This window comes from Ehrlichia muris AS145 (genome assembly GCF_000508225.1).
In the GTDB taxonomy this organism is placed as follows: domain Bacteria; phylum Pseudomonadota; class Alphaproteobacteria; order Rickettsiales; family Anaplasmataceae; genus Ehrlichia; species Ehrlichia muris.
Map to the genome: position 1 here is coordinate 288,357 of NC_023063.1, position 230,686 is coordinate 519,042.

Sequence of the window (230,686 nt, forward strand, 5' to 3'; positions counted from 1 at the left end):
TAAGTTTGGGAATGAGTATTTAAGTTGTGTGCAACGATTACCATGTTGCACACTAGGAGTATGACTAGTTAATCTAGCGGAATCAGCATTGGCTATAAAGGAATTATTAGTAGAAGAAGGAGATGTAATATGTAGATTCATTCTATTAGGTATTAATAATATTAAACTTATATTTTCATAGCATACTTGTGAAAAATCTTGTGGATCTTGTGATCTTATGGTGAATTCTAAAATACATCCTAGTTTTTCATTTATACCTTTATAAGGTATTATAACGTTTGTTGTAATAGAACAATTTAAGCCTGTAGTCTTTACTTCTTTAAACATCATGAATGCATGCTGGGTAGTTGCTTTACTGATATCGATTTCTGGGCATTCCTTAAAAACTAGTTTGAGAAATTTCAGAGGCATATCACGATGTTGTTCTCCTGCGAGATTATAATGGTTAACTAGCTCATGTATTATACTTATATTAGGAGTTAAAGACCAATGCCTATTAAATATATCTTCAAGGATTGCAGCTATTGTTATTCTATTATGGAATATACGACAACATTCTTTATTCTGGATATTAAGTGTTGCTTGTATGCTTTCAATGTGTTTTTTTGCTATATCCATGATTGTCTTTTCATTATTGGGAAGTGATTGATATGAGTTGTACGGTATTGAAGTTGCTACTATTTGTGATAATTTATTATAATTGTAGAGTAATGATTCTGGCCCAACAAACAGCATCTCGTTAATTTTGATGATTGGAATATTTCTAAAACTTCTGTCGGGTGTAATGCCTCTTATAATAGGAGCATTTGAGTTCTCGTTAGTAGAAATGCCACATATTAATTTGAGTAATTCTGCCCGTGGTATATTGATATTTTGACTAATTGGTATAATATCATGGCATGGTGTAGCATTGCCTTGTATAGCTGGAGGTTGTTCATCATCAGATAGTGTAGCAGTAACTTGTTGTTTTCGTTGTAAATATTTAAATAAACTAAACGCTAGCAATATCACAAAGATTAAGAGTAATGATACTAAGATAGAAATTTTTAGTGTAGAACTATGTGCCATGGTTATTGTACCTAAGATTTTAACATGATATTAATATTTTGCTATGAAAAGTAATCTTTATTAACAACAATGCATACTATATAGGATTCTTATAAAAAATCAACAATATCTATTAATTATTTAGATAGAAATAGTTAAGGATTATTAAATTACAAATTAAGAAATATCGTCTTAATTAATATTTTTCTATAGTATGCTTGAGATCTGCTTATGAATCTGAGTAGGAATTTTTTTATTATGATGATGTGAAATATTGGAATGGTTGGCTTGTGTGTAATGTTTTGTTGAATTATTATATTGGAACTTATGTTTAAGAAAATCTATTCTAAATTAAGGTGTAATTGGTTATACTAATATCAGTGTTATACTGATTTTACTATCTGCAATCTTAAATTGTAATAGTATCTATTTAAAAATTGTGACATATTAATTATTTGGTTATTATATAATATGTAAGATATTTTAACTTATCAAAAAAATACTACACTAGTAAGAGTAAAGAAGCAACAAAGTAACCTACTATAGCTAATATAGGTATATGTGCAATAATACAGTATCTTATGTCAACTAATGGAAGCAGCAATATGTTACTTTTGTAAACTTTGGGCAACAATATATTAAATTTGTTAACAATGTTGTTGTGTTGTGTGTTGGTAATTTTCAATAGATGTGCTAGCAAGATCACATGCCGCGTAATTTTCTTTACTTATTAATAAAGGCGGCTGTAAGCTTGGGAATAATGAGTATTTAAGTTGTGTGCAACGATTACCCTGTTGCACACTAGTAGTATGACTAGTTAATCTAGCGGAATCAGCATTGGCTATAAAGGAATTATTAGTAGAAGAAGGAGATGTAATATGTAGATTCATTCTATCAGATATGAATAATATTAAACTTATATTTTCATAGCATACGTGTGAAAAATCTTGTGAATCTGGTGATCTTATGGTGAATTCTAATTTACATGCTAGTTTTTCACTTTCACCTTTATAAGGTATTATAACGTTTGTTGTAATAGAACAATTTAAGCCTGTAGTCTTTACTTCTTTAAACATCATGTATGTAAACTGGATACGTGCTTTACTGATATCGATTTCTGGGCATTCCTTAAAAACTAGTTCGAGAAATTTCAGAGGCATATCACGATGTTGTTCTTCTGCGGGATTATAATGGTTAACTAGCTCATGTATTATATTTATATTAGGAATGGAATGCCAATACTTATTAAATATATGTTCAAGGATTGCAGCTATTGTTATTCTATTATGGAATATACGACAACATTCTTCATTCTGGATATTAAGTGTTGCTTTTATGCTTTTAATGTGTTTTTTTGTTATATCCATGATTGTCTTTTCATCATTGGGAAGTGATTGATATGAGTTGTACGGTATTGAAGTTGCTACTATTTGTGATAATTTATTATAATTGTAGAGTAATGATTCTGGCTCAACAAACAGCATCTCGTTAATTTTGATGATTGGAATATTTCTAAAACTTCTGTCGGGTGTAATGCCTCTTATAATAGGAGCATTTGAGTTCTCGTTAGTAGAAATGCCACATATTAATTTGAGTAATTCTTCCCATTGTATATTGATATTTGTATTAGTTGGTGTAATATCATGGCATGGTGTAGCATTGCCTTGTATAGCTGGAGGTTGTTCATTATCAGATAGTGTAGCAGAAACTTGTTGTTTTCGTTGTAAATATTTAAATAAATTAAACGCTAGCAATATCACAAAGATTAAGAGTAATGATACTAAGATAGAAATTTTTAGTGTAGAACTATGTGCCATGGTTATTGTACCTAAGATTTTAACATGATATTAATATTTTGCTATGAAAAGTAATCTTTATTAACACAATGCATACTATATAGGATTCTTATAAAAAATCAACAATATCTATTAATTATTTAGATAGAAATAGTTGAGGATTATTAAATTACAAATTAAGAAATATTGTCTTAATTAATATTTTTCTATAGTATGCTTGAGATCTGCTTATGAGTTTGAGTAGGAATTTTTTTATTATGGTGATGTGAAATATTGGAATGGTTGGCTTGTGTGTAATGTTTTGTTGAATTATTATATTGGAACTTATGTTTAAGAAAATCTGTTCTAAAATTAAGGTGTAATTGGTTATACTAATATCAGTGTTATACTGATTTTACTATCTGCAATCTTAAATTGTAATAGTATCTATTTAAAAATTGTGACATATTAATTATTTGGTTATTATATAATATGTAAGATATTTTAACTTATCAAAAAAATACTACACTAGTAAGAGTAAAGAAGCAACAAAATAACCCATTATAGCTAATATAGGTATATGTGCAATATACAGTATCTTATGTCAACTAATGGAAGCAGCAATATGTTACTTTCTGTACAACTTTAGACAACAATATTGATTAAGTTTATTAACAATGTTGTTGTGTTGTGTGCAAGTAATGTTGAATGTATGTACCAGAAAAATCATATACTGACTTAAAATTTTGTTTGTTTATTAATGAAGGTATTTGCAGTGAGTGTGGTAAGGAATATGTAAGTGAGGGTTTATCATTATTATAATACTTATAAATTAATGCAGCTGAATCAATACAAGATTTATCGGAATTAACAGGGGAAAGAGGTGTAATATACACTGTCCATTGTATTAGGTATGCATAATCTTAAGTTATATTTTTATAGCATACGTCTGAAAAATCCTGTGAGTCTGGTAATGTTATGGTGAATTCTAATTTACATGATAATTTTTCATTTTTACCTTCATATGGTATTATAAAGTTTGTAAGAATACAATAATTTAAGCTTGTAGTTGTTAAGTGTTATACATATATCTTGGATATCTGCTTGACTAATATCGATTTTTTTCTTAAAAATTCCTTTAACAAATCTTAGAGGCATAGAATAATAGCCTGCTGGATTACAATGGTTGGCTAATTCATGTATTATATTTGTCCTGGGGATTAAAGAACCATACTTGTGGAATACATGTTCAAAGATTGCAGCTGTTATTGCTCTACCACAAATAAATCATGACATTTTTTTATATACTCTACATTAAGTGTTGCGTTTTATGCTTTTAATGTGTTTTTTTGCTGGAGTTAGGATTATCTCTTCATTATGGGTAAGCGATTCATATGATGTTGTTATGTGTCATTCTGTACCATTTTTGATAATCTATCATAGTCCTTGGAGAATGATTCTTGTATAATATCAGTATCATTAATTATGAAACTTTGAACCTTTCTAAGATCTCTGTTGGATAACATATTATAGTATCAATATCTGGGTTCTCGTTAGAAATGCGACACATTAATTTGTGTAATTTTTTCTGTGATATGTGAATATTTGTATCAAGTGGTACAACTGGTTGTTATTCTTGTAGTGAACATTTAAATAAAGCAAAGGCTAGCCATATAACAAAAATTAATAGTGACACTAAAATGGAAATTTCTATTATAAAATTTATAGAATTATGCATCATGATTATAGTGCCTAAGATTTTAATGTAGTATTAAGATTTATTGTGAAAAACTTAATTAACAGTGTTAATATTATGTTTTTATAAGAAAAAAATTATGATATTCATTATAAAAATTAACTATTAATATAAATATTTGTTAATATTAGCTAAAAAATTACTGTAACTCTATTAACTATGAACTAGGATATAGTATGTCGATTCACTTATATATAATAGTGTTTTTGCAGAAGCAAGAAATGGAGTAGCAAACTTCTCATTCTAATTGTTATATAGTAATTTATATTGTATTATATGATGGGTATCAGGCGATTATTTCAGTAAATAGCATAGCAAAATTACAATCTTTTGATATGTCATTAATAATGAGATCCTATCCTAATTTCTTGGGGGATAAAATATATATTTTTAGATATAAGTTGTTATTTTCTCGGTTAAAGACAAAATAATATTCTATTATTAGATACATTGTATATGGAAAGATTTTAACTATCTTGTGGATATCGTTTAATTTTGTTACGTGTATTCAAGATGAGGTTATAAGAGTTTTTGATTGTGGTACTTGTTATAACATATGGATGTCAGTCTGTTATTTAATATATGATTGAGCATCTTATATTTTATTTTAATGCATTATATCAATTTTTATAAAAATTATTTATGCTTCATGTGTTATTTACACGTAAGTTGTGCGAGACACTTTAAATGTTTTGCTATTTTAGAGTAATGTAAATACTATGTAATAGAACGTAGTGGAAACTTGATTCCATCATATTTGTAGGTGTTAAGGTGATATGCCTAATAGTTGTTGATCGTATAAAGAGTGGTTTTTTATAGATCTGGTAATATTTTCTATAGGCTTCTTTATAACAAATGTCGTGTATTAGATATTGAGTTTACTGAAATGATGGGATAGTACTTTCCTATTATAACATTTTTTTTATTATGCTCTATTAAAAAGAACATATTTTAATGGAACATGCTAATATATTTGGTATGTGTATACAAATATCATTCTATAGAACCTTATGGGTACTGAGATAAATGATAAGTGTTTGTCGTCAATACAGATAATATGATAGCAGCGATGATTAAGAATTTTATTATTGTATGATTTGTCTAAATGTTAATTGACAGATATAAAAGAAATTTTTTTGTATACTTAAAATGTAATCATCAAATGCTAAAGTTTTATTGGATTGTTTTTTTGATGTTTGACATATTTTGTAAGTACTTATTTGTCTGTAGTATGTATAATAAGGGTAGTGTGATATTATGGATATATTTGTGGAAAAATATATGACACTCATAGTATGAATGCTATAAGCAATTACTTGTGCTATTTGTAATATTGTAGGCTTGTCAATTCTATAGGACAATAATTATATTTATAAAGTAGTATACGTAAAGTTATGCTGGTGTCTTATAAGGTTTGTATATTATTTTCTATTCTATTTTTAAATAGTGAGCTGGCTTTTATGTCTGATAAGCAATATTCTAGAATAGAGATATCAGGGTTAATTTCGTCTTGATCGTGATAGTGTAGTATGGCACAGTCAGGATCTTTTCTTATAAAAGAAGAACATGTATTTCTTATATTACATTTTTCTTTTGTAATATAATGTTTCATACTATTAGGTAGGAATAAGATAAAGATTATGTTGCTATATAATATAGATTTATCATTTTTTTCTTGGTTCTTTGCTGGTGACATATAAAAATAGAAGGCAGTATTAAAATAATGTACCTTATTAGGTTCTATGGTTGTAGACAATGACATACTAGTAATTATGGTAATAGCTATTAGGTTATAGTCGTATATTGTAAATTCTATCATGTGAGCCATAGCTTTAATAATATGAGTAAGAGTTTGACCTGTATTAAAAATATAATCTAATATTTTAGCTCCTACCTGTTCATATATCTCTTGATGAAAGTGATTAACTATTTCATGTATGATATCTGAATTGATTGTTGATTTGCTTGATGCTTGAAATATATAATCTAAAGTTGCAGCTAAAGCGATTCTAGAATGCTGTGATTTAAGATTATTATATGTTGTTTGTCTGCCTAGCGATTGTAATATATATTGGAAATGTTTATTAATATATTTGTTAGATATATTTTGTGATTGATAAAATGCTAGTATTTTAGGAAGTTGTTTAAATAGATTGTCATTTAAATTAGGCATAGCTATAGCTAATTTATCGCTAAGAATCTTGGTTGATAATCTTGTTGTATTTAGTTGTTTATTGTTTGATGTATCAAATATTGTTTGTATAAAATCTCTAGAGATATTGGGTAATTGTTTATCAAAAAATACTTCATGAGTTTCCTTGCGAATATTATGAAATAATAAGAAGGTAATTATTAGTATTGTTAATGCAATAATACTAATTATAGTTAATACTTTATACATGTTCTATGTTATGTGTGGCTTATATTTATTATAGCCTGATTATTTAATAAGTTAATCTTTTTTGTAAATTTTTATAACATAGAATTATCATAAGGTATATTTGCATGGTTAAGTAATGTTTTTATATAAGTAAAACTTGTCAATAAAATGTATATTATTAAGCATGCATCATTGATGTTGAATATACTACAGTTTTGTGTTTACTATATTTATAGCTTATAGACCTCTTATAGTATTTAGACCTTACTATAAGGGGATATAGTCAATGGTTCATTTGTATATGGAATTTTAAGCAAGATAATGAGTATGTAAATACAGATCTCATAAGTATCAAACTTTTTATTACAAAGAGCGGGACTCAATCTTAGGGTTTTTTTGTGGCTGTACTTTTGGTTCGCATATTTTTGCAGAAACACTCAATGGCTGATTTTGTTGTTGTTGAGAATCTTTATTTGAATTGCCTGTGAGTTTGCGTTTATTCTCTGATGAGTGTGGGGGAGTAAATGTGCTGCGAGTTTGGTATTGACTTTGCTGTTTTTGCTTATCCTTTTCTTTTTGATTTGCTATGTCAGGTATTGTTACTGGTATGCAGCTGTAATGTGGTAACTTACATTCTATTGTTAATGCATTACTTTTACGCATTATTTCATATGGTTTTATTTTCTGAAAAGGTATACCAGTAAACAATGATTGTATTCTGTGGAAGGCATTACTCAAGGGAACAAGCATATTTGCCATTCTGAGGCTAGCCATAGGAGGAAGTATCCTTGATGCTAAGTCTTGTGGTATTTCAAGTGATATTTTGGGGTTACTGTATGTTACTTTAGCGTCATTATCTGAACTCATATCAAAGTGTATTGTTGCACTGATGTTAGATATGGGGTTGCCAGTTTCAATGTCTCTAAGTATCAGTTGTTCTGTATGATGTATTGTTAAAATTGATTCTGATAAGGTTTCGATTTGAGTACCATACGTGTTCATAGTTGGAACAATCGTCCTATCAAGAGACATCCTGTCTTGCATATCTTGCGTAAGAATATTTAATATTCTTAGTGATGCCCCATATAAAGATGCTTGATTTAATAGTGTTACACATTCGTCTACAAGAGGTGGACTGATGTTTTGATTTGAGATCTTCTTAAATGTTGAAAAGATCATTTTATGTAAAATTTTACGATAGTCACAGTCTTCTGGTGGTTTGTACTTTCTGTTATAACTACTGATTAGAGCATTAAAACCAGTAGGCTGTCCATTTACCACTAGTGGACTTCTTGGAAAGTCTAACCAAGCTATCCTGCCGCTTTTACAGTCAGGATACTGTATATTTCTAGTATTGTGCAAGTCAAATTGTCTTAAAGCTCTAACAAATGATGGAATCCTAAGTCTCTGCCAGCTATTTCTGAGTTGAGTTAACATTTGGAGGCCTATGTAATGATGAAATGTATATAATAATATTATATAATTCTTTAATGATTAGTGAATTAGTATAACTTTTTAATTATATTACATCTATGAATATACATGCAATAATTATACATTGAAATATTTGTAATTATTCTTACCAATGTATATTATATGTTTATATAATTTGTATGCTGTTGAAATTTAATACAATACTGCTGATTATAGTAGTGTATGTTAATAATTAGGAGATAACTTGCTATTCTGTTGTGAGAATGTAAAACATGTATTGAAAATGGTATTATTTAATAATAGCTTGAAATGTTTTTTATGACTTGTACATGTTCTGCAGGTAATTCCTTGATAAATCTTGATATTTTCATTTGTTGGCGCCAGTTGTTGATGTCTCTTACTGCTACGCATGATATGAATAGTTGCTGACGTGCCCGTGTAATTCCAACATAAGCTAATCTTCTTTCTTCTTCCAATGCATCTCCTGTCCTATCTTGTAAAGATTTTTCATGTGGGAATACTCCTTCTTCCCATCCAGGTAAAAAAACTATGGGAAATTCTAATCCTTTTGCTGCATGCAGTGTCATGATATAGGTGTAGTTGTCATTGTAATTTGATGAATCTGTTTCTGTGACAAGACTGATGTGTTCTAAAAATTCGTTTACATCATTAAAACTTAATAGTGCAGAAAAAAGTTCTTTTATATTTTCTGCTCTTGCTAGGCCATTTTCACCTTCATTTTCTAACATATCTATGTATCCTGAATCATAGGCTATCATTTTAACAGTGTTTGATATTGAATCAGATGATAAAGATTCTTTCCAAGAGTTAATCTTATTTAGTAAATTAATTAAGGATCTAGATGCTTTATCAGGCAATAGATTATCCGAGATTAGGATTTTTGCTGCATTTAAAAAATAGGTATTATTTTGTTTGGCACATAGATATATTTTATTGAGTGTTGATGCTCCTATATGTCGTTTAGGTTTGTTAATTATTCTTTCAAAGGCGATATCATTATTAGGATTGACTGTGATTTTTAAGTAAGCAATGATATTATGGATTTCTTTGATAATATTATAGTTAATATGTCATTCATGTTTTTGTAGCCTGTGTTCGTTATAGCATAATTATTAAACAATTTAATCTTTTTTTGTAAATTTCTATAATATAGAATTATAATAATGTACATTTGCATGGTTAAGTAATGTTTTTATACAAGTAAAACTTGTTAATAAATGTTATATTATTAAGCTTAAACATACATCATTGATGGTTAAATATACTATAATTTTTACTATTTTATAGCTTATATAGATTTCTTATAGTATTTTAACCTTAGTATAAGAGCATATAGTGCATTTGTATATGGAATTTTAAGCAAGATAATGAGTATGTAAATACAGATCTCATAAGTATCAAACTTTTTATTACAAAGAGCGGGATTCAGTCTTAGGGTTTTTTTGTGGCTGTACTTTTGGTTTGCGTATTTCTTTGACATGTTGTTGAGGATCTTTATTTGAATTGCCTGTGGGTTTGCGTGTATTCTCTGATAAGTGTTGTGGGGGAGTAAATGTGCTGCGAGTTTGGTATTGACTTTGCTGATAGTTTTTTTGTGGATTCTCTGTTTTAGATGTCATTGCTACTGGTGAACATTTATAATCTGGTAAACTACATCCTATTGTCAATGTATCAGGGCCATGTATTATGTTATACGGTGCTACTTTCTGAAAAAGAGTACCAGTGCAAAATGACGATATTTTGCGGATGGCATTCTTAATAGGAACAAACATATTTGCCATTCTGAGGGGACATATACGAAGTATATTTAATGCTAAGTCTTGTGGTATTTCAAGTGATATTTTGGAGTTACTGTATGTTACTGTACCGTCATCATTTGAACTTATATTAAAGGATAGTAGTGTATTTACCCTAGATATGGAGCTGCCGTCGTTCGAATTTCTCAAGAACAATGATTCTCTGTGCGTTATTGCTAAATTTGATTCTGATATGATTTTAATTTCAGCCTCAGACGTCTCTATACTTGGAACAATATCATGATTAGCATGCATTCTGTCCTTTATATCTTCCCCAAGACACGTTGGTATTTCTATGAATGCTCCGAATAGACAGTTTTGGTTTAGTATCGTTACACATTCGTCTACAAGATCTTCACTGATTTTTATATTTGAGTGCTCATAAAATTTTGCACCAAGTATTTTATATAAAATTTTACGATACTCATTGTCTCTCGGTGTTCCATTATTTGTTGTATGGGCATCAATTACCTGAAAAAACTTAGCATAATTCCCGTTTACTTTTACCGTATTTCTTCGAAGGTCTTTCCAAGTTTGTTCACCACTTATGGATTTATCATACTTTATATCTCTAAAATGACTTACGTTAGAGCTCCCTAGAAGCTTCACAAATGATGGAATACTAAGTTTCTGCCAGCTATTTCTGAGTTGAGTTAACATTTGGAGGCCTATGTAATGATGAAATGTGGATAATAATATAATATATAATTCCTTAATGATTAGTGAATTAGTATAACTTTTTAATTATATTACATCTATGAATATACATGCAATAATTATATATTGAAATATTTGTAATTATTCTTACCAATGTATATTATATGTTTATATAATTTGTATGCTGTTGAAATTTAATACAATACTGCTGATTATAGTAGTGTATGTTAATAATTAGGAGATAACTTGCTATTCTGTTGTGAGAATGTAAAACATGTATTGAAAATGGTATTATTTAATAATAGCTTGAAATGTTTTTTATGACTTGTACATGTTCTGCAGGTAATTCCTTGATAAATCTTGATATTTTCATTTGTTGGCGCCAGTTGTTGATGTCTCTTACTGCTACGCATGATATGAATAGTTGCTGACGTGCCCGTGTAATTCCAACATAAGCTAATCTTCTTTCTTCTTCCAATGCATCTCCTGTCCTATCTTGTAAAGATTTTTCATGTGGGAATACTCCTTCTTCCCATCCAGGTAAAAAAACTATGGGAAATTCTAATCCTTTTGCTGCATGCAGTGTCATGATATAGGTGTAGTTGTCATTGTAATTTGATGAATCTGTTTCTGTGACAAGACTGATGTGTTCTAAAAATTCGTTTACATCATTAAAACTTAATAGTGCAGAAAAAAGTTCTTTTATATTTTCTGCTCTTGCTAGGCCATTTTCACCTTCATTTTCTAACATATCTATGTATCCTGAATCATAGGCTATCATTTTAACAGTGTTTGATATTGAATCAGATGATAAAGATTCTTTCCAAGAGTTAATCTTATTTAGTAAATTAATTAAGGATCTAGATGCTTTATCAGGCAATAGATTATCCGAGATTAGGATTTTTGCTGCATTTAAAAAATAGGTATTATTTTGTTTGGCACATAGATATATTTTATTGAGTGTTGATGCTCCTATATGTCGTTTAGGTTTGTTAATTATTCTTTCAAAGGCGATATCATTATTAGGATTGACTGTGATTTTTAAGTAAGCAATGATATCACGGATTTCTTGCCTATCATAGAATCTTGTACCACCGATTATTTTATATGGTATACTATACTTAATAAAGTATTCTTCAAATATTCTTGTTTGAAATCCTGCTCTTACTAAAACAGCTGTTTCATTGAATTGATAATCATGTAAATTTTTGATATATTCACATATGTACTGTGCTTCTGCTTTACTATCCCAAAATTTCATCAAATTGACTTTTTGCCCCTTCTCATTTCTTGTCCATAACTTTTTTCCTAATCTTGATTTATTGTTATTTATTATTGCTGTGGCAACATCTAGAATATGAGATGTTGATCTATAGTTGCACTCTAGTCGCACAATTTTTGCATTTGGAAAATCGTCAGAAAATTTTAAAATATTTCCTACTTCTGCTCCACGCCAACTGTATATTGATTGGTCATCATCTCCAACACAGCATAAGTTTTTATATTTTTGAGCTAATAATCTTAACCATAAATATTGGATTGTATTTATATCTTGATATTCATCGACCATTATATATTTAAATTGTTCTTGGTAATGGGATAAGATATTATGTTGTTTGGAAAATATTTGAATGTTGTATAGTAGTAGATCTCCAAAATCGACACAATTTAAGAATTTTAATCTCTCTTGATAGATGTGATATGTGCTTAGTGCTACTGTATTAATAGGTTTATATAACTCTGTTTCGGTTATGTTACTTGGCATTAGCCCTCTGTCTTTCCATCTTTGTATTTTGTTTAAGATGATTTTATGAGCGTCTGATGCATATTCTGGATGCATGTCATTGACAATATTTTTTATTACTTGTAATTGGTCATCTGTGTTAATGATTGTAAAATCATTTTTTAATCCAACTGTTTCAGCATGTTGTCTTAAGATTTTTGCTGCTATTGCATGAAAAGTTCCTAACCAGATGTTATATGCAGGAGTTAACTCACTAATTCTAGCAAGCATTTCATTTGCTGCTTTATTAGTAAATGTTACTGCTAAAATTTGGCTAGGTAATGCAAAATTATTATTAATGATATATGCTATTCTTGAAGTTACAGTTCTAGTTTTTCCTGTACCTGCTCCAGCTAGTATTAAAATAGGACCATTTATATTAATAACAGCTTGCTTTTGGTCTTCATTAAGTGAAGTTATGTAATCTTCCATAATGCAATAAATTCATCATTATCTGGGGTATATTATATTTTTTTTCTTATGCAGTCAAAGTAAGATCTTAATATTATTATATTTGAAGAACAATTTGCTAATGTAATAATATAACGCAACAGTGGTGTATTGAAGTCTATTTACTAAAAAAATACTAATGATGGAAATTTGATGTTTTTAGTAGAGATTACATGTTTTAATTGTGGTATGTGTGTTTTCCTAGATTAATTAATATTTTTATTATATAACTCTAGTTTGAACTAATAAGTTGTCTTGTCTACATTTAAATTTCAATTTTAGGTGGTGGACCAAGGTTATTGTGCGAAACGAATGTTTGGTGTGTTATTAGAATAGCAATACTGGTTATTTGTTTTATAAACAATTACTTGACCTTGATATGCTTGAGAATTAAGATGTAAAATGTGTTTGTTTTTAGGGTTAGTTAATAAATATTAGATGAGTGATGTCAATAATATCATACCAGTTTCTATAGAACAAGAATTAGAGGATTCTTATCTATCTTATGCGATGAGCGTTATAGTTAGTCGGGCAATTCCTGATATACGGGATGGATTAAAGCCTGTTCATAGAAGAATCTTATATTCTATGTATAAATCTGGTTATGATTATGGTAAGCCGTATAAAAAAGCAGCACGTGTTGTTGGTGATGTGATGGGGAAGTATCATCCTCATGCAGATGCAGCAATTTATGATTCATTAGTGAGAATGGCTCAAGACTTCTCATTATTATTGCCGTTGATTGATAGCCAAGGTAATTTTGGGTCGATAGATGGTGACCCTCCAGCTTCTATGCGTTATACAGAAGCTAGATTAGCAAAAGCTGCACACTTTTTATTGAATGATATAGATGAGGATACTGTAGATTTTGGGCCTAATTATGATGAAAATGAAGTAGAACCTGTAGTGTTACCAGCAGAATTTCCTAATATATTGGTCAATGGGGCTGGTGGGGTTGCTGTTGGTATGTCAACTAATATTCCTTCTCATAATTTAGGAGAAGTAGTAGATGCTTGTATAGCTTATATAGATAATCCTGAGATTACTTTTGATGAGTTAATTAATATAGTTCATGGTCCTGATTTCCCTACTGGTGGTACTATTTTAGGAGATGCTGGTATACGTTCTGCGTTTATGACGGGGAAGGGAACAATTATTGTTCAAGGTAAGACTCATCTGGAAGACTTACCATCTGGCAAACAAGCAATAATTATTGATGAAATCCCATATCAGGTGAATAAGGCAAAGCTTATTGAGCGTATCCATGAATTAGTAAAAGAAAAAAAATAGAAGGAATATTAGATTTAAGAGATGAATCTAATAAAATGGGGATACGAGTTGCAATTGAATTAAAAAAGCAGGTATCTCATCAGGTTATTTTAAATCAGATCTTAGGCTTAACTCCATTGAGAACGAGTTTTAGTATTAATACGCTCGTATTAGATAATAATAAGCCGAAAGTAATGTCTTTATTGGAGATTATATCGACATTTGTTGAGTATAGGAAGGAGGTTTTAACACGTCGTACCCAGTTTAGGTTAAGGAAAGTTCGAGAAAAAGCTCATTTACATATAGGCATGTACATTGCTGTATTAAACATTGATAAGGTTATTGCTATTATTAGATCATCTCGTGATACAGCAGAAGCTGCTAAGAAGTTACTTGAGTGTAAATGGGATGCTTTAGCATCTGTGAGAGAGATGATAGAACTTGTTGCTGATAGTAAAAGTATTGTGGTTGATAATGTATGTCAGTTGACTGGTGTACAGGTAAAATCAATTTTGGAAATGAAGTTACAACGTCTCACAAATTTAGAGAAAGAGAAGTTAGAACTTGACTTAAAGTCAATGGTATCATTGATTAGACAATATACTGAACTGCTTAAAAATAAAGAATCATTACTTGAACTGATTAAAGATGGGTTGAAGGAAGTCAAGGCAAAATTAGCTGTCCCTAGAAGGACTGCTATAGATTATTCACATTTTGAGACCGATATCGAAGATCTTATCCCAAAAGAAGATATGGTAGTCACAGTAACTATGAGTGGTTATATTAAACGGGCTAAGCTTTCAAATTATCGTGCTCAAAAAAGGGGTGGAAAAGGAAGAATAGGACAAGCTATTAAGGAAGAAGATGTCATCACTAATCTCTTTGTAGTTAATACTCATACTAGTGTACTATTCTTTTCTAATATTGGTAGAGTATACAAGTTAAAAGTTTATAAACTTCCGTTAGGTGAACCTACGTCACGTGGAAGGTCACTGGTAAATATTTTTCCGCTTAGTGAAAATGAGTCAATAACTAGTGTAATGCCTTTGCCTGATAATGTAGAAGATACGGAAGCATTAAATATTGTTTTTGCAACTGCATCAGGGAATTTAAGACGTAATGCACTTTCAGATTTTCAATATGTACCTAGTAACGGTAAAATAGCTATGGTGCTTGATGAAGGAGATGCTTTAATATCTGTAAAAGTGTGTAAAGAAGAAGATCATGTTTTGTTGTCTACAAGGTTAGGAAAAAGTATTAGGTTTTCTGTAAGTAATGTTCGTCAGTTTAAGGGTAGGATGTCTGATGGGGTAAGAGCTATTAAGCTGTCTTCAGAGGATAATGTAATTTCCATGTCGATATTGTTAGCTATGGATATAGCTTCTGAAAAGAAAGATACATATCTCAGAGTTCCTTTAGGAAAGCGCATGGCTGTTAAAGAAGAATGTTTTGTGAATGCAGGTTTAGCTAAGGTATTAGATGATCTTGGGCTGGAACAAGATATCTTCATGACTATGGTACAAAATGAGCAATTTATTTTGACAGTAACTGAGAATGGTTTTGGAAAAAGGACTTCTGCATATGAATATCGTACTACTTTAAGAGGTGGAGTAGGTGTTGTCAGTATCTTGACAACTACAAGAAATGGTAACGTAGTAGCTAGTTTTCCTGTAGAGTCTAATGATCATATAATGTTAATTACAGATAAGGGCAAGTTAATTCGTATTGCTGTGAGTGATATTAGAATTATTGGTAGGAGCACTCAAGGTGTTACTTTATTTAAAACTGAGAAACGTGAAAAAGTTGTTTCAGTGGCCAAGATAATTGATGCTAAAGATAGTTCTGATATTGATGACAATGTGTAAATTGTATATGCAGATTAATGGATCAGGAGAAAATAAATTTACTCTTTACTAAGTTTAAAGAGTATAATCCTTACCCGAAGATAGAATTAAGATATACTAACGATTTTACTTTGTTAGTAGCAATAGTATTATCCGCACGTACTACTGATGTTAGTGTAAATAAAATTACAAATAAACTGTTTGAAATTGCTGATAGTCCGGGAAAAATGTTAAACCTTGGGGAAAAAGGTCTAAAAAGTTATATAAATACAATAGGATTATATAATTCTAAATCTAGAAATATTATTGCACTGAGTGAAATTATTATAAATCAATATAATAGTAACGTGCCTTTAGATTTTGATACTCTTATTGCATTGCCAGGTGTGGGAAGAAAGAGTGCAAATGTTTTTTTAAACACATGGTTAAATTTACCAACCGTTGCTGTTGACACTCATGTATTTAGAGTAAGTAATAGGATAGGGTTAGTTAAGGAAGATAATGTGTTAAAAACAGAGAGTGCATTGTTAAGTATAATACCAAAAAAATGGTTATTATATGCACATCACTGGTTAGTGTTGCATGGTAGATATATATGTAAGTCAAGGAAGCCATTATGTAGTCAATGTATTGTTCAAGATTTATGTGAATATAAAAATAAGAGTCTGTGAATTTCAATGAAATGTGGTGCTCGATATTATAAATATATCATTGATTATTGTGTAGATGTTATATAATCTGTTCAGGGTTTATATAAGTATGAAAGATTGTATATATTAGGTAAATTTGTATTTATGTAAGATATGTCTATTATCTTAGTACTTGTGATTCCTTCCTAAAATGCATTGACTATATACATTTATTTTTTTACATTGATATCATCTTGTTAATTGGTTGGACAGTTTATGGAGTTAAATATAGTTAATGCTATTCCAAAATTGAAATGGATATGTTGTGTTTTGGTTGTTTTTTTAATAGTGTTTGTGGGAATGGTTTCATGGGTAAATAGTCGTCATGACAAGATATCGGAACACATGGGTGATATGATGTATGATGCTTTAATAGGTGAAATTAGTGATGATGATGTGATGAAGATATTAAATGATGTCGCTAAAGTTGATGGTTCTAGCTATCAGTATTTGGCTAAGTTTAAGTTGGCAGGTATGTGTGGTGAGGATCAAGTAGAAAAAGCACAATTAATATATGCTGATTTGGCTGCTGATAAAAGGCTCATTCCTGAGTTAAGAGAATTAGCAGAATATTTAGAAATTATAACATTGCTTAAAGGGGAAAATTTGGATTTGTTAAAAAGTAAGATTCAGAAATTTGTATCTAACAAGTCTGAAGTTTACAAATCGTCTATTAAAGAGGCAATAGCAGTATCTATGCTTAAAAATAATGATGTCAGTGGTGCTATTGAAGTAATAAAAGAAATAGTTGGTGATGTAAATTCTGAGTCTATGGTATATAAGCATGCTATGGATTTACTGCAAATTTATGAAAATTAGTGATTTGAGAACTTGAAAATTGTTATTGGAGTTATTACTTATTTATTGATGTTAGTTTTAGAGGGTTAATATGCAAGATGTTATAAATTCTGAAAAATTAAAGTTTGATGCTGAAGTGGGGAAAGTATTGAAACTTGTTATACACTCTCTTTATACTAATAAAGATATTTTTTTAAGAGAATTAGTTTCTAATGCATCAGATGCATGTGATAAGTTACGTTATGAATCTTTATCTAACCAAGATTTAATAGATCAAGATTCTGATTTTAAAATAGTCATCAGTGTGGACCAAGATAAAAATAGATTATATATATCTGATAATGGTATTGGAATGAATAGACAAGACCTAATAGATAATTTAGGTACTATAGCACATTCTGGTACGCAGAGATTTTTAGAAGCAATGAACAGTGAAGCTTCTTCTTCTCAAGGTGTTGTTGAATTAATTGGTAAATTTGGTGTAGGTTTTTATTCTGCATTTATGGTAGCCAATGAGGTTATAGTTGAATCTCGTAAAGCTGGAGAATCTATAGGATATCAGTGGAGATCTTCTGGGGATGGAGAGTTTACTATTGCGCAACTAGAAGGTGATCAAGTTCCTCGTGGAACTCGAATTACTTTAGTATTAAAACCTGAAGAATCTGAGTTTGTTGATAAATTTCGCATAGAGCATATTATTACTACATATTCTTATCATATTAACTATCCAGTTTATTTCTTAAATGATAAGGGAGAGGAAGAAAAGTTAAATAGTGATGCTGCTATTTGGACAAAATCGAAAGATGAGATATCTGCGGAGGAGCATCAGAATTTTTTCCGTACCGTAGCTCATGTTGGTGGTGAACCTTGGATGATATTGCATAATAAAAATGAAGGAGTAATAGAGTATACTAATTTATTGTATATACCATCTATTAAACCATTTGATTTATTCCATCCTGATAGAAAATGTTCAGTAAAATTGTACGTTAACAAGGTATTTATTACTGAAGATAATGTACAAATCATACCTCAATATTTAAGATTCTTAAAAGGTATAATAGATTCTTCAGATTTACCTTTAAATATTAGTCGTGAGACTCTACAGAATAATAAAATTATTGAAAAGATTAAACAATCTATAGTAAAGAGAGTATTGTCTGAACTTAAGAAAAAAGCTGAGAATGATATTAATGATTATAAAAAGTTTTGGGAAAATTTTGGTTCAGTGTTGAAGGAAGGATTGTGTGAGTCAATGAACACAGAGTTCCGTGAGGAGTTAATATCAGCATGTCGTTTTTATAGTACACACAGTGATGATTTATTAATTAGCCTGGAAGATTATATTGAGAGAATGAAAACAGGACAGAATAATATTTATTATTTAACTGGTAATGATTTAGATTCTATAAAAAAGAGTCCACAATTAGAAGGGTTTATAAGTCGTGGCATAGAAGTTATATTATTAGTTGATCCTGTAGATGATTTTTGGACAAATGTAGTCACTGATTATCAAAAGGTGCCATTAAAGTCAGTTATACGTGCAGATGAAGATTTAGAAAAGCTTGCTAATCTTGATAAAAATGAAGAAGTCAAAGAAAATGAAGATGAAAGTGCTGACTCTAAAGAAAAAGTAGATACATTTGTTAAATATGCTGTTCAGGTACTTGGTAAATTAGTCAGTGGTGTTAGAGTTTCGAAAAAATTGACAAATAGCCCAGTATGTTTAGCTGTGGCAGATGGTTCTATGGATATTAGAATGGAGAGATTTTTAAGAGAACAGAAGCAATTGAATTATAAAAGCACAAAGATTTTAGAAATTAATCCTAAGCATCCTATTATTAGTAAGATGATAGATGAGCATGCTAATGCTGGAGAAAATGTGATATTAGATGATATGTTACACTTGTTATTAAATCAAGCATGTATTCTTGAAGGGGAAGAGCTAGAAGATGTTAGTGGTTTTGCTGAGAGAATGAATAATGTGTTGGCTAAGATTTATTAGTGTATCCGAGTGAAGATTAGTCTACATGCTGTAGAAGATAGTATGAGGAGCATGTTATACGTGTTAATAACTTAAACGTGTGTTCCTAAGACTAAGCAATATTTTAACTGAGACTTATTAATATCATAATTTTTAAGATGATAAATAAATATGCAGTAGTAAGTAAATGTTTTTGTAGAAACTGTGTTACACTTGTTGTTGAGTTTAATGTTGATTTTGTGGATAGAGAAAAGATCCATTAATATTGGCAATTTACTGAGAAATGGTGGAAAACAGGGTATTTTAGTCAGTATTTATAGTAAATCATGTGAGGAGGTTTGAACAGAGTAACAAATAGGTTTTTTCTTTATAATTACTTAATTTTTTGTGTTATAGCTTTTAGTTGTATAAAAATCACTTGCAATACACTGCAGAAATGTATAGAATCAGGCATGTGTGTAGTTAAACTAGTAGTTATACCTAAAGTTGGATGGAGGCCCTGCTTTACTTTGTAAGATAAAGTGTGTGTTACCTAATGGTTATGCATTGATAGTAAGGCAGGACCGTATTTATTAATCTTTTAAATTAATAATAACAGCATTGTAATCAGAAAATAATAAACAGTCAATAATAATTATTTATTATTTTAATATAAAATTATGTTATTAATATTTTATTTAATAAATATCTTATATTTTTAATATTAATACTTAAAAGCTAATGATTTATTAATCCTATATATTAATCAATATTAAATTTTGATCTTAGATTAGTTACTTATTCTTTAAAAACTTTTTCAAATATTTCCTCTGTATGTTGTGTATAGTAATCAAAATTAAATAAGGATTCTAGACTTTGGCTATCTATGCACTTTAATATTTGTGGATCTTTTTTTAGTTCATCTAGAAAGTGACTATTGTTATTCCATGTTTCTAATGCTTTTTCTTGAATTATTTTGTAAGCTATTTCTCTTTTTAACCCATGTTTGACTAGTTCAAGAAGTACTCTCTGAGAAAACACTAAACCTTTTGATTGTATTAAATTCTTATCCATATTGTTAGGATGTATAACCATGTTGTCGAGCAAATTTGCTAATCTTACTAATGCAAAATCTGTGACAATACAAGCATCTGGTGCAATACATCTTTCGACAGAGGAATGTGATATATCCCTTTCATGCCATAAAGCAACATTTTCGAGGGCAGGAGTTACGTAACTGCGTATCATTCTGGCAAGACCTGTTAAATTTTCACTTAATATAGGATTTTTCTTGTGAGGCATTGCAGAGCTTCCTTTTTGTCCAGTTGAAAAATATTCTGTGACTTCTAACGTTTCAGTTTTTTGAAGATGACGAATTTCTATTGCTATATTCTCTATAGAAGATGCAATAACTCCTAGAGTCGCAAAAAACATAGCATGGCGATCTCTTGGTATCACTTGTGAAGATATAGATTCTGGTTTAAGATTTAAAGAATTTGCTACGTGATTTTCAACAAATGGGTCAATATTAGCAAAATTACCCATAGCTCCAGAGATCTTACATATTGATATTTCATCTTGAGCCATTTTTAGTCTTTTGTAATTTCGCTTAAATTCTGCATAGAATCTTGCCAGTTTTAAGCCAAATGTTATTGGTTCTGCATGTACGCCGTGACTACGTCCTATACATAATATATGTTTTGTTTCTATTGATTTTTGCTTTAAGATATTTAATATAGCTTCTATATTATTTAATAATAAATCGCAAGATTGCTTTAATTGTACAGATAGACATGTATCTAATACATCAGAACTTGTCATACCATAGTGTAAATATCTTATATCTGAGTTTGTAGATTCTGCTACATATGTTAAAAACGCTATTACATCGTGTTTTACCACTGATTCGATTTCATTTATACGATTGATATCAAAATCTTCTATTTTGTTTTTTAAGTTATCAAGTATATAGTTAGGTATCACACCTAATTTTACTTGTGCTTCACATGCATAATACTCTATATCCATCCATATTTTGAATTTATTATTGTCTTCCCAAATTGATAACATTTCAGGTCTACTATAACGTTTTATCATTTATTTATCTCCGAGGTTTCAAGTAATATTTTTATTATAAGTGTTTGGACATCATTGTAATAGCTATAAATATCCAACAACATTTGAAATGTGATAATGATGGTATGTTATACAATTTTGACTTTTAATGCATTATTTTCTTTATGATTTTATTTTGATACTTGAACTTTCTTGTCATTATAAGTTTTAAGCTTTATAGTTTTTATTGAATACGTTATAGAAAAATTGTATAATCCTATTGCATTGTAACAGTTATTGTTTGAGCATTTAAAGCTCCAAGGTGTAACTTGAGTGCGGGAGTAGCTCAGTTGGTAGAGTGCTACCTTGCCAAGGTAGAGGTCGAGGGTTCGAACCCCTTCTCCCGCTCCGCTTCTGTGATAAGAAAGTTGCTTTGTATCGTTAATTATGTTCTTAAGATTCTAGGTTTTTTATATTCACAATGATGGAACTTGGTTATTGCTATCATTGATTAGTGTGATTTATAAAGGGTTATTTTGTTTTGCATAGTTATAGATTTTTAAAAGTAGAATTTATTGATGAATTATATACATAAGGGTAATCATTATTAAATTTATTAACATATTGACAGATTTTAGAAGTTCGTAAAAACCCTGAATCCTGATTTAGTACTTTATAACTTCACTTAGTTTTTTTACTTATAACCAATACCTTTTTATTGTATTGATAGAAAAAATCTGGAAAATTTGTATGAGGAGTCTAAATTGTTAGCTTAGTTTCCTGCTACATTTTACTCAGGGTTTCTACATTAAACCACCTTTTTTATTGTCTTGACATAGAAGAACTTGAACGACTCACTGAAGAGACATTAAGCGTTGAACTTGGTAGCAAGCTATTATTTATATCATCTTCTTCATCGTCAATTTCTATAATGCTGCACTCAGTAGTATTCCTTCTATAAGACGTTAATTGTGCTGCTGTGGTATCATCAGTATATACTTCTGCCATTATAATATGTTGTTGTTCTCTAAAAGGAAGTGGCAATGCCATATCTTCAATACATCCTGTATCTACTGCTATTGCTCTTTCTTGGTTTGCACCATCCTGACCTTGCTCTTCATCTCTTTCTAGGATTTCACTGATAGTTATGTTGTTTCTTAATTGTTGGAATCTACTTTCAATTGTTGGGGAAAGTAATGCTAAACTTGTTATATTATGTTCCATAGCATTTCTTACTATATCTTCAATTATAACTAATTGCTGTTCTATGGCACCGGCTTCAGATAAAATACGAGATGATACTGCATCAGCATTTACAGTTAACATTACATCAACTGCAGTTAATAAACTCACATAACGTAGTCTATCACCCAACTGATCAAAGCATGGTAGTATGACAGGTGAACTTGCTGTTCTTAGCATGTTTACGAGTATAAACTTTTTGAACCTATGATTGTAACATATAGTATGTCTGTTTGCTAATACTGGTATAAATACTGACGCAAGTCTTGTTCCTTTTAAAGCTGCTGAAAGGGGTAGGTATGGAAATCCGAAAGCTGCATCTAAGTATTCAAGTGCTGTTGCTAGCATAGCACTAGAGTACATAAATGTGTTACTTAGTTGAATACTGTAGCCTTGATTGCGGTAGCAATTCCTATTAAGACAGTTATAAATATTTTGTATTTTTAATGGTTCTTCAAGTGGTGCAGATGGTGTAAATAGTCTAAAAACGGTCCATTTAAAAAATGCATCTTTATATGCAGAATCTATGCAGTCAACAGGTTGTACAATAACATTAGCAAACCAACGGAACATTAATACACTTGTCAAAGCTGCATTATTTCTTTGTTCTTCTGGTGTAGGTGAATATTTGTTCAATGCCTTGAGAATGAACTTTCTCTTACGTTGACTCAGAATCATATTTGGTAATGTAAGAAATAGCTGTATTGTAGACATTGCAGTTGTCAGATAACCAGGAATTCCGTTTAGAATACCTTCATGTTCTGGGAAGTATTCAGAAGGGTGTCTAGGTGCATAAATTACTGTGCTATTGTTATGATAGTTTATATCAGGTCTATAGTTGCGAGTATGATTAAAAGTGATATTATGACCTAAAGCCGATACTGCATTTTGTGTATCTTGTTCTGCTCTGTCACTAGCATATCCAGAATATACACGTGTTATGAAGACTGCTGCTATAGCAGTAACATATGCATATGAAACAGTGTCACTAACATGTTTATTAAAATAATTAGTTATTGATAAGAGTTTACTTTGGTATGGATGTTGACGAGCAAAGTCGTCATCGATTTTACGTATAGTACTTTCTCTAGTAGTATGTGTTATGGCTGTTATATGTAATAAAGTGGCAGTTTTTGCTTCTATCTCAACCTGTATCTTATGATCTTGATTAGGAATTACTCTGTTGACAATTGCATGTGCTATACCTCTTATGAGTAATGCATGAAAAGTAAGTGCCTGTACTGTCTCAAGTACCTGTTGTGCTTCTTTAAGTAGGATGTCTTTATTACTTGTATTTAAGATACTATCTATAAATTCTTCATAACATGCAATATCTGCTGGATTGAAACTATTCTCTAATCCTTCAGCAACTGTGTTTAATGTATTTTCAATGGAAGATAAATTGTGTGATGATATATTACTGTCTGCTAATTTATTGGAGATGTGTTTTGTTAGCCTTGGGAGAAGAGCATATAAGAATAATATACCACTACTATGACATTGCTCTTTAAGATCTTCGCTTAGGCATAATACTAGTTGTGTAAAATCTTGAAAACTTGCTGAACTTAGAATTAGATCAGAAGTAAGTTCTTCAGTTACAATGACACATTTTTCATGTGCGGTATTTTTACTACCAAAAAATAAGGAATTTATATGATAAGAAATATAACTTAGTGGTTTTGATATAAAACTTGTTCTTTTAACAACTTGATTATTTTTTATGTGTTGTTGTACTCTATTGTAAAGTTTTAGCTGATTGTTATTAAGCTCTGGTTTTCCTGGCATATTTTTATCTCCATGTTAATTGAGAATATTTTCTAATAACTGCATATGTATTATAGTAGGGTATGCAATTATTTAGTTACAAGAGTATAAGATTAGGTGCCTATACTTTTAAAGTAGGTATTTTAATTATTTAAATAACAAGATAGTGAAAAAAGTATACAATATTTACACACACTAAAACACCTGCCTGACAGATGGATAAAACTCATGACGTTATTACATATCTTTAAAGTAACCAATTTATAAAAATACCTAAGGCTCGCACTTAAATACTAAACCGTCACGCTAACATACTTTAGATACTAAATGTAACATATTAATTCTATATTGAATATATTATTTAGTCAATGATGTTTTTATTTTTTTGATGTACTTGATTATGCATTTTTGTTATTAGTGGAAGGATATATTAATTTATGATGTATCCTTTCATATTGTGTTTCATTATTATAGTTAATGTACTTTATTGGGTATTAAATAAATATTTTCTATAATATGTACGTAAGTAAAATTACTTAAGTGTTCATATTACTTGGTATATTATAACTTTATATTAAGCATAATTAGCCTGGTATTTTTTGTGTTATTAAATGTGTATTGCATATATGTCTTACTGATAATGATATAGCCATATTCAAGTTGTACTTGCCTTATGTGATATTAAATATTTCTCCTGAAGTAATACATATTGTTTTATCGTCTTGTTTCATAATCATATTACCTTTTATATCTATTGTAATAAATTGTCCTGTATAGGTATGGTTGTGGCTTTTAACAGTGATATGGCTATTTAAGTGGCATGTTTGTTTAAGCCATAAATCTCTTATGTTTGTAAACCCGTAGTGAATATAATGCTCTCTAAAATTGTTAAAGTTATTTATTACTTTTTCTAGTAATTCTAGATTAGATAAGGTGAAATTATGACTGTGTTGATTGATTGTTGTTGCATATGCTGGAGCTTTGTACATATTAATGCCTATGCCAACTACTATCCATTTTTGTAATGTATTATTTGATGTTCTGCTTTCTAATAGTATGCCTGATATTTTTTTATTATTTACTAGTATATCATTGGGCCATTTATATTGCACTTTTGATATTATGTTGTCGTTATTTTTTAGTATTTCTTCAAGTGTTTTTCCGACAGATAATGCTGCAATAAATGATAAAGGGAATACTTCTACAAATCTTGTTATGATAACACTGAAATATAAATTACCTTTAGGAGAATGCCATATACGTTCATACCTTCCTCGTCCTTTAATTTGTTCGTCAGATATAATTATAGTACCGTCCTCAGCTCCACATTCTGCAAGCTTGATTGCTTCATAGTTTGTACTATACAAAATCTTATGATGTTCTAGAGTATATCCATTTGGCAGGTTTATATTAGATGGATTTGGTTTCATGTTAATAAAATTCTGTGATATTTGTGAAATATATAATTAACAGTATTGTATATAATAGATTTTATTTCGTAAATTATGAAAAAAATCTTTTAAAATTGAGGTTGTACGAAATATATAATATAATTGTATGGGTTTATAATGCCTATAACGACTAATGTGCCTAACTTGTTGGACTAAGGTTGATATACAGCATGATTAGAAATCTAGTTTATTATAATGTACAGGAGGTATTATACCCGTTACTTTGTCGTTTAATATATCACTAAATGATGGTTTTGATTTTATTATAGAATACCATTCTTTTAATATAGCTGTTGAATGCCATGGAAAGATATTCATATAATCTAGCACTGATATATGTGCAGCTAATGTTATATCTGCCAAAGTAAATTCATTGCATGCAACCCAACTATTGGTATTAAGTAGTCGTTCTATGTATCTGATATGAGGCAGCAAATTTTGTCTTGCTGCTTGAATAAATCTGGAATCTGGACTTGCATTTTTTATATAATATTTTGATATTTTTTCGTTTATTATATACCTTGTAATTTCATGATAAAATTTATAGTCAATCCAATATATTAATTTACGTACTACTGATCTTACATGTAGTGAATTTCCAAGTAAAGATACGCTATCATATAATTCTTCAATATATTCACAGATTGCTTGACTATCTGCAATTACATGCTGTCCACTGATTAATACAGGGACCTGACATACAGGGTTGATCTTTATAAATCCTTCGCGCTTTTTCCAAGGGTTTTCCTCTATTTGATGAAAGTTAAACTTTTTTTCTTTAAGAAAGATACGTACTTTTCTGGAAAAAGGGCAAAGTGGAAAATGATATAATGTATCCATACTGAATTTCATGTATACAAATACTTTAACTTATAGCAGACTTAATAGTCTCATGCAATGTAATATTTAGACCTATTTTATAGGATTACAGATGGGTAATTTTTTCATATACACTGTGTTTTGTTGTGCTGTATAAAAGTTGAGTTTGATTTAATAGTTATTGCCATGTTTGTTAGTGATGTAACTTTGTATATTTCATATTATTTGCATGTTTGATCTGTGATTATTAACAAGGTTATTTGGTTTTCCAGAAATTAATTAACTGAATAGTTTCCTGATTTTTATAATCTTGTAAAAGCCGATCTAATATAATTACCTTTTCTTGAGGAATACATACATCTTTGCATACTGCATATCTAATGCGCAAAGTTACTTGTAATTCTTTTTGTTTGTTATCTTTAAGTACTAATGATATGGGAAATACTACAAGATCTTTGTAGATGTTACTATGAAATGTATTGTTGCTTACAATGTCTGTGTGCTGTAATGGTTGAGGCCAATGTACATGTATGTTCTTGAAGATATTTTCTTGCCATTGAAAAACTGTTGGTAAACCAAGATCTCCGGGCATTTTGTAATAAATATGCCAACCATCCTGTATTGTCACTTTAACAGCTGCTTCAATCTTTTTAGTTTTCATATCTACTGACCCTATAGTTAGTTTCATACGGACTGGATTTGAAACGTTTGTAGAGTAACATTTTGTATTGATAAGCAATGTTAGTAAAATTATGAATATGAATCTAAACATGACGCTTCCTAAAACTATATGCAGAATAATTAAGTAGTTTTTACTATCTTATTCAGTATACATTTATATGGTATAAAATCATTAATTTTATTAGTTCATAATTCCTTGATATTAAGTAATTATAAGTACCAAAGGGATTTTATTTAGTAAAAGATTAGATATAATACCTGTGTATTACTTGCATAGAAAATAAAAAAAGGTTAATATCTAACTGAAGCACTTGATGTTTATTTTATGGTATGTGCTTGGTTTGCATGGTTTACAGTCACATAGTTTTTCTTATATGGCATTAAACTTGTTAAAGGTCTATTGATGGTAGGTTTGCAGTTAGAAAATGTCTCTTATAAATATAAAAAAGGTCAATTTTTACTACATAATGTTAGTATAAGTTGTAAACAAGGGGAAGTAATTTGTCTTCTTGGTCCTTCTGGGTGTGGTAAATCTACAGTATTGAAGCTAATTGCTGGATTGGAGAATTTGCATTGTGGCTCTATATATATAAATGGTAAAGTTGTAGTTAATAGTAATTTTTGTATGCCAACTGAAGAACGTAATGTTGGCTTAATATTTCAACATCCTTCGCTATTCCCACATCAAACTATTATTGACAATGTAATGTTTGCTATTAAAAACTTGTCTAAGATACAGAAGGTTAATGTTGCATTAGATATATTACAATCTATTAATATGATAGCATATAAAGACATGTATCCTGATATGCTTTCTGGAGGGCAACAGCAGTTAATTACAATTGCTCGGGCAATTGCTCAAAAACCAGAAGTTATATTATTAGATGAACCATTTTCTAGTCTTGATACGGCATTGCGGGTTAATATTAGAAGACATGTTTTATCATTATTGAAAGCTAGAAAGATTACGGTATTACTTGTTACTCATGATCCAGAAGAAGCATTGGAAGTTGCAGATATAATATATGTTATGCGTGATGGATATATAATTCAGCATGGTACTCCGTATGAAATATATTATAATCCTAAAGATCATATGTTGGCACAATTTTTTGGTGAGATTAATCATTTTGTTTGTACAGTAAAGGATTCTTATATAGAATTACCAATAGGGAAAATACCAGCACAGTCTTTTTCTAATGGTGAAGAAATAGTAGTTTGTATAAGGCCTGAGGCAATAATTCCTCATCCAGATAAAGGAATAAAAGCTGTAGTAAAGCAGATAAAGTTTTTTAATAATATGATCTGTGTCTGTGTAGATGATTGTTTGTGTTGGATGAGGTTTGCTAACATAGTTTTACCACAAGTTGGTGATACTATATTTATCTTGCTTGACTTAAATAAAATTTTATTATTTAAGATATAGTTTTATATTTTATAGGAGTTTCATTATGACTTTAGGTCCATGGCAAATTTTTTTAATTTTAATAATAATTTTAGTACTATTTGGTGCAGGCAAGTTACCAGATGTTATGAGTGACTTAGGTAAAGGTATTCGTAATTTGAAACAAGAGTTAAAAGACAATAAACTTGCGTCAACAGAAGATGAGCCAAATCGTTAGCTAGGTTTGTAAATTTTTTTGTGTTATACATTAGATGTTTTCTAAATATAGTTTGTTCCGTAAATTTTATATCCTTTAACTCTATGTAGGTGATAGTTTTTTTATTACTAGATAAATGAATCTTTAATTATAAATATACAAAGTTAGCTGATATCATATGCATGTTATTTAGCTTATCAATTATTAAGGATGTGTCATGGATATTAATAAGTTAATTAGTATGTTTGCAAAGCTTCCTAATTTTGGGCCATCTTCTTCTAGAAGAATTGTACTTTATTTACTTCGTAACAAAGAAGAAGTGATGTTACCTTTAGCTTCAGGAATTCAGGATTTAGCATTTCAGACTAAGGAATGTCCCATATGTTTTAATATAGATATTAAAGCGCCGTGTAGTATCTGTGCTGATGTTATGCGTGATCGTCAATTATTATGTATAGTGGAAGAGTTAGGGGATTTGTGGGCATTTGAAAAAGGAAAAATATATCAAGGTGTATACCATGTATTAGGAGGAACTTTATCTGCAATTTATGGAATAGGACCTGATCAATTGAATTTAAATAGTATTGTAGAGAGAATAAAAAAGTTTGATATAAAAGAAGTGATTATAGGTATAGGCAACACCATGGATGGTCAGGTAACTACTCATTATATAACTCAAATGATTAAGGAATTAGGGATTAAGGTAACTAGATTAGCTTGTGGTATACCTATGGGTGGAGAGATAGATTATTTGGATGAAGGAACTTTAAGTGCAGCTTTGTCTTCTCGGTATATTATATCTTGATTATGTGAATAAAGAATATCTGCGAAGTTTTTTATCAGGAAAATTTTATAGGTTTTTTATATATTGCTTATATTTAATTTGTTACTGAAAGATTAGGTGGGTTTAAGTGTGAGAATTTTTAGAATTCTGTATCTTGCGCTTTACATAAGAAAAAGAGAACGCAAATCTTATATATTACAATGTCTAGTAGAATATAAGTATACCTTGTTAGATCAAGATTATTATATATCCTTATAGTATATTCTGTATGAAGGTACTTGTTATTGAATTTAAATAATTTAAGATCTGCTAAGTATTAGCATCTGTTGCCTTTACACATTACGAATACATATTTTTATAATGTATTTTTCATGGCCTATAAAATTTATATTAAATAAATCTATTCCTGTGATAGACAATGTAGAAAATTATCAGCAATGTTCTGCATAATGTCAAAATATGCATTGTCTTTTGTTAAAGTACTGCCTATGGGATCAAGTATTTGGAATTTTACCTGATATTTTAAAAATAAATTCTTAATCTTATCATTTGAAGACTCAGAAAAAATACATTTTATTTTATGTTGATTAATAATTTTTTTTATATGCATTAGCCTCTTTACGCTGATATTTGTGTCATGACTTGAAGAAAGAGCTGCTATAAAGTTTAATCCAAAGTATTTTTCAAAATATTGATATGCATCATGTGTGACTATGTAAGGTTTTGTTTTGACAAAATTCAACATATTTTTTATTTTTTCTGTTTGTTTAGTGATTTGTACTAATGTTGAATTTGCATTGTCAGTGTACTTTGTTGCATTTTCTGGGTCTGCTTGACATAGTACGTTTCTTATTTTATTGACTATATTTTTTGCATTTTCTGGACTTAACCAAATGTGTAGATCATTTTGTGTTGTATGAATTTTATAAGAAAAGTTAGAATCATATCTTGATGGTAATAATTCTACAACCTCTGAAAGTTTGACTAATGTTTTATTTTGTATTTTATTTATAAAAGTCTCAAGGTGATCATCTACATAAAATATGATATTGCTATCTTTTAGTTTCCTTTTATCTGATGGTTTTAATGTATAATCATGTATCGAAACTGGTTCGTTGATTAAAAGCACTGGTTTTGTTATACCATTAGTAACTGCATTAACTAATGAATATATTGGGTTTATAGTTGCTATAATTCTTGGTACAGAATATCCTATAGTAGGATGTAACAATAATATGTAGAAAAGGGAGAGAAAGACTTTATGTTTCATAAGTTATTAAACAAAAGTGACATTGTTTCATATGATGATAGGTGTGTCAATGACTATATAATAAATGTTGAAAATCTCTCATTTTTTTATTCTAAAAAAAAGGTTATAGATGATGTTAGTTTTCAAGTGAAATTTGGTGAGATTGTTACAATTTTAGGGCCAAATGGAGGAGGTAAAACAACATTAATTCGTGTCTTAGTTGGTATATATAAAAATTATCTAGGGCTTGTAGAATATGCAAAAAATTTTACTATAGGATATTTACCTCAACATTTTAGCGTTAATTCTCTTATTCCAATGACAGTAGAATATTTTCTAAATTCTAGTTATACAAAAAGGAAAAGAAAATTAAAATTAAGTAATGTGTTAAAAGATATTAATATTGAAAAAATATTAGATCGACAAATGTCAGAGATATCTTATGGAGAGTTACAATTAGTTTTACTTGCAAGATGTTTGATGTTAAATCCTGATTTAATAATTTTGGATGAACCAGTGAGTTGCATGGATATTAATGCAAAAGATAGCTTTTACAAATTAATTAGCAAATTAATTACTATATATAACTTAAGTGTAATCATGACCTCTCATGATTTACATTTTGTAATGTCTAATTCTTATCGTGTTATATGTATTAATAGGAGTATTTACTGTGAAGGATCTCCAAGTGAGATTGTAAAAAATGAAAAATTCTTAACAATGTTTTCATCTTATGCTTAGTATCTTATTTAATATAATTTCTTTATTTAATATATTAAACATTTTAGTAAGATATAACATATTACCTTACACTTGTATTTTTGCTAAAAGGTCAGTTAAAGGAAAATCTCAAGGAGAAAAGATTGCAATGGCTATGCAAAAGCTTGGTCCAATTTTTATTAAATTTGGTCAATCTATATCTTCTAGGGCTGATATTATTGGAGAAGAGATTGCAAATCATTTACTATGTTTATGTGATAAACTACCAGCTTTTTCTTATATGGATGTTGTAAGAATTATAGAAGAAGATTTTAAATGCAAGATAAGTGAAATATTTTGTGAATTTGAACAAAATCCAGTTGCTGCTGCGTCTATTGCACAAGTGCATAAAGCCAAAGATATTAATGGAAATATAAGAGCTGTGAAAATTTTGAGACCACGAATTGAGAAAATTTTTGAAAGAGATATTAAATTAATGTTCTGGCTTGCGAGGTTGGCACAGAATTTTCAAAGTTTGAAACGATTTCAATTATTACAACTTGTACAAACATTTCATGAGATATGTAAGATGGAAATAGATTTGCGTTTTGAAGCAGCAAATGCTGAAGAGTTAAGAGCTAATATTCAAGATGATAAAGGATGTTATGTACCAGAGGTGGATTGGACTAGAACTACAAGACGTGTGTTAACATTAGAATGGATAGATGCTGTACCAATATATAGTATTTACAAATCAGAGAATTGTGAAGTATTAGTGAAGAATTTGATATTTTGTTTTTGTAATCAAGTATATAGAGATAGATTCTTTCATGCAGATATGCATCCAGGAAATCTTATGGTGGATACAAAAGGAAGAATTGTAATTATAGATTTTGGAATTGTTGGAAGATTAGATAAGGCTACATGTATGTATGTTACAGAGATACTTGTAGGTTTTTTAAAAAGGGATTATCAATATGTTGCTGATGTCCATTATAGGGCTGGATATGTCGATGCAAAATATAGTAATTTTGTTACAGCTTGTCGTGCTATAGGTGAACCTATAGTTGGTAAGAACACAGAAAATATATCCATTTCAGCACTATTGACTCAGTTATTTAAGATTACTGGTGATTTCAATATGAAATTGCAGCCTCAGCTTTTTCTACTACAAAAAACTACAGTATTAGTAGAAGGTGTGTGTAGGCAATTGTGTCCTGAAGTTAATATGTGGAAGATAGCGGAATTATGGATGGAAAAATATGCTATTGAAAAAAATAGATATATTAAAAAACTAAAGAGATCTTACTTATGTCAAACTGTACATGATATTCCTTTGTTTATGAAAAAGGTTGATAAAAGTTTAGATATAATCAGTAATTATCAAGAATTAAGCAAGGCAAAGACAAATATTGGTAGAGATATTATATGGGCATTAATAGTGATTAGTTTGATTGTAAAGCTCATTGTAGGATAGTTTCTGCCATAGATTTCAATGGATATAAATATTTTTAATTAAGTTAAAGTTTACGTATCTTGGACTGATAATAAATTGTATATTGGTATAGTATATGTAGCGTTTAACGTTGTAATATATAAATTGCTTTAGTATTGTGTCTAAATAATTTTATAACTTATTATCTGTTAAATTGTGTAAGTTGATAGAAGTTTAGAGATATTAATAAGTTTTTGCTAATTTTATAATACATTTGAATTAGTATATATTATAGTTGCTATACTAGAAATTTTGGTTATGTAGATAATTATTAATCAACTCTAGGGGAGTTTTCATTAATAATTTTATAATGTTGGTAGATGATACAAATGTGTTTTTATCCTATTATAAATTGGATTATAGGAGTATTAGTACTTATTTGTGGGAGTAATTTTCAAATAGCTTACGCTGTGATAAATCCATATGTGAGTGAAGATTTAAATTTAAGTATTGCACAAACTGCATTAGCAGCATCAATACATATGTGGTGTTTTTCAATTTTTCAACTATTTACTGGATCAATACTAGATTGTTATAATGAAAAAAAAGTACTACCAGTATCTGTTGTGTTAACAATTATAGGTACTTTCTTATTTTTCCATGCTGAATATACTGTTTGTTTTTTTGTATCGCAAATTTTCTTGGCATTGGGAGCATCTTTTGGTTTTGTAGGGACAGGTTATATTAGTTATAAATTTTTTTCTCCTTTAAAATCAGGGATTATGTTTGGACTAGTTCAAACAGTGTATAGTTTATCTTCTTTGTTTATGGAATATATCTATGCGTGTTTGACTTCATCAGGGCTACCTTGGAGAGATATAATTAGGTATATAGAATACATTGAAATTGCTGTACTTATTGCAACATTATTCCTACTAGGGAATAAAAAGTCAGCATGTTTAAAAAGTGGTGATACAAATATCATTAAGTTGTTATTGCAAGTATTTAAACATATTGTTGGAATCATACGATTAAGGAAGATATGGCTATTTACAATAGTTGGTAGCTCTATGTTTGGGGTATTTTTATCAATAGCTGTATTTTGGGGACAAAAGTTATTAATAGCTATGAATTTAAGAGATGACAATGTTACTCTTATACATTCTATAATATGGATGGGTTTTGCTATAGGTTGTCCTTTAGTCAATATAATTTCTAATATATTAAAAAATAGGAAACATGTGCTTATGGGGTTCTGTTTATTACAATGTAGTAGCCTTAGTTTGTTACTATGTGGTAGTAATTTATACTGTTTATGTGTTTATATGTTTATCTTTGGATTTGCATCTGGTGGACATATGTTAAACTTTTCTATTGGCACAGATGTTATAGATGAAGGCAAAATAGGAACTGTTTGTTCAGTTATTAATGGATTGATGTGTATTGTAGGTGGCGTAATTATGTTTTTAGTAGCGCTTGTACTAGAATATCAGGATAAATATGATGTAATACACGTAAGTTTTTTTATGCCAGTGCTTATTTTCCTATCATTTGTTTTATTGTTTTTTTGTCGTGATACTTTCTGTATGAAATAATGTTTTGTAGGGGGTGAGGATTTTTTCTTAAATTATATAGTATATGTAGTGTGTAAAGTTATTGATTTGTGTATTGGCATAGATCAAGTTGTAAATTTACTCATTTGTATCCATTAGGAGGGTATTGTTTATCTGAAAATGTAGGGACTTTATTATTAATGAAGTATTGTTGTGTACTAAAATAAGTAAATATATTCAGAATTTAGTATGTGGTGGTATAGGATTTTATGTATGAGGTATAAAAAGCTATTCTAGTTTTAGGTGGATTTTAGATTGCCTGCTAAAAAAAATTTTTAAATAGAGTTTATATATAAAATTCTATTAATGATAGGGATGTTCTATTTGTCAGTTAATAACTACAACCTGTTAGATATGGGTTCATGATTTATCATAGATTAATACTGTTTGTAAAGTTGTTGTGAATGTGTCTCTAAAAAATTCTAATATGCACAAAACTGTATTAGTGGTGTAATAGGATTACACGATTGTAAAGCTATTGTGGTATCTTTAAAAAGTTTTACTGGAAGCTATATTGGGCATCAGAATATTGACTCATGGTTGGTATAGGATTTACACGATTGTAAAGCTATTGTGGTATCTTTAAAAAGTTTTACTGGAGCTATATTGGGCATCAGAATATTGACTCATGGTTGGTATAGGATTACACGATTGTAAAGCTATTGTGGTATCTTTAAAAAGTTTTACTGGAGCTATGGGCATCAGAATATTGACTCATGGTTGGTATAGGATTACACGATTGTAAAGCTATTGTGGTATCTTTAAAAAGTTTTACTGGAGCTATGGGCATCAGAATATTGACTCATGGTTGGTATAGGATTTACACGATTGTAAAGCTATTGTGGTATCTTTAAAAAGTTTTACTGGAGCTATATTGGGCATCAGAATATTGATTTATATTAGCAACTTGAAACTGCTGGACATATATTAATATGTGAATACATGTTGATTATATGATACCTTTGGAAAGCTGTCTTGTATGTAAAGCTATATGGCGAGAAAATATTGTATCAGTTGATAACTATGCCTGTTAAGCTATTTTGGTGTGCATCTATTATTTTAATAGATAAGATGCTATTGTGAAATTGGCTTGGATTATCTGTATTAATGTAACACGATTGCATATATGGAGTTTTACCTATGATTTGATTATCAAACTTTCCTTTCTTATTACTAAATAATACAGGACAAGTTTGACCAATCATGTTTCTATTAAAAGCAATCTGTTGTTCTCGTAATATTTCTTGTAGCCTGAGAATACGCTGAGATTTTACCTCTTCTGGTATTTGATTTGCATATTCTGCACTAGGTGTTCCTGGTCTTGGACTATATTTAAAACTATATGCTTGTGAAAATTTTACTTCTTTTACTAATTGTATTGTGTGTTCAAAATCTTCTTCTGTTTCCCCTGGAAATCCAACTATAAAATCAGATGAGAAAGCAATGTCAGAACGTTGTTTTCTTAGATTATTGATGATATTGATATACTCTTCAGCAGTGTGCTTTCTATTCATTTTCTTTAGTATTTTATCTGATCCTGATTGTACTGGTAAGTGAATAAATGGCATTAATTTTTCTTCAAGTCCATGTGCTTCATATAAGGATTGGTGCATATCACGTGGATGTGATGTTGTATATCTTATACGTTCTATGCTTGGTATTTTTGCAAGATACTGAATTAATTTTCCTAAGTCCCATTCACATCCTTTATACGTTCCATGATATGCATTTACATTTTGTCCAATTAGGGTTATTTCTTTTATTCCGGAGTCTGATAAGACAAGTGCTTCATTAAATATTGCTTCTACTGTCCTTGAGTATTCTTCTCCTCGTGTGTAGGGAACTACGCAAAATGTACAAAACTTGTTACACCCTTCCTGTACTGAAATAAACGCAGAGGTTGCTTGATTTTTTGTGTACTCTTCTACAGGTATTGCATCAAATTTTGAAATTACAGGAAAATCAATGTTGATAACTTGTTTTTTTTTTCGACGGGCTTTTACAATAAGTTCAGGAAGTGTATGTATACTTTGAGGACCTACCACTACATCAACAAATGGCGCTCTTTCAAATATTTCTTCTCCTTCAGCTTGTGCTACACATCCAGCAACTACTATAGTTAAGTCTTTGTTTTCTTGTATCTTTCTTATTCTACCTAATTCTGAATATAGTTTTTCAGAAGCTTTCTCTCTAATATGACAGGTATTTAATATTACAATGTCTGCCTCTGATGGTTCATTTACTACAGTGAATCCAAGAGGTTTGATTATGTTTTCCATAATTAAAGAGTCATAAACGTTCATTTGACAACCATATGACTTGATATATAGACCTTGCATTAACCTTACAAATAACTGCTTTTATTCTGCTAAGCATATAATGATTAATGAATTAACACAATAATTTTTATTATGTTAAACTGCTGAATATTTATCACAGTCAATTGATTATAGATTACATGTATGTAGTAGAAAAACATATTTAATTATATAGTTTAGCTGTTAGAAACATTGTTTTTGTTTATAAATTCAATATTTTTGCCATATTGACATCTTATTATTCAAAAACATATAAAAATTTTTATACAATGGTAGGTATTTTAGATTATGAGATTTTCAAGTGGAATTTTAAAAATAAATATCTATAAATTTGATAAATTCTAAGTATTGTTGCTTTTATATACAAGAATGGGATTTGTATAGGTTGTTATAATGTGAATTGTATATAATAGTGGCTACTGAAATTTATAAAGTAGCTTTGTAAGCCGTTCCTCTACCTATCGTACTAGAGTTTTGATTATAATATTGATTTTTCTTGTGTCACATTGAATTTCTATTGTTTATCAGAGTATACTGGTGTTATGCTACATTGTTTTTGTTTATAAATTCAATATTTTTGCCGTATTGAAATCTTATTACTCAAAAACATATAAAATTTTCATGCTTTGATTATAATATTGATTTTTCTTGTGTCACATTGAATTTCTATTGTTTATCAGAGTATACGGGTGTTGTGCTACATTGTTTTTGTTTATAAATTCAATATTTTTGCCGTATTGAAATCTTATTACTCAAAAACATATAAAATTTTCATGCTTTGATTATAATATTGATTTTTCTTGTGTCACATTGAATTTCTATTGTTTATCAGAGTATACTGGTGTTATGCTACATTGTTTTTGTTTATAAATTCAATACTTTTGCCGTATTGAAATCTTATTACTCAAAAACATATAAAATTTTCATGCAATGATAAGTGTTTTAGATAATGAGATTTTCAAGTAGAGTTTTAAGAATAAATATCTATAGGTTTGATAAATTTTAAGTGTTTTTTCTTTTATATAAAAGAATAATATTTGTATAAGTTGTTGTAATGTGAATTATATATATAATAGTGGCTACTGAAATTTATAAAGTAGTTTTGTAAGCTGTGCCTCTGCCTATTACACTAGAGTTTTGATATATTATAACATTAATTTTTTCTTGTATTACATTGAAATCTATTTTCTGTTGTTCGGCAGAGTATACAAATGTTGTACTATTATCTTTTACTGTAATTGTGCGAGTTACTATATCCTGGTTGTCTAAGATCTCAATATCATAACTTTCGAATTCTTCATCTATAGGTGTATCAGTATTATCATTCCATTCTCCGTTGATACGTGCTCTTCTTGTCCAAGTAATTGTTAGATTATTGTATATATCACGTTTGCCTCTTACATGTGTTACAGGTAATGGTTTCAAATTATTTGCATAGTATATATATGTAAATTGTTTAGTATAAGAAACGGATTTTTTCGATATTACCTTGTATATCAAGGATTTATTAATTAGTGATTGGTTAATTTTTAAGGAAGGAAGATTATCTAATAATGTGAAAAATTCTTCTTTTTGATGTTGATCAATGTATCTTTCTGTTCCAAATCTGCCTCTAAGTAGGTAGCTTAGTTGATATGTATTTTCTCTGATTTGTTTAACATTTTGAAATTGAATTATTTCGTTTCCAACTAATGCTAGATTACTATTGTTATTTATAAATAAAGATTCAGTTGAGTATAATTGTCCTGTTTTTAAAAGAATAGTTATTTTACTTGCTTGGTCTGGTATAGCTATTGGACCTGTATTTACGCTATTAATAGTAATTCCAGTAGTTGCTTCTGTATCTATGGGTAAAACATCTTTATAGTGCTCACCTCCTTCTTCATATGAATAAAGAATGCTTCCTTCCCAATTTGTTTTGATTCTAGTGATCGCAAAATATAGTATATTGTCTATATTGTGAATACATGGTAAATCGAAGATATGTACTGGATCTTCTGTATTACCTTTGTCAAGATGACTGTTAAAATTGTTGTTTGGAGTAAAATGTTGAGTAGGGAATGAATTATTATAGATTACTCCTTCTATACTAATTGAAATATTTTGTAGGTAAATGTCTGTAATTTTTATCTTGTATAAAGCATTATTATATTGTACTTGAATTATATCGCTAATGTTAAGCCAAGCATATTTTATTGGTAATGTAAGATAGAAATTGTATTTATTATTTGATTTTTTATTTAAGATATTTTCAGCTATAGTTTTTGCTTGCTCGTCGTTTAATACAATTGGAACTTGAATAGTTTGTATTGTTGTGTCTTTGGAATAAGGTATCTTGATATGCTGTGAACTTACGTTGTACTCATGATTTTTGTTAATATACATAAAGTTGATGCTATTAATTAAATTTGATGAGTTCGTTTTGGTAATTTTTTTTGTATTGCTTTTATTGTTGGATAGAATGTCATCCAATGGAATGTCGTATTGAACTAGTTGATTTTTCTCAATAATAGCTAATTTATTATCTTGTTCTACTATTTCAAAGTCATATAAGTCTTTTAGTACATTTAATATGGATTTTACAGATTGTCTTTCGGTAATTATATATCCATCTATTGCATTGTTTAGATCTTGTATTTTTATTTGATTATTCTGTAACCCTGTACTTTTTAATAAATCGTAAATTATATGAGATATTTCAAGTAATGATAGTTTTTCTTGTATCCAATAGCCGATTTGCCAATTTTTTGAATCTTCCCAGGTAGTTTTTAATTGAGGGAAATAAGGGTAGGGTCTTATATCCCATCCCCAAAGAAACATTTGTTCTACTATGTCAGAATTTTCCCATGTTTTGATAGTGCCATTTATTGCAATTTTTTGTGCACGAAAATCCACATATCCTTTTGAAAATATCGGATTTTTATTATATTGATAATCTATAGATATACTAGGCTGACTTGTACAATTATCTATACTTTGAAATCCATATTGAGTAAACCATATCTTTTTTGATTTTGGGATCCAAGAAGTAGTAGTATTGTCTAGATTAATGTGGTGTTGTGTCCACCATTTCTCTATATTTTTCCAAGAATATTGATAATTATTTTCAATATATGGAGTTTTACCTTGTTTTATTTTTGGGTGAGTATACAGGTAATCATATCCTTCTCCTGAATGCCATCCGTTGATTATATCTTGTTCTGTGAATCCATCAATAGGCTGGGGAATATCTGTGAGGGGGAAATATGCATTTATTCCTATTACATCAATATCTTTTGATGACCATAGTGTATCCATATTATAATATCCGTTATGAGAATGATATTCTCTCCAATCTGCTGCATATGTTACAATAATGTTATTGCCTGTTTGATTTTTTACATAATTTGCTAGTTTAGTCAATTCATCTACTGCTGGATAATGGTTATACTTGTCTTTTATTCTTGTTAAACCGATAAAATTTGAGCCGATTACAAAAGCATCTATTAAGTCTTTAGTTAAATTATAATAATGCTTAATAAATGGATTGTATTGCTTATTAAAAAATGTGCTTATGTATTCTATATCTCCAGTGAGATTACCTATCCATGGAGTGTCTTGAATGTCTACTAGAAGCATAGGATATAGTAATACTTTGTAGCCTCGTGTTTTCAATTCATTAATATATCTAACTAAAGATTTATCATTAATAGTTCCTTTATATGCAATGTTATACCTGGAGGTTTGTCTTGCTGCCTCTCTGTTCATTCCTGCTACATACCAATTATCAGGTGTTGTAGTGGCATCAAATTTGAATTCAACAGCTGGATAAATATGGCAATCTTTGATATTTAAACTATCTGTGTACCAATTTACAATAACAGATATCCACTGTATGTTTGGTAGAGTTTCTTGTAATTGATCTAGGGAGATTAAAGCGTCCGCTTTTTGATGTTTGCTGTGGTTATTAATTTGTTGTGCTTCTTCATAAGGGACGTATTGCTTACCGATTTTTTGTTGGAGAACTTTCATTTGTATTTTCGTATCGTATGCGAATTCTCCGGATCCTGGTATAATATGTATACTTTTAATTTTTTGTGTTATGTGTTCTTGATAGTGATAATTGGTAGGTTGTGCTGTTACTTCGAATGTAAAGTTAGGAATTTTATAATCTGTTAGTAAAAAATCCTCTATTACTATATACGATAGCCCACGATATGCTGGGACATCACCCATTAGTTTTAGTATTAGTGGATCGGGTTCTTGATCTTCTGTACCTTGATAAAATCTATATGTTAATGTGTTTAAGTCTAATAGTTGTGAGTTAGCCCATATTTTTGAGATTTTTTTAACGTATCCTGTACATATTGCTATAGCCAAGCTTGTATGGTAGGTATACTCTGTAGAGCTGTGACTGGTAGATTTTTTGTTTGGATTGTTCTTTATAACTATATCTTTGTCTGTAGTGACTTTGAATTTATCTATCCATATTATGTTTCCTGCGATGCGCATTGTTCCATATAGTATGGGAATCATTTTTCCATATATAGATGTTTGAATCTTTAAATTATTGATTTTTGGTATTTGTTTAGTTTGAGTATTGTTATCTAAAAAATGGGGATGTGTGTTTTGATTTGTTATATTGCTTAGTTCTGCTGAAAGGAATTTTTCTATGGATTCTTTTACACTATTAACAATGGTTGATAATATAATTAATGACATAAGTATAACTCCTATAAAAAGTTCAGAATTGACTAAAGAAAGTATTGATTGGGTATGTGATATTTTGTGGACTGTTTGTAATATAAGAGTGAGTACTTACTTAGTGTTATGGATTGATTCATAAAATATTAAGAGGTGTAAAACTATAAGTGGTTTAAAGTTATTTTTTGTTATGTATAACTGTTCTGTATGGATAGTATGAGCGTATTAAGTATTTGATTGTACATATATTTATATGTATTTCTCAAAGTTTCTGTCATGAGTAAATTGTCACTACTGTTTTTATGATATCTGTTTAATATTTATTATTGCTTAAAAATGTATTTCAGGAATATGTGGTTCTCCTCGGAAGTTTTTACTGTTATTAAATCTGTTACTGCATGTAGTGAAGCTTTTGTCACAACCCGCAACTATGGAAAACCTATCATTGATTGAGATTTTGTATGGTGTAGTATTGTAAAATTTTATATACGACTTATTATGAGACTTAATTTCCAGTGTAAAATTATTATTTTGTCCTGTAATAAATGTAAGCAATCCATATGTGTAGTAGTTATCAATGTTAATCAAGTTAATACACTCAAATTCTTGGTTGCTTATTACTCTACTAATGCTGTGTATATTAGTAAATGCTTCTTTGTTTAGCTTGCACTTGTTATCACAGAACTGTGCTCGACATGAAGATGAAAAGAAATCTCCGACATTTTTCGATAAAGTGTTAAATATACTACTAACTTCTGCTGTGAATTTATCATCGATTACGGTGATTTTATTAATACTCCCATAAAATAATGTCGCATTACCTTGAGTGAGATCTGTATAATTTACAAAAAATATTTTTACTTTAGCAAAATCATATAATCCAGATAATATTTCTTCTTCTTTTATTGTGTTACTGTTTATAATGGTTTCTATTTTTGTGCTATTACCAGAAATAGAATTGTATCTTAATATATCTATGTTTAGTTCAGCTGTTGTTTCATAAGTTATGTTGTCTATAACTAAGTTTTGATCAAAATTGGTCAATCCTATTATTTTTTTATTTTGCAAAGTAATTTGTAAACAGTGTGCAATAGTAAGAACTTCAGATGATAAATGTTGTATTAATTTAGGATTGATGTTTCTCATATGTTTTGTCTTTAAAAGTAGTGAAAGAGTGCTGTTATGGGATTAACATTGAATAGTGTTAAATAAATATTGTTTGTTATTGTTTTAATAACTTGAAAGTTACAAAAAATCAGAAGGAAAGCTTTTATATTAAAAAATCAAGCACATTAAACCACAATCTGTAAAAAGAAATATAAATAAATGTATGATTCTAAAGATGTGAATAACTAGTTGGATCAATAGGAAATAACTCTTCTTAAATATAGCAGAAGTAGATTGATCTATCAAGCATATTTTAATAATTTAGGATGTGAACGAATTTATTACATGGTAATCTTTATATTTAATACCAAATGCTTAAATTATTTTTGTAGTGTTGCAACATAACTAATTGTAGTGTGCTACAATAAGTATTTTAATGGTTTTTTTAACTTTAAATTATTCTGCATTTAAGCGATAATAAGTGTCATGAGTAAGTTTTAGTAAAAATCTCATAATTTCAGAGTGAGAGGTGTATTGTGTTTTGTTATTATACAATAGTGTTCTATAACCCAAATGAAGGGGGATGATAGTTCTACTGTTATAAGTAATTTGTAAATTGGAAAGAATATTTGTAGTACTAGTCGGAAGTTTAATGTGAGGATTAATGTCTGTAGTACAATAAATAAATATACTGTTGAATTTTATAGTGCCACAGAATTGTATTTTGTAGTACTGTATACGGTTGATAATTTTTTTAATTATCAATATGTATTTTGTTTAAGTGGTATGAACTCTTGTAATAGCTTTAAATTTGTTAAAATTTAAAAATGGTGAAAACATGAAAAACGTAACTTGTTTATTTGGTGATAATCTAGATGTTATAGAAGATATTTATAAGCGTTATCAAAAGGATAGTAATTCTGTTTCTCTAGAATGGCGTAATTTTTTTTCTAATGGCTTATATTCTTCAGAAAGTATTGATGTTGTCAATCAATCAAATAGTGTTAATGTCATTGATAGCTATAATGCTAAAGTTGTAGAATTATTGAATTTTTTTAGATCTTATGGGCATACTGTTGCTGATTTAGATCCTTTAAAATTACATGTAACTGGTGATTTAGATTATAATAAATATATTGACTTAAATGATATAAAGCCTTCTTCTACATTTTGTTCTGTTTTGGGATTAAATAATCCTACTATAGGTGATATAATTAATGCTTTGAAATCTATTTATTGTAATAAACTTGGCTATGAGTTTATGCATATTAGGAATCATGAAGAAAGGATGTGGTTACAGAACAAAATTGAGGGCTTTTATAGCAGTGTATCAAATGATGACAAGAAGAAAATATTACACCATCTGATGGAAGTAGAGTGTTTTGAACAGTTTTTACATACTAAATATCCAGGATACAAAAGATTTTCTATAGAAGGTGGAGATTCTCTAGTTGTTGCTATAGAGAAAATAATTGACTTATCAACTGTGTTTAATTTTCGTGAGATAGTTATTGGTATGTCTCATCGTGGCAGATTAAGCGTATTAACAAAAATCATGAAGAAGCCATATAAAGCTATGATGTATGAATTTAAAGGTGGAACTGCATATCCAAAAGATGTAGATGTTTCTGGTGATGTTAAATATCATTTAGGTTATTCTTCTGATCGTCAATTATCTCCTGATAAAACTGTACATTTATCTTTGTGTCCTAATCCTTCCCACTTAGAGTCTGTCGATCCAGTTGTTATGGGAAAAATTAGAGCAAAACAGGATGTATTGAAAGAATGTGATAAATCTTCTATACTTGGGGTGTTAGTACATGGAGATTCTTCTGTTATTGGTCAAGGTGTTGTTGCAGAGACATTAACTTTGAGTAATTTGGAAGGATATGAAGTTCGTGGTGTGATTCATATAATAGTCAATAATCAAATAGGGTTCACAACAAATCCAAAAGATTCTAGATCTTCTTTTTATTGCTCAGATGTAACAAAGTTAATAGATGCTCCAGTTTTTCATGTAAATGGTGATTCTCCTGAAGATATATTAACAGCTATTAATTTAGCTGTAGAGTATAGGCAGAAGTTTAATAAAGATGTGGTAATTGATATAGTATGCTATCGCCGTTATGGACATAATGAAGGGGATGAGCCTTTATTTACTCAACCTATCATGTATGATCGTGTTATGAAGCATAAGACTCCTATGAAGCTTTATAAAGAGCAATTAATCAATGAAAATGTCATTACAGAAGAAGAATTCAAAATTTTGCAAGCTAGATTTAATAGTATACTTAATGAAGAATTTGCGCAGTCAGAAAGTTATGTTCCTGATCAAGCTGATTGGTTGAAAGGAAATTGGGCAAATTTCAGGAGACCTGCTCCTGGGAATTTTGTGGATTATTTATCTGATACAGGGGTAGATGAACAAAACTTGTTAAAATTAGCTCGTGCTTTGATTGATATTCCTAAAGAGTTTAATGGTAATAAAAAAATATTGAGGATATTATCTACACGTTTTGATATGGTATCTTCTGGGAAAGATATTGATTGGGCGACTGGTGAAGCTTTAGCCTTTGCATCTTTATTATCAGAAAATGTTAAAGTTAGATTATCTGGTCAAGATTGTGGTAGAGGTACATTTTCGCATAGGCATGCAGTGTTAATAGATCAAATAACAGGAAATTCTTATGTTCCTTTAAATAATTTAGGTGTGCCACAGGCAAACTTTGAAGTGATTAATAGCCCATTATCAGAATATGCAGTTATGGGGTTTGAGTATGGATATAGTACTGATTCTCCGTCAACTTTAATTCTGTGGGAAGGTCAGTTTGGTGATTTTGCAAATGGTGCACAGATTATAATTGATCAATTTATTTCTTCTGCAGAAACTAAATGGTTACGCTGTAGTGGATTAGTGTTATTACTCCCTCATGGATATGAAGGTCAAGGACCAGAGCACAGTTCAGCGAGAATAGAAAGATATTTACAATTATGTGCAGAAGATAATATGCAAGTTGTAAACTGTACAACTCCTGCAAATTATTTTCATGTATTACGTAGACAAATGTGCAGGGATTTTCGTAAGCCTCTTGTTGTGTTTACTCCTAAGTCCTTATTACGTCATAAGATGGCAGTATCTAAGTTATCTGATTTTTCTGGATCTTTTGTTCCTGTGATTGGTGAAGTATCTTCATTATGTAGTAGTGATAAGATTCGTAAAGTTGTAATATGTAGTGGTAAAGTGTATTTTGATATCATTGAGGCTCGAGATCAACGAAAAGTAGATGATATAGCAGTAATACGTTTAGAGCAGTACTATCCTTTTCCAGAGGAGCAATTAGCAAGTGAGTTAAAAAATTATCAAAATGCAGAAGTAGTTTGGTGTCAAGAAGAGCCAATGAATATGGGAGCGTGGGTATTTGTTCGTAATTATATTGAAAAAGTGTTAATGACAATTAATGTAAAATCTAAGCAAACAATATGTATTTCTCGTCCTGCTTCTGCTGCTACTGCAGCTGGATATACAAGTATGCATAATAGAGAACAGAATGATATCTTATTACATGTATTAAGTTAAAATGTAAAATTATATCAAAAATCACATTGCATGAAAATCATACTTAATATGGGTCATAATACATGGGTCTCTTTTGACTAACAATAACATAATGTTCTACATTGATTAGGGATCTGTAGTGCGTGTGGTTTTGCTATAATTAATGACAATGTATTGTAAAACATGGTAGTACTGGAGTTATATGATAGATATATTAAGTTTCAGTATATACATTTATGTAATATAGAATATTGGGTTATTGTTAGTCAATTGAAGTATAGATAGAAATTGTTTTTGATAATATAGTAGCGAATTGGGGGAACAGTTTTGTGTATTGTTTTGCTGTAATAAGTGACATAATATGTGGGAAGGTATGGTATTAGAGTTATTATAATGTGTATAAATTATTATGGGAAATCTTTTTGTACTACTACTATTATTATGCATATATAATGACCCTAATACTAAAAGGTTATTGTTAGCAGTTGAATGTCATACATTTGGAAGTGAATATTTAAATTCAAATGATATGTTGTATATAAATCTACATTATGTATTCTGTTATCGCATGAATGTAATATGTTACATGCTTTTACTGTTAATTGTAGAAATTTAGAAATATTATAAGTTTTTGTATTTTATATGCTAACAAGAAGATAGTGAGACAATATTTTCTATAAGATAAGCACTATGTTGTTGGGTTAATTGTTAAATATCTTATAGCATTTTTGTTAATAACTGCTCCTCCTACTCGTTTTGTTGTGTAAAATTTAACAAAGGATTTACTTGTAAAAGGATCTCTTAATGTTTTTATAGAACGATTTTCTACTATCTTATATGCATTTGTAAAGTCTGCAAGTGCTATGATTGGTAGTATTTTATTATCTAATTGAGGCATGTCAGATGTTTGATATACTGGTAGTCCCATTAATGTATCAGGGCTTCCTGAAGTTAAACCTGGATGCCAGATGTATTGTCCAGATGCTAACTTTAAAGATCTAATTTCTTGTAGTACACTCCTGTGCATTATAAATGCTGCTTTTCTGGAAAAATATTCATCAAGTGAATAATAAAGTTTGATAATTATATCACTGCTTAATGTTGGGGATGTTATTAGGTTATTTTCTGTGTCTGAAGCGTATGTTAATATCCCATATGGTTTATTGTTTCCACTGCCAGATATAAAAGCGGTGTTTTCTGCTCTGCTAAAATCATCAACTAGGTGATTAATCAACCAACTAGCTACATCTATAGTAGAATCTTCCAATAATTTTTTTGTAATTTTTGGTTGAGCATATAGTTCGTGTAAAGTAATGGTAATTTTATCAATCTTTGGTGATTTTGTGTCTTCTACATTACTGTCTGTTCTCCAGTTTACAGATTTTTCATTGTTGTTTGTAATGAAGCAATCTAAATTATCACCTGATATTTTCTCTATAGAACATAGTTGGCGCATTACTGAGTTCTTGTTTAGATTTTTTTCTATATAAGATGATATGTTATGTGGTATAAAATATGATTCATCTAAGGGCTGTATTACAGTACTTTGATCTGTAATGTTATTGCCTTTACACAAATATTGTGTAAATATTTTGTAGTTATGATCTTCATTGTAGTGTTTATTGTCATAAGTAATAGGGCGTTGTGATGATATTTCCAATTGATCTAATCTCTCATTTTGTGTTTCAAGCATACTTTCTGTTTTTTCTAGCTTTTCTAATATAGATGGATATGTCGAACTTTTTTTTCTGATATCTGATAATTTTTTTTCATTTAGAGTTTTGAATTCTTCCCATGAAGATGTAAGATTACTTAAGGATTCTTGGATTGCTGGCATTGATGTTGGCATAGTTGCTCCATTTAGTATTAATTTTGATTGTATAAATATAGATCACAGCGTAGAAAAGATACTGATAATAGGAAATTTTTAGAAGGGCTGTGTAACTTATATTAAGTATATTCTATGATAATATACTATGTCAAGCATATTAGATAACATAGAACACTACTACTTAATCATGTGACTAACTTAAGTAAATAGATACAAACAATTTTAAATTAATTTTAACTCTTCTAATGTTTTTTTAACTTTTAATTTATTCTCTTGAGTAAGCTCTACTAATGGTAACCTTACTACTGGAGATATGTTTTTAATTAGGCTCATTGCGTACTTTGCTGGTGAAGGGCTTGATTGACAAAACAGTACTTTGGCTAATTTAAATACTGATAAATTTGCATCCATAGCTTCTTTTAGGTTATTAGCAAGGAATGCATTATGCATATCAGAATATATTTTAGGGATTACATTTGAAACAACAGAAATAGAACCAGCAGCACTACCACTTTGAGCATAAAACCCTAAACATGTAAAATCATCACCTGTAAATAGAGCTATTTCTTTATCTATTAGTAACTTTAAATTAAGAGGCCTACTTAAATCTCCAGTTGCATCTTTGATGCCTACGATTCTAGGCAAAGATAAAATCCGTGCAAGTAATTCATCACTTGCATCAACGGCAGCCCTTTTAGGTATATTATATGCAATAATTGGGATATTAGTTGCGTCATGTATTGCCTTAAAATGTTGATATATTCCTTCATCACTTGGCCTACTATAATACGGTACAACCACTAGAGCTGCTTCTACGTTTTGAGACTGAACATATAATGTACGTCTAATAGCTTCCTGCGTAGAATTTGATCCTGACCCAGCTATTATTGGAACACGTTTATTTGTAGTCTTAACACATAACTCAATTATTCTGCAGTATTCTTCAAAGTTTAAGGTAGTGTACTCCCCGGTACTGCCACATGGGACTAAACCATGAATGTTATTATTGATTTGGTATTCAATTAAGTTACAAAATGCATCTTCATCTATAGAGAAGTCATTCTTAAATGGCGTAATCAGTGCTGTAAAAACACCGGTTAGGTCTACTCTGGACATATAAAAGCAACTCAAGTACTGTAATAGTAATAACTAACTTAATGTAGCTATTGAGCATTTTATTGTCAAATGAATTTTATGAGGTTAAATGTAAAATAAGTTAAATAATTGTATGCTTGTTTTTTTAGATATTCATTGTAAAGAGCTTTAGTAGTATATGTTTGTATAAATCTGTTTTTATTGAAGCACATTATGTGTCAGTTAGTTGTGTAAGAATTTTCAGTAATGTATTATATGCATATTATATTTTGATGTTATTGGATTGCTATTAGTGGAAATATATAAATGATTATGGTTATTCCTTTATTTACAAATGTGTACATGAATCTTGTATTTCTTGTTTCCATGGTTTGTAATGGTTCTATTATGTATTGTTAGGATATTGGAGAGTAATGAAATTTATGAGATATGATCTATTATCTTAACATATAGTGAGAGATATATAATGATTATAGCTGTCCACCTAAGATATGCACATGAAAGTGTGGAACAATCTGTCCTCCTTGTTTTCCATGATTTGTAACAATTCTATATCCAGTTTTATGTAATTGGAATTCGTGAGTGATCTTCTTTACGATAGAAAAAAAATGTCTAATGTCTGCTGAAGAGTCACTAAAATCATCAAATGATATATACTCACCTTTTGGAATAACTAAAATGTGTATAGGAGCTTGGGGATATATGTCATGAAATGCCAATACAAACTCATCTTCATATACTACGTTACATGGAAGTTCTTTTTTTAGGATTTTTGCAAAAACATTATTATGATCATAAAAATTATTATCTTGCATGTGTTTTCCCTGAATTAGTATTGGTTAATTGTCTGCTCATCTTATTTGTAGGGCTTTGTATTTGATCTTCACTTAAACCTTGTGATAAATCTTCTGCTATTCCATTAACCTCTTGCTGTATAATAGTAGGTATGCTCTGTGAAGGTATTTTTTCAGGTTTTTGTTGCATTAGTATTTGATTTTGCAACTGCTGTAACATCTGTGAACTCTGTAGAGGATGTTTTGGATAAGGAATATCCTTAGGGTTTGTCAGTGAAAAATCACTACTTTCTATATTGGGACTGGTAGTTTGTTGAACTTCATCGCTTTGTGCTTGAGATGATGATACTATATCGTTGTCTTGTTCTTGTGTTGGTGATAATTCTTCTTCTTCAGTGCCAGAGCTTTCTATGTTGTCAGTATTATGGTCGGGTTTTTTATCTTGAATGTCGGCTGAACTCATTTTTGGGTCGGTACATGACTTGTATAACCGTTGAGAGAAGGTTTTTGCTAATTTTTGATCACGTATACCCAAACTTTCTAAGACTAATTTTACATCTTGTTCTATAAGTTCTATTGATTTCCCAGAAACATCTAGTTCTATAGTTAACCCTTGTTTATATCTACCTTGAGTAGAGTCTACTGTAACTTTCCCTCCTAATTTTTTAAGCTGATTATCAAGTGCTTTTAATTGTTCAAAATGCTGATCTGCAGTTTTACTCTTGAATAATTCTCTAGCTGCTGATAGAGGACTAATAAATGATGCTAAGGCATCTTTTCTGGTTTCTTCAATATCTCCTTGTTTATCTTGTTCCTGCCATGCTGCAAATTTTTGTATAGCTTGATATGGTAGCTTATAGGATGGTACCTTCATTGCTACTTCAGATTCATGGCCAGCTACTCTTGTACTTGCTGGTAGCTCTATCCCTAATTTATAGGTTCGATTATGCATTTTTAAGTCGAAATTTTTTTCGGCAGGTGTTTGTTGACCTGGGATAATACTTTTTATCATGCCCCCAAGATATTTACCTACACTTTCTTGGTGAGGTAATTTACTAGTAGTGGGTGTTATAGCTGCTTTTATAAAAACATCTGCACCTTTCTTTAAGAAAGCAAGCATTTAGATACCATAATTAATATTAGACGAAGCTACATATTTATTAATTATAAAATATAATTAGTAATATGTCATTATATATTATTAAAATATTTATTATTCACTTTAGTCATTATCTTTTTTCTATTACTGCATATAATATACTGTAGGATAAAGATTAACAATAGGTAAAAAGTGAGTCGTGATAGTAAAATAACTCCTATAATGCAGCAATACATGATGCTGAAGAATCAATATAAGGAATATTTATTATTTTATAGATTAGGTGATTTTTATGAGTTATTTTTTGATGATGCAATAGAGACATCTAAGATATTGAACATTGTGTTAACTAAGAAAGGAAGTGTACCTATGTGTGGTGTACCTTTTCATAGTAGTGAATCTTATTTAAATAAGTTGGTAAAATTGGGGTATAAAATAGCAATTTGTGAGCAATTGGAAACTCCAGAGGAAGCTAAGAAAAGAGGGTATAAGGCTTTAGTAAAACGTGATGTTGTGAGAATAGTTACTCCAGGTACTATATTAGAAGATTCTTTGCTTGAAGCGAAAGAGAATAATTATTTATCTTGTCTAGTTAATATTAATAATAATTATGCTATTGCATGGTTAGAGTTATCTACTGGTTTGTTTTATTACCATATAACAGAGTTACATAAGCTTGATAGTGATTTATTCAGAATTAATCCTAAGGAAATTTTGATTTCTGATAAGTTAGTAGAGTTAGATTTTATATACTCTATTTTGAGAAAATATAAGTTTTCTGTGACTCAGTATTCAAGTAGCTTTTTTGATGTTAGTAGATCTTATAATACTTTATGTAGTGTTTATGGAATATCTACTTTAAAAGGATTTGGTGATTTAAAAAATGAAGAAATAGCTGTATGTGGTTCCTTATTGGAATATGTTAAGGCTACACAAAAAGGGAATCTGCCTAAATTGGAATTTCCAAAAGCTTATTTAAAACATGATTTTATGTTTATAGATGCTGCAGCATTAAGAAATCTTGAATTGTTTTATACACAATCTGGAGATTTAGAAGGATCTTTGATTTCTTCTATAGACTATACTGTGACAGCATGTGGTGGCAGATTATTAAAACGATGTTTATCAGCCCCTTTAGCATGCTCTTGTGCAATAAATCGTAGATTAGATATAGTTGAATTTTTTGTGAATAATAGATCGTTATGTAGAGACATTAGGGAGATATTACGAGGTGTTGCAGATATAGAACGTATTTTAACAAGAATTAAAGTTGGTAAGTGTTCACCTAAGGATTTATATGCCTTAAAGTTAACTTTAGATAAGACTGTTGTATTATTAGATTTATTGCATAAATTTGACTCTAGTATTGTAAGTGATTTCTGTGTAGGACTAGGGAGGTATGATGATTTGCGTAAGACTCTTGATAATATGTTAATACCAAATAATGTGAATAATGTTAAAGATGGAGGATTTATTAATCCTGATTACGATGCACAATTATCAGAATATATATATATTCAAAGTTATAGTAATGATTTAATTCAACAATTGAGAGATAAATATCGTAGTATTACTAATATTCAGAGTTTGAAAATATTGTATAATAACATTTTAGGATATTATGTTGAAATTTCATCAAACTATTTAATTAGTGATAAAGACTTTATTCATAGACAGACTCTAGCTAATAGTATTAGATACACAACAAGTGAATTGAAAGCATTGGAAAGCAAAATAATTTCTGCTAGAGATGCAGCAATTAATTTGGAAATAAAAATTTTTGGTCAGTTATGTACGTGTATTATTGAAGATGCAGGTAAAATAACTATGACTGCACATGTTATTGCTGAGATTGATATGTTAACTTCCTTTGCTGAATTAGCAATACAATATTCTTATACTAAACCTATAGTTGATGATAGTTATGAGTTTAATATTCAAAAGGGTAGGCACCCTGTAGTTGAGCGTAATGGTAAGTTTGTAGCTAATGATATTGATCTTTCATCAATACAAAGAGTACATTTAATAACTGGGCCTAATATGGCTGGTAAAAGTACTTTCTTAAGACAGAACGCGTTAATAGGTATTTTAGCTCATATTGGGTCATTTGTTCCTGCTCAGCATGCTCATATAGGAGTTATTGATAAAGTATTTAGTAGGGTGGGAGCTTCTGACAATATTGCATCTGGACATTCTACATTTATGGTGGAAATGACGGAAACTGCTGCAATAATTAACCAAGCTACAGATAAGTCTTTTGTAATACTTGATGAAATTGGTAGAGGGACAGGAACATATGATGGATTGTCAATTGCGTGGTCAGTTATTGAGCAAATTCATAATGTTAATAAAAGTAGAGCAGTTTTTGCAACTCATTATCATGAATTGTCAAGGTTAGAAGGGTATTTAGAGAATATAAAGTGTTTTTGTATGAAAGTAGAAGAATGGAATGGAAAAGTAGTGTTCTTACATGAAATTATACCTGGATCAACTGATAAATCTTATGGAATACATGTTGCAAAGTTAGCAGGATTTCCACAATCAGTTTTAGATAGAGCAGAAGATTTAATGAACAAGTTAAAGGAAAATGAAGATTTGTTAACTTAGTTATTTTGTAATACAGTTTTTCCATTAGTTTAGTAATATTTTTTTATAAATATTAGACTAATTAGCTATTGTATTAGTTATGGTACTGGTAAGTGGAGGTTAGTAGTAATAACTTATTTATTAATTATATAGTTGTAAAGAATTATATGGAAAATCTGTAGTGTTTGTGAATGGGAAGGGTAGCATTGAGTATTTCTTGTATATTATAACTAGAAAGGTTGTATTATATTGTATAAGGTTAGTTTATAAAATTAGTTTTTACCCTGTATTAAAAGATAATAAGCTTTAATAAGTTAACGTTTTCATATCAATTAATTGATGAGTACTCCAATAGAAGCTTGGTCTCTTTTAAATTGAGACTTTTGTATTAAGTGCACTGGTTAACATCTTGAATACTATACCAATTTTTTTATTATATCTTCTGTGGAATGGTTTTGTTTGATTAAGTAGTGCAAATACTGAATCTAATGTTGTGTGTAATTAAAAGAATATATTGGTTTTTGCTGTTTGACACTGAAGATAATAACTTTGATATGTTAGTATTTTTTGTATCAATTAATTAATGAGTGGTCCAGTAGAAGCTTGCTCTCTTTTAAATTGAGATTTTTGGATTAAGTGTACTATGTGATTAACATCTTGAATACTATACCAATTTTTTTATTATATCTTCTGTAGAATAGTTTTGGTCGATAAGTAGTGCAAATACTGAATCTAATGTTGTGTGTAATTAAAAGAATATATTGGTTTTTGCTGTTTGACACTGAAGATAATAACTTTGATATGTTAGTATTTTTTGTATCAATTAATTAATGAGTGGTCCAGTAGAAGCTTGCTCTCTTTTAAATTGAGACTTTTGTATTAAGTGCACTGGTTAACATCTTGAATACTATACCAATTTTTTTATTATATCTTCTGTGGAATAGTTTTGGTTGATAAGTAGTGCAAATACTGAATCTAATGTTGTGTGTAATTAAAAGAATATATTGGTTTTTGCTGTTTGACACTGAAGATAATAACTTTGATATGTTAGTATTTTTTGTATCAATTAATTAATGAGTGGTCCAGTAGAAGCTTGCTCTCTTTTGAACTGAGATTTTTGGATTAAGTGTACTATGTGATTAACATCTTGAGTATTATATCCTTTTTTTATTACATCCTCTGTAGAATAGTTTTGGTCGATAAGTAATGTAAGTACTGAATCTAATGTTGTGTAGTCAGGTAAAGTATCTTGATCTTTTTGATTATAACGTAGTTCAGCGGATGGATGTTTTTCTATAATTTGAGAAGGAATAACATCAATTTTCTGGCATAAACTGTTTACTGGTATGTTTTTGTTTCGCCATCTACTGAGCTCATATACTTTAGTTTTATATATGTCTTTTATTGGGGCAAATCCTCCACACATATCTCCATATAATGTTGCATAACCAACGAATAGTTCTGATTTGTTACCTGTTGATAATAACATAAACTTAAATTTATTGCTAAGTGCCATTAATATAGTACCTCTAATCCTAGCTTGTAAATTTTCTTCTGTAATATCTTCTTCAGTATTTATGAAAGTATTGTGTAAGGTTGCAAGTGAAGTTTGAAATATTTTCTCTATCGATAATATATTATAAGAAATTCCTAATCTCATAGCACATTCTTTAGAGTCAGTGATACTCATTTGAGATGTATATTTTGTTGGTAACATAAGCGAATGTACATTATTAGCTCCAAGAGCATCTGCTGCAATTGAAGCTACAAGTGCAGAGTCTATACCTCCCGATAGTCCCATAATTACACTGGTCATAGAATTTTTATGTATGTAATCCCTTAATGCTAACATTAGTGCTTGATAATCTGATTCAATGTTATTGCATATTATGTTAAGATTAGTTTGTTTTGCTAAGTCTGTTTTACAAATCTTGCTATCTTCTTTCCACATATTTAAGAAATAATATTTGTTATTGAAAGTAAAGAAAGATTTTCCGTGAAAGACTAAATTACCATATCCTCCTATTTGGTTAATATATACTGCGTATTTATTAAATGTTAATCTTAAAATTAGATTATCTCTTGAATTTGTATCTTGTGTGTATTGAGTACTATCCATAATTAGCAATAATGTATCGTTATTATAGATAGGTAATTTGGGTGTTCTTGATATAAGAAGTAATGTTATGTTTATATTGTCAATTGTAAATGTTACTGAGATATCAGAAGACTGAGGACCTGCTGGGAATTCTATTAATTCTGTGATTTTTCCATTTTTTATTAGGTAAATTGTTTCAAACATTACATTATCTTTCTCTTTAATGCTGCCAATAATTATTGTTGTATTCTTATTGTTGGTTTGTAGTGTTAATTTATTTATTGCATTGGTACACTGATTGAAAAAATCTTTATATAAGGTTGGAATTTTTTGTATATATCCTGATACTGCATACCTTGAAAATATAACTATATCAGCTGCTTGATCTACTGATTCTTGGTATGATTTTGTAATCTTATTATAATTGTGATCAATATTTTCAGGATTGTAATTTAGTTGAGAGATAAAGATTGATGGTCGATACATGGTATTTTGTTTTTTAGCCTATTACTATATTTATCACATTAACTCTATATAAGCCATCATACATTTCTATTCCTATTATATCTGTAAGCACTGAAGTGAGTATCTTAATTTTTATGGATATAGGCATACTAAAAATGATGTTTTTAGCATTGTGTTACATCCTGTTTTTTATGAGCATTGTTGCTACATCTATTGCAGCATAAGTAATTATGCTTTTTGCACCTGCGCGTTTAAGTCCTAATAGAGATTCATAGATAGCTGAGTCATAATCTAATAAGTGGTTTTGTGAAGCAGCTTTAATCATTGCATATTCCCCACTAACTTGATATGCAAATACTGGTGTCTTATATCTGCTGCTAATGCACTTAATTACATCCAGATATGGCATTCCTGGTTTTATCATTACAATATCTGCGCTTTCATCAATATCCATTTGTACCTCAAGTATTGCTTCATTTATGTTTGCAATATCTAGTTGGTATGTGCTTTTATCTATTGTTTCAGATCTTGAGCGAGATCCTACAGCTTCGCGAAATGGTTTGTAGAAGCTAGAACAATATTTTACAGAATAAGATAATATGCATACATTCTGGAAGTTACAATTGTCTAAAGAATTCCTTATTCTTTTAATTCTTCCATCCATCATATCTGATGGAGCTACAATATCGCAGCCCGCTGCTGCTAATACTAAAGCTTGCTTATGTAAAACTTCTAAAGTTGAGTCATTGTCAACTTGCTCATTTACTATAATTCCGTCATGTCCTGAAATTGTGTAAGGATCTAATGCAACATCAGCTATTATGCCAATTGTTGGGATATGTTTTTTGATTTCTCTTATTGCTCTGCATACTAGATTGTCAGGATTAAATGCTTCTTCTGCATTTTCAGATTTTAAGTGATTTTCCACTACCGGAAACAATGCTACAGCATTTATTCCTAGGCTTGCAGCTTGCTCTACTATTTTTAACAATTCAGAGATGGGATATCTTTTTATGTCAGGTAATTGTTTTATAGGTTCTGATATTTCATTACGATCATGTACAAATAGTGGTAGTATTAGGTCATTTGTAGATAAACTGGTTTCTCTTACTAGATTGCGTAACCATCCGTTCAAACGCTTGCGTCTTAATCTAGTGCTAGGAAATTGCATGTTGTTAACTTGTTATATTGCATGTGTATATTATTTATTGTTTTACTAGTAAGTATCAACTGATTTTTTTATTAGTAACATAGAGTATTTATTAATTAGTGAGTGTGATAAGAAATATACAAAGAACGTTTCACCGTCCACTTTGTAATGTTTTCAGGCTCTAATTATAAATGTTGTAAGAACTAATTTAATTTGTTAAGGCTATTATTAGGCGTATATTATGTTTGTGATTGTCTTTATAATTCTTTGGTCTAATGTAATTTAATGAGGAAAATTTTTTCAGTTCATTGTTCAGAATCATTTTTAGCTGTAGTAGCAAAATTTGCATTTGATATCTTTAATAATAAGGCTAAAACTTCTTCTAATATGATAATTCTAGTACCGAATCAAGAAGATGTGAAGTTGCTATGTGATGAATTGAAACTTCATTTCCATGCTACTATTCCTGATCAAGTAAGAATTATATCGTTGTCGAATATAGATGAAGATTTGCTAACGAATGAGCATAGTTCTGTCAGGATTATGGCTCCAACAAGGAAACTTTTGTTATTGATGGAATTTATAAAGTTATGGAATTCTGAAAATAATGATAATTATCCACTATCTTTAGGTTATGAATTGTCTTCATTGTTGAATGAAATGCATGTGCATTGTATTCCGCTATCTAATTTAGAGTATTTGTTTGATTGTGATTTGCCAGTACATTGTCAGAAGGCTGCTAAGCTCCTTGCTGAATTATCTAAAAAATGGAGAGAAGTTTTAAATAAAGAAAAAGTGCTGGATATATTGGAACATAGAAGTTTATATGTGAGTGACTTAGTAAAATATTTACAAGATGAAGCATTAAATTGCACTATAATTTTTGCTGGTATGATGTTTGATAATTTTTTTATTAATTTTGTTCAAGCTTTATATAAATTACCTAATAGTACAATAATATTTCCGTATATAGATATGAGTATTGATGATGAAAATTGGCAGTTATTGGAAGAATGTCATTATCAGTATTATATAAAGAATTTATTAGATGTTTTAAAAGTTAATAGAAATGATATCATTTTTTTAGGGCAGCCAAATCATTTGGTATTTGTAAGTAGTGTGTTTAATTTTAATTTATTTTTAGAAAAATATCATCAAAATGACATTCAAAAGTATGATGATTATAATCGTGTTAAATTGATTACTTGTGTTTCAGATGAAGAGGAAGCTCAAGTTGTATCTATGCTTATAAAAGAAAATGTTTGTAGTAATCTTATTGTATTTACAAATAATTTGCTGTTGACTAAAAGAATAAATTCTATTGTAAATTCAGAAAAGTTATTAGACCAGTCTAATATTAATTATCTTATATTGTCTTTTATATTGCATATATTAGAAGTTGTAATGAGTAAATGGGATCCTATTCCATTATTATCATTACTTAAACACCCTTTTGTGACTTTGGAATATGCTAAGGAAGATTATGAAGTTTTGATGTCAAGTTTTGAATTAAAAGTTGTCAGGTCTTATTCTTGCTATGATTTCTTTAGCATAGAAAATACTATAAAAGAAAAAGTGCCAGATTTGTTACATTTTTGGGAAAAGATAACAGGTGTTATACTGCCTTTAACTAAAGTAAAACATGATATTATATCTTCTATAGTACAAGCTCATATTGTATGCATACAGAATTTATTGAAAGGTAGTGTTATAATTGATCTTAATGATTATAGTAAGATTGAAGAATTTTTTGATAATTTTCGAAACTCATGTAATGGTATAAAAATATATGGCATGGATGTATATTATGAGATTTTAGTATCAGTTTTAAATAGTACTTTCTTTGCAGAAAATTATAGATTATCTAGTGTTAATTTATCTAAAAAAGAAGTAGTTATTTTTGCTGGCTTTAATGAAATGAATTATGGCGTTAGTTCATGTGTGGCATTATTAAATAAGTGGATACGTGCTAAATTAGGGTTGCCTTCCATTCAAAGGGAAAAAGGTCATTTTGCTTATTTGTTACATAGCTTTTTTTATGCGGATAAAATTTATATCACACAGTCTTTGAAAAGTTTTGGAAAAATAAATGAGGAATCTATTTGGGTTAGACGGTTGAAGATTTTAGCAAGACTTTATAATATAGAAAGTTTAAAGGGTGATATTTATTCGAAGATCCAAGATGGATTTTTGTATAGTGATGTTAAAAATTTATCGTATTTAAGACCTCAACCTAACCCAGAAATCAGTCAAAGGTTCGCTGCATTTAATATTTTGTCTACTACTTCTTTAGAAACTTTGATAAAGAATCCTTATGTATTTTATTTGAATAATATTTTGAATGTTTTGCCATGTAAAGATATTAATGAAAGATTTTCTATGCGTGATTTTGGGATAATTGTGCATAATATTTTTTATAAATATTTGTTAAGCGATAGTAATCAACATAGATATGAAGATTTAATAAAAATTGCCACATCAGAGTTCTTGGATAGGTACAAAGATTTTCCTCAAGTTGAAACTATTTTATGGCCTAAATTTCAGAAGATGGCCGAGCAGTTTTTTGAAATCAATTTAGAAAGGAGCCATGATATTAATGAAGTTATTACAGAACATTTTTTTTCTTGGGAGATCTGTAGTAATGTAAAAGTGGTATCTAGGTGTGATAGAGTAGAATGTTTAAAAGACGGTAGTGTCATAGTTATTGATTATAAGACTGGTACAATTCCTTCGCAGTCAGATATTAATTATGGAGCTGCTTTACAAATGATAATACAAGCATTAACGGTGAAACAGAGTTTAAAAAAAGATATTTCAGGTTTAATGTATTGGAAGATAAATTCAGAAGATATGAAAGTAATCCCTGTGGATAATTATATTGAATTGATGGAGAAATTGGAAGTTACTTTAAAACAGCTAATTTTGGATTATGTAACGTTTATGAAGCCATTTACTGCATCTTATGACATGTCTAAGCATACTAATTATGATCTTGTAACTCGTATAAAAGAGTGGGGATATTTAATATAATTGTTAATTTATTATTTTATATTAGCCGTAAAGTTATATGAAGTACTGGATTTGAACGAGTGTTAAAATTGTCGAGATTTTTAAGATTATATCTATGTATTATACTTTACTAAATGTAATATTTATGTTAGCCACAAAAGTTTTTTTGAATGTTTTGTGAATTTTCTTCTGGTTAGAGTTTGTGGATAATATAATGCAACTTCAGAAAAAACAAGGAAGTGCTTGATTGATATGAGGATAATTTTCAAAGACTAAGTTGATTATGAGAATCAACTTAAACATTGATAAAAATTGTATCTGAATGGGTTCTGTTCTAAATTTCAGATCTATAGATTGACTGTAAGTCATACATTAAAGATTAGTAGAAGGTCTATATGTTGGGAAAATGTTTCGAAATGAAATAGCCTGTTGATATTATGTTATAGCTATGTTGCAAATTAGTTACTATATTTTATTAATGTGCATATTTCTAGAGTAAAAATATTCCACACTAATATAAATTTAGGTTAAAATTAATTATTTGTTAATTGTTGATAGTGGTTGACATAAGAGATAAATAACTGTAATTTTTAACTCTTTATTTTTATATTATTGTTATCTAAAGTGTTGCATGGTTCTAGTAAAAAAGCAATAGTGGCTATGCTTTTGTGTGCTTTTATAGAATGTTATGATTTTTTGGTATACGGGAATTTTGGGCGTATATTTAGTAAGATGTTTTTTTCTCAAGTTAATAGTGAAAGTTTATCTTTAATACTATCATTTATGACATTTGGAATAGCTTTTTTTGTTAGGCCTTTTGGGGCATTAGTGTTTGGATATATTGGAGATAAATATGGGAGAAAAATATCTTTATTTATATCTGCAGCTTTGCTTATTTTATCAGTTGGGGGTGTTGCATTCTTACCTCTTGTTGACTCAATAGGTTTGTTAGCTCCTATTCTATTAGTGTTGTTACGCACTTTGCAAGGATTGTCTTTTGGAGGTGAAGTAGGGGTTATTGTTTTAATAGCAGAGAGTGTTAAGAAAGAGCAAGTTCCTACGGTATTAAGTTTACATTTTGCGATAGCAATACTTGGAGGAGCAGTTGGGTCTTTTACTTTTAAGCTGTGCTATAATCTTATTCCGGAAGCGCAGTTTTACTCTTGGGGGTGGAGAATACCATTTATTGTTGGTTTGATGCTATCTATGTTTTTACCTCTTTTGCGTCATTCTATTGAGGAGAGTAGGCAATATTTGGATTATATGTCTCGCAAAAAGGTCTCTAAAGTTCCTGTTTTAGATATAATACTACATCATAAAAAGATTTGTATAATGATATGCAGTTTAATAGGAAGTGCTAATATCTTATTTTATATGTTTTTTGTATTTTTAAATATACAGCAACAAGTAAGTATGACAGTTTATAGTCTCTTAATATTGGCAGTGTTGGTGTCAGGTTTTATATCCTGTCTTTCTTTTCGGGTATACAAACCTGAAAATGTATTATTAGTTATTCATGTGTTGTTTTTTACATGTGTAGTTCCTGTTTTATGTTTCTTAGGATTTAACTCTGTAATTAGTTATTTTGTGTTAGCAATTGTGTTGGGTTTGTATGCAACTCCTATATTGTCTATGTTGGTGTTTTTATTTCCAGTTAATATCAGGCAAACTGGTTTTTCAGTGTGTTATAGTATTGCGGTAGCAATATTTGGTGGGACTACTCCTATAATTTGTTTATGGTTGATAGAAATAACTCGGTTGGATATATCTCCTATATTTTATTTAAGTTTCTGTATGTCATTATCTTTGCTTAATCTTTTGTTTTTGAAGAAATATAAATATGGGAAAGTGTTATGTGTTTAAATTAGAATTTAGAACAATACTGTATGTAGGACTGGTGAATAAATTAGGTAATCTTTGTAGAGATATGATATGCGCTTGATAAGGCATAAACATTGGTTTTACAGTAATTGCTGACGTGTGATTGTCATTTTATAGAACTTTTGTTATATGCGTTTTATTATAATAGCTAATTGTTCATCAGTGGTTAGTGATAAGACTTTATTTCATAGCTTTAGCATATGATGTAATATTAAACCTAGAATATCTTTTTTCAAACTCTGTTTCACTGTTAATGCATTATCATTTGTAAAACAATCCTATAATTAAGTATATGTATAATAGGTTGTAGGTTACAATGAATCTTAGTTAATTGTTTGTTTACTTAATAATAATTGACATACATAACTAATATGTTGTAGTTATGTTAGTATTAGTATCTAATAAGTATATAGCATGTCAACGAATTCCAATGTAAAATCAATGTTATCAGTACTTCTATGTGCATTTATAGAGTGCTATGATTTCTTAGTGTATGGAAATTTTAGTAAAATATTTAGTCAGATGTTTTTTTCTCATCTAACTGAAAATTTTGCTCTATTATTATCATTTATGACGTTTGGAATAGCTTTTTTTGTTAGACCTTTTGGATCATTGTTGTTTGGTTATATTGGTGATAAGTATGGTAGAAAAGTTGTTTTATTGAGCTCTGTAACTTTACTTATTATATCAGTGGGTGGAATAACTTTTCTGCCGCTTTTTGAATCTATAGGGGTATTATCGCCTATTTTACTAATAGTGTTTCGTATTTTACAGGGATTGTCTTTTTCTGGAGAAATAGGAGCTGTCATTTTAATGGCAGAAAATATAAGGAATAATCGTAATATTGCTTATGCAATGGGGAGTCATTTTCTGGTAGCAATATTTGGTGGTGCAGTTGGATGTTTTGTGTTTAAACTATGCTATAATTTGATTCCAGAAACTCAATTTTATTCTTGGGGGTGGAGAATTCCATTTGCCATAGGGTTAGCGATGTCTTTATCATTACCTTTCTTACGTTCTTCTATTGAAGAGAGTAAAGAGTATTTGGATTATAAAAGCAAGAGTAAAATTTCTAAAATACCTATTTTAGATGTAATATCAAATTATAAAAAGCCTTGTATAATAACATTTATTTTTGTGCCTTTTTGTAACTCTTTATTCTATACTTTCTTTGTATTCTTAGGTGTACAGAGCAAAGTAAGTATGACGATATATGCTTTATTGATTTTAACAATAACCTTGTCATGTTGTCTAGTTTCTATATTGTGTAGGATATATAAGACTACAACTGTTGCATTATGTCTTCAAGTATTTTTTATTCTAGGTATATCTCCGCTTGTGTGGTTTTTTGGTAAATCTATTGTAACTTATTTTCTTATAGCATTTTCTTTAGGTATGTGTTCAACACCTCTTGCTGCTATGATTATGCTTTTATTCCCAGCGAATGTTAGACAAACTGGATATTCAGTTTCATGCAATATTGCAATAGGGTGTTTTGGGATGTTAACTCCTGCATTGTTCTTATGGTTGGCAAAATTAGGTATGTCTCCTGTGCTGTGTGTAGATCTTTATGCTTTGCTTTCTTTATATGGTTTTTATTGTCTCAAGAAAGACAAGAAAGTTACTGAATATGAGAGTGTATTTAAATAATGACTCGGTTTAAGTTGTTTTGAAATACTCTATATTTGCTACTTAGTGTGTAATTTTATGTAATTGAGTGTTTATTGTCAGTTGATACTTATAATTTTATTGTAAAGTTAATGTGATATATGTCTCTTGATATTCAATAATTTACATGTCGAGATTTGAATCTTGTATATAAGGTTATACAAGGCTATTTTAATCAAAGGGGTATTGATTCTGTATAGTTTTATTACAAATAGTATCTCTTATTTTATGGTATATGTATAGACTAGGCAGAGTTTTTTTTGTATGGGTTTGTATTACTATGAACTGTGTGTTATACAAAATACTACAGCAAGTAGTTGAATATTTGTACATATCAATAATTTTGTTTTTAATTAGCATCTAAAATTTGTAGATCAGTGCTTGTGTAACATATGACTATATGTTTGATGTAAGTTTATACTGTAATAAACATGATTTATATTACAAGATTCATAATAGCACTGAGTATTTTAATATGAATATGAAAAACTGACTGATAACTGTGTCTCTCAACTGTTGTGTAAAGCAAATTTGTATGTAAAATATGCGATTTATTATAATATCTATTGTTATAAAAGTTAAAATGATGCTTAATTTCAGTAGATGTGTTTTTTACTACCATTAAAGCAACTTGTTTAAAAAGCCCATTAGTAGGAGTTAAATTTCATATGTGCACTTTAAATTAAGTAGTGGCGGAATGATATTTTAGTGTTATTTAGTAAACCTATGTGTTAACACTGGAAACACATAATCATAATAAATAATGTAAATGTTTATACATGTATGGTGAATTAAAGTTATGACTAGAATGGTATTTCATCATCAATAATTATATCATCACAATTGCTGTCTTGAAAATTTTCTTTGTTCAGACTTTTATCGGTATAATCGTCAGGTATAACATTGTTATCTGTTGTATTATTTTTAGCATCTAGCATATACAATGCTGAGTTAAACCCTTGTAAAATAACCTCTGTTGTATAACGATCTATATTATTTTGGTCTGTCCACTTTCTTGTTCTTAACGACCCTTCAATATATATTTTGCTTCCTTTGCGTATACAATTTTTTATAATTTTTATTAAACCTTCATTGAATACTACTATGTTATGCCATTCTGTTTTTTCTGTACGTATGCCTGATGTCTTGTCTATCCAGCTTTCTGATGTGGCGATAGAAAAACTTGCCATTTCTTTTCCATTTTGCATTACCCTAATATCTGGATCTTTACCTAGATTGCCTATTAAGATTACCTTATTTACACCGATAGTCGACATAGTTGTATCTTCATTGTAAGTTAACAAGGATCATTATCATATTTTATTAACAATTCAGTCAATAATTTTGTTGTTATATTCTAAAAAAAATGGACTAATAGCATGGAATAGTGTTATTTAAAACATTTACTCTAATTGTGGTTTACAATGGATAACTCATTACCAGTAATAAGAAATAAAACAATAAATGGTGTTTTTAAAGTTATGGGGGAAATGGCTGATGCAATATTTTCTTGGATTGGCAGCATTAATAAGGATTTAACTAGGGATCAGGATATTACTGATCTTTATGAAAAAATGAAAGAGTGTGTTAACCCAAAGGGTGGTGATATTAAAGCAAGGTATAATACTATATCTTTAGGTAACTTATATTTGAATTTGTCTGACGTTGGTAAAATAGCTTTTCTAAAGTTGTTGGAAGAGAAATTTAGTGCTGATAGAGTTGAGATAGATGAAAAGATAGGAGATTATATACGTGAAGTAAATGAAAATGGTAAAAGAAAGTACGAATTTGAATTGATGACAGTTTTAGAATCTCCTAGATTACGTATACTTAAGCAATTTATTTCATTACCTGATGGTTTAAAATTTATTGTTGATATGAGAGCTGATGTAATTCGGTTAAATAAGAATCAATTGTTTTTTTCGCTAGAGAAAGATTTAAGAAATATATTATCTTACTGGTTTGATATTGGCCTTTTAGACTTACATCAAATTACATGGGATTCTCCTGCTTCTTTATTAGAAAAGTTGATCTTATATGAAGCAGTTCATGCCATTTCTTCATGGGATGATTTACGAGATAGATTAGATTCAGACCGTAGGTGTTTTTCTTTCTTTCATTATAAAATGTCAAGAGAACCTTTAATTTTTGTAGAAGTAGCTCTTATTGATGAAATGGCTACTAGTATACAAATGTTGTTGGATTCTCAAGTGCCAGCTAAGGATCCGAAGAATGCAAAGGTGGCTATTTTTTATTCAATTTCAAATACTCAGAGAGGACTTTCTGGGATTAGTTTAGGTAATTTTTTGATAAAACGTGTTGTGAATAAGTTATCAGAAGAATTTCAAAATATTAAAATTTATGCAACTCTTTCTCCAATACCAGGTTTTATTAGGTGGGTTATGAATACTTTGCCAGATTGTCTTGAGCTGCTAAATGAGTTGAAAATTACTGCATCTATTGATGAGATAATGTCATACGTTAATGCGAAACAATATGCTGATTTATCTCAGGATATTAAAAATTTATTTTTAAAATTATGTGCTTATTATTTAGTAAGAGCGAAAAATTCTGATAAGGCGTTAGATCCAGTAGCACATTTTCATTTAAGTAATGGGGCAGTTATAAAACAGTTAAATTGGATGGCTGATATTTCTGAAAAAGGATTGAGTAGTTCAATGGGTATCATGGTAAATTACCATTATGAATTGTCTAAGATAGATGACAATTATGAAAATTACGTAATTAATAAGAAAATTAATTGTTCAAAAGAAGTGTTGTCACTATTAAAGCGTTGATTTAATATAATTTTATTTAAAATGATATGTTTTTATGAGAATTATCAAAGGAAATAGATATGATTGGGAAGTGGTAATAGGACTGGAAGTTCATGCACAAGTTATTTCCAATTCTAAATTATTTTCTAGTGCTTCAGCAAAAACTTATGATGCTTTGCCTAATACACAAGTATCGCTTTTTGATGTAGCAATGCCAGGTATGTTACCTGTGCTTAATGAATATTGTATTTATCAGGCAGTAAAAACTGGAATTGCTTTATCATGTCAGATTAATAAGTATTCAGCTTTTGATAGAAAGAATTATTTTTATCCTGATCTGCCTTCTGGTTATCAAATAACGCAGTTTTATTATCCTATAGCGACACAAGGTAAAATTGTTTTAGAAGATCATGATATGAAGGAGATTCGTATTGCTAGGATTCATCTTGAGCAAGATGCTGGGAAAAGTATTCATGAATCTAATAAGACTTATCTAGACTTCAATAGAGTAGGTATTGCATTAATGGAAATAGTATCGGAACCTGATTTAAGATCTGCTGAAGAAGTTGCAGAATATCTAAAAAAGTTACGTATGATATTGCGTTTTATAGAGACATGTGATGGAGATATGGAAAAAGGTTCTTTGCGTTGTGATGCGAATGTTTCAGTAAAACCTGTTGGAAGTAGTGAACTTGGGGTAAGATCTGAAATAAAAAATCTTAATTCCATTCGTTATGTTATGCAAGCTATAGAGTATGAAGCAAATAAACAGGTTAATGCGTTGGAGAATGGAGAAATACTAACTCAGAATACGTTGTTATTTGATGTTGATTTAGGACAAACAAGAGTGATTAGGACTAAGGAAGATGCCCATGATTATCGATATTTTCCGGATCCTGATTTGTTTCCATTAAAAATTGATGATCAGTATATAAATCATGTAAAATCATCCTTGCCAGAGTTACCTATGCAAAAAAGAGATCGTTATATTAGTGATTTTAATCTCAGTAAATATGATGCAGGTATTTTATCTTCTGATAAGGATGTTGCTATATATTTCGAAAAGGTTGTAGAAAAGCATGATGCAAAACTTGCAGCATCTTGGATAACAGGTGAACTTTTTAGTAGGTTGAATAAGCTTGGGATTACTATTAATGAATCTTCAGTAAAAGCTGAACATTTAATACAATTGCTTGATCTAATGGTTGACAATACTATTTCTTGGAAGATAGCAAAACAGGTATTTGATATGATGTTTGAGTCAGGTAAATCACCTGCACTGATAGTCAATGAACATGGATTAAGACAACTAAGTGATACAAATGTGTTGTTTGCAGTTGTGGAGAAAGTTTTAAAAGATAATACAAGTAAGGTTGAAGAATACAAACAAGGCAAGGAAAAGCTATTTGGGTATTTTGTAGGTCAGGTGATGAAAGCAACACAAGGTAAAGCAAATCCTGATATAGTGAATTCTATTATCAAGCAGCAGTTAGAAAATAAATAGTTATATTATTGATGTAAAGTAATATTTATTGCAAGTGTCAGAACTAACACATTCATTATTTAATTCATCTATTAATTATTATTATTAAAATATGTTATTGAATTAATAATTTGATTGAAATGTGCTTGAACATTAGTTATATGATTATTTCTAAACCATATAAATGTCAGTTAGTTGTGTGTTGGAGGTACTGAAATCAGTTTGATGACTGAATAACATATTTTCTATCAAAGCTTGTTTCTATGTAGTATGTCAAAGATAGGAAACAATGTTGTTATAAATTGAAAATAGTCTAAATTCTATAATTTTGTATATTTTTTACATTATTTGATTGCAATAAGTATCAGATAATGTTATTAAAGTCTGTGGGTTTTTATTATGTAAGAGTTGTAAGGTTAAGTAAGAATAAAACCTTATTGACAATTTTTTTGCTGGTTAGCATTATAGAACTTATATTTATCGGGGGCGTAGTTCAGTTGGTTTAGAACGTAAGCCTGTCACGCTTAAGGCCGCGAGTTCGAGTCTCGTCGCTCCCGCATCTTGAAAATTTTTTTATTATAGTTTTGTAACCTGTTAATTTTGTAGTATTGTAAAGGCATGTCTAAGAAATAAGGAGATATTGGTGCTTGCTAGTGATATAATGAAAGGAAAAAAAGGGTTAATTATTGGGATTGCTAATGATAAATCTTTGGCCTGGGGGATTGCTAAAACCTTAGCTATGCATGGAGCAGATATAGCAGTAACTTATTTATCTGATGTTTTTAAGAAAAGAATAGATCCTCTGGTAGAATCTATAGGTGTGAAGTTAGTGTTGCAATGTGATGTATCTAAAGAAGATACTGTGGATAGTATGTTTGCACAGCTTAGTAATGAATGGGAGAGTATAGATTTTTTAGTGCATGCTGTTGCTTTTTCTGATAAAAACGAGCTGAAGGGTAGGTATATTGATACATCACTAAATAATTTTTTGACATCTATGCATATATCATGTTACTCGCTTACTTATCTTGCTAAAAAAGCGGAGAAGGTTATGTGTAATGGAGGTAGTATATTGACGTTATCTTATTATGGTGCTCAGAAAGTAATGCCTCACTATAACGTGATGGGGGTGTGTAAAGCAGCTTTAGAAGCAAGTGTAAAGTATCTTGCTGTTGATTTAGGTTCTCAGAATATCAGGGTTAATGCTATTTCTGCTGGACCGGTAAGAACTTTAGCATCTTCTGGAATAGGAGATTTCCATTACATATTGACATGGAATAAATATAATGCGCCTTTGAGGCGTAATACTACAATAGAAGATGTAGGTGGAGCAGCACTTTATTTACTAAGTGATTTAGGTAAAGGTACTACAGGGGAAATTTTGTATGTTGATAGTGGGTATCATGCTATAGGTATGAAAGCAATAGATGCTCCTGATATTAATTATATTGAGGCTAAATAAATCAAAAATATTGTATCTATTTAAATATGGTATTGAGTTTTTTATTATTTTAATTCGTGATATTTTTTTTCTTTTTATTATATGTATAAATTTGTTTCACTGAGTGAAGTTTTAGTTGTATATTGCTATACATTAAAGAAGAGTTGATCTCTTTATGGGAAATTGATGGATGAGTTTGTTTTTCTATTGTATAATGCAGAGGATCGTGACTCTCAGTAATTGGTGGTACTAATGTGGTTTATGGTTTCTCGAGTTATGATTGTAGTTTTGGATTGGCTATATGAATGATGGTAGTACTGGGCTTTTAGATGGTTATATAAAAGAAAGATTTCGGTCTGATAGCCAGGTAATTTGGAAAGAGATTCAAAGCAAATTACATAAGTTTTATGGTAATGCCATATATGATAGTTGGTTAAGTGTACTAGTGTATGTTAATAATGAAGGTGGTAGAGTTCTACTTTCTGCTCCTACTAGGTTTATCAAAGAATGGATATTAGTGCACTACTTGGATCAAATTTTAAAATATTGGCAAGATGAAGATCAAAGTGTTTGTTCTGTAGATATTTGCGTTGTGGATAATCAAGATACTAATTTACTAGTTAATATTAAAGATCAACAGGATAAGGAAGTAAGGAATAATTATGATCATTTGAGTTCTCCTTTAGATCCTAGGTTTACTTTTGACAATTTTGTGGTGGGAAAACCAAATGAACTTGCTTTTGCTGCAGCAAGGAGAGTAGCAGAGTCTAGCGAACCAATATCTGGAAGTAATCCTTTATTTCTATATGGTGGAGTTGGACTTGGTAAAACTCATTTAATGCATGCTATTGCTTGGTATATTATCAAATCTTCTTCAAAAAGAAAAATAGCTTATCTTTCAGCGGAAAAATTTATGTACCAGTATGTTACAGCATTAAGGAGCAAGGACATAATGTTGTTTAAAGAACAATTTCGTTCTGTAGATATCTTGATGGTTGATGATGTTCAATTTATTAGTGGTAAGGACAGCACTCAAGAAGAATTCTTTCACACTTTTAATGCATTAATAGATCAGAATAAGCAGTTAGTAATATCTGCTGATAGATCACCTAGTGATTTGGATGGAGTTGAAGAAAGAATAAAGTCAAGATTAGGTTGGGGTTTAGTAGCGGATATCAATGAAACAACTTTTGAGCTACGGTTAGGTATATTGCAGCTGAAAGTTGAAAAAATGGGTATTAATATCCCAAATAAAGTATTAGAGTTTTTAGCAAAAAATATCAAGTCCAATATTAGAGAGTTGGAGGGTGCACTTAATAAGGTAGTAGCACATTCTTCATTAGTTGGTTGTAGTATTACTTTGGATTCAGCAAGTGATATTTTATCTGATTTGTTGCGTGCAAATCATAGATCAGTGACACTGGAATGTATTCAAAAAAAGGTTGCTGAGTTCTTTAATATTAAGATGACTGATATGTATTCTACTAGGAGATTAAGGACTTTAGCTCGTCCTAGGCAAGTAGCAATGTATCTATCGAAGAAACTAACTCAGAAGAGTTTACCAGAGATCGGAAAGAGTTTTGGAGGTAGAGATCATGCTACAGTAATCCATGCCGTTAAGCAAATAGAAAAGTTAATAGATACAGATAGTAAGTTGAGGGATGATATTAATTTATTGACTAGAATGTTAAGGTAAATCATAAGGTGTGTAACATCGGAGGACTTTATTGTTGTGTGTTCTGCTATTTGCTATGGTGTATGTTTTTGTATCTTAGATTTATTTAATGTAGTAAAATTCATACGTATTTTTCGATGTTGGGAGTTATTTTAAGCATTTGATGGCATTTAACTTGTACAAATTTTTAATTACTTGCTAGTTTGTGATTTATCCATATCTTATTATTTATTTCTTCTTTTGTATGTCGGTTCTGTATTGCAGTGTAATTTTATGATCTTCTTTGATTATTTTATAGCTTCTAAATATGGAAAGTAGTACTAAGTATTTCATGAATTTTAACTAATGCACATTTTATGTGAGTAGTATTGTAATTATAATTGCCTGCTAGTTTGTGGTTTCTCTATATCGTCTTGCTCACTTGCTTCTTTCTTACGTTGTTCTAATATTGTAGTGTATGGCTTTTCAGTTGTTCTTGGTTGTCTTGTTACTCCTTCTTGAAAAGGATTATGAATATCCTTACCTACTATGGTTTATCGATAGCTTGTTATTTATTTCTTCTTTTGTATGTCGGTTCTGTATTGCAGTGTAATTTTATGATCTTCTTTGATTATTTTATAGCTTCTAAATATGGAAAGTAGTACTAAGTATTTCATGAATTTTAACTAATGCACATTTTATGTGAGTAGTATTGTAATTATAATTGCCTGCTAGTTTGTGGTTTCTCTATATCATGTTGCTCACTTGCTTCTTACGTTGTTCTAATATTGTAGTATGGCCTTTCAGTTGTTCTTGGTTGTTTTGTTACTCCTTCTTGAAAAGGATTATGAATATCCTTACCTACTATGATTTATCGATAGCTTATTATTTATTCTTCTTTTGTATGTCGGTTCTGTATTGCAGTGTAATTTTATGATCTTCTTTGATTATTTTATAGCTTCTAAATATGGAAAGTAGTACTAAGTATTTCATGAATTTTAACTAATGCACATTTTATGTGAGTAGTATTGTAATTATAATTGCCTGCTAGTTTGTGGTTTCTCTATATCATGTTGCTCACTTGCTTCTTTCTTACGTTGTTCTAATATTGTAGTGTATGGCTTTTCAGTTATTCTTGGTTGTCTTGTTACTCCTTCTTGAAAAGGATTATGAATAGTTCCTTCTTTGCCTTTGTCTTCCGTAACCATACCGTATAGACTTTTGCCAACAGTGGTTATAATAAGCAATGGTAGTAGTGGCCCTGCGAGACCTCCAAGACCAAATGTAAGAGTACCTAATATGAAATAATAGCAACTGTGTGGGCTCATTACTGCATTAACTAGTTTTTCATCCATGGACCCTAAGGGTTGCTTTGTATCTGCTGGTTTATTAAGACCTAATTTTTTCTTTATAGAAGACATTGGATTTAATATATCAATTCCTGTTAGATCTTCTGCAAAGTTGCGTATTGATTCAAGTGAAAAACCTTGTTGTTCGTGATTATATGCTTGTATGGCTCCTTCTAGAGACTTTTGCTGTTGCTCAGTAAGATCTGTTTTTAGATGAGAGCACGCTATTATTGTTTCAGTTAATTCTTTAAATTCTTCGTCGGATATATCTTGCATTAGCTTATTAAATTCAGCTAGCAATGAAAGCTTATATACTCCTTGCATTATCATGCTTTTTCTTATATGTTCTAGGCGTTTTGTACAATCAGTTAGTATTTTTGTTTTGTTGTGTCCTATATAGTTATTATCAGATAGATGGTCTATAATATACTGAGTAAGCATATATTCAACATGACTTGATGCTTCGTGGTAAAAGCTTTCACTTGAAATATGTGCTTGAATATCTTCAGGATTTTTTCTCTGGTTGTTGAGTTTTTGTTTTGTTTGTTCTATATATTCATGTAATAGGTTATTACTATATGTTTGTATTTGTTCAGCTGTGCCATTCATGCATTCTATTATATGGTCTACACATACTGTATTGTCTTTAGAATATATTGTTTTCAGATCTCGTGTAGGGTAAAACATTTTTTAAAGAATTAACTCATTGATAATCCATAATTATACTTCAAGATGTTGATTAATCAATAAACATATTACATTTATGTATTATTTCGTACAAATTAAGTTAAGAATCTTTAAGGTTATAAGACAAATTTATTAAATAACTTGATACGAGTGTAACCTATATTATATACAGATTTGTTTTTTAATAGTTTTTACTGTAGTTGTTGAGTTGTTTGGAGTCTAATATATTTTATTTGGATTGAATAAGATATGAATCTTCGTGATGAAAAGATTAGATTTTATTCTATATATAATTATCAACTACTTACTAAGTTTATGTAGTAATTGTAAAGTGTTAGTTATAAGTAATGATTATAATAAGTTATTTATTATATATTTGAGTGTCATAAAGTATTTTTGTAAGTTTTATTATGATGAAAAATTTAACAGTGGGGTTATTAGGTGGATCTTTTAATCCTCCACATTACGGTCATTTATATATTACTCAAGAAGCTATTAAAAGGTTAGGTATAAATAGGGTATGGTGGTTGGTTGTATCTTATAATCCTTTGAAATTTGATGGTGGTTATAGTATTGAAGATAGGATAGCTTTATCTCAGAAGTTAGTTTCTAGTGATACAAGAGTAAGTGTTGTTAAGGTTGAAGAGTGCTATAGTTATAATGTTGTGGCTAAATTTAAGAAGTTTAAAAATATTAAATTTGTATGGTTAATGGGAGATGATAATCTTTTTTCTTTTCATTATTGGTATAGATGGAAAGATTTCTGTAAATTATTGCCAATTGTAGTTTTTGAACGTAGCAAAAATGTATATCGGTCTTTAAATACTCCTTTTGCTAGTTATATGAGAAGTGTATATTTTGTGAATTTTCAGTTGTTGTTAAATTATCAATATGGATGGATATTTATTAGATTAAGACCTTATGATATCTCGTCTTCTCAAATTAGAGGATATGCTTTAAATAAAATATAGTATTTGTGTAAAATTTTTATTGATAATATATAATATACTTTGATCATAGATGTATGAGAGGGTCTTATGTCAGGTGTTGCTTTAGGAGTTAATATTGATCATGTTGCAACGTTGCGTAATGCAAGGGGTATTGATTATCCAGATATTCTTGAAGTAGCAAATATAGCAGTAAATTATGGTGCAGATTTTATAACTGTGCATTTGAGAGAAGATCGCAGGCATATAAAAGATAATGACGTTTTTAGGTTAAAAGAGAATTTAAAAGTTCCATTAAATTTAGAAATTGCCGCAACTGATGAAATGTTATCAATAGCAATAGAGGTAAAACCAAAATGCGTCTGTTTAGTTCCTGAAAAAAGACAAGAACTCACAACAGAAGGAGGATTGGATACAAAACGTATTTCTTCCTATTTAGCGTCATTTATTGATAAATTGCATGCCCATAGCATAGATGTTACATTGTTTATTGAACCTGATGTAGATCAAATTGACCAAGCAAAAAAACTACATGCTGATAATATAGAACTACATACTGGAAAATATTGTAACAATACTACACAAGATACACTACTGCAGATAAAAAAAGCTGCAGAATATTGCTACCAACAAAATATGAACTGTCATGCTGGACACGGCTTAAATTATCATAGTGCTGGTATTATAGCAAAAATACCATACATATCAGCACTTAACATAGGGCATTTTTTAATTTGTGAATCTGTACTACATGGCATAGGTATGTCCGTTTATAAGATGAAAAAGGTCATTACTAGTACATCTTAATTAATTATCTAAATAGTTAATAGCATTTGATAACTTTTTGCTTGATCTGAATCTTACTCTTTTTTTAGGAGCTAGCGTTTCTAACTTTCCGGTTTTAGGGTTGTGATATTTTTTTTCTGCACATTGAATAACATGTAGTGTTCCAACATTGTGCAACCTTATTAGATGAGAAGTTTCTAATGCGTTTTGTATACTTAGCATTACTAGATCATAAGCTTGACTTGATACCTTTTTTGTTAATCCCAACTCTCCCATAAGTGTTCTCACTACCATATCCTTACTCATAACTTAAACTCCTAATTTTACATAACTGAACAAGATTTAGGATATTAGGTTAGTTCATATAGTCAACTAAATTTATTTGTTATTACTTAAAGCATGATTAATTAGCCTGCAATTTTAAGTAGATAATAATATTTTTTATAAATTTTTTAGCAAAATTATTATCATATTAATATAGATGTAAAATTTAGTAAATATTTTGTAATAGCAACATATTCAAATTATATTTGGGTACTTTTGGTGATTTTTGACCTTTATATTTAATTGATATTATTTGTAATATATAATTTTATTTTTATTATTCTAAATTGCCGATTCTAAATATGTAAAATTAAAAAATTGACTGTAATTTATAGTAAATTAATTATGATATTAATTAAGTTGAGCATTAGTGATTTTTTATCTAATTGAAATTTGTTTGCATAAGATATTAATTGTTGTGCTTGAGATAGTTTTGATAGTAATTGATCAATGTTGATTTTATTCTTTATGTTATCAGTTAGGTGCTTGTAATCACTTAAATTTGTTGATATACCTAATGTTTCTTTTGCTAGGTCTGATATGATAGTAAATAATATATGTTCTACTTTGTAAAAGCTGATCTCAGTTGTTATCGCATGTTCTATTGTTTTGTTATCATATTGATTGAAAAGTATTGAAATGAAGCATTCGTATAGTTCAATTTCTTTATCAATATCTTGATTGACCATTCCTGGGGTTCCTGGATAGATATGACTTATTTTTTTGTAATCTAGGTGTGGGAAGTTGTTTTTAACAACCTGTTGTGTTTCGTATGGATTAAGATCTGATAACCCTAATGTAAAGCATCTTGATCTTATAACTGCTGGGATTTTATGTAGATTATGACTAATTAAGATAATAATAGAATTGTTAGGGGTTTCTTCTAGAATTTTAAGCATTGCATTGATGGCATTGATAGTTAGGTTATCAATGCTATCCACTATTACTATTCTGTATTTAAATCTTGCTGTGCTTAAATAAAGAAAGTTTTTTATGTTTCTAATTTTTTCTATTCCTATTATTTCTTCATTATCATTAATTATTAAAAGGTCAGGGTTATAGTAGTTTAAGTTTGTTGATTGTGTTAGATATTGAGCAAAGTGACATGCCAGTGTTGCTTTTCCAATGCCTCTATTACCATAGATTAGCCATGATTGTATATGAGTATTCTGTATTAGTGTATTTTTTGCTAATGTGTGTCCTACAATCTTATCCATATTAAAAATTTTATTTGAGATATCTTAAACATCTAAATACAAAGCTAAGTTAGTCAGGAGAAAATTATCCAACTAATTCTTTGATTATAATAATTAGTCAGTATGACGTGGATATTTTTTTTGTAAATACTGATTTTATTCTTCAACAATATTCATTAAGTTAAATAATGCTAAGATAAAAATTGATTGTAAAGGATATGACTGTACTGGTGATTGCAGCAGTTCATTGATAAAGTAATTTAGATTTTACAAGTTAATACGCATTTTTTTCATTTATAAAGTATATTTAACAAAATTAAACAGTTCTCTACCCTTACAAAACACGCAACCCAGATAATACAGAAAATTTTCTCCAGGAGCAGTCACTTTTGTATTACCAATTCATAACTACAATAATTTACCTAAACAATTCTTCAATAATACTATTGGAATAAGAGTCCCAGACCATCCCATAGCTTTAGAAATATTAAATAATTTAATAATTCTGTTTAGTATAAAATTAGTACTTATGACCTAATTTACAATATTTTGTATTACATCCTGAATTTTCTTTTTTGACACTGCTCCTTCTCTTAGTATTTTGTGTGATGTTAAATCAATTACTGTTGATTCAATGCCTTTTACTAAATTATCATCTTCTATTATTACTGAAATATTCTGTTTGATTGTTTCTTGCACTTGATGTAGAGCAGTGACACTAGGTTGTCCGGAAATATTGACGCTTGTTCCTACGACAGGATTATCAAAATTATTTAATATTTCTAAAGCTATGGGATGGTCTGGGACTCTTATTCCAATAGTATTATTGAAGAATTGTTTAGGTAAATTATTGTAGTTATGAATTGGTAATACAAAAGTGACTGCTCCTGGAGAAAGTTTCTGTATTATCTGGGTTGCGTGTTTTGTAAGGGTAGAGAACTGTTTAATTTTGTCAATGCTACCAAGTAGTAGTGATAAAGGTTTATTATGTGATCTGCCTTTTATTTGATATATTTTTTGTATTGCTTCAATGCTGTATGCATCTCCAGCTAGTGCATATACAGTTTCGGTGGGAAATAGTATTAAGTGTTTGTTTTTTAATGCTTGTACTGCTTGTGAGATCATTTTATATATAAGTTAATTTTTCTATATCATTAATAATACAAATGTAATGTTAATGATAGAGTTATACTGTGGAAGCAATTAAATATTTTATATAGATACTTGTTTACAAAGATGTGGAACTTTTTATGAACCTGTGACAGTTTATTTTTTGTTTTCTATATCAAAAGAAGTTTTACTGTCATTTTTATTAATATAGTTTTATATATGATAGGGAATTATGATGCATTTGTCCTATATTTGATAGTAACTATTTCATAATTATGGTAATTTTTGGATTAACTGGTGGTGTAGGTGCTGGTAAAAGTCTAGTTGCGAGCTATTTTAGAACTTTTTTTAAGGCAGTGGTGTTTGATGCTGATCAAGTTGTACATGATTTATATAGCCATGATAACAATGTTATTGAGCTTGTTAATACATATTTTCCAGATTCTGTCAGTAATGGGGTGGTTAATAAGAGTAATTTAAGATATCACTTTTTTACTTATAGTCGTTTGTGGATTGAGTTTCAGTCAATATTGCATTCGATGGTTTTAAAAAAACAAAAAGACTTTATTATGTTTCATAACAGGCAATCAACTAGATATGTAGTGCTTGATGTTCCTCTATTAGTAGAATGTAATTTTTATAGTTGTTGTAATTTTATTATTCATATTACAACAAATAGATTATTACAAATGCAAAGGGTATTATGTAGGGGCTTATCTGTAAAGGAATTTGAGTTAATTATGACTATACAGTTCTCTGAAAATGATAGAAAAAAATTTGCAGATTTTACTATTAAAACTGGATTAAGTAAAAGTGATGTATTACTTCAAATTAAAAAAATAATGTTTGATATCAGTAATAGAAGTAAATATCTAAATTACTGATAATGTTCAATTAAGTAAGGTAAGTTGTTAACAAAGTATTTTTTTCATTGGATTTCTTATTCACATGTATTTGGCGAAAAATTATGTATTTGTGAGTACCTAAAAGTTAGTTCGACTTGATTAGGATTCTATGTATGAATATTAAAATATCAGGTTTACTGTAAAAACGAGCATAATTAAAACTATAGATAAAAAAAGTAAAAATGCGTATTTGTATACTTATTTGGTAAATTATTAATTTAGTAAGTTAATTTCATTGAACAAAATTTTGGTCCACACATTGAACAAAAGTGAGCAGATTTTGCCTTCTCAGAAGGAAGGGATTCATCGTGTAATGATTTTGCTGTTTTTGGGTTTAGGGATAGGTTAAATTGATCATTAATTTTAATCCGGTATCTCTTATTCAGTAGATTTTAGTTGATGACTTAATTTCATTGAACAAAATTTTGGTCCACACATTGAACAAAAGTGAGCAGATTTTGCCTTCTCAGAAGGAAGGGATTCATCGTGTAATGATTTTGCTGTTTTTGGGTTTAGGGATAGGTTAAATTGATCATTAATTTTAATCCGGTATCTCTTATTCAGTGGATTTTAGTTGATGACTTAATTTCATTGAACAAAATTTTGGTCCACACATTGAACAAAAGTGAGCAGATTTTGCCTTCTCAGAAGGAAGGGATTCATCGTGTAATGATTTTGCTGTTTTTGGGTCTAGAGATAAGTTAAATTGATCATACCATTTAAAATTAAATCTTGCATGGCTTAATGCATAATCACGTATGTAAGCAGATGGATTACCTTTTGCTAAATCTGCTGCATGTGCTGCTATTTTGTATGCAATGACTCCATCTTTTACATCTTGAATATTAGGCAACCCTAAGTGTTCTTTTGGAGTGACATAGCATAACATAGAAGTACCGTACCATCCTATGATTGCTGCACCGATTGCACTTGTTATATGATCATAACCTGGAGCAATGTCTGTAGTTAATGGTCCTAGAGTATAAAATGGAGCCTCTTTACAAAAATGAATCTGTTTTTCTACATTTTCTTTTATTAAATGCATAGGAACATGTCCTGGACCTTCTACCATCACTTGACAATCATTTTTCTGTGCAATGTCTGTAAGTTCTCCTAATGTTTTTAGCTCTAAAAATTGTGCAGTATCGTTTGCGTCTGCTATAGAACCTGGTCTTAATCCATCTCCTAAGGAAAAGGCAATGTCGTAGCTTTTCATAATATCACATATTTCTTCGAAGTTTGTATAAAGAAAATTTTCTTTATTATGTATGGTACACCATTGTGCCATAATAGCTCCACCTCTTGATACAATACCAGTAACTCTGTTCTTTGTGTAATCAATATAGTTTTTTAGTACTCCTGCGTGTATAGTAAAATAGTCAACTCCTTGTTCTGCTTGTTCTATTAATGTTTCTTTGAAAATGTTGAAGTCTAGGTCTCCTACTACGCCATTTACCTTATTTAAGGCCTGATATATAGGTACGGTACCTATTGGTACAGGACTGTTTCTAATAATCCATTCTCTGATATTATGTATATTATTTCCTGTAGATAAATCCATGACTGTATCAGCACCATGTATAATTGCATATATCATTTTTTGAATTTCTTCTTCGATATTTGAACTAACTACTGAATTGCCGATATTGGCGTTGATTTTTACTAGGAAGTTCTTACCTATTACCATTGGTTCTGATTCTGGATGATTTATATTTGCGGGAATTATTGCTCTTCCGGCTGCTACTTCTTGTCGTACAAATTCTGGAGTGATTTCTGGAGCCATAACAGTTGGTTTATAGGAAAGAATCTTTTGTCTTAATCTGTTTTCTCGTATTGCTACGTATTCCATTTCTGGAGTAATAATATTGTTTTTAGCGTAAAACATCTGAGTGACGGGTTTATTAGTACTTGCTTTTAAAACATTATTGCTTTGTAATGGAAATACGTATTCAGAATTGAGGTTTATTGTTTGTCTTTTATGACACGCTATATCTTGTCTGTCTATAATCCAATTAAGCCTTAGCTTTTCAATGCCTCGGCTCATGTCAACTTCAATTTTTTGATCAGTATGTGGTCCACCAGTATCGTATACTAGAATTGATTCAGTGTTATCATTGACATGAATTCTACGCATTCCAACTTTAATGTTATTATAGATTGTACCTGATATGTATTCTTTAGTTGAGGAAGGAAAGATGGTATTAACGTCTATTTTCATATTTACCAGAAGATACTATATCAAATGCATAGTATATTTTATTTTAATATAATGTCTATATTTGTAAAAATTTAAACTTTATACAAACTTAACTAGACTGTATATATTCCTAACTTTTATACATTAAATCTTTTTATTGTTACTCTTTAATAGTATGTAAAATGCTCCTTTTCCACCATGTAAACGAATAGCTTCTGTATAATATAATATTATGTGTGCTATTTGTTCATTTTGTAACCACTTGCTAAAGTTACTTTTTATGCTGTTGCTATTGTGCTTATCAGTACTTTCCCATCCTGTAATAATTAATAAGCACTTGTTTGCTAAATTATAATTTTTAATTATGAAGTTCATTAATATGTTATAAGCAGCATCTAAGGTATATCCATGAAGATCAAGAATAGAATCTATGTGGTACTTTCCTTGATCAATTTTTTTCTTAGTATTATAGTTTAGATTGAGACCGCTGCTAATATCATGTGTGCGGTTTGTTTTAGTTTGTATTGGTAGCATGTAATAATTGGTGTGCTCGTTATTTAATGAGATATTGTGGTTATTATTGATTTTTCTGCTTTTTTTGTACGGAACCTTATTGTTATAAATTGGGATAGTCATTGAAGTAATAGAATCCCATAGTGATGTGTCATCATATAATAAATGATCTGATGCTTTATTTATTAATTTTTTAAACATACAATGACCAGTCTCTGCTCTTATACAAAACTAGGAGTTCATAAAATCAAACGTAATAGACATGGATGTAAGAAGACAAATCAATAGCTTTTAAGTATTTGTATTGTTAGTGTTTCTATTTTCTGGAGTAGAAAAAAAGTTATCTCTATCTAGGAGGTTGATATCTTGATTATTTGAATTATTTCCTAGCTCGTTAAAATTACTAGTTATTGCACTTTGCTGAAATATATCAACATTGTTTTTCGCTTTGCTAGCAACATGTGGTTCGTATGAATTGATAAATTTCTCCATATATTTCCGACATCTTTGTACCGATAAATTAAACAAAGATGACACATCTAGTTGTTTTGCTGCTATTTCTTTTAATGCAATAACAGTATTTTTACCATTCTTATGCTTTATTACTGGACATGCTCCTGAATTTAGATCATGAGCCCTCTGACTTGCTAGTATTACTAATTTAAACTTATTATTAGTGCGACCCATACATTCTTCAACTGTAAGACGTGCCATTAACAAACCAATATGAGTGAAAACTTTATTTTAGCATATATAGAAAATTATGCAATAGAGGAACCCTTAAATATATGTTTTATTCATTTCCTTTTTGTATGATTACTAGATTAATAGATTCTAAAGAATACTCCTTCGTATTGTCTTTGTTGCTTGATATGGTTTCTGAGTTGTTGACAGTAATTGTTATATTCACTTCGCATTTTAAGCGTAGTAGAAATATAAGTAAACGCTCTAATGAAAACCCTGCTGTCTTACCATTGCTAATCTGAGATATTTTTGGCTGATCTACTCCAAGTATTTTTGCAGTAGTTACTTGGTTCCAGTAATTCTTGTGTGTTATATCTTTTATTAATTTCAATATCTTATACTTAATGCTGTAATCGTTTTGGTTACTTATTGTTGTCATAATTTTATACCGTAATCTAGAAAGGTAAAAATAATATTTATAAATTAATTCATATATTAAAAAAATATATTAAATCATTTTATAATTTATTAATATAAAATATTTATTTATAATTTTTCATTTATATTACTCAATTATATACATATATAATTAATATTTTTATGATTCTTGTAATAAAAGCGAAGTAGTTTTCTATTACATATCTTCATTTTAATCTCGTACTTCAATATTGAGCTTTATAAATCAATTCATATATTAGAGATATTATATTAAATCACTTTATAATTTATTGATAATGAAGTATATAATTTGTAAATTTTGATTTATTGATTAATTTATATAGATGTAAGATTTATATTTTAATAACTTTAATGCTGAAGTAAAGTGGTTATTATAAATCTTTTCGTTAATGTACACATATTTGTATTGCTTGAATTGTCTAGTAAGGTACTATACAACAACGAAGCTAAAATGATTTTAATGAAGTTTTGTTAACGGTATGCCATGCATTATGATTTCAAAAAAGTAGAACAAGATGTACAAAGAAAATGGAATTTTTGTACTAATGTTAGAGAAGCTCAGTGCTATGTTTTAGAAATGTTTCCTTACCCTTCTGGCAGCATACATATGGGTCATTTGAGAAATTACACAATAGGTGATGTAATTGCAAGATACAAACGTGCTTGTGGTGTTAATGTCTTTCATCCAATAGGATGGGATGCTTTTGGATTGCCAGCAGAAAATGCTGCATTATCTTATAATATAGATCCACATACTTGGACTGAGAACAATATTGATAATATGAGACGTCAGTTAAAATCTATAGGATTATCATATGATTGGGATAAAGAATTGGCTACTTGTGATGCGAATTATTATAAGCATGAACAAGCATTTTTTCTTGATTTTTTAAAATGTGGTTTAGTTTATCGTAAAGAATCGTTGGTTAATTGGGATCCTGTAGATCAAACTGTACTTGCTAATGAACAAGTTATAGATGGGAGGGGATGGCGGTCTGGAGCTATAGTGGAAAAAAGAAAGTTATTCCAGTGGTTCCTACGGATTACTGATTTTGCGGAAGAATTATTAGATGATTTAAAAACTTTAGATCAGTGGCCGGAAAAAGTAAAGTTAATGCAAGAACGGTGGATTGGAAAATCTCAAGGTGTAGTAATAGATTTTGAAGTTTTAAATATTAACAAGATGTTACAGATTTTTACTACATGTCCTCATACACTATTTGGAGCATCATTCATTGCAGTATCTTTTGATCATCCTATTTTACAATATGTTAATGATTCAAAAATTGTTCAACTAATAAATGATTTTGATAGAAAAAATGTAGTGAGTGATGTATCTAGCCCAATAGAAAAATTTGGAATAAATTCTGGATTAGTTGTAAAACATCCTTTATTGAATATAAATTTGCCAGTTTATGCTGTGAATTTTGTCCTCATGGATTATGCAACAGGTGCAATTTTTGGTTGTCCAGCTCATGATCAGCGTGATTTTGAGTTTGCAAAGAAATATTCTTTGCCAATAAAACAGGTAATTTTTCCTGAAGTTGATGTGAACTTAGAAAAAGAGGCTTATGTTGGCTCAGGTATTATGAAGAATTCTGAGTTCTTAGATAACATGACTGTGGATAAAGCAAAAGAAGCTATAGTTGATCAGCTTATATTATTAGGAATAGGTAGAAAGGTGACCTATTATAGGATGCATGACTGGGGAGTATCTAGGCAACGTTATTGGGGATGTCCTATACCTATAATATATTGTGAGAGATGTGGTACAGTTCCTGTAAATAAAAAAGACCTTCCAGTGACTTTGCCTAAGGATGTTGATTTTACAAAATCTGGAAATCCTTTAGATAATCATCCTACTTGGAAATATGTAAAATGTCCATCTTGTGGTATGGATGCTGAACGTGAAACTGATACTTTTGATACTTTTTTTGAATCTTCGTGGTATTTTGCAGCATTTTGTGGGATTGATAATGGAATAGATAGAGATACGTGTAACATGTTATTACCAGTCAATTATTATGTGGGTGGTATAGAACACGCAGTATTACATTTATTGTATTCTAGGTTTTTCTGTAGGGCGTTAACTAAGTGTGGATATTTTAATATCAAAGAACCGTTTTCTCATCTAATAACGCAAGGTATGGTTTGTTATTCTACTTATTCAGATGAGCAAGGTAACTACTTATTTCCTGAAGAAGCAAAAAAGATGATGAAAAAAGGTCAACATGTTACTGTTGGCAGAGCTGAGAAAATGAGTAAATCAAAAAAGAATGTGGTAAATCTTGAATATATTATTGATAAATATGGAGCAGATACAGCAAGACTGTTTATATTATCTGATACTCCTCCTGAGCGTGATATAGAATGGTTGGATGATGGTATAGAAGGAGCAAGTAGATATCTTAGTAAGTTATGGAAGATGATAATTTCTTATGATCAACTTAACTTGGATTTTAGTGAGAAAAGTATACCAGAAGATGCTTTTGAATATAGAAGATGTATACATAAAATTTTAAATGATATTACAAGTGATTTGAATTTTTATCGTTTAAATTGTGCTGTGGCTAAGTTTAGAGAATTGAGTAATGTTATCGGTGAAATGATAAAAACTTCAGTGAATTGTTATGTAGTTAGTGAGGCAATATGTATTTTAATTAGAGTAATAGAACCGTTTATTCCACATATAGCTGAAAAATTATGGGAAAATATAGGAGGTAAAGGTATGTTGTGGAATCAGATGTGGCCTAAAGTAGATTCAGAATTACTGATTGAAAAAAATATTACTATTGCTGTGCAAGTCAATGGTAAATTTGTTAAAGCGTTAACAGTTGCTAATAACATTGATGATAGTCAACTTAAAGCTATGGCTTTGGAAATAGCTAGAAATAGAATAGGTAAAAATGTCGTAGAAAACATATATGTTATTCCAAAACGGGTAATAAATATTATTACTGTAAAGCCAGAGTAAAAAATGTTGTAATCTACCTATAGTTAGGTCTATGTTTATATTATGTAGCTTTCGTTTTGATATTGATGAATCTTTTTATGTTAATTTTTTCAATGTGATGTTTTATTGGTAAGTACAGGTAATGCTTGCATCTACTTAAGCTTTGTTAAGGTATTTATGTAAAAGCGTTATATTTTTCCTGAGATATGAATTTTTATGTATTTGTGGTTAAATTTGTGTTGATGACTACAAACATGCTTGTTAGATTATGTTTTATTGTAGATTTGAAGAGTATATGATTGTAGATTCACATTGTCATTTGAATTATTTTAATCCAGATGAGATAGAAGATATAGTACTGCGTGCAGAGGAAAATAATGTAAAATTGATACAGACTGTATGTACTACTATATCTGAATTTTCTGATTTAGTAAAAATTGCAGAAGGTTATAAGCAAATTTATCTTTCAGTTGGTGTACATCCTACTAATAGTGCAGATGGAGAATCTATTTCAGTAAGTGAATTAGTAAATTTAGCTCAACATAATAAGGTTATTGGGTTAGGTGAAACTGGTTTGGATTTTTATAAATGTGGTAAAGTAGAGAAGCAAGAGCAGAATTTCTTGGCTCATATTAATGCATCTAGGGAAACAGGGTTACCTGTTATAATCCATTCAAGAAGTGCAGATGAACGAATGATGGAAATTTTAGAATCAGAAATGAGAGAAAGTCCGTTTTTAGGGCTTATGCATTGTTTTGCATCTTCAAGGGAATTAGCAGTCAAGGCAATAGAGTTAGGGTTATATATATCTTTTTCAGGAATAGTGACTTTTAAAAATGCAAAAGTTGTTCAAGAAGTAGCAAAATTTGTTCCTAAGGATCGTGTTTTAGTAGAAACAGATTCTCCATTTTTATCTCCTGAACCTTATCGTGGACAAAGGAATGAACCATCTAAAACAAAATTTGTTGTAGAGTATTTAGCTAGGTTATGGGATGAAAATGTTGAAGAAATTAGTAATTTAACTACAAATAATTTTTTTAAGCTATTTAAAAAATGTTCTGAGCATTTTCATTCATAATAAATTGTTTATGTATTCAGATAATCGAACTATTATCAATAGTATAGTTATTATATTTTTAGCAATTTAAGTATTTGTCTAATTGTAAAATTTGCATTTTTTTCAAGGTATGTAAACTATAGTAAATGTGAAAAATATAAAAATGATTTAGGTTTTTATTTCTTTATATTTACGTATGGAATGAGATACTAGTAAAGTAGATGTAGTGTTTATTCACGTTAATGAGATTGTATTAAATAGTTAATGTTGATATAATTTGGATGTTTTATAAGTGTGCTTATTTATTATAACCCAGTTATTTGTGCATTAGATGCTCATGATATTAACCATGCATTACAGTTAACAAAAATGCTTTGTGGAAAAATATCAATGGTAAAATTAGGATTAGAATTTTCTACAGCTGGAATAAGGTAACGGTAAAATAGATGTAATATTTGTTCAAATTAGTAAGATTGTATAAATATTAATATTGAATAGTTTAGATGTTTTGTAAGGATGTTTATGTATTATAACCCAGTTATTTGTGCATTAGATACTCGTGATATTAACCATGCATTACAGTTAACAAAAATGCTTTATGGAAAAATATCAATGGTAAAATTAGGATTAGAATTTTTTACAGCGTATGGGTTATCTGGTGTGCAAACAATAGCTGATTGTGGTGTGCCAGTGTTTCTTGATTTAAAATTACATGATATCCCTAATACAGTCAGTAAGGCTATATCAGTAATTAAATCTTTAAATATTGCTATGCTTACTATTCATATTAGTGGTGGTAGAGAAATGATAATGAGAGCTATGGATAGCATATCTGGTAGTAAAATAAAGTTGGTGGGTGTAACTGTATTAACAAGTATTGATAATTCTGATTTAAGTGACATTGGTGTTAATATATCATCTATTCAACAGGTAATGCTTTTATCTAAATTAGCTCGAGAAGCTGGATTATATGGTATAGTATGTTCTGCATTTGAGGTGGAAGAAGTGCGTAATCAGTATACCAAGGAAGATTTAAAACTTATAGTTCCAGGTATAAGATTTGGTGTTGATTGTAATGACCAAAAAAGAGTAAAGAAGCCTAGGGATGCAATGTTAGCTGGTGCAGATTATTTGGTAATTGGACGTCCAATTACTATGAGTAGAGATCCTGTACAGACAGTTGATACAATTTTAGCATCAATTGATATATAAAAATATGTATAGAATTAGGGGCTGATAATATTTCTAACTTATTGTGTGTTTTTTGTATAAGTCATTGGAAATTAGATATAATAACTTTTTAGGATAAAATGTAGGATATTATGTATCTATAAGTTTAGTATATGGAAAGATTATCTTTTAGGTAATAAGTTAGTGCAGGTGATATTGATTTCTAGGTAATGCATATAAGGTATGTATTTTAGTTATATTATTAGTGCTTTTTGTTAATAAAATGGAGAGGTATACTATTGTATTGTTGGGAGTATAATAACAGTTGTTATTATAGGCTGATAAACTATATTATGTTATAGTTTATTTTGATTATTGTGGAAGAAAAGTAGTATGAAAGTGTTATTGAGTAATGATGATGGGTTTCATGCAAATGGTATTAAAGTTCTGAAAGAAATAGTAATAACAACGGGTATTGCTTCAGAAATATGGGTAGTTGCACCATTGAGTAATTGTAGTGGCTGTGGTAGGTCAATAGGCTTAAGGACTGCAACTGAGGTGTATCAAGTAAGTGATACTGAATTTATTGTTAACAGTACTCCATCTACTAGTGTTTTTCTTGGATTAAAAGAGATTGTTGGTACAAAACCGGATTTAATTTTGTCTGGGATAAATAGTGGGATTAATATAGGTAATGATATAGCATATTCTGGTACTATAGCAGCAGCAGCAGAAGGAGCTATGATGAATATTCCATCAATTGCAGTCAGTCAGGAATATAATGGTAAAACTGGTGAAATAAATTGGGAGAATCCACGGAAATTCTTAAAAGATATTATAGATATGCTGTTAGGTGTCTCATTTTGGGATAAGTCTACTGTCATGAATATTAACTTTCCTTTGATATCAGCAAAGGGCATTAAATTTACAAGTCAGGGGAAATATATGCCATGTCATGAAATAGAAGAGAAAAAAAATATTTCTGGTAGTACATCTTATACAATAAATAGAGCTACTCCTGATAAAAAGAACAGAGGTGACTTTGATGACAGTATTAAAGCTATAGATGATGGATATATTACAATTACACCATTAAAATTTGATATGACAGATTTTGATATCCTAGAATCTTTAATTTCACTTAACAAAGGCTGTAAAATATGATTTTTTTGATTTTTGCCTATACTATAAGTTTTGGTTTGTTGCTTGGGTTGAGCTATTTTATTATTTTTAGTTATAGTAAAAGTAAGAAAATTCTAGAAAATATTGATCGGAAAAATGAAGAGAAAACATAAAAGATTACTTTTTACTGCCATAACATTTATTATGTTTGGTATGTCGGTTGTTATTGTATTGAATAATCTGAGAAATAATATATCATTTTTTTTTACTCCCACTGAAGTTTTATCAAGGACTGTATGTACTAATTGTACTATTAGAATAGGAGGTATGGTAATAAAGGGTAGTGTAGAGAAATACGATAGTTTTATTTCTTTTTGTATAACAGACTTAGAAAATCAGATTAAAGTACTATATCAAGGAATATTACCTCCTTTGTTTTCAGAAGGTAGTTGGATAGTAGCAAAAGGAAAAATAGTAAACGATGAATTTGTTGCGGATGAAATTTTAGCTAAACACGATGAAAATTATAAACCTGGTAAGTATAAAACAAAATAAATTGTGAAAGTGTTCTGAAGTCAAATATATAACAGTATTAATGAATCTGGTGATGTATAAACATTATTACATAGTTTTTGATTGTTTGATGTGAAAGTAAGTAAGCCATTTATAAGAATCTTACAGAAGCTTATTTACAAATATTTAAACTATTTGTTTAGTTATTGTCATATTCGCAATATTTAGTGATATTGTAATTCTATTCATTCTTTGTTTCCTTCCATGGAGAAAGAAAATCAAATGATCTAAAATCTTGCTGTAGATTTACAGCTTCATAAGTTACTTCTTTTTTTGATATGTCATACCGTACTTCTTTATAGCCAGTTAGAGGAAAATCTTTTAGCATTGGATGTCCAGAAAAACCATAATCTGTTAAAATCCTGCGTAAATCTGGGTTATTAGCAAATATTATGCCATACATATCAAATACTTCTCGTTCAAACCATCCTGCAGCACTAAAAATGTTGGTAATAGATGGAATATTCTCATTTTCTTGTAATGGTACTTTACAAGATATTCTTATGTTGTTTATTATACTCAGTAATGAATAGACTACTTCAAATCTAGCTGACCTACTTGGATAATCTATTGCAAAAATATCAATTAAGATGTGAAATTTACATTTTGTGTCATTGCGTAAAAATAAAATGTGATTGTAGATGTCCTGTGCATTTGAGTATAACTCCAGCATTATATTGTCTTTTACAATGCACTTTACATTTATAGATGTGTTGATATGTGTAGTAATATTATCTATCACATTATTGATATCTGACATCATGTACCTCTTTAATTGTATTCTTTTTACTATACATTATTTTCCTAAATTAAGGTACTACATTGATATTATATATATTGAATACTAGGTATATTTTGTCTACCGTAACTTAGGATTTTTTACTTTTTAATAATTTTTTTATGAAGGTATACAGTTATGTATTGAATTTAAAGTGTGAAATGTTATATGATGTATGCTAAAAATAATAGTATGATTTCATATTAATAAGGATAGGTTTTATTATTTTAGTATAGTAATTATAGGGTTATGAGTTTCTCTTGCAATATTAGTTGTTATATAGAGTGATAGCATCTACTACATTGCATAAAAACAGTAAATACTATTGATTTACATTTTTTAATATTTTACTTGCGTAGTCTGTTATGTAGGTTTTCTTATAATGTGGGTATTCCCTCTGTTAATTTTTTGTTGAAGGCAGAATATACCATATAGTAAAGCTTCTGCTGTTGGAGGACATCCTGGAACGTAGATATCTACTGGTACTATGCGGTCACATCCTCTAACTACTGAATATGAATAATGATAATATCCACCGCCGTTAGCACAACTTCCCATTGAGATAACATAACGTGGTTCTGTCATTTGGTCATATACTTTACGTAATGCAGGGGCCATCTTATTGGTGAGTGTTCCGGCAATAATCATGACATCTGCTTGCCTAGGACTTGCGCGAAACATGACACCATATCTATCTAGATCATATCTACTTGCTGCAGTGTGCATCATTTCTACAGCACAGCAAGCTAATCCAAATGTCATAGGCCATAAAGAGTTTGACCTTGCCCAATTTGATATGTAATTGATTAAGTCAGAAAACTTGGTTATCATAAAGCCCTGATGATTGTAGCTTTGCCAAAATTGATTGTTTAACACAGAATTATTCTCATTTGTCATACTTAGTTTACTCCCATTCTAGTGCACCTTTGCTCCACTCATATATAAATCCTACTGTTAATATAGTTAAGAAAATCATCATAGACCAGAAACCATTTATACCTATATTTGAAAGACAAATAGACCATGGAAATAAGAATGCTATTTCGAGGTCAAATATAATAAATAGTATTGCTACTAGGTAAAATCGAATATCAAAAATTTTTCTTGAATTTCCAAGAGGTGCGAACCCACATTCATAAGGAGAGAGTTTCTCTAAATCTGGATTACGATTAGCTAAAAGCATTGGTAAAATACAAAAGAGGAATGAGATGAAACCTGAAATTGCTAAGAAAATTAAAACAGGGACATATTCAGCAATATTAAACATTTGTATCATATATATACTTTAGTGAATAATTAAATACTTACAGAGTTTTAATTTTATGTCAATTTATTAACATGTATTACACACCCTTTGCTATTAATCATAGCACTAATTGCAGATGAAGTATAATATATAATTAGTATAAGAACGGTAAAGTAGCTATTTTATTATAAATTTTATATGCTATATTGGAATAATTTATGTTATTTAGTTATTTTTTTTATTATAGTGTATATGATAAATCTATAATATCATGATAAGTATTTTAATAGGATTTTATTAATTTTTAGGCTAGTGAAAGATTGAGAAAAGGGTTTGTGGAAAAATTCTTTATATTTATTTTAATATAGGTAAAAAATTTACTTATATAAATTTAATGATTTTACATTAGTTATTGAAGTAGGGTATTAGTGTTTTTGTGCATGGTCAAATACCTTTTATTGAGGAACGTCCTATTGGTGAGAAAATATTGTGATCATAAAGAAATGTTCTTATTTTATTATAAAGGTACTTTAGCGTGATATTCTTGAATATGCAGATTTTGTTAAAATGTAAGTATGTTTATTAATGATGACGTATTTTCAAAAGATATTACATATATTAGGGTTTGCAAACATGTGTGATTACTAAGTATAAGTGCTATTTGTTATAACTTTAGGAATATTATAATTGTCTATGTCCACTACTAATATTGACTATGTCTATTTTTTTATGCAAGTGCATATACAAGGATTGAAATACTATGTTCACAGTTTGTTAGAGGTATCTGTAGTTTGTGGTTATATATTTTAGAAGCTTTTTTAATGTTGAATTATTATATTGATGATTGGTTTGCATCTGTTTTTCTTAAATGAACAGTGTATATATCTATGGTAAAGCTTATATCCTCTCATTTGTATATGTGCTAGTGTATGTATAGTCTGTGGTTATATATTTTAGAAGCTTTTTTAATGTTGAATTATTATATTGATGATTGGTTTGCATCTGTTTTTCTTAAATGAACAGTGTATATATCTATGGTAAAGCTTATATCCTCTCATTTGTATATGTACTAGTGTATGTATAGTCTGTGGTTATATATTTTAGAAGCTTTTTTAATGTTGAATTATTATATTGATGATTGGTTTGCATCTGTTTTTCTTAAATGAACAGTGTATATATCTATGGTGAAGCTTATATCCTTTCATTTGTATATGTGCTAGTGTATGTATAGTCTGTGGTTATATATTTTAGAAGCTTTTTTAATGTTGAATTATTATATTGATGATTGGTTTGCATCTGTTTTTCTTAAATGAACAGTGTATATATCTATGGTGAAGCTTATATCCTCTCATTTGTATATGTGCTAGTGTATGTATAGTCTGTGGTTATATATTTTAGAAGCTTTTTTAATGTTGAATTATTATATTGATGATTGGTTTGCATCTGTTTTATAGTTTATTGTTATGTATTTAAAGGTTTGGTATTAAAAATTTGCTAGAAGTACTATATGCTTGTGTTCTTGATTTGGTATGTCTTTAGAAGATTTTATCTAATTTGATAATTAGAAATTGAAATAAGGCTTTAAATATTGTCCAGTTGTACTATTGGGGTTTTTGATTATTTCTTCAGGAGTGCCAGTAGCTACTACTTTACCTCCAGCATTTCCCCCATTAGGCCCTATATCTATTATGTATTCAGCTGTTTTAATGACATGTAAATTGTGTTCTATAACTACTATTGTATTCCCTAAATCGCGTAATTTGTGTAGAACATGTAATAAATTATCTATATCTGCAAAATGTAATCCTGTAGTTGGTTCATCTAAGATGTATAAAGTGTTTCCAGTTGAACGTTTTGATAATTCTTTTGATAGTTTTATTCTTTGTGCTTCACCTCCTGATAATGTATTGGATGTTTGGCCTATTTTGATATAACCCATTCCTACGCTGCGTAAAGCATCTAACTTTTCTTTAATTAATGGTAAATGGATAAAAAATTCGTGTGCTTGATCAACTGTCATATCTAATACGTCAGCTATAGATTTTCCTTGATGAGTTACTTCTAAAGTTTCTTTATTATAACGCAATCCTTTGCATTGCTCACACTTGACATATACATCAGATAAAAAATGCATTTCTATTTTGACTTGTCCATCTCCTTTGCATGCTTCACATCTTCCTCCTTTGGAGTTAAATGAAAACCTGCTAATAGTATATCCTCTTGCTCTTGATAAAGGTAATCCAGCAAACCATGACCTTATGTGAGTAAACAATCCTATATAGGTTGCTGAATTTGATAAAGGAGTTCTACCGATAGGGGATTGGTCTATTTTTATAACTTTATCTATATGTTCTAGCCCTGATATGGATATGCATTCGCCGTGTGTACAATTGATATTATTTAGTTGATTGATTGCATGCTGATATAAAGTATCGTTTATCAAACTAGATTTTCCGCTTCCAGATACTCCAGTAATACAAGTAAAAGCATTTAAAGGAATTTTGACATCAATATTTTGTAAATTGTTTTTACGAGCTCCAATAATTTCTATCCATTTATTAAAAGTTCCATGCTTTTTGAAAGTGGGTATCGTCTTCTTATTACTAAGATATTGGCCAGTTATACTGTTATGGTTATCCATTATTTCTTTTGGAGTTCCAATTGCAATTACATGTCCTCCGTTTTGTCCTGCCCCTGGTCCTATATCTACTACATAATCTGCATTTATTATTGTTTCTTCATCATGTTCTACTACTATTACTGTATTTCCTATATCACGTAATGTTTTTAGAGTGTTGATTAACAATGTGTTATCGCGTTGATGTAACCCTATTGAAGGTTCGTCTAGAACGTAAATTATTCCTGTTAATCCAGATCCAATTTGTGATGCTAATTTTATTCTTTGACTTTCTCCTCCAGATAATGTTCCTGATTCACGATTGAGTGTTAGATAACCTAATCCAACATTCTTTAGAAATGTTAATCTTTTGATTATTTCGTCTAATAGTTTACATGAAATATGTTTCTGCTGTTCGTTTAGTTTAGGTGGTAGTGCTTTACACCATGATATTGCCTCTACGACAGATAATTGTGTAAATTCTCCAATATGTTTGTTATCAATTTTTACTGATAACGCTTCCTGTCTTAATCTAAATCCTTGACATTCACTACATACATTTATAGATGAATATTGTTCAGCTAGTTTTTCAATAACTATATTTTCTTTGTTATTTAAGACATTTATAATGCCTTCAAATGGCTTGTTTCTAGAATATTTATATCCTTCATTTTGGTAGTGTATAGGTATTTCTATTCCTCTGCTACCAAATAGAATTATATCTTTTATATTATCATCCAACTCTTGCCATGGTGTTGTTAAATTAAATTTATAATATTTTGCTAATGATAAAATAATGTTTGCGTAATAATAACTAAATTGCGAATTGACTTTGTGATGAGTGGTTTTTAGTTCAATTGGACCTATAGGATGTATAGCTCCTTCTAAAATCGATAAGCTGTCATTTTTTATAATTAGATTTCTGTCAATGCTGTATTTTTTTCCTATTCCACTACAAGTTTTGCATGATCCATATGATGTATTAAATGAAAATAATCTTGGTTCTATTTCTTCTATGCTGAAGTCTGCCTGAGGGCATGAAAAATTTTCTGAAAAAAATAATACCTGGTTCTTGTGATATATTCCCTTATTGTATTCTTGCGGTAAATCAAGTATTTCTATATGAATTATACCATTACCTATTTTTAGTGCAGTTTTTATATTGTCAGTTATATTATCAACATAGTCTTCTAGTACTGATATTTGATTTACAATTACGTGAATGTTATGTGCTTTATTTCTATCTAACTGTGGAATATTGTTAATATCATAAGTAATGTCATCAATTTTTAATAATTTATAGTGTTGTTTTTTTATTTCATATATTTCTTTATTATGATCTCCTTTTTTGTTCCTTATTAGTGCACCTAAAATTGAAATTTTTGTACCTGAAGGTAGTTTGAATATAGTTTCTATTATTTGAGAAAGTGATTGCTTTGTTATAGGTAATCCAGTGATTGGAGAATATGGAATTCCTATTTTAGCATACATAATTCTTAAGTAGTCGTAAATTTCTGTAATGGTTGATACAGTTGATCTTGAGTTTTTAGATGATAATTTTTGACTTATTGCAATAGCTGGAGAAAGCCCTGTGATTGATTCTACATCTGGTTTTGTACATAAATCTAAAAATTGCCGAGCGTAAGATGATAAACTTTCTACATATTTACGTTGTCCTTCTGCATATATTGTATCAAACGCAAGACTGGACTTTCCCGATCCACTAACTCCAGTTATTACAATTAACTTGTTCTTTGGAAGATCTATGTTTATGTTTTGTAGGTTATGTTCTTTAGCATTACGTATACTGATCAAACCAGTCATATTTAATTTACCGCATTAACTAGTGAGTAAAGAGATAGGATTCTTAATCATATATGAAGATTAACAATTTTCCAATTAATTTTGGTAATTAGGTAATAATATATTGTATATAGCTTGATCACGTATTTTTATTATGTTTAACTGAATGCTAAAGTGGGTGTGATCTAGTTATGTATAGGAAAAGTATTTTTTGACCATTATTAAGAAACATCTTATATTCCGTATTTATGATGCTTCGTGCTTAGTTATATATTATCTAAATATCTATGTATATTAGTGTTTTATTGTTATTCTCAAATGTTATGTATTATTGAAAACAGCGAAAGGTTCTGTTTGTTCTATATGAAAATTTATATCTTTGTTAAGAACAGGACGTGCTGTAAGCTTTATTTTATTTAATATTGCATTAATGAAGTTGACTTCTGTTCTTTCTAATATGTGGCTTGCTATATTGACGTATTCATTGATAATGATTACTGTGTCTGTATTAGAACATATTAATTCACAAACTGCAGTTTTAATAATGGAAATACTAATTGGATTTATACGGTCTATCGACCATGTATCATTTAAAAACGTTGCAATGGTTGAATTGATTGTGTTGAATGTTAGCAGCATTGTGTTCATAATTTTGAGTAATAGCTGATTATCAACCTGCATTAAGTCTAATAATTCCTTTATCTCATATAAGTACTCGATTAAATTATCAATGTCATTTATAGTGTAGTTATTAAATACCATGGAATATGTACCTTGTATAGCAAGGAACCTTGTTGTTGTTTTTTTTGAATGCCATAAAGGTTTATGGCATATATTATCTGTCATAATTCTAACTTAAAAATTTATCATGTAATTCAATCATAGCTAAGGCTGCCTTGGCAGCATTTCCGCCGACATTCTTTTTATTCATGTCTGCTCTTGCCATTGCCAATTCTAAACTTCCAGCTGTAATCACTCCAAAACCCATAGGAACAGCATGATGAGTTGCAATTTCACTAAGAGATGTTGTTACTCCCTTGCATACATAGTAATAATGATCTGTTTCTCCTTTTATAACACAACCTAGAGCAATATACCCATCGTACTGATATCTGTCACTCATTATTGCAAATACTATGGCTGCAGGTATTTCAAAAGATCCTGGAACATATACTATATCATATTTTACAGGTTTTGAATATTTTTTTAATTGATCTATTGCTCCATCTAATAAAAGATTTGTTATGTCTGAGTAGAACTGTGATACTACTATTAATATGTTAATATGGTCAGGCATATTAATCTCCCTGTTGTATAGTTTTATGAAAATTAAACTTTTTGATTACGTAATTCTTGATTATTAATTGTTGCATTATCGTAATTGAATTACTGCATATCCAGTAAATAATTAATCCTGCAGGAAATGATGAAAAAATGAATATGAAAATGTAAGGTAAAAATTTCATAAAATTTGCTTGAGTTTTATCTTGATTTGGCGGGTTATTATTGCTTAGCTTTTGTTGTATTATCATAGTAACACCCAGTATGACTGGCAAAACGCCAATACAGATACTTGGATTGAATTTTAACAGTCCAAACATTGTTAATATGTTTGCAGTATCAAAGCTTGATAAGTCTTTTATCCATAAATAAAATGGAGCATGTCTCATTTCAATTGTAACAAATAACACTTTATACAACGCAAAGAATACTGGTATTTGTATTAATACCGGAATAAACCCAGACATAGGGTTGACATTATTCTTCTTAAAGATAGCTGATATTTCTTTACTCATTTTATCATTATCGTTTTTGTATAACTCTTTTATTTTTAATATATCTGGCTGTAAGTGCCTGAGTTTAAGCATCGAAACACATGATTTGTGTGATAATGGAAACATTACTAATTTTATTATTACTGTTAATAGTAATATTGCTAATCCAAAATTTCCTATAACATCATTGAAGTATTCTAATAAAAGGAAAACAGGTTTAGTAATGAAGTATAAAATCCCAAAATCTACTGCTTTATCAAATAAAGAAATCTTTAAATTATCTTTGTATTTATCTAATAACTTTAATTCTTTGGCTCCAGCAAATAGATAACTAGTACTAGTCGCCGTTTTATTTGGATGTGCGATATAACCATCGTGACTAAAGTCTACTTGAAAACGGTCTTTATTATTATGCTTAGCGTATTTGACGTGGAAATTTAGCTTACTCTTTTGTAGAACATTTGGGATTAATGCTGTGAACCAGTACTTATCACCAATTCCAATCCATTGATTCTGATTATCATTTATGTCTTGTTGCTGAATTTTTATATGCTTCTCTTTAGTGATGGCTTTATATGTCCATTCTTTGAGTGTGTTTCCAAAACTTCCTACAGCCCCTTCATGTGATATCCAGTAAGATTTATCTGTAGCATGTTTAGATCTATTAATTCTTCCGTAAGGAATTAAATTTACTGTTGCATCAGTATTATTTGTGATTATTTGTTCTACTTTAAACATGTAGTCATTATCTAAGGTGATTTTTATTTTAAAGATAATACCTTGCTTGTTATCCCATGTTAAAGTGACAGTGTTATTTGGAGATAAAGTTGACTTATTTGAGCTCCAAACTGAGGTGTGGTTAGGTAAAATGATTTTGTGTTTGGGATCTATCCATCCAAATTCAATAAAATATACATCTTCTGTCTCTTCTGGAGATAGTAATACTATTCCTTCAGAGCTACTATCTGGTGTAACATGATAGTTTTTAAATGTTAAATCATCAAACTGTGCTCCCTTTAATGATATTGATCCATTTATTTTTTGGTTGGATAACTGAAGCCGTAGGTTAGTGTTACTTTCTATGACTTCAGATCGCGTTTTGTATGTAAAACTATCATCAAATTCTGGGATCATAGAATCAGAACCTGTATTGTCTTCTGTAGCATATTGTGTGGTAAAAAACTTATCGTATACAAATCTCCACCCCATCATGATCAATACAGATAAAATGACAGCTAATATTAAATTACGAACTTCTATCATATTGCTTAATGAGCACCTTAATAAAGTTGAGTGTAGCATATAGCTTTTTTTAAATCAATAAGGCAATATAAAATCAAGTGTGTAAGTTGTGTTATTGTGTTGATTTTATCAGATTGATTAATATATCAAAATACTTCTAAAATGAATTGATTTTAAGTGCTGAATTGAAGAAAAATATTATATAATCATTATCTTAAGAATTAAACTTAATTTGTGATTTTAAAGTTGTATGTTAGTTATGGATAGTATCTTTATAGAATTTAGAAAAATATATAGAAATGATATAATAGTGTTAACAAGATGATTCATTATAAACTTATATCACTGTGTAGTGATAAAGTAAGTCATTTGAGTTATTACTTGGAAGTTATTATGTAAATATTCCCTAGAATTAAGTTTTCCGTAAATATGTCTTAAGTTCTTGATTGATAGTATCACTTAATAAAATGATTGTTAATCCATTAGGTATTGTGAGGAATATAAATAGCATGTCTCCTAATTGAGATATAAGTACTATATTTTTTGATAATCCACTGATTACAATTATGCACATTATAACTGTTCTACATAATATAATATGACGTGAGCTTCCAAGTATATATTTCCATGATATTTCGCAGTAATAGGAATATGTAATAATTGATGAGAATGCAAAAGCAAATATAATAAAAGGAAATATAACGTATTCACAAATTGGACAAATATTGGAGAATATATTATTAATTATTATTGCACTACTGCTACTATTTATGTGGACATAAGATCCAGTTAGTATGACTACTATTCCTGTAATAAATGATACAATTACAGTGTCAATAAATGGTTCAAGCATTGCAGTGCATCCTACTCTTGCAGGTTCAGTGTCATTTGTTGAAGCATGTATTATGGGAGAAGTTCCAACTCCGGCTTCGTTTGCAAAAACTGATCTTCTAACTCCTGCAACAATCGATCCTATTACTCCTCCAGTGACACTATTTCCTTCTATCATTCCATGTAACATTATACTTAGTGTAGAGAGTAGTTGATCTAAATGACTAATAATAATAGCTGTACATATGGTTATGTATAGTATCACCATTATAGGGGACAGTTTTGTCATGATTTTTGCAATGCGTGTTATTCCCCCCATTATCACTAATCCACTTAATAATGTTAATATTAAAACAATAATACTACAGTTTACTTGATGGAAAGTGTTGCTTAATAGTATAGTTGCTTGATTTGATTGAAATGATATTCCTCCAAAAGACATAGCTATTATCATGATAATAGCGTATATGTATGCTATTATTTTTCCTGTTTTCACTAATCCTAGTTCAGCGAATCCACATCTGATGTATTGAAAAGGACCTCCTATATTATTTTGCTTTTCTAGTAAATAGTATTTAAATCCTAATGTTACTTCGGCAAATTTTACTGACATACCTAAAATGCCTATTATTATCATCCATAATACTGCTCCTGGACCTCCTGTGGAAATTGCTATAACTACTCCTGAAATTGTTCCTAATCCTATAGTACCAGATATTGCTGTGATAAATGCTTGAATATTAGAAATAGCATGATTGTTTTTATTCTTAGGTGAATTTATTAAAACATTTATAGCGTGTTTAAAAAGTCTGATATTAATGAATTTAAATTTTATAGTGCAAAATGTTCCTAGAAATATTATCCATAGAATAATTAATGGAATTTTGAATACTGTAAGAGAGAAGATAGGCTCTAATATTCTAGAGACATATGGAAAGAAATCTGTAGGCCCAAGATTTATCATGGTGATCTATATGATACTATTTTACTGATTTGACTTTAGTTTTATACATAATGTATATGTATATCGCAGTACTGATGGGGATTGATAATATATACATCATTCCAACAATTGGAAATGTTATCCATGGTTTTGTTATTGCAAATACAATAAATATACCAAACAGTAGAATAAATATATAAGATAGGTTTTTGGGTATATAAAGATGTTTTGCGGAAAATGTAGGAATGTTGCTTGCTGATAAGAATGCAATAACAGCAAAATATACTGCGACATTATTTTGATCAGATAAGTTTTGAACCCACCAATGATTATCATGATAGTAAAAAGTTAGCATTACTGGAATTAATGATAATACTGCTCCTAGTGGTGCAGGTACTCCTACAAAAAAAAACTTATGCCAATCTAATTTTTTTTCTTCGTATAACGACATATTAAATCTTGCAAGTCTGATTGACATGCACATTACAAACATCATTACTAGCATCCAACCTATTACTTTAATTTGCTTGAGAGACCAAAAATATAATAGAAATGCTGGAGCAGCGCCAAAGTTTAAAAAGTCTGCAAAGGAATCAAGCTGAGCACCAAAGCCACTAGTGGAATTAAGTAATCTGGCAATCCTACCGTCCATTCCGTCTATGAGTGCTGCTATGATAATAAACATGACAGCAGACTCCCATTTACCCATAAAAGTAAATTTTATAGAGGTCAAACCAGCACATAAACCTAGTAAGGTAACTATATTAGGAAATAACCTAGCAATAGGAAAAAACTTGCTACTTTGTTCCTCTTTCATATTATTATATAGACTTAACTGTTAATTGTTTAGGAGCTTCTTGCAGGTATGCTAAAATAGTTTCTCCACCTATAACTGTTTGTCCTATAAATGCTGATACGTGGACACTTAATGGTAAATACAGATTAACCCGACTGCCGAATCTAATAATACCAAATCTCTCACCGGAATTAACATTTTGACCTTCGTATGCATTGCATACTATACGTCGCGCTACTAGTCCTGCAATTTGATCTATAATAATCGAGTGGCTATCAAGTTTAGATTCAATAACTAACCTTTGTCTTTCATTTAACTCACTTGACTTATTTAGCGAAGCTAATAAAAATCTTCCTGGTATATATTCTGTACTCTTAATAATTCCAGACACAGGAATTCGATTTACATGAACATTCAATATGTTTAAAAAAATACTAATGCATACTACTTGTGTAGAATTATCTATAGGAGAGCTAACTTCCTTAATGTCCAATATTACACCGTCAGCTGGGCTAAGAACTAGATTATCTCCTTCTGGTACTACACGTATAGGGTCACGAAAAAAATATATGCACAATAATGATATAACTAAACAAATTATTCCTAAGCTGCAAGAAATAGCAAATCCAATGCAAGACGTAAAAAATGATATCATTATAAATACATATCCCTCTTTGTGGATGTTATGAATAAAATTGTAAAGCATCACTCAACCTCAGACTTTTTTACAGATTATAAACTTTGCAGTATTTTATGCAATTAATATTTGATAGGTTTATGTGATTTATAGATATACTGTGATAGTCTGTATTGTTTTGTGTTGTTATTTTAATGCTAAAGTGTGAATCTGGGTTAATATAATTAAATTTGCTATTCAGAATTTTGCAATACTTATCATATTTTTTGTAAAATATCAGAATTTTTAAATATTGTACTAACAATACTAGCTTAGTAATTTTTACAGTATGAAATGAAGAATTTATAGTGTATAGGGTTCATATCAATTGAATGCTGAGTTATTTGAGTAAGTTTATAAGAAAGGTATTAGTAATGTTCTTATTTAATTGTAACTTATATCTGATAATCTATCTGCTATGTAATTATGGTTGAGTGAAGCATTAAAAAATTAGAAGATGTTAAGTATGTTGGTAAACTTAAGGAAAAAATATTATCTTACTTGAGTTATATAACTTATGTAGGAATCTACTTACTGTTTAGTATGTCTTTCTAGGGTTACATTTAGTAAAGTTTAATTGATGGAGTGCTGAGTGTGTTGTGTGTTTCATAAGGAAAGTGTTATGTAGTGTTTTTTTTAGTTATAATTTATGTAGACAGTAATCTATCCACTGTTTGGTGCATTTTTCTTGCAAGCTATTTTGTTTGAGTCTTTCATCTAAGAATTTGAAATCTACGTAATTTGCATACTGGTCTTGATTATTACAACTATATACAAAACTTTCCTGCTTTGTTATTGGATCTATATGTTTTTGTAAACATTGAGCACATATTTCTTTCATCATACACTGCATGGGAGAATTAATGGAAGCTATAACTTTAATCTCTTTTTTAAAAAGAATACGTAATTGATTGAATATAGCATGTGATACTGCATCCATCATATGGCTTGAACCAATGATAATAATTCGATCTACAGAATCTAAAGGTATGTCAGTATCTTTTGACAAATGATTGTTATATTGAATTATGCCATCAATTATATTTCCGTGATAAGATTTATCGTGTGTTCTTCTTGGTTCAATCATTTTTTCATCGCAACACCATACTACAGTATTTGATGATTCTTCTATAGATGATGGTTCAAATACATCTTCTACTTTTTTATATCCTGCAAAATATAAAACTTTACAGTTATTTGATAATAATGCTTTGCCTATTGAGAATAATACAGCATTGCCTACTCCTCCACCTATTAAGATTATGTTTTGGTTGTGAGGAATTTCTGTTGGGGTTCCAGTAGGGCCCATAAAAATAATAGGTTCGTTTTTTTTAAGATAATTACATAAGTGGCTAGATCCTCCTATATTCAATACTATAGTTGATATTAATCCTTTCTTCTTATCTACAGAAACTCCTGTTAATGCTAGGCTTTCCATTGCTAATTGTGTATTTTCTATACTTAAGCTGTTACATTCAAAATTTTGTAATCTGTAGAATTGTCCAGGTTTAAAATTGGCTGCTGCAAGAGGAGCTAAAATAGTAAGTTTAGTGATAGTTTTTGTAATATGTTCTATGTTTACTATATATGCTTTTAGCTTGTGGTTTAGTTTTTTTAATAATTGAGTCTCTTTTGTTGGTGAGCATTGTTTTAATATCTGTGTTATAATTGGATATCCATTTTTAGCACTTGCCATTGCTTTAACTACACTGCCTCTATATGGCAAATGTAGATCTCCGAAAATACTAATTTTTTTATCAGGTGATATAAATATGCTATCTTTTTTTGTAAATTTTGGAGATGCAGTTATTATTGTGCTGTTGCCTTGTAAATCAAAGGTATGGGTGAAATCTTGACCTAATGCATAAAATTGTTGATTTTCTTTTATGCTAATTAAGTTTGGTTTAGTCCCTGCTGCAATTATGATGGTTTTTGTAGGTAGGGTTTTTTTGTTATTGTATTGATCAATCAATATAATATTACTTATGTGATTGTACTGATCAGTTATCATTTTATATGGTTGTAGATTTTCTATAAAATATATTCCTTCTGATAATGCATTGTTTATTTCATCACTATTTAATTTATAACTTGGAGCATCTAACAACTGATTTCTATAAACAATAGTAACTCCTCCCCATAATTGTAGTAGCTCGATAATTTTTTCTTCTCTATTTTCTGCTTTAGCTAATGTTTTTTCTTTTCTGATTTGAATTGCATGGCTTAAAAATTCATTTGCAATAATTTTTTCTTCTTCTGTCCAATTTGTTTCTATGTGTGATTTGCCATAGATTTTTGTCAATGCTTCGTATCTTGTGAGGAATTTTTCTACTTGTAATGGATAGTACGCAAGAGCTTCTGTTGCTGCGTCTATTGCTGTTAATCCTCCACCTATGATGATGACAGGCAATCTAATTTGTAAATTTGCAATTGAATTTGTTCTTGCAGCTCCAGTCAGTTGTAGTGACATTAAAAAATCTGATGCCATGCGTACTCCTCGGGCCAAAGAATTATGTACATTGATTATATTTGGGCTACCAGATCCTGTTGCAAGAGCAATATGATGAAACCCCATTTCAAAAGCATGTTCTATTGTTAATGTACTACCAAATCTTATTCCTCCATACATTGCAAAATTTTTTCTTCTCTCTAGTATCAGCCTTGCTATTTTTAGATAATTTTTGTTCCATCTTGCAGTAATACCATATTCAGATACTCCTCCAAATCCATAAGGTATACGTTCGTTTAGATTTTCGTATAATTCTGCTTGTACATTTTTGATTAATTTAAATTCTGTTTTTTCTCCAAATTGAGTAACTCCGGAAATATGTTGTGGTAAAGGTTCAATTTTTAATCCGTCTATTGCAACAACAGTATGTCCATCATTTAGAAGATGATGTGATAGGTTAATTCCTGCTGGACCTAGCCCTATGACTAGTACATTTTTATTTGTATGTACTTGAGGGAATGGTCGTTCAAAATTTATAGGATTCCACCTGGTGAGTAATGAGTATATTTCAAATCCATAACTTAGAGTGAGGACATTGTTGACAATTTGAGTTTCAATCATTGGTATATTTACAGGATCTTGTTTTTGATAAATGCACGATTTAGTACAGTCATTACAAATATGATATCCTGTTAAAACACATAACGGATTATCAATCATAGCAATTGCTAATGCTGCTATGGGGTACCCTTGAGATTTTACTAAATTCATTTCTGATATTTTTTCTTCTAAAGGGCAACCATGTAACTCTATGGATAATGTTGACTTTTTAAATGCATTGTTGGTTTCTAATAATCCTTTTGAACAACTGTCTTTATTTTGTTTGTGGCAAAAAATACAATAATGACAGTTATTTAAGGCTTGATATAAGGTAGGTTCTTTATGTGTGAGGTTAAAGCCATATCTGCGTTTGAGACGCTCTGATGTCATTACAGTTGTATTGTTGTTGATAATTTTTGTTGTTGTAGGAACTAAATTGTTAAAATCTATTTTGTTTGGTACATTGAATAAAATACTATCTGATTTTGAATGTACCATATATGCAGCGTATTTAGCTGTAATGTCTAGGTTTTCTGAATATTTTTCTTGATCTTCAAGCCATAGTAATACTTGTTGAACAAATTCTTTCTCTTGAATAGGCAGTTTAAATATTTGGCTAATTTTCTGTATTATTTCTGATATGTCTAAATTGTTAATGTTTGGATATTTCTTAAGAGCATAACGTTGTATAAATAATCTTTTACATTTATATATTTCTGAAAATTCTTTGTGTGCATTTTGTTGTGTTACTACCTCGTTTTCAATTCCAAATAATTTTGTTATGAAATTCTCAACTACATATGAAAGGTCTATAATACATGATGTATTGTCAGATTTAATATCTTTCTTGCGTTCTTTAATTAATATGTTGTGTAGATCTTGGTTATTAGACTGTAGATATGATAGAAATAGATTGTCTAATTTGACTAAACCTTCCCTGGTATATAAATTTTGTACAGTAAGTTCGAATTCTAACATAATTTTTTTTATAAAGAGTGTAACATATTGGTTGAAATATGATAATTTTATATTATAAGTGTTGAAAGTTGTAGTTTCAGTTCTATTTTTAAACACTAAAATTATGACATGATAAATCATGTTTACTATAATTGATATATTAGGAATATATATCATTGATATATTCATTGTAATTATAAAATTATTAGTATTAAAGAATTGCTGTTAGTATACATAATAATTTACTATATGTGTTCATTCTAAATCTTTCTAAGCTTATTTTATTTTTTATTTATATGATGGTTATATATTCTAGTCATTGGTAAGATGTTGTATATAAAATCTTAATAAAAATTGGTATGAACTTATACTAAATGATTAATTAAAGGTCTTTGTTATATAGTTGATAACAGGATATATTTATGAGTAAAGTTACTATAAGTGTTTATTTTTCTTGAATTACTTATACTTTAAGAATAAAATTTCGAAGTTGTAGTTTTTTGTTTGTGAAAGATGGCAGAAAGAGGGAGTGATATTAGGCCTGGGCATATATTAGAACATAATAATGCTTTGTATTTAGTTGTAAAAGTTATGCATACTCAGCCAGGTAAAGGTGGAGCCTATATACAAGCTGAAATGAAAAATTTAAAAACTGGTACTAAACAGCATGAAAGGTTTCGTGCAGATGGAGATATAAAGCGTGCTATTGTTGATGAATCTGATTATCAGTATATCTATGGTGATGGTTCAATGATTACTATCATGCACCTTAAGACTTATGAACAGCTTACAATTAGTAAAGATGTATTAGGTGATAAGAGTGTATATTTGAAGGATAATATTATTATTACTTTAGTGTTCTATAATGGAGAAATAATATCTGCTAAGGTGCCAGATTATGTAACTCTTCAAGTAGTTGAAACCGAAGCTGTCATTAAAGGGCAGACAGTTTCTTCTTCTGCTTATAAAGTAGCAATGTTAGAAAATAATCAGCGTATTAGCGTTCCTACATTTATTAAGCCTGGAGATAAAATAGTTGTATATACTCCAGATGATAGCTATTATGAGCGAGCAAAGTGATAATGTTAAGTTAATTTAGTGTTTGTATTCTTGTAGAAGGGTATGTTGTACAACATATACTGGATTAGTTCTATTCTTTGTGCATGTCTGTGAAGATATTGTAAATAAAAATGTATCTGACTGTTTATTAAGTTCTATTTATCTGTTGAATAGCTACTTAAGTTATAGAGTCGTATTAAAAATAAGGAGTTGTAAATGTCTGTAATTTTTTCTTCTATTACTAATATTATGTTAAAGTCAGTGAGACAATCATCTAAGGCTTTAATTAGAGATTTTAGTGAAATCCGGTATATGCAATCTTCTTATACTGCTGCAAGTAATTTTACTCGAGCTGCTTATTTGAGATCGAAAAAAATTATTACTGATGGATTATACAGTTATCGACAAGACTATGGAATTGTATTTGATGATACTAGAAATATATCTGATGTTGGAGAAAATTTTTGGTTTGTTAACCCAATAGATAGTAGAACTAATTTTATAAATTATTTGCCTTATTTTGCTACATTAATTGCTTTTTTTCGTCAGGGGGAGCCTGTTGCTGCGATAATTGATGCTCCAATACTGAAAGAAACTTTTTACGTAGAAAAAGGGGTAGGTGCTTTTTCAGAGAATGTGCAATCTCGTTATATAAAAATGCATGTGGGAAATAAACAGAGTATAAGTAGGGTTGTAATTGATTTTGTTATTACACATCTTAGTGTTGGTGTGATTGATAGTCAGCTTAATTCTCAGGCTGTTATAATACGTGCTATGGGTTCTATGGCTTTGGGGTTTTCTTATTTGTGTTCAGCATCTTATGATGCCTTAATTTATTCTAATATTAATAAGTATCAAGCTGCTGTAGGTAAGTTATTTATTGAGGAAAGTAAAGGTAAAATTGTATGTGATAACGATTTGTTTATAGCTAGTAATTTTACCTTATGTGATTATTTGAGAAAGAAGTTTAACAATGAGTAAGTAAAGTTATAAATTTAGTATTAGGTATTCTATGTTGTTTTTTTAGGATAGTTTTTATTGTAATGCAGAAAAATTTATTCATAATCTGCTTAATAAGTTAAACATTTACTTGTTTTACAGAGTGTAGTATTAGTTCAGTGTGCTATATATTAAGGTCCTATATTAATAAATGCAGAAGGAATTCTGTATTATTGCAATATGTTTTTTGGTAGAGGTTATTGTATTATCATGTGATTAATTTATAAATCAATTGTACTTTATCATGATTTTTGAGTAGTAGAATGATAGAAGTTGATAAGTGATCTCTATGTTTTAGGTTGGGAGTTTATAGAAAGTCAGTTATTATTTTATGTGCTATTTTTAAAAAGCTTGGATAACAATGAGTAAATGCTGTATAGAAAACATGATTCTGAATTGTAGAAACTAGTAGATGTATGCAAAAGTGTATGTTTAGTTTGAGTGTAGATTTTGTTAAGAGTTTGTGGTTCTTTTATATGCTGTTTTAAAAACTTGGGTAATGATGGATAAATATTATACTGTACAAGAAGATGATCAGAATATAAGAATAGATAAGTTTATTAGAAGAGAATTAAAAATCCCTCAGTCTTTGGTTGAGAAGTTTTTACGTAAAGGTATTATATTACTTGATAATATGAAGGTAAAATCTGATACAAGGATTAATGTTGGAAGTGTAATTTATATAAAATATAATGGGGTTATCTGTGAAAAGAAACACAGTAAAAAGGTTTCTGAGTCTGATAGTGATTTTCTAGTTAATTTGATTCGTAATGATATTTTATATAAAGATGATGATGTATTGGTGATTAATAAGCCTACTGGCATTTCTGTTCAAGGTGGTACTAAGGTTAAAGTTAGTATTAGTGATATTGTAGATAAAATTATAGATGGAGAATCTATGAAAATTGTTCATAGATTGGATAAGGATACTAGTGGTGTTTTGATATTAGCTCGTAATGCAAGAGTATCCAGATTAATTATGCAAGAATTTAAGAATAGAAGGGTAAGAAAGAAATATTTAGCATTGACCCAAGGTATTCCAGAGAATGATATTGGTCAGATCAATCATTCTATTATTAAAAGCAAACATACTCTTCCTTTAGAAAAAATTGATAACTCATGTTTACAAGAAGCTATTACTTCATTTTCTGTCTTGAAGAAGTTACCTTATGATGTTGGATTGCTTGAATTGAAGCCTATTACTGGAAGAAAACATCAAATTAGGATACATTTATCACAAATTGGGTGTTCTATTATTGGTGATAAGAAATACGGGAAATTTTGTAAACATGTATTAAATGATCATTTACAATTACATGCATATTCTTTATCAATTAACATAGGGACTAAAGAGTTAACATTTACTGCTCCTATCCCATCTTATATGGAAGATACAATTATGTATTTAGAGAAATTGTTATAGTTGTTATGAGTAGAAGTGTAAAACTTATATGTTAAAAGCATTGTATTTAAAATTCATGATATCTACTTGTAGTTACTGTAAGGGTTATATAAATAGTATATTCGGTTGTTGCTAAATGTAAGCTCTAAAGTGTAGTGTATTTATTAAATTACAAATGAAATTTAGACCTAATCTAATTCTTTCAAATTAAAACTGTAATTGGATAATATATATTTAAGAATAAAAAGTACTTTCATAGTGGTATATAGAAGTTTTCTATTGGGTGATACTATGTTATATAAAGCATTTTTAAGGTCTTATATTTTATTCATAGTTTGAAAATTAATAAAATTTATAAGATGTAGGTTTCAGAATATCATAGAATATTCGTATACTTTATAAATTACAACTGATCTAGGGAGTACAAAAATATAATAAGCATTTTGTTATATTTATGATGAATACGTAATAACTTTGTTTCTTCCTGTGTTTTTTGCTTCATATAGGCACTTATCAGCTCTGTCTATCAATTGTTTTATGTTGTTAATGTCAGATTTCTGTACTTCGACTACACCAATACTAACAGTTTTGCTTATATCACCTATACTTGTTTTAAAAGGAGTTTGTTCTATTATAGTAAGAATTCGTGAGGCTACTTGTTCTGCTGTAGTAATTGTTGTATCTGGTAATATTACAACAAATTCTTCTCCACCAAATCTTGCTAATAAATCTGTGATACGTATATTGTCTGATACTCGTTTTTTAAACTGTTGCAATAATTCGTCTCCAACAGTATGTCCAAATGTATCGTTGACTTCTTTAAAATGATCAATATCTAGTATCATTAAAGATAAATTTTTACCCTTTTGTAGTAATTCGTTTACCATATTATGAAAATGCATATCAAAATAGCGTCTATTATAGCATCCTGTTAGAGGGTCAGTTATAGCCATTGTCATGCTAGTATCTACATTGATTCTCAAAGCATCTTGGTATCTTTTCCTTTTTACTTGGACATTTACTCTTGCGATAAGTTCATTACTGTCTATAGGATTTGTAATATAATCATGAATTCCTATATCAAAAGCTTTACTTAATAACTTTGGATTTTCATGATCGTCTAGTAAAACTAGAATAGGAGTGTAACGTGTTTCAATTTTGTTGCGTAATTGTGAGCATAGTCTCAATCCGTCTCCAGAGAATTCTAAATCAATAATGATTAAATCATAATTTTGTATATTGCTTAAAGTTAATGCTTGGTCTATGTTATGTGAAACTACAGTTTGTTGAAAAGATTTTTGCAAAACGTGATTTATGTGTTCAGATCGGATAATATCTTCATCAACAATTAGGATACTAGCATCGTCAATTTTATTTGCATAGTCCATCATGTTATTATGTAGCACGCTCATATCTGCGTTTGTTTTTCCTCTTAATCTTAATTCGTCTATAACCATCTTAAATCTTGTTAATGATCTAATTCGTGCAAATAGAGCTGTGTCGTTTATAGGTTTTGTTAAGAAGTCATCTGCACCATAACTGAGGCCACTTACTCTATTGTCTGATGTATTATCAAGAGCTGTAACCATTACTATTGGAATATATGTAGTTGCTGGATTGGATTTTAATCTCTTGCAGGTTTCATATCCATCCATTTCTGGCATCATAACATCTAATAGTATTATGTCTGGATGTTTTTCTTCAGCAATTTTTATTGCATCTATTCCATTTGTTGCTGTTAAAACATTATAATACTCACTTATGAGCTTAGCTTGCAGTAATTTTATATTTGCAGGCAAGTCATCTACTATTAATACTTTTGCAGTCATATATCTTCTTTTTTATTTGGTATCTTTTTTATTTCATAGCTTTTATATATTTTTCCATCATCTCCTACTATTTCTTTAATGGTAACATTATCATTTTGTTCTCCTGTACAATCTATGTAAACTTTATTAAAGTAACTAAGTATTTCACCTTTTACATCTACAAATTTTTTATAATAAGCTCCTAGGTTTTTTGTTAAAAAAGGGAGTTTTTTTGGGTTAATTACTAAACATACTATTAAAATTATGACAATAATTTCCGATATACCAACACTAAACACTATTTCAATTAATAAACATATCAAGAGACTTTATTATAAGCATTAATTTACTTAAATCAAGTTGAGTTGTATTGATTTCATTTAAAAAGTTATAATATCTATTCAATTTTTCTTGATTGTTTATATACCAACTTTGAATTATATCATTAATTATGCTTTGTACCTTATCCAATTTCACTGCTAGTGATAGTGTAGGTTCTATCTGTTTTAGAATATTTTCTGTTATTATATATTGATAGTCATTTAGATCATCAAGTAAATTTCTAATAGCAATACGCTGCCAGTATGAGGAATTTGATTCCATATGTGCTGCAAGGTCACGTATACGACTAAAGTTCAGCAGTGATCTCAACTGAAAATATATTTTTCCTACAGCTAACAGTGGTGAATTTGAACTATTTGTTAGATGTATTATATCGAGGAAAGCGGTCATGAATTTTAATTTTGTGATTTTTTTTATGATTGATTCTTCAATATTGTGTTCACTTAGAGAGGATAAAGTATGGTTATATATTTCTAGAGATTCATTACATAAAATGCTTTCTATATTTTCTTCGAGTAAGGATATTTGTGATGATAATTCTTCTAATTTTGTGTCTATACTTGTAATTTTGGAAGAGTTCCTAATAAACCAGAAGGTAACTTGTCCTATAAATTTTTGTACTTCTCTAATTAAGGCTGTGTATATATTAATGTGAATTTTGCTGTCCAGCTTATCTAATGTTTTCCATATTTCATATAAGTTATATATGTGGGTTGTTATAACATATATTTTGATTGTATCTTCAACAGTAATGCCAATGTTTTCAATGATGTAATTTACAAAGATACATCCCATTCTATTTACTATGTCATTCACTATACACGTTGCTAATATCTCTTTTTTCAAAGGATGTTGCCTTATATATGGTGCGAAATTATCTCTTATGTATTGAGGGAAGTAAGATAGTAAATATTGGGATTCATATAAACTTGATAAATTGCTTGAGTGATGGAAAATATTAGAATGCATAACCTCATTTTTTATAAATGTTCTGGTATATGCTATCAATATTGCAATCTGAGGACAGGTAAAGCCTTTCATTTCAGCACTCATTTTTGTAATTTCTTCATCACTTGGTAAGAATTCTATGTCTCGATTTAATACTTGAATTTTTTCTAAATATTTTAACAGTTTGTGATGTTGTTCTATTCTATTTTGTGCTTGTATACATTCTAACATTAAAGCTTTTGTCTCTAGTTTATTGTGTGATTCTAAAACTATTGATGGTACTTCATGCATTATGTCATCTAGTATCTTATTACGCTCAGCTAAAGAAATATAGTTGTTTTGCATTGCTAGCCTTAGACATATTTTTATATTGATTTCAAAATCAGAACATATCACTCCTCCAGAGTTATCTGTGAAATCAGTATTGATCTTTCCTCCATTATTAGCATATTCAATTCTTCCAAGTTGTGTAGATCCTAAATTTCCACCTTCTATTATCATTGCAGCTTTTACTTCAGATCCATTAATTCTTAGTGCATCGTTGGTTTTATCTGCTACTGCGGCATTACTTTCTTGTGAAGATTTAATATATGTTCCTATCCCTCCATTCCATATCATATCAACTTTTGCTTTTAATAAGTGTTTGATAAGTGTATTTGGAGAAATCTGGTCTTCACTAATATTAAATAGTGTTTTTATTTCAGGGGTTAAGTCTAGTACTTTAGAGTTGCGATTAAAAACTTTTCCACCTTTTGAAATACATGATTTATCATAATCTTCCCATGAAGAATTAGTTAAGTTAAATAACCTCTTACGTTCAAGAAAGCTTTTTTGTGGATCAGGTGATGGATCAACAAAAATATGACTATGATTAAATGCTCCAATTAGGTGTATTTTATCAGATAATAGCATTCCATTGCCAAATACATCTCCGGACATGTCTCCAATACCAATCACTGTAAATGGTTCATTATGTATATCTTTGTCCATAAGCCAGAAATGCCTTTGGGCTCCTACCCATGCTCCTTTTGCTGTAATGCCCATTTTTTTATGATCAAATCCGACTGATCCTCCAGATGCAAAAGCGTCTCCTAGCCAGAAATTATATTCTTCGGAAATTTCATTTGCATAATCAGAAAATGTAGCAGTTCCTTTATCTGCTGCAACTACTAGGTATGGATCGTATTCATCATATTTAATAATATCATTAGGTGTGACATATTTATCATCGATAATGTTGTCAGTAATATCTAATATACCCCTTAAGAAATTTTTATAGCATTCTACAGCAGTACTTTTTGATAAAGCTGCATTTTTTTGTGTACGTTTTAAGATAAATCCTCCTTTAGATCCTACTGGAACAATCACAGAATTTTTTGTCATTTGTGCTTTCATTAATCCTAATATTTCTGTGCGAAAGTCTTCTGTTCTGTCAGACCACCTAATTCCTCCACGTGCAACTTTTCCACCTCGTAAGTGTATACCTTCAAATAAATTAGAGTATACATATATTTCTCTAAAGGGACATGGTAAAGGTATGTTTGGTACTTTACTTGAGTCTAATTTTATAGACAGATAATCTTTTCCTTTATAGTAATTCGTACGTAAAATTGCTAAAATTAATGCGTATATGCATCGTAAAATGTGGTCATGCACTACATCTGTAACTTTTAGTAATAGTTCATTAATTTTGTTTTCTATGGAACTAGATTCCTGATTGTTAATTAATGTTGGATTAAATCTGGCTTCAAATAATTTTATAAAATGGAACAAGATTTTTGGATATCTAATAGCAACTTTCTGAGTGTAAATTTGACTATAGTTAAATGACACTTGCTTTAAGTATCTGCTTAAGACTCTTATCAGCATAACTTCTCTCCAATTTAAGTTAGCTAATATGACTAAGCTATTGAAGTAATCATTTTCTATTTCTTTAGCAAATATTTTTTTAATTGTGGTTTCAAATTGCTGTTTGATACTGTTATGGTCAAAGGATTGTTTTGTATTTGATAGTATAAAGTGATGTAAATATACGGTAATTTTGGCTGTAATAGTATAGCTATGGTGTAAAATTATATTTGTTCCCATTTTTTTTACTATACTCAATATTTCTGAAAGTTGAAGATTGCTTTCTTGAGGTATGTATATTTTTAACTGATAATGAACACTATTTTTGATTAAATAAAGGTCAGCTTCACTAGTATTATATTTACAAACTTGCTCTAATTTTATTATATCGTGATAAGCACTTTTTGAATTAAAATATTCTTGGTAACTTGGTGGAAATGCTGTTAAATATTGTAAAAATGGATTTATAGATCCTAAATTACAATACATGACATCTTGTAATTTATCTTCCCATCTCCTAGATGCTGCAATTAATTTTTCTTCGATTTCTGATTCTGAAAAGTCACTAAATAACTTATCTCGTGCTTTTAGTATAAATTGCAACCTGACTAGATTATACTCATTTAACATATTATATTGATTATTGACAACTTTACCTAGGAGCATCTGTTCTAATATGCAACTCATTTTATTTGCAAGTTCAGTGCTTGCTAAAACTTTTGGTATAAAAATTATGCAATTTATAAAATTGTGACTTTGACTTTTTATTATGAAAAGTTTAATTTTTGGGTTGTTAGCTAAAGACAGTATTCCAATTGAAATTTTAAATAGTTCTTCTTCGGAAAATTGAAATAATTCGTCTCTAGATAACCTCTGTAATATATCAATCAATGCTTTATTACTATGTCCACCTCTAGTAAATCCTGCTTTTTTTTCTACTGCTTTTATTTTACTGCGAATTAATGGAATAGAATTTGCATCTTGAAATGAAATTATGGAGGCAAAAAATCCGTAAAAACAATGTTCTTTTATCAAAATATTGTCTTGAGTAAATATTCTAAGTCCTATACAAATCATGTATTCATATCTATGCACAGTAGATAAAATGTTAGATTGTATGATATATATGTGTTTTTTAGATTCAGGTAAATTTTTAATAGATTCATCTGATGTATTGACTCGCTGTAGTCCAAGACTGGTTTTAGTATTGATTACTAACTTGTTTTGATCTACAATGTACTCTTCATATCCTAAGAAAATAAAATTGTCTTTTCTTAACCATTCTAAGAATGTAATTTCTTCTTCTATAGAATTGCTATAGGAAGCTTTCATAGTATTCAATGCTGAATCGAAATGGTATAACATTGATTTCCAGTCATTAACACAGTAGCTAACTAATTGTAGATTTTTTTCAATATCGTGTTTTAATAGTTTATGAGATTCTTCATCGACATTACTAATAGTAAAGTATACTATTGACTCGCTTGTCTCATCGTTTGAACAAGATTGTGCAGGTGATATAGTATGTATATGTTTTTCTTTGCGTTCAATATTTAGCACAGCATTTGTATAATAATATATTGATGCATGGTGTTTCTTTATTGCAATGATAATAGAATCAACTATGAATGGTAAATTGTCATTTATGATTTCAATAATAGTTGCATTGCTTATAATATCATTGTTTTGTTGTTCTACATTGAATATTTTTACTTTACTTTCTCCAGGTTGTTTAATCTTAATGAGTTCATATAAATCACGTGCTATGAATAAAAAAAAGTTGGTATCTAATGTAATATTGCTATTGTAAGAGAAACTGTAGAATTGTTTAATAAAGCTTTTGAATAGATAGTCATCTTCCTGTTTTATTAATTCTAAGACTGAATCAATAATCTTTTGATTAAAATTGTTAAGCATTTTTTTAGCTGCGCTAGTTGACAATTATATAGTAAGTTATTTTTGTTAAAATACTATTATACTTCTTTAAAGTATAATGCAATTAATTTTTAGGGTGCTGATATGAATTCACAATTTAATGTATTATGAAATATTATGTACTAGGATATTTAGAGTATAGATATTTATAATATAAAAAAACAGTTGTAAGTTAAGACATATACATCGTGTGTATGTATTAAAAACAATTTTAAATATGTTATAGGTATTTTTTTAATGGAACTATATTATAGTTAATTTTTTACTGGATGTTTTATGTTAGATATTACTTTCATGTAAACTTAAAAAGTACTCAAATATACTATATTTATAGAACTTATCACACTTGTGTGTTATAGGTTAGTTTTAATAAGTTAAAATATTAATATATTATTTCTAAAATGTGCTTATATTTGATGTAAGCTTAAGAAATTTTATTATATGTTAAACATGGTATTGTTAAATAATATTTTACTCCTTGTAGATAGTGAAAATATGTAGTAAATTTTATTAACTATACGTGTTATTTTTCTTAGGAGTATCTTGTATAGTTTTTGAAATGAGTATATATATGTCGCACGAAAAGGATAAAGCAGTTTCAGATCTATTGAAAGAAGTTACAAATAACACTGATATGGATAAGATTACATTATTTGAATTAAAATCTGCACTTCATGCTCGTGGTTTTGGAGTATTAATGTTGTTGTTTTCATTACCTCTTGCGATTCCTATACCTGTACCTCCAGGGTATACAACAATATTCTCTATACCTTTGTTAATGTTTGCATTCCAAATGTTGCTTGGGTTGCAGGTTCCTTGGATGCCTAAATGGTTAGAACAAAAGTCTTTTAAACGTGCAACTTTAGCTTCAATTATTGAAAAAACTGCTCCTATATTGAGAAAAGCAGAGAAACTTACAAAGCCTCGTTTATTATTTGTATTTAATAGTTTTGGAGAAAAGGTTATAGCTTTTATTTCTCTTTTATGTGCTGTATCAATAGCTATACCGTTACCTTTAACAAATTTTATACCAGCAGGTGGTGTGTCGATTATGTCTTTGGGTATGCTTAATAAAGATGGTGTCATGGCGATTCTTGGAGTAATAGTGTCATTGTTTGGTATTATTATTACTCTCATGGTAATTACTTTAGGTCCCAAACTTGTTATAAATATGTTTTCTTTTTTATCGAAATTTACATGATCATATATAATACTTTAACTGGCATTAAGGAACCTTTTATTCCTTTGAGTAGTGATAATGTGAAGGTTTATGTTTGTGGTCCTACAGTCTATGATTTTGCGCATATTGGGAATTCTAGGTCAATCATTATATATGATGTGCTGTTTAGATTGTTAAAATTGCTATATCCTAAAGTGACTTATGTAAGAAACATTACTGATGTTGACGATAAGATTATTAATGTTGCACAAAGTAGTAAGCAGAATATATATGATGTTACTTCAACTTATATAAGAGCATTTCATGAAGATATGAAAATGCTGAATTGTTTAGACCCAACTTATGAGCCAAGAGCAACTGATAGTGTAGATATTATGATCAATTTGATACAGAAGTTAATAGATCTGGGTCATGCGTATGTGTATAATGGTAGTGTGTTTTTTAATATCAAATCTTATCCTTCCTATGGTAAGTTATCTCGGCGTAATATCTCAGAACTTATTTATGGTAGTAGGGTAGATGTGGAATTGGGTAAAAAACATCCAGGGGATTTTGTTTTATGGAAACCTGCTACTGAAATAGATAAGCAATTAATGAGTTGTTGGTCAAGTCCTTGGGGATTAGGGAGGCCAGGCTGGCATATAGAATGTTCAGCTATGAGTTATTGTTATTTAGGTGAAAATTTTGATATTCATGGTGGTGGAGCAGATTTACAGTTTCCTCATCATGAAAATGAAATAGCACAAAATTGTTGTGCTTTTCCTGGTAGCCAATATGCTAAATATTGGGTGCACAATGGGTTTCTTACTGTTAATGGTGAGAAAATGAGTAAATCTTTAGGTAATGTTTTAACAGTGAGGCAGTTATTGGATAGTGGAATCAAAGGTGAATTGATAAGATATGTATTGTTAAGTGCACATTATAGGAAACCTTTAGATTGGAGTAGTAAAATAGTAGCTAATGCTCAAGAGTCGCTTAATCGTATGTATACTGCTTTAAGTTCAATAGATGCTGATTTATCATTGGATAGTGGAGTTGAATTATCTAATAGTGTTATTGATTGTTTAAAAGATGATATTAATACTCCAAAGGCTATTTCAATATTGCATGAGATGGTTACAAAGATTAATAAAACATCTGATATAATGAAAAAGGTATGTTTAACAAAAACTCTTATTAAAACTGCAAATTTTTTGGGTATTTTACAGCATTCTTGGCAAGATTGGTTTAAAATTGATAATAATGATAAAGAAATCAGTCAATTAATAGATGAAAGAAAAAAAGCAAGAGCAAGTAATGATTTTAAAAAGGCAGATGATATACGTCAGCTTTTGTTAGATCGAGGAATAGTTCTGTCTGATAATAGAGATGGAACTACACATTGGTATAAGAAGTAATAAGATAAAACGAGATTGGATTTCTTTAATTTTATAACTGCATGTGATAAAATGTCATGTAAAACATACCAATGACATAGAACGGTAGTAAAGTGTAAAAAAATTTCTGCTTATATAATAAAACCTTTGGTGTAAAAAGTATGTTTTATTTACGTTTTTTTATAGTATAAAAAGCTGTACTGCAACACAATATGATAGTTACAGTTGTCATACTAATGTCGTCCATGCTCTCCTGAAATAAGGGAACATAACATGTCTGAAAGTCTTGTGAGATATGAAGAAGGGGAGGGAGCAGTGGTTGTATCTAGTGGTTTTTTAGTTATATTTTTACTGTCTATATAAGAATTACAATATTTACCACTAAATTCTACGGCACCGTATCGAGCGATGATAGCACTATCAATTGCTATTGGTTCTGTGGAACTGGCAGGATTGTTGTGGATTTTAATTAATCCAGTATTTGACATTATGTGAGATTTATTAACTTGTCCTATGATTGTAATATTACCTTTATTTGTGTACAACATACCGCAAAATTTACCAAATATAGTTACGTCTGTATCATGGAATATTAGAACTGAAAATTCTATAGTTTTGCTATATATTACTACTTCATTAACACCAAATTTAGACATAAGATTTGTACCATTGTGTGTTATGTATGTTAGATAAAGTGCTATCTTACTACTTAAATTTTTAATAATTAATTGTTTGTTTTCTATACGTATATTATAAGTGAGCATAGGTATGCTATGATCAAAAAAAGTGCAAGGTAACCTCTTATCCTGGCTGATATCATCTATTATGTTTAAGTGATTTGCATTGTGCATTATATTACAAAATAGAGATTCGGCATTTTCAGTTGTGGTGGTAATGTTATGTCGATTAATAGGCCATCCTATGGATACAATAACAGCACGGTATTGAAAGTTAGGATGGAATGATTCTATATTTAGTGCACGTATTCCATATTCATCTTTTTGATTAACAACATCCCATGAGTGAAACGATGTGATTGATTTTTCTGCTGGGCAGAGATCTGTTTGTTTAGTTATTATAGTTTTATCTTTTATATTGCTGCAAAAATTGGGTGGAATAGTAAATGTATCCGGTAATTTTTTCTGAATTATTCTACCATTGATGCTGACAGTTCCAAATATGGATATTATGTTTTCACTACATTCTTCTTTTGCATTAGTAATGATAATGCTACCGTATTTATTAAAGATACTGCCATATACTGTACCAGAAATAGTTATGTTACTTATTTCTAAGAATATTTCTGTATACTTTGGAATGTCGCATTTAATATTGATTTCACATCCATTATCTAGAAGGGGATTAAGGTTGTGAAATATTTTTTGGTCAAGAATGTGGATTGCTTTTAGTCCAATAAATTGTTTAGTTGTTCTTAGTAGATCGATATCTCTCTCTATTACATATGATGCTTGTATATTATATAAATTTTGTAAATATTTTGCATATGAGAAGAAAGCTTTTTTTTGTACATACTGAAACAATGTTGCTTTTAATTGATTCATTATTTTATTTCTAATGACAAATGTTTCGAATAGTATTTCGCTTGTATAGCTTGTTTGGTAGTTAGTATTATTGTCAAAACATTGATCAATGAATGATGTCAATATGGTGTATTGGATATTATATTTCAAGTTATTATTTATTGTAATGTCTCTCTTGTTATGAGAGGAATTGCATGCTATCCTGTCTAGCATATTAATACTGTCATCACTAGAAACTGATATTTGATGTTTATGGTATAATGTGTGTATTTCTTGTATACTGTTCCATAGGGTATCTGATGTTCTTTCATCAATTAGAGGCATCTTTACTTTGTCATTTGTAGTAAACCATTCCTTGTATTCCTGCAACATGGATGTGACTTCTTGTTTAAAAGAGGTGAAATCTGGTTCAATATCTAGTGTTAGTGCTATGCATAGTGGGATCACATTGCTGATATCTATGAGAGCTTCATCAATCTTTTCTAATGTAATATCCTTTACGTATTTCTTTAAGTTTATATTGTTTATTACTGCTCCTTGTTGAACTTTTGTTAGCATAATATTTGCACGTATAAGATTTAGATGACTAGTGTATAGTTGTAAATAATTTAATATGCAATTTATTTTTTAATATTTTAGGTAAAAAATATTATATAAGTATATAAAAATTATATTTATGTTACCTTTTTGTTAAGCGATGGTTATTTATAATTACGTTTATTACTTGGATTATATTAATAAAAAATCTTAGTTGATTTTTGTATCAAATAATTGTTATAGTTCTTTTTGGATTGTAGTTTATAATCCATGTTGTTTTGTTATAGTATTTGAAAATGTCATTATTAGATTCTCGACCAATTTATAAACCATTTAATTATCCTTGGGCATATGATGCGTGGTTATGTCAACAAAGGATACACTGGTTGCCTGAAGAGGTGCCGCTTGCAGATGATGTTCAAGATTGGAAAACGGTACTTTCTGAGAAGGAAAAAAATCTTTTAGTCCAGATTTTTCGTTTTTTTACGCAGGCTGATATTGAAGTTAATAATTGTTATATGAAACATTATTCAAATATTTTTAAGCCTACAGAAATATGTATGATGCTTTCTGCATTTTCAAATATGGAAACTATACATATAGCTGCTTATTCATATTTACTGGATACTATTGGAATGCCTGAAATTGAGTATCAAGCGTTTTTAAAGTTTGAGGTAATGAAGAAAAAATATGACTATATGCAGAGATTTGAAGAATGTAAGAAAAATGATAAAAGACATGTAGCAAAAACTTTAGCAGTTTTTGGTGCTTTTACAGAAGGGTTGCAATTATTTGCTTCGTTTGCGATCTTGTTAAATTTTCAACGTTTTGGAAAAATGAAAGGTATGGGACAAATTATAGCTTGGTCTGTAAGAGATGAAACATTACATACAGAATCAATAATCAGGTTGTTTAATACTTTTATTCAAGAGAATTATGAAATATGGGATGATTCATTAAAACAAGAGTTATATGAAGCGTGTAGAATTATTGTTTCGTTAGAAGATGAGTTTATTAATTTAGCATTTGCTTGTGGAGATGTTGAAGGATTATCTTCTAAAGAAGTTAAGGAATATATTAGATATATTGCAAATAGAAGATTATTACAGTTGAATCTGGAGCCTATATATGATGCAACTAAAAACCCTTTGTTATGGTTAGATGAGATTTTAAATGGAGTAGAACATACTAATTTTTTTGAGAATAGGGTTACAGAATATGCTCGTGCTGCTACAGAGGGAACATGGGAAGAGGCATTTGAAGACCATTGATATTACTATAAATATATTTTTAATGTCATTTAAAATTTTGAATAGTATTATATTAATATGAATTCGTTATTTCTATAAACGGTCATATATAACTTTATTGTTTTTTATGTAGAAAGAATTATCTTATTTGGTGACATAACATTATTTATGTGAAATATGTTATAGTGTTACTGTTATATTAATAGGAATTCCTATTTCTGATGAAAAATGGAGCATGGGTTTGTTGGTTTTTATATTAAAATAAAGTTGCATGTAATTATGCAATACGCTATGTGTAATTTCCATTTCTAATGATGTAGAATAGATTTTTTTCAGTTTTGGGCGTTATATGGTTTGATTGTTCCTTTGATAATGGATCCAATACTAATGGAATGCTTAAGTTTACTTGTTTTGCTGTCATGTTGTTGATGTATATATTTTCTGCTAATAACTGTAATTTAATTAAAAAGTTGTTTTGTTATTTTTATTTATATATGTAGAATATGAGCTTTTGTAACAAACATGTATAATGCTTTAAGCTAAATAAATACATGTTTATGAGTTCTTGTTATTTTTGTGAGAAGCAACCGTTAGAGCATATACGCAAAGATCTGCAAAACAAATGCCATTTTTCTGTGCTAGTGCATATAATTTTGCTAAGCTATCTTTAACTTTTTCTGGTATATTGCCACCGCGTTCCTTTGCTAGCCAGTTATCTTGATGTTGTACAGGGTGATTATCTGGTTTTGGTTCTCCAATGTATATTGTAAAAGGAGAACTTTGTCCGCTGAAGTCACATGGGACAATAAATTTCTTTATACCTGGCATATCATTTACCTTGAATAACCTGAACTTTGAACTGTTCGTTTACGTATGTTGTGTAAGACTATCTGAGCAATATTCTTCCTTATTCTAGATTCTGGAGCCACTAAAACTCCTTCACTAACTAAAGTATTTGCAATTAATAGAGCTTCTTCAAGTAATTCAATGTTATTATTAACTAAATTTAACAATAAACTATACGCCATTTCATAGCTAATTTCTTCATCATGTAACATGATGTTACTATCATGCTGCTGGGTTTTAATATTATAACTACTGCTATTATCTTGTAATAGTATTTCTTTATTAGCTGTTGATTGATCTAATAAATTTGCAAATGTTGTACTTAAGTTATCAGAAGATAGATCATTTACTGTGTTACTATACTCTTGTTCTATTACATTGTTGACGTCATTTTTATGTAAAATAGTAAATGACATGTTAATATCTGATTGATTTATTTTGCGATAAGGATTGTATCTATCTTTAATGGCAGTTAATGCGCTATATAGGCTATAAACACCATGTCCTATATAATCTGTAAATTGCCAGCCTAGTTGTTTCTGAAAAATAGATAACATCATAGTAATATAAAAAATTTACAACCTATTTTACTCTATTGTATCATGTTAGTGTAAATAATACATTAATTAATTATGGATTCTTATTTAAAAAAAATTATATTAAATTGCGGTGGTGCTATCTCAATAGAGCAGTTTATAAGAATTGCTCTTTATGATGTACATCATGGTTATTATATGACTCGAATGCCTTTTGGTACTCATGGAGATTTTATTACTGCTCCTGAGATATCTCAATTGTTTGGAGAGGTTATTGCATTATGGATATTGTTGAATTGGCAAAAAATGGGATATCCATCTAAATTTATTATAGTAGAATTAGGACCTGGTAAGGGAACATTAATAAGTGATATCATTAGAGTTTTGAAGAAATTTGAACAATGCTATGCAGCAACGATTGTTTATCTTGTTGAAGTAAGTCCTGTATTAGAAAAATTACAACGAAGTGTTTTGAAAGATGAGAAAATATTCTGGTGTAAGGATATAAAAGATGTGCCAGATTATCCAGTAGTATTTATAGCAAATGAATTTTTTGATGCTTTACCTATTAGACAGTTTATGTATATCGGTAATTCTTGGTGTGAGGTGTATGTTGCAGTAGAAAACAATGAATTTAAAATAGTTTATAAAAAGATAGATAAGATGTTTAAAATATCAAGTGATATTGAAAACCCGGTAATAGAAATATGTGATGAAGCTGTTTCTATAATAAAATGTATAGAAAATAAGATTTTACAAAGCGGTGGGGCAGCAGTCATTATTGATTATGGATATGTAAATTGCCCATATGAAAGTACTATACAGTCTATAAAGAATCATAGATATAATGATTTACTTAAAAATGTAGGAGAAAGTGATATAACTGCACATGTAAATTTTGATGTACTGCATAACAGTTTGTCTACTCTCAGGTCAATTATTATGACTCAAAGAGATTTTTTATACAGTTTTGGTATTAAAGAGAGGTTACAAGTACTTATTGAAAATGCCACAGAAACTCAAAAACAGAATTTAATGACAGGTTTTTTAAGATTGACTGAGAATATGGGTAGTATGTTTAAAGTACTTTTAGTAAATCCACGATAAAGCTATAGTTTTGCTATGATTGAGAGGAAATATGAAGTCATGCTTGTCCATGTTACATTAATGCGTGTATTTTGTTCAATTGTAGTAATTATAGGTCAATGGGTTTTAGGTCCTTCTTCTATGTTTTTTGATAGCACAGTATATTCTTATGAGCTTTAAAAAATAATGTGCTGTGTTCCATTTACAATTCATCAACTATAACTTGTTCATATTATATTGATTTATGTTTCGTAAATTATGGTAGTTGTGATTATCAGTAAGCTTCATTCTTATGCTATGTTTTTGTAGTAGCATGTTGTCCCCATAGGTTTTATTGAAAATGGTGTGTATACTCATTTAAAATCTTATCTATTAATTAGATGGTTGTAATTGCATTATGTCTAGATTTGATTGTCATAACCTTCTATGACTGTATAATGAATTGTAGCTCTATTTATTGTAGTAAAAGAATAATATGCTTTATTATTAAAAATTATACATATCTGTAGTATGTGGCATGAATGTTGTTGATATTATCAAAAGTAAAATTAAGCTATCTGATGTAGTTGGACAGAAAGTTAAACTGACTGGAAGAGGGAATAATGTTATTGGGTTGTGCCCATTTCATAGTGAGAAGACACCTTCTTTTACTGTAAGTGATGAGAAGGGGTTATACTACTGTTTCGGTTGTGGAGCAAATGGGGATGTTATACAATTTATTTCTGATATTCATGCTTTAGATTTTAGGGGTGCAATAGACTACTTAGCAGAGATGTATGGTATTGATTTGCCACAAAATACTAGTAAGAAAGTAAGTTTAAGTCCTATATTGGATGCTGCAACATTGTGGTTTGAAAAGCAATTATATAATAATCATATAGCCATAGAATATATAAAACGTCGAAAGATTTTTGGTAGTACAGTAAAGAAGTTTAGGTTAGGGTATGCTCCAGCATATGGTTTGAGTAAATACTTATTATCTTTAGGGTTTAATGTAGATGATATTAGAAGTACAGGATTATTAAATTCTCAGGATCAAGATTATTTCTATAATAGGATTATTTTTCCTATTTGTAATTCTACTGGAAATGTTATAGGATTTGGTGGGCGATCAATTGTTGATATACAGACCCCTAAGTATTTGAATTCTAAGGGAAATGTTTTTTTTCAAAAAAGAGAAAATCTCTATGCATCACATCTTGCTGTACGTGAAGCAAAGAAGCAAGGAAAAATTATAGTGGTAGAAGGGTATATGGATGTTCTCATGCTTCATCAGATAGGAGTTAGTAATGTAGTTGGATTACTAGGAACATCAATGACTCCTGAACATCTAGTATATTTATGGGAAATAACTTCGGAAATTATAGTCTGGATGGATGGTGATATTGCTGGGAAAATAGCTTCCATTAAATCTGCATCTCTTGCATTATCGTTGGTTAGACCTGGATGTATTATAAAATTTATTGATGTTTTTACAGGAAAGGATCCTTATGATATATGTGTTAATGGTGGTATTGATAGTGTAATTACTTTGTTAGATAATGCAAAATTATTGTCGGAGTTTATTTGGGATTATGAACTTGCTAAGATTAGTATTAATAAGAATGCTATTATGCCTGAACAATGTGTCATGTTAGAAGCAAAAATTAAACATTATCTTGATCAGATTGGTGATAGTAGTCTTGTAAAATATTACAAGAAGTATTTTTATTCTCAAATTCGTAATTTACAGTATTCAAAGGATAAAAGTAAGATTTTAGATAGTGGTAGTTCAGTTAACCGAGCGAATAATAAGCTAAAGTATATAAATGATGAATTTTTGCTAGAAGAATATAATCAGTTAAGAGTAGTATACATCATAATGGAATTTCCAGAACTGCTTGACGATCCAATTATTTTTGATCAATTTTCTAACTTTAATATAAGTAATAAGGATGTATATAAACTACAACAGAATATTATTAATATAAAAGTTACTTTATGTAACCATATGATATCTAAGGAGATTTTACTTTCAGAGTTAAAGAAAAGTAATTTAGATGATATAGCAGATTTTGTTTCAAAAAAAATGTCTACATCAAATTTTATGTTACTACAAAATAGAAGTTATAATATCGATGTTTCAAAGAAAGAAGTAGAAAAAATAATGCTTTTAGATCATTTACAATGTATTCAAGCAGAAATCTTGGATTTGCAATTGCAAGGAAAACGGAATCTTGCTGAAAAGTTATCTAATCAAGCACAGGAAATAGACAACAGATTAAGAGAGTTATGGAATTATTAAAAATTGAAAAGTGGGTGTTTGTATAAGGGAATTTTATAATCTTATATATATTGTTAAAAGAAAAATAGTTTTTGTATTACTCTAATGTATTTATTTTTTAATATATTTTGGTTTTAGGGATAACTTGTATTTATATTACGTAGATTGTGCAATAACAATTTGAAAAAATTTATGAGAGATTTTATGAATGCTTTTATGATGTTAAACAGTATTGATATTAAAATATCACAGTTAGTATAGATGTGTTGTGAGTTTTGTATATATGATCAAAAATGTTTTTTGAATAGTTAAGATATGTTATTACATGTTATATAGGTTTTTATTAATTTAAATTATAATATTTATATATTTTGTTGATATTTAATTGAGATTTTATTTTTAATATTATTTGAAATATTCAAGCTAGTATGAAGGGATTGTGAATTTTGATAATTTTAAAAGTATTTTGTAAATAATTTTTTTAATATAGTTATAGATATATTATTGGAGGTTATGGAATTTTTGTTTCCTTAAAGTATATTTGTAAATTTTTACATGTTATTATAAACGTTTAGTTATATTATTTATACTGTCTTGTACATTATATTTATTTTGATGACTTTAATCTTTACGGCAAGAATCTATTAATTTTTTGTGTAGATAGATACGTTTAGAAAAACTGTACTATGGATATATTTCAGGTTTATAAAATTACATGTGCTTTTAGAATTGATAGTCACTTAAGAGTTATAGATATTAGAAGAATCCTCTAAGCTTTCTTGCACGACTTGGATGACGTAATTTGCGTAAAGCTTTTGCCTCAATTTGTCGTATGCGTTCTCTTGTTACGTTAAATAATTTTCCTACTTCTTCTAAAGTATGATCCTTTCCTCCTTTACCTATTCCAAATCGCATACGCAAAATTCTCTCTTCTTTTGGTGTTAATGTTGATAATACTTTTGTAGTTATTTCTCGTAAGTCTGCGAGTATAGCTGCATCTTCTGGTTTTACTGCACGTTTGTCTTCTATGCAATCACCAAAAGTACTACTATCATCATCTCCTATAGGACTTTCTAAGCTTACAGGATCTTTAACTATTTTCATTACCTTGCGTATCTTATCTACATTAATATTTAATCTTGCTGATAATTCTTCTAAGGTTGGTTCTCTACCCATTTCATGTAACATTTGTCTTAATGTACGATTAATTTTATTTACAGTTTCAATCATGTGTACAGGAATCCTAATGGTTCGTGCTTGGTCTGCTATTGCTCTTGTAATTGCTTGTCTCACCCACCATGTTGCATAAGTTGAGAATTTATATCCACGTTTATAATCAAATTTATCTACTGCTTTCATTAATCCAATATTTCCTTCCTGTACTAGATCTAGAAATTGCAGGCCTCGATTTGAATATTTTTTTGCAATGGATACTACTAATCTTAAATTTGCTTTTATCATCTCCTGCTTTGCTTGATTTGCTGCACGTTCGTGCTTTTGTATTTTTGTGACTAATGCTTTAAACTCGGCGAGGTTATCTTCTCCAGAAAGTAATTTAATTTTGCTATAGACACTTATTATATTGCCTTCTTCATTTAATAACATATTATCCCATTGAGGAGAAATACCTTTTTTTTTCAATACGGAATTAGTATTATATGCATCTAGAAAATCTTTTCGTTGTATACCATAACTCTCTGCAAGAGAAATAATTTTTGCTTCTTCTGTTGCAATTGATTTACTTAAACTATAGATTTGTTGTGTGATTGATAGTACTGCAGAATTACTGAGTTTAATTTGATATATCATTTCCCATATACTGTCATGTAGATCATTATATTGTTTTTCAATATCTTTGTTGATTTTGCCTTGATGTTGTTTCTTGAGTTCTAAAATTTTTTCTGCTGATGCAATGACTGAGTCTAGTATACTTATTACTTTTGGTAACAATGCATTTTCCATTTCTAATATGGAAGTATTTATTGAACTGTTTTCTTCATCTTCATCTTCTGGTATATCTGAATCTTCATCTATTAAATCCTTATCATAATCTAAAACACTAGCTTCATCGGTATCGGGGAATTTTTCTGGAAATTCGTATCTATAGTTTGCATCTAAATCTATTAAATCTCTTAACATTATTTGTTCGTTTACCAAATCATCTCGCCATGACATAAATGTGCGTAATACCACTGGAGATTCTACTAGTGATCGGAGCATGTTTACTTTCTCTGATTTTATTTTTTTTGCAATCTCAATTTCTCCTTCACGAGATAGTAACTCAACTGAACTCATTTCACATAGGTACATGCGTATAGGATCATCTGTTTGTCCAAAATCCCAAGGTTTTATGCTTGTATCTGATACGTCATCCTCATCTATGTCTTCTTTGATTCTGTTTTCTTCTACTATACTATTTGCTTCATCTTCATCGCTTTGTTCAAGTACATTAATACCTGAATCCTGAAGCATTGATATAGTTTCATCTATGTTGTCAGATGATAATACATAATCAGAGAAAACATCGTTGATATCGTTAAATGTAACAAATCCTTGTTTTAATCCCTTGCTTACAAGAGTTCTGAGTAATTCTTTATCTGTTTGTAGATCTTTCATAAATTAATTAATATTCAGAAACGACAAACTCAAGCTAGTATCATACTATAAATATGTTGTCAATCATAAAACGTTATATGAGATATGTGTTAAAAAAATAATTAAATATTTGTTTATTATTTGTCAGCAACAATATGTTTCTGATGTAGAATACTAATTTGTAAAAAAGCACGTTTCCAATGTGAAATGTTGTTGGACACATGTATTAAAGTGGCAATTAAATGTTAATTTATTGTGTCAAAAAGATGTTAATTTTGTGAAAAAAAGTCTGTTATTTTATCTCTAATAAAATTGTGGTCATTTGAGTAATTTATTTGAGATCTGAATTCTGCTGAATTATCTAGAGAAGCACTATACCATCCTATATGTTTTTTTGATATTTTCGTTCCAATGTCTTTCCCATAGTATTCTATCATATGGTCATAGTGACTTGTGATAATTTGCAATTTTTCTGATGGGGAAGGATCAGGTAAAATAGTGCCTGATTTTATAAAATGTAAAGCTTGATTAATAAACCATGGCTTTCCATATACTCCTCTTCCTATCATGATACCATCTGCTTGTGATTCTTCTAGTGATGTTTTTATATCATGTAAGTTTTTTATATCTCCGTTAACTATTACAGGAATTTTTACGCATTTCTTAATATTACTAATAAATTTCCAATCTGCCTTTCCAGTAAACATTTGTGTTCTTGTTCTGCCATGTATTGTTATCATTTTTATCCCAATTTCTTCAGCAATCTTGGCTAATTGAGGTGAATTTAGGTTATTATTATCCCATCCAGTACGCATTTTTAGTGTTACTGGAATCTTGACTGCCTTTACTACAGATTCTAGAATTTTTGCAGCTGTAATTTCATCTTTCATTAGTGCTGAGCCAGCATAACTATTGACTACTTTCTTAACAGGACATCCAAAGTTTATATCTATAATTTTTGCTCCCATGTCTTCATTGAGTTTTGCAGCTTCTGCCATTATTGTTGGGTCGCATCCAGCTAGTTGTACGGCAGTGTTAACTTGAACTTGTGATTTTTGCAAACTTTGTTTGGTTTTTATAATCATTGCATAACTTGCAATCATTTCTGAGACTAATAATCCAGCACCCAGGTTCTTTATAAGAGCACGAAATGGAAGATCAGTTACACCAGACATTGGTGCTAATATTACTGGGTAATCTGATATGAATTGGCTGATGTTCATGTACTTATTAATCTTTTTGTTTATATATTGATGTAAATAAAAATACCACAATTTAATAGAAGAGATCTATTTTGCTATTGGGTATTTGTATTTTAAATTGATTAGTTGTAATAAACAAGTACTGATGAAATATTTTTAATATATTGCTGTACTGTTTAAAGATACCAGATTTTGATAGGATTTCTTGATATGTTAAAGAAAGTAATAAGTTATTTAGGTAACAGAAAAGCAAGTCGTAGTACAGGGTTTCCAATTAGTTATGGTTATTTTTCTAATGATATACTTTTTATAATTATATGTTGCAGTGTTTATGTATTTAAAATTTATTAAAAGGCGTTTTTATTTAATAATCACTAAAGATGTTTTACAAGCTATATAGTATTCATTATTAATAATGTATAGCATATTGTTGATAATAATATAATTATGTCAAAGTTTTTAGTCAAAGCACCAGCAAAAGTTAACTTGTTTTTGCATATTACTGGTAAACGAGATGATCAACATCATTATTTAGAATCATTGTTTGTTTTTGTGAATATTTACGATATATTGGAAATTGATGTTGGTACCTCAAAAAGGGGAGTCTATTTCTCAAATTTTAAGATTAGTAAGTATAATAATACTGTATATAAAACGATAGAGTTATTATTGAAGCATAGTACTGTACGTCCTAATGTTTCTGTGAGTATTATAAAGAACATTTTAGTATCTGCAGGCTTAGCAGGTGGGTCAGCTGATGCTGCTGCTGTTATGCGTTTATTAGGTAATATGTGGAATATTGATTACAGATTATTACAGGATTTAGCTTTAAAAGTTGGAAGTGATGTTCCAGCTTGTTTAGAATCAAAGACCCTTTTTGCTAAAGGTGTAGGAGAAGATATATTGTTATTACCTGATTTGTTATTGCCAAAATATATTATACTTGTTGCTCCAAGAGGTAAGGCATTAAGTACAGCGAAAGTCTTTAATAATTACCAGAGCTGTACTTACTCTCCTTCAATATGTGATAAACTTCCTGTAAAAGGAGATGATTGGATGGAATTAATTTATAATTCTAAAAATGATTTATTAGAGGTAGCATTAAGGTTTGTTCCTGAAATAGAAGAAATATTGTTTGTATTGAATAAATTAAAAAATTCTGTAATTGTACGTATGACTGGTAGTGGTGCAACATGTTTTGCTTTGTTTAACGAATTAAGTCATGCTGAAGATGCAGCTAGGAAATTGCAAATGACACGTCCTGATTGGATAGTTTTTAATGCTAAAATACTTTAGATTTTTGATATTTTTCTATCAGTACTTTAGTAATACAGTTACTTAAATTTATTTGTGTGAATTTATAATTTGTATTGATTAAATCCATAGTAAAGATTACAGGCATGCTATAGTGGGATAAGATATTGATCTGACAGCTGAACTAGATTGTTGTTTTTATGTGGTAGCAGACTTATGAAATAATATAATCATTTATCCACTGTATAAATTTATCATTTGCATTAATTGAATCTATAGTGATGATTGCAGGAGTATCGTATGGGTGGATTTCTTGTATTTTATTCGCAGCGTCTTGGACTAAGTTATTTGTTGTTTTTAATATAATAGCGCATTCAGTATTATTATGTACTTCATTTTCCCAGAGGTATAATGATGTAACATTATTAAATATGTTAGCACATGCTATTAGCTTGTTGTCTAAAAGAATACTACTTATCCGATATGCGTCTTCATAAGTAGGGGCAGTTGTATAGATTAAAGAAATGTTTTGCATATATAGTTTTAATTGTGATTCAGATATTTATATGGTTTTTATTATAAAAATCAATTTATATCAATTTTATAAGTAACTATGTTTTTATGTATTTTGTGAAAAATGTATAAGAATCAAGTTTAGTTTTGTGAATGGTTATTTGATATCTCTAATACTTTTTCTGTAAGTTGCTTAAGAGTGAAAGGTTTTGATAGGAAGTTAATTTTGGTTGCATCTATGTTGTTGTGTTTGTTAAATACTTCTTCAGCGTATCCAGAAATAAAAATAATTTTAATATTTGGTTTAACTTTTAGTATTTTTTCTACGATTTCTGGACCACTTATTTTTGGCATTACTACGTCACTGATAACAATATCTATAGGATATTTATTGATTATTTCTAATGCCTGATCTCCACAGCTTATGTCTATGACTTTAAATCCTTTCTTAGTTAATGCCTTTGTAGCAAATATTCTGACAGGATCTTCGTCTTCAATTAATAAAATAGTTGTTGAAGTGCTGATCTCTGGTATTACAGTACTTACTTCATTTGAATATTTATTATATGATATTTCAATGTCATTACTGTTTGATAAATGTACTGTAGGGATAAGAATAATAAAGGTAGTACCTAAATTTACTGTACTTTTAACATATATATATCCATCTGTTTGTTTTACTATTCCGTATACTGTAGATAAACCTAACCCTATGCCGGCAACTGTTTCCTTTGTAGAAAAAAATGGATCAAAGATTTTTTTCATTATCTTCTCTTCCATGCCATGTCCTGTATCTGAAACTTCTATTGCAACATATTCTCCATCTTCTATTTGTTCTTTATCTGGAGAAAACATGTCTTTTAATAATATCTTTAAAGCATCTGTTTTAGTGTTATAGGTTTTTATAGTTAATTGTCCTCCTGTTTCCATTGCAGCTCTTGCATTTACTACAAGATTAATAATAACTTGCTCTAGTTGACATAAATCTACTTTTACTAAATTAATATTTTGCTCATATTGAATTTTTAGTTCTATGTTTTCATTAATTAATCTCTTAATCATATGTGATAGATCTGCAATGATGTTGTTTACATCAAAGATTTTAGGTTGTAAGGTTTGTTTCCTTGAAAAAGCTAATAATTGCTTTATCAAATTTGTTGCTCTATTTGCATTTTGTTTTATTTGCATTATATCTGAAAAAGAAGGGTCTGTTGCAGTATGTTTTATCAGTAACAGATCACAAAAGCCTATTATTGCTGTTAAAATATTGTTAAAATCATGTGCTATGCCTCCAGCTAATTGTCCGATAGCTTGCATTTTTTGTGATTGTTCTAATTGTATCTCTAGATTTTTACGATCTTCACTGTCAGTTATGTAACATATAATAAATATGTTATTCTGATGTATAAATTTGTTAAAATGAATTTTTACATATAAATTGTTATAAAGTTGTGCTTCTAATGACATATTTTTTACAATGTTATTTTGGAAATATTTTTTAATTTTTTATTGTATGAAGGTAATATGTATTCAAAAATATACTCTTTGCTATGTTTAACTAGTCTTTTTAGTGTGTTATTTGATTTCAATATTTTACCATCTGTGTTGCATTGTAGGATAGCTATTGGTGCTTCTATGAAACATGGATGTAAATGATAATTAAGAATGTCGCAGTTTACTGGGGTTAAGAGCCCGTAAATGTAACTGTGGTTGTTTTTGTCATAAAATGCAGCTTGTGATATATATGCTTTAAATTTAATTCCAGTAGTTGTTGATAAAGTAACTGTGTTATTGTCTATGATTTTTTCCTTATTGTAGCTTTTTGTTAAAAAATTAGCAAATGTAGTGCCATTCTCTATTGAATTTAGTTCAAACATTTTTAGAAAAGTATCATTTACAGATAATATTACTCCCCTATGGTTAAGTAGGTATGCGCCTACACAGTGTTTCTGTATTAATCTTTCATATACTTGTTCTTTAGTAATTTTTATAGCTTTAAGTACAAAATATTCTTGTGGTCTTGCAAGAGGAGCAAAGAACAGGTTTGTAGTTTTTACATAACTAATTTCTATTTCTGGATTCTCTAATACTGGGTCTAATATTAGTGTAAAGTTAGAGATTTTATTTTTTGTATTTAAACAGAAGTATGTGTTAATAGATAACTTGTTTTTTAGTGCGTTTTTAAATGCTTCAATTTCTTGCTCACTAATATTACCTAGTTCTAGTATATCAAATAGATCTAATTTCTTTTCTTGATTTTTTATGAATCTTTCATAAAACCTTGCGTCAGCATATACAACCTTCCCATCATTTTTTACTATCAGGCAAAATTCCGTGTTATGATTTAAAGAATTAGCGAAGATCATGTTTTGGTATTCTATAGAAGCAATGATATACAAGTATTGCCGTAATTGTATTGATATTGCTAGTATGCTGATGCTGGTAAATATGCAATTGATAATTATGTTTATATAACTATCGTATATATTAAAGAGATATAAACTGGATATGCACAATAATGGAGCTATTAAGAAAACAGATAATTTACATACTGATAATCCGTATTTTCTTATTACAAAGTCTACTTTATTGTCTTGTGTGTTATCAGTATGTCTTTTTTTCATATTAACATAACTATAATACTTACTAAAATTACATAATAATATAAATGCTTAAGATTGCTATATGAATATTGTACTGTGTAGTGAAAGATAATAGCTTAGTTTAATTTTCTATTAATATTCAACGGTAAAAAATGTTTAAAACAATTTCAATGCAATTGTCATGCCTTCTTCTGTAGGAAGTAAAGTTGTTAGATATTTATCTTTATCAGATAGCCTTTCATTGAAGGAGAGCATTTTATGTATTGTAGTTTTAGACACTTTTTTTATTGTGTTATTATTAGAATATACATTCCCAAATAATAGTGTATTATCTGCAACTATTAAACCATTTTTCTTGATATTTGATTCTGCCCAGTCTAAGTAATCACAATATCCTGATTTATTAGCATCTATAAATATCATATCAAACGGTGACGTATTGGTTAGTTTTTGTAATGCTAATATTCCTATATCATTTATTACTGTGATTTTGTGAGATAAGTTGTATTTTTTAAAGTTGTCTTCTGCTAATTCAGCATTTATAGTATTTTTTTCTATAGTATATATATGCCCATTTTCTGGTAATGCTTTAGCCATGCACATAGCAGATGAGCCAACAAAAGTTCCAATTTCAATTATGGATTTTATATTGTTCATTTTTATTAATAATTGTAATATTTGTCCTTCTATAAGATTAAGTTGCATTAAGGATATATCGTCTTTAATGAATTGATGTGTTGCTACAACTTCTGCATCTGTGATTGAAAATAAATCATGTATATATTGTAATTTTTTGCTTAGTATTTTGTTACGCATAAAACCATTTTATATAATAAAAATTACTAATATAATCCTGTTTTTCGTTTAACTTGAGTTTTTATTCAATTATTAGTATATCATTGCGTGGCAAATTAACAACACTTTTCCTAAAAAACATGATATAGATATAATTTTATGTCGTTTTATTGTGGTTATATGATATAATTAACATCATTAGGGAGTTATATAAGAACTAATAATATAGTTAATTATGGTGAGGTAGTAATAACAATGAGTTTTTACACGTATGATGTAATGAAGAAACAAGTGGCAGATACTTTTAATAAGTCAAGTAATGTTACTTATTCTGTACTAAATGATCCAGCATATCGTGATAGGTATAGAGAAAAGTTCCTTGAAGCTCAGAAAAAGGGTATGGATATGGTTGTATATTATGACGGTACTATAGCACTAATAGAAAATAAAATAGCAATGTATCAATATGGTTGGCATAAGAAAAGAAGAGAATTTGAGCGTATTAAATTTGCTACTGAAACCAAGAAAAAGAAGAATAAGTCAAATTAATTATTATAATTGAGTAAGTTGAAAGAGTGTGGTATAGATCTGTATACAAAATTTAATATAAAGTAATCCTTACCTTTTTATTAGTGTATGTTATTCAAATATATCAATTAGAAAGTGACATTTATGATAATTCTCAATGGTCAACAAGTTGTTTCTTGTGAAAAGAGTTGTGGGATAGTCATTGATGAACTTATTTCTAGAGCTGGAAAGGTTGTAGGTGATGCTATATTTAACCTGTTCCCAAGGCAGCCTGTGGTAGTAATTTCTGGCCCTGGTAATAATGGTAAAGATGGTATTGTTGCGGCAAAGATGCTAAAAGCTTGTGGATGGCCAGTAGTTTTAATGTTATATAATTGTACTATTGATATAGATGAAGACTGGGTAGTACCATTAACTTATGATAATATTGTTAATTCTCAGAGCTGCTTAATTATAGATGCACTATTTGGAATAGGGTTATCACGCTATATACCTGAGGACTTATCATGTATATTTAGCTACATTAATAATTCTAATGATAAGATTGTTGTTGCAGTTGATATTCCTAGTGGTATAAATTGTGATACTGGTCAAGTGATGGGTTGTGCAATACGTGCTGATGTTACTATAACTTTTTCTGCATTAAAAATAGGACATGTTTTATTTCCTGGTTCTAGTTATTCTGGAAAAGTGCATGTTGTAGATATTGGAATTGGCATTGATTACAGTAAAGTTACGACACGTAAAAATACTCCTGCTTTATGGAAAAATGAAATACCTAAGTTAGAGTATATAGCAAATAAATATACTAGAGGATACACATTAGTATGTTCTGTTGGGAATAAATCTATAGGGGCTTCAAAACTTGTTGCAATGTCTGCGTTAAGAGTAGGTTCTGGTGTAGTAAGCATTGCTTGTGACAGTAATGCTTTTGCATTTTATGCAAGTTGTTTAACATCAATTATGTATAAGCTTTATGATGATGTAATTAATGATGATAGAATTACATCTATTATAATAGGTCCGGGATGTGGGATCAGTGAAATTACTAGACAGCGTACTATGGATGTTCTCAGTAAACAAAATTGTGTTCTAGATGCTGATTCTATATCAGTATTTTCTGATTCTTATGAAGTTCTTTTTTCTAAAATTAAGCATAATGTTATCATGACTCCACATGAAGGGGAATTTAAGCGTATATTCCCATTTTTGACTGGTAGTAAAATAGAAATGGCAAAGAAAGCAGCAAGTTTGTCAAAAGCTGTTATAGTTTTAAAAGGTCCAGACACTGTAATTGCTGATCCTATGGGTAATGTTGTAGTAAATAATGCCCCATTTAGTTTGGCTACGGCCGGGAGTGGAGATGTATTATCTGGAATTATTGGTGGGTTGCTGTCTTCTGGTATGAACCCATTTGATGCTGCGTGTTGTGGAGTATGGATACATACAGAGTGTGCTAGAGAGTATGGGATTGGGTTGATTGCGGATGATATAATACTGCAAATACCTCAAGTATTAAAAAAATTGTTTAGTTAAGATTAGTAATCTTTTGCTTAAATATATTGAATAATTATAACATATGTGGGATATGGTGTTTTCAATTGTTTTAAGTGTTTTTTATGATATCAGAACATGTATATAAGGTATTGTACGTTTTTTCTATGAATATTGTATTACTTTATGAAAGGAATTAATAGTAATTGTTGTTATTATAGTTCTTGTAAAATAGAAAAAAAATACTAAATATATGTGATGGAGTATGGTATTGAAGTGTTTTTTAAATATATGTGATGTAGAATACCTTGTTCTTTTTTTCTGGTATACCTCTACAGTAAATTTAAAATTCTTTTCACAATTATCGTTAGTAATAATGCTTATCTCTTGTATGAAGCATAACAAGAATGATTTTGTTAAATAGTAATTTTAGGGTGTAATAATGAGTTTAATTATAGTAGAATCCCCATCTAAAGCAAAAACTATAGGTAAATATTTAGGTAGCAAATATAAAGTAGTTGCATCATTTGGGCATATTAGGGATTTTCCAGCAAAAAGTGGTTCTGTTGATCCAGAGAAAGACTTTGCTATGACTTATGAAATCATTAATAAATCAGAAAAATATATAAATAAATTAATTCAGGCAGCTAATAAAGAAACTCAAAGTATTTATCTTGCAACTGATCCAGATCGTGAAGGTGAAGCAATAGCATGGCATATTGTAGAAGTATTGAAAGAAAATAATGCCATTGATAATAATGTTGTAATTAATAGAATGGTTTTTAATGAAGTAACGAAGAATGCTATTCTTGAGTCTATAAAACATCCAAGAAGTATAAATATGGATCTTGTGTATGCACAGCAAGCACGTAGAGCATTGGATTATTTAGTTGGCTTTACATTATCCCCTTTATTATGGAGAAAACTTCCAGGAAGTAAATCTGCTGGTAGAGTGCAATCCGTTGCTTTAAGGTTGATATGTGATAGAGAAAGTGATATTGAGAAGTTTGTTACACAAGAATATTGGAATATTGAAGCTAAGTGTTGCAATATAGAAGGAAAACAGTTTTCTGCAGTTTTGAGTTGTTATTCTGGTAAAAAACTAGAGAAATTTGATATTCAAAATGAAAAAGATGCACAAAAGTTATCCGAGGAAGTGAAATCTCGTAGTTATTCTGTTGTAAATGTTGAAAAAAAACATACAAAGCGAAACCCTTATCCTCCTTTTATTACATCAAGCTTGCAACAAGAAGCATCAACCAAGCTTGGGTTTAGTGCGAAAAATACTATGATTATTGCCCAGAAACTCTATGAAGGAATTGATGTTGGTGGGGAAATCATCGGGTTAATTACTTATATGAGGACAGATGGGTTTTATATTGCAGATGAAGCATTGGAGCATATTCGAAGTATCATTGTTTCTATGTTTGGTAAAGAGTATTTACCAGAATCTGCTCGCAAATATATTAAAAAAGTAAAAAATGCTCAGGAAGCACATGAGGCAATTAGGCCAACGAATATTACAATTACTCCTGATAGCTTATCAAGCTATTTAACTCCAGAACAGCTCAAGCTTTACGATCTTATATGGAAGAGAACTGTTGCTAGCCAGATGAGTTCTGCCGTGATTGATCAAGTTGTGGCACAACTAGGGTCATTAGATAAAGTAGTAACTTTACGTGCAACAGGATCTTCTTTGTTTTTTGATGGATTCTATAAGGTATATGGTTACAGTGAAGATGATGATGATAATAAAAATAATATGTTACCATTACTTCATGTAGGTGATAGGTGTCCTTTGAATGAAGTTATTCCTCATCAGCATTTTACTATCCCTCCTGCCAGATATAATGAAGCAAGTTTAGTAAAAAAAATGGAGGAAATAGGAATAGGCAGACCTTCAACTTATGCATCTATTATTTCTGTATTGCAGGATAGACAATATGTTGTATTAAATCAAAAGAGGTTTTTTCCAACAGAAAGAGGTAGGATAGTAAACGTTTTCCTTGTTAACTTTTTTAGTCGTTATGTAGAATATGATTTTACTGCTGATCTTGAAGAGAAACTGGATTTGATATCTAATGGAAAAATTAATTGGAAAGAAGTACTGCATCAGTTCTGGTTTTTATTTATTGATAATGTTGATTCAGTAAAAAAATTGGAATTTACTGAAATATTGAAAGTTATTAGTTGTGCTATGGAAAATTATATTTTTTCTTCTGATAAATCTGAATCTGGTAAAACATGTCCTGTATGCAGTGATGGAACATTAGAGCTTAATATTAGTAAGAATGGTATTTTTTTGGGGTGTTCTAAATATCCAGAGTGTAAATATACGAAGAATGTTGGAGGTGATATTATTGATGATACCGATAATATACAGTATCCTAAAGTTTTAGGTATTGATGTTACAACAGGAGAAGATATATATCTCAAGAAAGGCCCATATGGAGTTTATTTGCAGGTTGGTAGTGATAAAAATGGTAAACGTGCAGCTATTCCAAGAAGTATGGATGCCAATTCATTAGATTTGCAAATGGCAGAGAAAATATTAAGTCTACCTATAAGTTTAGGAATTCATCCAGATACTGGTAAAGAAGTTAAATTAGGATTAGGTAAATTTGGGGCATATATATTGTATGAAGGTAAGTATTTTTCAATTAAAAATGAGCGTAATTTTTTAGATATTAGTATTGAAGATGCGATTAATATTATTACAAATAATTCTACTAATGGGGTTATAAGATCCCTAGGTGTTGTTGAAGATAATAATGAAGTATTTTTATGTAAAGGTAGGTATGGATTTTATTTAAAATACGCTAAGTTGAATGTTGCTTTAAAAAAAGATATAGACGTTGACCAAATATCTTTGTCGGATGCTATTAAGCTTATATCAGAAAAATATAGGCTCTTAAATGAGACATGATGTATAGTAATAGTCATTATATATAATACTGATATCTGTAAGAGATGTAATTTTTTAATTACAGTAATCTGGTAAAGCTTTTTTAGACATGATTATCATTGTAATTAGTGTGAGAATCTGTATAAGCATACATGTTTTTTATATGCTATAACTAGATATCCATTGTCCATTGCTATATGTGTAAAGCTGATTTTTACTTTTTACCCATAAGGTTAAACCTGTATTTGGCTGTATGAAGTACCATTGATTAATATAGTAATACGTTACATAATTTTGTTTGTTTTTCCATTCTTGAATTGTTGGTACAGGTCCAATGATGTACATATCTCCAGAAGATGTTTCTTTTATCGGAGTATTACATTGTAATTCTAAAATACAATTGTTCATAAGCATATCTATTTTTATCAAAGCTTCATTTACAGTGATTTCCTTGTGTGCTTGATTATGTATGACTAAATCGAATTTAAGATTGATGGATTGTGTTACCATATATTTGTCTCCTTTAAAATAATGGCTGATATTGGTTAAATTACACTTGATGGATTCAATAAGATGAAAATGCTACTTAATAGTTTATAATATTGTATTTATTAACATATTCTGTAATTCAAAAAGTGATTTCTTAATTGTGGATTAGTATGCATAGTAAATAAGATTTTAAAGACATATGTTGTCAGTATGTATTTGTTATTTCCTGAAAAAAAGCATGTTAATATGTTATATTTAGTAAATTTCAAGTACAATGTGTATAGAAATTTGTATTTGTAATATTAAATACACATGTATAGTAAACTTCTAGTAATACAAAAACGTAATGATATAAAGGAAGCATATGGTAAGATAAACTGTACTTCAGTAGTAAGATGATACACTGATAAACTTATTGTAGTAAAGCATAAAAATTTTATTTTTTTAAAAATGTATCGATAAAGATAATATTATCCTGATTGCCTTTTTTATCACTCTCTTCATTAGTATGATTAATATCATTACTGCAATCTTCTAGTTCTTCTATATTATTACTAGTGTATTGCTCAAGATCAAGAACAAAACCTTGGTGGACATCTATATATTTAATAATAGAATGATATGGGATAATAACTGTTTCTTCTTTACCTTGAAAACTCAACACTACACTAGCACTGTTGTTAAATACTTGTAAATTTCTAAATTGATGTTGTAGTATTATAGTAATTTCTTGTGGGTAATTGTTTTTTACATGATCAGGTAGTATTACTCCTTTGTAATGTGTTAGAAATGATATAGCAATGTGTATGTTATAAGAATGTTGTGACTGTGCTACAATAGTTAAGGCATCCTTGATAACGCTACAGATAGCATTATGCATAAGTTTTTGATATTCTATTACATTACTCATAAATAAGTTTCTGATCATATAAACAAGGGTTTTTCTGTTGCCCGGAAAACCCTTAAAAAACCGCGCTAATAATAAAACTAAGCAGCCACTAAGTTAGCGTTGCTATTATTATCATTAGCAAAAACGAAATTATCGTTTGCACTTATAAATTTTGAGCACTTAAACGGTTGCTGTCTCACCGAGCAAAAACTATCCCCTTTATTATGCATGTCGATCCTGTTTCACCCCCATAGGCTAAAAGTGGAGATGCCGAGCACTGCCCTCGGGTCCAATACATCTATTTTAAGATGTCTTTATTGCCATAGTGCTAAAGCACGGTATATATTATAATACTACATTTTATATAAGTCAACAGATTTACATAGTATCTTTTTAAAATAGTAATAAAATATAATGAATATTAACGATAACTAGAGTTATCACAAGCTTTGTGAAGAATATCAAAACAAATAACACGCTCCCCGGGCCGGATTCGAACCAGCGACCAATTGGTTAACAGCCAAGTGCTCTACCACTGAGCTACCGAGGAAAAAAACATATACAATATACATATTGTATTCCTTACATGCAACAAAAATTTGATAATAATTGTAGTACTTAAAAGTGGAATTATGTTAAGTAGTAAGTTTTTAATACATAATAAATGCTATGAGATGTAAGGTAGTTCTGGTGATAAGCATGAATTTGTAGTGTTTTTTGTTAATTTCTAATCATGTAATAAGGAGAGTTATTGTAATATTAAGATTATGTAAGATTTAATATAAGGAATATAATTTTTAAGATTATGCTCGCAGATATTTAATTTGTTACACAAACTACCTATGTTCTATAGTATTTTTGTATATATAGTATGATTATAACTCTATATATAGAACTATAAAGGCGATAGCATAGTCCTTTTCATCACTAATTGATAATTCAATTTTATGTTTTGTGCTATTATTATTTATAGTAATTTGTGGTTTTCCATATAAGTTATTAGATATTATAATATCTGACATTTTTATAGATTTGCCAAAACCTGTTCCTAATGCTTTCACATAAGCTTCTTTTGCTGCGAAACGTTTTGCAAAATGTCTTACTTGTGCATCGAAGTTTGTATATTTCTTACTATCTTCTATTTCTTTTTCATTGAATACCCGCTTAAGAAACTTAATACCGAATTTTTTATATAAATTCGATATACGTGGGATATAAACAATATCTGTACCAATACCTAGTATCATTTCTTAAATTGTTTTAAAAATTGTTCAATAGAAATTAAAAATGTATCTTTTGTTGACCTATTTCTTACTTCAATAAGATCTTGTTCTGCTGTTGATTTTCCAACTATAATTTGCCATGGCATACCTAATAGATCTGTCCTTGCTAACTTAATACCAGGGCTATCGTCTGTATCATCGTATAAAATATCATCATGTAGTTGTATATGTAAGTTTTCAGAAACTTTTCTACATTTATCATTTGATGAATATAAATTTACTAAGGAAAACTTAAATGGAGCTATTTGTTCTGGCCAAATAATACCTCTATTATCATGAGATACTTCAATTATTGCTGCTACTAACCTTGATATTCCTATGCCATAACATCCCATTTGTAAAGGTTTGTTATTGTTGTTGTCACAAAAATTGGCATTCATTGGTTTTGAATATTTATCTCCTAGATAAAAAATATGGCCTATCTCTATTCCTTTGCTTGTTTTTATTTTATCTGGTGGTATAGGACAAGTTTTAGGATCAATCGTATCATCTGCTACAGTATAAGTGTTTTTTATTTTTTCAATATCAATACTATCGCTATTCATTAAATCAATAATATCTTGGTCATAGTATAAAGTACTTTCTCCGGAATTTGCTAATACATGAAATTCATGACTTAAGGTTCCTCCTACAGGACCCGGGTCTGCTTTAACTGCTATTGGGGTTAAACCTAGCTTTTTAAAAATTTGTATATAAACCTTAAACATTAAGTTATAGGATGAAATAGCACCATTAAAATCTTTATCAAAACTATATGCATCTTTCATTAAAAATTCTCTACATCTCATTATCCCATATCTTGGACGTAGTTCATCGCGAAATTTCCATTGTATTTGATATAAAACTAGTGGTAGATTTTTATGATTTATCGGTGTTGTTCTTAAGACATCAGTAATCACTTCCTCATGAGTTGGCCCAAAAAGCATTTCGCGTTGATTTCTATCTGTAATGCGTAACATTTCAGACCCATAGTCATCGTATCTCCCTGACTCTTTCCATAGACTTGCTGGTTGTATTAATGGCATTAATACTTCTAGAGCTCCTGACTTATTCATTTCTTCTCTGATAATATTTTCAATGTTTTTTAGTATCTTTAAACCTAATGGGAGCCAAGTGTATATACCAGAAGCAATTTGCCTAATAAGCCCTGCGCGTATTAAATACTTATGTGATATCACTGAAACATCAGCTGATGTTTCTTTTAATGTAGGTGCATAATAATTTGATAAACGCATTAATAAGTATTGATTAACATAAGATTGAAGCAAGAATAGCACGTATCATATATATGTTCAATAGTCAATTGTGATGAGCATTGTTACGTAAAATAATTTTTTATGTTTCTTTATTTTGGAAAGTAGTAACTTAGTACTGAAGATTCTATTATTTGTTGTACTGAAAATAGCATAAGAAGATTATAAGATTTCATAGAAAAAAATTGTATATTTGTTGAAGAGTACTGCTTGTATTAAGATAGTAGTATTAAATATATTATTTTTGTTAAAAGATAACATAATAGAATTATAGTATTTAATTAATTGATCTAAGATAGAGCATATCTTAACTCATGATTAAGTGATTTTTTCAAGTAATGTTAAAAAATGCTATATTGTTGTTGTAAGAAGGTAGTATCACTCTACTTAAAAAATGGTGAGCTGTTTACTATGCTTATCTCTACTGTAATAAAAAGCATTAAGTATTAACATAAATCACGCAATGATAAATATAATACCTGTAATTCAAATTTAGTTTCTGTAAAGGAAATCATTAATAATAGCAATTGCTGACAAAGTTGCTTGGCGTCTTCTTGTATCATTATCATCCTTAATGTCTTGCTCAGATCCTTTTATTGCATTAATTGCTAAGGCTTCTGGATGATCTTGAAATAAAATGTTTCCATGTTTATCTTCAATTGCTTCAATGATGCCATCATCAGAAAACCCTACTATCTTGTATCCAAGAGATTCTATTTTTTGTATATTTTCTTGACTGTTGTTTACTACTCCTCCATGTGCATCTGGAAAATATATTGAAATCCATCCATTATCGTCTGGCTTGGTATATTTAGAAATGATACTTGATAATCTACTTCCAGGTACAACTCGTAATCTGTGGAGTCCTACATCTTTTCTATGTGGATCTGGCATTGAAATAGAGTGTGCAGCTATAGCCTCTTTAGATGCAATTATCTTTTTCACTCTGATAACCTCTATTCCAACTGCATGCATTATACCTTGTAGTCCTCCACATACTCCTATTAAGTGGATATTTGGGTTACTTTCTACAATTTTTACAATTGCATTAGTTACAAGTTGTCTGTTTGGAGTTGGCGAATAAGGTTCAGTGTCTACGTTATAGTAATTTCCAGGAATAAATATTCTATTAATTTTATGTTGTTTAATGAAATTGTGAACTGCATCCTGGATTTTGTTAGCTTCTATTTCTTCTAAAAGGGAAATATCGTTTTTAGACTCTTCTAAAGACTCATTTTTTATTTTTTTAAAATCTAATATTGCATTGTAGTCAAGTAGTACAACTTCTGCCCCTAGTTTTTCTAGCATTTCCGCAATGTTGTTTGAAAACGTCCATTCTTCAGGGTAAGTTTCTTTTGCTGTGCGTACAAAACCAACAACCATTTTATTTTGTGCTGTTTCTAATGCAAATGCTGATATTGACAATAGAAAGGATAATATTAATATAAAATAACGCATTTAGTCTCCGTAAAACTATTAACTATGCCTACTATATGATAAATATACCATAAAGACTTAAGTAAACCCTGAAACATAAGGAAAAGTGGCTTGAGTTGGAATTGAACCAACGACACAAGGATTTTCAGTCCTTTGCTCTACCGACTGAGCTATCAAGCCAGCACTATATTATTGTACTACAGAGATGACATCTAACAATATGCTAATACAAGCCTGTAATTTAATATAAGTCTATGGATTATATATTATAAGTATCATCCATTCAAGTGAAAATATAAGCTTAAATTAATAGTACATTGTGATAGAATATATTTTTATTTTAATAGTGATTTTCTGTGAAGGTAGGTATATATCCTGGTACTTTTGATCCCATTACTTTTGGTCATATTGATATTATCAAGCGAGCTTGTAACTTAGTTGATAAGTTAATTATAGGGGTTGCTAGGAATTGCATAAAAAAGACTATTTTTTCTGCTGAAATTCGTGCAGAATTGATACAGCATGAGATAAAATTACTGAATATGACAGTGGATACTGTGATTTTTGATGGATTATTAGTATATTTTGCTCAGAGAAACAATGCATCTATTATTATCAGAGGATTGCGAGCTATATCTGATTTTGATTATGAATTTCAAATGAGTTGGGTGAATTATAAGCTTACTTCTCAAATTGAAACTATATTTTTACCAGCTTCAGAAGATACTCAATTTATTTCTTCAAGTTTTGTAAAAGAGATAGCACGTTTAAACGGTGATATTAGTGCTTTTGTACCTACAAATGTACAGAAATGTTTAAAAGATTTCTATCAAAATGCTAATTAAATAGTTGTTAACCTTTAATTATAATCTTGCTTTTTGACTGGCTATGCTATATTGGTAAGCGAAACAGCTTGCTATGATTTTCTATAAAAGTGTAGAAAAATTAAGTTATATTTTCATATGTTGATATTTGTGACAAATAATTGTGTATATGAGTGGGATGTATCAAAATACATAATCAATAATTCTAAGGTATATACAATATGGAAACAAAGAAAAGAAGGTATAACTTGGACGTATATAATACTAGAATGTTGGTAGTATAATATATTAATAGATGATATCTCTAAAATGTTAATGATCATACTCTGTATAAGATCTAGATTTTTATGTAATCATGTATACAACTGTATCAAAAATTAGATTACGCAACATTTAGTGGTGTTATGTAAATTATGTATAAAGAGTAAGATTTAAGGAGAAGTAACAGCAGCAAATTCTAAAATTGATATTATCTATGAAATGTATATACGAATATAATAATGATATAATAAAGTTTATGTAAAGAATGCTTAATTTTACAAATTCTAATATTTTGTGAAGGGTTGTACTAGTTATTATATTAATAATATAATAAATTTGTCGTTCTGATAAAATTCAGTACAGCCATACATCCGGGGCTTGCTGCAACGACATCTTATTTATATGTTTTAACCTTGTACATAATCTGCAGTAGAAATACCACAGGATAACTAGTTACTGTGTCTGCCAAGTTTAGTATGATATATTATGGTTTGTTATCTTTTATTGAAAACATAATGAATTTCTATTGTTCTGATAAAAATTTAATAGCTTCTAGTGCAGCCATACATCCGGAGCTTGCTGCAACGACAGCTTGTTTATATATTTTGTCTTGTACATCACCTGCAGCAAAAATACCACAGGATAACTAGTTACTGTGTCTGCCAAGTTTAGTATGATATATTATGGTTTGTTATCTTTTATTGAAAACATAATGAATTTCTATTGTTCTGATAAAAATTTAATAGCTTCTAGTGCAGCCATACATCCGGAGCTTGCTGCAACGACAGCTTGTTTATATATTTTGTCTTGTACATCACCTGCAGCAAAAATACCAGGATAACTGGTTACTGTACTACCAGGTTTGGTAATAATGTATCCATCGTTATCTAAATCTACTATATTGCTGTTATCTTTATTTTTAAGTACTTGTGTGTTTGGAGTATGTCCTATAGCAACAAATACTCCTTTTACAGAAATAGTAGTGATATCTCCAGTTTTTACAGATTTTAATCTTATAGCTTCTACGTTACCACTTTCTTTATTTCCTAATATTTCTTCTACAATATTATCCCATATAACATGTATTTTATTATTGCTGAATAATCTTTCTTGCATTATAGGTTCAGCTCGTAGCTTGTCTCTTCTATGAATCAAAAACACCTTTGTTGCATGCCTTGTTAGATATAATGCCTCTTCTACAGCTGTATTACCTCCTCCTATTACGGCAACATCACTACCAGTAAAAAATGTTCCATCACATGTAGCACATGCAGATACACCTCTACCTTTAAAAATTTCTTCGCTTTTTATATTAAGCCATTTTGCCTGAGCTCCTGTTGCAATTATAATACTATTTGTGATGTATTGATCACCAAATATTCCTATACATTTAAAAGGATATACATCTGAACATATCTCTTTTATTTCGTCAGATATAACCTGAGCTCCAGAGTTAAGGGCTTGTTGTTTCATTTGTTCCATTAAATCTGGTCCTTGTATTGCATCGGCAAAACCTGGAAAATTTTCAACATCTGTAGTGATTGTAAGTTGTCCTCCTGGACACATCCCAGTTATTAATATAGGTTTTAAATTTGCACGAGCAGCATATATAGCAGCAGTACATCCTGCTGCTCCAGAGCCTATGATTAAGACTTTTGTATTGTATGTTTGTGTCATTTATTTATCCATAGTGCTTTTTTCAAGATTATCTATATGTGACTTTAAGTAATCTTCAATACCATGTTGTGATGCTTCCATTGCTGGATCTCCTTGTATCCATCCAGCTGGGCACACTTCTCCATGAATTTGGTGATGTTTTATTGCATCTATTATTCTTAAAAGTTCGTCTACATTTCTACCTATGGGGAGATCATTTATTGATTGATGACGTACTATAAAGTTATCGTCAATGATAAAAGTTGCTCTTAATGCAATACTATTATTGTGTAATACTCCATAGTTACTGGAGATGAAATGCGAATCATCTGCAATCAACGGGAAGCTAATCTTATCAATTCCACCTTTGTTTACACTAATATTACGCCAGTGACTATGACAGAATTCTGAATCTGTGCTGATACCAATAATTTCAGTGTTTTTTTCCATAAATTGAGGTATCCTGTTGTGCAAAGATATAATTTCTGTAGGGCATACAAATGTAAAATCTCTTGGGTAAAAGATTAAAATAGCACATTTACCACTAACATATTCTTTTAAATTAAATTCACATATTTTGTCATCTGGCATAACGGCTTTTGCTGTAAAGTCAATGGCTTGTTTTGTTATGAGATTCATAAAATTACCTAGTTAATTATATAGCAACGATCATTATAGCACTTAATACTACAATTTAATGGTTTTGCAATTATAATTTAAGAATAAAATACATTATATAATGTGAAGCTTTATATTTTTTCATTTAAAATCTAACTGTAAGATTCTTATATTGTTGATTTAATGTTTATTTTGATAAAAATGTTGTAATAAAAAAGTTTTTTATATTGCATTTATAATGTTGGAGTTATTTTTAATTTTGTTGCCATATATTAAAATTACTAAGATAGTACCTGCTGTTTTCACATGTTAATGTCTTTATTTGATTTTTCTAGAGATTTAAATAAGTTGATGTATTAATGCATTTGTGCAATCATGATATGAATAACAGTAATGTTGAATATTAATTGAAGTATACTAAAATACATTTGTTTATATATAGAATATTAGGGTAATTATGTCATTTATAGCTGAAAGGATGGGATGTATTAAACCTTCTCCAACACTTGAAATTGCAAATCAAGCTCAAAAATTGAAAATGTCAGGAGTAGACGTCATTTCTTTAGGTGCTGGTGAACCTGATTTTGATACCCCACAACATATTAAGCAAGCAGCTATTGATGCAATTAATGCTGGTAAGACTAAATATACAGCAGTTGATGGGGTCATCGAACTCAAAAAAGCAATTGTTAATCGTTTTAAACAGGATCATAATTTAACTTACGATGTCAATCAAATTTCTGTTGGAAATGGTGCAAAGCAGTGTATTTATAATTTATTTATGGTCACTATAAATAGTGGAGATGAAGTGATAATACCAGCTCCATATTGGGTATCTTATCCAGATGTGGTAAAAATTTCTGGTGGAAATCCTATCATTGTTGATTGTGGTGAAGCATTTAAATTAACTCCTGATTTATTGGAGTCTGTGATTACTGAAAAAACTAAATGGTTAATTGTGAATTCTCCAAATAATCCTACAGGATTAATGTATACGTATGAAGAATTGAAAGGGATTGCTGAAGTTTTATTAAGATATCCAAATATTTATGTGATGACTGATGATATATATTCAAAGGTAATATATGATGGTCTTGAATTTTTTACCATTGCTCAAGTAGAACCGCGCTTGTACAATAGAGTCTTTACAATCAATGGGGTCTCTAAGTCCTATGCCATGACTGGATGGAGAATAGGGTATGTAGCTGGGGATTCAAAAGTTATTAATGCAATTTCTGTTATACAATCGCAAAGTACAACTAATCCTAATAGTATTGCACAGATTGCATCAATACAGGCTTTAACTGGGGATCAAGAGTTTTTAAATGAAAGAAATAAAATATTTGCAGCACGTCGTAATATGATGATAGATATGGTAAATAATACTCCATTATTGTCTGTAAGAAACCCTCAAGGTGCGTTTTATGTGTTCATTTCCTGCAAAAAATTAATAGGTAAAAGTACAAGGAATGGTTTAATTATAAATAGTGCTATGGATTTTACTAGATACTTATTAGAAGATTATAATGTTGCTGTAGTACCAGGTGAAGCGTTTGGAGCACAAGGATTTTTTAGAATATCCTATGCCGCTTCTAATGAAAACTTATCTAAAGCATGTGATCGTATTTTAGATGCCTGTAATAAGTTGTTATAATAATGTATCAGGCTATGGAAGATATGCATTAAAATCCTAGATGTTATGGTAAAAATGTTATTAAGAGAATACTGTGTTTTAGTAAACTATATCAAATAATATGTAGCTTTGAACTAAGAGTGATTGTTGTAAAATAAAGTTTTAAGATTTAGTATCTGTCCAAACATGATTTAAAGGTGTTTTAATTGATTTTATATAAGAATATATTTTACATGTACCTTGTATGAACTTGAGTAATGTTGTTTGTTTTTGTTAGTTTGACAAAAATATCTAGTATAGTTTTTTATAAAGAATGCAAGTGTTAATGGTAAATTTAACAATATTTCTCAGATAGATGTTCAATAGTCTTACATGTTTTTATATAAAAATTTTTTAATTGGCAAATGCTTATTTAAGGAATATGGTGTAAGTTTAAAGACAAGAATCATATACATTTTTTATAAGTAACTTTACTAAAATGGAATGTTTATAGCCTACATGTTGTATATATAAGTTTGTTTAATAGTAAATGCTTTGTTTAAGGAATATGGTGTAAGTTTAAAGACAAGAATCATATACATTTTTTATAAGTAACTTTACTAAAATGGAATGTTTATAGCCTACATGTTGTATATATAAGTTTGTTTAATAGTAAATGCTTTGTTTAAGGAATATGGCGTAGGTTTAAAGACAAGAACCATATAAACATCTTTTATAAGTACTTTACTAAAATGGAATGTTTATAGCCTACATGTTGTATATATAAGTTTGTTTAATAGTAAATGCTTATTTAAGGAATATGGCATAGATTTAAAGACAAGAATCATATACATTTTTTATAAGTACTTTACTAAAATGGAATGTTTATAGCCTACATGTTGTATATATAAGTTTGTTTAATAGTAAATGCTTTGTTTAAGGAATATGGCGTAGATTTAAAGACAAGAATCATATACATTTTTTATAAGTACTTTACTAAAATGGAATGTTTATAGCCTACATGTTGTATATATAAGTTTGTTTAATAGTAAATGCTTTGTTTAGTAGATTTAAAGACAAGAACCATATAAACATCTTTTATAAGTACTTTACTAAAATGGAATGTTTAATAACCTGCATGCTTTTGTATAAGTTTTTTTCATTAGCAAAATACTCAACACAATTCATTATGAAAAATACCGTTAAGATTATCGTACATTATCAATTAAGCCTTGATTGACTTTCACAGAGTATTTTTTTATTAAATGTGTTATTAGCTGGTTTTTTAGTGATTCTAAATTGTCATTTGCAATTTTTGCCTGAATATTCTTGAGATCTATATTACTCACTTGATCAGTGTCTTTTATGTCTTTTAACACTGCTATTAACATTTTTTGTTCTGAAGGACTTGTGTCATGTTGATAACTCTTACTGATTTCTCCTTTTTTCAGATGAAAAATTTCATTTATAAAATCACTAGGGTAATTTTGACCAGGATTGTCTACTGCTGCAACACTATTTCTGTAAACTATTTGATTAGGACTTAATGATACTCCGTCAATATTATGTATCTCTATACCTGATTTAAGTTTTATAACAACTTCTTGTGTTAACTTAGATAATTTTTGAGCTTTTAAATTACGCTGCCATTCATATACTAATTGTTCTTTACTTTCATCAAAAGTTTTTTCTCGAGAAGGTTCTATTTTAGTAACATTTACACTAAAGAAATAATCATCATTGTCGATAAAGTTAGAAGGTTTATTTAATTGTGCTGAAAATGCGGCTAAAGTGATGGCATCATAGTTTGTCTCTGACATTTTTACTTTATGATCAGATGGATCTTTGCCTGAGATGTCAGCAACTACTGTCTTTATAGATAAATTATATAATTCTGCTATCTCCTTAATAGATGTACCACTGTTAATCTTATCATTTATAGTTTGAATTTCTGTATATAATAGATCAGTAGCTTTTTTCTTTTTAAGATTTTGTTCAATTTTTTTACTTAATTCTTCTAAGTCTTTAGTAGATATTTTGTGAATATTTTGTATCTTTATAATATGCCATCCAAACATACTGTGTAATATAGGGCTTATTTCTCCTTCTTTTAAAGAAAATACTTGATTTCTTATATCATTAGGAAGTGTATTTTTTACAATGTTGTGTAATGTTATATCATCTAGTGTGGTGTGTGCAATATTTGTAACTACACTATTGAAATCTGTACCTGCATTGAGTTCTTTCAAAGCAACCTCAGCTTCATCTTTAGTACTGAATACTAAGTTGAATATATCTCTTTGTTCATCTAATTCTTGAACTTTTATTTCATTAGCTATTTCCTCTTGTGTTACATTTGTTTGATTAATAAAGCTTTCATAGTCAATTGTTACATATTCTATAACCCTATTTTCTGGAAACATGAAATTGTTATCTTTTCGCTTTTCTTCATATAATTTTCTTAATTCATCAATATTTGGAACAGAAATGTTATTAATTGTAGGTGATATCTCTATAATATCTATAGTACGTGCTTGATGTAAATTTTGTATAATTTGTTTTATTAGTTCTTGATGATATTGAATATAAGTATTTTGCGTACCACTAAATAAACAATTCATCAGCATAGTTATAGGGAATGCTTTTTCTAATTTGCTTATATATAACCTTTCTGTAAGTCCTGCATTTGATAACCCTGTGTTAAACTTTGTTTTATCAAAGTTTCCATTTTCGTCTTGAAAAAATTTTATGCTCTTAATATGATTTAATATGCTTTTTTCTCCTACTTTAAGATTTAATGAATCAGTAAATTTTGTAAGGACTTTGTTTTCAATTAACTTATTTAATGTAGAAAGCTTAATATTGAATTGGGCAATTTCTTCCTCTGTTAATGCACGATTTAGTACATGCTGTATATATCTTAATTCATCGTGATACGCGTTTGTGTAATCTTGCAATGATAGTTTTTCGTGTCCAATTTTTGCAATATATTTTTCGTTAGTAAAACTACCAGGAAGGAAGGATGCTCCAAATGCTATAAATACTAAAGAGCATACTAAAACTATAAGCAATGGCTTTACGAAAAAGGCTTTGAATTTCATTGTGTGTACACATATAAATATCAAATGCTTTTAATATATCAGACAAAAAATCTCATGCAAATGTTTTCATTATAATCGTTAGTGGGATACTGTTATTGAAAAAAAACATTTATGTGAAACATCAGTAATTTGTAATTTATTTTAGTCATGATATTTGTAAATTAATATAATTTAGTTATTAATATTAGACAGTGTTTTATTGATATAACATGTAGTGTAATTAGTTTATTGTATTAAAGTATATAGGTGTAGTATTCAATGTAGGTAAATTATTTTGTAATTTGTAAGACAATAATAAAGCAGCTATTTTTGCATTAAAATTGCTTGATGTTATGGATTGTGTGTAATGTTTATAATCATTATAATTAAAATTTTTATCTAGTAGTTTTATTTTACTTGTTGCAATGAATTTATGATTAAAAGTTTGAGAATAAAATTTATTGTTAGATACTTCAATTATTGAAAATATCTCATCATCATTGGTTTTTGTTGAGTTTGATATCAGATATGCTTGCATTTCTAGAGTGCTTATACCATGTAAGGTAATTTTTGATGCAAGGTGTATACCTTGAGCTGCAGCTATCCCAGCTCTAATACCTGTGAAACTTCCTGGTCCTACTACTACTCCAAGATTTGTTATAGTGCTGTATGAATTATTGGATTTATCAAATAGTTTATGAATTAATTTGAATAGAGATTCTGAGTGTTGATTCTCAGATATACTTTCTTCATAGTGTATAGTTTGATTGTTATTAATTATAGCAACAGAGCATATGGGACCTGATGTATTAATTGCCATGATAGTCATAATTTTTGTATTTTACGAATTACTTAATCATAGCATATAGTTAAAGTGAAGGGTAGTATGAGTTTTGGAATTTTGTAGGTTAAAATTACTGTGATATAAACTTATAATAATAAAATATAAATGAATAAGATTTTATTTTGGTATAGACTTTAGAGGAACCTATTAACAGATAATTATAATAAAATTTGAAGGTATTTTCTCACAGGTTTCAGTAGAAAGCGATAGAGAAAATGGTGCACCCTGAGCGATTCGAACGCCCGACCTTTTGATCCGTAGTCAAAAACTCTATCCAGCTGAGCTAAGGGTGCTACTAGTATAGCTATATAATTTAATTCAAGATCTGTAAATAAATTTTTGATAATAATGTAAATTATGATTGATATAATGAATTAAATTTATTGATGTACAGATCATGTATATATTATAAATTGCTGCTGTTTTATCTAGTTAATGTAAAAAATTAATATCAGTATATAACTTACTGATATTTGTTTTGTTAGCTATAATTAATACAAACAAATGTTCATGCATCATTAAGTACTTTTTGATAAAGTTATAATTTTCATCAGAAAATTTTTTTGTCATTATATATGGAATTTTAAAAATTTCTTTATTAAAATACCTTTGCAATAAATGATATTTTTTTTAATATCAACATTATATTAAAATTTAATATTTTACTTTAAGTAGCTGTAATTATTTAATAGTTATTTATATGAATTTAGATTACACTTGATTTGGTTATTACACTAAGTAATTATTAATGTGTTGATATAATACATAATAGTTAACTTTTTTAGCAAGAGTAAAGTTTAATATATTGATTTTCTGTGATATTATTTATTCATTAAGTGATTTTAGATATTTTTATTTTTAGTACAGTTACTGTATAAATTGTATTGCGTTGGAAAGTTATTAAGTTAATTTAGTGATATGAGTTTTTTATAGTTATTGATATGTATGGCTGGATAAATTTGAATAAACCATGTGGTATAAGTTCTACTGCTGCAGTTAATTTAGTCAAGAAGATTTTGAATGTCAAAAAAGCTGGTCATGCAGGTACATTAGATCCTTTAGCTTCTGGTGTTTTGCCTATTGCTATTGGTGAAGCTACAAAAGTTATGCCTTATGCTGTTGATGTTGTAAAATCTTATTTGTTTACGGTGCAGTGGGGTGAACAGAGAACGACTGATGATGCAGAAGGAGAGATAATAGAGAAGAGTAATATAATACCTAATTTGGAAGATATAAAAGAAGCTATTCCAAATTTTGTTGGATTGTTGAAACAAGTTCCTCCTAATTTTTCAGCAGTACATGTAAATGGAATTAGGGCTTTTAAATTAGCTAGAAGCGGTCAAGATGTAAGTTTAGCTTCTAAGCACGTTTATGTATTAGAGTTAAAATTATTGTCTGTTGACAAAGAAAATAACAGGGCAGATTTTTATTTATTGTGTAAGAAAGGTGTATATGTCCGTTCTATAGCAAGGGATTTAGGTATACAATTAGGATGTTTAGGATATGTTATAAAATTACAAAGAGTTAGGGTAGGTTATTTTAGGGAAAAAAATGCCATTACTTTAGAAATGTTAAAGATGCTACATAGTGATGGTAGGAAATGTAGTTATTTATTTCCTTTATGTTATGTTTTGCAAGATATAAAACATCTTGATAGTATTTTCTCTGATATTCAGATAAAAAAGATAAAAAATGGTCAAAATATTGAGTTAAATAACTTGTGCGTCATTAGTAATTGTGATATCTGTTATGTTAGCACGGATAATGTGCCAGTGGCAATTTGTAATATATTTAATAATGTCGTAAGGCCAGTACGTGTTTTTAATGTTTAAAGATTTGGTGTTTTAGTTATGTCAATTACAAGTAAAAGAAAATCTGAGTTAATAAGTGAATACTGCCTTAAGAAAGATGATACTGGTTCTTCTTTTGTGCAATGTGCAATTTTGTCAGAGAGAATACGTAATTTGACCGAGCATCTTAAAATCCACAAAAAAGACTTCCATTGTAGACGTGGTTTAATGGTATTAGTGTGTAGAAGACGTAATGTGTTGCAGTATGTTAGAAAGAAATATGGAGATAGTGAATATTTGGCATTAATAAAACGATTAGGTATCAGAGATATTTTTCACTGATTTAATTTATAAAAAGTAGGAAATGATATATGTTTAATTTGATAAGAAGATCTGCAGAATGGGGAGGGAATACCTTAATTTTAGAGAGTGGTAAGATAGCAAGGCAAGCTAGTGGTGCTGTTATGGTTAGTTATGCTGGTACTACAGTGTTAGCCACAGTGGTAGTAGGTAAAACTAAAGAGCCGGTAGATTTTCTGCCATTAACCGTGCAATTTGTTGCAAAGAGTTATGCTGTTGGTAAAATTCCTGGTGGTTTTTTAAAGAGAGAGGGTAAACCATCTGATAGAGAGACATTGATTTCTCGTTTAATAGATAGGAGTATCAGGCCTTTATTCCCTGCTGGCTTTTATGATGAAATTAGTATAGTATGTAATTTACTTTCATATGATACAGTTACGCCGCCTGAAGTTACTGCATTAATTGGAGCAACTGCAGCTTTGTCTATATCTGGTGTTCCTTTTAATGGCTTAGTAGTTGGTGCAAGAGTTGGGTATTTGCCATCAGAAGATAAGTATTTACTGAATGCATCTGCTGATGAAATGGCATGTAGTTCTTTAGATTTATTCTTATCAGGTAATGAGGATTCTGTTTTGATGGTTGAGTCTGAGGCATCCGAGTTATCTGAGTCTCAAATGTTAGGGGCAATAGCTTTTGGGCACCAGAATTGTCAAGAAGTTATTAATTTAATCAAGGAATTTAGTAGTGACAGTGGTAAGATGCCTGTCGAATTTATACCACATGATATTAGTTCAATTGTAAATTATATCGAATCATCTTATAAAGAAAATTTTAGTTTAGCATATGCTAATACTGTTAAAAAAGAAAGAGTATTAAAATTGGAAGAGTTAAGAGATAAAGTTTTGGTTGAAGTGACAGAAAAATATAGTGCTGATAATATAGCATGTAATAGTCAAGATATAATTAGTGCGTTGAAAACCTTTGAAAGATCATTAGTAAGGTCCAAGATCGTTGATACTTCTTCTAGAATAGATGGTCGTTCATTTGATGAAATACGTGGTATAGAAATTGAAATAGATGTATTACCTAAGGCACATGGTTCTGCTTTGTTTACTAGAGGAAATACACAAGCATTAGTTGTGACTGCATTAGGTACACCTCAAGATGAGCAAATAGTTGATGATTTAGATGGCGATAGGAGAGAAAATTTCTTATTACATTATAATTTCCCTCCTTATGCAGTTGGTGAGTCTGCAGCTTTACGTGCTCCTGGCAGGAGAGAAATAGGTCATGGTAAACTTGCTTGGAGAGCAATTCGTTATGTATTACCTGAGAAATCAGACTTTCCATATACTATTAGAGTAGTTTCTGAGATTACAGAATCAGATGGTTCTTCTTCAATGGCTACAGTTTGTGGAGCATCTTTGGCTTTAATGGATACAGGTGTGCCAATTAAATCTCCTGTTGCTGGTATTGCAATGGGACTTATTAAGGAAGGTGATAAATTTATAATACTTTCAGATATATTAGGTGATGAAGATTATCTTGGTGATATGGATTTTAAAGTAGCTGGTACTGCTGAAGGTATTACTGCTTTACAAATGGATATGAAAATTTCAGGTATTAGCATTGAGGTAATTGAAAAGGCATTGCTTCAAGCTAAAGATGGTAGAATACATATTTTAGGTAAAATGAATGCGGTAATACAAGAATCTCGCGATCGCATAAAAAATCATGCTCCTAGAATAGAATCTATCTTTATAAATAAGGATAAGATTCGTAATGTGATAGGCAGTGGTGGAAAAAATATACGTGATATCTGTGATAAAACAGGTGCAAAAATTGAAATAATACAAGATGGCACTGTTATGATATATGCTGTTAATAATGAGGCAGTGGAACATGCTAAAAATATGATCATGGATGTTGTAACTGAACCCGAGATAGGTAAAGTTTTTGATGGTACTGTTGTTGAAATTGTGAAATTTGGAGCTTTTGTAAATTTCTTGGGTGGTAAAAGAGGATTAGTACATATTAGTGAAATAAAAAATGAACATATTAGTGCAGTGGGTAGTGTAGTTTCTTTAAATGATAAAGTAAAAGTACTTGTAATTGGCATAGATCGTGAACATATTCAATTATCTATGCGTAGGGTAGATCAAGAGACTGGAGAACCTATAGATGGTGAGCTTTATAATATAAGAAAGGGTAGCTTTTCTGATGATTCAGGTAGTTGCAGTAGTACTGGCAGTAGTTTCAAGGAAGGCTATAACAGCAATAGGTATGGTAGTCATGATAAAAAGCGTGGTGGAGGAGGTGGTAATAGGTCATCACGTCGTAATAGTAATGGATCTAATTATTATAGAGAGGATTTACCGTCGAATGGGTTTGAAAATAATAATCGCTCATTCAGTAATAGTAGGAATGGTAATGACATTCCCAGAAAACCTAGGTTTTTTTAATTAGGTTGCTACGTAAAAAAGTCCATGCTTATTTTTGACCGTAGCCTTGTAAAGCTTTATAGAGACAAGCTATTTTATACTAAAGATAGTAACTTTATATTTTCTGAAATTAGTGATATTTTATTAGATAAGGTTAGTTTGTTTTCAGTTACTACAGGATTAGCTTTAAATATCGGTGTTAGGACTAATTCTTTTATTGAAAATCTATTACGGAAAAAGCTGATATCTTCTAAAGAGCAAGTAATTCAATGTGATTTATCATATTGTATGTTATACAATGTGCAGAGTGGATATAAGGTAGTAGCTGATGAGGAGGCACTACCATTTTGTAACAATACCTTTGATATTGTTATTAGTAATGCATCATTACATAATGTCAATAATTTATTTAGGGTATTATTAAGTATATATAATATTATAAAAACTAGAGGTGTTTTTCTTGCTGCGTTGTTTGGGAGTAAAACTCTTTATGAATTAAAACATTCAATTATCAGGGCAGAGATGGGTTTAGGTGTTGCACCTAGAGTATTGCCTTTTATTCATGTTCAAGATATTGTTTCTTTATTAAAAAAAACTGGATATTCTGATATTGTAGTAGATGTTAATACTATTATGGTAGAGTATAATGATATATATACTTTATTTAGGGATTTAAAAAATATGGGAGAAGGTAATGTATTATATGCTAGAAATAGGTATCCTTTAACTAGAACTATTATTACAAAAATTTTTGAAAATTATAAACGATACTTCTCAATAGATAAAACTAGTATTCCTGCTACTTTTGAAATTATTACTTTAAAGGCAAGTAAAGTGTAGAAGCTATATAGAATGTGAGGATGAAATGGATAAGAGTAATATAAGAAATTTTGCTATAATAGCTCATATTGATCATGGTAAATCTACATTGGCTGATCGATTAATAGAAAAGTGTAATGGTTTGGATGAACGAGAAATGAAGGATCAAGTACTTGATTCTATGGATATTGAGAGAGAGCGTGGTATTACAATTAAGGCGCAAACTGTTAGACTTGTATACAAAGCCAAGGATGGACAAACGTATTATTTAAATTTGATGGATACACCAGGACATGTGGATTTTTCATATGAAGTAAGTAGGAGTTTAGCTGCTTGTGAAGGATCATTGCTTGTTGTGGATAGTAGTCAGGGGGTTGAAGCACAGACTTTAGCAAATGTATATAAGGCTATAGATAGTGATCATGAAATTATTCCAGTACTGAATAAAATAGATTTAGCATCTTCAGATCCAGATAAAGTGAAGTTACAAATAGAAGATATGATTGGCATTGATGCAAGTGAATCACTACTTGTGTCGGCAAAGTCAGGTATTGGTATACAAGATGTATTAGAAGCTATTGTTTCCAAGTTGCCAGCTCCATATGGAAAATTAGAAAATCCATTGAAGGCTATATTAGTTGATACTTGGTATGATATATATCTTGGGATAGTAATTTTGTTACGTATTAAAGATGGTATTATAAAAAAAGGCATGAAAATTGTTATGATGTCTAATAATGCTGTGTATCAAGTTGATAATGTAGGTATTTTTACTCCACATAAAAAAATTGTAGATCAACTTTCAGTAGGTGAAATTGGATTTATTACTGCTTCTATTAAAGAATTATCAGATTGTAAAGTGGGGGATACGATCACTGAAGAACAGAGGAGATGTAGTGAACCACTTCCTGGATTTCGGACAATTCATCCTGTAGTCTTTTGTAGCATTTTTCCAAATGAGGCTGGAGAGTTTGAAAGATTACGTGAAGCTTTAAAAAAATTACAACTTAATGATGCAAGTTTTACTTTTGAAGTTGAGATTTCTAATGCACTTGGATATGGGTTTCGTTGTGGATTTTTAGGAATGTTACACTTAGAAGTAATTCAGGAAAGGTTGGAAAGGGAATTTAATTTAGATTTGACTGCTACAGCTCCAGGTGTAATTTATCAAGTGACTACTAGGAATGGTGATGTTCGTGAAATACATAATCCTCATGATTTTGGTGAGCAGGATATTGCTAATATTAAAGAACCATGGATTTGTGCTACTATTATGGTACCAGATCAATATTTAGGTGTTATCATGTCATTATGTAATAATAAGAGGGGTGAGAAACTGGATCTGTCGTATTCAGGTAATACAGCATTATTAAAATATAGACTGCCGTTATCCGAAGTTGTTTTTGATTTTTATGATAGAATAAAATCTATGTCTAAAGGTTATGCTAGTTTAGACTGGGAGATGGATGGGTATTTAGATAGTGAGATTGCTAAATTAAGTATTTTGATAAACTCTGAGCCAGTAGATGCTCTTGCATGCATTATTCATAAAAGTAAAGTAGAGCAAAGAGGACGTGAAATATGTATTAGATTAAAAGATTTAATTCCAAGACAACAATATAAAATTGCAATACAAGCAGCAATAGGAGGAAGGATTGTTGCTCGTGAAACTATCTCTCCATATCGTAAAGATGTTACAGCAAAATTGTATGGTGGAGATGTTACCAGAAGGATGAAGTTATTAGAAAAACAGAAAAAAGGAAAGAAAAAATTACGATCTATAGGGAATGTTAATGTTCCACATAATGCATTTATTCAAGCATTAAAAATCATAGATTAGCTGTATATGTGTTATTTTTTTTAAGATGAAGAATTTATTTTAGCTTTTGTTGGGTATGAATTAATAGTTAAATTATTAATCTATAAGTTGATTATTTAATAATTGTATGTTAGTATAAATACTACATAATGTTAAATAATATTAAACTTAATTTCAAAAGATTATATGTAAAGTTTTTGTTCTATTTTAATCTTTAATGCATCTTTATATAGAGAAATAGTTATTAGTTAATTTTTTGTCTTATGTATTTGACTTAAGGGTTTAATATGTCTCTTTTTTATAAAATTGGTATCTTCGTTCTAGCTTCTATAATTGTTTTTATAGCTTTTTTTTATTAAAAAAGGTTATTTATAGAATGTGTTGTGCTGATGGTAAGCATTATACATCTCTGTATCAGTATGAAAGTGTAGAGGATATTATTTCTAATGCTGATCAAAATATTATTGATAAAAATGAGGATACTGTTAACAAAAATACTATTTCAAGTATTGCTAGAACTGAAAAAAGGAAAACTTTACGTTTTTTATCTAATGGGGATCGAGAAATTATAACTAGTATAATGGATGTAGACACTGGTCAAGTTGTAAATCAATCAACAAGACATGTGTGATAATAGCTTATCAATTGGATATGATGATTGTATAAATACATAACATGAATAGTTGTAATAAACGTTGGACAGCAAAGTAAAATAGATGAGATGTATTTATTTAATTGTATATATATTAGTTAAAATATTAAACAAAAATTTAAGCTTAAATATTACTTATATTCCTGTGTAAAATGATATAAATGCAATAATTTTATAATATAGGGTTTACATATTTTATAAATTAACAAAATTTAAGAAGATTTAATTTGTGTAATATTTAATAACATAGTTTATTTCATATAATTATGAGTCAATTAGTAAGTTATATGAGATAAAGCTAAGTCTTTAATAGTGAATAATACGTTTAAATCACAATGAAATTTTATATATTGATAACATATTTTAAAATTATTTATAGGGATTTGATATTAATTTCATACGGTAATATTGGTTGAGTGATTTATATTAAAATTTGCAAGTAAATATTGTGGATATTATGTTGATTTTTATAATAAAAATCATGATTTAATGCTGAACTGTAGCAGTTTTATTGTTGCTATTTTGGAAGCAGTAGGGTAATACTATGTTGTACAAATATAATATCTCAGATCAAACTTGTATAGGGATATTTACGTTTTTGTTTATGATGATAATTGTATTATTATGTGCAAGTTATAATGAAGGCATGAGTAAAAAATATATTGAGTTAAACAATTATTTACAACATTTTCATAAGAACCTATTGTCAGCTTCAGTATTGATTAAATAGTTTATTTGTAGATAGTTTTAATTTTTAATTCATATAGTGTATTTACATCTCTAAAGCTCAATTTCATAGGGTATAGAATGGAGATGATTTTCTTGAATTTTATTATGAGATTTTAGATAGAAAATGTTGATTTAATGATAATGGTGTTGAAAAAGTTTAAATATACTGGAAATGGTTATGTTTTATATGATAAAATAGGTACGGTAGTAAAAAGTTTTTCTCTTAATTAAAAGCTTAATAATTTGTTAATATATTAATAATATTTCTATTGTTTTTGATGTTTTTCAGATAATAAAGGTAGATATTTCTTATGGAAGTTAATATGATAATGATGACTTTGGGTAGCATGTCAGTAGTAATTACTGCAAGCGTAGGATTAATATTAAGTTGTGTAAATATGAGGCATAACAATTGTGCTGATATTATGGATACCGTCATGTTTGCATTCTTACTTATAATTGTAGTTGTATTATTTTATGCTAATCGTATGGGTGTTAAATATGATAAACTTGTTGAGATTTTATACGATAATACTATTCCTGATTATGTTGTGCCACCTTATGAAAGTGAGACAAGTATATTGTCAAAATTGAAAAAGATTTTTGTTAGAGGGAAATCTAGCCAAGTATGTCAATTACCTGTATCTTCTATGAATCCGTCAGATAGTAGTAGCTATGATATGGATAATCAAGGATCTCATAAAGATAATAGTTCTGTTACTTTAAGTCAAGTTATTTGTGACACTAATTTTATGAGTTGTGATAATTTGGATAGTGTAGTTGGTTCACATTTTGATATTGATGATTTCAATATTGAAGTTGCAGAAAGAATGATTCAACAAAGTATGCTTAGTAGAACATAAGTTTAGTTTTGATGCATTTTAAGTTGTTTTGTTCTGATAGTAATTCTTTTGCTATTGATTGGTTTAGTAGCCCTAGCAATCAAATTGCTAGTGTTATTTTAATAAAATCTTAGTTTATTAAGCATATTGTAATTTCATTTGTATCGTGTAAAGAAGTAATACTATGATTTTAAGTTTTATGTGTAGGATGTTTTTATAATAAAATTTATATTTATTATTATAATGTCTAATTGAATTATTTGTATGCTAAATCCAAAAAAAAATAGAAATTTCTATAATAACCAAAATGATATATTGGCTCTTAATTGCAACATCTTCACTATTCCAATAATATAAAAATACCCGTATCCATTACTATCTAAAAAATAATAACTTTTTTGACTTAGCAGCTCATTACATGCTTTCTTAAACAATCTTTCTAGTATAGTTCTCATCGTATAGTTCTCATCGTATAGTTCTCATCGTACTATTTAATACCAACTTCTCAATAGCAATTCCTATACTCTTAGGACCAGATTTAAATAATATATTATTAACTTTTTTATAGTTTTGTATATAACCTTTTTACTTTGTTAAATTTACACCATTAGATACATAGAAGCAGAACTACCACTACTATAATTAACAATATTAACTTTACTTGTTGGTTTACTTCTTTCATGAAACACAGTTGTTCTTGTAGATTCAAATTCTACAAAATCAGGTACACTTTTCAATATTGCTACATTATTGAAATATTTGAGCATTACATAATCCCTTGCACTATTAACTACCTCCCGAATAGTACAAATACTACCTAATGACTTTGAGATAATCATCAGTCCAATTGAGATTTTTGATGTTAACACTTTACAGCTATGCAAATTAATTTTTTCAGACAAATCACCATTTATTACATTATTAACTTCAGCAATTAAATCACCACTTCCAGCTGAATGTAATATTCTTCTAAAAAAATTATTTGTTTTAACATGATACTTTGAACTCTTACACTGATAAGAAGCAATAGCAATCATAATAGCTAATATAGTATCACCTCCACATATCTCAGAACTTATTAGCTTACTAAAAGGCATACCACGTATTGTATAGTAATCAAGATACAGAGAGCTATAGTTAGCTACTTCATGTATTGCATAAAATTTACGTTTTATTTTCTCAAATAATGTGAATATATCTTGTGGTTTAGGAGTTAATTTATTACTTACTATATAATTTTGTAACAATTTAATTTTAGAAGATAATTCCTCATCATCATCAAATACAGACCCATTACCTAATATCATCGAAACACGAAAGACCATCAATAAAGTTAGAGTTAATCGGCCACTTACTTGATTGATCCATAGATCTTTCCTCTTTATTCCTGCAGAAATACTAGATGGAATCAGTAAACTACTATCATTTGGACATGATTTCAACATATCTCTTAACAATAACTCATATAAAGTTACAGAATCTTTTCCAGTTTTATGTATCAACAGATCAAACGCATATTTTATATGATTACATAAAGCACTATAATTAAAAGTCAGCGACAACACACCATTCTTCATTTTAAAATATTTAATATGAAGGTGGATCTTAGATAAGATATCCTTGATTACTGATGGTTCTGCTTTGATGTGCACAAAAATACCTGATTTCTGATTGTAAGAAATTTGTTTATGATTCGATAATAAGATACATTCATGGTTAGGATCTACCTGTACATTAACCACTTTTGTAAAAAATAACCTATATTTTTGAGTTATATTTAATACAACCTTTTTTTCTTCATTAACATTTATTCCAGATTTAATGCTATCATAGTCTATTTCAACAATATCATTTGTAGGATCAAGTTTATTTGATTGATCATTAGATAAGGGTATAAATAACAGCATTTGCTCATTTTCTCTAATATGTGGTGATATATTGTGCTGTTGTGTAAAGTGTAGATGATCCATAATAATATATATAACACTAACTAATATAGCTAGTGCTGCCATAACTAAACCAGCAGTTACATTGAAATATGGTATATTAATGTTTTTAGCCATAAGAACAATTGAAGCTATAGCAGCAATAAGCATAATACATGCTATAAATACACACACAAATCTGGATCTATTCATAATACTATATAAGAATTAATTTGTTAAAATATTAACATATTACTTTAATTTATATATAACATCAAAAGATATTATTAACTAATTATTGCATCTTAACTTTATAACGTCCTTTATTACTAATATTTCAAATTTATATAATAATTTTATAAATACAGGATCTTTTCAACGTTCCATTACTACTTTTTAATAGCCTAATAACGATTTCATCTTGTAATGAGATATTGATTTGTTGGTTAATCCCTATAATCAATCATATAACATCCTTAATACATTACATGTCAAGGTATGACAAGCTATATACATTTGTCATCCTTCTGTAAATAAAGATTACATTAATTCTCTGATCAATAACACTCTTATCAATTATGTTATTCAGTAATAAATTCATCTAATACTTCATTAAAATTTTTATTGAATTCAGAAAATAAAACACAAATTATTAGATATTAGAAAGCTCTTGCATTTCTCAACTTTATGTACAAAATTTACAGATAAAATTTTATTCGTAACTTCTAAAAAATATAACATCTCACATTAAAATGTTTATGATAATGGCTATTCTACCATTTGGAATATTTCTAACACTACTACATATAATGGCGCATATAATACTTCATATATCTATTATTATTTACAAAAGACAATTACAGAACTGCTATTAACGAATGCTATAATTACAACATCTCTACTATTTTAACAATCATTTCTTAAATATTTTTATATAATTTATTTATTAATTTTTATTAGTAAATTTATAATGTTACTTTGCTAATAAAAATATATTGTAAATCACATAACACCTTTAGTACACGAATGCTTTAACATATTGTTTTTCAGCTCAATTTACAAAAATAGATATAAAGTTTAAAAATACTCACCGCAAAGCTCTATTTTCAAAAAATTTATATAACAAAAGAAACCATACTACTAAATAATACTGCAACTTAAACATATTTCAATGAACTGCAAATAGCATCAATTTGTGTATCATAAAATGGTAAACAATACTTCTTAACATTATCTTTTATAATATCCTCATACAAATCAGTTCTATAAATATCATTAACCATCTCTTTATAAACACCTATTTCTCTAATCACATCTACTGTATTACAAATATTATCAATATCTTCTATCATATCAGGTGTATAAGCACAGTAGTGTTGAATACTATAAACAGAAAGCAATGCCTTAATTACTTGTTTTTTATTGCTAACTTTATCAAGATTTGATATATTTTTATCAATATTAAATGCTTTAATCAGTTTCATCTTCGTATTACATGCATCCGAAATACTTGATTTCCAGTCACTATAATTTTTAAATACATACATCCTGTTTCTTATTAAAGATTTAATTTGTTCTGATGCTGCTAATTTATCAGCTCTACTTTTATGTGAAATATCTATTTGAGAAACTAGCTGAATAAATTCAACAATTTCATCAAAGTACATAGCATGTAACATAGGATATTTACAAATAAATCTGGCAGCTGTTATAAAAAATAAAAAATCTTCGCCTAGTCTATCTTCTAGTACATCTTCATCATAAAAATAATTTAATTCACCACCTAAGATTCTATTGAACATAGAACTAAATTCCGAAAAAAAGAAATAAGGCATATTATCAGATAATCCATTATTAAATTTGTTAATATTATCTACAATATCTTTCATAGTTGAAATATCATAATCTACAACTTCATCCAAAATTTTAGAAATATGTAACATTTCATCTGATACTAACTTATCATACTGTAAACTTGAAAGTTTTCTCTGGGTGTTTAGATCTTTTAATCCAGCATAACAGAACATAGATGATAAGATATAAAATGCTATAATACTCAGTGAAAAACCAATGCTAGTAACATATCCTTTTCGTGCAACTAACATTACAAACGCTACATATGATAAAAATATAGCAGCACCAAAGATTATCAAGATAATGTTAAAAGGGCTTATTCTCATATACATACTGCATAATTAACAGACAAAAATACTAATAACTAATATAAGTTAATTTTTATAAATATATTATATAATATGGCGAGCAGGATAATAAATATTTATTTTAATAATTTACAATATTTATGTAAATTTTCATTTAAAGAACTTAACATATGTAAAAATAGCAACAATAAATACTCGATTATTGAAAATATAATGCTTTAGTTCTATATCTAGTAATCAATCAATTGTAATACTGATATCTTGTATACAGAATGTTAGACACTTCTTGCAAATCCGACGACCCTGTATTTAGCAAGTCGCATGTACTATGTTATTTTTCATTATTCTGTTTTGCCAAGAAAACGATATTTGCATATTTTTTAATGAATCAAATAATACCTTAATCATACTTAATACAAGATCTTTTATAAGATGAGATATGCTATATATAGCTTTTTCAATTGTATATCACATCAATCTTATTTGATCTGTTCCACTACCACCTTAATAACCGTTTAGATAAACATGAAATTTGCATCTTCACCTTTCTCTGCATTAAAGATTTTCCTTCAAATCCCAAACTGAAAGAGCTACTTTCCAAATCTAAGCTTACGCTTGCAATTCACATTATTAATCATTTATCAAAAATAGGTATATAACTTTCAAAATACAGATTAACTGAGATCCATCAATGCAAACATTCAACTTTTAAAGTATAGAATTACAAATCCAAGAAAATCAGAAAAGACATATATGACATATTTGTTAATAATGCTTGATAGGCACTACCCATTTCCGGTATATCTAAACGAGCTATTACCTTAATACAATCAATCATATTTCCTAGGATAAGAGTCAATAAATAAGGTGTACAACAGACAATCCTAGCATAACATGCTTATATATTGAACCTTAGATTCTAGCTCAAAACTAGCACTAGAACCATATCATAATTATATCATGCTGGTTGATAGGTAAATCAGGATTGATTTTAGCACGCAAGAAAAAAACCCTGCATCCAACATAATTTTTGATTGCATATATAAAATATAATAGCTCATATCCTGATATTCATTAGTCACTTGTACTTCACATTCTTTAAAATCCTTAAGACTTCTACTAACACTCTTAGCTAGAATAGCATAATGACGAAAACTAGAAAAAATATCAAAAATCAACTCTTCTTGATCCATTTCCATATTTAATTCCTTAGAAAAAAATATCATGTTATTAGTACAAGCAGATTTTCATATCAATTCATAATCTGTACAATGTGTTTTTAAAGCATCAGGATAGGTTCTGTGAATTTTTCTAAAGCATTTTTCTAAAGCATTTTTTTAATACTTCTTACTTTATTAGAATTGTATTGCTGAACGAAACAAGAGATTTCCCTATTACCTTGAACAATAGTTTGTTCAAAGACTTTAGATGTAATTCCTGAACATTTGTTATATCACGATAATGCGTTACTAAGCTAATATCAACACCATTAGACTCAGATTCTCTGATATCATTAACATATTTCATAATATCCAACATTATTTCCACTACTATACTCACCATAGTACCTAATCATACCAGAAGATAAATTCATTTTTCTCGTAACTCCCTTATGTAAATAATTCTCACATACATAATTATATTTAAAACGATCCATTACGTATTTACGAGATACATCTGATAAAAACTTATATAATCCACAGATTATCAAAACTATATGCTCTTTCTCCTAACAATTTTACTAGCTGAATTTAACCTCTTTTGATATGGTATATCCCTTTATAGATAAATTAAGCTAATGCCATAATCTTATCACATACATCTCTAGGATAAGCTTCCATATAAAGTTTGATTTCTAACAATTAATTGTGCTGCCAATATACCCAACGTAAAAGTATCTTGTTCTAATAAATCTTCCACTCGATCAGGCATCAACACAACCTCAACAATACCATGAATCTCAACAATCTGAGACTTAGCAAACACGTTAAAATATATTAATTTATCTAACATGAAATCAAAATGTCTCTTAAATTGTGGAAAAACAAAAACATAACTAATACCAAGAATATTACTGTAATAATACATAAAAAAGGTATATCCTTTATAGATAAATTAAGCTAATGCCATAATCTTATCACATACATCTCTAGGATAAGCTTCCATATAAAGTTTGATTTCTAACAATTAATTGTGCTGCCAATATACCCAACGTAAAAGTATCTTGTTCTAATAAATCTTCCACTCGATCAGGCATCAACACAACCTCAACAATACCATGAATCTCAACAATCTGAGACTTAGCAAACACGTTAAAATATATTAATTTATCTAACATGAAATCAAAATGTCTCTTAAATTGTGGAAAAACAAAAACATAACTAATACCAAGAATATTACTGTAATAATACATAAAAAAGGTATGAATTCAGAAACATCATATGGTTGAGATATTAGCAGATCTTGTGATATACTTTAGCAAATCTCTATAAATACTCAAAACTGCACCTTGCAATCTAACTTCCGGTTCATATTGAAAGTAATATACCTATGCTGCATAAACATTAACCTCATATCTTCAGGAAAATTATCAACAGGCTCATTATCAATACACGTAGGATTTCTACTGCTAAGTAATTTTATACATATATATTGAAATGGGTGTGCAAGACCTGATAACACTATTGACACATACGAATATTAATTAAATAGAAGACAGCATCTTGCGTATACGAACAAGGAAAGCAGCTATAACACGTTGCTTAGGGTTTAACATAAAAACACTTTTTATATTAATTAGTATATAAAATATTAAACTTTTAATAATAATTCATTAACTATTACATTTTACTATATACTATAAATACTCTAAACAATGATATGTTATAACAGAAAACAGATATTAATTATAAATTAATTAATAATACTTAGCATAGTTTATGAAATAAAAAATTAAGCAGCAGTATAGTATTTGAGTAAATATTTAAGATATTTATTCATATACTCATAACATTTGTATAAAGTGGTAGTGTTTTCATAAGATCTTGCTAACGTATTTTTTTATTATTTTAATCTATTGTCGAACTACGAAGCTGTATTTTTATTGTGAACGCTGATATAGAATGATTTGAGTTTCTATCTAACAGATTTAAATTGTCAATTTTGTGTGCTGTACGTATATCATTTGATGATTAATAATATTATTAGTAGTGCATTAGGATATAGCTTTTGTTAAATAACTGGTAAAATAAAAGTTAGATAAGCTAACGTAAGTTCAGTGTTCATAGTAGATTGTTTGATATGGGTGAATATCCTGTAATGTTTTTATGGCAATAAAGTTAATATAATTTATATGGTAGTTATGAGTGTGTGAAATATAGATTTGCATTAAAAACCAAGATGCATATTATTGTTGATTTATAGTGTATAGTAAAATGTAATAGTTAATTAATTATTATTATTATTATTTTTTTTTTATCAGATTTAGTATTATGCCTAAAAAAAGTTAAAGTAATATCTTAATGTATCAGTTGATTAACATGGGCTTCTTAGGAATATATTTTACAATTTTAATGTAATACATTATAATTACAATATGTTTTTCCATATATTAAACTTAGTCAACTGATTTTAGAATGTTATGAAAAAGTCTCAATTTTTGTGTTTATTTATATTATTTATCATGCTTTCTGCTGTAATTTTAGCAATTCTTCTGAGTAAAATCCATATTACATATACTATACCGTGTTTTATGATTCTTGGTATAGCTGCGATATTAGTAAGTGGAATTATGTCATTTGTTATTACACGTGCTATTTTAGCTTGTCAAGACGCTACAGAAAGTCACAATACGTTACCATCTATTAAAGAAAATGAGCAAATGGCTTTATTTATACCGTTGTCTGATGATCAATTCAATAAACTTGATTCTAAAGGTAAGATTGTTAAGATAAAATATGATAGAGTTGGAACTGGAATAAATCTCAATGGAGAAAAAGACATTGTATTAAATGTAACTCAAAGAAAATATGGATTATGTGCTACAAGAGTAGTTGATGTAGTGGTGAGTGCTGATAATAAATGTATGTTGTTGATGAAGAATCAAGATATTGCTCAATTAAGTGGTAGAGGTATTGTTATAGTAGTCAATAAAAGACCGTCAGAAATCAATGATATTGTTTCTAAAAGAGGCTTTTATATTAAATATCCAGAAATGAAGGATGGTGTGCTGTCACTGGCTTGTAATTATAGTGCTGTAGATAATACTAGAGGACATATGTCAAATATGTTGAGATATAATGGTGGCAGTACTGGTGGTATAAGTGTATATGAGTTATTATTAAAAGATCTGTTGAGGTCATGTCCAGGTGATAGTAGTTTAGTTGTTCCATCTAGTACTTCTCTAAGAATTGGAGAAGAAAATTTATGGATTAATCAAAATGATGGTCAATTGACTGTGGCTCTTTTAGCAAACTTTAGTTCTTTTACTGTATTAGGCAGAACGTCTATATTTGGTGAAAATGAGAAATTGTGTAATAAAATTGCATTGCTACGAGATTATATAGAGCAGAATAACGTGGCTCCTGACACAGGCATTCTTACTGAATTATTTGAGAAAATAAGATATAAATATTGTGAGGTACATGATAGACATCAGTATAGTGGTCTGTATAAAGATTACGATACAAAATATGGTATGACTTTTAGTGATCTAATAAGGTCTAAGATACGTAATGGTGATCGTAGATTAGCTGCTATGGTTGCTATTGCTTCTCATCAGTGTCAGGGTGTTACAGATTCTGATACTAAAACAAATGATTTTTTAAAAGGAATATTATGTTCAGTTGGAAGTGGTAATTTAATTGCTGAAGTGCATGATTTAATAGATGATGATTTATGTAAAAGAGTTAATCTTAATAGCTATAAGTTGATAGGATTAGGAATCTCATGTGCATTACAAGTAATGTCAAAGTCATTAGGTGGTTATTGTTCTGCTGAGGCATTGATAAGTTATGCAAGGAGTTATATAATGTCCGAATGTTACTCTAGTGTAACAGTATTAAGAAATGTACCTTGTTCTTTAAAATTTTACTCTATACAAGATATAAAGATGTTTAATGTAAGGGAAAATAGGCAAGTAAGTATTGATAATTCTAATGTTGAATGTGTTAGTCATAGTATGAGTATGTAAAGGTGTAAATTTAATAAAGTAGAAAGTTGTAGTCAATTACAAGGAAGGATAATATGTTATTTAGATCTGGTCCTAAGAGTATAGGGGCTGCTATTGAGAAGTTGATATTGAATAAGTGTAATAAGAATCATATTAGCAGAATTGAAGTACTTCTTTTTTTAAATTGGAATAGTATTGTTGGGGAAGAAATATCGCAAGTTGCTAAACCAAAAAAGTTATCATTTTTAGATAGTATGAATACAGGAATTCTATATATTATGGTAAATAATGGAGGTGTTGCAATTAATATACAGTATGCCATTCCAGTTATTATAGAAAAAATTTCCATTTTTTTCGGATTTAAGGTAGTGCATGCAGTAAAAATTAGGCAACATTATACTATTTAAGTAAATTTTTCATGTATATACAATAATATTTGTATACAGTGTAATGCTTCCATAAGGGGAGGGGGATTTTCTACTTATTTTTTTGTTCTTGAGTTATAAAGAACTGTGTTTTAAGTATACTATATTTTTGTTGTTAGTGCTGATATGATAAATGAATCTAAATTTCCATCTAATACGGAATTTACATTGCCAATTTCGTGTCCTGTACGTATATCCTTTACCATTTGATATGGATGCATAATGTAAGATCTGATTTGGTTACCCCATCCTATATTGCACCTTTTATTATGTTCTTCTGCCATTTTTTTTTCTTTTTCTTGTAATTTTAGTTGATATAGCCTGCTTTTTAATAAATTATGTGCTTCAGCTAAATTTTGATGTTGAGATCTATTATTTTGACATTGTACTACAATTCCAGATGGCATATGTGTAATCCGTACGGCACTTTCTGTTTTATTAACATGTTGTCCTCCTGCGCCGGATGCTCTGTATGTATCTATTCGTAAATCTTTATCAAGGATCTCAATGTTAGTATCTTCATTAATTATTGGGGAAACTAATATGCTTGAGAAAGTAGTGTGACGCTTAGCGTTTGAGTTAAAAGGAGAGATACGTACTAATCTATGAATACCACTTTCAGTTTTTGCCCACCCGTATGCATTATCTCCTGTTACCTTTATGGTAGCAGACTTTAATCCTGCTTCTTCGCCATCTAGCTTGTAAACAATTTCTGTTTTAAAATTATGATATATCTCTGCCCATCTCACATACATTCGAAGAAGCATGCTAGACCAATCATTGCTTTCTGTCCCTCCAGCTCCGGATTGAATCTCTATAAAGCAATCGTTATGATCTGCTTCATTAGAAAACAGGCATTCAATTTCTTTTTTTTTGACCTTTTCTTTTAATTTTGTTAAACCTATCTCTAACTCATTAAGTAGTTCATCTGCGTCATTTTTTATAATAGTTAGCAGTTCACAATAATAATTATACTCCTCTTCTAACTCTGTAAATGAATTAAGAACTTTGGATATTCTAGCACGTTCAGATAGAATACGTTGTGCTAAAGAATTGTCATCCCACAAGGACGTACTAGAACACTGAACACTAAGATCAGCTAATGAATTTGTTAAATTATCAATGTCAAAGGTAACCCCTGATCAATTGCAAAGCCTTGCCTAAACTTACTAATTCTTCATCAGCACAGGATTTTGTGATCATAATAGTAATAAGAAAAATTAACTGTTAGATTTTACTCGATTTATTAGAATATACAATAAAAATAAGCATAATAACAACTTTAACATAAATACCATAATCGAATAACTAATTATAGAATACAAAACCTGTGTTACGAAGGCAAGATATAAATTATTAAAGAAAAATTAACTTTATTTGGTTATTTTAAGGAAATATGAAATTTTGTTTAACAATAAACTTGTTATTTCATATACTACTTACTATGTAATTTAGGCATGTATATTACATTCAATAGCGGTAAAATAAAGATAAAAACACTAATAATATTGGGATACCTAACTCTTAAGTCTTAGTAGTATAACCTTAGAAGGTAAAGTTACTATCTATGTATTGTACATCATCGTTGTTTTCTAATAAATCCATTAGATTTGAAATTTTCTTTTGTATCTCTTCATCTTCTATCTTTAAAGTATCACTTGACTTCCAAAATAATCTAGAAAACTCAGCATCAGCAAATTTATGGAATAGGTGGTCTCTTACATTACCAAAATCTTGAATGTTACAAATGACATAATACATTTTATCTTGAGTGTCATCTTGTATAATTTCTTCAACATCTAAAGCTTGTAGTTCTATAGCAGTGTTAAATAATGACTCAAAGCTATCAATAGATGAAGCTTTATAGGCTATTACTCCTACGTGGTTAAAAAGGAAACTTACGCTTCCAGATTCTCCCAATTTACCATTATACTTTGATAAGGCATGTCTTAGTTCAGCTGCTGTCCTATTGCGATTATTAGTTAAAGTTTGAATCATCAAAGCTATATTTCCTGGACCATAACCCTCATATACTACTTCTTCATAATTATCATTTTGAGTATTTCCAGCCGCACTTTTGATAGCAGCATCAATTTTATCTTTAGGAAGATTCTCTTTTTTTGCTGCAATGATTGCAGATCTTAACCTAGAATTGAATTCTGGATCTGGTAATCCTTGTTTTGCAGCGACGATAATTTCCCTTGTTAATTTTGTAAATCTTTGAGCTCTTTTTGCATCTTGAGCTCCTTTTCTGTGTTTTATATTTGCAAATTGTGAGTGACCAGCCATGATTACCCTCTATTTTAAAATTCTACCTGTATGTTTTTCTATAATGCTAGCTACATTTAAAATTCCTCCTTCATCATAATAGTTACCTATTATTTGTAAGGAAAGAGGTAAATTGCTTTTTGATAACCCTATAGGAACTGAAATAGCAGGTAATCCTGCTAAACTTGCTGGAACAGTAAATACATCATTTAAATACATGGTTAATGTATCGAATTGTTCATTTATTGCAAAAGCTTCTTTAGGAGTGGTAGGGGTTAATATATAGTCAACTTTCTTGAATGATTCGATAAAGTCATTTGTTACTAAATGTCTGATACGCTGTGCCTTGTTGTAGTATGCATCATAATATCCGGATGATAATACGTATGCTCCAATTAATATCCTTCGTTTTACTTCTGTTCCAAAATTGTATCCGCGTGTTAATTCATACATCTCGTTAATATCATCGGATGGTATGCGTGTTCCATATCTTACTCCGTCATATCTTGCAAGATTAGAGGATGCTTCTGCAGAACAAATAATGTAATATACAGGGAGCGCGTAACTTGTATGTGGTAAACTAATTTCTATAATTTCAGCTCCTTCATCTTTTAGATATTGTATGCCCTTAGCCCACATTTCTGAGATTTCAGTGTATTCTTGATATTTACCTGATAACTCATATTCTTTTGGTATGCCAATGCGTTTACCTTTAATTTTATATGTGATGCTTTCAGAAAATTTAGGGACAGGTATATTAGCGGAGGTTGAATCTTTAGTATCATATCCACAAATTGACTCTAACATTAGAGCTGAATCTTCTACTGTGCGTGTTAACACGCCTGCTTGATCAAGAGAGCTAGCAAATGCTATCATACCAAATCTTGAACACCTTCCATATGTTGGTTTCAGCCCTACTATGCCACAAAATGCTGCAGGTTGACGTACTGAACCACCTGTATCACTGCCTAGAGCCCCTGCGCATAAAAACCCTGCTACAGCAGCACTAGAACCTCCTGATGATCCTCCAGGGACAACTTCTACTCCATCTGCCCTTATCCATGGATTTTTTACATATCCAAAGCAACTATTGGAGTTTGATGATCCCATTGCAAATTCATCCATGTTCAACTTCCCTAACATGACAGCTCCATTATTAAGTAGTTGCTTAGTAACAGTTGAATTATATTGAGGAACAAAATTTTTTAATATATTGGAACATGCTGTTGTTCTAGTATTTTTTGTGCAAAATAAATCTTTAATACCTATTGGAATTCCAGTTAAAGGGGTTAACTTTTCTTTTTGATGTGTAAAGATATAATCTGCTTTTTCAGCTGCACTTAAGGCAATTTCTGGTGTTTTAGTTACAAAAGCGTTTAACTTCTCATTATTAACAGCTTCAATATGAAATTTAGTTAGTTCTACAGCAGAAAATTCTCTTTTTCTTAATTTGTCATGCATTTCTGCAATAGATAATTTTAAAATGTCTTTCATGTTTGAGTAAATAGATAAGAGTGGCTGTAAATTACCATATTATTTGGGATAAAACAATTAAATTTTTGACTATTTAAGAATATAGTTGATCAATTAGGATTAATTTATTGAATATATGTGATATTTATTTTAATAATAGGTATTATTTTGATGAAAAGCTTATGTTCTCCTTTTATGAAAATTTATTTGTGATATATAATTTGGTTATAGCAACTATGGGACAGTTAGGTAAAGTAATTTTTGTGAATTTGTAATGTATTTGAAGATCCAGTTTTCCTGAAAATTAATTATAGTATTCAAATAAAAAGATATAGATGTATTTATATTAGTAAGGACGTTTGAAATATAGGTTTATTTATTATTATTTATGAAGTTATGAGAAGTTATGATATGAGTTGCTATTTAAAATAGGGAGATAAGGTATGGTATATATGCCCCACTGGCCAAAGCCTTTAGGTTTTCGACCATCTGATATGGTTCTTGATAGAATTAAGCAGGTTTTGAATAATTTAGGTAATCCTGAAAAAAAGTTACCTCCAGTAGTACATGTTGCTGGAACTAATGGCAAAGGATCAACTATAGCATTTATGCGTTATATTTTAAATGCTGCGGGATTAAAAACACATATTTATACTTCACCACATCTAATAGAATTTAATGAAAGGGCTATAGTTGCTGGGGAAAAGATATCTGATAAATATTTATATGAGGTTCTAGAAATTTGTAGAGAAGCAAGTGTAGGCATACCTCTTACTTTTTTTGAAGGTACAACTGCAGCAATATTACTTGCATTTTCGGAAGTTAAAGCAGATATTGTGTTACTAGAAACTGGTATGGGTGGGCGTCTTGATGCAACAAATGTAGTACACCCGATATTAAATATAATTACTGCAATATCATTAGAACATACAGAAGTATTAGGTGATACTGTTGAATTAATAGCTGCTGAGAAAGCTGGGATAATGAAGGAGAATGTCACGTGTGTTATTGCTCCTCAGAACCAAGATTCTATAATGAAAGTTTTTGAGTGTTATGCAATTAAAAACAGCGTTCCATTATATCGAGGTGGAATTGATTGGTTTTGTAAAAAAAGAGGAGATAGTATGCTTTTTAAAAATAGTGTTGATGAATTATTTTTTCCTCTACCTTCATTACAAGGAGAACATCAGATAATCAATGCAGGCAATGCGATTGCTGCTTGTAGCATACTTTCTGGTAAATTTGGATATAATATAGATTATGAAAATATTGTTCAAGGTATAACACAAGCTTATTGGCCAGCTAGATTGGAAGCAATTAATACTGGTTTTTTATCTACAATGATACCTCAACTGTGGCAATTATTTTTGGATGGGGCTCATAACCCTTCTGGTGCTGAAATGTTGTCGCATTGGATACAGAATAATGAGTTAGGGGATTTATATATTATTATTGGAATGACTAGAGAAAAAGATAGTGTTGTATTCTTAAGTCATTTAAAGCCTCATATAAAATTTTTATCTAGTGTTTGTGTGAAATCTGAACCGAGAGCGCAAACTGCAGAAGAGCTGTTACAAACTGCATTATCATTAGGTATAGAAGCGGTTGCGTCTGAGACTTTAGTAGATGCAATTTCTAAAATATTGCAGGTAGGAGATCATAATAAGAAGTCTACAATTTTAATTTGTGGATCATTGTTTTTGGCTGGAGATGTTCTATTAGAGAATGGTATAAAATAGTAACTTTTTACCTTATGGATATATTGTATTGATACATATAGCTTATTATTGGTCTTTAGGGATGTTTGTAAGATAAGTATATTTTGGCATATCTTTCTGTAAAATGATACTTGAGTTGATATCTATTTGTAAACGAAATTATCACAGCACAAATGTAGGTTTGGTTTCCTAATATACTGTTTTTATTATTATTTTGAGGGATTTTGATAGAAGAAGTTATATGTTGGAAAACGAAAAAATATTTTTCTGTAATACTATTGTGAACTAATGTATGTTTAATCCGAAATTGGGCTGTCATATTACAAGATTTCATGTTAAAATTAACCAAAAATAGGATATATCATTTTTATATTAGGCTGTATCTTTTAAGTTGCCAAGATTTCTTGTGATCTATAATGGTATGTGCATATGTCATGTTTAATTATATAGCAAATTTATATTCAGGAACTTATTTTTTGTTCTGTGTTTGAGTGGTAGACACATTTTTCATACTGGTAATAGAAAAATTTAACAGGTGGTATATTCTATGATGTGGATTCCCTCTGTTCTGTTTCATGGATATGAAACCTGTATATCTATAATGTTTATTCTATATTTGAGCAGTGAGTGCATTTTTCATACTGGTAATAGAAAAATTTAACTGGTGGCATATCCAAGAACATGGATTCTTCCTGTTCTGATTTTATAAATACGAGACCTAATTTTATTATATAGTAATTTTATATTTTGTAAGTTTATCTATTTATTTTATATTTTAAAGTAGCAGCCACGTTCTCATGTTACGACATTAAGTTTATAATTTATAATCTTTTCAATTGTCATGCTGAGGTTCTTATCTAATGTGGATGTATTATTAATATTCTGCAAAGAGTTTTAAAATTGTTATCTTTGAGAGATCTTAAGTTGTTTTTTCAGATTTAAAATCAAGTAATGCCAAACTTTTTAATCATAGGATTACAAATAATGTAAAATTTAATGGCATATTTGTTGTAATATTGAAATTTATAATATTAATTTTCATATTTGCTTTGTTCATAATATAGTGTTAATTTGTTTATAAATATGCAATGCTGTAGCATGTAGTGTATAGTTTTGTTATTATTAGGTTATTTTATAAATGTTTTGCTAATTCATTATGAACATAAGGATTGGAACAAGAGATAGTATTTTAGCTATAGCACAAACGTTGGAAGTTAAAAATCTGTTGAACAGATATTTTCCTGAAATTAATGTTCAGATTGTTAAGATTAATACTTCTGGAGACATTAATAATAAAGTTCACTTGAGTACTATAGGTGGAAAGGGGTTATTTATCAAAGAAATAGAAGAAGCATTACTAGCAGAAGAGGTGGACTTAGCTGTACATTCAGTAAAAGATATACCAGCTTTTTATTGTGAAGGATTGATCATTCCTTGTATACTAAAACGTAGTAGTCCATATGATGTTTTTATTTCCTCTAAGTATCAAGATATAAAGTCACTTCCTCTTAATGCAACTGTAGGTACATCTTCTGTAAGGAGAAAAGTACAACTAAATTATTTACGTCCAGATCTTCAAATAGTTCCTATTAGAGGTAATATAGATACTAGAATATTGAAGTCTAATATTGGTGAGTATGATGGTATAGTATTAGCTGAAGCTGGATTAATCAGAATAGATAGGTGTTATGTAATCAAAGAGGTGTTAGATCCTAAAATGATGTTAAGTGCAGTAGGGCAAGGGGCAATAGGTGTTCAGTGTAGAGCTAATGACTATAATATAATAGAGAAAATTAAAGTTTTGAATTGTCATAAATCTTACGTTTGTATAATGGCTGAAAGAAGTTTTTTGAGAACAATCAATGGTTCTTGTGATACACCATTAGCAGCACTTGCTCAGTACGTTGATAATGATACAATTTATATGTCTTGTATGCTTTCAAATGAAAAAAATATGGTATTTTCAGATTGCTACTTTAAAGAATGTGATGCAGAAAAATCGGGTATTGATATAGGAAATAAGTTAATAGATAAGTTGAGTACGCATTATTAAAAGATATGATTTAAAAATTTGTTGATGGATTACTAATCTGTTATATCAAAATACTCATTTTAGATTTAAACAGATAAGAGTTATATAATGTTTATTATATTTGCATGCTTGTGGTGTACTTGACAAGGGGGTTAATTGTTTTTTATAATTTAATACTTTGAGTAAATATATTATGTATATTCAAGGTATTGATTTATTCTAAATTCACAATAAGGTTATGTTAGTTAGTAAAGAAGATTTAAAATCTTTGCAGGTGAGTAATGCTCAATTATGTAAAGAAGTAAAAACATTAAAACACATATTACTTGGAAGATGTCATGTAATAGGTGCTACTAGGCCTGATCATAGTTTACAGGTTAAGATAAGTAATGTCCATCTAGGTGAGCGACCTTTCTCTACGGTAGGTGCTGGAGGTCAAGGTTTTAATGTTCTCTCTAGGGAACAAATTATGGGTATGTGTCCAGTTAGTGAACATGAAATTCCTGATATATTACCTTTTAGTAGTGGAAGAAGTCTTTGGATAGTGAAGAGTAAATTATCACGTGATATGTTAAATAACAATCCAAGATTAAAAGATCTTGTAGGTTTCAATCCACTATCTCCTGAGGTCAAAATATCATTGTACTGTTTAGTTGATCCAGAATATTGTAATGATTTTTTCAGAATTGTAGTTGACAATTCAAGGTGTTTTGGATACGTAGCTATTCCAAATTTTTTGCATATAGTAGACTTAGTGTATGTTAGAGTGCGTGGATTCCTGCAAGATAAGAAGTTTTCTGAGTTATTTGCTTTAAAGGATGTTGCAGGTTTATTAGGAGATTTTTTTGTAAAAGATGATGGACACAGCACAGCAGATACAACACGATGGACAATGGTGAGATCAGTGTCTAGGTATGGTGGTAGTGGTATACCATTTGCTTCTGATCTATCAGTATTCGGGGCAGAAGGTGGAGTATCAGCAAGTGAAGAGCTACCATTAATTGCAGAAGGTGGAGTATCGAGATCTCGAGGAGAAGATAATAAGCAAAAAGTAGGTGCAGTGCTGGATGAATTAAAAAGTCTTGCTTGTTGTTTAGAGAGGAAGATAGCGAGAGATCAGTTCTTATCTTGATATTAGGTAATATATACTTAAATAAGATAATGTTTTGAGTTATAAAGCTAATTCTTCTGGTTATTAATAAGAAACATTTTATTTTTGCTTATCTAGCTGTAGGTACATCTTCTTGAAGGAGAGAAAGTACAACTAAATTATTTACGTTCAGATCTGCAAATAGTTCCTTCCTATTACTGGAAGTTTAATATTTGTAAATGTGATAGTATGATATTAGTTGAAACTGATCAATTAGAATAAATAGATGTAGTGTAGGCATTAGATTCTAAAATAATGTTAAGTGTAGTGATGTAGTAGGTATTCAATATAGAGTTAGTGATCCTAATATAATAGGAAAAATTAAAGTCTTAAGCTGTCATAAATCTTAAATTTGTGTGATTGCTGAAAGGGTTTCTTGAGAATAATCAATGTTCTTGTGGTATACTATTAACAGCACTTGCTCAGTATGTTGATGACGATACGGTTTGTATATTATGTTTTCGGATAAAAAACATGGTATTTTCAGATTATTACTTTAAGAATATGATGCAGAAACATCAGGGTTCAATATGGGAAATAAGTTATTAGATAAATTGAGTATGCATTATTGGAAAATGTAATTTAAAGCTTTGTTTAAGCATAGTACTTCTGTTTACATTAAAATATTTATTTATGTTGGGTTGAAACTAGATAAGAATTATACAATTTTTATTGTATTTGCATAATTGTGATATACTTGATAGGATATTAATTATTTTTTAAATATTTAATATTTTTGATAAATATGTTTTATATATTGGATAAAGTGTTGAGTTATTGTAAATAAAAAGTAAGGTTATGTTAGATTATAGAGATTTACAATGTAGGAGAGAGCACAATAGACAGTTGTGCAATGCTGTAGCTAGTTTACCAGAACTGCATATTGAGAGATGTTATTTAATAGGTGGTACTAGGCTTGATAATATATTCCAGGTTAGAGTAACTAAACATCATCGGCATAAAAAGCCTTTGACTGTAGTAAACGAGGGGCTTGTAAGTGCTGGTGGTGATGGTTTGCCTACTGTAGTTCATGGAGATGAAATTCCTGGGATATTACATCCAACTAATGGACAAACTCTTTGGTTAGTGAAGTGTAAATTATCACGTGAGGTACTACAACAAAATACAATATTGAGAGATCTTGTAGGTGCTGCTATGCTGTTACCTAATCTCAAATTAGCATTGTATTGTTTAGTTGACCCAGGATGTTATCCAGATTTCTTAAAATATGTACGTAGCCAGGTAGGATATTTTCGCTCTGCTACTGTTTCAAATTTTTTTAGTTTTGTGAAACTGATATATGTTAGGGTACGTGGAGTAGGCTATGATCAGGGATTTAGTGAAGCAGAAGCATTAGAAAGTGTTGCACAGCTCACAGCAATTTATTTTATAGAAAATTTAGTAGCCACAACCGATGCAACATCTCCACACGATTTAGTGTGTCTAAGAGAGCAAAATAGTACATTATGTAAAGAGTTAAAGCAGTTACCACATCTGTTGGTTAAGTCATGTCATTTAATAGGTGGTACTAGGGTTGATGGTACTCTCCAGGTTAATATAGCTAGACGTAATGACAGGTGTTTGGTTAAAATAGGAGATGGGGCTATAGTGGCGAATGATCTCTCGCAAGAACAAATTATGGGTATATCTCCAGTTGCTGAATGTCAAATTCCTAGTATATTACATCCAACTAAGGGACAGACTTTTTGGGTAGTGACCTGTAAATTACCACGTAATGTATTACAACAGAATACAGCCTTGAAAAATACTCTAGAGTTCAAGTCTGTTGATTTGTTTAATCCTTCAGTAACCTTGTATTGTTTAGTTAATCCAACACATTATTCAAAGTTCTTAGAGTGTGTATGTAAGAAGACAAAACGTTTTTACTCGACTTCTATTCCAAATTTTTTTGATAGCGCAAGCTTGGTGTATGTTAGGGTACATAGAATAGATGCTGCTACAAAATTTAATGATGTATTCGCATTACAGGATGTTGCACAGTTATCAGCAGATTTCTTTGTAGAATCTTCACGTGGATTACTGGGTTCAAGGAAATGGACGTTAGTAAGATCAAGATCTAGTGGTGATAATATGCCATTAGGTGCGGTTGGTGAAGTATCAGAATCTGAAGATTTGCCATTAGGTGCGGTTGGTGGAGTATCAGAATCTGAAGATTTGCCATTAGGTGCAGTGGGTGGAGTATCAGAATCTGAAGATTTGCCATTAGGTGCAGTGGGTGGAGTATCAGAATCTGAAGATTTACCATTAGGTGCAGTGGGTGGAGTATCAGTAAGATCTACTGTTAGGTGTCGTGAAAGAATGCGTTTAGTAATTGAAGAAAGAACAGGTAGGCGACAAACAGAAATAGTGAGAACAAGGTTACAAAATCTTTCTATTTGTTTGGAACATGCGATAAGGAGAGATGAATATTCGGGATTGAGTAAGTAGTGTATATCTAATAAGGATGGTATTTTTAATTAAAACCGTTATTTTGGAGAATATCTTTTAATAAATGGTGTTAAGATATGTATTGGTAGTTGTTCTTATTTTATATTCAATCTATATTACTGTTAAAGATCATTATAGAAGTTATTAAGGTTGCCATTTGAAGCATTAGATATATTTAGTATACTAATGATTGCTCATAGTTGAACCAGTTTACACTTATGAAAGCATATAGCAGAAGACTATTATGAATTATAACAGTTAAGTATGTTTGATGATGGAAATTGAGGATATATGAAAATATAAGGAAATATCACTATAATCAGTATATATGGAAGTAGTGTTGATGTTAAATATTGGTACATGCTTCTAGAATTCATAAGGGTACAATCTGATACATATTTTAATTTCCTAACTGATATTTTACTAAAAGTGAGATGTAAAGATTATAGTAATGAAAGATCTAGGATTATATAATCTAGTAGTATTAGTTTGTCAGTGATATGGAAGTTTGTATGTATCATTATAGATTAATGGAGTGGTAATTAGCAGGTTTGCTAGTGATGTATTTATAAACATCTTCTGTAGATGTTTTTTTATTTTGTGATGAGTCTTAGTGATTTGTATTAAGTAAGATCAGGTAGTGTATGTAGTGGGTCATATACGACCGGTGATTTTTATTAAGTAAAAGATTTAGGTGATTTGTGAAAACTTTTTATGGTTAAAGTCAATGGAGAGTAGTATTTCTTGTATATCAAGAGATAGAATAGATAAAATAATGTAGGACCTGTATCAGGTGATATAATATCTTAAAATATAGATATGCTAGGAAAGTAATGAACATAATAACCAACTAAATAGTGGAGAATTATAGGTTGATGTTCTTGTATTGTATATAATATGCAGCTTAAGTTTCTAGGTATAAGAAGTAATAGGAAAGTATGTTGTAATAAACAGGTAAATGGTAGAAGCCTTATAAGGTATTTTTCTCCTATATATTGATCTAATATTCTATATTGAACTAGTTAATTAAGTAGTATTGTTATAGTAATGACTTACCAATTAAAGTCGTTGATATTTATTATTCTTAGCTAAGAGAAAATTTTTATATTATTGTCTGGTAGCTATGGGTGGGGTTTTTTATTATATTTTTTATATCAAAATAAGTAGTGTTCTGTATGGAATTGATTATATGCTAATGAATGGGTTGTTATTTGTGTAAAAGTATTTATTTTGTATTGATTAAAAATGACGAATCATTTAAAATTTTTATAGTAAAAGTTGTTATTTAGATAAATATTATAAAAATAATGGTTGTATTATATGTTAGGTAATAATTCATTAGAAGCTAGGAAAAATTACAATAATAGGTTATGTGAAAGGTTATTACGTGATGATATCATTCATGTCAGGGCAGCTTATCCGATAGGTGTTAGTGACCCTACAGATCAGGTTGTGTTAGAGGCGGCTCCTAAAAGTTATAAGGATAGGGAATTAGTTCTTCCAGATGTAGATATAGAGGGCAGTGCAACTTTATTTTTACTGAAGTGTAGATTGCCAGCTGATACAGTACGTGATGATGAAGAATTATGTGATCTTATGGGTAGTGTTCCTGGAGTATTGCATAATTATTATAGTATAGACATGTACTTTTTAACGCAAATATATACTGAAGCATTTGTGGAGCATCTAGCGTGTAATCTATCACGAGGTATTACAAAATTTAAAAGTTTGAAAAATTATGGGGCATGTATATTAGCTAAAGTACATGGTGGACCTTATGCTGATATTTTTTCTGAGGAAAAAGATTTAGAATGTCTTGGTAATCTGAACTTAAGATGTTTACCACGTGAAGATTATAGGAAATATATTAAAGAGCATCAATCAGTAAGTGTAGCCCAGAGTGAAAGTGAAGTTTTTGATCCATATGATGACGTAATGACACAGTTAATGGGTCTTTCTATTGAGCATGTTGAGAGTAATATAAGAGATTATAGAAGATAATGAAACAATATTTATTAGTTTTGTTATCAGTCATAACATATAGCTTAGATATTTGAACAATTTTATGTGGTATCAGCAATAATATGAAGACACAATATGAATCCGTATTTAGCTTCAAGTAATGAATAAAAAAACTAGTATAACATTACTGGAATTTATTGATTGCATTTAAAATTTAAGATATTACCCAATTCTGTAATAATAAGTTCAAAGACATCATTTATATAAATGTAACATAAAATTTAGAATTTTTCGAAGATTTATATTTGTATTGGTTAGTAGATAGTATTTCTTTCTAAATTGAGGTGTTATAATTATGTCTTTAATATTAGAGTTAAGAAGTTTCTGTAATATCTATATATTATAAGGAAAGTGTGTAAATTATGTGGTTGTTTATATGTTAGGTAGTAGAGCTTTAGAAGCGGCAAGAAGTTATAACGTTGCTTTGTGCAGAAGATATCATCTTTAAGATATTAAAGAATTCTGTAATAATAAATTCAAAGACATTATTAATAATAAATTCAAAAACATCATTTATATAAATGTAATATAAAATTTAGAATTTTTCGAAGATTTATATTTGTATTGGTTAGTGGATAGTATTTCTTTCTAAATTGAGGTGTTATAATTATGTCTTTAATATTAGAGTTAAGAAGTTTCTGTAATATCTATATATTATAAGGAAAGTGTGTAAATTATGTGGTTGTTTATATGTTAGGTAGTAGAGCTTTAGAAGCGGCAAGAAGTTATAACGTTGCTTTGTGCAGAAGATATCATCTTTAAGATATTAAAGAATTCTGTAATAATAAATTCAAAAACATCATTTATATAAATGTAATATAAAATTTAGAATTTTTCGAAGATTTATATTTGTATTGGTTAGTGGATAGTATTTCTTTCTAAATTGAGGTGTTATAATTATGTCTTTAATATTAGAGTTAAGAAGTTTCTGTAATATCTATATATTATAAGGAAAGTGTGTAAATTATGTGGTTGTTTATATGTTAGGTAGTAGAGCTTTAGAAGCGGAAAGAAGTTATAACGTTGCTTTGTGCCGAAAGATATCATCTTGTAATGCCGGTTTAAATATAGAGTCAATTTGTATAGTAGGTAATACTGGACCTAGTGGCAAGATGTTACTGCATATTGATGAAGGTAGTAAAAATCAGGATTTGACTGTTTCAAGTACTGGAAATACTTTGTTTTTAGTAAAAGGTAAAATACCAGCTAGTGCGCTAAGACATGATCCAGAATTACGTGCGTTAGTAGGTAGGTGGAATATGGGGCCATTTACTCGTTCTGTAAAATTCCAGTCGTACTTTTTGGTTAATCAATTCAATATTAATAAATTTATGAAGGAAGTACATGCCAGGTTAGCTGGTATGAGAGGTCCCTCTAGAATGCAAAGAATTATTTCTAGGTTAGCTGGTATTAGATGTCTCTTTAGAATGCAAAGAATTACTTATTTTAATCTTAGTAATTATGGGGATTTTGTATTAAGTAGGATACCTGGAGGACCGCGTGATCGGCGATTTAATGCATATGATTATTTGCAAAATTTTTCAAACTTAGAGTTAGAATTTTCAGTAAGCCCAGAAAAATCTGGCGGTTCTTCATGCTGTAGGAGTTGTGTTCCAAAAAGTAAAAGAGTAGCTGAAGAAAGTTTTGTTCCAGAGGTGAATGAGGAGTATGAACTAGAGTGTGCAATGGCATATCAGGAATTCTTACAAAAAAATAAGAGAGCACGAGAAAGAAAAGCAAGAGAAGAGAAATATAGGACAGTGGATGATGGAGTAATGACAGAATTAATGCATCTTTCTATTGAGGGGATTGAGTCAGATATGGGGTTATCTAGAGGGCCTAGAGAATAGCTATTACAATACCTGTTGATTTTATATTTAGTGGTTGTTCTATTTCTACTACGTTAGGTATTGTTTAGCATGAGTATGATATAAAATTGTGGTATAGCATACAAAAGTTGCTGTGTAACTTGGCTTTAAATCAGGTTTTATGTCAAGTGAGTATGTAAAAAAAGCGAATAAATTACGAATTGTGTATCATGTGATAAACTTTTAGGATTATAAAGATCGTAATTGAGTGCTAAAACGGGTATCTATTTTTGGAATTTAGAAAAATATAATAAAAGTGTTGGTGCATATTACTAAACCCATAAATACATGTGATACTTTATGGAAGGAGTCATATGATCTAGTAAGTAGTATTCTTGGACATTTAGTAGTTATCTAAATTGCATATGTACTTTTTAGTTCATATGTATGAATGTTCATCAAAATGTCTTGTGAATTTACTAATAAAGTATTTCAGGTATTGTGTAAATAGGAAGGATTGGTTGTAATAAATTTCAGTAATTATAGAAATTTGTATTAATTAGTGTACGTGGAGACTTTATGGTAAAAATTTAATTTTTAACGGATGTTGTATAGTTAAATGCGGATTTTCTTCTAGTAAAAAGAAGGTTTATTGTTATGTGAAAGAAAACAGGAATTAGAGAAATTGGTAAGCAAGTAGTGATAATTCATTTTTTTAGGTGTAGTGGTAGGATATACTATCGGTAATATGGAGAACAAATACTGAGTAATAAATTATATTGCAGAGGTCGAATTCGTAGAGAAAATAATAGTTCAATATAAAATATTATATAGGTTATGCTGATGATAGAGGCAATAGAACTTTATAAATTTTAGGCTTTTAGGATTGTTTTGTATAAAAATATTAGTACAAGAACTCATAATTGATGATTTTAGAAAATCGTACCTATACCAAGAAATATATTCTTGATATAATATTTTGTATGGATGAAGTATATTATTTATTGATTGAAAAAAAGTTTTTAACAGAAAAAGCTTCTTTACAGTAATTATTATGTCTAATGGTTGATTATGTGTGTGGTTATTAGAATTCTAAGGATATGGAGAGTTATCTCTGCTGAATACAAGTAGTTTTATTTTTATTAAAGGGATAAAATACTACACATTTTCTAGGGATATAATGGATTTAGTAATATATTAGATATAATAATCACAAGGTAGATATATTTAGCTAATAAGTTGGAAGATTTATTAGTGTTTAAAGGTTTTATATTTTACAACAATGTTTATCCAATATGGTGTTTATATTGATTAGCCAAGATATGATTCTCAATTGACAAAAATTTTCTGATTAAGTCAGTAACTATAGATTAGTATAGAAAAATAAGTGAAACAATTACTCATATACATTATGTAATTGTACTCAAGTAATGTGTTTTGATGTAAGTAAGGTGCTTTATCTAAACGAGAAAGATCTTAAAATATACTAAAATAGTAGTAATCTTCAGCTTAATGCCGTACTTTTCGCTTACTTATTGAGATAATTGATGCAAAATATTATGGAAATAATCCTAATACAGAAAGAGGTTATAGTGAAAAGTAGTTTTAATTAGTAGTTAAGATTAAGAGATGTTGTGGATGTAGAACAAATTTTGTATGAAAGAGAATATCGAAAAGGTTTATTAGTTTTATGGTGTGTAGCGGTCAGGTTTTGATTTTAAATAAGCAAAAAAGATACGTGAGTTAAAAAAATATTTTTTAATAATGGTTAGTTTAGTATTTAAATTAGGTTAAATAATACTGTTTATTAAATAATTTCTGATTTTTCAGGTTTCTGTAGTATAAGATAAAGTAGCTATTTTTTTATAATAGTCCGATATAAATTACTGTTTTTTTATTTTATTAAAGAGTTTAAATATTTTTGTTTTGGATAAATAGATACCAATAATTATTAAATCAGTATTTGTTGATTAGTAACATGTATGCTATAAGTTAGTGTGTAGAATTTTAAAATTTAAGAGATATTATGTTGTCACAAGGTGATTATCAGTCGATATGTAATTTAGCAATTATTGCTCATGTTGATCATGGGAAAACAACGCTATTAGATGGTATGTTAAAACAGAGTGGTACGTTTAGGGAGAATCAAGATATAGCTGAAAGGGTAATGGATAATAATGATTTAGAACGTGAACGTGGTATTACCATTTTAGCAAAATGTACGTCTGTTATTTGGCAAGGTAAGAAAATTAATATAATTGATACTCCAGGGCATGCAGATTTTGGTGGAGAAGTAGAAAGAGTATTGTCAATGGCAGATGGAGTTTTACTGCTTGTTGATGCTTCAGAAGGTCCTATGCCTCAGACTAAGTTTGTTTTGTCAAAAGCATTGAAGGCTGGGTTATTACCAATAGTGATTATAAATAAGGTTGACAGACCAGATAGTAGAATAGATGAAGTATTAGATGAAGTGTATGAGCTGTTTATTAATCTAGATGCTACTAATGAACAATTGGATTTTCCAATATTATATGCGTCAGGGAGAAATGGATGGTGTGTTAAAAATTTATCTGATAATAGAGAAAATTTAGTACCATTGTTTGAAGCAATTGTTCAACATGTTAAGCCTGTATCTTATGATGCTGATGCACCATTTAGTATGTTATTGACTTTATTAGAGTCAGATAAATTTTTAGGTAGAATATTAACAGGAAAAATATATACTGGTACAGCACGAGTTAATGACAGTGTTAAAGTCTTAAATTTATCTGGTGAAGTTGTTGAATATGGTAAGCTTACAAAGCTTTTGGCATTTTCAGGGTTAAAGCGTATATCAATTAAGGAAGCAAAAGCTGGGGATATTATTGCTGTAGCAGGTCTTGAGAAGGCTTCTGTATCTGATAGTATTCTTGATAACTCTATTAATTTTCCTATTACATCAACTCCTGTTGATCCTCCGACAATGGCAGTTACTATTGGTGTAAATGATTCACCATTTGCTGGAACAGAAGGAGTAAAATTAACATCAACTGTTATTAAAGCACGACTTATAGCTGAAGCTGAGACAAATGTGGCGATTACAGTTAAAGAAACAGAGCAGGGTGATGCGTATGAAGTTGGGGGAAGAGGAGAACTGCAACTTGGAGTATTAATAGAGACAATGAGAAGAGAAGGTTTTGAATTATCTGTATCTAGACCTCGTGTTTTATTGCAACAGGGTGAAAAAGGACAAGTTTTAGAACCTATAGAAGAAGTTGTTATAGATGTAGATGAAGCATATAGTGGTGTTATTATGGAAAAGTTAAGTTTCCGTAAGGGTGATATGCAAGATTTACGTCCATCTGGAAAGGACAGAGTAAGAATGATATTTTTGGTCCCTTCACGTGGTCTTATAGGCTATCAAGGCGAATTTTTAACGGATTCTCATGGTACTGGAATTATTAACCGATTATTTCATAGTTATGCTCCACATAGAGGTCATATTCCTACTAGAAATAATGGAGTTCTTATTTCTACTGATAAAGGTGATGCAGTAGCTTATGCAATATTTAATTTACAGGATCGTGGTGTTATGTTTATCAAACCTCAAGATAAGGTATATTGCGGTATGATTGTTGGGCTTCATAATCGTGAAAATGATATTGATGTAAATGTGTTAAAAGGTAAACAATTGACTAATATAAGAGCTGCGGGCTCAGATGAGGCAATAAGGTTAGTTCCGCCAAAGATAATGACTTTAGAAGAAATGATAGCATTTATTAATGATGATGAATTAGTTGAATGTACACCTAAGTCTATTCGTTTACGTAAAAAATATTTAGACCCTAATGAACGTAAGCGTGCTTCTCGTGCTAGTAAGAACATAGTTTAGTTTTTTTTAGTTAAATTTTCTTATTAGAGGATCATATGACAGTGATTTTATGGTGCTCAGTTATGAGGATAAAGTTTTTTAACAAAAGTTGAGTTTTTATTAACGAGATATTTTAGTATTCTTTTATCAAGTAAAAAGGTAGAGATTTATAATAACTAATCTTCTATAGAAATATGGGAATATATTTCATGTTGATGGGGGTTTTAGTGTTTATATTGCATGATATTTTTGAGATACAATTACAGATACTAAATGTTATTGGTATACAAATTGAGTATTTAAAACAATTAGATTTTGCAACAGTAAAAGACCTTCAGTATATAGAGAAAGAATTAGTAGATCTGTTAAATTATAAGTGTAATACAATTAAATCTGATATAAGTGTTATATCATCTTGTAATAATCACGATATAATTGAATTGCTAAATAATGTATATTTAAACTATAAAAGAGCTCTAAAGATTAGGAATGATCTGCTTGTTTGATATATGGTGATTAAAAGAATTATGAAGATAAATTACTGAATTTTATAATTTTAATAGATTCTATTTTTTTCAAAACACAAAAACCTTGATTACTGCAGCTATGTAGAGATACGGATTCATTATAAAAATTCTCTGTTAGTAAAACTGACTGTTCTTTTTTATTCTTAAATCAATAGCTTCCTCCCATATTTGTCCATTATGAAGTAACTTACTTTTGTTATACATAAGTTCTTCTCTTGTTTCTGTTGCATATTCAAAATTTGGACCTTCTACTATTGCATCTACAGGACATGCTTCCTGACAAAAACCACAATATATACATTTTGTCATATCTATATCGTAACGTACCGCACGACGACTACCATCATTTCGTTCTTGAGCTTCGATTGTGATTGCTTGAGCTGGGCATATGGCTTCACACAATTTACATGCTATACAACGTTCTTCTCCATTCTTATATTTACGCAATGCATGTTCTCCTCTAAATCTTGTGCTTAAAGGACCTTTTTCTAAAGGATAATTTAATGTTACTTTCGGTTTAAACATGTAACGTAAAGTAATATACATACCCTTACAATTAATGAAAATACTCCGCATCAAGTTTATAATAATCGATAATCTAGGATTTTTTTTCCTGTAAATCATAATAACTCTAATTAATAGTATGCCATATTCTATTTAATCTTATTGTAAAAGGTAGCACAGTATCAGATTTTTTAAATGACAACGCTACTACATGAGCCTTACCTACGATATTTTCAAGAGGTATATATCCAACATCTGTAATAAACCTGCTATCTCGTGAATTGTCTCTGTTATCTCCTAAAACGAAAACATGTCCCTCAGGTACATTATATACAGGAGTATTATCAAGTGGACTGTCTGGAACTTCATCTAACACTTCGTGAGTATTTCCATTATATAAAGTCTCCAAATAGCGAGTAATTACCTTTCCATCATCATCAATAAAGTCGTCTAATTTTTCATACTTCATTTTTTGCCCATTAATGTATAGAAAGCCATTAATAATCTGTATTTTGTCACCAGGTACCCCAATAACTCTTTTTATATAATGAAGATTTGATTCCTTAGGTGGACGAAATACAACAACATCACCAGCTTTTGGTAATCTAGAAAAAACACGACCTTTTATTATTGGTGGTGAAAAGGGAATAGAATGTTTGCTATAGCCATAACTATACTTACTGATAAATATATAATCACCCACTAACAACGTACTTTTCATTGAGCCAGAGGGTATGTGAAACGGCTCAAATAAAAAGACCCGCAACAATAAGGCTACAACTAAGGCGAGAAATATAGTTGAAGAAAACTTTATAAAAGAATAACTTTTTTTCAAATTTATACCATTACTTATATAGAAAAGCTATTACCGCATCCACATTTAGATTTTACAATTGGATTATTTACTATAAATCTTGATCCATTGATATCTTCAATATAATCTATTATAGAGTGCTTTAGAAGATCATTGGATGCTTTGTCTATCAATAATAGGGGCTTTCCTGTTTCTTCATCAAAAACAGTAAATTTTGCGCTACTTCCTCCCTCTAACTCATCTTCATCATCATATTCTTCGTCGTCTTCATCAAGAAAATCATAATCATCATCTTCGTCTTCGTCATCTTCATCATTAGCAAGGAATGTATTTATGTTACCAATGTTAAAATTATATTGAAACCCTGAACATCCACCACCAGAAACAGATAAACATAAAAGAGAACCTGCATCTTCTTCTTGATTGATTAAATGCTTAATTTTATTAACAGCATTTTCTGTAAGGGTTAAGTCTGCACTCTTTAAGTTTGACATATATACAATACCGAATTAAAAATTAACAAGCGAATATATCATATATTTTTTTTGTGTCAAATTATAACTATGTTAGATTTAGTAAAATATGCATGTAATCCTACTGAGACAAAAGGTAGAATATTTCATGAAGAGGAAGACCAATATTGTAGCTGTTATCAAAGGGATCATAACCGTATTATATATTCAGGTGCATTTCGTAAATTACAGTATAAAACACAGGTATTTATTAATTATGAAAATGATTATTATAGAACACGATTAACTCATAGTCTTGAAGTTGCTCAAATAGCAAGATTATTGAGTAGAAAATTAAGGTTTAATGAAGATTTGACAGAGGCTATATCTTTAGCACATGACCTAGGTCATCCTCCATTTGGACATGCAGGAGAAGATGCTTTGAATGAAATGGCTATGCATCATTTAGGATTTGATCATAATATTCAGGCTTTGAGAATATTAACATTGTTAGAAAAAAGATATATAAAATTTGATGGTATGAACCTTACTTGGGAAACATTAGAAGGGGTAGCTAAGCATAACGGTCCTATTACAGGGAAAAATAGAGTCAATTCAAGTAAGAAAATACATAAACTTATGTTAGATTATGATTCGTATTATAAGTTAGATCTTAATAATTACTCTAGTGCTGAAGCACAAATTGCAGCTATTTCTGATGATATAGCTTATAACATGCATGATATTGATGATGGAATAAGGGCAAAGATTTTAGTTATAGAGGAATTATTGGAATTGCCATTAATTGGGGGAGTATTAAAGAAAGTTATAGATGATAATTTTGGATTAAATGTATCTGATAATCGAATTATACATGAATTTTTAAGAAAGACTGTTGATATTATGATAGCAGATATAGTATCTCAAGTTATAAGTAATATTAAGGAGTATGATATATCTTCTCAAGATGATATTAGGAAATTAGGTAAGGCACTTGTTCATTTTTCTGAAGAGATGAATCAATATAAAACAGGTTTACAGAATTTTCTCAGAACAAAATTGTACAATTATTATAAAGTAAAAAGAGTAAAAAATAAGGTAAAACGTATAATAAGGGAGTTATTTCAAGTTTTTTATGATGACCCACAGATTTTACCTTCTGATTGGGCTATGAAGGCAATGGATTCGAATTTAATGGATCGATCAATTGTAATTTGTGATTTTATTTCAGGAATGACTGATCGTTTTGCTATTCAAGAACATAGAAAAATTTTTGATTCAACCTACGAAATGTTGGCATTTTAATAAGCATTGACCATAGTCTGTACATCATAACAGACTATATTAATTATTTTTTTAAATATTATTGATAACTTAATAGGTACAGTGTGCATGTTTTATCGAGCCACTTTAGTATGTGCAATTTATTATAAACATTTTTATTTGTAGTATTTGCATTAATGATCCAAGTATTTATTGTAGGAAATTTTTATGACAGATCCAAAAAAGGATGATTTACAACAAAATCAAAAAGATCCTGATGTGCAGGGTAATGATCCTCAACCTGGTGAGCAAGATCAGCAACTTACTATTGAAGGGCAAGAACAACAGCCGTATGTACAGGAAGAGCATGAAGGTGCTACTGGACATGATATATATGCTTCACCTTTACCTAAAAGTCAGAGACCTGCTACTCCTCAAGTGTTAGAAGAACCTTCGTCTATTGAAGAAGAAGAAACTCCTCCTCCACTTCCGCCAAGGGAAGGTATCAGTGATGTTGCTCAAGAATTGGAAGAGGAGATATATCAGAGTGTATCGCCAGAATCTGAAGAAGAGGAGATATATCAGAGTGTATCGCCAGAATCTGAAGATGGTTTTAATGTAGTTAATCGATATAACGGACCTAGTATAAGTAGCAGAAATTTGATAGATGAGCCATATCATGATAGTGATGGCAATGATATGATGGAATTTGAGGATAATAGGAATTGGGAATCTGTTAGAAATGCAGTTGTACGTGATGAAGAAGTAGATTCTGATTTGTTAGTAACTTCAGGATTAATGCGGAAGATTTGTGATAAAATAGTGAAATCTAAGGGAAATTTATCTGAGGAGGAAGTAAAGAATATTGTTCGTGTTTTAGAGACTAATGATCAAGGAGTAGCTGAGGATATTGTAAATCCAATGCAGGCTGATGTTGAAGGTAATCCTGTTAGAGAAGCTAGGGGTATAATGACATTACTGCATTTGGCTTATGCGTATAATCTTGATCAAAAGATAGTTTCAGCCATAGAAAATACGAAAGATTCAGCAGGATTTTCTGGACGTGATGCTTATAACATTCAAGATTCTGAAGGTAATTTACCATTACACCTTGCTGCTCGAAATTGTAGTGGTCAAATGCTAAATCGTTGTATATCTAATACAAGACCTGATATTTTGAATCTGCGGAATTTTGGCAATCAAACTCCTATGCACATTATGTGTCAAAATCCTGCTTGTTCTATAGAAAATATGGAAATTGCTAAGGAACATAATGTGGATTTTACTGCACTAGATGGTAGGGGCAGATTACCTCTACATTATGCTGCTGCACATTTTAAGCCTGAAGTGCTATCATATGCGTTAAAGAGCACAAAGATCTCGTTTGGTCCTGAAACTGCTGTAGTTAATACGCAGGATCAATATGGATGTACTCCACTTCATTGTGCTGTAATAGGGAATAATGCACAGGTACTGCCTTTAATGTTATTACAAAATGGAATTGATGCTTGTGCACGTGATGTAAATGGAGATATGGCTATACATCATGCTGTTAGGGATAGTGATGTTGATACAGTAAAGGCTTTATGTTTATCTAAAGTGATTGCTAATAAAGGTCCTGGTAGTGTTGCTGAATCATTATTATCAGATGACTTACACGGTAATACACCTTTGCATATTGCTTGTAGTCGACCTAATGTTAAAGTATTTAATATAATTAAAAATAGTATACGAAGGCACCATGGGCCTGATGTTTTGCGTGAATCTTTATTGCAAGGAGGGGCTGGAAGTAGAGGATTAGATTTATCTGATTTTACTTCAGAAAAAGGAGCATTAGACAGATTTGGCCCATTATTTAATCGTATGCGATTTGGAAATTTCGTTCTCTCTCCAGTGCATTGTGCTATTCAACATAATAATCGATCAGTGCTTAATGCAATTTTTAAGCATTCACCAGATCTCGTGAAACAAGAATCTTCTACTGGAGTAAATAGCTGTCATTTGGCTATGTTATTTGGTAATGCCAAAACTGCAAAATTTATTGTTAACAATGCTTCAAAGGAAGAAGTTAATGCTCAGGGTGCTAAGGTACCTACTCCATTACATTTAGCATGTATCCGTGGTAATAACAGTGTAATACAAGTGTTGGTATCTCATAAGGATTTGGATATTAATCAATGTATGGGACCAGATCAGAATACTGTATTACATTATGCGATTAATAAAGGTGAAAATACACTTCTCAAAAAAGTATTAGCTCATCCTAATATTGATGTGAATGTTAAAAATGCTGCTGGTAGAACAGCTTTACATGAAGCTTTGGACTTAGGAGATCTAAAAGTTGTAAAAGCGTTATGTGTAGCTGGTGCAGATGCTAGTATTGCAGATAGTCAAGGTAAATCTGCACTGTCTTCTGCAATATTTTCAGGACAGAAAGAAGCTAACGTTATTAAGACAATTAAGCTTTTGGTTGTTCATGGTGCAACAATTGGTTCAAGTGAAGATAAGAATAAACTTTTGGAGCAATGTGTATACTGTGGATATAACAAATTATCAAGTATGTTAATGAATTATAGAGGTGTACCAACTTCTCCGGACAGTGATAGTTATCCATTATCCGCTGCTGTAATATGTAATAATAAGACAGCTGCTGGGTTATTGATTCGTAATGGTGGAGATGTTAATCAAAGAGTACCTAATCCAAGTAGTATGCATTTTGGAAATAGTTTATTGATGGTTGCAGTGGATAATTCCAACATTGAGATGGTAAAGTTACTAGTACAGAAGAACTGTGATACTAGTATAGTTGGAGCTAATGGAAACACAGTAGGTCATATGCTTGCTGAGAATCAAGATATGAAGTTTGCTGGCAAAGCTTTGAAAGTCATACTGTCTAAGGATGCTAAGGTTATGTTGTCAAAGCAAGATAATCTTGGTAATACACCCATACATTCGGCTATTCAGTCACATAATTTGAAGATGGCAGCTGATATGATGCGTGCTGTTCCTAAAGGCAATCTATCAAAGATTATAAGTACGCAAAATGGTGAAGGAAACACATTATTACATATGGCTGCTAAATCTGGTGATCTTGGTCTATTTAAATTGGTGATAAGTAGCTTAGATAAAAGGCAACTTGCAGCTGTAGCATGTGTACCAAATGAGAACGGGGATACCCCATTGCATTTAGCAATGCAGCATGGTAATCCTGAATATGCAGCAGCAATATTGAAAGGTTGTAGAAAAGAAGATTTACCTGGTTTAGTGACACCAAAAGATGCCACAGGTAATACATTACTACATTTAGTTTGTAAAGCAAATGGTAACCGTCATTTTATTAATTATGTAATGAAATTCCTTACTGACAACTTAGATAAAGAAGTGTTAAAAGGGCTTGTTAATGATCGAAATCTAGAAAATAAGACTCCTATGCATTGTGCTGCGTCACAAGGTAATAAATATGCTTCACGACTTTTTCCATTGTGTAATACCAATACATTAACAACGCCTGATGCAGATGGTAATTTAGTATCAGGTTGTATTAGTGATGGAAGTAGTTTGAAAAAAGGTACAGGCTTATTTGGGCTAAAGCCTTCTTTGTTTAAAAAAATATTAAAAGCTGAAGCAGATGCTAAAGCTGGATTACATGCAGCTTCGTGTGAAGTTTTACCTAGTGTTGATGAGTCACCAGTAGAAGGGAAGGAAAATGATGGTGTTGAAATATTGACAGATACTGATCATAGTGAATCATTAACAGCAGATCAAGAACCAGAGGAATATGGATATGGATTCAATATGTCATCAAGGTTATCAGCTTCTCAAAGTTCATCTATATCAAGTTTGGTATCTTCTGGCAAAGTATCTTCAGCTTCTGCAGAGCCACCTTTAGCAAGTCATCGCTCTTCTTTTAGTTCTTTTGGCAAGGGATCTTCTTCTGATGTTACACCATCTGGTCAACATGGAACACAAGAAAGTCAGCAACCATTAACTATGGAAATAGAGAATATTGTTGGTGACCTGGAGATGTTAAGTGAGGAAATAGATGCTATTGTTCAGGATATGCAGTCTATGACTGTTGCATCTTCTGCAGATGTAGATATTCAGTCAGTAGGTTCTCCTACCACAGGTCAAAGTGCTACTGCTAAAAAAAGTTCTTGCCATGGTAAGTAATTTAGTGTAATAAACGTCTAGGTCTTAAAAACTTATGGTCCTATTAGTAATAGTGCGGGGTAGAGCAGTCTGGTTAGCTCGACAGGCTCATAACCTGTAGGTCGTTGGTTCAAATCCGTCCCCCGCAACTTTTTTATGAAGATTGGAGCTAAGTAGTGTGTTTTCATTATTAAAGTTATATTATTGTATTGGTGGTTTTTATGGGAGATAGTAGCCATAAGCAGGGGTTATTTAATGAAAAAGTGATTCATCGATTGCAGATGTCATATATTGTATTGTCAGTCTTGTATTTAGCATTATTGACTAGTGCATTTTTTATTGTTTTATATGGACCTAGCAATATAAAGTTTTTAGGGGGTTATTTATTCTTAACAGTTGCAGCACTGTCATTTATCTCACAGTTTATTAATATTACATGTAATATAGTTAATATAATTAATATAAAGCGTGAATTGCGAAACAAGTTGAAACAAATTAAAGGTTCTAGGGATGATGCGCTTGTATTATCTGCTAAAAAGCAGCTAATAGTAGCATTGGGTTTTATTGGTGAGTCTATGGGATTTTGTTGTATAGCTTCTGTACTGCTGATCTTAGGAGCTCACTTAATGCCTGTTGATTCCGTAGCTTTGCCTATGCGTCTTTTTAATATTTTTGCGTCATCATTCTCTTTAATATATGGATCTGTACTTTTAATAAGAAGTATTCAAGGCAATGCTGCATCAAAAGAATCTAGTAGCATGAAGGTAAAATTACATGCTAAGTGGGTACTATTGAATAGTATATTCTTTCTTTCATTGGGAATTTATAATATTTTATATGAAACGGCATTATATGAAGTTTTAGATTTTTATTCTAATCATAGTCTTGCTATGCTTTTAAAAGCTACTGTCTTTATTGGATATGCAGTTGTTTTAACATCTATCTTCTGTTCACAAATTTTTATGTCGCATCATGCTGTAGAGACTGAACACAGTGGTGTAGGAGGGAAAACAAGTGAAGTATCAGAAGAAAAAGCAAAATTAATTATTAATGAAGCAGGAGACGGAGACTCAGGTGTAAAGTTAGATTCTGTTGTTGATGTTAGAAAAGCTCAGTCGTGTTGTTATCGGTAAAATTTTTGTGTGCACACACACCATTTTTACATTTGATGGATCAAATGAATAAATATGTGATGAGAGCTATAGTAGCTGCAATAATTGTATAGATATTGTATAAAATATGGTTTTCTTTATTAAAGTTTTTATTTCTGCCAAATTTACTAATCCAGGAATTGTTGATGTAATAGACAAAAACATTACTGGTAGCTAATGAGCTTAAGTAAATTAATAAAAATATCCCCAAACACTTTAGCAAATTCCACTATCCATAATTGATTCATATAAACTGAATACATAATATATATTGATGATGATTGAATAAAAAATGAAGAAATTAGCAATAAAAAAATTAATAACAGTGATCTATAATAATTACAACATCTTCATCTAATGTTAGATTTATATATTCAAACATTAAGTGTTGTAGTAAAAGTGATATAAATTAATGTATAGTTGTATTAATACTTAAAATAAATGCTGTTATTTATAAAGTTCAGTATTAAAAATAAATATCAATTATTTCTTAATCTTAGAGAACTTATTTTAATAAACCCCTCTGCATCTGCGTGATTGTAATTCTCTGATGCGTCAAAGCTTGCTAGATCATGTGAATATAAACTGTTGTGAGATTTTCGTCCCACGATCATAACAGAGCCTTTGTATAATTTTAAGCGTACAACTCCGTTTACTTTTTCTTGTGACTTATCGATGAGTGCTTGTAACATTTGTCTTTCAGTAGTCCACCAATAACCATTGTATATTAGTTTGGCATATTTTGGCATTATTTCATCTTTAAGGTGCGCTGCTTCTCTATCTAAAGTTATGCTTTCTATAGCACGGTGTGCATGTAAAAGTATTGTTCCTCCAGGAGTTTCATATACTCCTCGTGATTTTATGCCTACATAGCGATTTTCTACTATGTCTATAATTCCTATACCATGTTTACCACCTATTGTATTCAATTGTTTTAATAAATTTGCAGGTGAAAGAGGTACGTTATTTATTGCATATGGATCCCCTTTTTCAAAGGCAATTTCTATATATTCTGGAGTATCACTAGCTGATTCTGGAATTACTGATTTGGAGAGCATTGTATAATCAGGTTCGACATATGGATCTTCTAAAGATTTTCCTTCATATGAAGTATGCAATAAGTTTGCATCTATAGAATATGGTGGTTCACTTGCTTTATCCAAAGGAACATCTATATTGTGCTTTTTTGCATATTCTATTAAGCTGTTTCTTGAAGTTAATTTCCACTGACGCCAAGGTGCTATTACCTTTATATTTGGGTTACAAGAATAGTACCCAAATTCGAATCTAATCTGATCATTTCCTTTTCCAGTTGCTCCATGTGCTACAGCATCTGCTCCTGTGAGGTGAGCTATTTCAATTTGACGTTTAGCTATTAGTGGCCTTGCTATAGATGTGCCAAGCAAATAATATCCTTCATATACAGCATTTGCTCTAAACATGGGAAATACAAAATCTTTTACAAATTCTTCTTTTAAGTCTTCTATGAAAATTTCTTTGACGTTTAATGAAATTGCCTTTTGTCTTATAGCGGACATATCATCATTTTGTCCTAAATCTGCAGTAAATACCACTATTTCACAATTGTATTCTTCTTGAAGCCATCTTAATATAACTGAGGTATCTAACCCTCCTGAGTAAGCTAATACTATTTTTTTCATTAGATAATAAATAATAATTACGTAAAGCTTAAATTTTATTCTATTTTTATTAGAATGACAAGTGATTATTGATGTTTTAATGATTGAAAATTTAATCTTCTCGAAGTAAGTTGAGATGTTAATAAAATTACAATGCAAATAATAATTTATATTATATTATACATAACTTATATTGGTAAAATTATATACTGTATTCATGAAAATTATCTTGTATCTAAAAATTATACTTTTGGTATTAATTTGTTCAAAATGCAATGAAGTGTTTGCAAAAGATATACTAAATAACTCTATTGGCAATTTTTATATTGGTGGGTCTTATGGGTATGATAAGAAAATACTAGAGTTTAAAACTGGAAATGGATATTTAGATTTTGATTTTAGTGTAAATAATGTAGTAGGTTATAATGTTGACCTGTTATTAGGTTATATATGTCCTAGTGCTTCTTTAAATAATTTTAGGACTGATTTAGAATTTGTGTATATGACTAAGAAAAAAATACTTAATGAACAAAAGATAGCTAATAAAGATAATGAAGAACCTTTAGAAAAGAAAATGTTATATTGGAATAGCAATAATTATAAAATTTTCTTTAATCTGTACTATGATGTTGGTAATTTTTTTAGTGTAAGGGACCTTACGTTTTTCTTTGGATCAGGTATTGATATCCATTATCTTATCGGTTGGCTTTCAAAAAATAGTGAATCTCTAGATCTTAAAAACAAATTAATGATACAAAATATGATTGGTATAAAATATCAATTATTACGTAATATTGCTATTTATAGTGGTTATAGATGTTTTATTGGTTATGCAAAAACCCAGAGATGATGTTAATTTGAAACATTGTTGTATTTTAGGATCTTATGGTCTTATATTTGGTTTAGAATTTATTTTTTAATGCTATATATTAATTATTATTTATAATATATTGATTTTTAGTTATAAATTTTTTGCTTATTATTGTGTGAATTATAGAAGTGGTTTTTCTAAAAAATTTGTTATTATATGTTTCATGATTAAAAACGTGTTGTTAATTGTACATGAGTATGCATTAATCTAATTCTTAAATATGTTATTTATCTTATTGATAATATATTAATATACAAGTAATTTATAGTTAAAAATGATGCAAGATAGTAATATCTCAATAAGGTAATGTAAAAATTATTGACTTATATTGATTGTATTAGATGATTTATCCTAATAATTTTTATGTTGACTTCATAGTAGAGATTTGTATATCAACTATATAGTTAATATTTTTACTTTTTATGAAAAATTATATATATGCCATTATATGTTTTACAGTTATTACATTTAGTTTTGATGCTATAGCTAATCATTTTTATTTAAAAGGAGGTTATAATTTTTTGGGGGATTATTCTGATAGTTTTAAATCAGAATATATAGATTATCAGCATTTTAATATAGATATTAGTACTGCGCTTGGGTATAAATTGGATAATAATTTTTTTTATGAATTTAAAATAAGGTATACAAATATAAAACCTGCAATACATAAATTAATGGATTTTGAAAAGATGGATTTGATTGATATATTGCAAAGGATTATTGGTAAAAAACTCTATACATCAAAGATAGAAAATGTATTTGAAATTAATAGTGTTACTACTCTTGTTAATTCTGGGTATGATTATGTTATTAATAATAAATTGACGGCATACTTAAGTTGTGGAATTGGTATTGCTGGTTTATTGAATTATCAGGGATTTAGAAGTCATATTTTTACTCATTATGGTGTGAGCGTGCAGAGTGAGGTTGGATTGTGTTATGTTGATAAAAAAAAAGTGAGTTTATGTGTAGGATATAGCTATTTGAGGAATTATTGGAAATATGATACAAATAAAATCTATGATGAAGATGGAAATACTGTAATGTATCATTTTCAGGATTTTCAATTAAATTCTCATGTTGTATTTGCTGATTTTAAAGTTATGTTATAATACTGGTTTAAGCTCTACTATGCTTGAGGCATGTAGTAATTGTTTAATGAGGTTTATTTGATAAAAATATCGATGCTATTGTGATGAATTTTAGAATTTATCAATAGTATATAATACTATATTTAATTTTTTAGAAATGAAATTTTGCTGATTTTTTTAATAATTTTCTTGCATTGTGTGGTTATACTTTATATAACTTGGAAAATATAAAAATGTTAGCTTGGTAGTGTATAATGGTCAAGAGTCTTTCAAATAATCTATCTGGATTTCTTCTTTCTCCGCTTGCTCCTACTAATTTTCCTGTTATGCCTAAAATTAATGGAATAGAGTTGTATTCTTTTGCTTGTGGTATTAGAGGAACTTTAGATAAGCTTGATCTTTTAATAGTAAAAATGCCAGTTAACACTACTGTGGGTGGTGTTTTTACAACTTCTTATACAGCAAGTAGCAATGTTGAACATTGTAAGAAAATACTTCCTTATGGTAAAGCAAGAGTTTTAATTGTAAATTCTGGTAATGCTAATGTCGCAGTAGGTGTTGGAGGATATAAAGTTGTTGAAGAAGTTACAAGATTATGTGCAGAAAGGTTTGGTTGTTCTACTCAAGAAGTCTATTTCTGCTCTACAGGAGTTATAGGCGTTCCCTTGCCGATTGATAAAATTAAATCTGTTATACTAGATCCTATATGGAGTAATGCTAAAAACTCCTGGGAAGATGCTGCTAATAGTATTACTACAACTGATACTTTTATAAAGATGGTAACAAGAGAAGTATTAATTTGTGGTGAGAAAGTTACGATTAATGGAATATGTAAGGGTTCAGGTATGATTGCGCCTAATATGGCGACAATGTTAGCATATGTTTTTACTGATGCTAATATCAAATCAGATGTATTGCAAAAATTATTAAAAGAATATGTTGATGTATCTTTTAATAATATTACTGTTGATGGTGATACTTCTACTAGTGATTCAGTTTTGATATTTGCTACAAATCTTGCTAAACATAAACAGGTATGCTCTGCTGATGATCAAGTCATTGATGATTTTAAAATTGCTTTAAAAGATATGCTAGTGGAAATGGCACATTTGATTATCAGAGATGGAGAAGGAGTGGAAAAATTTATTACAATTAATATTAAAAATGCTGTGTCATTGAATTCTGCTAGAAAATTAGGGTTTTCGGTAGCGAATTCCTTACTTGTAAAGACTGCTATAGCAGGTGGAGATGCTAATTGGGGTAGGATAGTTATGGCTATAGGTAAAGCTGGAGAGCCATTTAATAAGAATGAGATTTCGTTGAAAATAGGGGATAATGTTGTATTAGTAAATGGTGAAATTAGTCCTACCTATAATAAAGTTGCTGTTAATCAATATGTAAAAGATGAGCAGAATATTTATATTGAAGTTGATATTAATACTGGTAATTTTGATGCAACTATATGGACTTGTGATTTAACCCATAGATTTGTTGATATTAATAGCAAATATTTGACTTAATGATTATTGTTAATTTTAGAAATTATTAATGAATTTAAAAATAGCTACGTGGAATGTTAATTCTGTGTTAGGAAGAGGTTGGATCATCTATGTAATTGGTTGATAGAATATGATATTGATATAGCATTATTACAAGAAATAAAGTGTACAAATGAACTATTTCTTATTATTATTGTTAATTTTAGAAATTATTAATGAATTTAAAAATAGCTACGTGGAATGTTAATTCTGTTAGGAAGAGGTTGGATCATCTATGTAATTGGTTGATAGAATATGATATTGATATAGCATTATTACAAGAAATAAAGTGTACAAATGAACTATTTCCTTTTTTTAATGTGGAATCATTAGGATATAGGTGTTATGTACATGGACAGAAGGCTAGAAATGGGGTAGCTATTATAACAAGGTATCCTATAGTTGGGGAATTGGTTACAAGTATTTTTTTATCTGATTACGAATCTAGTTTATGTTACAAATTAAGTTCAGAAGGTTTTATTTATAATTATAGAGAATCTCGTTATTTAGAGTGTGTGATTTTATGTAATAATGTTAAAGTTCGTGTTGCTAGTATATATGTTCCTAATGGGCAAAGTATTGATTCTGATGCGTTTCAATATAAACTTGGATTTTTTGATCAGTTAAGGGAACATATGTTCTCTTTACTTACACAGGAAGATATTTTAATATTGGGTGGTGATTATAATGTAGGGCCTTATCCTATAGATGTGTATTCTCCTGAAATTATGGATGGTAGGCTGTGCTTTCATAAATCTGAAAGAGAAAAATTTCGATCTATCTTAAATCTGGGATTTACAGATGCTTTTCGGATATTAAATGAGTATGAGCAGAAGTTTACTTGGTGGAATTATAAAGCAGGTGCATGGCAAGCAAACAAAGGTTTAAGGATAGATCATTTATTGTTGTCACCACAAGCTGCAGATAAGCTGTTATCTTGTGTTATTCATGATAAACTCAGAAGTTTAGATACACCTTCTGATCATGCTCCAGTTGTATGTAATATTGATTTAAGTTCTTAGTCAGTTTATGTATAAATATAATGTTTGATTTGTTTAATATATAGGAATTTGTGTTTTACAATATGTGCTGTGTTTTAAATATAGAAATAAATTAATTTTTATAATAAGAACATATAAATATCTAAATCATAGTTAAAACTATATATGTAAACGTTCTTTAATCTATACAACTGCCCCTACTTGTGAAGGTACATATTACAATATATTTTTAGTGTATTACCAAAAATTTAAAAATGTTTTGTTTGTAGTTTTATATATGCTATAACGCATTTTTCGTCAGATATATATTGATTGATGATATGAATAATTGAGGAAGGTTAAGACATACTTTTTGATATTTTAACTGGACTTATTAAGTATGTAAATATAATGTGTTGGTTTACTGTGGAAAAGTCTAATTGTATATTGTGAGTGTTATCTACTGTGCTCGAGGCTTTCTTGATATTTAGTAAGATGTTGTCTTTCTTCTGCTACATTAGATTTTTATAGCTTCTACCTGTAAATTTAATGATATTGAAGGATCATTTTCTTGCATGGTTTTCATAAGAACCATAGAAGTAATAATTGATATATATACTGAAAATAATAAGATCTTAAAAATATCAGTGCCATTATGTGTTATGAAATAACTAATAGATGTGAAACTTACATTTGCTATTGATATAATTAATGCCGCACTCCAGTTTACCATTGACCATATTGTATATTTTGTAGATGTATTGGTCTTTTTTAGTTCTTTATATTGTTTAATATTTGTGTCTAATAAAATCGAAGCATATTCTATGACAAAAAGTGAAGATAGTATATTCAATATAGAAGCAGCTATAGCCATAGGCTTATTAATTGGCAAAATTAAAATGGTAATAGTGGATATAATATTGAGTCCTAGTAAGCTTACTGCTTCTCCTATAAATCCCAAGTAAGAAAATAAGATTTTTTTTTGCAGATTTTTTTTTTTGTAGTTTTTTAATATAATACTTAAGTTGTATATTATATTAATACTATAGAGTAATATTGATAATATTGATAGTATTGCAGTATATGAGAATATAAGATTTTTAGCATCTTTTGGAATAGTTGATATTGATTTTATTATAAAAAAAACATTCCATAATGATAAAATTATTATTATGGTTATAAGATGAATTTTTGTGTAACTTAGAGCCTTACTTTTGATCATATTTGTATACTTTAAGGTTATGTAAATTTATGATTTTTGTTCCTTGTTTTTGCATCATTTTAATAATAAAACTTTTTTTAAGATAATTATTTTTTATTTAATGCATAAGTATACAGTATATTTTTTGTTGTAGAAATATCTTTTGATATAGGAAGTATTTTATAATATTATCCTTTCTGTTATGCAAGTTTATAAAAATAAGGTGGTCCTATATAAAAAACCGTGTATTTATATAACAAGATGTATAAGATCGCCTTTAAAAGCATATGTAGTTTTAATATTTCTTTTATTAAGTTATAGACATTAAATTTTTTATAATTAATTATTGTATAATTGTATTGAAATTATAAGAGTCGTATGTTATATGATTACTAAAAGGCTAGGTAGCTCAGTGGTAGAGCAGGAGAATCATAATCTCTTGGCCGTGGGTTCGAATCCCTCCTTAGCCACTTACACTATTATTTAATATTTTGTGTTGATCCTGTATTTCAATATCTGATAATGCTAAGTTAGTAGAGAGTTCTATCTTGAGTATTGTTATTGTTAATAATATACTAATTGCAATGCATGATATTCTAATTATTGGTCCAAGAGGAAAGTTGATTGGCCCGTTATTGTGGTGATTTTCTGTGTCAAAGAGCGAAAAAAATCGAGTTTGTTCTAAGACATTAATGATTTTGCCAACAAATGCTATAAGACTTATCACTAGTGACACTATAGAAAGGGAAAATAAGCATACCAGATGTTTTTTTTGTGTTGTATGCTTATTTTGTTTCATTCTATGATAGTTAAAATATATTAGCAATGGTGATGCTATTAATAGCTTGATTAATATGCAAGCAAAGTCTACAGCGCCTTTGGTATGGATTGCTGTTTTGTTACTTGATACTATCTCTAAATTACCTGCTGCTACTTGATGTATCGCAATGATTTGTATTATTATTGCAATTGTAGTACTAAGTACTTCAGCTGTGTGTGCTACTTTTTTATATTTCATTAAAGAGTTTTTATTGTCAGTATGGTGTGTACATGCTAATTCATGGTACGATAGTAGATACAGTATAATGCGTGCTGATAAAACCATCAGCAGATTAATTAACAATAGATCTTTAGCACTAAGCTTAGAAGGGAACCTGATTAGCTGTATAAAAATTGCAAATAGGAATACTCCAAAGTATATAACATTAGCACAAAGTGCCATGTAGTGCTTAGTTTTATATGTTGCTTTCTTTGAAAAAAACATACACTTTTTCTATGTTGATTAGTACATTAACATTCCACCGTTGACATGTAAAGTCTGACCTGTAATATATTTACTTTCATCACTAGCTAAGAATAAAACTGCAGCAGCTACTTCTTCTGGTGTACCTATTCTTCTCATAGGAATATTTGCAATAATGTTATTGCGTTGCTCTTCGGATAATACATCTGTCATTGGTGTTGCAATAAATCCTGGAGCTATACAATTTACGGTTATATTTCTACTTGCAAACTCTTTTGCTATGGATTTGCTCATGGCTATAATGGCAGCTTTAGATGCTGCATAACTTGTTTGTCCAGGATTACCAGTAAATGCTATAATTGAGGAGATGTTAATTATTCTGCCTTGATTATTTTTTAACATTGAACGGCATGCATTACGGTTTAGCTTAAAGGTTGTAGTCAGGTTTGTATTGATAACTTTATGCCAGTCTTCATCAGAAGTACGTAATGTGAGTTTATCTAATGTAATACCGGCATTACATACGATACCATCAATGCCAGACATAATTTTACATGCATTGTCAATTAAACCATTAATCTGTTCATCATTTGTTAAATCGCATGGTAAAGTATGTATTATACTATCTGTGCTTGAAGATTGTTTTGCGATTTCCTGTAAAACAGATTCTTTAGTACCTGAAATACAAAGTGTAGCTCCTGCATCTGATAAAGTTTTAGTTATAGCCTTTCCAATACCACCAGATGCTCCAGTAATTAAAAATCTTTTTTGTGATAGATTAAACATGTTAAACCTAAATGTACACTTTTAACATGATATGCTACTTTGTTGAAAATGAGAAGTAAAGAGTTGGTTGTTAAAGTAATGCATAAATATGTTTATGCAATATGATTCAAGATTATTCTAGATAGTGATGTTGTGTAAATATTGAAATATATGTAATATTTTTTATACTATGGACAAATTTATAGAATATATTTTTGTAAAATTTATGATATTAAATAAGTTCGATAAGCGCGTCATGAGACATAATAGATAAAAAATAATTATGTTCATATCTGGTAGCATTAGGTATAGATTTCTGCAGTTAAAAGTAATTACAAAATGTATTTATTAGTATTCTAGAAATAAAATTGCTCTCAAGTTAGTGTATATTTCAATTAAATAGATACCTATAATAGTTACTGTAAGGGTTAATTTAATGTTGTTATTGTAGAAAGGTATGCGATTTTATATTTTTTATAGTAGTAATATATTTTATGGTGTATATTATTTTATATATAGTATTAGTACTGTGTTATGTGTGTTACTATTTGTATAATTCTATTAGAATAGTTTATTTAAGATATCCACGTAACTCTTAGAAAAATAATAAAGTCATGAATTTTTATAGAATATTATTAATATTTATGATAAACAAAATATTTGATTTTTATTAGTGTGTTTAATTATTAACTTCATAATAGGGTTGATTAAATATTCTAGTTGTTAACTAATATGTTGCTGTAGCAAGTATAAGTATTAATGGGAGATATGAGAAATGATAAGTGCATTACAAGCGCCGAATGAAATACGTAGACGTATGCAGATGTTGTATCGTACAGAAGAAAATAGTTATATAAGGTATTTGACAGAGAAAACAGAAATATCACAAGATTCTAAAATTAGGATTTATAGTGTTGCAAAACAAATAATAGAAAGAATAAGAGTAGATAGAAATTTAGGTATAATAGATGCTTTTATGCAAGAGTATGGCTTATCAAATGAAGAAGGCATAGCTCTTATGTGTTTAGCAGAGTCTTTATTAAGAATACCAGATGATTGCACCATAAATGATTTAATAAAAGATAAGATAGGAAACAGTATGTGGAGTAATCATATAGGTAGTTCTTCATCAATATTTGTTAATGCAGCAACATGGGGTTTATTTATAGGTGGAAGAGTATTAAAAGATAGTAGTGATAGTACTCGATTATTTGGTGCTATAAATAATTTATTGAAAACAATGGGTGAGCCTATAATTAGAAAGGCAGTGCGGCAAGCAATGTGTATCTTGGGCAAACATTTTATAAAGGGAAGAGATATAATAGAAGCACTTAACAATAGAAAAGCAGGTGAGTTATATTCATTTGATATATTAGGGGAAGCTGCAAAAACTAGAAAAGATGCAGAAAGATATTTTACTGAATATATGGCAGCGGTAGAAAGTATAGGAAAGTCTAAAATTGTTAATGAAACAGGAAATTTAATAGATTATGATGAGATATCAGTCAAAATATCTGCATTACATAATAGATATGAGTTTTCACAAATCGATGAAGTATTAGATGAGATAGTAGATAAATTATTGCAAATATGTAGATTGGCAAAAGATCATAACATTCGTGTATGTGTTGATGCAGAAGAAGCAAGTAGATTAGAAATATCATTAATGATACTTGAAAAATTGCGATTTGATAGTAGTTTGAATGGATGGGAAGGTCTAGGATTAGCTGTACAAGCGTATCAAAAAAGAGCATTTTCAGTGTTAGATTTTGTGGAAGATATATCAGTTAGATCTCATCATAAAATGATGCTGAGGCTTGTAAAAGGTGCATACTGGGATTATGAAATAAAGAATGCTCAAGAGTTAGGTTTAAGTAGTTATCCAGTATTTACAAGAAAGGTGTATACTGATGTGTCATATTTAGCATGTGCAAACAAAATTTTAAGTAAGCCAAATACTTTTTCTCCATGTTTTGCTACACATAATGCTTATACATTGGCTGCAATATTAGAAATGGCAAATAAGGATCATCCAGGGTTTGAATTTCAAAGATTGCACGGTATGGGAGCTAGTTTATATGAATATGTAACGCAAGAATTAGCAGCAAATGTTAAGTGTAGAGTTTATGCTCCTGTTGGAAGTTATCAGGATTTACTTCCTTATTTGATTAGAAGATTATTAGAAAATGGAGCAAATAGTTCATTTATTAACCAGTTAAATGATAGTAATGTGTCACTGGAACAGTTAATAGAAGATCCATTAGAAAAAGCAAAAGCGTTAGAATATTTACCTCATCCTAATATAGCATTACCAAAGGACATATTTGGGCCTGATAGACTTAATTCTATGGGTATTGATATTACTGATTCTGTTACTTTAGCAAGTTTTAATGAAGAAATGAAAAATTATCAAACTTGCAAGTTTAGAGCAGCTCCAATTATAGGGGGAGAAGAGCTAGATGGTAGTTTTAAGGAAGTATTTTCTCCAACGAATTCTGAGGATGTTATAGGAGAAGTATTGTTTGCAGATCCTACACAAGCACTATCAGCCTTAGGTATAGCATATGATGCGTTTGAAGAATGGTCTAATATTCCAGTTTCTACTCGTGCTGCTATACTAGAAAAAGCAGCTAATTTACTAGAAGAGAATAAAGCAAAGTTAATAACACTACTTATCAGAGAAGGGGGTAAAGTTATTTCTGACGCTATTGCAGAGGTAAGAGAAGCCGTTGACTTCTTACGTTATTATGCACTTCTTGGGAGGCAAGAATTAGAGCAGTCAAAAAAATTACCTGGTCCTGTAGGAGAAGATAATTATCTTTATTTCAAAAGTAGAGGGGTATTTGTGTGTATATCTCCTTGGAATTTCCCCTTAGCAATATTTATTGGTCCTATTGCTGCAGCATTAGTTACTGGAAATACTGTACTTGCAAAACCTGCTGAGCAAACTTCTATCATTGCATATGAAACAGTAAAGTTATTGTATGATGCTGGGGTGCCGAAAGAAGTTTTACACTTATTATTAGGTCATGGTAAAGAATTAGGAGAAGTATTATTAAAAAATGAGAAAATAGGTGGGGTAGCATTTACTGGTTCAACAGAGACAGCTAGCATAATTAATCAGTCTATTGCACAAAAAGAAGGTGGTATTATTCCATTCATAGCTGAAACAGGTGGTTTAAATACCATGATAACTGATACTTCTGCATTAATAGAGCAAGTTACAAATGATGTTATAACATCAGCATTTAAAAGTGCTGGACAAAGATGTTCAGCGTTAAGGGTATTATTTGTGCAAGAAGAAGTGGCAGATAAACAAATTGAAATGATTTGTGGTGCTATGGAAAGTTTGGTCATAGGAGATCCTATGTTGTTAAATACAGATATAGGGCCAGTAATAGATAAGCCATCGCAAGAAATGTTAATGTCTCATGAAAACAAGATGTCACAAGAGGCAAAATTATTATGTAAAGTTAAGTTAGGAGAAGATTGTAAAAAAGGTTATTTCTTTGCTCCGTGTGCATATGAGATACAAAGTATATCTCAGTTAAAGAGAGAAGTATTTGGTCCAATATTACATATAATCCGTTATAAGAAAGAAAATTTACATAAAATTTTGAATGAGATCAATAGTACAGGATATGGGTTAACATTTGCTGTGCAGAGTAGGGTGCAAAGTAACATTGATAATATTATTGATAAGATAAATGTTGGAAATGTTTATGTAAATAGAAATCAAGTTGGAGCAGTAGTAGGGGTGCAACCTTTTGGTGGACAAGGATTATCTGGTACTGGTCCTAAAGCAGGTGGTCCATATTATTTACATAGATTCCTAACAGAAAAAGTGGTAAGTATTAATACTACAGCTTTGGGTGGAAACACTTCCTTAATGTGTTTAACTGATTAGATGATTTAGTAGAACATATCATTACATTGTTCTATCTTGATTTGTAGGAATATTTGTGTGAGTAATATTGACTAGAAACATAAATGTTACGGTTTTGGTAGGTACGTATATTTACATAGATTTTCTGTTAAGATAAGAATATCCTATCTCCTGGAAAGTATGAATGACCTGAGATTTAGGTCATAGTATTATTTTTATAATGATCTAATTCTGTTTGTGCTTATTGTATTTATTTAGGCTTGTGATTAAGTAGGTACGTGATTAGTTTAATTAGATAATAACTATAATATATATGTAGGTGTACCTTTTTATCTATGATTTTTTTAATCAATTACTGTAAATATTTATGCATACTAATTTTTATACATGGTTTGATGAGGGATATCAAAATATTTGGATGCCTTATACACAAATGAAAAATTCGCCTCTACCATTAAAGGTAAAGTCTGCTAGTGGATGTTATATAACATTGGAGGATGGTACAAAGTTACTTGATGGTATATCTAGTTGGTGGAGTGTGTGTCATGGGTATTCTCATCCACATATTGTTCAAAAGATTCAAGATCAAGTTGCTAAATTATCTCATGTTATGTTTTCTGGATTAGCACATGAACAAAGTTATATTCTAGCATCTCGACTTGTCAAAATTGCTCCAAAACAGGGAATGAGTAGAGTTTTCTTTTCAGATTCTGGGTCAACTGCTGTTGAAGTTGCTATGAAAATGGCAGTGCAATATCACCAAAATTTGGGCAATGTGAACAAATGTAGTTTTATATCTTTTGTTAATGGATATCATGGGGATACAATGGGTTGTATGTCAATATCTGATCCTGGAAAGATTCATGGTACCAAATTCAAAAAGTATCACCCTTTACAGTACATTTTGCCCTTACCTCATACTGAAGAGGAAATTGAGAGTTTTACAAATACAATATCTTCTATAAAAGATTGTGTTGCTGCTATAATTTTAGAGCCGATCTTGCAAGCAGCAGGTGGGATGTTAATTCATTCTGCAAGTACTGTAAGAAAGATTTATGATATTGCAAAAAATAACAACATATTATTTATAGCAGATGAAGTGGCTACAGGTTTTGGTAGGATTGGGACTATGTTTGGATGTAATCAAGCAGATATTGTTCCAGATATTATGGTCATTGGGAAAGCATTGACAGGTGGATTTTGTACATTATCTGCAACTTTAACTACGCAGGAGGTTTATAATGCATTTTTATCAGATAATATAAATGATGCTTTTATGCATGGTCCAACTTTTTCTTCTTTTAAGTCTTCTATGAAAATTTCTTTGACGTTTAATGAAATTGCCTTTTGTCTTATAGCGGACATATCATCATTTTGTCCTAAATCTGCAGTAAATACCACTATTTCACAATTGTATTCTTCTTGAAGCCATCTTAATATAACTGAGGTATCTAACCCTCCTGAGTAAGCTAATACTATTTTTTTCATTAGATAATAAATAATAATTACGTAAAGCTTAAATTTTATTCTATTTTTATTAGAATGACAAGTGATTATTGATGTTTTAATGATTGAAAATTTAATCTTCTCGAAGTAAGTTGAGATGTTAATAAAATTACAATGCAAATAATAATTTATATTATATTATACATAACTTATATTGGTAAAATTATATACTGTATTCATGAAAATTATCTTGTATCTAAAAATTATACTTTTGGTATTAATTTGTTCAAAATGCAATGAAGTGTTTGCAAAAGATATACTAAATAACTCTATTGGCAATTTTTATATTGGTGGGTCTTATGGGTATGATAAGAAAATACTAGAGTTTAAAACTGGAAATGGATATTTAGATTTTGATTTTAGTGTAAATAATGTAGTAGGTTATAATGTTGACCTGTTATTAGGTTATATATGTCCTAGTGCTTCTTTAAATAATTTTAGGACTGATTTAGAATTTGTGTATATGACTAAGAAAAAAATACTTAATGAACAAAAGATAGCTAATAAAGATAATGAAGAACCTTTAGAAAAGAAAATGTTATATTGGAATAGCAATAATTATAAAATTTTCTTTAATCTGTACTATGATGTTGGTAATTTTTTTAGTGTAAGGGACCTTACGTTTTTCTTTGGATCAGGTATTGATATCCATTATCTTATCGGTTGGCTTTCAAAAAATAGTGAATCTCTAGATCTTAAAAACAAATTAATGATACAAAATATGATTGGTATAAAATATCAATTATTACGTAATATTGCTATTTATAGTGGTTATAGATGTTTTATTGGTTATGCAAAACCCAGAGATGATGTTAATTTGAAACATTGTTGTATTTTAGGATCTTATGGTCTTATATTTGGTTTAGAATTTATTTTTTAATGCTATATATTAATTATTATTTATAATATATTGATTTTTAGTTATAAATTTTTTGCTTATTATTGTGTGAATTATAGAAGTGGTTTTTCTAAAAAATTTGTTATTATATGTTTCATGATTAAAAACGTGTTGTTAATTGTACATGAGTATGCATTAATCTAATTCTTAAATATGTTATTTATCTTATTGATAATATATTAATATACAAGTAATTTATAGTTAAAAATGATGCAAGATAGTAATATCTCAATAAGGTAATGTAAAAATTATTGACTTATATTGATTGTATTAGATGATTTATCCTAATAATTTTTATGTTGACTTCATAGTAGAGATTTGTATATCAACTATATAGTTAATATTTTTACTTTTTATGAAAAATTATATATATGCCATTATATGTTTTACAGTTATTACATTTAGTTTTGATGCTATAGCTAATCATTTTTATTTAAAAGGAGGTTATAATTTTTTGGGGGATTATTCTGATAGTTTTAAATCAGAATATATAGATTATCAGCATTTTAATATAGATATTAGTACTGCGCTTGGGTATAAATTGGATAATAATTTTTTTTATGAATTTAAAATAAGGTATACAAATATAAAACCTGCAATACATAAATTAATGGATTTTGAAAAGATGGATTTGATTGATATATTGCAAAGGATTATTGGTAAAAAACTCTATACATCAAAGATAGAAAATGTATTTGAAATTAATAGTGTTACTACTCTTGTTAATTCTGGGTATGATTATGTTATTAATAATAAATTGACGGCATACTTAAGTTGTGGAATTGGTATTGCTGGTTTATTGAATTATCAGGGATTTAGAAGTCATATTTTTACTCATTATGGTGTGAGCGTGCAGAGTGAGGTTGGATTGTGTTATGTTGATAAAAAAAAAGTGAGTTTATGTGTAGGATATAGCTATTTGAGGAATTATTGGAAATATGATACAAATAAAATCTATGATGAAGATGGAAATACTGTAATGTATCATTTTCAGGATTTTCAATTAAATTCTCATGTTGTATTTGCTGATTTTAAAGTTATGTTATAATACTGGTTTAAGCTCTACTATGCTTGAGGCATGTAGTAATTGTTTAATGAGGTTTATTTGATAAAAATATCGATGCTATTGTGATGAATTTTAGAATTTATCAATAGTATATAATACTATATTTAATTTTTTAGAAATGAAATTTTGCTGATTTTTTTAATAATTTTCTTGCATTGTGTGGTTATACTTTATATAACTTGGAAAATATAAAAATGTTAGCTTGGTAGTGTATAATGGTCAAGAGTCTTTCAAATAATCTATCTGGATTTCTTCTTTCTCCGCTTGCTCCTACTAATTTTCCTGTTATGCCTAAAATTAATGGAATAGAGTTGTATTCTTTTGCTTGTGGTATTAGAGGAACTTTAGATAAGCTTGATCTTTTAATAGTAAAAATGCCAGTTAACACTACTGTGGGTGGTGTTTTTACAACTTCTTATACAGCAAGTAGCAATGTTGAACATTGTAAGAAAATACTTCCTTATGGTAAAGCAAGAGTTTTAATTGTAAATTCTGGTAATGCTAATGTCGCAGTAGGTGTTGGAGGATATAAAGTTGTTGAAGAAGTTACAAGATTATGTGCAGAAAGGTTTGGTTGTTCTACTCAAGAAGTCTATTTCTGCTCTACAGGAGTTATAGGCGTTCCCTTGCCGATTGATAAAATTAAATCTGTTATACTAGATCCTATATGGAGTAATGCTAAAAACTCCTGGGAAGATGCTGCTAATAGTATTACTACAACTGATACTTTTATAAAGATGGTAACAAGAGAAGTATTAATTTGTGGTGAGAAAGTTACGATTAATGGAATATGTAAGGGTTCAGGTATGATTGCGCCTAATATGGCGACAATGTTAGCATATGTTTTTACTGATGCTAATATCAAATCAGATGTATTGCAAAAATTATTAAAAGAATATGTTGATGTATCTTTTAATAATATTACTGTTGATGGTGATACTTCTACTAGTGATTCAGTTTTGATATTTGCTACAAATCTTGCTAAACATAAACAGGTATGCTCTGCTGATGATCAAGTCATTGATGATTTTAAAATTGCTTTAAAAGATATGCTAGTGGAAATGGCACATTTGATTATCAGAGATGGAGAAGGAGTGGAAAAATTTATTACAATTAATATTAAAAATGCTGTGTCATTGAATTCTGCTAGAAAATTAGGGTTTTCGGTAGCGAATTCCTTACTTGTAAAGACTGCTATAGCAGGTGGAGATGCTAATTGGGGTAGGATAGTTATGGCTATAGGTAAAGCTGGAGAGCCATTTAATAAGAATGAGATTTCGTTGAAAATAGGGGATAATGTTGTATTAGTAAATGGTGAAATTAGTCCTACCTATAATAAAGTTGCTGTTAATCAATATGTAAAAGATGAGCAGAATATTTATATTGAAGTTGATATTAATACTGGTAATTTTGATGCAACTATATGGACTTGTGATTTAACCCATAGATTTGTTGATATTAATAGCAAATATTTGACTTAATGATTATTGTTAATTTTAGAAATTATTAATGAATTTAAAAATAGCTACGTGGAATGTTAATTCTGTGTTAGGAAGAGGTTGGATCATCTATGTAATTGGTTGATAGAATATGATATTGATATAGCATTATTACAAGAAATAAAGTGTACAAATGAACTATTTCTTATTATTATTGTTAATTTTAGAAATTATTAATGAATTTAAAAATAGCTACGTGGAATGTTAATTCTGTTAGGAAGAGGTTGGATCATCTATGTAATTGGTTGATAGAATATGATATTGATATAGCATTATTACAAGAAATAAAGTGTACAAATGAACTATTTCCTTTTTTTAATGTGGAATCATTAGGATATAGGTGTTATGTACATGGACAGAAGGCTAGAAATGGGGTAGCTATTATAACAAGGTATCCTATAGTTGGGGAATTGGTTACAAGTATTTTTTTATCTGATTACGAATCTAGTTTATGTTACAAATTAAGTTCAGAAGGTTTTATTTATAATTATAGAGAATCTCGTTATTTAGAGTGTGTGATTTTATGTAATAATGTTAAAGTTCGTGTTGCTAGTATATATGTTCCTAATGGGCAAAGTATTGATTCTGATGCGTTTCAATATAAACTTGGATTTTTTGATCAGTTAAGGGAACATATGTTCTCTTTACTTACACAGGAAGATATTTTAATATTGGGTGGTGATTATAATGTAGGGCCTTATCCTATAGATGTGTATTCTCCTGAAATTATGGATGGTAGGCTGTGCTTTCATAAATCTGAAAGAGAAAAATTTCGATCTATCTTAAATCTGGGATTTACAGATGCTTTTCGGATATTAAATGAGTATGAGCAGAAGTTTACTTGGTGGAATTATAAAGCAGGTGCATGGCAAGCAAACAAAGGTTTAAGGATAGATCATTTATTGTTGTCACCACAAGCTGCAGATAAGCTGTTATCTTGTGTTATTCATGATAAACTCAGAAGTTTAGATACACCTTCTGATCATGCTCCAGTTGTATGTAATATTGATTTAAGTTCTTAGTCAGTTTATGTATAAATATAATGTTTGATTTGTTTAATATATAGGAATTTGTGTTTTACAATATGTGCTGTGTTTTAAATATAGAAATAAATTAATTTTTATAATAAGAACATATAAATATCTAAATCATAGTTAAAACTATATATGTAAACGTTCTTTAATCTATACAACTGCCCCTACTTGTGAAGGTACATATTACAATATATTTTTAGTGTATTACCAAAAATTTAAAAATGTTTTGTTTGTAGTTTTATATATGCTATAACGCATTTTTCGTCAGATATATATTGATTGATGATATGAATAATTGAGGAAGGTTAAGACATACTTTTTGATATTTTAACTGGACTTATTAAGTATGTAAATATAATGTGTTGGTTTACTGTGGAAAAGTCTAATTGTATATTGTGAGTGTTATCTACTGTGCTCGAGGCTTTCTTGATATTTAGTAAGATGTTGTCTTTCTTCTGCTACATTAGATTTTATAGCTTCTACCTGTAAATTTAATGATATTGAAGGATCATTTTCTTGCATGGTTTTCATAAGAACCATAGAAGTAATAATTGATATATATACTGAAAATAATAAGATCTTAAAAATATCAGTGCCATTATGTGTTATGAAATAACTAATAGATGTGAAACTTACATTTGCTATTGATATAATTAATGCCGCACTCCAGTTTACCATTGACCATATTGTATATTTTGTAGATGTATTGGTCTTTTTTAGTTCTTTATATTGTTTAATATTTGTGTCTAATAAAATCGAAGCATATTCTATGACAAAAAGTGAAGATAGTATATTCAATATAGAAGCAGCTATAGCCATAGGCTTATTAATTGGCAAAATTAAAATGGTAATAGTGGATATAATATTGAGTCCTAGTAAGCTTACTGCTTCTCCTATAAATCCCAAGTAAGAAAATAAGATTTTTTTTTGCAGATTTTTTTTTTGTAGTTTTTTAATATAATACTTAAGTTGTATATTATATTAATACTATAGAGTAATATTGATAATATTGATAGTATTGCAGTATATGAGAATATAAGATTTTTAGCATCTTTTGGAATAGTTGATATTGATTTTATTATAAAAAAAACATTCCATAATGATAAAATTATTATTATGGTTATAAGATGAATTTTTGTGTAACTTAGAGCCTTACTTTTGATCATATTTGTATACTTTAAGGTTATGTAAATTTATGATTTTTGTTCCTTGTTTTTGCATCATTTTAATAATAAAACTTTTTTTAAGATAATTATTTTTTATTTAATGCATAAGTATACAGTATATTTTTTGTTGTAGAAATATCTTTTGATATAGGAAGTATTTTATAATATTATCCTTTCTGTTATGCAAGTTTATAAAAATAAGGTGGTCCTATATAAAAAACCGTGTATTTATATAACAAGATGTATAAGATCGCCTTTAAAAGCATATGTAGTTTTAATATTTCTTTTATTAAGTTATAGACATTAAATTTTTTATAATTAATTATTGTATAATTGTATTGAAATTATAAGAGTCGTATGTTATATGATTACTAAAAGGCTAGGTAGCTCAGTGGTAGAGCAGGAGAATCATAATCTCTTGGCCGTGGGTTCGAATCCCTCCTTAGCCACTTACACTATTATTTAATATTTTGTGTTGATCCTGTATTTCAATATCTGATAATGCTAAGTTAGTAGAGAGTTCTATCTTGAGTATTGTTATTGTTAATAATATACTAATTGCAATGCATGATATTCTAATTATTGGTCCAAGAGGAAAGTTGATTGGCCCGTTATTGTGGTGATTTTCTGTGTCAAAGAGCGAAAAAAATCGAGTTTGTTCTAAGACATTAATGATTTTGCCAACAAATGCTATAAGACTTATCACTAGTGACACTATAGAAAGGGAAAATAAGCATACCAGATGTTTTTTTTGTGTTGTATGCTTATTTTGTTTCATTCTATGATAGTTAAAATATATTAGCAATGGTGATGCTATTAATAGCTTGATTAATATGCAAGCAAAGTCTACAGCGCCTTTGGTATGGATTGCTGTTTTGTTACTTGATACTATCTCTAAATTACCTGCTGCTACTTGATGTATCGCAATGATTTGTATTATTATTGCAATTGTAGTACTAAGTACTTCAGCTGTGTGTGCTACTTTTTTATATTTCATTAAAGAGTTTTTATTGTCAGTATGGTGTGTACATGCTAATTCATGGTACGATAGTAGATACAGTATAATGCGTGCTGATAAAACCATCAGCAGATTAATTAACAATAGATCTTTAGCACTAAGCTTAGAAGGGAACCTGATTAGCTGTATAAAAATTGCAAATAGGAATACTCCAAAGTATATAACATTAGCACAAAGTGCCATGTAGTGCTTAGTTTTATATGTTGCTTTCTTTGAAAAAAACATACACTTTTTCTATGTTGATTAGTACATTAACATTCCACCGTTGACATGTAAAGTCTGACCTGTAATATATTTACTTTCATCACTAGCTAAGAATAAAACTGCAGCAGCTACTTCTTCTGGTGTACCTATTCTTCTCATAGGAATATTTGCAATAATGTTATTGCGTTGCTCTTCGGATAATACATCTGTCATTGGTGTTGCAATAAATCCTGGAGCTATACAATTTACGGTTATATTTCTACTTGCAAACTCTTTTGCTATGGATTTGCTCATGGCTATAATGGCAGCTTTAGATGCTGCATAACTTGTTTGTCCAGGATTACCAGTAAATGCTATAATTGAGGAGATGTTAATTATTCTGCCTTGATTATTTTTTAACATTGAACGGCATGCATTACGGTTTAGCTTAAAGGTTGTAGTCAGGTTTGTATTGATAACTTTATGCCAGTCTTCATCAGAAGTACGTAATGTGAGTTTATCTAATGTAATACCGGCATTACATACGATACCATCAATGCCAGACATAATTTTACATGCATTGTCAATTAAACCATTAATCTGTTCATCATTTGTTAAATCGCATGGTAAAGTATGTATTATACTATCTGTGCTTGAAGATTGTTTTGCGATTTCCTGTAAAACAGATTCTTTAGTACCTGAAATACAAAGTGTAGCTCCTGCATCTGATAAAGTTTTAGTTATAGCCTTTCCAATACCACCAGATGCTCCAGTAATTAAAAATCTTTTTTGTGATAGATTAAACATGTTAAACCTAAATGTACACTTTTAACATGATATGCTACTTTGTTGAAAATGAGAAGTAAAGAGTTGGTTGTTAAAGTAATGCATAAATATGTTTATGCAATATGATTCAAGATTATTCTAGATAGTGATGTTGTGTAAATATTGAAATATATGTAATATTTTTTATACTATGGACAAATTTATAGAATATATTTTTGTAAAATTTATGATATTAAATAAGTTCGATAAGCGCGTCATGAGACATAATAGATAAAAAAATAATTATGTTCATATCTGGTAGCATTAGGTATAGATTTCTGCAGTTAAAAGTAATTACAAAATGTATTTATTAGTATTCTAGAAATAAAATTGCTCTCAAGTTAGTGTATATTTCAATTAAATAGATACCTATAATAGTTACTGTAAGGGTTAATTTAATGTTGTTATTGTAGAAAGGTATGCGATTTTATATTTTTTATAGTAGTAATATATTTTATGGTGTATATTATTTTATATATAGTATTAGTACTGTGTTATGTGTGTTACTATTTGTATAATTCTATTAGAATAGTTTATTTAAGATATCCACGTAACTCTTAGAAAAATAATAAAGTCATGAATTTTTATAGAATATTATTAATATTTATGATAAACAAAATATTTGATTTTTATTAGTGTGTTTAATTATTAACTTCATAATAGGGTTGATTAAATATTCTAGTTGTTAACTAATATGTTGCTGTAGCAAGTATAAGTATTAATGGGAGATATGAGAAATGATAAGTGCATTACAAGCGCCGAATGAAATACGTAGACGTATGCAGATGTTGTATCGTACAGAAGAAAATAGTTATATAAGGTATTTGACAGAGAAAACAGAAATATCACAAGATTCTAAAATTAGGATTTATAGTGTTGCAAAACAAATAATAGAAAGAATAAGAGTAGATAGAAATTTAGGTATAATAGATGCTTTTATGCAAGAGTATGGCTTATCAAATGAAGAAGGCATAGCTCTTATGTGTTTAGCAGAGTCTTTATTAAGAATACCAGATGATTGCACCATAAATGATTTAATAAAAGATAAGATAGGAAACAGTATGTGGAGTAATCATATAGGTAGTTCTTCATCAATATTTGTTAATGCAGCAACATGGGGTTTATTTATAGGTGGAAGAGTATTAAAAGATAGTAGTGATAGTACTCGATTATTTGGTGCTATAAATAATTTATTGAAAACAATGGGTGAGCCTATAATTAGAAAGGCAGTGCGGCAAGCAATGTGTATCTTGGGCAAACATTTTATAAAGGGAAGAGATATAATAGAAGCACTTAACAATAGAAAAGCAGGTGAGTTATATTCATTTGATATATTAGGGGAAGCTGCAAAAACTAGAAAAGATGCAGAAAGATATTTTACTGAATATATGGCAGCGGTAGAAAGTATAGGAAAGTCTAAAATTGTTAATGAAACAGGAAATTTAATAGATTATGATGAGATATCAGTCAAAATATCTGCATTACATAATAGATATGAGTTTTCACAAATCGATGAAGTATTAGATGAGATAGTAGATAAATTATTGCAAATATGTAGATTGGCAAAAGATCATAACATTCGTGTATGTGTTGATGCAGAAGAAGCAAGTAGATTAGAAATATCATTAATGATACTTGAAAAATTGCGATTTGATAGTAGTTTGAATGGATGGGAAGGTCTAGGATTAGCTGTACAAGCGTATCAAAAAAGAGCATTTTCAGTGTTAGATTTTGTGGAAGATATATCAGTTAGATCTCATCATAAAATGATGCTGAGGCTTGTAAAAGGTGCATACTGGGATTATGAAATAAAGAATGCTCAAGAGTTAGGTTTAAGTAGTTATCCAGTATTTACAAGAAAGGTGTATACTGATGTGTCATATTTAGCATGTGCAAACAAAATTTTAAGTAAGCCAAATACTTTTTCTCCATGTTTTGCTACACATAATGCTTATACATTGGCTGCAATATTAGAAATGGCAAATAAGGATCATCCAGGGTTTGAATTTCAAAGATTGCACGGTATGGGAGCTAGTTTATATGAATATGTAACGCAAGAATTAGCAGCAAATGTTAAGTGTAGAGTTTATGCTCCTGTTGGAAGTTATCAGGATTTACTTCCTTATTTGATTAGAAGATTATTAGAAAATGGAGCAAATAGTTCATTTATTAACCAGTTAAATGATAGTAATGTGTCACTGGAACAGTTAATAGAAGATCCATTAGAAAAAGCAAAAGCGTTAGAATATTTACCTCATCCTAATATAGCATTACCAAAGGACATATTTGGGCCTGATAGACTTAATTCTATGGGTATTGATATTACTGATTCTGTTACTTTAGCAAGTTTTAATGAAGAAATGAAAAATTATCAAACTTGCAAGTTTAGAGCAGCTCCAATTATAGGGGGAGAAGAGCTAGATGGTAGTTTTAAGGAAGTATTTTCTCCAACGAATTCTGAGGATGTTATAGGAGAAGTATTGTTTGCAGATCCTACACAAGCACTATCAGCCTTAGGTATAGCATATGATGCGTTTGAAGAATGGTCTAATATTCCAGTTTCTACTCGTGCTGCTATACTAGAAAAAGCAGCTAATTTACTAGAAGAGAATAAAGCAAAGTTAATAACACTACTTATCAGAGAAGGGGGTAAAGTTATTTCTGACGCTATTGCAGAGGTAAGAGAAGCCGTTGACTTCTTACGTTATTATGCACTTCTTGGGAGGCAAGAATTAGAGCAGTCAAAAAAATTACCTGGTCCTGTAGGAGAAGATAATTATCTTTATTTCAAAAGTAGAGGGGTATTTGTGTGTATATCTCCTTGGAATTTCCCCTTAGCAATATTTATTGGTCCTATTGCTGCAGCATTAGTTACTGGAAATACTGTACTTGCAAAACCTGCTGAGCAAACTTCTATCATTGCATATGAAACAGTAAAGTTATTGTATGATGCTGGGGTGCCGAAAGAAGTTTTACACTTATTATTAGGTCATGGTAAAGAATTAGGAGAAGTATTATTAAAAAATGAGAAAATAGGTGGGGTAGCATTTACTGGTTCAACAGAGACAGCTAGCATAATTAATCAGTCTATTGCACAAAAAGAAGGTGGTATTATTCCATTCATAGCTGAAACAGGTGGTTTAAATACCATGATAACTGATACTTCTGCATTAATAGAGCAAGTTACAAATGATGTTATAACATCAGCATTTAAAAGTGCTGGACAAAGATGTTCAGCGTTAAGGGTATTATTTGTGCAAGAAGAAGTGGCAGATAAACAAATTGAAATGATTTGTGGTGCTATGGAAAGTTTGGTCATAGGAGATCCTATGTTGTTAAATACAGATATAGGGCCAGTAATAGATAAGCCATCGCAAGAAATGTTAATGTCTCATGAAAACAAGATGTCACAAGAGGCAAAATTATTATGTAAAGTTAAGTTAGGAGAAGATTGTAAAAAAGGTTATTTCTTTGCTCCGTGTGCATATGAGATACAAAGTATATCTCAGTTAAAGAGAGAAGTATTTGGTCCAATATTACATATAATCCGTTATAAGAAAGAAAATTTACATAAAATTTTGAATGAGATCAATAGTACAGGATATGGGTTAACATTTGCTGTGCAGAGTAGGGTGCAAAGTAACATTGATAATATTATTGATAAGATAAATGTTGGAAATGTTTATGTAAATAGAAATCAAGTTGGAGCAGTAGTAGGGGTGCAACCTTTTGGTGGACAAGGATTATCTGGTACTGGTCCTAAAGCAGGTGGTCCATATTATTTACATAGATTCCTAACAGAAAAAGTGGTAAGTATTAATACTACAGCTTTGGGTGGAAACACTTCCTTAATGTGTTTAACTGATTAGATGATTTAGTAGAACATATCATTACATTGTTCTATCTTGATTTGTAGGAATATTTGTGTGAGTAATATTGACTAGAAACATAAATGTTACGGTTTTGGTAGGTACGTATATTTACATAGATTTTCTGTTAAGATAAGAATATCCTATCTCCTGGAAAGTATGAATGACCTGAGATTTAGGTCATAGTATTATTTTTATAATGATCTAATTCTGTTTGTGCTTATTGTATTTATTTAGGCTTGTGATTAAGTAGGTACGTGATTAGTTTAATTAGATAATAACTATAATATATATGTAGGTGTACCTTTTTATCTATGATTTTTTTAATCAATTACTGTAAATATTTATGCATACTAATTTTTATACATGGTTTGATGAGGGATATCAAAATATTTGGATGCCTTATACACAAATGAAAAATTCGCCTCTACCATTAAAGGTAAAGTCTGCTAGTGGATGTTATATAACATTGGAGGATGGTACAAAGTTACTTGATGGTATATCTAGTTGGTGGAGTGTGTGTCATGGGTATTCTCATCCACATATTGTTCAAAAGATTCAAGATCAAGTTGCTAAATTATCTCATGTTATGTTTTCTGGATTAGCACATGAACAAAGTTATATTCTAGCATCTCGACTTGTCAAAATTGCTCCAAAACAGGGAATGAGTAGAGTTTTCTTTTCAGATTCTGGGTCAACTGCTGTTGAAGTTGCTATGAAAATGGCAGTGCAATATCACCAAAATTTGGGCAATGTGAACAAATGTAGTTTTATATCTTTTGTTAATGGATATCATGGGGATACAATGGGTTGTATGTCAATATCTGATCCTGGAAAGATTCATGGTACCAAATTCAAAAAGTATCACCCTTTACAGTACATTTTGCCCTTACCTCATACTGAAGAGGAAATTGAGAGTTTTACAAATACAATATCTTCTATAAAAGATTGTGTTGCTGCTATAATTTTAGAGCCGATCTTGCAAGCAGCAGGTGGGATGTTAATTCATTCTGCAAGTACTGTAAGAAAGATTTATGATATTGCAAAAAATAACAACATATTATTTATAGCAGATGAAGTGGCTACAGGTTTTGGTAGGATTGGGACTATGTTTGGATGTAATCAAGCAGATATTGTTCCAGATATTATGGTCATTGGGAAAGCATTGACAGGTGGATTTTGTACATTATCTGCAACTTTAACTACGCAGGAGGTTTATAATGCATTTTTATCAGATAATATAAATGATGCTTTTATGCATGGTCCAACTTTTATGGCAAATGCTTTAGCTTGTGCTGCAGCAAATGCTTCACTTGATCTTTTTGAAAATCAGGATTTAATACAAAATGTTACTTTAATTGAAAATCAACTAAGATCAGAATTAGAAATATTTAGACAACTAAGTTATGTGACTGATATTAGAGTGAAAGGTGCAACTGGGATAATAGAGTTAGAAAGTGGCTTAATTAATAAAAATGATATTATAAGTAAAGGAGTTGAATTAAATGTGTGGATACGTCCTATTAATAATATAATATATGTTATGCCACCTTTTGTAATTAATTCTAGTGAACTTACTAAATTAATAACATCAATATATATAATACTTAAAAACAACATATAGTTATTGTGGTAAATATATACGTAAATGGTGTAAGAGCTGATATAATACTTTTTTATCTAATGTAATTACTATTACTTTTTTTACAGTAAAAAGCGCATTTTGTAGTATTATTGTAAATAAGTATTCTATTGTGTTGTTAGCTTAATTATATTTTGGAGATGAGGTAGATAATACTTATTTGAAATTGTTAAATCATGAAAATCATGTGGTAAGTTATAAAACTATATTTCTGTAATGTTGAAGTATTTGTAATATTATTAATGATAAACATCCTAATGGTATAATAGTGCATTGTTTTCTATATTTGAGATGTTGTGGATTCCTGATTCTAAAAGGGTCACTAGTTATAGGGAATCATATGGTAAGTTATAAAACTATATTTCTGTAATGTTGAAGTATTTGTAATATTATTAATGATAAACATCCTAATGGTATAATAGTGCATTGTTTTCTATATTTGAGATGTTGTGGATTCCTGATTCTAAAAGGGT

General features: G+C 29.4%; 157 protein-coding genes, 8 tRNA genes, 1 other RNA gene and 6 pseudogenes (1 of these 172 running past the window's edge). 82 read left to right on the forward strand and 90 right to left on the reverse strand.

Features of this window, described 5'->3' with window-relative positions:
* The 7 genes and pseudogenes from MR76_RS01115 to MR76_RS01145 form a co-directional block, all read right to left on the reverse strand.
* Window positions 1-1,068: the start of a hypothetical protein gene (locus MR76_RS01115; protein WP_024071860.1), read on the reverse strand. It extends 2,133 nt beyond the left edge of the window; only the first 1,068 of its 3,201 coding nucleotides appear in the window; its start codon is at window positions 1,066-1,068; the stop codon falls past the left edge of the window.
* 626 nt (window positions 1,069-1,694) lie between these two features.
* Window positions 1,695-2,864: a hypothetical protein gene (locus tag MR76_RS01120; RefSeq protein WP_024071861.1), complete on the reverse strand. Its 1,170-nt coding sequence runs from the start codon at window positions 2,862-2,864 to the stop codon at window positions 1,695-1,697.
* Window positions 2,865-5,983: 3,119 nt separating this feature from the next.
* Window positions 5,984-6,979, reverse strand: a complete 996-nt coding sequence (locus MR76_RS01125; protein WP_024071863.1) for a hypothetical protein — start codon at window positions 6,977-6,979, stop codon at window positions 5,984-5,986.
* A 342-nt stretch (window positions 6,980-7,321) separates the two neighbouring features.
* Entirely contained in the window at window positions 7,322-8,395 is a 1,074-nt protein-coding gene (locus MR76_RS01130) for a hypothetical protein (RefSeq protein WP_024071864.1), read from the reverse strand.
* Between the two features lie 290 nt (window positions 8,396-8,685).
* Window positions 8,686-9,462, reverse strand: a pseudogene (locus tag MR76_RS01135) (ATP-dependent helicase); the annotation flags it as partial.
* A gap of 360 nt (window positions 9,463-9,822) precedes the next feature.
* A complete protein-coding gene (locus MR76_RS01140) occupies window positions 9,823-10,869 on the reverse strand; it encodes a hypothetical protein (RefSeq protein WP_024071866.1) in 1,047 nt (348 codons plus the stop codon).
* Window positions 10,870-11,161: 292 nt separating this feature from the next.
* Complete coding sequence (locus MR76_RS01145) at window positions 11,162-13,081, reverse strand: ATP-dependent helicase (protein WP_024071867.1); 1,920 nt, start codon at window positions 13,079-13,081, stop codon at window positions 11,162-11,164.
* 456 nt (window positions 13,082-13,537) lie between these two features.
* On the opposite strand from MR76_RS01145, the pseudogene gyrA reads away from it, so the two are divergent.
* The 4 genes and pseudogenes from gyrA (at window position 13,538) to htpG (ending at window position 19,704) form a co-directional block, all read left to right on the forward strand.
* A pseudogene (gyrA, locus tag MR76_RS01150) lies at window positions 13,538-16,233 on the forward strand (DNA topoisomerase (ATP-hydrolyzing) subunit A).
* 17 nt (window positions 16,234-16,250) lie between these two features.
* On the forward strand, window positions 16,251-16,883 hold the full coding sequence (gene nth / locus MR76_RS01155) for an endonuclease III (RefSeq protein ID WP_024071868.1): 633 nt from the start codon (window positions 16,251-16,253) through the stop codon (window positions 16,881-16,883).
* 234 nt (window positions 16,884-17,117) lie between these two features.
* Complete coding sequence (locus MR76_RS01160; RefSeq protein ID WP_024071869.1) at window positions 17,118-17,720, forward strand: hypothetical protein; 603 nt, start codon at window positions 17,118-17,120, stop codon at window positions 17,718-17,720.
* A 70-nt stretch (window positions 17,721-17,790) separates the two neighbouring features.
* Window positions 17,791-19,704, forward strand: coding sequence for a molecular chaperone HtpG (gene htpG / locus MR76_RS01165; protein WP_024071870.1), 1,914 nt, complete (start codon window positions 17,791-17,793; stop codon window positions 19,702-19,704).
* Window positions 19,705-20,460: 756 nt separating this feature from the next.
* Here htpG and purB read toward each other — a convergent pair.
* Entirely contained in the window at window positions 20,461-21,759 is a 1,299-nt protein-coding gene (gene purB, locus MR76_RS01170; protein ID WP_024071871.1) for an adenylosuccinate lyase, read from the reverse strand.
* Between the two features lie 293 nt (window positions 21,760-22,052).
* On the opposite strand from purB, the gene MR76_RS01175 reads away from it, so the two are divergent.
* Window positions 22,053-22,125: transfer RNA gene (locus tag MR76_RS01175), tRNA-Gly, on the forward strand.
* Between the two features lie 414 nt (window positions 22,126-22,539).
* Here MR76_RS01175 and cpg1 read toward each other — a convergent pair.
* The 4 genes from cpg1 to MR76_RS01195 all read right to left on the reverse strand — a co-directional run bounded on the left by cpg1 (window position 22,540) and on the right by MR76_RS01195 (window position 27,681).
* Window positions 22,540-24,744: a Cpg1 family polymorphic protein gene (gene cpg1 / locus MR76_RS01180; protein ID WP_024071872.1), complete on the reverse strand. Its 2,205-nt coding sequence runs from the start codon at window positions 24,742-24,744 to the stop codon at window positions 22,540-22,542.
* 650 nt (window positions 24,745-25,394) lie between these two features.
* On the reverse strand, window positions 25,395-26,153 hold the full coding sequence (locus MR76_RS01185; protein ID WP_024071873.1) for a biotin--[acetyl-CoA-carboxylase] ligase: 759 nt from the start codon (window positions 26,151-26,153) through the stop codon (window positions 25,395-25,397).
* Window positions 26,154-26,348: 195 nt separating this feature from the next.
* Entirely contained in the window at window positions 26,349-27,026 is a 678-nt protein-coding gene (locus tag MR76_RS01190; protein WP_081712319.1) for a glutathione S-transferase family protein, read from the reverse strand.
* 223 nt (window positions 27,027-27,249) lie between these two features.
* Window positions 27,250-27,681 carry a protein-disulfide reductase DsbD domain-containing protein gene (locus tag MR76_RS01195; protein ID WP_235111294.1) on the reverse strand — a complete coding sequence of 144 codons (432 nt, stop codon included), beginning with the start codon at window positions 27,679-27,681 and terminating at the stop codon, window positions 27,250-27,252.
* Window positions 27,682-28,077: 396 nt separating this feature from the next.
* Here MR76_RS01195 and MR76_RS01200 point away from each other — a divergent pair, with 396 nt between their 5' ends.
* The 3 genes from MR76_RS01200 to recR all read left to right on the forward strand — a co-directional run bounded on the left by MR76_RS01200 (window position 28,078) and on the right by recR (window position 30,080).
* Window positions 28,078-29,100 (forward strand): ABC transporter ATP-binding protein, encoded by a 1,023-nt coding sequence (locus MR76_RS01200; protein ID WP_024071876.1) that lies wholly within the window; start codon window positions 28,078-28,080, stop codon window positions 29,098-29,100.
* Between the two features lie 25 nt (window positions 29,101-29,125).
* Window positions 29,126-29,296 (forward strand): twin-arginine translocase TatA, encoded by a 171-nt coding sequence (tatA, locus tag MR76_RS01205; RefSeq protein WP_024071877.1) that lies wholly within the window; start codon window positions 29,126-29,128, stop codon window positions 29,294-29,296.
* Between the two features lie 196 nt (window positions 29,297-29,492).
* Window positions 29,493-30,080 (forward strand): recombination mediator RecR, encoded by a 588-nt coding sequence (recR, locus tag MR76_RS01210; RefSeq protein ID WP_024071878.1) that lies wholly within the window; start codon window positions 29,493-29,495, stop codon window positions 30,078-30,080.
* 379 nt (window positions 30,081-30,459) lie between these two features.
* Here the strand turns inward: recR and MR76_RS01215 are convergent, their stop codons facing one another.
* Window positions 30,460-31,329, reverse strand: coding sequence for a zinc ABC transporter substrate-binding protein (locus MR76_RS01215; RefSeq protein WP_024071879.1), 870 nt, complete (start codon window positions 31,327-31,329; stop codon window positions 30,460-30,462).
* Between MR76_RS01215 and MR76_RS01220 the strand changes: the two genes are divergently transcribed.
* From MR76_RS01220 to MR76_RS01230, 3 genes are all read left to right on the forward strand, one after another.
* Window positions 31,321-32,049, forward strand: coding sequence for a metal ABC transporter ATP-binding protein (locus tag MR76_RS01220; protein WP_024071880.1), 729 nt, complete (start codon window positions 31,321-31,323; stop codon window positions 32,047-32,049). The two genes, MR76_RS01215 and MR76_RS01220, sit on opposite strands and share 9 nt — an antisense overlap.
* Window positions 32,042-33,484, forward strand: coding sequence for a 2-polyprenylphenol 6-hydroxylase (gene ubiB / locus MR76_RS01225; RefSeq protein ID WP_024071881.1), 1,443 nt, complete (start codon window positions 32,042-32,044; stop codon window positions 33,482-33,484). Before MR76_RS01220 ends, ubiB begins: the two co-directional genes overlap by 8 nt.
* A 338-nt stretch (window positions 33,485-33,822) precedes the next feature.
* A complete protein-coding gene (locus MR76_RS01230) occupies window positions 33,823-35,037 on the forward strand; it encodes an MFS transporter (RefSeq protein WP_235111296.1) in 1,215 nt (404 codons plus the stop codon).
* Window positions 35,038-36,065: 1,028 nt separating this feature from the next.
* On the opposite strand, the gene miaB is transcribed toward MR76_RS01230, so the two are convergent.
* From miaB to MR76_RS01245, 3 genes are all read right to left on the reverse strand, one after another.
* On the reverse strand, window positions 36,066-37,394 hold the full coding sequence (gene miaB / locus MR76_RS01235) for a tRNA (N6-isopentenyl adenosine(37)-C2)-methylthiotransferase MiaB (RefSeq protein WP_024071883.1): 1,329 nt from the start codon (window positions 37,392-37,394) through the stop codon (window positions 36,066-36,068).
* Window positions 37,395-38,462: 1,068 nt separating this feature from the next.
* Window positions 38,463-42,074: a glycoside hydrolase/phage tail family protein gene (locus tag MR76_RS01240; RefSeq protein WP_024071884.1), complete on the reverse strand. Its 3,612-nt coding sequence runs from the start codon at window positions 42,072-42,074 to the stop codon at window positions 38,463-38,465.
* A 312-nt stretch (window positions 42,075-42,386) separates the two neighbouring features.
* On the reverse strand, window positions 42,387-43,202 hold the full coding sequence (locus MR76_RS01245) for a DUF2163 domain-containing protein (protein ID WP_024071886.1): 816 nt from the start codon (window positions 43,200-43,202) through the stop codon (window positions 42,387-42,389).
* Between the two features lie 799 nt (window positions 43,203-44,001).
* On the opposite strand from MR76_RS01245, the gene MR76_RS01250 reads away from it, so the two are divergent.
* Window positions 44,002-46,740 (forward strand): 2-oxoglutarate dehydrogenase E1 component, encoded by a 2,739-nt coding sequence (locus MR76_RS01250; protein WP_024071887.1) that lies wholly within the window; start codon window positions 44,002-44,004, stop codon window positions 46,738-46,740.
* A gap of 667 nt (window positions 46,741-47,407) precedes the next feature.
* On the opposite strand, the gene MR76_RS01260 is transcribed toward MR76_RS01250, so the two are convergent.
* The 4 genes from MR76_RS01260 to MR76_RS01275 form a co-directional block, all read right to left on the reverse strand.
* Window positions 47,408-48,568, reverse strand: coding sequence for a phage major capsid protein (locus MR76_RS01260; RefSeq protein WP_024071889.1), 1,161 nt, complete (start codon window positions 48,566-48,568; stop codon window positions 47,408-47,410).
* Between the two features lie 204 nt (window positions 48,569-48,772).
* Window positions 48,773-49,666, reverse strand: coding sequence for a 4-hydroxy-tetrahydrodipicolinate synthase (gene dapA / locus MR76_RS01265; RefSeq protein WP_024071890.1), 894 nt, complete (start codon window positions 49,664-49,666; stop codon window positions 48,773-48,775).
* 449 nt (window positions 49,667-50,115) lie between these two features.
* The gene (locus MR76_RS01270; protein ID WP_024071891.1) at window positions 50,116-50,460 is read right to left on the reverse strand and encodes a histidine triad nucleotide-binding protein; all 345 of its coding nucleotides are present in this window, start codon (window positions 50,458-50,460) and stop codon (window positions 50,116-50,118) included.
* Complete coding sequence (locus tag MR76_RS01275; RefSeq protein WP_024071892.1) at window positions 50,450-51,559, reverse strand: hypothetical protein; 1,110 nt, start codon at window positions 51,557-51,559, stop codon at window positions 50,450-50,452. The genes MR76_RS01270 and MR76_RS01275 overlap by 11 nt, the downstream gene beginning before the upstream one ends.
* Window positions 51,560-51,730: 171 nt before the next feature.
* Here MR76_RS01275 and mutS point away from each other — a divergent pair, with 171 nt between their 5' ends.
* Window positions 51,731-54,145: a DNA mismatch repair protein MutS gene (gene mutS / locus MR76_RS01280; protein WP_024071893.1), complete on the forward strand. Its 2,415-nt coding sequence runs from the start codon at window positions 51,731-51,733 to the stop codon at window positions 54,143-54,145.
* Window positions 54,146-55,190: 1,045 nt separating this feature from the next.
* Here the strand turns inward: mutS and nadE are convergent.
* Both nadE and hemB read right to left on the reverse strand, forming a co-directional pair.
* On the reverse strand, window positions 55,191-56,708 hold the full coding sequence (gene nadE / locus MR76_RS01285; protein WP_024071895.1) for an NAD(+) synthase: 1,518 nt from the start codon (window positions 56,706-56,708) through the stop codon (window positions 55,191-55,193).
* Between the two features lie 154 nt (window positions 56,709-56,862).
* Window positions 56,863-57,858, reverse strand: coding sequence for a porphobilinogen synthase (hemB, locus tag MR76_RS01290; protein WP_024071897.1), 996 nt, complete (start codon window positions 57,856-57,858; stop codon window positions 56,863-56,865).
* Window positions 57,859-58,122: 264 nt separating this feature from the next.
* Here hemB and MR76_RS01295 point away from each other — a divergent pair, with 264 nt between their 5' ends.
* The 3 genes from MR76_RS01295 (at window position 58,123) to MR76_RS01305 (ending at window position 64,377) form a co-directional block, all read left to right on the forward strand.
* Window positions 58,123-60,867 carry a PD-(D/E)XK nuclease family protein gene (locus MR76_RS01295; RefSeq protein ID WP_024071898.1) on the forward strand — a complete coding sequence of 915 codons (2,745 nt, stop codon included), beginning with the start codon at window positions 58,123-58,125 and terminating at the stop codon, window positions 60,865-60,867.
* Window positions 60,868-61,470: 603 nt separating this feature from the next.
* Window positions 61,471-62,709, forward strand: coding sequence for an MFS transporter (locus tag MR76_RS01300; RefSeq protein WP_024071899.1), 1,239 nt, complete (start codon window positions 61,471-61,473; stop codon window positions 62,707-62,709).
* Between the two features lie 432 nt (window positions 62,710-63,141).
* Window positions 63,142-64,377: an MFS transporter gene (locus tag MR76_RS01305; protein WP_024071900.1), complete on the forward strand. Its 1,236-nt coding sequence runs from the start codon at window positions 63,142-63,144 to the stop codon at window positions 64,375-64,377.
* A gap of 821 nt (window positions 64,378-65,198) precedes the next feature.
* Here the strand turns inward: MR76_RS01305 and ssb are convergent.
* On the reverse strand, window positions 65,199-65,672 hold the full coding sequence (gene ssb, locus MR76_RS01310; RefSeq protein ID WP_024071901.1) for a single-stranded DNA-binding protein: 474 nt from the start codon (window positions 65,670-65,672) through the stop codon (window positions 65,199-65,201).
* 147 nt (window positions 65,673-65,819) lie between these two features.
* On the opposite strand from ssb, the gene MR76_RS01315 reads away from it, so the two are divergent.
* The 5 genes from MR76_RS01315 to dnaA all read left to right on the forward strand — a co-directional run bounded on the left by MR76_RS01315 (window position 65,820) and on the right by dnaA (window position 71,792).
* Complete coding sequence (locus MR76_RS01315) at window positions 65,820-67,193, forward strand: malonyl-CoA decarboxylase (protein ID WP_024071902.1); 1,374 nt, start codon at window positions 65,820-65,822, stop codon at window positions 67,191-67,193.
* A 34-nt stretch (window positions 67,194-67,227) separates the two neighbouring features.
* Window positions 67,228-68,676 carry an Asp-tRNA(Asn)/Glu-tRNA(Gln) amidotransferase subunit GatB gene (gene gatB, locus MR76_RS01320; RefSeq protein ID WP_024071903.1) on the forward strand — a complete coding sequence of 483 codons (1,449 nt, stop codon included), beginning with the start codon at window positions 67,228-67,230 and terminating at the stop codon, window positions 68,674-68,676.
* A 461-nt stretch (window positions 68,677-69,137) separates the two neighbouring features.
* Window positions 69,138-69,212, forward strand: a tRNA-Asp gene (locus MR76_RS01325).
* Between the two features lie 104 nt (window positions 69,213-69,316).
* Window positions 69,317-70,117 (forward strand): enoyl-ACP reductase FabI, encoded by an 801-nt coding sequence (locus MR76_RS01330; protein WP_044171591.1) that lies wholly within the window; start codon window positions 69,317-69,319, stop codon window positions 70,115-70,117.
* Window positions 70,118-70,397: 280 nt separating this feature from the next.
* Window positions 70,398-71,792, forward strand: a complete 1,395-nt coding sequence (gene dnaA / locus MR76_RS01335; protein ID WP_024071905.1) for a chromosomal replication initiator protein DnaA — start codon at window positions 70,398-70,400, stop codon at window positions 71,790-71,792.
* A gap of 992 nt (window positions 71,793-72,784) precedes the next feature.
* Here the strand turns inward: dnaA and MR76_RS01340 are convergent.
* Window positions 72,785-73,786: a hypothetical protein gene (locus tag MR76_RS01340; protein WP_024071906.1), complete on the reverse strand. Its 1,002-nt coding sequence runs from the start codon at window positions 73,784-73,786 to the stop codon at window positions 72,785-72,787.
* A gap of 410 nt (window positions 73,787-74,196) precedes the next feature.
* On the opposite strand from MR76_RS01340, the gene MR76_RS01345 reads away from it, so the two are divergent.
* Both MR76_RS01345 and MR76_RS01350 read left to right on the forward strand, forming a co-directional pair.
* On the forward strand, window positions 74,197-74,757 hold the full coding sequence (locus MR76_RS01345) for an adenylyltransferase/cytidyltransferase family protein (RefSeq protein ID WP_200861989.1): 561 nt from the start codon (window positions 74,197-74,199) through the stop codon (window positions 74,755-74,757).
* Window positions 74,758-74,823: 66 nt separating this feature from the next.
* Entirely contained in the window at window positions 74,824-75,540 is a 717-nt protein-coding gene (locus MR76_RS01350; protein WP_024071908.1) for a pyridoxine 5'-phosphate synthase, read from the forward strand.
* On the opposite strand, the gene MR76_RS01355 is transcribed toward MR76_RS01350, so the two are convergent.
* The gene (locus MR76_RS01355; protein WP_024071909.1) at window positions 75,541-75,825 is read right to left on the reverse strand and encodes an HU family DNA-binding protein; all 285 of its coding nucleotides are present in this window, start codon (window positions 75,823-75,825) and stop codon (window positions 75,541-75,543) included.
* 347 nt (window positions 75,826-76,172) lie between these two features.
* The gene (locus MR76_RS01360) at window positions 76,173-77,060 is read right to left on the reverse strand and encodes an AAA family ATPase (RefSeq protein WP_024071910.1); all 888 of its coding nucleotides are present in this window, start codon (window positions 77,058-77,060) and stop codon (window positions 76,173-76,175) included.
* Window positions 77,061-77,439: 379 nt separating this feature from the next.
* Here MR76_RS01360 and MR76_RS04935 point away from each other — a divergent pair, with 379 nt between their 5' ends.
* Window positions 77,440-77,577: a hypothetical protein gene (locus tag MR76_RS04935; RefSeq protein ID WP_235111319.1), complete on the forward strand. Its 138-nt coding sequence runs from the start codon at window positions 77,440-77,442 to the stop codon at window positions 77,575-77,577.
* On the opposite strand, the gene MR76_RS01365 is transcribed toward MR76_RS04935, so the two are convergent.
* The gene (locus tag MR76_RS01365; RefSeq protein WP_024071911.1) at window positions 77,574-78,164 is read right to left on the reverse strand and encodes an L-threonylcarbamoyladenylate synthase; all 591 of its coding nucleotides are present in this window, start codon (window positions 78,162-78,164) and stop codon (window positions 77,574-77,576) included. The genes MR76_RS04935 and MR76_RS01365 overlap by 4 nt on opposite strands.
* 260 nt (window positions 78,165-78,424) lie before the next feature.
* Between MR76_RS01365 and coaE the strand changes: the two genes are divergently transcribed.
* Window positions 78,425-79,033, forward strand: coding sequence for a dephospho-CoA kinase (gene coaE, locus MR76_RS01370; protein ID WP_024071912.1), 609 nt, complete (start codon window positions 78,425-78,427; stop codon window positions 79,031-79,033).
* 239 nt (window positions 79,034-79,272) lie between these two features.
* Here the strand turns inward: coaE and MR76_RS04705 are convergent, their stop codons facing one another.
* The 6 genes from MR76_RS04705 to MR76_RS01390 form a co-directional block, all read right to left on the reverse strand.
* Complete coding sequence (locus tag MR76_RS04705) at window positions 79,273-79,440, reverse strand: phosphomethylpyrimidine synthase ThiC (protein ID WP_081712336.1); 168 nt, start codon at window positions 79,438-79,440, stop codon at window positions 79,273-79,275.
* Entirely contained in the window at window positions 79,433-79,618 is a 186-nt protein-coding gene (locus MR76_RS04710; RefSeq protein WP_081712337.1) for a phosphomethylpyrimidine synthase ThiC, read from the reverse strand. Before MR76_RS04710 ends, MR76_RS04705 begins: the two co-directional genes overlap by 8 nt.
* A complete protein-coding gene (thiC, locus tag MR76_RS01375; RefSeq protein WP_024071913.1) occupies window positions 79,611-81,272 on the reverse strand; it encodes a phosphomethylpyrimidine synthase ThiC in 1,662 nt (553 codons plus the stop codon). The genes MR76_RS04710 and thiC overlap by 8 nt, the downstream gene beginning before the upstream one ends.
* Before the next feature lie 123 nt (window positions 81,273-81,395).
* Window positions 81,396-81,965: a Smr/MutS family protein gene (locus tag MR76_RS01380; RefSeq protein ID WP_024071914.1), complete on the reverse strand. Its 570-nt coding sequence runs from the start codon at window positions 81,963-81,965 to the stop codon at window positions 81,396-81,398.
* A 90-nt stretch (window positions 81,966-82,055) separates the two neighbouring features.
* On the reverse strand, window positions 82,056-82,478 hold the full coding sequence (gene rpoZ / locus MR76_RS01385; RefSeq protein WP_024071915.1) for a DNA-directed RNA polymerase subunit omega: 423 nt from the start codon (window positions 82,476-82,478) through the stop codon (window positions 82,056-82,058).
* A 79-nt stretch (window positions 82,479-82,557) separates the two neighbouring features.
* Window positions 82,558-82,887, reverse strand: a complete 330-nt coding sequence (locus tag MR76_RS01390) for a helix-turn-helix domain-containing protein (RefSeq protein ID WP_024071916.1) — start codon at window positions 82,885-82,887, stop codon at window positions 82,558-82,560.
* Window positions 82,888-83,391: 504 nt separating this feature from the next.
* Between MR76_RS01390 and leuS the strand changes: the two genes are divergently transcribed.
* From leuS to ccmE, 6 genes are all read left to right on the forward strand, one after another.
* Window positions 83,392-85,881: a leucine--tRNA ligase gene (leuS, locus tag MR76_RS01395; protein WP_024071917.1), complete on the forward strand. Its 2,490-nt coding sequence runs from the start codon at window positions 83,392-83,394 to the stop codon at window positions 85,879-85,881.
* 274 nt (window positions 85,882-86,155) lie between these two features.
* Window positions 86,156-86,938 (forward strand): TatD family hydrolase, encoded by a 783-nt coding sequence (locus MR76_RS01400; protein ID WP_024071918.1) that lies wholly within the window; start codon window positions 86,156-86,158, stop codon window positions 86,936-86,938.
* A gap of 273 nt (window positions 86,939-87,211) precedes the next feature.
* Entirely contained in the window at window positions 87,212-87,352 is a 141-nt protein-coding gene (locus MR76_RS04800) for a hypothetical protein (protein ID WP_024071919.1), read from the forward strand.
* 87 nt (window positions 87,353-87,439) lie between these two features.
* Window positions 87,440-88,129: an orotidine-5'-phosphate decarboxylase gene (pyrF, locus tag MR76_RS01405; protein WP_024071920.1), complete on the forward strand. Its 690-nt coding sequence runs from the start codon at window positions 87,440-87,442 to the stop codon at window positions 88,127-88,129.
* 351 nt (window positions 88,130-88,480) lie between these two features.
* Window positions 88,481-89,251: a 5'/3'-nucleotidase SurE gene (gene surE, locus MR76_RS01410; RefSeq protein ID WP_024071921.1), complete on the forward strand. Its 771-nt coding sequence runs from the start codon at window positions 88,481-88,483 to the stop codon at window positions 89,249-89,251.
* 114 nt (window positions 89,252-89,365) lie between these two features.
* Window positions 89,366-89,764 (forward strand): cytochrome c maturation protein CcmE, encoded by a 399-nt coding sequence (gene ccmE / locus MR76_RS01415; RefSeq protein WP_024071923.1) that lies wholly within the window; start codon window positions 89,366-89,368, stop codon window positions 89,762-89,764.
* A gap of 199 nt (window positions 89,765-89,963) precedes the next feature.
* Here ccmE and MR76_RS01420 read toward each other — a convergent pair whose 3' ends face one another.
* The 11 genes from MR76_RS01420 to MR76_RS01470 form a co-directional block, all read right to left on the reverse strand.
* Window positions 89,964-90,542 carry an NADH-quinone oxidoreductase subunit C gene (locus MR76_RS01420; RefSeq protein ID WP_024071924.1) on the reverse strand — a complete coding sequence of 193 codons (579 nt, stop codon included), beginning with the start codon at window positions 90,540-90,542 and terminating at the stop codon, window positions 89,964-89,966.
* A gap of 381 nt (window positions 90,543-90,923) precedes the next feature.
* Window positions 90,924-91,457 carry a NuoB/complex I 20 kDa subunit family protein gene (locus MR76_RS01425; protein WP_024071925.1) on the reverse strand — a complete coding sequence of 178 codons (534 nt, stop codon included), beginning with the start codon at window positions 91,455-91,457 and terminating at the stop codon, window positions 90,924-90,926.
* Between the two features lie 7 nt (window positions 91,458-91,464).
* Complete coding sequence (locus tag MR76_RS01430; RefSeq protein ID WP_024071926.1) at window positions 91,465-91,836, reverse strand: NADH-quinone oxidoreductase subunit A; 372 nt, start codon at window positions 91,834-91,836, stop codon at window positions 91,465-91,467.
* Window positions 91,837-93,367: 1,531 nt separating this feature from the next.
* Window positions 93,368-96,247 (reverse strand): excinuclease ABC subunit UvrA, encoded by a 2,880-nt coding sequence (gene uvrA, locus MR76_RS01435; protein WP_024071927.1) that lies wholly within the window; start codon window positions 96,245-96,247, stop codon window positions 93,368-93,370.
* Between the two features lie 300 nt (window positions 96,248-96,547).
* The gene (locus MR76_RS01440; protein ID WP_024071928.1) at window positions 96,548-97,072 is read right to left on the reverse strand and encodes a transcription antitermination protein NusB; all 525 of its coding nucleotides are present in this window, start codon (window positions 97,070-97,072) and stop codon (window positions 96,548-96,550) included.
* Window positions 97,073-97,076: 4 nt separating this feature from the next.
* Window positions 97,077-97,523: a 6,7-dimethyl-8-ribityllumazine synthase gene (locus tag MR76_RS01445; protein WP_024071929.1), complete on the reverse strand. Its 447-nt coding sequence runs from the start codon at window positions 97,521-97,523 to the stop codon at window positions 97,077-97,079.
* Between the two features lies 1 nt (window position 97,524).
* Window positions 97,525-99,264, reverse strand: a complete 1,740-nt coding sequence (gene yidC, locus MR76_RS01450; protein WP_024071930.1) for a membrane protein insertase YidC — start codon at window positions 99,262-99,264, stop codon at window positions 97,525-97,527.
* Window positions 99,265-99,655: 391 nt separating this feature from the next.
* Complete coding sequence (locus MR76_RS01455) at window positions 99,656-101,038, reverse strand: alanine/glycine:cation symporter family protein (RefSeq protein WP_024071931.1); 1,383 nt, start codon at window positions 101,036-101,038, stop codon at window positions 99,656-99,658.
* A 16-nt stretch (window positions 101,039-101,054) separates the two neighbouring features.
* Window positions 101,055-101,834, reverse strand: coding sequence for a CDP-alcohol phosphatidyltransferase family protein (locus MR76_RS01460; RefSeq protein WP_024071932.1), 780 nt, complete (start codon window positions 101,832-101,834; stop codon window positions 101,055-101,057).
* Window positions 101,835-101,838: 4 nt separating this feature from the next.
* Complete coding sequence (locus MR76_RS01465; RefSeq protein ID WP_024071933.1) at window positions 101,839-102,519, reverse strand: phosphatidylserine decarboxylase; 681 nt, start codon at window positions 102,517-102,519, stop codon at window positions 101,839-101,841.
* Between the two features lie 610 nt (window positions 102,520-103,129).
* The gene (locus tag MR76_RS01470) at window positions 103,130-106,516 is read right to left on the reverse strand and encodes an FAD-dependent oxidoreductase (protein WP_024071934.1); all 3,387 of its coding nucleotides are present in this window, start codon (window positions 106,514-106,516) and stop codon (window positions 103,130-103,132) included.
* A gap of 492 nt (window positions 106,517-107,008) precedes the next feature.
* Here MR76_RS01470 and efp point away from each other — a divergent pair, with 492 nt between their 5' ends.
* The 3 genes from efp (at window position 107,009) to MR76_RS01485 (ending at window position 109,976) form a co-directional block, all read left to right on the forward strand.
* A complete protein-coding gene (gene efp, locus MR76_RS01475) occupies window positions 107,009-107,575 on the forward strand; it encodes an elongation factor P (RefSeq protein ID WP_024071935.1) in 567 nt (188 codons plus the stop codon).
* A gap of 195 nt (window positions 107,576-107,770) precedes the next feature.
* Entirely contained in the window at window positions 107,771-108,535 is a 765-nt protein-coding gene (locus tag MR76_RS01480; RefSeq protein ID WP_024071936.1) for an inositol monophosphatase family protein, read from the forward strand.
* Between the two features lie 481 nt (window positions 108,536-109,016).
* Window positions 109,017-109,976: an RluA family pseudouridine synthase gene (locus tag MR76_RS01485; protein WP_235111301.1), complete on the forward strand. Its 960-nt coding sequence runs from the start codon at window positions 109,017-109,019 to the stop codon at window positions 109,974-109,976.
* A 431-nt stretch (window positions 109,977-110,407) separates the two neighbouring features.
* Here the strand turns inward: MR76_RS01485 and MR76_RS01490 are convergent, their stop codons facing one another.
* From MR76_RS01490 to MR76_RS01500, 3 genes are read right to left on the reverse strand one after another with little or no spacing between them, the layout of a single operon-like run.
* The gene (locus tag MR76_RS01490) at window positions 110,408-111,784 is read right to left on the reverse strand and encodes a PleD family two-component system response regulator (protein ID WP_024071938.1); all 1,377 of its coding nucleotides are present in this window, start codon (window positions 111,782-111,784) and stop codon (window positions 110,408-110,410) included.
* Entirely contained in the window at window positions 111,781-112,062 is a 282-nt protein-coding gene (gene tatB, locus MR76_RS01495; RefSeq protein ID WP_024071939.1) for a Sec-independent protein translocase subunit TatB, read from the reverse strand. The genes MR76_RS01490 and tatB overlap by 4 nt, the downstream gene beginning before the upstream one ends.
* 4 nt (window positions 112,063-112,066) lie before the next feature.
* On the reverse strand, window positions 112,067-116,818 hold the full coding sequence (locus MR76_RS01500) for an NAD-glutamate dehydrogenase (RefSeq protein WP_024071940.1): 4,752 nt from the start codon (window positions 116,816-116,818) through the stop codon (window positions 112,067-112,069).
* Between the two features lie 589 nt (window positions 116,819-117,407).
* Between MR76_RS01500 and MR76_RS01505 the strand changes: the two genes are divergently transcribed.
* On the forward strand, window positions 117,408-118,037 hold the full coding sequence (locus MR76_RS01505) for an exopolysaccharide biosynthesis protein (RefSeq protein WP_024071941.1): 630 nt from the start codon (window positions 117,408-117,410) through the stop codon (window positions 118,035-118,037).
* Window positions 118,034-119,413 (forward strand): cysteine--tRNA ligase, encoded by a 1,380-nt coding sequence (gene cysS / locus MR76_RS01510; RefSeq protein ID WP_024071942.1) that lies wholly within the window; start codon window positions 118,034-118,036, stop codon window positions 119,411-119,413. Before MR76_RS01505 ends, cysS begins: the two co-directional genes overlap by 4 nt.
* 212 nt (window positions 119,414-119,625) lie before the next feature.
* Here cysS and MR76_RS01515 read toward each other — a convergent pair whose 3' ends face one another.
* On the reverse strand, window positions 119,626-121,491 hold the full coding sequence (locus tag MR76_RS01515; protein ID WP_024071943.1) for a hypothetical protein: 1,866 nt from the start codon (window positions 121,489-121,491) through the stop codon (window positions 119,626-119,628).
* 275 nt (window positions 121,492-121,766) lie between these two features.
* Here MR76_RS01515 and MR76_RS01520 point away from each other — a divergent pair, with 275 nt between their 5' ends.
* Window positions 121,767-122,741 carry a ribonucleotide-diphosphate reductase subunit beta gene (locus MR76_RS01520; RefSeq protein WP_024071944.1) on the forward strand — a complete coding sequence of 325 codons (975 nt, stop codon included), beginning with the start codon at window positions 121,767-121,769 and terminating at the stop codon, window positions 122,739-122,741.
* A gap of 534 nt (window positions 122,742-123,275) precedes the next feature.
* Here the strand turns inward: MR76_RS01520 and MR76_RS01525 are convergent.
* Together MR76_RS01525 and MR76_RS01530 are read right to left on the reverse strand one after the other, a co-directional pair.
* A complete protein-coding gene (locus tag MR76_RS01525; protein WP_024071945.1) occupies window positions 123,276-123,548 on the reverse strand; it encodes a DUF2610 domain-containing protein in 273 nt (90 codons plus the stop codon).
* 5 nt (window positions 123,549-123,553) lie between these two features.
* Window positions 123,554-124,126: a hypothetical protein gene (locus MR76_RS01530; protein ID WP_024071946.1), complete on the reverse strand. Its 573-nt coding sequence runs from the start codon at window positions 124,124-124,126 to the stop codon at window positions 123,554-123,556.
* 72 nt (window positions 124,127-124,198) lie between these two features.
* On the opposite strand from MR76_RS01530, the gene MR76_RS01535 reads away from it, so the two are divergent.
* The 3 genes from MR76_RS01535 (at window position 124,199) to dnaG (ending at window position 127,472) form a co-directional block, all read left to right on the forward strand.
* Window positions 124,199-125,209, forward strand: coding sequence for a class I SAM-dependent methyltransferase (locus MR76_RS01535; RefSeq protein WP_024071947.1), 1,011 nt, complete (start codon window positions 124,199-124,201; stop codon window positions 125,207-125,209).
* A 15-nt stretch (window positions 125,210-125,224) separates the two neighbouring features.
* Entirely contained in the window at window positions 125,225-125,368 is a 144-nt protein-coding gene (locus tag MR76_RS04870) for a hypothetical protein (protein WP_024071948.1), read from the forward strand.
* A 337-nt stretch (window positions 125,369-125,705) separates the two neighbouring features.
* On the forward strand, window positions 125,706-127,472 hold the full coding sequence (gene dnaG, locus MR76_RS01540) for a DNA primase (protein ID WP_024071949.1): 1,767 nt from the start codon (window positions 125,706-125,708) through the stop codon (window positions 127,470-127,472).
* Window positions 127,473-128,207: 735 nt separating this feature from the next.
* On the opposite strand, the gene rpoD is transcribed toward dnaG, so the two are convergent.
* Together rpoD and dusB are read right to left on the reverse strand one after the other, a co-directional pair.
* Window positions 128,208-130,067 (reverse strand): RNA polymerase sigma factor RpoD, encoded by a 1,860-nt coding sequence (rpoD, locus tag MR76_RS01545; protein WP_024071950.1) that lies wholly within the window; start codon window positions 130,065-130,067, stop codon window positions 128,208-128,210.
* A gap of 248 nt (window positions 130,068-130,315) precedes the next feature.
* Complete coding sequence (dusB, locus tag MR76_RS01550; protein ID WP_024071951.1) at window positions 130,316-131,269, reverse strand: tRNA dihydrouridine synthase DusB; 954 nt, start codon at window positions 131,267-131,269, stop codon at window positions 130,316-130,318.
* Between the two features lie 426 nt (window positions 131,270-131,695).
* Between dusB and MR76_RS01555 the strand changes: the two genes are divergently transcribed.
* Window positions 131,696-132,544 carry a 4-(cytidine 5'-diphospho)-2-C-methyl-D-erythritol kinase gene (locus tag MR76_RS01555; protein WP_024071952.1) on the forward strand — a complete coding sequence of 283 codons (849 nt, stop codon included), beginning with the start codon at window positions 131,696-131,698 and terminating at the stop codon, window positions 132,542-132,544.
* A gap of 172 nt (window positions 132,545-132,716) precedes the next feature.
* Here MR76_RS01555 and cutA read toward each other — a convergent pair whose 3' ends face one another.
* The 3 genes and pseudogenes from cutA to MR76_RS01570 all read right to left on the reverse strand — a co-directional run bounded on the left by cutA (window position 132,717) and on the right by MR76_RS01570 (window position 136,434).
* Window positions 132,717-133,037: a divalent-cation tolerance protein CutA gene (gene cutA, locus MR76_RS01560; protein ID WP_024071953.1), complete on the reverse strand. Its 321-nt coding sequence runs from the start codon at window positions 133,035-133,037 to the stop codon at window positions 132,717-132,719.
* A gap of 119 nt (window positions 133,038-133,156) precedes the next feature.
* A pseudogene (locus MR76_RS01565) lies at window positions 133,157-135,639 on the reverse strand (response regulator).
* A gap of 135 nt (window positions 135,640-135,774) precedes the next feature.
* Window positions 135,775-136,434, reverse strand: coding sequence for an O-methyltransferase (locus MR76_RS01570; protein ID WP_024071954.1), 660 nt, complete (start codon window positions 136,432-136,434; stop codon window positions 135,775-135,777).
* Window positions 136,435-136,668: 234 nt separating this feature from the next.
* Between MR76_RS01570 and MR76_RS01575 the strand changes: the two genes are divergently transcribed.
* The 3 genes from MR76_RS01575 (at window position 136,669) to topA (ending at window position 141,361) form a co-directional block, all read left to right on the forward strand.
* On the forward strand, window positions 136,669-136,962 hold the full coding sequence (locus MR76_RS01575; RefSeq protein ID WP_024071955.1) for a DUF2671 domain-containing protein: 294 nt from the start codon (window positions 136,669-136,671) through the stop codon (window positions 136,960-136,962).
* A gap of 123 nt (window positions 136,963-137,085) precedes the next feature.
* Entirely contained in the window at window positions 137,086-138,477 is a 1,392-nt protein-coding gene (locus MR76_RS01580) for a bifunctional ADP-dependent NAD(P)H-hydrate dehydratase/NAD(P)H-hydrate epimerase (protein WP_024071956.1), read from the forward strand.
* A gap of 400 nt (window positions 138,478-138,877) precedes the next feature.
* Window positions 138,878-141,361, forward strand: a complete 2,484-nt coding sequence (gene topA, locus MR76_RS01585) for a type I DNA topoisomerase (RefSeq protein ID WP_024071957.1) — start codon at window positions 138,878-138,880, stop codon at window positions 141,359-141,361.
* 138 nt (window positions 141,362-141,499) lie between these two features.
* Here topA and MR76_RS01590 read toward each other — a convergent pair whose 3' ends face one another.
* The 8 genes from MR76_RS01590 to MR76_RS01620 all read right to left on the reverse strand — a co-directional run bounded on the left by MR76_RS01590 (window position 141,500) and on the right by MR76_RS01620 (window position 146,871).
* Window positions 141,500-141,850, reverse strand: coding sequence for a DUF2793 domain-containing protein (locus MR76_RS01590; protein WP_024071958.1), 351 nt, complete (start codon window positions 141,848-141,850; stop codon window positions 141,500-141,502).
* A gap of 415 nt (window positions 141,851-142,265) precedes the next feature.
* The gene (locus MR76_RS01595) at window positions 142,266-142,739 is read right to left on the reverse strand and encodes a ClpXP protease specificity-enhancing factor SspB (RefSeq protein WP_024071959.1); all 474 of its coding nucleotides are present in this window, start codon (window positions 142,737-142,739) and stop codon (window positions 142,266-142,268) included.
* Between the two features lie 22 nt (window positions 142,740-142,761).
* Window positions 142,762-143,095: a transfer-messenger RNA gene (ssrA, locus tag MR76_RS04715) on the reverse strand.
* 101 nt (window positions 143,096-143,196) lie between these two features.
* Window positions 143,197-143,268 (reverse strand) — tRNA-Asn (locus MR76_RS01600).
* A gap of 325 nt (window positions 143,269-143,593) precedes the next feature.
* Window positions 143,594-143,965, reverse strand: a complete 372-nt coding sequence (locus MR76_RS01605; protein ID WP_024071960.1) for a holo-[acyl-carrier-protein] synthase — start codon at window positions 143,963-143,965, stop codon at window positions 143,594-143,596.
* Window positions 143,962-145,236: a proline--tRNA ligase gene (gene proS / locus MR76_RS01610; RefSeq protein WP_024071961.1), complete on the reverse strand. Its 1,275-nt coding sequence runs from the start codon at window positions 145,234-145,236 to the stop codon at window positions 143,962-143,964. Before proS ends, MR76_RS01605 begins: the two co-directional genes overlap by 4 nt.
* 510 nt (window positions 145,237-145,746) lie before the next feature.
* Window positions 145,747-146,712 (reverse strand): gamma-glutamyl-gamma-aminobutyrate hydrolase family protein, encoded by a 966-nt coding sequence (locus MR76_RS01615; RefSeq protein ID WP_024071962.1) that lies wholly within the window; start codon window positions 146,710-146,712, stop codon window positions 145,747-145,749.
* 86 nt (window positions 146,713-146,798) lie between these two features.
* Window positions 146,799-146,871, reverse strand: a tRNA-Phe gene (locus MR76_RS01620).
* A gap of 176 nt (window positions 146,872-147,047) precedes the next feature.
* Between MR76_RS01620 and coaD the strand changes: the two genes are divergently transcribed.
* On the forward strand, window positions 147,048-147,536 hold the full coding sequence (gene coaD, locus MR76_RS01625) for a pantetheine-phosphate adenylyltransferase (protein ID WP_024071963.1): 489 nt from the start codon (window positions 147,048-147,050) through the stop codon (window positions 147,534-147,536).
* Between the two features lie 716 nt (window positions 147,537-148,252).
* Window positions 148,253-148,426 carry a hypothetical protein gene (locus MR76_RS05015; RefSeq protein WP_024071964.1) on the forward strand — a complete coding sequence of 58 codons (174 nt, stop codon included), beginning with the start codon at window positions 148,253-148,255 and terminating at the stop codon, window positions 148,424-148,426.
* A gap of 70 nt (window positions 148,427-148,496) precedes the next feature.
* Here the strand turns inward: MR76_RS05015 and trxB are convergent, their stop codons facing one another.
* Window positions 148,497-149,453, reverse strand: a complete 957-nt coding sequence (trxB, locus tag MR76_RS01630; protein WP_024071965.1) for a thioredoxin-disulfide reductase — start codon at window positions 149,451-149,453, stop codon at window positions 148,497-148,499.
* Window positions 149,454-150,071: a peroxiredoxin gene (locus MR76_RS01635; protein ID WP_024071966.1), complete on the reverse strand. Its 618-nt coding sequence runs from the start codon at window positions 150,069-150,071 to the stop codon at window positions 149,454-149,456.
* A 436-nt stretch (window positions 150,072-150,507) separates the two neighbouring features.
* Here MR76_RS01635 and MR76_RS01640 point away from each other — a divergent pair, with 436 nt between their 5' ends.
* Window positions 150,508-151,704 carry a pyridoxal phosphate-dependent aminotransferase gene (locus MR76_RS01640; protein ID WP_024071967.1) on the forward strand — a complete coding sequence of 399 codons (1,197 nt, stop codon included), beginning with the start codon at window positions 150,508-150,510 and terminating at the stop codon, window positions 151,702-151,704.
* 1,166 nt (window positions 151,705-152,870) lie between these two features.
* On the opposite strand, the gene MR76_RS01645 is transcribed toward MR76_RS01640, so the two are convergent.
* From MR76_RS01645 to MR76_RS01655, 3 genes are all read right to left on the reverse strand, one after another.
* Entirely contained in the window at window positions 152,871-154,763 is a 1,893-nt protein-coding gene (locus MR76_RS01645; RefSeq protein ID WP_024071968.1) for a SurA N-terminal domain-containing protein, read from the reverse strand.
* Window positions 154,764-154,983: 220 nt separating this feature from the next.
* The gene (gene tsaB / locus MR76_RS01650) at window positions 154,984-155,562 is read right to left on the reverse strand and encodes a tRNA (adenosine(37)-N6)-threonylcarbamoyltransferase complex dimerization subunit type 1 TsaB (protein ID WP_235111306.1); all 579 of its coding nucleotides are present in this window, start codon (window positions 155,560-155,562) and stop codon (window positions 154,984-154,986) included.
* A 240-nt stretch (window positions 155,563-155,802) separates the two neighbouring features.
* Window positions 155,803-155,879 (reverse strand) — tRNA-Arg (locus MR76_RS01655).
* A 648-nt stretch (window positions 155,880-156,527) separates the two neighbouring features.
* Here MR76_RS01655 and truB point away from each other — a divergent pair.
* The 7 genes from truB (at window position 156,528) to MR76_RS01695 (ending at window position 164,999) form a co-directional block, all read left to right on the forward strand.
* Window positions 156,528-157,418 (forward strand): tRNA pseudouridine(55) synthase TruB, encoded by an 891-nt coding sequence (gene truB / locus MR76_RS01660; RefSeq protein ID WP_024071971.1) that lies wholly within the window; start codon window positions 156,528-156,530, stop codon window positions 157,416-157,418.
* Between the two features lie 18 nt (window positions 157,419-157,436).
* Complete coding sequence (gene rpsO, locus MR76_RS01665; protein WP_024071972.1) at window positions 157,437-157,718, forward strand: 30S ribosomal protein S15; 282 nt, start codon at window positions 157,437-157,439, stop codon at window positions 157,716-157,718.
* 29 nt (window positions 157,719-157,747) lie between these two features.
* Window positions 157,748-160,138, forward strand: coding sequence for a polyribonucleotide nucleotidyltransferase (pnp, locus tag MR76_RS01670; RefSeq protein WP_024071973.1), 2,391 nt, complete (start codon window positions 157,748-157,750; stop codon window positions 160,136-160,138).
* A gap of 24 nt (window positions 160,139-160,162) precedes the next feature.
* Window positions 160,163-160,957 carry a methyltransferase domain-containing protein gene (locus MR76_RS01675; RefSeq protein WP_024071974.1) on the forward strand — a complete coding sequence of 265 codons (795 nt, stop codon included), beginning with the start codon at window positions 160,163-160,165 and terminating at the stop codon, window positions 160,955-160,957.
* Between the two features lie 25 nt (window positions 160,958-160,982).
* The gene (lepA, locus tag MR76_RS01680; RefSeq protein ID WP_024071975.1) at window positions 160,983-162,776 is read left to right on the forward strand and encodes a translation elongation factor 4; all 1,794 of its coding nucleotides are present in this window, start codon (window positions 160,983-160,985) and stop codon (window positions 162,774-162,776) included.
* 355 nt (window positions 162,777-163,131) lie between these two features.
* Window positions 163,132-163,386 carry a hypothetical protein gene (locus MR76_RS01685; RefSeq protein WP_024071976.1) on the forward strand — a complete coding sequence of 85 codons (255 nt, stop codon included), beginning with the start codon at window positions 163,132-163,134 and terminating at the stop codon, window positions 163,384-163,386.
* Between the two features lie 1,061 nt (window positions 163,387-164,447).
* Window positions 164,448-164,999, forward strand: coding sequence for a hypothetical protein (locus MR76_RS01695; protein WP_024071978.1), 552 nt, complete (start codon window positions 164,448-164,450; stop codon window positions 164,997-164,999).
* 272 nt (window positions 165,000-165,271) lie between these two features.
* Here the strand turns inward: MR76_RS01695 and MR76_RS04875 are convergent, their stop codons facing one another.
* The 7 genes from MR76_RS04875 to MR76_RS01730 all read right to left on the reverse strand — a co-directional run bounded on the left by MR76_RS04875 (window position 165,272) and on the right by MR76_RS01730 (window position 171,403).
* Window positions 165,272-165,433 carry a hypothetical protein gene (locus MR76_RS04875; protein ID WP_024071980.1) on the reverse strand — a complete coding sequence of 54 codons (162 nt, stop codon included), beginning with the start codon at window positions 165,431-165,433 and terminating at the stop codon, window positions 165,272-165,274.
* Window positions 165,434-165,577: 144 nt separating this feature from the next.
* Window positions 165,578-167,116 carry a hypothetical protein gene (locus tag MR76_RS01700; RefSeq protein ID WP_024071981.1) on the reverse strand — a complete coding sequence of 513 codons (1,539 nt, stop codon included), beginning with the start codon at window positions 167,114-167,116 and terminating at the stop codon, window positions 165,578-165,580.
* Between the two features lie 944 nt (window positions 167,117-168,060).
* Window positions 168,061-169,083 carry a hypothetical protein gene (locus MR76_RS01705; RefSeq protein ID WP_024071982.1) on the reverse strand — a complete coding sequence of 341 codons (1,023 nt, stop codon included), beginning with the start codon at window positions 169,081-169,083 and terminating at the stop codon, window positions 168,061-168,063.
* 935 nt (window positions 169,084-170,018) lie between these two features.
* Window positions 170,019-170,291 carry a hypothetical protein gene (locus MR76_RS01710; RefSeq protein ID WP_144445926.1) on the reverse strand — a complete coding sequence of 91 codons (273 nt, stop codon included), beginning with the start codon at window positions 170,289-170,291 and terminating at the stop codon, window positions 170,019-170,021.
* Between the two features lie 121 nt (window positions 170,292-170,412).
* Complete coding sequence (locus MR76_RS01715; RefSeq protein ID WP_158407223.1) at window positions 170,413-170,628, reverse strand: hypothetical protein; 216 nt, start codon at window positions 170,626-170,628, stop codon at window positions 170,413-170,415.
* Window positions 170,629-170,889: 261 nt separating this feature from the next.
* On the reverse strand, window positions 170,890-171,153 hold the full coding sequence (locus tag MR76_RS01725) for a hypothetical protein (protein WP_024071986.1): 264 nt from the start codon (window positions 171,151-171,153) through the stop codon (window positions 170,890-170,892).
* A gap of 61 nt (window positions 171,154-171,214) precedes the next feature.
* Window positions 171,215-171,403: a hypothetical protein gene (locus MR76_RS01730; protein WP_144445928.1), complete on the reverse strand. Its 189-nt coding sequence runs from the start codon at window positions 171,401-171,403 to the stop codon at window positions 171,215-171,217.
* Window positions 171,404-172,705: 1,302 nt separating this feature from the next.
* Here MR76_RS01730 and MR76_RS01740 point away from each other — a divergent pair.
* Window positions 172,706-174,256 carry a hypothetical protein gene (locus MR76_RS01740; protein WP_044171441.1) on the forward strand — a complete coding sequence of 517 codons (1,551 nt, stop codon included), beginning with the start codon at window positions 172,706-172,708 and terminating at the stop codon, window positions 174,254-174,256.
* A 53-nt stretch (window positions 174,257-174,309) separates the two neighbouring features.
* Window positions 174,310-174,642: a DUF721 domain-containing protein gene (locus MR76_RS01745; RefSeq protein ID WP_024071989.1), complete on the forward strand. Its 333-nt coding sequence runs from the start codon at window positions 174,310-174,312 to the stop codon at window positions 174,640-174,642.
* A 119-nt stretch (window positions 174,643-174,761) separates the two neighbouring features.
* Here MR76_RS01745 and prfB read toward each other — a convergent pair.
* The 3 genes from prfB to gatA all read right to left on the reverse strand — a co-directional run bounded on the left by prfB (window position 174,762) and on the right by gatA (window position 178,422).
* Window positions 174,762-175,863 (reverse strand): peptide chain release factor 2 gene (prfB, locus tag MR76_RS01750; protein ID WP_144445929.1). Its coding sequence is split into 2 segments (ribosomal slippage): window positions 174,762-175,787 and window positions 175,789-175,863, totalling 1,101 coding nucleotides; the frame shifts between segments, so codons are not numbered across the junction.
* Between the two features lie 342 nt (window positions 175,864-176,205).
* On the reverse strand, window positions 176,206-176,949 hold the full coding sequence (locus tag MR76_RS01755; RefSeq protein ID WP_024071990.1) for a YebC/PmpR family DNA-binding transcriptional regulator: 744 nt from the start codon (window positions 176,947-176,949) through the stop codon (window positions 176,206-176,208).
* 9 nt (window positions 176,950-176,958) lie between these two features.
* Window positions 176,959-178,422, reverse strand: a complete 1,464-nt coding sequence (gene gatA, locus MR76_RS01760) for an Asp-tRNA(Asn)/Glu-tRNA(Gln) amidotransferase subunit GatA (protein WP_024071991.1) — start codon at window positions 178,420-178,422, stop codon at window positions 176,959-176,961.
* 422 nt (window positions 178,423-178,844) lie between these two features.
* Here gatA and MR76_RS01765 point away from each other — a divergent pair, with 422 nt between their 5' ends.
* From MR76_RS01765 to MR76_RS01800, 8 genes are all read left to right on the forward strand, one after another.
* A complete protein-coding gene (locus MR76_RS01765; protein WP_024071992.1) occupies window positions 178,845-180,140 on the forward strand; it encodes a bifunctional folylpolyglutamate synthase/dihydrofolate synthase in 1,296 nt (431 codons plus the stop codon).
* Window positions 180,141-181,275: 1,135 nt separating this feature from the next.
* Window positions 181,276-182,172 (forward strand): hydroxymethylbilane synthase, encoded by an 897-nt coding sequence (gene hemC, locus MR76_RS01770; RefSeq protein WP_024071993.1) that lies wholly within the window; start codon window positions 181,276-181,278, stop codon window positions 182,170-182,172.
* A 217-nt stretch (window positions 182,173-182,389) separates the two neighbouring features.
* Window positions 182,390-183,283, forward strand: coding sequence for a DUF3023 domain-containing protein (locus MR76_RS01775; protein WP_024071994.1), 894 nt, complete (start codon window positions 182,390-182,392; stop codon window positions 183,281-183,283).
* An 816-nt stretch (window positions 183,284-184,099) separates the two neighbouring features.
* Window positions 184,100-185,749: a DUF3023 domain-containing protein gene (locus MR76_RS01780; RefSeq protein ID WP_024071996.1), complete on the forward strand. Its 1,650-nt coding sequence runs from the start codon at window positions 184,100-184,102 to the stop codon at window positions 185,747-185,749.
* Between the two features lie 1,320 nt (window positions 185,750-187,069).
* Window positions 187,070-187,750 (forward strand): DUF3023 domain-containing protein, encoded by a 681-nt coding sequence (locus MR76_RS01785; RefSeq protein ID WP_024071997.1) that lies wholly within the window; start codon window positions 187,070-187,072, stop codon window positions 187,748-187,750.
* A 1,001-nt stretch (window positions 187,751-188,751) separates the two neighbouring features.
* Window positions 188,752-189,621 (forward strand): DUF3023 domain-containing protein, encoded by an 870-nt coding sequence (locus tag MR76_RS01790; protein ID WP_024071998.1) that lies wholly within the window; start codon window positions 188,752-188,754, stop codon window positions 189,619-189,621.
* Window positions 189,622-191,605: 1,984 nt separating this feature from the next.
* On the forward strand, window positions 191,606-193,450 hold the full coding sequence (gene typA, locus MR76_RS01795) for a translational GTPase TypA (RefSeq protein WP_024071999.1): 1,845 nt from the start codon (window positions 191,606-191,608) through the stop codon (window positions 193,448-193,450).
* 173 nt (window positions 193,451-193,623) lie between these two features.
* The gene (locus MR76_RS01800; RefSeq protein WP_235111308.1) at window positions 193,624-193,935 is read left to right on the forward strand and encodes a hypothetical protein; all 312 of its coding nucleotides are present in this window, start codon (window positions 193,624-193,626) and stop codon (window positions 193,933-193,935) included.
* 135 nt (window positions 193,936-194,070) lie between these two features.
* Here the strand turns inward: MR76_RS01800 and nuoI are convergent, their stop codons facing one another.
* From nuoI to MR76_RS01815, 3 genes are read right to left on the reverse strand one after another with little or no spacing between them, the layout of a single operon-like run.
* Window positions 194,071-194,580 carry an NADH-quinone oxidoreductase subunit NuoI gene (gene nuoI / locus MR76_RS01805; RefSeq protein ID WP_024072001.1) on the reverse strand — a complete coding sequence of 170 codons (510 nt, stop codon included), beginning with the start codon at window positions 194,578-194,580 and terminating at the stop codon, window positions 194,071-194,073.
* 7 nt (window positions 194,581-194,587) lie between these two features.
* Window positions 194,588-195,295 carry a signal peptidase I gene (lepB, locus tag MR76_RS01810; RefSeq protein WP_024072002.1) on the reverse strand — a complete coding sequence of 236 codons (708 nt, stop codon included), beginning with the start codon at window positions 195,293-195,295 and terminating at the stop codon, window positions 194,588-194,590.
* A gap of 14 nt (window positions 195,296-195,309) precedes the next feature.
* Entirely contained in the window at window positions 195,310-195,768 is a 459-nt protein-coding gene (locus tag MR76_RS01815) for a HesB/IscA family protein (RefSeq protein ID WP_024072003.1), read from the reverse strand.
* Window positions 195,769-195,837: 69 nt separating this feature from the next.
* On the opposite strand from MR76_RS01815, the gene MR76_RS01820 reads away from it, so the two are divergent.
* The 4 genes from MR76_RS01820 to MR76_RS01835 all read left to right on the forward strand — a co-directional run bounded on the left by MR76_RS01820 (window position 195,838) and on the right by MR76_RS01835 (window position 202,271).
* The gene (locus MR76_RS01820; protein ID WP_024072004.1) at window positions 195,838-197,031 is read left to right on the forward strand and encodes a deoxyguanosinetriphosphate triphosphohydrolase; all 1,194 of its coding nucleotides are present in this window, start codon (window positions 195,838-195,840) and stop codon (window positions 197,029-197,031) included.
* A 186-nt stretch (window positions 197,032-197,217) separates the two neighbouring features.
* Window positions 197,218-201,159: an ankyrin repeat domain-containing protein gene (locus tag MR76_RS01825; RefSeq protein WP_024072005.1), complete on the forward strand. Its 3,942-nt coding sequence runs from the start codon at window positions 197,218-197,220 to the stop codon at window positions 201,157-201,159.
* A gap of 53 nt (window positions 201,160-201,212) precedes the next feature.
* Window positions 201,213-201,287: transfer RNA gene (locus tag MR76_RS01830), tRNA-Met, on the forward strand.
* Between the two features lie 72 nt (window positions 201,288-201,359).
* Window positions 201,360-202,271, forward strand: coding sequence for a hypothetical protein (locus MR76_RS01835; protein WP_024072006.1), 912 nt, complete (start codon window positions 201,360-201,362; stop codon window positions 202,269-202,271).
* A gap of 43 nt (window positions 202,272-202,314) precedes the next feature.
* Here MR76_RS01835 and MR76_RS05020 read toward each other — a convergent pair.
* Window positions 202,315-202,552: pseudogene (locus MR76_RS05020) on the reverse strand (cation:dicarboxylate symporter family transporter); the annotation flags it as partial.
* Between the two features lie 216 nt (window positions 202,553-202,768).
* Window positions 202,769-203,950, reverse strand: a complete 1,182-nt coding sequence (locus MR76_RS01840; RefSeq protein ID WP_024072007.1) for an argininosuccinate synthase — start codon at window positions 203,948-203,950, stop codon at window positions 202,769-202,771.
* A gap of 196 nt (window positions 203,951-204,146) precedes the next feature.
* Between MR76_RS01840 and MR76_RS01845 the strand changes: the two genes are divergently transcribed.
* The 4 genes from MR76_RS01845 (at window position 204,147) to xth (MR76_RS01860) (ending at window position 208,454) form a co-directional block, all read left to right on the forward strand.
* Window positions 204,147-204,779, forward strand: a complete 633-nt coding sequence (locus tag MR76_RS01845) for a hypothetical protein (protein ID WP_235111311.1) — start codon at window positions 204,147-204,149, stop codon at window positions 204,777-204,779.
* 443 nt (window positions 204,780-205,222) lie between these two features.
* Complete coding sequence (locus MR76_RS01850; RefSeq protein WP_024072008.1) at window positions 205,223-205,915, forward strand: hypothetical protein; 693 nt, start codon at window positions 205,223-205,225, stop codon at window positions 205,913-205,915.
* Window positions 205,916-206,148: 233 nt separating this feature from the next.
* Entirely contained in the window at window positions 206,149-207,414 is a 1,266-nt protein-coding gene (gene argJ / locus MR76_RS01855; protein WP_024072009.1) for a bifunctional glutamate N-acetyltransferase/amino-acid acetyltransferase ArgJ, read from the forward strand.
* A 194-nt stretch (window positions 207,415-207,608) separates the two neighbouring features.
* On the forward strand, window positions 207,609-208,454 hold the full coding sequence (xth, locus tag MR76_RS01860; protein WP_024072010.1) for an exodeoxyribonuclease III: 846 nt from the start codon (window positions 207,609-207,611) through the stop codon (window positions 208,452-208,454).
* 475 nt (window positions 208,455-208,929) lie between these two features.
* Here the strand turns inward: xth (MR76_RS01860) and MR76_RS01865 are convergent, their stop codons facing one another.
* Complete coding sequence (locus MR76_RS01865) at window positions 208,930-209,634, reverse strand: hypothetical protein (protein WP_024072011.1); 705 nt, start codon at window positions 209,632-209,634, stop codon at window positions 208,930-208,932.
* A gap of 377 nt (window positions 209,635-210,011) precedes the next feature.
* Between MR76_RS01865 and MR76_RS01870 the strand changes: the two genes are divergently transcribed.
* Window positions 210,012-210,083: transfer RNA gene (locus MR76_RS01870), tRNA-Met, on the forward strand.
* On the opposite strand, the gene MR76_RS04640 is transcribed toward MR76_RS01870, so the two are convergent.
* Both MR76_RS04640 and fabG (MR76_RS01880) read right to left on the reverse strand, forming a co-directional pair.
* A complete protein-coding gene (locus tag MR76_RS04640) occupies window positions 210,077-210,877 on the reverse strand; it encodes a hypothetical protein (protein ID WP_024072012.1) in 801 nt (266 codons plus the stop codon). The two genes, MR76_RS01870 and MR76_RS04640, sit on opposite strands and share 7 nt — an antisense overlap.
* Before the next feature lie 18 nt (window positions 210,878-210,895).
* Entirely contained in the window at window positions 210,896-211,642 is a 747-nt protein-coding gene (gene fabG / locus MR76_RS01880; RefSeq protein ID WP_024072013.1) for a 3-oxoacyl-[acyl-carrier-protein] reductase, read from the reverse strand.
* 754 nt (window positions 211,643-212,396) lie between these two features.
* On the opposite strand from fabG (MR76_RS01880), the gene putA (MR76_RS01885) reads away from it, so the two are divergent.
* Both putA (MR76_RS01885) and MR76_RS01890 read left to right on the forward strand, forming a co-directional pair.
* Window positions 212,397-215,528, forward strand: a complete 3,132-nt coding sequence (gene putA / locus MR76_RS01885) for a bifunctional proline dehydrogenase/L-glutamate gamma-semialdehyde dehydrogenase PutA (protein WP_024072014.1) — start codon at window positions 212,397-212,399, stop codon at window positions 215,526-215,528.
* A 412-nt stretch (window positions 215,529-215,940) separates the two neighbouring features.
* Window positions 215,941-216,771 (forward strand): annotated as a pseudogene (locus MR76_RS01890) (aminotransferase class III-fold pyridoxal phosphate-dependent enzyme); the annotation flags it as partial.
* A 23-nt stretch (window positions 216,772-216,794) separates the two neighbouring features.
* On the opposite strand, the pseudogene MR76_RS04820 reads toward MR76_RS01890, so the two are convergent.
* Window positions 216,795-216,995, reverse strand: a pseudogene (locus MR76_RS04820) (argininosuccinate synthase domain-containing protein); the annotation flags it as partial.
* 196 nt (window positions 216,996-217,191) lie between these two features.
* Between MR76_RS04820 and MR76_RS01895 the strand changes: the two are divergent.
* From MR76_RS01895 to xth (MR76_RS01910), 4 genes are all read left to right on the forward strand, one after another.
* Window positions 217,192-217,893 (forward strand): hypothetical protein, encoded by a 702-nt coding sequence (locus MR76_RS01895; protein WP_024072016.1) that lies wholly within the window; start codon window positions 217,192-217,194, stop codon window positions 217,891-217,893.
* A 373-nt stretch (window positions 217,894-218,266) separates the two neighbouring features.
* Window positions 218,267-218,959, forward strand: coding sequence for a hypothetical protein (locus MR76_RS01900; protein ID WP_024072008.1), 693 nt, complete (start codon window positions 218,267-218,269; stop codon window positions 218,957-218,959).
* 233 nt (window positions 218,960-219,192) lie between these two features.
* Entirely contained in the window at window positions 219,193-220,458 is a 1,266-nt protein-coding gene (argJ, locus tag MR76_RS01905) for a bifunctional glutamate N-acetyltransferase/amino-acid acetyltransferase ArgJ (RefSeq protein WP_024072009.1), read from the forward strand.
* Window positions 220,459-220,652: 194 nt separating this feature from the next.
* On the forward strand, window positions 220,653-221,498 hold the full coding sequence (xth, locus tag MR76_RS01910; protein WP_024072010.1) for an exodeoxyribonuclease III: 846 nt from the start codon (window positions 220,653-220,655) through the stop codon (window positions 221,496-221,498).
* Window positions 221,499-221,912: 414 nt separating this feature from the next.
* On the opposite strand, the gene MR76_RS01915 is transcribed toward xth (MR76_RS01910), so the two are convergent.
* Window positions 221,913-222,416: a hypothetical protein gene (locus MR76_RS01915; RefSeq protein WP_235111313.1), complete on the reverse strand. Its 504-nt coding sequence runs from the start codon at window positions 222,414-222,416 to the stop codon at window positions 221,913-221,915.
* Window positions 222,417-223,053: 637 nt separating this feature from the next.
* Between MR76_RS01915 and MR76_RS01920 the strand changes: the two genes are divergently transcribed.
* Window positions 223,054-223,125 (forward strand) — tRNA-Met (locus tag MR76_RS01920).
* Here MR76_RS01920 and MR76_RS04645 read toward each other — a convergent pair.
* Both MR76_RS04645 and fabG (MR76_RS01930) read right to left on the reverse strand, forming a co-directional pair.
* Complete coding sequence (locus tag MR76_RS04645; protein ID WP_024072012.1) at window positions 223,119-223,919, reverse strand: hypothetical protein; 801 nt, start codon at window positions 223,917-223,919, stop codon at window positions 223,119-223,121. The genes MR76_RS01920 and MR76_RS04645 overlap by 7 nt on opposite strands.
* Window positions 223,920-223,937: 18 nt before the next feature.
* The gene (gene fabG / locus MR76_RS01930) at window positions 223,938-224,684 is read right to left on the reverse strand and encodes a 3-oxoacyl-[acyl-carrier-protein] reductase (protein WP_024072013.1); all 747 of its coding nucleotides are present in this window, start codon (window positions 224,682-224,684) and stop codon (window positions 223,938-223,940) included.
* Window positions 224,685-225,439: 755 nt separating this feature from the next.
* On the opposite strand from fabG (MR76_RS01930), the gene putA (MR76_RS01935) reads away from it, so the two are divergent.
* Together putA (MR76_RS01935) and MR76_RS01940 are read left to right on the forward strand one after the other, a co-directional pair.
* Window positions 225,440-228,571: a bifunctional proline dehydrogenase/L-glutamate gamma-semialdehyde dehydrogenase PutA gene (putA, locus tag MR76_RS01935; RefSeq protein ID WP_024072014.1), complete on the forward strand. Its 3,132-nt coding sequence runs from the start codon at window positions 225,440-225,442 to the stop codon at window positions 228,569-228,571.
* Between the two features lie 346 nt (window positions 228,572-228,917).
* A complete protein-coding gene (locus tag MR76_RS01940) occupies window positions 228,918-230,195 on the forward strand; it encodes an adenosylmethionine--8-amino-7-oxononanoate transaminase (RefSeq protein ID WP_024072017.1) in 1,278 nt (425 codons plus the stop codon).
* Window positions 230,196-230,686 lie beyond the last annotated feature (491 nt).

What these genes read in the sequence shown, in the direction of transcription:
- MR76_RS01120 (WP_024071861.1), bottom strand. Translation starts at nt 2,864, where the DNA reads ATGGCACATAGTTCTACACTAAAAATTTCTATCTTAGTATCATTACTC.
- MR76_RS01125 (WP_024071863.1), bottom strand. Translation starts at nt 6,979, where the DNA reads ATGTATAAAGTATTAACTATAATTAGTATTATTGCATTAACAATACTA.
- MR76_RS01130 (WP_024071864.1), bottom strand. Translation starts at nt 8,395, where the DNA reads ATGTTAACTCAACTCAGAAATAGCTGGCAGAGACTTAGGATTCCATCA.
- MR76_RS01140 (WP_024071866.1), bottom strand. Translation starts at nt 10,869, where the DNA reads ATGTTAACTCAACTCAGAAATAGCTGGCAGAAACTTAGTATTCCATCA.
- MR76_RS01145 (WP_024071867.1), bottom strand. Translation starts at nt 13,081, where the DNA reads ATGGAAGATTACATAACTTCACTTAATGAAGACCAAAAGCAAGCTGTT.
- nth (WP_024071868.1), top strand. Translation starts at nt 16,251, where the DNA reads ATGGATCAGGAGAAAATAAATTTACTCTTTACTAAGTTTAAAGAGTAT.
- MR76_RS01160 (WP_024071869.1), top strand. Translation starts at nt 17,118, where the DNA reads ATGGAGTTAAATATAGTTAATGCTATTCCAAAATTGAAATGGATATGT.
- htpG (WP_024071870.1), top strand. Translation starts at nt 17,791, where the DNA reads ATGCAAGATGTTATAAATTCTGAAAAATTAAAGTTTGATGCTGAAGTG.
- purB (WP_024071871.1), bottom strand. Translation starts at nt 21,759, where the DNA reads ATGATAAAACGTTATAGTAGACCTGAAATGTTATCAATTTGGGAAGAC.
- cpg1 (WP_024071872.1), bottom strand. Translation starts at nt 24,744, where the DNA reads ATGCCAGGAAAACCAGAGCTTAATAACAATCAGCTAAAACTTTACAAT.
- MR76_RS01185 (WP_024071873.1), bottom strand. Translation starts at nt 26,153, where the DNA reads ATGAAACCAAATCCATCTAATATAAACCTGCCAAATGGATATACTCTA.
- MR76_RS01190 (WP_081712319.1), bottom strand. Translation starts at nt 27,026, where the DNA reads ATGAAATTCAGTATGGATACATTATATCATTTTCCACTTTGCCCTTTT.
- MR76_RS01195 (WP_235111294.1), bottom strand. Translation starts at nt 27,681, where the DNA reads ATGAAACTAACTATAGGGTCAGTAGATATGAAAACTAAAAAGATTGAA.
- MR76_RS01200 (WP_024071876.1), top strand. Translation starts at nt 28,078, where the DNA reads ATGGTAGGTTTGCAGTTAGAAAATGTCTCTTATAAATATAAAAAAGGT.
- tatA (WP_024071877.1), top strand. Translation starts at nt 29,126, where the DNA reads ATGACTTTAGGTCCATGGCAAATTTTTTTAATTTTAATAATAATTTTA.
- recR (WP_024071878.1), top strand. Translation starts at nt 29,493, where the DNA reads ATGGATATTAATAAGTTAATTAGTATGTTTGCAAAGCTTCCTAATTTT.
- MR76_RS01220 (WP_024071880.1), top strand. Translation starts at nt 31,321, where the DNA reads ATGTTTCATAAGTTATTAAACAAAAGTGACATTGTTTCATATGATGAT.
- MR76_RS01215 (WP_024071879.1), bottom strand. Translation starts at nt 31,329, where the DNA reads ATGAAACATAAAGTCTTTCTCTCCCTTTTCTACATATTATTGTTACAT.
- ubiB (WP_024071881.1), top strand. Translation starts at nt 32,042, where the DNA reads ATGCTTAGTATCTTATTTAATATAATTTCTTTATTTAATATATTAAAC.
- MR76_RS01230 (WP_235111296.1), top strand. Translation starts at nt 33,823, where the DNA reads ATGATACAAATGTGTTTTTATCCTATTATAAATTGGATTATAGGAGTA.
- miaB (WP_024071883.1), bottom strand. Translation starts at nt 37,394, where the DNA reads ATGCAAGGTCTATATATCAAGTCATATGGTTGTCAAATGAACGTTTAT.
- MR76_RS01240 (WP_024071884.1), bottom strand. Translation starts at nt 42,074, where the DNA reads ATGTCATTAATTATATTATCAACCATTGTTAATAGTGTAAAAGAATCC.
- MR76_RS01245 (WP_024071886.1), bottom strand. Translation starts at nt 43,202, where the DNA reads ATGAGAAACATCAATCCTAAATTAATACAACATTTATCATCTGAAGTT.
- MR76_RS01250 (WP_024071887.1), top strand. Translation starts at nt 44,002, where the DNA reads ATGAAAAACGTAACTTGTTTATTTGGTGATAATCTAGATGTTATAGAA.
- MR76_RS01260 (WP_024071889.1), bottom strand. Translation starts at nt 48,568, where the DNA reads ATGCCAACATCAATGCCAGCAATCCAAGAATCCTTAAGTAATCTTACA.
- dapA (WP_024071890.1), bottom strand. Translation starts at nt 49,666, where the DNA reads ATGTCCAGAGTAGACCTAACCGGTGTTTTTACAGCACTGATTACGCCA.
- MR76_RS01270 (WP_024071891.1), bottom strand. Translation starts at nt 50,460, where the DNA reads ATGCAAGATAATAATTTTTATGATCATAATAATGTTTTTGCAAAAATC.
- MR76_RS01275 (WP_024071892.1), bottom strand. Translation starts at nt 51,559, where the DNA reads ATGCTTGCTTTCTTAAAGAAAGGTGCAGATGTTTTTATAAAAGCAGCT.
- nadE (WP_024071895.1), bottom strand. Translation starts at nt 56,708, where the DNA reads ATGTATCGACCATCAATCTTTATCTCTCAACTAAATTACAATCCTGAA.
- hemB (WP_024071897.1), bottom strand. Translation starts at nt 57,858, where the DNA reads ATGCAATTTCCTAGCACTAGATTAAGACGCAAGCGTTTGAACGGATGG.
- MR76_RS01295 (WP_024071898.1), top strand. Translation starts at nt 58,123, where the DNA reads ATGAGGAAAATTTTTTCAGTTCATTGTTCAGAATCATTTTTAGCTGTA.
- MR76_RS01305 (WP_024071900.1), top strand. Translation starts at nt 63,142, where the DNA reads ATGTCAACGAATTCCAATGTAAAATCAATGTTATCAGTACTTCTATGT.
- ssb (WP_024071901.1), bottom strand. Translation starts at nt 65,672, where the DNA reads ATGTCGACTATCGGTGTAAATAAGGTAATCTTAATAGGCAATCTAGGT.
- MR76_RS01315 (WP_024071902.1), top strand. Translation starts at nt 65,820, where the DNA reads ATGGATAACTCATTACCAGTAATAAGAAATAAAACAATAAATGGTGTT.
- gatB (WP_024071903.1), top strand. Translation starts at nt 67,228, where the DNA reads ATGAGAATTATCAAAGGAAATAGATATGATTGGGAAGTGGTAATAGGA.
- MR76_RS01330 (WP_044171591.1), top strand. Translation starts at nt 69,317, where the DNA reads ATGAAAGGAAAAAAAGGGTTAATTATTGGGATTGCTAATGATAAATCT.
- dnaA (WP_024071905.1), top strand. Translation starts at nt 70,398, where the DNA reads ATGAATGATGGTAGTACTGGGCTTTTAGATGGTTATATAAAAGAAAGA.
- MR76_RS01340 (WP_024071906.1), bottom strand. Translation starts at nt 73,786, where the DNA reads ATGTTTTACCCTACACGAGATCTGAAAACAATATATTCTAAAGACAAT.
- MR76_RS01345 (WP_200861989.1), top strand. Translation starts at nt 74,197, where the DNA reads ATGATGAAAAATTTAACAGTGGGGTTATTAGGTGGATCTTTTAATCCT.
- MR76_RS01350 (WP_024071908.1), top strand. Translation starts at nt 74,824, where the DNA reads ATGTCAGGTGTTGCTTTAGGAGTTAATATTGATCATGTTGCAACGTTG.
- MR76_RS01355 (WP_024071909.1), bottom strand. Translation starts at nt 75,825, where the DNA reads ATGAGTAAGGATATGGTAGTGAGAACACTTATGGGAGAGTTGGGATTA.
- MR76_RS01360 (WP_024071910.1), bottom strand. Translation starts at nt 77,060, where the DNA reads ATGGATAAGATTGTAGGACACACATTAGCAAAAAATACACTAATACAG.
- MR76_RS01365 (WP_024071911.1), bottom strand. Translation starts at nt 78,164, where the DNA reads ATGATCTCACAAGCAGTACAAGCATTAAAAAACAAACACTTAATACTA.
- coaE (WP_024071912.1), top strand. Translation starts at nt 78,425, where the DNA reads ATGGTAATTTTTGGATTAACTGGTGGTGTAGGTGCTGGTAAAAGTCTA.
- thiC (WP_024071913.1), bottom strand. Translation starts at nt 81,272, where the DNA reads ATGAAAATAGACGTTAATACCATCTTTCCTTCCTCAACTAAAGAATAC.
- MR76_RS01380 (WP_024071914.1), bottom strand. Translation starts at nt 81,965, where the DNA reads ATGTTTAAAAAATTAATAAATAAAGCATCAGATCATTTATTATATGAT.
- rpoZ (WP_024071915.1), bottom strand. Translation starts at nt 82,478, where the DNA reads ATGGCACGTCTTACAGTTGAAGAATGTATGGGTCGCACTAATAATAAG.
- MR76_RS01390 (WP_024071916.1), bottom strand. Translation starts at nt 82,887, where the DNA reads ATGACAACAATAAGTAACCAAAACGATTACAGCATTAAGTATAAGATA.
- leuS (WP_024071917.1), top strand. Translation starts at nt 83,392, where the DNA reads ATGCATTATGATTTCAAAAAAGTAGAACAAGATGTACAAAGAAAATGG.
- MR76_RS01400 (WP_024071918.1), top strand. Translation starts at nt 86,156, where the DNA reads ATGATTGTAGATTCACATTGTCATTTGAATTATTTTAATCCAGATGAG.
- pyrF (WP_024071920.1), top strand. Translation starts at nt 87,440, where the DNA reads ATGTATTATAACCCAGTTATTTGTGCATTAGATACTCGTGATATTAAC.
- surE (WP_024071921.1), top strand. Translation starts at nt 88,481, where the DNA reads ATGAAAGTGTTATTGAGTAATGATGATGGGTTTCATGCAAATGGTATT.
- ccmE (WP_024071923.1), top strand. Translation starts at nt 89,366, where the DNA reads ATGAAGAGAAAACATAAAAGATTACTTTTTACTGCCATAACATTTATT.
- MR76_RS01420 (WP_024071924.1), bottom strand. Translation starts at nt 90,542, where the DNA reads ATGTCAGATATCAATAATGTGATAGATAATATTACTACACATATCAAC.
- MR76_RS01425 (WP_024071925.1), bottom strand. Translation starts at nt 91,457, where the DNA reads ATGACAAATGAGAATAATTCTGTGTTAAACAATCAATTTTGGCAAAGC.
- MR76_RS01430 (WP_024071926.1), bottom strand. Translation starts at nt 91,836, where the DNA reads ATGATACAAATGTTTAATATTGCTGAATATGTCCCTGTTTTAATTTTC.
- uvrA (WP_024071927.1), bottom strand. Translation starts at nt 96,247, where the DNA reads ATGACTGGTTTGATCAGTATACGTAATGCTAAAGAACATAACCTACAA.
- MR76_RS01440 (WP_024071928.1), bottom strand. Translation starts at nt 97,072, where the DNA reads ATGACAGATAATATATGCCATAAACCTTTATGGCATTCAAAAAAAACA.
- MR76_RS01445 (WP_024071929.1), bottom strand. Translation starts at nt 97,523, where the DNA reads ATGCCTGACCATATTAACATATTAATAGTAGTATCACAGTTCTACTCA.
- yidC (WP_024071930.1), bottom strand. Translation starts at nt 99,264, where the DNA reads ATGATAGAAGTTCGTAATTTAATATTAGCTGTCATTTTATCTGTATTG.
- MR76_RS01455 (WP_024071931.1), bottom strand. Translation starts at nt 101,038, where the DNA reads ATGATAAATCTTGGGCCTACAGATTTCTTTCCATATGTCTCTAGAATA.
- MR76_RS01460 (WP_024071932.1), bottom strand. Translation starts at nt 101,834, where the DNA reads ATGAAAGAGGAACAAAGTAGCAAGTTTTTTCCTATTGCTAGGTTATTT.
- MR76_RS01465 (WP_024071933.1), bottom strand. Translation starts at nt 102,519, where the DNA reads ATGCTTTACAATTTTATTCATAACATCCACAAAGAGGGATATGTATTT.
- MR76_RS01470 (WP_024071934.1), bottom strand. Translation starts at nt 106,516, where the DNA reads ATGTTAGAATTCGAACTTACTGTACAAAATTTATATACCAGGGAAGGT.
- efp (WP_024071935.1), top strand. Translation starts at nt 107,009, where the DNA reads ATGGCAGAAAGAGGGAGTGATATTAGGCCTGGGCATATATTAGAACAT.
- MR76_RS01480 (WP_024071936.1), top strand. Translation starts at nt 107,771, where the DNA reads ATGTCTGTAATTTTTTCTTCTATTACTAATATTATGTTAAAGTCAGTG.
- MR76_RS01490 (WP_024071938.1), bottom strand. Translation starts at nt 111,784, where the DNA reads ATGACTGCAAAAGTATTAATAGTAGATGACTTGCCTGCAAATATAAAA.
- MR76_RS01500 (WP_024071940.1), bottom strand. Translation starts at nt 116,818, where the DNA reads ATGCTTAACAATTTTAATCAAAAGATTATTGATTCAGTCTTAGAATTA.
- MR76_RS01505 (WP_024071941.1), top strand. Translation starts at nt 117,408, where the DNA reads ATGTCGCACGAAAAGGATAAAGCAGTTTCAGATCTATTGAAAGAAGTT.
- cysS (WP_024071942.1), top strand. Translation starts at nt 118,034, where the DNA reads ATGATCATATATAATACTTTAACTGGCATTAAGGAACCTTTTATTCCT.
- MR76_RS01515 (WP_024071943.1), bottom strand. Translation starts at nt 121,491, where the DNA reads ATGCTAACAAAAGTTCAACAAGGAGCAGTAATAAACAATATAAACTTA.
- MR76_RS01520 (WP_024071944.1), top strand. Translation starts at nt 121,767, where the DNA reads ATGTCATTATTAGATTCTCGACCAATTTATAAACCATTTAATTATCCT.
- MR76_RS01525 (WP_024071945.1), bottom strand. Translation starts at nt 123,548, where the DNA reads ATGCCAGGTATAAAGAAATTTATTGTCCCATGTGACTTCAGCGGACAA.
- MR76_RS01530 (WP_024071946.1), bottom strand. Translation starts at nt 124,126, where the DNA reads ATGATGTTATCTATTTTTCAGAAACAACTAGGCTGGCAATTTACAGAT.
- MR76_RS01535 (WP_024071947.1), top strand. Translation starts at nt 124,199, where the DNA reads ATGGATTCTTATTTAAAAAAAATTATATTAAATTGCGGTGGTGCTATC.
- MR76_RS04870 (WP_024071948.1), top strand. Translation starts at nt 125,225, where the DNA reads ATGATTGAGAGGAAATATGAAGTCATGCTTGTCCATGTTACATTAATG.
- dnaG (WP_024071949.1), top strand. Translation starts at nt 125,706, where the DNA reads ATGAATGTTGTTGATATTATCAAAAGTAAAATTAAGCTATCTGATGTA.
- rpoD (WP_024071950.1), bottom strand. Translation starts at nt 130,067, where the DNA reads ATGAAAGATCTACAAACAGATAAAGAATTACTCAGAACTCTTGTAAGC.
- dusB (WP_024071951.1), bottom strand. Translation starts at nt 131,269, where the DNA reads ATGAACATCAGCCAATTCATATCAGATTACCCAGTAATATTAGCACCA.
- MR76_RS01555 (WP_024071952.1), top strand. Translation starts at nt 131,696, where the DNA reads ATGTCAAAGTTTTTAGTCAAAGCACCAGCAAAAGTTAACTTGTTTTTG.
- cutA (WP_024071953.1), bottom strand. Translation starts at nt 133,037, where the DNA reads ATGCAAAACATTTCTTTAATCTATACAACTGCCCCTACTTATGAAGAC.
- MR76_RS01570 (WP_024071954.1), bottom strand. Translation starts at nt 136,434, where the DNA reads ATGCGTAACAAAATACTAAGCAAAAAATTACAATATATACATGATTTA.
- MR76_RS01575 (WP_024071955.1), top strand. Translation starts at nt 136,669, where the DNA reads ATGAGTTTTTACACGTATGATGTAATGAAGAAACAAGTGGCAGATACT.
- MR76_RS01580 (WP_024071956.1), top strand. Translation starts at nt 137,086, where the DNA reads ATGATAATTCTCAATGGTCAACAAGTTGTTTCTTGTGAAAAGAGTTGT.
- topA (WP_024071957.1), top strand. Translation starts at nt 138,878, where the DNA reads ATGAGTTTAATTATAGTAGAATCCCCATCTAAAGCAAAAACTATAGGT.
- MR76_RS01590 (WP_024071958.1), bottom strand. Translation starts at nt 141,850, where the DNA reads ATGGTAACACAATCCATCAATCTTAAATTCGATTTAGTCATACATAAT.
- MR76_RS01595 (WP_024071959.1), bottom strand. Translation starts at nt 142,739, where the DNA reads ATGAGTAATGTAATAGAATATCAAAAACTTATGCATAATGCTATCTGT.
- MR76_RS01605 (WP_024071960.1), bottom strand. Translation starts at nt 143,965, where the DNA reads ATGATACTAGGTATTGGTACAGATATTGTTTATATCCCACGTATATCG.
- proS (WP_024071961.1), bottom strand. Translation starts at nt 145,236, where the DNA reads ATGCGTTTATCAAATTATTATGCACCTACATTAAAAGAAACATCAGCT.
- MR76_RS01615 (WP_024071962.1), bottom strand. Translation starts at nt 146,712, where the DNA reads ATGCGTTATTTTATATTAATATTATCCTTTCTATTGTCAATATCAGCA.
- MR76_RS05015 (WP_024071964.1), top strand. Translation starts at nt 148,253, where the DNA reads ATGATATATTATGGTTTGTTATCTTTTATTGAAAACATAATGAATTTC.
- trxB (WP_024071965.1), bottom strand. Translation starts at nt 149,453, where the DNA reads ATGACACAAACATACAATACAAAAGTCTTAATCATAGGCTCTGGAGCA.
- MR76_RS01635 (WP_024071966.1), bottom strand. Translation starts at nt 150,071, where the DNA reads ATGAATCTCATAACAAAACAAGCCATTGACTTTACAGCAAAAGCCGTT.
- MR76_RS01640 (WP_024071967.1), top strand. Translation starts at nt 150,508, where the DNA reads ATGTCATTTATAGCTGAAAGGATGGGATGTATTAAACCTTCTCCAACA.
- MR76_RS01645 (WP_024071968.1), bottom strand. Translation starts at nt 154,763, where the DNA reads ATGAAATTCAAAGCCTTTTTCGTAAAGCCATTGCTTATAGTTTTAGTA.
- tsaB (WP_235111306.1), bottom strand. Translation starts at nt 155,562, where the DNA reads ATGGCAATTAATACATCAGGTCCCATATGCTCTGTTGCTATAATTAAT.
- truB (WP_024071971.1), top strand. Translation starts at nt 156,528, where the DNA reads ATGTATGGCTGGATAAATTTGAATAAACCATGTGGTATAAGTTCTACT.
- rpsO (WP_024071972.1), top strand. Translation starts at nt 157,437, where the DNA reads ATGTCAATTACAAGTAAAAGAAAATCTGAGTTAATAAGTGAATACTGC.
- pnp (WP_024071973.1), top strand. Translation starts at nt 157,748, where the DNA reads ATGTTTAATTTGATAAGAAGATCTGCAGAATGGGGAGGGAATACCTTA.
- MR76_RS01675 (WP_024071974.1), top strand. Translation starts at nt 160,163, where the DNA reads ATGCTTATTTTTGACCGTAGCCTTGTAAAGCTTTATAGAGACAAGCTA.
- lepA (WP_024071975.1), top strand. Translation starts at nt 160,983, where the DNA reads ATGGATAAGAGTAATATAAGAAATTTTGCTATAATAGCTCATATTGAT.
- MR76_RS01685 (WP_024071976.1), top strand. Translation starts at nt 163,132, where the DNA reads ATGTGTTGTGCTGATGGTAAGCATTATACATCTCTGTATCAGTATGAA.
- MR76_RS01695 (WP_024071978.1), top strand. Translation starts at nt 164,448, where the DNA reads ATGGAAGTTAATATGATAATGATGACTTTGGGTAGCATGTCAGTAGTA.
- MR76_RS04875 (WP_024071980.1), bottom strand. Translation starts at nt 165,433, where the DNA reads ATGAGAACTATACTAGAAAGATTGTTTAAGAAAGCATGTAATGAGCTG.
- MR76_RS01700 (WP_024071981.1), bottom strand. Translation starts at nt 167,116, where the DNA reads ATGAATAGATCCAGATTTGTGTGTGTATTTATAGCATGTATTATGCTT.
- MR76_RS01705 (WP_024071982.1), bottom strand. Translation starts at nt 169,083, where the DNA reads ATGAGAATAAGCCCTTTTAACATTATCTTGATAATCTTTGGTGCTGCT.
- MR76_RS01710 (WP_144445926.1), bottom strand. Translation starts at nt 170,291, where the DNA reads ATGATATTTTTTTCTAAGGAATTAAATATGGAAATGGATCAAGAAGAG.
- MR76_RS01715 (WP_158407223.1), bottom strand. Translation starts at nt 170,628, where the DNA reads ATGGTGAGTATAGTAGTGGAAATAATGTTGGATATTATGAAATATGTT.
- MR76_RS01725 (WP_024071986.1), bottom strand. Translation starts at nt 171,153, where the DNA reads ATGTATTATTACAGTAATATTCTTGGTATTAGTTATGTTTTTGTTTTT.
- MR76_RS01730 (WP_144445928.1), bottom strand. Translation starts at nt 171,403, where the DNA reads ATGTTAGATAAATTAATATATTTTAACGTGTTTGCTAAGTCTCAGATT.
- MR76_RS01740 (WP_044171441.1), top strand. Translation starts at nt 172,706, where the DNA reads ATGAAAAAGTCTCAATTTTTGTGTTTATTTATATTATTTATCATGCTT.
- MR76_RS01745 (WP_024071989.1), top strand. Translation starts at nt 174,310, where the DNA reads ATGTTATTTAGATCTGGTCCTAAGAGTATAGGGGCTGCTATTGAGAAG.
- MR76_RS01755 (WP_024071990.1), bottom strand. Translation starts at nt 176,949, where the DNA reads ATGGCTGGTCACTCACAATTTGCAAATATAAAACACAGAAAAGGAGCT.
- gatA (WP_024071991.1), bottom strand. Translation starts at nt 178,422, where the DNA reads ATGAAAGACATTTTAAAATTATCTATTGCAGAAATGCATGACAAATTA.
- MR76_RS01765 (WP_024071992.1), top strand. Translation starts at nt 178,845, where the DNA reads ATGGTATATATGCCCCACTGGCCAAAGCCTTTAGGTTTTCGACCATCT.
- hemC (WP_024071993.1), top strand. Translation starts at nt 181,276, where the DNA reads ATGAACATAAGGATTGGAACAAGAGATAGTATTTTAGCTATAGCACAA.
- MR76_RS01775 (WP_024071994.1), top strand. Translation starts at nt 182,390, where the DNA reads ATGTTAGTTAGTAAAGAAGATTTAAAATCTTTGCAGGTGAGTAATGCT.
- MR76_RS01780 (WP_024071996.1), top strand. Translation starts at nt 184,100, where the DNA reads ATGTTAGATTATAGAGATTTACAATGTAGGAGAGAGCACAATAGACAG.
- MR76_RS01785 (WP_024071997.1), top strand. Translation starts at nt 187,070, where the DNA reads ATGTTAGGTAATAATTCATTAGAAGCTAGGAAAAATTACAATAATAGG.
- MR76_RS01790 (WP_024071998.1), top strand. Translation starts at nt 188,752, where the DNA reads ATGTTAGGTAGTAGAGCTTTAGAAGCGGAAAGAAGTTATAACGTTGCT.
- typA (WP_024071999.1), top strand. Translation starts at nt 191,606, where the DNA reads ATGTTGTCACAAGGTGATTATCAGTCGATATGTAATTTAGCAATTATT.
- MR76_RS01800 (WP_235111308.1), top strand. Translation starts at nt 193,624, where the DNA reads ATGGGAATATATTTCATGTTGATGGGGGTTTTAGTGTTTATATTGCAT.
- nuoI (WP_024072001.1), bottom strand. Translation starts at nt 194,580, where the DNA reads ATGATTTACAGGAAAAAAAATCCTAGATTATCGATTATTATAAACTTG.
- MR76_RS01815 (WP_024072003.1), bottom strand. Translation starts at nt 195,768, where the DNA reads ATGTCAAACTTAAAGAGTGCAGACTTAACCCTTACAGAAAATGCTGTT.
- MR76_RS01820 (WP_024072004.1), top strand. Translation starts at nt 195,838, where the DNA reads ATGTTAGATTTAGTAAAATATGCATGTAATCCTACTGAGACAAAAGGT.
- MR76_RS01825 (WP_024072005.1), top strand. Translation starts at nt 197,218, where the DNA reads ATGACAGATCCAAAAAAGGATGATTTACAACAAAATCAAAAAGATCCT.
- MR76_RS01835 (WP_024072006.1), top strand. Translation starts at nt 201,360, where the DNA reads ATGGGAGATAGTAGCCATAAGCAGGGGTTATTTAATGAAAAAGTGATT.
- MR76_RS01840 (WP_024072007.1), bottom strand. Translation starts at nt 203,950, where the DNA reads ATGAAAAAAATAGTATTAGCTTACTCAGGAGGGTTAGATACCTCAGTT.
- MR76_RS01845 (WP_235111311.1), top strand. Translation starts at nt 204,147, where the DNA reads ATGAAAATTATCTTGTATCTAAAAATTATACTTTTGGTATTAATTTGT.
- MR76_RS01850 (WP_024072008.1), top strand. Translation starts at nt 205,223, where the DNA reads ATGAAAAATTATATATATGCCATTATATGTTTTACAGTTATTACATTT.
- argJ (WP_024072009.1), top strand. Translation starts at nt 206,149, where the DNA reads ATGGTCAAGAGTCTTTCAAATAATCTATCTGGATTTCTTCTTTCTCCG.
- xth (WP_024072010.1), top strand. Translation starts at nt 207,609, where the DNA reads ATGAATTTAAAAATAGCTACGTGGAATGTTAATTCTGTTAGGAAGAGG.
- MR76_RS01865 (WP_024072011.1), bottom strand. Translation starts at nt 209,634, where the DNA reads ATGATCAAAAGTAAGGCTCTAAGTTACACAAAAATTCATCTTATAACC.
- MR76_RS04640 (WP_024072012.1), bottom strand. Translation starts at nt 210,877, where the DNA reads ATGTTTTTTTCAAAGAAAGCAACATATAAAACTAAGCACTACATGGCA.
- fabG (WP_024072013.1), bottom strand. Translation starts at nt 211,642, where the DNA reads ATGTTTAATCTATCACAAAAAAGATTTTTAATTACTGGAGCATCTGGT.
- putA (WP_024072014.1), top strand. Translation starts at nt 212,397, where the DNA reads ATGATAAGTGCATTACAAGCGCCGAATGAAATACGTAGACGTATGCAG.
- MR76_RS01895 (WP_024072016.1), top strand. Translation starts at nt 217,192, where the DNA reads ATGAAAATTATCTTGTATCTAAAAATTATACTTTTGGTATTAATTTGT.
- MR76_RS01900 (WP_024072008.1), top strand. Translation starts at nt 218,267, where the DNA reads ATGAAAAATTATATATATGCCATTATATGTTTTACAGTTATTACATTT.
- argJ (WP_024072009.1), top strand. Translation starts at nt 219,193, where the DNA reads ATGGTCAAGAGTCTTTCAAATAATCTATCTGGATTTCTTCTTTCTCCG.
- xth (WP_024072010.1), top strand. Translation starts at nt 220,653, where the DNA reads ATGAATTTAAAAATAGCTACGTGGAATGTTAATTCTGTTAGGAAGAGG.
- MR76_RS04645 (WP_024072012.1), bottom strand. Translation starts at nt 223,919, where the DNA reads ATGTTTTTTTCAAAGAAAGCAACATATAAAACTAAGCACTACATGGCA.
- fabG (WP_024072013.1), bottom strand. Translation starts at nt 224,684, where the DNA reads ATGTTTAATCTATCACAAAAAAGATTTTTAATTACTGGAGCATCTGGT.
- putA (WP_024072014.1), top strand. Translation starts at nt 225,440, where the DNA reads ATGATAAGTGCATTACAAGCGCCGAATGAAATACGTAGACGTATGCAG.
- MR76_RS01940 (WP_024072017.1), top strand. Translation starts at nt 228,918, where the DNA reads ATGCATACTAATTTTTATACATGGTTTGATGAGGGATATCAAAATATT.